The sequence below is a fragment of the Pseudomonas fungipugnans genome (assembly GCF_029955235.1).
GTDB classification, from domain to species: domain Bacteria; phylum Pseudomonadota; class Gammaproteobacteria; order Pseudomonadales; family Pseudomonadaceae; genus Aquipseudomonas; species Aquipseudomonas fungipugnans.
This window is the reverse complement of the sequence record NZ_JARBWL010000001.1, coordinates 2,530,660-2,757,550: the sequence shown is the minus strand read 5'-3', so window position 1 is coordinate 2,757,550 and position 226,891 is coordinate 2,530,660. Positions and strand designations below refer to the sequence as shown.

Annotated in this window: 207 protein-coding genes, 4 tRNA genes, 3 rRNA genes, 1 other RNA gene, 4 pseudogenes and 1 riboswitch (2 of these 220 running past the window's edge); of the genes and pseudogenes, 121 read left to right on the top strand and 98 right to left on the bottom strand. The window is 59.6% G+C overall.

Translation table 11 applies throughout. The features are described from left to right. The 4 genes in view from coaE to pilB are tightly spaced (at most 2 nt apart) and all read right to left on the bottom strand, a layout consistent with a single transcriptional unit that may run on beyond the window. Window positions 1-203, bottom strand: partial view of a dephospho-CoA kinase gene (gene coaE, locus POF45_RS11455; protein WP_259496703.1) — the 5' portion only. Its footprint begins 421 nt before the window's first position; only the first 203 of its 624 coding nucleotides appear in the window; the start codon lies at window positions 201-203; the stop codon falls past the left edge of the window. Beyond that, window positions 200-1,072, bottom strand: a complete 873-nt coding sequence (locus tag POF45_RS11450; protein WP_282315705.1) for a prepilin peptidase — start codon at window positions 1,070-1,072, stop codon at window positions 200-202. Before POF45_RS11450 ends, coaE begins: the two co-directional genes overlap by 4 nt. Before the next feature lies 1 nt (window position 1,073). Then, window positions 1,074-2,291, bottom strand: coding sequence for a type II secretion system F family protein (locus POF45_RS11445; RefSeq protein ID WP_282315704.1), 1,218 nt, complete (start codon window positions 2,289-2,291; stop codon window positions 1,074-1,076). 2 nt (window positions 2,292-2,293) lie between these two features. Beyond that, complete coding sequence (pilB, locus tag POF45_RS11440; protein ID WP_282315703.1) at window positions 2,294-3,994, bottom strand: type IV-A pilus assembly ATPase PilB; 1,701 nt, start codon at window positions 3,992-3,994, stop codon at window positions 2,294-2,296. Between the two features lie 225 nt (window positions 3,995-4,219). On the opposite strand from pilB, the gene POF45_RS11435 reads away from it, so the two are divergent. Together POF45_RS11435 and POF45_RS11430 are read left to right on the top strand one after the other, a co-directional pair. Then, window positions 4,220-4,636: a pilin gene (locus POF45_RS11435; RefSeq protein ID WP_259496697.1), complete on the top strand. Its 417-nt coding sequence runs from the start codon at window positions 4,220-4,222 to the stop codon at window positions 4,634-4,636. A gap of 356 nt (window positions 4,637-4,992) precedes the next feature. After that, window positions 4,993-5,346 carry a BON domain-containing protein gene (locus tag POF45_RS11430; RefSeq protein ID WP_259496696.1) on the top strand — a complete coding sequence of 118 codons (354 nt, stop codon included), beginning with the start codon at window positions 4,993-4,995 and terminating at the stop codon, window positions 5,344-5,346. A 314-nt stretch (window positions 5,347-5,660) separates the two neighbouring features. Here the strand turns inward: POF45_RS11430 and POF45_RS11425 are convergent, their stop codons facing one another. From POF45_RS11425 to dksA, 16 genes are all read right to left on the bottom strand, one after another. After that, window positions 5,661-5,960 (bottom strand): DUF2845 domain-containing protein, encoded by a 300-nt coding sequence (locus tag POF45_RS11425; protein ID WP_282316032.1) that lies wholly within the window; start codon window positions 5,958-5,960, stop codon window positions 5,661-5,663. After that, window positions 5,960-8,911: a DUF748 domain-containing protein gene (locus POF45_RS11420; RefSeq protein WP_259496691.1), complete on the bottom strand. Its 2,952-nt coding sequence runs from the start codon at window positions 8,909-8,911 to the stop codon at window positions 5,960-5,962. The genes POF45_RS11425 and POF45_RS11420 overlap by 1 nt, the downstream gene beginning before the upstream one ends. A gap of 106 nt (window positions 8,912-9,017) precedes the next feature. Next, window positions 9,018-10,034, bottom strand: coding sequence for a class I SAM-dependent rRNA methyltransferase (locus POF45_RS11415; protein WP_259496689.1), 1,017 nt, complete (start codon window positions 10,032-10,034; stop codon window positions 9,018-9,020). 185 nt (window positions 10,035-10,219) lie between these two features. Continuing rightward, window positions 10,220-11,092: an oxygenase MpaB family protein gene (locus POF45_RS11410; protein WP_282315702.1), complete on the bottom strand. Its 873-nt coding sequence runs from the start codon at window positions 11,090-11,092 to the stop codon at window positions 10,220-10,222. Between the two features lie 95 nt (window positions 11,093-11,187). Continuing rightward, the gene (gene acs / locus POF45_RS11405; RefSeq protein ID WP_282315701.1) at window positions 11,188-13,125 is read right to left on the bottom strand and encodes an acetate--CoA ligase; all 1,938 of its coding nucleotides are present in this window, start codon (window positions 13,123-13,125) and stop codon (window positions 11,188-11,190) included. 193 nt (window positions 13,126-13,318) lie between these two features. Then, window positions 13,319-14,983, bottom strand: coding sequence for a glucose-6-phosphate isomerase (gene pgi, locus POF45_RS11400; protein ID WP_259496683.1), 1,665 nt, complete (start codon window positions 14,981-14,983; stop codon window positions 13,319-13,321). Window positions 14,984-15,201: 218 nt separating this feature from the next. Next, window positions 15,202-15,582 carry an aspartate 1-decarboxylase gene (gene panD / locus POF45_RS11395; protein WP_259496682.1) on the bottom strand — a complete coding sequence of 127 codons (381 nt, stop codon included), beginning with the start codon at window positions 15,580-15,582 and terminating at the stop codon, window positions 15,202-15,204. 135 nt (window positions 15,583-15,717) lie between these two features. Further along, entirely contained in the window at window positions 15,718-16,578 is an 861-nt protein-coding gene (gene panC / locus POF45_RS11390; protein ID WP_282315700.1) for a pantoate--beta-alanine ligase, read from the bottom strand. After that, a complete protein-coding gene (gene panB / locus POF45_RS11385; protein WP_259496680.1) occupies window positions 16,575-17,375 on the bottom strand; it encodes a 3-methyl-2-oxobutanoate hydroxymethyltransferase in 801 nt (266 codons plus the stop codon). Before panB ends, panC begins: the two co-directional genes overlap by 4 nt. Before the next feature lie 290 nt (window positions 17,376-17,665). Then, entirely contained in the window at window positions 17,666-18,157 is a 492-nt protein-coding gene (gene folK, locus POF45_RS11380) for a 2-amino-4-hydroxy-6-hydroxymethyldihydropteridine diphosphokinase (protein ID WP_259496679.1), read from the bottom strand. A gap of 3 nt (window positions 18,158-18,160) precedes the next feature. Then, complete coding sequence (locus POF45_RS11375; protein WP_282315699.1) at window positions 18,161-19,564, bottom strand: polynucleotide adenylyltransferase PcnB; 1,404 nt, start codon at window positions 19,562-19,564, stop codon at window positions 18,161-18,163. A gap of 729 nt (window positions 19,565-20,293) precedes the next feature. After that, window positions 20,294-21,730 carry a sigma-54-dependent transcriptional regulator gene (locus POF45_RS11370; protein ID WP_259496676.1) on the bottom strand — a complete coding sequence of 479 codons (1,437 nt, stop codon included), beginning with the start codon at window positions 21,728-21,730 and terminating at the stop codon, window positions 20,294-20,296. 22 nt (window positions 21,731-21,752) lie between these two features. After that, window positions 21,753-24,707, bottom strand: coding sequence for a sensor histidine kinase (locus POF45_RS11365; protein ID WP_259496675.1), 2,955 nt, complete (start codon window positions 24,705-24,707; stop codon window positions 21,753-21,755). Then, the gene (locus POF45_RS11360) at window positions 24,691-24,867 is read right to left on the bottom strand and encodes a hypothetical protein (protein WP_003176118.1); all 177 of its coding nucleotides are present in this window, start codon (window positions 24,865-24,867) and stop codon (window positions 24,691-24,693) included. Before POF45_RS11360 ends, POF45_RS11365 begins: the two co-directional genes overlap by 17 nt. A 77-nt stretch (window positions 24,868-24,944) precedes the next feature. Continuing rightward, window positions 24,945-25,832, bottom strand: a complete 888-nt coding sequence (gluQRS, locus tag POF45_RS11355) for a tRNA glutamyl-Q(34) synthetase GluQRS (protein WP_259496670.1) — start codon at window positions 25,830-25,832, stop codon at window positions 24,945-24,947. Window positions 25,833-26,049: 217 nt separating this feature from the next. Further along, window positions 26,050-26,493: an RNA polymerase-binding protein DksA gene (gene dksA / locus POF45_RS11350; RefSeq protein WP_030130357.1), complete on the bottom strand. Its 444-nt coding sequence runs from the start codon at window positions 26,491-26,493 to the stop codon at window positions 26,050-26,052. Between the two features lie 332 nt (window positions 26,494-26,825). On the opposite strand from dksA, the gene POF45_RS11345 reads away from it, so the two are divergent. Together POF45_RS11345 and sfsA are read left to right on the top strand one after the other, a co-directional pair. Further along, a complete protein-coding gene (locus tag POF45_RS11345) occupies window positions 26,826-27,998 on the top strand; it encodes a pyridoxal phosphate-dependent aminotransferase (protein ID WP_282315698.1) in 1,173 nt (390 codons plus the stop codon). Further along, entirely contained in the window at window positions 27,998-28,711 is a 714-nt protein-coding gene (sfsA, locus tag POF45_RS11340; RefSeq protein WP_259496667.1) for a DNA/RNA nuclease SfsA, read from the top strand. Before POF45_RS11345 ends, sfsA begins: the two co-directional genes overlap by 1 nt. On the opposite strand, the gene POF45_RS11335 is transcribed toward sfsA, so the two are convergent. Next, window positions 28,708-29,025, bottom strand: coding sequence for a Rieske (2Fe-2S) protein (locus tag POF45_RS11335; protein ID WP_282315697.1), 318 nt, complete (start codon window positions 29,023-29,025; stop codon window positions 28,708-28,710). The two genes, sfsA and POF45_RS11335, sit on opposite strands and share 4 nt — an antisense overlap. 159 nt (window positions 29,026-29,184) lie before the next feature. On the opposite strand from POF45_RS11335, the gene POF45_RS11330 reads away from it, so the two are divergent. Genes POF45_RS11330 through POF45_RS11315 form a run of 4 tightly spaced genes read left to right on the top strand, consistent with a single transcriptional unit; the run spans window position 29,185 to window position 32,758 of the window. Then, entirely contained in the window at window positions 29,185-30,057 is an 873-nt protein-coding gene (locus tag POF45_RS11330; RefSeq protein ID WP_282315696.1) for a heme/hemin ABC transporter substrate-binding protein, read from the top strand. 50 nt (window positions 30,058-30,107) lie between these two features. Beyond that, a complete protein-coding gene (locus POF45_RS11325) occupies window positions 30,108-31,091 on the top strand; it encodes a FecCD family ABC transporter permease (RefSeq protein WP_259503267.1) in 984 nt (327 codons plus the stop codon). Further along, on the top strand, window positions 31,091-31,858 hold the full coding sequence (locus tag POF45_RS11320) for a heme ABC transporter ATP-binding protein (RefSeq protein WP_259496664.1): 768 nt from the start codon (window positions 31,091-31,093) through the stop codon (window positions 31,856-31,858). The genes POF45_RS11325 and POF45_RS11320 overlap by 1 nt, the downstream gene beginning before the upstream one ends. Window positions 31,859-31,879: 21 nt before the next feature. Next, window positions 31,880-32,758 carry a ChaN family lipoprotein gene (locus POF45_RS11315; RefSeq protein ID WP_282315695.1) on the top strand — a complete coding sequence of 293 codons (879 nt, stop codon included), beginning with the start codon at window positions 31,880-31,882 and terminating at the stop codon, window positions 32,756-32,758. Window positions 32,759-32,996: 238 nt separating this feature from the next. Here POF45_RS11315 and POF45_RS11310 read toward each other — a convergent pair whose 3' ends face one another. The 4 genes from POF45_RS11310 to POF45_RS11295 form a co-directional block, all read right to left on the bottom strand. Next, window positions 32,997-33,797 carry a Crp/Fnr family transcriptional regulator gene (locus POF45_RS11310; RefSeq protein WP_259496662.1) on the bottom strand — a complete coding sequence of 267 codons (801 nt, stop codon included), beginning with the start codon at window positions 33,795-33,797 and terminating at the stop codon, window positions 32,997-32,999. A 15-nt stretch (window positions 33,798-33,812) separates the two neighbouring features. Further along, complete coding sequence (locus POF45_RS11305) at window positions 33,813-34,085, bottom strand: TfoX/Sxy family protein (RefSeq protein ID WP_008020494.1); 273 nt, start codon at window positions 34,083-34,085, stop codon at window positions 33,813-33,815. Window positions 34,086-34,321: 236 nt separating this feature from the next. Beyond that, window positions 34,322-34,666, bottom strand: coding sequence for a pentapeptide repeat-containing protein (locus POF45_RS11300; RefSeq protein WP_259496660.1), 345 nt, complete (start codon window positions 34,664-34,666; stop codon window positions 34,322-34,324). Between the two features lie 91 nt (window positions 34,667-34,757). After that, window positions 34,758-36,314, bottom strand: coding sequence for a bifunctional aminoglycoside phosphotransferase/ATP-binding protein (locus POF45_RS11295; RefSeq protein ID WP_259496654.1), 1,557 nt, complete (start codon window positions 36,312-36,314; stop codon window positions 34,758-34,760). A 117-nt stretch (window positions 36,315-36,431) separates the two neighbouring features. On the opposite strand from POF45_RS11295, the gene mrcB reads away from it, so the two are divergent. The 3 genes from mrcB to POF45_RS11280 are packed head-to-tail and all read left to right on the top strand — an operon-like array spanning window position 36,432 to window position 39,860. After that, a complete protein-coding gene (mrcB, locus tag POF45_RS11290; protein ID WP_282315694.1) occupies window positions 36,432-38,756 on the top strand; it encodes a penicillin-binding protein 1B in 2,325 nt (774 codons plus the stop codon). Window positions 38,757-38,772: 16 nt separating this feature from the next. Further along, window positions 38,773-39,525, top strand: coding sequence for a tetratricopeptide repeat protein (locus tag POF45_RS11285; RefSeq protein WP_259496651.1), 753 nt, complete (start codon window positions 38,773-38,775; stop codon window positions 39,523-39,525). Beyond that, window positions 39,525-39,860: a YqcC family protein gene (locus POF45_RS11280; RefSeq protein ID WP_282315693.1), complete on the top strand. Its 336-nt coding sequence runs from the start codon at window positions 39,525-39,527 to the stop codon at window positions 39,858-39,860. The genes POF45_RS11285 and POF45_RS11280 overlap by 1 nt, the downstream gene beginning before the upstream one ends. A gap of 18 nt (window positions 39,861-39,878) precedes the next feature. On the opposite strand, the gene POF45_RS11275 is transcribed toward POF45_RS11280, so the two are convergent. Continuing rightward, window positions 39,879-40,301: a DUF4124 domain-containing protein gene (locus POF45_RS11275; protein WP_282315692.1), complete on the bottom strand. Its 423-nt coding sequence runs from the start codon at window positions 40,299-40,301 to the stop codon at window positions 39,879-39,881. A gap of 399 nt (window positions 40,302-40,700) precedes the next feature. On the opposite strand from POF45_RS11275, the gene POF45_RS11270 reads away from it, so the two are divergent. From POF45_RS11270 to POF45_RS11205, 14 genes are all read left to right on the top strand, one after another. Further along, on the top strand, window positions 40,701-42,425 hold the full coding sequence (locus POF45_RS11270; RefSeq protein ID WP_259496648.1) for an acetolactate synthase 3 large subunit: 1,725 nt from the start codon (window positions 40,701-40,703) through the stop codon (window positions 42,423-42,425). Between the two features lie 2 nt (window positions 42,426-42,427). Beyond that, window positions 42,428-42,919, top strand: coding sequence for an acetolactate synthase small subunit (gene ilvN / locus POF45_RS11265; RefSeq protein WP_122719954.1), 492 nt, complete (start codon window positions 42,428-42,430; stop codon window positions 42,917-42,919). 48 nt (window positions 42,920-42,967) lie between these two features. After that, a complete protein-coding gene (ilvC, locus tag POF45_RS11260; protein ID WP_007948647.1) occupies window positions 42,968-43,984 on the top strand; it encodes a ketol-acid reductoisomerase in 1,017 nt (338 codons plus the stop codon). A 144-nt stretch (window positions 43,985-44,128) separates the two neighbouring features. Continuing rightward, window positions 44,129-44,986: a CDP-diacylglycerol--serine O-phosphatidyltransferase gene (pssA, locus tag POF45_RS11255; RefSeq protein ID WP_259496645.1), complete on the top strand. Its 858-nt coding sequence runs from the start codon at window positions 44,129-44,131 to the stop codon at window positions 44,984-44,986. 63 nt (window positions 44,987-45,049) lie between these two features. After that, entirely contained in the window at window positions 45,050-46,063 is a 1,014-nt protein-coding gene (msrP, locus tag POF45_RS11250; RefSeq protein ID WP_282315691.1) for a protein-methionine-sulfoxide reductase catalytic subunit MsrP, read from the top strand. Beyond that, window positions 46,063-46,683: a protein-methionine-sulfoxide reductase heme-binding subunit MsrQ gene (msrQ, locus tag POF45_RS11245; RefSeq protein ID WP_259496640.1), complete on the top strand. Its 621-nt coding sequence runs from the start codon at window positions 46,063-46,065 to the stop codon at window positions 46,681-46,683. Before msrP ends, msrQ begins: the two co-directional genes overlap by 1 nt. Window positions 46,684-47,227: 544 nt before the next feature. After that, window positions 47,228-48,766, top strand: a 16S ribosomal RNA gene (locus POF45_RS11240). 162 nt (window positions 48,767-48,928) lie between these two features. Next, window positions 48,929-49,005: transfer RNA gene (locus POF45_RS11235), tRNA-Ile, on the top strand. 30 nt (window positions 49,006-49,035) lie between these two features. Beyond that, window positions 49,036-49,111 (top strand) — tRNA-Ala (locus POF45_RS11230). A 236-nt stretch (window positions 49,112-49,347) separates the two neighbouring features. Next, window positions 49,348-52,239: ribosomal RNA gene (locus POF45_RS11225) — 23S ribosomal RNA — on the top strand. 155 nt (window positions 52,240-52,394) lie between these two features. After that, a 5S ribosomal RNA gene (gene rrf / locus POF45_RS11220) occupies window positions 52,395-52,510 on the top strand. The 16S, 23S and 5S rRNA genes sit together here with 2 tRNA genes alongside, the layout of an rRNA operon. Before the next feature lie 150 nt (window positions 52,511-52,660). Continuing rightward, window positions 52,661-53,320 (top strand): paraquat-inducible protein A, encoded by a 660-nt coding sequence (locus tag POF45_RS11215; RefSeq protein WP_259496639.1) that lies wholly within the window; start codon window positions 52,661-52,663, stop codon window positions 53,318-53,320. Then, window positions 53,307-53,930 (top strand): paraquat-inducible protein A, encoded by a 624-nt coding sequence (locus POF45_RS11210; protein WP_259496638.1) that lies wholly within the window; start codon window positions 53,307-53,309, stop codon window positions 53,928-53,930. Before POF45_RS11215 ends, POF45_RS11210 begins: the two co-directional genes overlap by 14 nt. Next, the gene (locus POF45_RS11205; protein WP_259496637.1) at window positions 53,923-56,226 is read left to right on the top strand and encodes a PqiB family protein; all 2,304 of its coding nucleotides are present in this window, start codon (window positions 53,923-53,925) and stop codon (window positions 56,224-56,226) included. Before POF45_RS11210 ends, POF45_RS11205 begins: the two co-directional genes overlap by 8 nt. Before the next feature lie 204 nt (window positions 56,227-56,430). Here POF45_RS11205 and mksF read toward each other — a convergent pair whose 3' ends face one another. The 3 genes from mksF to mksB are packed head-to-tail and all read right to left on the bottom strand — an operon-like array spanning window position 56,431 to window position 61,236. Then, window positions 56,431-59,271 (bottom strand): Mks condensin complex protein MksF, encoded by a 2,841-nt coding sequence (gene mksF, locus POF45_RS11200; RefSeq protein ID WP_259496636.1) that lies wholly within the window; start codon window positions 59,269-59,271, stop codon window positions 56,431-56,433. Continuing rightward, on the bottom strand, window positions 59,268-59,969 hold the full coding sequence (gene mksE / locus POF45_RS11195; RefSeq protein ID WP_282315690.1) for an Mks condensin complex protein MksE: 702 nt from the start codon (window positions 59,967-59,969) through the stop codon (window positions 59,268-59,270). Before mksE ends, mksF begins: the two co-directional genes overlap by 4 nt. After that, window positions 59,959-61,236 (bottom strand): Mks condensin complex protein MksB, encoded by a 1,278-nt coding sequence (gene mksB, locus POF45_RS11190; RefSeq protein WP_259496634.1) that lies wholly within the window; start codon window positions 61,234-61,236, stop codon window positions 59,959-59,961. The genes mksE and mksB overlap by 11 nt, the downstream gene beginning before the upstream one ends. Before the next feature lie 238 nt (window positions 61,237-61,474). On the opposite strand from mksB, the gene POF45_RS11185 reads away from it, so the two are divergent. Next, window positions 61,475-62,215, top strand: a complete 741-nt coding sequence (locus POF45_RS11185; protein ID WP_282316031.1) for a P-loop NTPase family protein — start codon at window positions 61,475-61,477, stop codon at window positions 62,213-62,215. Further along, on the top strand, window positions 62,208-62,660 hold the full coding sequence (gene rimI, locus POF45_RS11180; RefSeq protein ID WP_259496633.1) for a ribosomal protein S18-alanine N-acetyltransferase: 453 nt from the start codon (window positions 62,208-62,210) through the stop codon (window positions 62,658-62,660). Before POF45_RS11185 ends, rimI begins: the two co-directional genes overlap by 8 nt. Window positions 62,661-62,774: 114 nt before the next feature. On the opposite strand, the gene POF45_RS11175 is transcribed toward rimI, so the two are convergent. Further along, window positions 62,775-63,179, bottom strand: coding sequence for a serine kinase/phosphatase (locus POF45_RS11175; protein ID WP_282315689.1), 405 nt, complete (start codon window positions 63,177-63,179; stop codon window positions 62,775-62,777). Window positions 63,180-63,326: 147 nt separating this feature from the next. Between POF45_RS11175 and can the strand changes: the two genes are divergently transcribed. Then, window positions 63,327-63,971 carry a carbonate dehydratase gene (gene can, locus POF45_RS11170; protein ID WP_259496631.1) on the top strand — a complete coding sequence of 215 codons (645 nt, stop codon included), beginning with the start codon at window positions 63,327-63,329 and terminating at the stop codon, window positions 63,969-63,971. Window positions 63,972-63,977: 6 nt separating this feature from the next. On the opposite strand, the gene POF45_RS11165 is transcribed toward can, so the two are convergent. The 3 genes from POF45_RS11165 to POF45_RS11155 form a co-directional block, all read right to left on the bottom strand. Then, window positions 63,978-64,502, bottom strand: coding sequence for an SET domain-containing protein-lysine N-methyltransferase (locus POF45_RS11165; protein ID WP_259496630.1), 525 nt, complete (start codon window positions 64,500-64,502; stop codon window positions 63,978-63,980). A gap of 182 nt (window positions 64,503-64,684) precedes the next feature. Beyond that, entirely contained in the window at window positions 64,685-65,857 is a 1,173-nt protein-coding gene (locus tag POF45_RS11160) for a hypothetical protein (RefSeq protein ID WP_282315688.1), read from the bottom strand. A gap of 183 nt (window positions 65,858-66,040) precedes the next feature. Beyond that, entirely contained in the window at window positions 66,041-67,741 is a 1,701-nt protein-coding gene (locus POF45_RS11155; RefSeq protein WP_259496628.1) for an acid phosphatase, read from the bottom strand. Window positions 67,742-67,953: 212 nt separating this feature from the next. Here POF45_RS11155 and POF45_RS11150 point away from each other — a divergent pair. The 3 genes and pseudogenes from POF45_RS11150 to POF45_RS29885 all read left to right on the top strand — a co-directional run. Continuing rightward, window positions 67,954-68,151: pseudogene (locus tag POF45_RS11150) on the top strand (nucleotidyltransferase family protein); the annotation flags it as partial. Then, window positions 68,148-68,300 (top strand): HepT-like ribonuclease domain-containing protein, encoded by a 153-nt coding sequence (locus POF45_RS29890; RefSeq protein ID WP_431978595.1) that lies wholly within the window; start codon window positions 68,148-68,150, stop codon window positions 68,298-68,300. The pseudogene POF45_RS11150 and the gene POF45_RS29890, both read left to right, overlap by 4 nt. A gap of 15 nt (window positions 68,301-68,315) precedes the next feature. Continuing rightward, window positions 68,316-68,543: a HepT-like ribonuclease domain-containing protein gene (locus POF45_RS29885; RefSeq protein ID WP_431978594.1), complete on the top strand. Its 228-nt coding sequence runs from the start codon at window positions 68,316-68,318 to the stop codon at window positions 68,541-68,543. On the opposite strand, the gene POF45_RS11140 is transcribed toward POF45_RS29885, so the two are convergent. Continuing rightward, a complete protein-coding gene (locus POF45_RS11140) occupies window positions 68,519-69,970 on the bottom strand; it encodes a short-chain fatty acid transporter (RefSeq protein ID WP_282315687.1) in 1,452 nt (483 codons plus the stop codon). The genes POF45_RS29885 and POF45_RS11140 overlap by 25 nt on opposite strands. Before the next feature lie 169 nt (window positions 69,971-70,139). Between POF45_RS11140 and POF45_RS11135 the strand changes: the two genes are divergently transcribed. After that, entirely contained in the window at window positions 70,140-71,453 is a 1,314-nt protein-coding gene (locus POF45_RS11135) for an MFS transporter (protein WP_282315686.1), read from the top strand. 120 nt (window positions 71,454-71,573) lie between these two features. Here the strand turns inward: POF45_RS11135 and POF45_RS11130 are convergent, their stop codons facing one another. Continuing rightward, a complete protein-coding gene (locus tag POF45_RS11130; RefSeq protein ID WP_259496624.1) occupies window positions 71,574-72,944 on the bottom strand; it encodes a GntT/GntP/DsdX family permease in 1,371 nt (456 codons plus the stop codon). A 205-nt stretch (window positions 72,945-73,149) separates the two neighbouring features. Between POF45_RS11130 and POF45_RS29880 the strand changes: the two are divergent. From POF45_RS29880 to POF45_RS11105, 6 genes and pseudogenes are all read left to right on the top strand, one after another. Beyond that, a pseudogene (locus POF45_RS29880) lies at window positions 73,150-73,878 on the top strand (PAS domain-containing protein); the annotation flags it as partial. 156 nt (window positions 73,879-74,034) lie between these two features. Continuing rightward, window positions 74,035-74,466, top strand: a complete 432-nt coding sequence (locus POF45_RS29875; protein WP_409077974.1) for a methyl-accepting chemotaxis protein — start codon at window positions 74,035-74,037, stop codon at window positions 74,464-74,466. Between the two features lie 274 nt (window positions 74,467-74,740). After that, complete coding sequence (locus POF45_RS11120) at window positions 74,741-75,340, top strand: flavin reductase family protein (RefSeq protein ID WP_259496623.1); 600 nt, start codon at window positions 74,741-74,743, stop codon at window positions 75,338-75,340. An 88-nt stretch (window positions 75,341-75,428) separates the two neighbouring features. After that, the gene (locus POF45_RS11115; RefSeq protein WP_259496621.1) at window positions 75,429-75,989 is read left to right on the top strand and encodes a DUF2975 domain-containing protein; all 561 of its coding nucleotides are present in this window, start codon (window positions 75,429-75,431) and stop codon (window positions 75,987-75,989) included. A 7-nt stretch (window positions 75,990-75,996) separates the two neighbouring features. Continuing rightward, window positions 75,997-76,209: a helix-turn-helix domain-containing protein gene (locus POF45_RS11110; RefSeq protein WP_259496620.1), complete on the top strand. Its 213-nt coding sequence runs from the start codon at window positions 75,997-75,999 to the stop codon at window positions 76,207-76,209. 65 nt (window positions 76,210-76,274) lie between these two features. Continuing rightward, on the top strand, window positions 76,275-76,916 hold the full coding sequence (locus POF45_RS11105; protein ID WP_259496619.1) for a LysE family translocator: 642 nt from the start codon (window positions 76,275-76,277) through the stop codon (window positions 76,914-76,916). Between the two features lie 78 nt (window positions 76,917-76,994). Here the strand turns inward: POF45_RS11105 and ggt are convergent, their stop codons facing one another. Further along, window positions 76,995-78,839: a gamma-glutamyltransferase gene (gene ggt / locus POF45_RS11100; RefSeq protein WP_282315684.1), complete on the bottom strand. Its 1,845-nt coding sequence runs from the start codon at window positions 78,837-78,839 to the stop codon at window positions 76,995-76,997. Between the two features lie 165 nt (window positions 78,840-79,004). Here ggt and POF45_RS11095 point away from each other — a divergent pair, with 165 nt between their 5' ends. Beyond that, window positions 79,005-80,114 carry a DUF2817 domain-containing protein gene (locus POF45_RS11095; RefSeq protein ID WP_282315683.1) on the top strand — a complete coding sequence of 370 codons (1,110 nt, stop codon included), beginning with the start codon at window positions 79,005-79,007 and terminating at the stop codon, window positions 80,112-80,114. An 80-nt stretch (window positions 80,115-80,194) separates the two neighbouring features. Here POF45_RS11095 and POF45_RS11090 read toward each other — a convergent pair. From POF45_RS11090 to POF45_RS11065, 6 genes are all read right to left on the bottom strand, one after another. Then, window positions 80,195-80,271: transfer RNA gene (locus POF45_RS11090), tRNA-Met, on the bottom strand. A gap of 80 nt (window positions 80,272-80,351) precedes the next feature. Beyond that, a complete protein-coding gene (locus POF45_RS11085; protein ID WP_259496615.1) occupies window positions 80,352-81,815 on the bottom strand; it encodes an amidase in 1,464 nt (487 codons plus the stop codon). Between the two features lie 60 nt (window positions 81,816-81,875). After that, window positions 81,876-82,922: an ABC transporter substrate-binding protein gene (locus POF45_RS11080; RefSeq protein WP_282315682.1), complete on the bottom strand. Its 1,047-nt coding sequence runs from the start codon at window positions 82,920-82,922 to the stop codon at window positions 81,876-81,878. A gap of 27 nt (window positions 82,923-82,949) precedes the next feature. Then, the gene (locus POF45_RS11075) at window positions 82,950-83,759 is read right to left on the bottom strand and encodes an ABC transporter permease (protein WP_259496612.1); all 810 of its coding nucleotides are present in this window, start codon (window positions 83,757-83,759) and stop codon (window positions 82,950-82,952) included. Beyond that, window positions 83,756-84,676, bottom strand: a complete 921-nt coding sequence (locus tag POF45_RS11070; RefSeq protein ID WP_282315681.1) for an ABC transporter permease — start codon at window positions 84,674-84,676, stop codon at window positions 83,756-83,758. Before POF45_RS11070 ends, POF45_RS11075 begins: the two co-directional genes overlap by 4 nt. 15 nt (window positions 84,677-84,691) lie before the next feature. Beyond that, window positions 84,692-85,810 (bottom strand): ABC transporter ATP-binding protein, encoded by a 1,119-nt coding sequence (locus POF45_RS11065; RefSeq protein ID WP_282315680.1) that lies wholly within the window; start codon window positions 85,808-85,810, stop codon window positions 84,692-84,694. A gap of 226 nt (window positions 85,811-86,036) precedes the next feature. Here POF45_RS11065 and POF45_RS11060 point away from each other — a divergent pair, with 226 nt between their 5' ends. Further along, window positions 86,037-86,948: a LysR substrate-binding domain-containing protein gene (locus tag POF45_RS11060; protein WP_282315679.1), complete on the top strand. Its 912-nt coding sequence runs from the start codon at window positions 86,037-86,039 to the stop codon at window positions 86,946-86,948. A 16-nt stretch (window positions 86,949-86,964) separates the two neighbouring features. Here POF45_RS11060 and POF45_RS11055 read toward each other — a convergent pair whose 3' ends face one another. Further along, on the bottom strand, window positions 86,965-89,022 hold the full coding sequence (locus tag POF45_RS11055) for a methyl-accepting chemotaxis protein (protein ID WP_282315678.1): 2,058 nt from the start codon (window positions 89,020-89,022) through the stop codon (window positions 86,965-86,967). Between the two features lie 333 nt (window positions 89,023-89,355). Here POF45_RS11055 and POF45_RS11050 point away from each other — a divergent pair, with 333 nt between their 5' ends. Next, window positions 89,356-90,573, top strand: a complete 1,218-nt coding sequence (locus POF45_RS11050; RefSeq protein WP_259496607.1) for an MFS transporter — start codon at window positions 89,356-89,358, stop codon at window positions 90,571-90,573. A gap of 192 nt (window positions 90,574-90,765) precedes the next feature. Here POF45_RS11050 and ychF read toward each other — a convergent pair whose 3' ends face one another. The 8 genes from ychF to POF45_RS11010 form a co-directional block, all read right to left on the bottom strand. Further along, window positions 90,766-91,866: a redox-regulated ATPase YchF gene (ychF, locus tag POF45_RS11045; RefSeq protein WP_259496605.1), complete on the bottom strand. Its 1,101-nt coding sequence runs from the start codon at window positions 91,864-91,866 to the stop codon at window positions 90,766-90,768. A 23-nt stretch (window positions 91,867-91,889) separates the two neighbouring features. Next, window positions 91,890-92,474, bottom strand: a complete 585-nt coding sequence (gene pth, locus POF45_RS11040; RefSeq protein WP_259496602.1) for an aminoacyl-tRNA hydrolase — start codon at window positions 92,472-92,474, stop codon at window positions 91,890-91,892. A 170-nt stretch (window positions 92,475-92,644) separates the two neighbouring features. Then, a complete protein-coding gene (locus POF45_RS11035) occupies window positions 92,645-93,244 on the bottom strand; it encodes a 50S ribosomal protein L25/general stress protein Ctc (protein WP_259503264.1) in 600 nt (199 codons plus the stop codon). A gap of 141 nt (window positions 93,245-93,385) precedes the next feature. After that, a complete protein-coding gene (locus tag POF45_RS11030) occupies window positions 93,386-94,327 on the bottom strand; it encodes a ribose-phosphate pyrophosphokinase (RefSeq protein ID WP_003208392.1) in 942 nt (313 codons plus the stop codon). Between the two features lie 46 nt (window positions 94,328-94,373). Further along, a tRNA-Gln gene (locus POF45_RS11025) sits at window positions 94,374-94,448 on the bottom strand. 36 nt (window positions 94,449-94,484) lie between these two features. Continuing rightward, window positions 94,485-95,336 carry a 4-(cytidine 5'-diphospho)-2-C-methyl-D-erythritol kinase gene (gene ispE / locus POF45_RS11020; RefSeq protein WP_282315676.1) on the bottom strand — a complete coding sequence of 284 codons (852 nt, stop codon included), beginning with the start codon at window positions 95,334-95,336 and terminating at the stop codon, window positions 94,485-94,487. Between the two features lie 2 nt (window positions 95,337-95,338). Beyond that, on the bottom strand, window positions 95,339-95,956 hold the full coding sequence (gene lolB / locus POF45_RS11015; RefSeq protein WP_259496600.1) for a lipoprotein insertase outer membrane protein LolB: 618 nt from the start codon (window positions 95,954-95,956) through the stop codon (window positions 95,339-95,341). Window positions 95,957-95,960: 4 nt separating this feature from the next. Beyond that, on the bottom strand, window positions 95,961-97,685 hold the full coding sequence (locus POF45_RS11010) for a tetratricopeptide repeat protein (protein ID WP_282315675.1): 1,725 nt from the start codon (window positions 97,683-97,685) through the stop codon (window positions 95,961-95,963). Window positions 97,686-97,868: 183 nt separating this feature from the next. On the opposite strand from POF45_RS11010, the gene hemA reads away from it, so the two are divergent. The 6 genes from hemA (at window position 97,869) to POF45_RS10980 (ending at window position 103,236) form a co-directional block, all read left to right on the top strand. After that, window positions 97,869-99,155: a glutamyl-tRNA reductase gene (gene hemA, locus POF45_RS11005; RefSeq protein ID WP_282315674.1), complete on the top strand. Its 1,287-nt coding sequence runs from the start codon at window positions 97,869-97,871 to the stop codon at window positions 99,153-99,155. Further along, on the top strand, window positions 99,152-100,234 hold the full coding sequence (prfA, locus tag POF45_RS11000) for a peptide chain release factor 1 (protein ID WP_282315673.1): 1,083 nt from the start codon (window positions 99,152-99,154) through the stop codon (window positions 100,232-100,234). Before hemA ends, prfA begins: the two co-directional genes overlap by 4 nt. Further along, a complete protein-coding gene (gene prmC, locus POF45_RS10995; protein ID WP_282315672.1) occupies window positions 100,235-101,065 on the top strand; it encodes a peptide chain release factor N(5)-glutamine methyltransferase in 831 nt (276 codons plus the stop codon). Then, the gene (locus POF45_RS10990; protein ID WP_282315671.1) at window positions 101,059-101,814 is read left to right on the top strand and encodes a molybdopterin-synthase adenylyltransferase MoeB; all 756 of its coding nucleotides are present in this window, start codon (window positions 101,059-101,061) and stop codon (window positions 101,812-101,814) included. The genes prmC and POF45_RS10990 overlap by 7 nt, the downstream gene beginning before the upstream one ends. After that, on the top strand, window positions 101,807-102,598 hold the full coding sequence (gene murI, locus POF45_RS10985; protein ID WP_259496594.1) for a glutamate racemase: 792 nt from the start codon (window positions 101,807-101,809) through the stop codon (window positions 102,596-102,598). The genes POF45_RS10990 and murI overlap by 8 nt, the downstream gene beginning before the upstream one ends. A 119-nt stretch (window positions 102,599-102,717) precedes the next feature. Further along, the gene (locus tag POF45_RS10980; protein ID WP_259496593.1) at window positions 102,718-103,236 is read left to right on the top strand and encodes an acyloxyacyl hydrolase; all 519 of its coding nucleotides are present in this window, start codon (window positions 102,718-102,720) and stop codon (window positions 103,234-103,236) included. Window positions 103,237-103,334: 98 nt separating this feature from the next. On the opposite strand, the gene POF45_RS10975 is transcribed toward POF45_RS10980, so the two are convergent. The 12 genes from POF45_RS10975 to POF45_RS10920 form a co-directional block, all read right to left on the bottom strand. Then, on the bottom strand, window positions 103,335-103,640 hold the full coding sequence (locus tag POF45_RS10975) for a YkgJ family cysteine cluster protein (protein WP_259496591.1): 306 nt from the start codon (window positions 103,638-103,640) through the stop codon (window positions 103,335-103,337). Between the two features lie 52 nt (window positions 103,641-103,692). Next, window positions 103,693-104,199, bottom strand: a complete 507-nt coding sequence (locus POF45_RS10970) for a DUF2878 domain-containing protein (protein WP_282315669.1) — start codon at window positions 104,197-104,199, stop codon at window positions 103,693-103,695. Further along, window positions 104,192-105,463, bottom strand: a complete 1,272-nt coding sequence (locus POF45_RS10965; protein ID WP_259496589.1) for an SAM-dependent methyltransferase — start codon at window positions 105,461-105,463, stop codon at window positions 104,192-104,194. The genes POF45_RS10970 and POF45_RS10965 overlap by 8 nt, the downstream gene beginning before the upstream one ends. After that, complete coding sequence (locus tag POF45_RS10960) at window positions 105,450-106,265, bottom strand: DUF1365 domain-containing protein (RefSeq protein ID WP_259496588.1); 816 nt, start codon at window positions 106,263-106,265, stop codon at window positions 105,450-105,452. Before POF45_RS10960 ends, POF45_RS10965 begins: the two co-directional genes overlap by 14 nt. Beyond that, window positions 106,262-107,509, bottom strand: a complete 1,248-nt coding sequence (locus POF45_RS10955; protein WP_259496587.1) for an NAD(P)/FAD-dependent oxidoreductase — start codon at window positions 107,507-107,509, stop codon at window positions 106,262-106,264. Before POF45_RS10955 ends, POF45_RS10960 begins: the two co-directional genes overlap by 4 nt. Beyond that, window positions 107,506-108,288: an SDR family NAD(P)-dependent oxidoreductase gene (locus POF45_RS10950; RefSeq protein WP_259496586.1), complete on the bottom strand. Its 783-nt coding sequence runs from the start codon at window positions 108,286-108,288 to the stop codon at window positions 107,506-107,508. The genes POF45_RS10955 and POF45_RS10950 overlap by 4 nt, the downstream gene beginning before the upstream one ends. Continuing rightward, on the bottom strand, window positions 108,285-108,707 hold the full coding sequence (locus POF45_RS10945; RefSeq protein ID WP_282315668.1) for a nuclear transport factor 2 family protein: 423 nt from the start codon (window positions 108,705-108,707) through the stop codon (window positions 108,285-108,287). Before POF45_RS10945 ends, POF45_RS10950 begins: the two co-directional genes overlap by 4 nt. Beyond that, complete coding sequence (gene phrB / locus POF45_RS10940) at window positions 108,700-110,145, bottom strand: deoxyribodipyrimidine photo-lyase (protein ID WP_259496584.1); 1,446 nt, start codon at window positions 110,143-110,145, stop codon at window positions 108,700-108,702. The genes POF45_RS10945 and phrB overlap by 8 nt, the downstream gene beginning before the upstream one ends. Before the next feature lie 21 nt (window positions 110,146-110,166). Continuing rightward, window positions 110,167-111,108: a MerR family transcriptional regulator gene (locus POF45_RS10935; protein WP_282315667.1), complete on the bottom strand. Its 942-nt coding sequence runs from the start codon at window positions 111,106-111,108 to the stop codon at window positions 110,167-110,169. Continuing rightward, window positions 111,109-112,068 (bottom strand): YbgA family protein, encoded by a 960-nt coding sequence (locus POF45_RS10930; RefSeq protein ID WP_282315666.1) that lies wholly within the window; start codon window positions 112,066-112,068, stop codon window positions 111,109-111,111. Window positions 112,069-112,202: 134 nt separating this feature from the next. Then, window positions 112,203-112,418: a TIGR02450 family Trp-rich protein gene (locus POF45_RS10925; RefSeq protein WP_259496581.1), complete on the bottom strand. Its 216-nt coding sequence runs from the start codon at window positions 112,416-112,418 to the stop codon at window positions 112,203-112,205. Then, entirely contained in the window at window positions 112,415-113,401 is a 987-nt protein-coding gene (locus tag POF45_RS10920) for an NAD(P)/FAD-dependent oxidoreductase (RefSeq protein ID WP_282315665.1), read from the bottom strand. The genes POF45_RS10925 and POF45_RS10920 overlap by 4 nt, the downstream gene beginning before the upstream one ends. A 196-nt stretch (window positions 113,402-113,597) precedes the next feature. On the opposite strand from POF45_RS10920, the gene POF45_RS10915 reads away from it, so the two are divergent. Continuing rightward, window positions 113,598-114,500: a TIGR01777 family oxidoreductase gene (locus tag POF45_RS10915; RefSeq protein ID WP_259496577.1), complete on the top strand. Its 903-nt coding sequence runs from the start codon at window positions 113,598-113,600 to the stop codon at window positions 114,498-114,500. A 13-nt stretch (window positions 114,501-114,513) separates the two neighbouring features. Next, window positions 114,514-115,539 carry a ferrochelatase gene (hemH, locus tag POF45_RS10910; RefSeq protein ID WP_282315664.1) on the top strand — a complete coding sequence of 342 codons (1,026 nt, stop codon included), beginning with the start codon at window positions 114,514-114,516 and terminating at the stop codon, window positions 115,537-115,539. Window positions 115,540-115,672: 133 nt separating this feature from the next. On the opposite strand, the gene POF45_RS10905 is transcribed toward hemH, so the two are convergent. Together POF45_RS10905 and upp are read right to left on the bottom strand one after the other, a co-directional pair. Next, entirely contained in the window at window positions 115,673-116,947 is a 1,275-nt protein-coding gene (locus POF45_RS10905) for a uracil-xanthine permease family protein (RefSeq protein ID WP_259496574.1), read from the bottom strand. 2 nt (window positions 116,948-116,949) lie between these two features. Further along, window positions 116,950-117,588, bottom strand: a complete 639-nt coding sequence (gene upp / locus POF45_RS10900) for a uracil phosphoribosyltransferase (RefSeq protein WP_259496573.1) — start codon at window positions 117,586-117,588, stop codon at window positions 116,950-116,952. 163 nt (window positions 117,589-117,751) lie between these two features. On the opposite strand from upp, the gene POF45_RS10895 reads away from it, so the two are divergent. From POF45_RS10895 to POF45_RS10885, 3 genes are all read left to right on the top strand, one after another. After that, a complete protein-coding gene (locus POF45_RS10895; RefSeq protein WP_259496572.1) occupies window positions 117,752-118,309 on the top strand; it encodes a hypoxanthine-guanine phosphoribosyltransferase in 558 nt (185 codons plus the stop codon). 2 nt (window positions 118,310-118,311) lie between these two features. Further along, window positions 118,312-118,785 carry a WbuC family cupin fold metalloprotein gene (locus POF45_RS10890; RefSeq protein ID WP_259496571.1) on the top strand — a complete coding sequence of 158 codons (474 nt, stop codon included), beginning with the start codon at window positions 118,312-118,314 and terminating at the stop codon, window positions 118,783-118,785. Between the two features lie 150 nt (window positions 118,786-118,935). Continuing rightward, complete coding sequence (locus POF45_RS10885; protein WP_259496569.1) at window positions 118,936-119,223, top strand: PA4642 family protein; 288 nt, start codon at window positions 118,936-118,938, stop codon at window positions 119,221-119,223. Window positions 119,224-119,442: 219 nt separating this feature from the next. Here POF45_RS10885 and mqo read toward each other — a convergent pair whose 3' ends face one another. Both mqo and POF45_RS10875 read right to left on the bottom strand, forming a co-directional pair. After that, on the bottom strand, window positions 119,443-120,951 hold the full coding sequence (gene mqo / locus POF45_RS10880; protein ID WP_259496568.1) for a malate dehydrogenase (quinone): 1,509 nt from the start codon (window positions 120,949-120,951) through the stop codon (window positions 119,443-119,445). Between the two features lie 741 nt (window positions 120,952-121,692). Beyond that, window positions 121,693-121,926 (bottom strand): hypothetical protein, encoded by a 234-nt coding sequence (locus tag POF45_RS10875; protein ID WP_259496567.1) that lies wholly within the window; start codon window positions 121,924-121,926, stop codon window positions 121,693-121,695. 191 nt (window positions 121,927-122,117) lie between these two features. On the opposite strand from POF45_RS10875, the gene POF45_RS10870 reads away from it, so the two are divergent. Beyond that, window positions 122,118-122,702: a YajG family lipoprotein gene (locus POF45_RS10870; protein WP_259496566.1), complete on the top strand. Its 585-nt coding sequence runs from the start codon at window positions 122,118-122,120 to the stop codon at window positions 122,700-122,702. Window positions 122,703-122,896: 194 nt separating this feature from the next. Here the strand turns inward: POF45_RS10870 and POF45_RS10865 are convergent, their stop codons facing one another. Further along, window positions 122,897-123,103, bottom strand: a complete 207-nt coding sequence (locus POF45_RS10865; protein ID WP_259496565.1) for a hypothetical protein — start codon at window positions 123,101-123,103, stop codon at window positions 122,897-122,899. A 194-nt stretch (window positions 123,104-123,297) separates the two neighbouring features. Here POF45_RS10865 and POF45_RS10860 point away from each other — a divergent pair, with 194 nt between their 5' ends. Further along, entirely contained in the window at window positions 123,298-123,576 is a 279-nt protein-coding gene (locus POF45_RS10860; protein ID WP_259496564.1) for a hypothetical protein, read from the top strand. A gap of 82 nt (window positions 123,577-123,658) precedes the next feature. Here POF45_RS10860 and POF45_RS10855 read toward each other — a convergent pair whose 3' ends face one another. After that, window positions 123,659-124,822 (bottom strand): 1-acyl-sn-glycerol-3-phosphate acyltransferase, encoded by a 1,164-nt coding sequence (locus POF45_RS10855; RefSeq protein ID WP_259496563.1) that lies wholly within the window; start codon window positions 124,820-124,822, stop codon window positions 123,659-123,661. A 141-nt stretch (window positions 124,823-124,963) separates the two neighbouring features. Between POF45_RS10855 and POF45_RS10850 the strand changes: the two genes are divergently transcribed. The 3 genes from POF45_RS10850 to POF45_RS10840 are packed head-to-tail and all read left to right on the top strand — an operon-like array spanning window position 124,964 to window position 126,077. Then, window positions 124,964-125,146 carry a CPXCG motif-containing cysteine-rich protein gene (locus tag POF45_RS10850; RefSeq protein WP_259496562.1) on the top strand — a complete coding sequence of 61 codons (183 nt, stop codon included), beginning with the start codon at window positions 124,964-124,966 and terminating at the stop codon, window positions 125,144-125,146. Between the two features lie 11 nt (window positions 125,147-125,157). Next, window positions 125,158-125,418 (top strand): putative signal transducing protein, encoded by a 261-nt coding sequence (locus tag POF45_RS10845; RefSeq protein WP_259496561.1) that lies wholly within the window; start codon window positions 125,158-125,160, stop codon window positions 125,416-125,418. Between the two features lie 35 nt (window positions 125,419-125,453). Continuing rightward, window positions 125,454-126,077 (top strand): SOS response-associated peptidase, encoded by a 624-nt coding sequence (locus POF45_RS10840; protein WP_259496558.1) that lies wholly within the window; start codon window positions 125,454-125,456, stop codon window positions 126,075-126,077. Between the two features lie 45 nt (window positions 126,078-126,122). Here POF45_RS10840 and POF45_RS10835 read toward each other — a convergent pair whose 3' ends face one another. The 4 genes from POF45_RS10835 to POF45_RS10820 form a co-directional block, all read right to left on the bottom strand. Then, window positions 126,123-128,264 carry a methyl-accepting chemotaxis protein gene (locus tag POF45_RS10835; protein WP_282315662.1) on the bottom strand — a complete coding sequence of 714 codons (2,142 nt, stop codon included), beginning with the start codon at window positions 128,262-128,264 and terminating at the stop codon, window positions 126,123-126,125. Between the two features lie 318 nt (window positions 128,265-128,582). Then, a complete protein-coding gene (locus POF45_RS10830) occupies window positions 128,583-129,167 on the bottom strand; it encodes a TMEM165/GDT1 family protein (protein ID WP_259496555.1) in 585 nt (194 codons plus the stop codon). Window positions 129,168-129,255: 88 nt separating this feature from the next. After that, a riboswitch (yybP-ykoY riboswitch) is annotated at window positions 129,256-129,379 on the bottom strand. Between the two features lie 50 nt (window positions 129,380-129,429). Continuing rightward, the gene (locus POF45_RS10825; protein WP_282315661.1) at window positions 129,430-130,428 is read right to left on the bottom strand and encodes a methyltransferase; all 999 of its coding nucleotides are present in this window, start codon (window positions 130,426-130,428) and stop codon (window positions 129,430-129,432) included. Window positions 130,429-130,461: 33 nt separating this feature from the next. Then, the gene (locus POF45_RS10820) at window positions 130,462-131,427 is read right to left on the bottom strand and encodes a 2-hydroxyacid dehydrogenase (protein WP_259496553.1); all 966 of its coding nucleotides are present in this window, start codon (window positions 131,425-131,427) and stop codon (window positions 130,462-130,464) included. 284 nt (window positions 131,428-131,711) lie between these two features. Here POF45_RS10820 and POF45_RS10815 point away from each other — a divergent pair, with 284 nt between their 5' ends. The 8 genes and pseudogenes from POF45_RS10815 (at window position 131,712) to POF45_RS10780 (ending at window position 142,815) form a co-directional block, all read left to right on the top strand. After that, the gene (locus POF45_RS10815) at window positions 131,712-132,341 is read left to right on the top strand and encodes a LysE family translocator (RefSeq protein WP_259496552.1); all 630 of its coding nucleotides are present in this window, start codon (window positions 131,712-131,714) and stop codon (window positions 132,339-132,341) included. A gap of 169 nt (window positions 132,342-132,510) precedes the next feature. Then, window positions 132,511-132,669: pseudogene (locus tag POF45_RS10810) on the top strand (MFS transporter); the annotation flags it as partial. 147 nt (window positions 132,670-132,816) lie between these two features. After that, window positions 132,817-134,499, top strand: coding sequence for a fatty acid--CoA ligase (locus POF45_RS10805; protein ID WP_282315660.1), 1,683 nt, complete (start codon window positions 132,817-132,819; stop codon window positions 134,497-134,499). A gap of 346 nt (window positions 134,500-134,845) precedes the next feature. Continuing rightward, complete coding sequence (locus POF45_RS10800) at window positions 134,846-136,735, top strand: DUF1302 domain-containing protein (protein ID WP_259496549.1); 1,890 nt, start codon at window positions 134,846-134,848, stop codon at window positions 136,733-136,735. 28 nt (window positions 136,736-136,763) lie between these two features. Then, entirely contained in the window at window positions 136,764-138,128 is a 1,365-nt protein-coding gene (locus POF45_RS10795) for a DUF1329 domain-containing protein (protein ID WP_259496548.1), read from the top strand. A 340-nt stretch (window positions 138,129-138,468) separates the two neighbouring features. Continuing rightward, on the top strand, window positions 138,469-141,207 hold the full coding sequence (locus POF45_RS10790; RefSeq protein ID WP_282315657.1) for a winged helix-turn-helix domain-containing protein: 2,739 nt from the start codon (window positions 138,469-138,471) through the stop codon (window positions 141,205-141,207). Between the two features lie 85 nt (window positions 141,208-141,292). Then, window positions 141,293-141,934 (top strand): MBL fold metallo-hydrolase, encoded by a 642-nt coding sequence (locus POF45_RS10785; RefSeq protein ID WP_282315656.1) that lies wholly within the window; start codon window positions 141,293-141,295, stop codon window positions 141,932-141,934. A 101-nt stretch (window positions 141,935-142,035) separates the two neighbouring features. Beyond that, a complete protein-coding gene (locus tag POF45_RS10780) occupies window positions 142,036-142,815 on the top strand; it encodes a YiaD family glycine zipper/OmpA-like lipoprotein (protein ID WP_259496543.1) in 780 nt (259 codons plus the stop codon). Between the two features lie 182 nt (window positions 142,816-142,997). On the opposite strand, the gene POF45_RS10775 is transcribed toward POF45_RS10780, so the two are convergent. After that, entirely contained in the window at window positions 142,998-143,432 is a 435-nt protein-coding gene (locus tag POF45_RS10775) for a Z-ring associated ZapG family protein (RefSeq protein WP_259496542.1), read from the bottom strand. 144 nt (window positions 143,433-143,576) lie between these two features. Here POF45_RS10775 and POF45_RS10770 point away from each other — a divergent pair, with 144 nt between their 5' ends. From POF45_RS10770 to zapE, 3 genes are all read left to right on the top strand, one after another. Continuing rightward, entirely contained in the window at window positions 143,577-144,206 is a 630-nt protein-coding gene (locus tag POF45_RS10770) for an alpha/beta hydrolase (protein ID WP_282316030.1), read from the top strand. A 24-nt stretch (window positions 144,207-144,230) separates the two neighbouring features. Then, window positions 144,231-145,586 (top strand): tryptophan--tRNA ligase, encoded by a 1,356-nt coding sequence (locus tag POF45_RS10765; protein WP_282315655.1) that lies wholly within the window; start codon window positions 144,231-144,233, stop codon window positions 145,584-145,586. A 90-nt stretch (window positions 145,587-145,676) separates the two neighbouring features. Beyond that, window positions 145,677-146,771, top strand: a complete 1,095-nt coding sequence (gene zapE, locus POF45_RS10760) for a cell division protein ZapE (RefSeq protein WP_259496540.1) — start codon at window positions 145,677-145,679, stop codon at window positions 146,769-146,771. Between the two features lie 116 nt (window positions 146,772-146,887). On the opposite strand, the gene POF45_RS10755 is transcribed toward zapE, so the two are convergent. After that, a complete protein-coding gene (locus tag POF45_RS10755) occupies window positions 146,888-147,784 on the bottom strand; it encodes a GlxA family transcriptional regulator (RefSeq protein ID WP_259503262.1) in 897 nt (298 codons plus the stop codon). A 243-nt stretch (window positions 147,785-148,027) separates the two neighbouring features. On the opposite strand from POF45_RS10755, the gene POF45_RS10750 reads away from it, so the two are divergent. Further along, entirely contained in the window at window positions 148,028-149,164 is a 1,137-nt protein-coding gene (locus tag POF45_RS10750; protein WP_259496535.1) for an acyl-CoA dehydrogenase family protein, read from the top strand. A 103-nt stretch (window positions 149,165-149,267) separates the two neighbouring features. On the opposite strand, the gene POF45_RS10745 is transcribed toward POF45_RS10750, so the two are convergent. Continuing rightward, window positions 149,268-150,308 carry an NADP(H)-dependent aldo-keto reductase gene (locus tag POF45_RS10745; protein WP_259496534.1) on the bottom strand — a complete coding sequence of 347 codons (1,041 nt, stop codon included), beginning with the start codon at window positions 150,306-150,308 and terminating at the stop codon, window positions 149,268-149,270. Between the two features lie 245 nt (window positions 150,309-150,553). Here POF45_RS10745 and rplM point away from each other — a divergent pair, with 245 nt between their 5' ends. The 7 genes from rplM (at window position 150,554) to POF45_RS10710 (ending at window position 155,436) form a co-directional block, all read left to right on the top strand. After that, window positions 150,554-150,982 carry a 50S ribosomal protein L13 gene (gene rplM / locus POF45_RS10740; RefSeq protein ID WP_007905295.1) on the top strand — a complete coding sequence of 143 codons (429 nt, stop codon included), beginning with the start codon at window positions 150,554-150,556 and terminating at the stop codon, window positions 150,980-150,982. A gap of 14 nt (window positions 150,983-150,996) precedes the next feature. After that, complete coding sequence (rpsI, locus tag POF45_RS10735; protein ID WP_003216038.1) at window positions 150,997-151,389, top strand: 30S ribosomal protein S9; 393 nt, start codon at window positions 150,997-150,999, stop codon at window positions 151,387-151,389. A gap of 267 nt (window positions 151,390-151,656) precedes the next feature. Beyond that, on the top strand, window positions 151,657-152,250 hold the full coding sequence (gene petA, locus POF45_RS10730) for a ubiquinol-cytochrome c reductase iron-sulfur subunit (RefSeq protein WP_259496533.1): 594 nt from the start codon (window positions 151,657-151,659) through the stop codon (window positions 152,248-152,250). After that, window positions 152,250-153,461: a cytochrome b gene (locus POF45_RS10725; protein ID WP_259496532.1), complete on the top strand. Its 1,212-nt coding sequence runs from the start codon at window positions 152,250-152,252 to the stop codon at window positions 153,459-153,461. Before petA ends, POF45_RS10725 begins: the two co-directional genes overlap by 1 nt. Then, window positions 153,461-154,240 carry a cytochrome c1 gene (locus POF45_RS10720; protein ID WP_259496531.1) on the top strand — a complete coding sequence of 260 codons (780 nt, stop codon included), beginning with the start codon at window positions 153,461-153,463 and terminating at the stop codon, window positions 154,238-154,240. The genes POF45_RS10725 and POF45_RS10720 overlap by 1 nt, the downstream gene beginning before the upstream one ends. A 148-nt stretch (window positions 154,241-154,388) precedes the next feature. Then, window positions 154,389-155,006: a glutathione S-transferase N-terminal domain-containing protein gene (locus POF45_RS10715; RefSeq protein ID WP_047303097.1), complete on the top strand. Its 618-nt coding sequence runs from the start codon at window positions 154,389-154,391 to the stop codon at window positions 155,004-155,006. A gap of 16 nt (window positions 155,007-155,022) precedes the next feature. Beyond that, window positions 155,023-155,436 carry a ClpXP protease specificity-enhancing factor gene (locus POF45_RS10710; RefSeq protein ID WP_259496530.1) on the top strand — a complete coding sequence of 138 codons (414 nt, stop codon included), beginning with the start codon at window positions 155,023-155,025 and terminating at the stop codon, window positions 155,434-155,436. 75 nt (window positions 155,437-155,511) lie between these two features. Here POF45_RS10710 and POF45_RS10705 read toward each other — a convergent pair whose 3' ends face one another. From POF45_RS10705 to POF45_RS10690, 4 genes are all read right to left on the bottom strand, one after another. Beyond that, window positions 155,512-156,090, bottom strand: coding sequence for a BON domain-containing protein (locus POF45_RS10705; protein WP_259496494.1), 579 nt, complete (start codon window positions 156,088-156,090; stop codon window positions 155,512-155,514). After that, complete coding sequence (locus POF45_RS10700; protein ID WP_008025961.1) at window positions 156,087-156,680, bottom strand: phosphoheptose isomerase; 594 nt, start codon at window positions 156,678-156,680, stop codon at window positions 156,087-156,089. The genes POF45_RS10705 and POF45_RS10700 overlap by 4 nt, the downstream gene beginning before the upstream one ends. 104 nt (window positions 156,681-156,784) lie before the next feature. Then, the gene (locus tag POF45_RS10695; protein ID WP_150746192.1) at window positions 156,785-157,147 is read right to left on the bottom strand and encodes a YraN family protein; all 363 of its coding nucleotides are present in this window, start codon (window positions 157,145-157,147) and stop codon (window positions 156,785-156,787) included. Beyond that, on the bottom strand, window positions 157,147-158,958 hold the full coding sequence (locus POF45_RS10690) for a penicillin-binding protein activator (protein ID WP_259496493.1): 1,812 nt from the start codon (window positions 158,956-158,958) through the stop codon (window positions 157,147-157,149). The genes POF45_RS10695 and POF45_RS10690 overlap by 1 nt, the downstream gene beginning before the upstream one ends. 176 nt (window positions 158,959-159,134) lie before the next feature. Between POF45_RS10690 and rsmI the strand changes: the two genes are divergently transcribed. The 18 genes from rsmI to lpxC all read left to right on the top strand — a co-directional run bounded on the left by rsmI (window position 159,135) and on the right by lpxC (window position 178,716). After that, a complete protein-coding gene (rsmI, locus tag POF45_RS10685) occupies window positions 159,135-160,040 on the top strand; it encodes a 16S rRNA (cytidine(1402)-2'-O)-methyltransferase (protein ID WP_259496492.1) in 906 nt (301 codons plus the stop codon). Between the two features lie 75 nt (window positions 160,041-160,115). Further along, an RNA gene (gene rnpB / locus POF45_RS10680) (RNase P RNA component class A) lies at window positions 160,116-160,469 on the top strand. Between the two features lie 447 nt (window positions 160,470-160,916). Continuing rightward, window positions 160,917-161,372, top strand: coding sequence for a division/cell wall cluster transcriptional repressor MraZ (gene mraZ, locus POF45_RS10675; protein WP_008147486.1), 456 nt, complete (start codon window positions 160,917-160,919; stop codon window positions 161,370-161,372). Then, window positions 161,369-162,316 (top strand): 16S rRNA (cytosine(1402)-N(4))-methyltransferase RsmH, encoded by a 948-nt coding sequence (rsmH, locus tag POF45_RS10670; protein ID WP_409077902.1) that lies wholly within the window; start codon window positions 161,369-161,371, stop codon window positions 162,314-162,316. Before mraZ ends, rsmH begins: the two co-directional genes overlap by 4 nt. Continuing rightward, complete coding sequence (ftsL, locus tag POF45_RS10665; RefSeq protein ID WP_054045567.1) at window positions 162,313-162,606, top strand: cell division protein FtsL; 294 nt, start codon at window positions 162,313-162,315, stop codon at window positions 162,604-162,606. The genes rsmH and ftsL overlap by 4 nt, the downstream gene beginning before the upstream one ends. Then, window positions 162,606-164,345 (top strand): peptidoglycan D,D-transpeptidase FtsI family protein, encoded by a 1,740-nt coding sequence (locus tag POF45_RS10660; RefSeq protein ID WP_259503259.1) that lies wholly within the window; start codon window positions 162,606-162,608, stop codon window positions 164,343-164,345. Before ftsL ends, POF45_RS10660 begins: the two co-directional genes overlap by 1 nt. Beyond that, window positions 164,345-165,808: a UDP-N-acetylmuramoyl-L-alanyl-D-glutamate--2,6-diaminopimelate ligase gene (locus tag POF45_RS10655; RefSeq protein ID WP_282315654.1), complete on the top strand. Its 1,464-nt coding sequence runs from the start codon at window positions 164,345-164,347 to the stop codon at window positions 165,806-165,808. Before POF45_RS10660 ends, POF45_RS10655 begins: the two co-directional genes overlap by 1 nt. Beyond that, the gene (locus POF45_RS10650; protein ID WP_282315653.1) at window positions 165,801-167,168 is read left to right on the top strand and encodes a UDP-N-acetylmuramoyl-tripeptide--D-alanyl-D-alanine ligase; all 1,368 of its coding nucleotides are present in this window, start codon (window positions 165,801-165,803) and stop codon (window positions 167,166-167,168) included. The genes POF45_RS10655 and POF45_RS10650 overlap by 8 nt, the downstream gene beginning before the upstream one ends. Further along, window positions 167,168-168,250, top strand: a complete 1,083-nt coding sequence (gene mraY / locus POF45_RS10645) for a phospho-N-acetylmuramoyl-pentapeptide-transferase (RefSeq protein WP_259496488.1) — start codon at window positions 167,168-167,170, stop codon at window positions 168,248-168,250. Before POF45_RS10650 ends, mraY begins: the two co-directional genes overlap by 1 nt. A gap of 5 nt (window positions 168,251-168,255) precedes the next feature. Next, window positions 168,256-169,602 (top strand): UDP-N-acetylmuramoyl-L-alanine--D-glutamate ligase, encoded by a 1,347-nt coding sequence (murD, locus tag POF45_RS10640; protein ID WP_259496486.1) that lies wholly within the window; start codon window positions 168,256-168,258, stop codon window positions 169,600-169,602. Continuing rightward, window positions 169,599-170,816: a putative lipid II flippase FtsW gene (gene ftsW, locus POF45_RS10635; protein WP_259496485.1), complete on the top strand. Its 1,218-nt coding sequence runs from the start codon at window positions 169,599-169,601 to the stop codon at window positions 170,814-170,816. Before murD ends, ftsW begins: the two co-directional genes overlap by 4 nt. Then, window positions 170,806-171,876: an undecaprenyldiphospho-muramoylpentapeptide beta-N-acetylglucosaminyltransferase gene (gene murG / locus POF45_RS10630; RefSeq protein ID WP_282315652.1), complete on the top strand. Its 1,071-nt coding sequence runs from the start codon at window positions 170,806-170,808 to the stop codon at window positions 171,874-171,876. The genes ftsW and murG overlap by 11 nt, the downstream gene beginning before the upstream one ends. After that, a complete protein-coding gene (gene murC, locus POF45_RS10625; RefSeq protein WP_259496480.1) occupies window positions 171,869-173,329 on the top strand; it encodes a UDP-N-acetylmuramate--L-alanine ligase in 1,461 nt (486 codons plus the stop codon). The genes murG and murC overlap by 8 nt, the downstream gene beginning before the upstream one ends. Continuing rightward, window positions 173,326-174,282 (top strand): D-alanine--D-alanine ligase, encoded by a 957-nt coding sequence (locus POF45_RS10620; RefSeq protein ID WP_259496478.1) that lies wholly within the window; start codon window positions 173,326-173,328, stop codon window positions 174,280-174,282. The genes murC and POF45_RS10620 overlap by 4 nt, the downstream gene beginning before the upstream one ends. Window positions 174,283-174,286: 4 nt before the next feature. Then, window positions 174,287-175,156: a cell division protein FtsQ/DivIB gene (locus POF45_RS10615; protein WP_259496476.1), complete on the top strand. Its 870-nt coding sequence runs from the start codon at window positions 174,287-174,289 to the stop codon at window positions 175,154-175,156. Window positions 175,157-175,171: 15 nt separating this feature from the next. Beyond that, window positions 175,172-176,431: a cell division protein FtsA gene (ftsA, locus tag POF45_RS10610; protein ID WP_259496475.1), complete on the top strand. Its 1,260-nt coding sequence runs from the start codon at window positions 175,172-175,174 to the stop codon at window positions 176,429-176,431. A 67-nt stretch (window positions 176,432-176,498) separates the two neighbouring features. Beyond that, window positions 176,499-177,692: a cell division protein FtsZ gene (gene ftsZ / locus POF45_RS10605; protein ID WP_259496474.1), complete on the top strand. Its 1,194-nt coding sequence runs from the start codon at window positions 176,499-176,501 to the stop codon at window positions 177,690-177,692. 112 nt (window positions 177,693-177,804) lie between these two features. Further along, the gene (lpxC, locus tag POF45_RS10600) at window positions 177,805-178,716 is read left to right on the top strand and encodes a UDP-3-O-acyl-N-acetylglucosamine deacetylase (protein WP_008060300.1); all 912 of its coding nucleotides are present in this window, start codon (window positions 177,805-177,807) and stop codon (window positions 178,714-178,716) included. Between the two features lie 177 nt (window positions 178,717-178,893). Here lpxC and POF45_RS10595 read toward each other — a convergent pair whose 3' ends face one another. The 7 genes from POF45_RS10595 to POF45_RS10565 all read right to left on the bottom strand — a co-directional run bounded on the left by POF45_RS10595 (window position 178,894) and on the right by POF45_RS10565 (window position 188,884). Continuing rightward, window positions 178,894-180,393, bottom strand: coding sequence for a GGDEF domain-containing protein (locus POF45_RS10595; RefSeq protein WP_259496471.1), 1,500 nt, complete (start codon window positions 180,391-180,393; stop codon window positions 178,894-178,896). Between the two features lie 178 nt (window positions 180,394-180,571). Further along, entirely contained in the window at window positions 180,572-181,891 is a 1,320-nt protein-coding gene (locus tag POF45_RS10590; protein ID WP_282315651.1) for an OprD family porin, read from the bottom strand. 194 nt (window positions 181,892-182,085) lie between these two features. Beyond that, complete coding sequence (locus POF45_RS29755; protein ID WP_259496469.1) at window positions 182,086-182,310, bottom strand: hypothetical protein; 225 nt, start codon at window positions 182,308-182,310, stop codon at window positions 182,086-182,088. A 274-nt stretch (window positions 182,311-182,584) separates the two neighbouring features. Further along, on the bottom strand, window positions 182,585-183,949 hold the full coding sequence (locus POF45_RS10580; RefSeq protein WP_259496468.1) for a heavy metal sensor histidine kinase: 1,365 nt from the start codon (window positions 183,947-183,949) through the stop codon (window positions 182,585-182,587). Continuing rightward, window positions 183,939-184,616, bottom strand: a complete 678-nt coding sequence (locus POF45_RS10575) for a heavy metal response regulator transcription factor (protein ID WP_259496467.1) — start codon at window positions 184,614-184,616, stop codon at window positions 183,939-183,941. The genes POF45_RS10580 and POF45_RS10575 overlap by 11 nt, the downstream gene beginning before the upstream one ends. Window positions 184,617-184,625: 9 nt before the next feature. Further along, window positions 184,626-187,727 carry a multidrug efflux RND transporter permease subunit gene (locus POF45_RS10570; RefSeq protein ID WP_259496466.1) on the bottom strand — a complete coding sequence of 1,034 codons (3,102 nt, stop codon included), beginning with the start codon at window positions 187,725-187,727 and terminating at the stop codon, window positions 184,626-184,628. Then, complete coding sequence (locus POF45_RS10565; protein ID WP_282315649.1) at window positions 187,724-188,884, bottom strand: efflux RND transporter periplasmic adaptor subunit; 1,161 nt, start codon at window positions 188,882-188,884, stop codon at window positions 187,724-187,726. The genes POF45_RS10570 and POF45_RS10565 overlap by 4 nt, the downstream gene beginning before the upstream one ends. Window positions 188,885-189,226: 342 nt before the next feature. Between POF45_RS10565 and POF45_RS10560 the strand changes: the two genes are divergently transcribed. From POF45_RS10560 to POF45_RS10555, 3 genes and pseudogenes are all read left to right on the top strand, one after another. Beyond that, on the top strand, window positions 189,227-189,484 hold the full coding sequence (locus tag POF45_RS10560; protein WP_259496464.1) for a hypothetical protein: 258 nt from the start codon (window positions 189,227-189,229) through the stop codon (window positions 189,482-189,484). A gap of 154 nt (window positions 189,485-189,638) precedes the next feature. Next, window positions 189,639-189,920 (top strand): annotated as a pseudogene (locus POF45_RS29870) (PAS domain-containing protein); the annotation flags it as partial. Window positions 189,921-190,142: 222 nt separating this feature from the next. Next, window positions 190,143-191,222, top strand: coding sequence for a methyl-accepting chemotaxis protein (locus POF45_RS10555; protein ID WP_431978606.1), 1,080 nt, complete (start codon window positions 190,143-190,145; stop codon window positions 191,220-191,222). A gap of 134 nt (window positions 191,223-191,356) precedes the next feature. On the opposite strand, the gene POF45_RS10550 is transcribed toward POF45_RS10555, so the two are convergent. The 5 genes from POF45_RS10550 to norR all read right to left on the bottom strand — a co-directional run bounded on the left by POF45_RS10550 (window position 191,357) and on the right by norR (window position 195,867). Further along, complete coding sequence (locus POF45_RS10550; RefSeq protein ID WP_282315647.1) at window positions 191,357-192,106, bottom strand: YkgJ family cysteine cluster protein; 750 nt, start codon at window positions 192,104-192,106, stop codon at window positions 191,357-191,359. An 83-nt stretch (window positions 192,107-192,189) separates the two neighbouring features. Next, window positions 192,190-192,504: a hypothetical protein gene (locus POF45_RS10545; protein WP_259496461.1), complete on the bottom strand. Its 315-nt coding sequence runs from the start codon at window positions 192,502-192,504 to the stop codon at window positions 192,190-192,192. Window positions 192,505-192,662: 158 nt separating this feature from the next. Continuing rightward, window positions 192,663-193,145, bottom strand: a complete 483-nt coding sequence (locus POF45_RS10540; RefSeq protein ID WP_259496460.1) for a GNAT family N-acetyltransferase — start codon at window positions 193,143-193,145, stop codon at window positions 192,663-192,665. Window positions 193,146-193,148: 3 nt separating this feature from the next. Continuing rightward, window positions 193,149-194,051, bottom strand: coding sequence for a chemotaxis protein CheV (locus tag POF45_RS10535; RefSeq protein ID WP_259496459.1), 903 nt, complete (start codon window positions 194,049-194,051; stop codon window positions 193,149-193,151). A 268-nt stretch (window positions 194,052-194,319) separates the two neighbouring features. Further along, window positions 194,320-195,867 (bottom strand): nitric oxide reductase transcriptional regulator NorR, encoded by a 1,548-nt coding sequence (gene norR / locus POF45_RS10530; protein ID WP_282315646.1) that lies wholly within the window; start codon window positions 195,865-195,867, stop codon window positions 194,320-194,322. A 147-nt stretch (window positions 195,868-196,014) separates the two neighbouring features. On the opposite strand from norR, the gene hmpA reads away from it, so the two are divergent. The 7 genes from hmpA (at window position 196,015) to cyoE (ending at window position 203,640) form a co-directional block, all read left to right on the top strand. After that, window positions 196,015-197,196, top strand: a complete 1,182-nt coding sequence (hmpA, locus tag POF45_RS10525) for an NO-inducible flavohemoprotein (RefSeq protein WP_282315645.1) — start codon at window positions 196,015-196,017, stop codon at window positions 197,194-197,196. A gap of 266 nt (window positions 197,197-197,462) precedes the next feature. Further along, window positions 197,463-197,972 carry a disulfide bond formation protein B gene (locus tag POF45_RS10520; RefSeq protein ID WP_259496450.1) on the top strand — a complete coding sequence of 170 codons (510 nt, stop codon included), beginning with the start codon at window positions 197,463-197,465 and terminating at the stop codon, window positions 197,970-197,972. Window positions 197,973-198,785: 813 nt separating this feature from the next. Continuing rightward, complete coding sequence (gene cyoA / locus POF45_RS10515) at window positions 198,786-199,730, top strand: ubiquinol oxidase subunit II (RefSeq protein WP_259496448.1); 945 nt, start codon at window positions 198,786-198,788, stop codon at window positions 199,728-199,730. A gap of 3 nt (window positions 199,731-199,733) precedes the next feature. After that, window positions 199,734-201,764, top strand: a complete 2,031-nt coding sequence (cyoB, locus tag POF45_RS10510) for a cytochrome o ubiquinol oxidase subunit I (RefSeq protein WP_282315643.1) — start codon at window positions 199,734-199,736, stop codon at window positions 201,762-201,764. A gap of 3 nt (window positions 201,765-201,767) precedes the next feature. After that, on the top strand, window positions 201,768-202,394 hold the full coding sequence (locus tag POF45_RS10505; RefSeq protein ID WP_259496441.1) for a cytochrome o ubiquinol oxidase subunit III: 627 nt from the start codon (window positions 201,768-201,770) through the stop codon (window positions 202,392-202,394). Then, window positions 202,394-202,741: a cytochrome o ubiquinol oxidase subunit IV gene (cyoD, locus tag POF45_RS10500; protein WP_259496440.1), complete on the top strand. Its 348-nt coding sequence runs from the start codon at window positions 202,394-202,396 to the stop codon at window positions 202,739-202,741. Before POF45_RS10505 ends, cyoD begins: the two co-directional genes overlap by 1 nt. A gap of 11 nt (window positions 202,742-202,752) precedes the next feature. Further along, window positions 202,753-203,640, top strand: a complete 888-nt coding sequence (gene cyoE / locus POF45_RS10495) for a heme o synthase (protein WP_259496439.1) — start codon at window positions 202,753-202,755, stop codon at window positions 203,638-203,640. A gap of 130 nt (window positions 203,641-203,770) precedes the next feature. Here cyoE and POF45_RS10490 read toward each other — a convergent pair whose 3' ends face one another. Then, a complete protein-coding gene (locus POF45_RS10490) occupies window positions 203,771-205,189 on the bottom strand; it encodes an aminotransferase-like domain-containing protein (RefSeq protein ID WP_259496438.1) in 1,419 nt (472 codons plus the stop codon). A gap of 148 nt (window positions 205,190-205,337) precedes the next feature. Here POF45_RS10490 and POF45_RS10485 point away from each other — a divergent pair, with 148 nt between their 5' ends. From POF45_RS10485 to POF45_RS10440, 10 genes are all read left to right on the top strand, one after another. Next, the gene (locus tag POF45_RS10485; RefSeq protein WP_282315642.1) at window positions 205,338-206,438 is read left to right on the top strand and encodes an MFS transporter; all 1,101 of its coding nucleotides are present in this window, start codon (window positions 205,338-205,340) and stop codon (window positions 206,436-206,438) included. Between the two features lie 54 nt (window positions 206,439-206,492). Beyond that, window positions 206,493-207,773, top strand: a complete 1,281-nt coding sequence (locus POF45_RS10480; RefSeq protein WP_282315641.1) for an ATP-grasp domain-containing protein — start codon at window positions 206,493-206,495, stop codon at window positions 207,771-207,773. Between the two features lie 57 nt (window positions 207,774-207,830). Beyond that, complete coding sequence (locus tag POF45_RS10475; RefSeq protein ID WP_259496434.1) at window positions 207,831-208,325, top strand: RidA family protein; 495 nt, start codon at window positions 207,831-207,833, stop codon at window positions 208,323-208,325. A 78-nt stretch (window positions 208,326-208,403) separates the two neighbouring features. Beyond that, complete coding sequence (locus tag POF45_RS10470; RefSeq protein WP_259496433.1) at window positions 208,404-208,889, top strand: cupin domain-containing protein; 486 nt, start codon at window positions 208,404-208,406, stop codon at window positions 208,887-208,889. 280 nt (window positions 208,890-209,169) lie between these two features. Further along, complete coding sequence (yfcF, locus tag POF45_RS10465; protein WP_282315640.1) at window positions 209,170-209,814, top strand: glutathione transferase; 645 nt, start codon at window positions 209,170-209,172, stop codon at window positions 209,812-209,814. Between the two features lie 31 nt (window positions 209,815-209,845). Beyond that, the gene (locus tag POF45_RS10460) at window positions 209,846-211,186 is read left to right on the top strand and encodes a KamA family radical SAM protein (protein ID WP_259496431.1); all 1,341 of its coding nucleotides are present in this window, start codon (window positions 209,846-209,848) and stop codon (window positions 211,184-211,186) included. A gap of 31 nt (window positions 211,187-211,217) precedes the next feature. Continuing rightward, entirely contained in the window at window positions 211,218-212,090 is an 873-nt protein-coding gene (locus tag POF45_RS10455; protein WP_259496429.1) for a branched-chain amino acid aminotransferase, read from the top strand. A gap of 20 nt (window positions 212,091-212,110) precedes the next feature. Further along, the gene (locus POF45_RS10450) at window positions 212,111-212,869 is read left to right on the top strand and encodes a TauD/TfdA family dioxygenase (RefSeq protein WP_259496428.1); all 759 of its coding nucleotides are present in this window, start codon (window positions 212,111-212,113) and stop codon (window positions 212,867-212,869) included. Window positions 212,870-212,938: 69 nt separating this feature from the next. Next, window positions 212,939-213,901: a diiron oxygenase gene (locus tag POF45_RS10445; RefSeq protein ID WP_259496427.1), complete on the top strand. Its 963-nt coding sequence runs from the start codon at window positions 212,939-212,941 to the stop codon at window positions 213,899-213,901. Window positions 213,902-213,903: 2 nt separating this feature from the next. Next, window positions 213,904-214,704: an N-acyl homoserine lactonase family protein gene (locus tag POF45_RS10440; RefSeq protein WP_282315639.1), complete on the top strand. Its 801-nt coding sequence runs from the start codon at window positions 213,904-213,906 to the stop codon at window positions 214,702-214,704. Between the two features lie 97 nt (window positions 214,705-214,801). Here the strand turns inward: POF45_RS10440 and POF45_RS10435 are convergent, their stop codons facing one another. Next, complete coding sequence (locus POF45_RS10435) at window positions 214,802-216,226, bottom strand: aminotransferase-like domain-containing protein (protein WP_259496423.1); 1,425 nt, start codon at window positions 216,224-216,226, stop codon at window positions 214,802-214,804. A 334-nt stretch (window positions 216,227-216,560) separates the two neighbouring features. On the opposite strand from POF45_RS10435, the gene POF45_RS10430 reads away from it, so the two are divergent. The 7 genes from POF45_RS10430 to POF45_RS10400 all read left to right on the top strand — a co-directional run bounded on the left by POF45_RS10430 (window position 216,561) and on the right by POF45_RS10400 (window position 223,709). Next, window positions 216,561-216,767: a hypothetical protein gene (locus POF45_RS10430; protein WP_282315638.1), complete on the top strand. Its 207-nt coding sequence runs from the start codon at window positions 216,561-216,563 to the stop codon at window positions 216,765-216,767. 11 nt (window positions 216,768-216,778) lie between these two features. Then, complete coding sequence (locus POF45_RS10425; protein ID WP_282315637.1) at window positions 216,779-217,972, top strand: MFS transporter; 1,194 nt, start codon at window positions 216,779-216,781, stop codon at window positions 217,970-217,972. A gap of 34 nt (window positions 217,973-218,006) precedes the next feature. Then, window positions 218,007-218,624, top strand: coding sequence for a CDP-alcohol phosphatidyltransferase family protein (locus tag POF45_RS10420; RefSeq protein WP_259496420.1), 618 nt, complete (start codon window positions 218,007-218,009; stop codon window positions 218,622-218,624). A 16-nt stretch (window positions 218,625-218,640) separates the two neighbouring features. Continuing rightward, window positions 218,641-219,951 carry an ATP-grasp domain-containing protein gene (locus POF45_RS10415; RefSeq protein ID WP_282315636.1) on the top strand — a complete coding sequence of 437 codons (1,311 nt, stop codon included), beginning with the start codon at window positions 218,641-218,643 and terminating at the stop codon, window positions 219,949-219,951. A 76-nt stretch (window positions 219,952-220,027) separates the two neighbouring features. Then, complete coding sequence (locus POF45_RS10410; protein WP_282315635.1) at window positions 220,028-222,388, top strand: PEP/pyruvate-binding domain-containing protein; 2,361 nt, start codon at window positions 220,028-220,030, stop codon at window positions 222,386-222,388. Then, entirely contained in the window at window positions 222,385-222,987 is a 603-nt protein-coding gene (locus POF45_RS10405; protein WP_282315634.1) for a gamma-glutamyl-gamma-aminobutyrate hydrolase family protein, read from the top strand. Before POF45_RS10410 ends, POF45_RS10405 begins: the two co-directional genes overlap by 4 nt. Next, complete coding sequence (locus tag POF45_RS10400) at window positions 222,984-223,709, top strand: phosphocholine cytidylyltransferase family protein (RefSeq protein WP_282315633.1); 726 nt, start codon at window positions 222,984-222,986, stop codon at window positions 223,707-223,709. Before POF45_RS10405 ends, POF45_RS10400 begins: the two co-directional genes overlap by 4 nt. 91 nt (window positions 223,710-223,800) lie before the next feature. Here the strand turns inward: POF45_RS10400 and POF45_RS10395 are convergent, their stop codons facing one another. The 4 genes from POF45_RS10395 to POF45_RS10380 form a co-directional block, all read right to left on the bottom strand. After that, window positions 223,801-224,505 carry a hypothetical protein gene (locus tag POF45_RS10395; RefSeq protein WP_259496413.1) on the bottom strand — a complete coding sequence of 235 codons (705 nt, stop codon included), beginning with the start codon at window positions 224,503-224,505 and terminating at the stop codon, window positions 223,801-223,803. Window positions 224,506-224,642: 137 nt separating this feature from the next. Further along, a complete protein-coding gene (locus POF45_RS10390; RefSeq protein ID WP_282315632.1) occupies window positions 224,643-225,158 on the bottom strand; it encodes a DUF6622 family protein in 516 nt (171 codons plus the stop codon). A gap of 53 nt (window positions 225,159-225,211) precedes the next feature. Further along, window positions 225,212-226,729: a sensor histidine kinase gene (locus tag POF45_RS10385; protein ID WP_282315631.1), complete on the bottom strand. Its 1,518-nt coding sequence runs from the start codon at window positions 226,727-226,729 to the stop codon at window positions 225,212-225,214. Next, window positions 226,726-226,891: the end of a response regulator transcription factor gene (locus tag POF45_RS10380; protein ID WP_259496407.1), read on the bottom strand. Its footprint extends 551 nt past the window's final position; 166 of the gene's 717 nt are visible here — the last part of the coding sequence; the start codon falls outside the window, past its right edge — the gene reads right to left on this strand; the stop codon is at window positions 226,726-226,728. Before POF45_RS10380 ends, POF45_RS10385 begins: the two co-directional genes overlap by 4 nt.

The window sequence follows — 226,891 nt, the reverse complement described above, 5'->3', positions numbered from 1 at the left end:
TCGGCCTGCAATACACCGGGACCGAAGTGTTCGGCAATCTTCGCCAGCGCCGGACGTCCCGGCTCCACCACCCAGCGCGCCGCGTGATCGGCGTCCACCACATGCACGCCGAGGTCGATGAAGTGCTGGGCTGCCGCGCTTTTGCCACTGCCGATGCCGCCGGTGAGGCCGAGAATCCAGGGTTTTTCCACAGGGGTATTCATTTCAAACCGACAAACTGCCAATAGAAGTCGGTTATTTGACCACCCCAGAGCAAGGCAATCCAGCCGGCAATGGCCAGATAGGGACCGAAAGGGATCGGCGTCGAGTTTTTTTCGTCGCGCAGGCGCAGCACAATCACGCCGATAATGGCGCCCACCAGGGATGAAAGCAGGATTGTCAGCGGTAAAATCTGCCAGCCGCCCCAAGCCCCCAGCATCGCCAGCAGCTTGAAGTCGCCGTGACCGATGCCGTCCTTGCCGGTGATCAGCTTGAACACCCAGAACACCGACCACAGCGCCATGTAGCCGGCCACTGCCCCCCACAGCGCCGCGTTCAATGACATGAATAGCCCGAAACTGTTGACGATCAGCCCCAGCCACAACAATGGCAGGACCAGGGCATCGGGCAGCAACTGATGTTCGGCGTCAATCAGGCTCATGGCCAGCAGACCCCAGGTCAGGATCAGCAGCATGCCGGCCGGCCAGCCGAAACCGTACTGCCAGGCAATGAACGCCGATAGCACACCGCAGGCCAGTTCGGTCAGGGGATAACGCTTACTGATAGGCGCCGCGCAGTTCGAGCAACGACCGCGTAAAAACAGATAACTGAACACCGGGATATTTTCCCAGGCGCGGATCGAGTGATCGCAATGCGGACAGCGCGAGTGCGGCAACATCAGGTTGTAGGTCGGACCGGGTGCTTCGGGCGGCAGCCCCAGCACGTCGTGGGCCTGGATTCGCCACTCCCGCTCGAGCATTTTCGGCAGACGCCAGACCACCACGTTGAGAAAACTGCCGATCAACAGGCCGAGTATCAGCGCGATGATGACGAAGGCCAGCGGGTAGAGCGTCAGAAATTCATTGAGGGGCATGTCAGATCGCTGAGCCGAGTTGGAAGATGGGCAGGTACATGGCAACCACCAGGCCGCCGACGATAACACCGAGCACCACCATGATGAACGGTTCCATCAGGCTGGTGAGGTTATCGACCATGTTGTCCACTTCGGACTCGTAGAAACTGGCAACCTTGTCGAGCATGTCATCCAGGGCGCCAGACTCTTCACCGATGGCGGTCATTTGAATCGCCATGTTCGGAAAGATGCCAGAGCTGCGCATGGAGAAATTCAGCTGCATGCCCGTTGAAACATCCTGCCTGATACGTAGCACCGCACGCTTGAACACGATGTTGCCAGTGGCACCGGCCACGGATTCCAGCGCGTCTACCAAAGGCACCCCGGCGGCGAAGGTCGTCGACAGCGTTCGCGCATAGCGGGCCACCGCCGACTTGTACATCAGTGCGCCCACCAGCGGCATCTTCAGCAGCCAGATATCCATCCAGTCGCGAAAGGCCTGGGACTTCCTGGACGCGCGGCGCAAGCCGAATACTCCCGCCACCAGCACGCCGAGGACCAGCCACCACCACTGCTGCATGAACTCCGACAGGGCGATCACCATCAACGTAAACGCCGGCAATTGTGCGCCAAACCCGGCGAACACCGACTGGAATTGCGGGACGACCTTGACCAGCAAAATACCGGTGACAATGGCCGCGACGAACACCACCGCCAGCGGGTAAGTCATCGCCTTCTTGATCTTGGCCTTGAGGCTTTCGCTCTTTTCCTTGTAGGTCGCCACCCGGTCCAGCAGCGTGTCGAGGGCGCCGGCCTGTTCGCCAGCGTCCACCAGGTTGCAATACAACTCGTCAAAATATTGCGGTTTCTTGCGCAGCGAGGCAGCGAAGCTGTTGCCCGCCGCGACTTCCTGTTTGACCTCGTCCACCAGTTTACGCATGGCCGGGTTGTCGAAGCCTTCGCCGATGATGTCGAACGACTGCAACAGCGGCACGCCGGCTTTCATCATGGTCGCCATCTGCCGCGTGAACAGGGCAATGTCCTGGGGCTTGATGCGTTTGCCCAGGTTGAAGATCGAGATGGATTTCCTGCGCACCTTGCCAGGGTTGATGCCTTGCTTGCGTAACTGTGCCTTGATCAGCGCCGGGTTCTGACCACTCAGTTCGCCGGTCAGTTTCGTGCCTTTCCTGTCGGTGCCTTCCCAGGCGTACACACTGATTTTTGCTGCCTTGACCGCCATGTTCAGTCCTTGGTGACCCGGTTGATTTCTTCCAGGCTGGTGATGCCTTGCATGGCCTTGCGCAGGCCGCAGGTGCGCAGGTCGTCAAAGCCGTCCTTGCGCATTTGAAGGTTGATTTCCAGTGAGTTGCCTTCGGCCATGATCAGCCGTTGCAGCTCGGGGGTGTTTTTCACTACTTCATAAATCCCGGTCCGTCCCTTGTAGCCGTTATTGCATTGATCACAACCGACCGGCTCATAGATCGTGAACGAGCCAATGCGTTCCTCGGGAAAGCCTTCCTTGAGCAGCGCCTCTCGCGGTATGTCGATAGGCGTCTTGCAATGGCTGCACAGTTTGCGCGCCAGGCGCTGGGCAATGATCAGGCTGACCGAGGTGGCGATGTTGAAACCCGCGATGCCCATGTTGTGCAGACGGGTCAGGGTTTCCGCGGCGCTGTTGGTGTGCAGGGTCGAGAGCACCATGTGCCCGGTCTGGGCAGCCCTGATGGCGATATCGGCGGTTTCCAGGTCGCGGATTTCACCGACCATGATCACGTCCGGGTCCTGACGCAGAAACGAGCGCAGGGCCTGGGCAAAATCCATTCCCTGCTTGGGATTGACGTTGACCTGATTAATGCCTTCCATGTTGATTTCCACCGGGTCTTCGGCGGTGGAGATATTGATGTCCACGGTATTGAGAATATTCAGCCCGGTGTACAGCGAGACGGTTTTGCCCGAGCCGGTGGGACCGGTGACCAGGATCATCCCTTGCGGCTGCCTGAGTGCTGCCATGAACAGTTCTTTTTGTTCGGGCTCGTAGCCGAGGGCGTCGATGCCCATTTGCGCGCTGGAGGGGTCGAGGATCCGGATCACCACTTTTTCGCCCCATAGGGTTGGCAGCGTGTTGACCCGAAAATCGATGGATTTGTTCTTGGACAGGCGCAGCTTGATCCGCCCGTCCTGAGGCCGCCGGCGTTCGGAAATGTCGAGACTGGCCATGACCTTGAGTCGGGCAGCAATACGCCCCGCCAGTTGGATTGGCGGCTTGGCGACTTCGCGCAGGATGCCGTCGGTGCGCACCCGGACCCGGAAGGTTTTTTCGTAGGGCTCGAAGTGCAGGTCGGAGGACCCGCTTTTGATCGCATCGAGCAACATCTTGTGGACAAAACGCACGACCGGCGCGTCATCGGAGTCCTGGCCCGCGATGGCGTCCTGTTGCCGATCGTCGATCGATTCGACGTCCATGCCATCGAGGTCAACGTCGGCCATATCTTCCAGGCCGGTGGTGTGGGTATCGAAGAACTTCTCGATGGCATCGCTGAGTTTGTCGTCCTCGACCAGGATGGCCTCGGTATTGAGCCCCGTGCTGAACTGGATGTCGTTGATGGCCTGGTGATTGGTCGGGTCGGAAATCCCCACGAACAGCTTGTTGCCGCGCCGCCAGAGGGGCAATGCGTGATGCTGACGCACCAGTTTTTCGCTGACCAGGCCTTTGGGCTGGGTTTCCTTGTCCAGGCAGTTGAGATCCATGAGGGCCATGCCGAAATGCTCTGAGGCAATCTCGGCGACCTGGCGGCTTCTCACCAGCTTGTTCTGCACCAGATAACTGACCAGGGAAATGCGATTGCGTTGGGCTTGCTGATACGCCTGTTGCGCGCTTTTGTCAGTGAGCAGCTCGGCCAGCACCAATTGCTTGGCCAGGCCGCTGAGGGCGATGTCATTCATGGGGATTCCGGACGCAGACAGTTCATGACTTATAGCCTAGTCAATGGACGGCGCGAAACCAGCGGCGATGAGGTGACAAAAAGTGTCAGATAGTGCGGATCAAGGCGGTAGGAAAGGAGACTGTCGCGGTGCCGCGCCCCGTCAGCAGGGTCGGGACGGCTTGGCATGGTCGATGCTATAGCTTGTTCAGATCATGAGATTCCGACTCATGCATGGAGCTTGTCTATGAATAATCAAAAAGGTTTTACCCTGATCGAGCTGTTGATCGTGGTGGCGATCATCGGGATTCTGGCGACGTTTGCGTTGCCGGCCTATACCAAGTACCAGGCGCGGGCCAAGGTGACCGCCGGGATCGCGGAAGTTTCGGCGCTCAAAGTGGCTTATGAGGACGTGATGAATGCAGGTTCTGCGGACCCGACGCTGGCTGTTGTCGGCGGTGGGCTTACGGCTACACAGAACTGTACGCTGGGCGTGACGGGCACTGTAGCCAGCGGGGCTGGCACCATTACCTGCACGCTGCTCAATGCCCCAGCACCGGTATTGGGTAAGGTCATTACCCTGACGCGCAGTGCGACCACCGGCTGGACCTGTGCGACCACGGCGCTGGCGATGTACTCGACCCCGAGCTGCCCTGGCGCTTGATTCTCGCTTCGCAGGACCCGTACCCCGCCAGCAATGGCGGGGTATTTTTTTGTCTGGTGGTGCGATGACATGTTCGGGAAAACGGCGTTTCGTTCAAATTTCTTCGACTCAACCGTATGAACGGGGAAACTCCCGACAATTCATGGCCTTAGGCCTGCGATAAAACCGGCAAGTTGCATGTAGGGAATGTCGGGGTCATGCATTTTGCATGATTTCGAAAATTGGCAAATTTTGTAACTTATTGATTTATAAGGTTTTAGTTTGCGTTTCAAAGTTGGCACAGCGTTCGCAATATACCCAGTAACCCTGCTGACACGACATGCAGCAGACTTTCTAGAAAAACAGGAGTTACTCGTATGAAGAAGTTCGCTATCGCTGCCGCTACTGCTACCGCGCTGACCCTGACCATGGCCAACGCTGCATTTGCACAGACCACTACCACCCAGGCGCCGATGACTCTGGCAGCCGGTGAAATGACCAAGGCTGAAGGGGCTACCTCCGATACCTGGATCACCACTAAAGTCAAAAGTGACCTGGTAACCGAAAAAGGCATTCCAGGCACTGACATCAAAGTTGAAACCAACCAAGGTGTTGTGTCGCTGTCGTCGACTGTCGCTATTACCGAAGCTCAAAAAACCACCGCAGTGGCCATCACCAAGAAAATCAAAGGCGTCAAAGCGGTCTCCGCTGACGGCCTGAAAGCCGAGTAAGGCCAAGGCTTCTCGCCTGAACCGGGAGAAGGTGCGGTAGACGGGCCGAGCCATACGTCTGCCGCCTCTGATGAGTTCATGCGAACGGCCACAAGGATGTGGCCATTACAGGCCCCCGGCATTCGTGCCGGGGGCCTGTTCTATTGTGGGCGCCACAAAACCACTGTGGGAGTGGGCTGGGTCGGAGCCGCGTTGCGACGAAGACGGTCTGTCAGCCAACATCATCATCGACTGGCACACCGTCTTCGCGAGCAAGTCGAATCGTCGCACCGCCGCTCCCACATTGACGGTGTTCACTTTGGATTGTGGTGAAACTAGTTCCCGCGTTTGCTGGTGATCTGTACCAACCGATTCCCCTCGAACCGCAGGTAGTAATACATCCCGCTGTTCGGCCCGTACGTCCATTCCTCGACCTGAAACTCATCCCAGCGATCAGCGCTGCGCCTGTAGCCGAGGGAGTCCCTGGCCAGTGGTTGTCCGCATTTCTGCAGCACCTCGCCGGACCGGTCTCCCACGCTGATCAGATTGCTGGCACAACGCAGGGTATCGCCGCCAGCCCATACAGGACCGGTCGCCAATGTCAGCGCCATGCCGAGCAGCCATTGCCGGCCCATCATTCGGCGTCCAGGTGCAGGGGCGTTATGACCCGACCGTCACTTTCCGCCTGCCCAAGGTTGGCGTCGATGAAGTACACGCGGTCGTCAGCCAGTTGGCCCTTGTCCACCAGATAATCCTTGATGCTGCTGGCGCGCTCCTGCCCAAGTTGACGCAGCAAGACGTCGCTGGAACTCCAGAACTTGATCACCTCAGCGCGCATTTTCGCGGTGCGTTCTTCCTTGCCCAGATCTTTCCATTCAGCCGGTGGCTGGGTCTTCAGGCGTGTGCGGTAGATGCCTTCCAGCAGCGGGCCTTTCTCGTTGTCAGGCACCTGCAACTGCGATGCCTGCGCCGGCACCTTGTCGCCACGACGCTGGAGCATCTTGTAGTAGTTGTACTGGTATTCGCGCTCCAGACGCTGTTCGGCGATCAAGGGGCCATCGCTGCTTTGTGCAGCGGTGCCTTCGATTTCCAGGCGCAGGGCCGGTCGTGTCTTGAGGGCCTGGGCCAGTTTGTCCAGCGCACCTTCGGCGTCTTTACCCAAGTCACTGGAACCCGCGGCAAAGGAGACATTGCCCAGGTCTTGCGAACCACCGCCGCTGATCAGCCCGCCAATCAGTTTGAATGGCGCCGCAGCGGCTTTGACGATCAGGTTGCGCAAGGTCTGCCAGACAATCGGCATGACGCTGAACTGCGGATTGTTCAGGTCGCCAGTGACCGGCAGCTCGATGGAGATCTTGCCATCGACGTCCTTGAGCAAGGCAATGGCCAGTTTCAATGGCAGGCTGGTGGCGTCCGGACTATCGACCTTTTCCCCCAACTCCAGTTGCTCGACCACTACTTTGTTTTCAGCCTTGAGCTGGCCTTTGGTGATCAGGTAATGCAGGTCAAGATTCAGCCGGCCCTTGCGGATACGGTAGCCGGCGAACTTGCCTGAGTAGGGCGTCAAGGTGGTCAGTTCCACCCGCTTGAAGCTGGTGGCGATGTCGAGGCTGGCCATCGGGTCGAACGGGTTGACCGCGCCCTTGATGGTCACCGGCGCGTAGCGGTCAACCTTGCCTTTGACGTCGACGCTGGCCGGTTTGGCCTGGCGGCTGTCGATGGTACCAATCGAACCGTTCAACTGCTGGATGGCGGTGGCGAAGTTTGGCGTCAGGCTGTAGTCGGCGAAGTTGGCCGAGCCGTCATTGATGGCAATGCCGCCAATGTGAATGCCCATCGGTTTGCTGTTGCTGGCCGCCGGTTTGGCCGCGGCGGTTTTGGCGCCTGAGCCGGCCGGTTGCGGGATCAGCAGGTCATCGATGTTGGTGGTGCGGTCATCGTTGATCATGAAGCGCGAATAGGGCTGGAACAGGTTGACCTTGTCGATCGACAGGCTATCGCCGTGCTGATAGTTCAGGCCTTCGAGCACCAGTTGCTGCCACTTGAGGAAGTCGCGGTTCTTCAGGGTGTCGAGGGTATGCAGTTGATCCACCTGGGCGCGACCGGTGACGCTGAAGGCCAGCGGGTCGGTGCTTTTCAGGTTGACCGCCAGATCACTGCCGAGCATGCCGCTGCGCAACTCCAGGCGAATGAACGGGGTGATGTAGGACTGGGCGACGCGCAGGTCAATGTCCTTGGTCTGCACTTTCAGTTTGGCGCTGACGGGAGCCAGGTTGACCTCGCCATCGGCGGTGATCTTGCCTTGCTTGCCCAGGCCGGTATCGAGTTTGAGAGTAAAAGGGGAGCCATTGAGGCTGTCGAAATTCTGCAGGTCGACATTCAACGGGCCGACTTCCAGTGCCACGGCAGGTTGTGCCTTGCGATCGGCCAGATGCACCTGGTAGTCGCGCAGTTGCACGTCTTTGAGCAGCACTTGCCAAGGCTTGCTCGGCGCTACAGGTTCTTTCGGTGAGTCAGCGGCAGCCGGGGTATTGGCCGGTTCGGCATTGGCTTTGGCCGCCGGTCTGGACGGTTGACTGGCGAACAGTTTTTGCCAGTCGAGTTGCCCGTCGGCTTCGAGGGCGGCCCAGGTTTCGAGCTTGTTGCTGCGGATCTTGCCGACCACCACTTGCTGCTTGGCCAGGTCCACGGTGGTATCGCTGACGTCCAGGCGTTCAAGCTTCACCAGTGGCCGACCGTCCGGGGCATTGATGGCGAACGGCGCAACACTGACCGCGACGTTGCTCAGCAGCAGTTCGGTTTCCTTGGACAGATTGAGCTTGTAGTCGGTGCTCAGATTCAGCACGCCATTTTCCAGCGCCAGCGGCAAGGCGTCACGCACATACGGCCACCAGACTTTCATCTGGCCGTCAGTGACTTTCAACTTACCTTCGGAGGCGATAGGGATCAGGCTGAAATTGCCGGTCCAGTCGATTTGCCCGCCTTCCGGGCCGGCGGCGACCAGGGTCATGTCGGCGTTGTCGTCAGGCAGGGTGCTGAGGTTTTTCAGCTCGAATTCGAGTTTGTCGTAGAGAAACTCAATCGGTTCACTGGGACGCGCGTCCTGGAAATGCACATAACCACCGGCCAGTTTGATGCGGTCCACCCGCAGTGGAAACGGCTTGGCGTTCGGATCGGCTGGAGTTGGTTCGCTGGCCGGCAGTTTGAACAGGCCGAGCAGGTTGAGTTTACCGTCCTTGCCGAACAGGATTTCGGTCTTGGGTTTGTCCAGCTGGATATCGGCCAGGTGCAGCGCCTTGGTCCACAGGCTGTCGATTTGCAGGTTGGCGTACAGACGTTCGAAGCCGATCTGTTCCTTGCCCGGCTCACCGATGGTCAGGCCCCAGAGGGTGACTTCAAGGCTGAACGGGTTGAGTTCGATCCGCTGGATATGAGCGGGCGTCGTGGCGTAATTGGCCAGTTGCTGGTTGGCAACGCGTAGTGCGATGCCCGGAAAAATCAGAAACCCCAGCAGGCTGTAGAGAGCCAGTGCAGTCAATAAAGCGCCGAGAGCGCGAATCAATCCTTTGGGCATGTGCGGCTTCATCTGTCTGAATCGGAGTGCCTTGGAGTATGGCACGCCTTTACGGTTCCGAAGTATTCGCCGCTGCCGAGGATTATTCAGATTCTTCTGAAGGCGTTATTACCAGCGATCACAGTTGCAGGATCAGGGTCTTCAACGGTGGTTGCTGATCCATCGACGGGAAGTCGCGGCCCGGTGTCATCACGGTCCATTCACGCACCGGTCGGCCTGCCTTCTCGGCGCAGCGCAGCACTTGCTCGCGCCAATCGTCCATGCTGACTTTCGCCAGGTTATTGCAGCAGATCAACACACCGTTGTCGGCGGTGGTCAGCAGCGCCGGTTTCAACAAGCTCTGATAGTCGCGCAGCAGATCGACGGTGCCGAACGCGCTCTTGGCCCAGGCCGGTGGGTCGAGCAGTACCAGATCGTACTGGCGTTGTTCCAGGCGCTGGTAGCTTGGCAGCTTCTGCCCGCGCCGCTGGCTGATCGGCAAGCCGGCCAGTTGACGGATCGCCGGGAAGTAGTCGCACTGGATGAATTCCATGGTCGGCAGTTGCGGATTGAGTTGGCCGTTCTCGCGACCGACCGCCAGGTTGCCCTCGGCGAAATCCAGGTTGCACACCTCGCTGGCGCCACCGGCCGCCGCGCTCAGACCGACGCCGCAGGTGTAGGCGAACAGGTTCAGCACGCTTTTGTTTTTGCTGTGTGCCTTGACCCAGCCACGGGTGTTGCGCAGGTCGAGGAACAGCAGGGGGTCTTGCCCGGTGTGACGGCCGCGTACCCGGTAGTTCAGGCCCCATTCATGGCCGACCAGATCTTGCAGCGCGGCTTCGTCGGCGCGGTAGACGGTGTCTTCACGGTCGATGCGCGAGTTGCCCCGGGAGCGGTCGTTGTAGACCAGCATCAGGTCGAGGCCCAGGTATTGATTGATGATGTCGTGCAGTTGCAGCAGCGCGTCGCGTTCCAGCGCCTGGTGGAAACTCTGTACCAGCAGTTGTGGGCCATAGCGGTCGATGGTCAGGCCGCCGGCGCCTTCCTGGCTGCCATGGAACAGGCGATAGCAATCGGTGCCTTGCTGATGCAGTTCGCCTAGCAGGTCCTGGCGATGATCGAGGGCGGCGCGCAGCGCCTGATTCAAGGAAGACATGCAGTGCGCCTTGCAAGGTAGGAATTGGGCGCGGGAGTTTAACACTGTGGCGAGGGGGATTGCCTGTGGCGAGGGGCTTGCCCCCGTTCCAGTGCGCAGCACTGGCAAGATTTCAGAAACACCGAGATTTTGGGGGCCGCTTCGCAGCCCAGCGGGGGCAAGCCCCCTCGCCACAAGGTTATCGGTTATGTGAGCAACCCCATCCGCCGTTTGGCCCGTTGCACCGAGCCATTACGCATGGCCCAGCGCAGCATCGGTGCGCTGCGTTTGACGCTGGCGCGGATCAGTTGGCGTTGCAGCGGATTCTGGCTGACCCCGAGCATGTCACTGGCCCAGTCCGGCAACAGGTCGATACCCGCCTGCATCATCAGGCTGCCAAACGGTTTGGCCAATCGGCTGGGCGCCGGCGCGCTCAACAGCAGTCGCAGCACTTCGCGACTGCGCGCATCGCACAACAATTGTGGACGAACGCGTTCAAGGTAATCGGCGATTTCCCGTCGGGTGTGGGGCACATCGCGAGCGCCCAGGCGTTCGGCGATCAGCGCGATTTCGCCGTAGTAACGATCCTGATCCGCCGGGGATAAATTCGGATTGCGATACCGTAAATGTGCCGCGAGGAAATGACTGACTTCGGCCACATGCACCCAGGTCAGCAAGTCCGGATCGCTGGCGGCATAGGGTCGACCATCTGGGGCAGTGCCAGTCACTTGCAAGTGAATGGTGCGCACCTTTTCGATCAGCCAGTCGGCGTCTTTTCTTGAGCCGAAGGTGGTGCCGGCGATGAACTGGCTGGTACGGCGCAAACGACCGAGCATGTCTTCACGGAAACTCGAATGATCCCAGACCCCGGCCAGTGCCAGTGGGTGCAACGCCTGCAACATCAAGGCACTGATGCCGCCAATGAGCATGCTGCTGAAATCACCGTGGACTTGCCAGCTCGCCGAATCGGGGCCGAACAGTCCGGGATCACCCTTGGGGTTTTCCAGGTCGAGCTTGCCCAGGGACAGGCCGGTCAGGCTCATGAGCTGGGTTTCGATGCGGGTGCGGATGAATTCCATGGGGGCTCGGTGGTGAAAGATGGCGGCCAGTATTGGCCAGACACTTAATGTGGGAGCGAGCCCGGACCAGGCTCGCTCCCACATCAGGTTTTGCGTTATTGGTTGAGGCGTTTGTCGATCAATCCCTGAACCACGCTCGGGTCGGCCAGGGTCGAGGTGTCGCCGAGGCTGTCCAGTTCGTTGCAGGCGATCTTGCGCAGAATCCGCCGCATGATCTTGCCTGAGCGAGTTTTCGGCAAGGCCGGTGCCCACTGAATCAGGTCCGGTTTGGCGAAGCTGCCGATTTCCTTGCTGACGCAGGCCAGCAGTTCTTTCTTCAGCTCATCGCTGGGCTCGGTGCCGTTCATGGGCGTGACAAAGGCATAGATGCCCTGGCCCTTGACGTCGTGGGGGTAACCGACCACGGCGGCTTCGGCAATGCTGTCGTGCAGCACCAGTGCGCTTTCGACTTCGGCGGTTCCGATGCGATGCCCGGAAACGTTGATCACGTCGTCGATGCGCCCGGTGATCCAGTAATCGCCGTCCTCGTCGCGCCGGGCGCCGTCGCCGGTGAAGTAGTAGCCGGGGTAGGGTTTGAAGTAGGTGTCGACCATACGTTGCGGGTCGCCATAGACGCTGCGGATCTGCGCCGGCCAGCTGGATTTGATCGCCAGCACGCCACTGCCGGCACCCTGGATTTCCTTGCCCTGTTCATCGAGCAATACCGGTAGCACGCCGAACATCGGTTGCGTGGCGCAACCGGGTTTGATCCGTTGTGCGCTGACCAGCGGGCTGAGCATGATGCCGCCGGTTTCGGTCTGCCACCAGGTGTCGACAATCGGGCAACGCTGTTCGCCGACCACGTTGAAGTACCAGTCCCACGCTTCCGGGTTGATCGGCTCACCGACGCTGCCGAGTAATCGCAGGCTCTCGCGGGACGTTTCCTGCAACGGTCCGGGGCCTTCACGCATCAGCGCGCGCAGGGCGGTGGGGGCGGTGTAGAAGATGTTGACGTGGTGTTTGTCGATGACCTGCCAGAAGCGCGAGCTGCTGGGGTAGCTGGGCACGCCTTCGAAGATCAGCGTGGTCGCGCCATTGGCCAGCGGGCCGTAGACGATGTAGCTATGGCCGGTGACCCAGCCGACGTCGGCGGTGCACCAGAACACTTCGCCGTCGCGGTAGTCGAGGACGTACTTGAAGGTCATTGCCGCTTGCAGCAGGTAGCCGCCGGTGGTGTGCAGCACGCCTTTGGGTTTGCCGGTACTGCCGGAGGTGTAGAGGATAAACAGCGGGTCTTCGGCGTCCATCGGTTCGGGCGGGCAGTCGTCGCCGACATCGCGCAGCGCCTGGTGATACCAGAGGTCGCGGCCTTCGACCCAGTTCACGTCGCCCTGGGTGCGTTCCACAACCACGACTGTGCTGACTGCCGGGCAGCTTTGCAGGGCCAGGTCGACATTCTGCTTGAGCGGTACGAACTTGCCGCCGCGCACGCCTTCATCGGCGGTGATCACGGTGCGGCAGTCGGCGTCGAGAATCCGGTCGCGCAACGAGTCCGGGGAGAAGCCACCGAACACCACCGAATGCACTGCGCCTATCCGCGCGCAGGCGAGCATGGCGTAGGCGGCTTCGGGGATCATGGGCATGTAGATGCACACGCGATCGCCTTTCTTCACGCCACGGCTTTTCAGCACATTGGCCAGGCGGCAGACGTTGTGGTGGAGCTTTTTGTAGGTGATTTGCGCGGATTCGACCGGGTCGTCGCCTTCCCAAATGATCGCGATTTGATCGCCGCGTTTTTCCAGGTGACGGTCGATGCAGTTGTAACTGACGTTCAACTTGCCGCCGCAGAACCACTGGGCTTTGCCGCTGCGGATGTCACAGTGCTGGACGGTTTGCCAGGGCGCGCTCCAATCGAGAAAAAGCTTGGCCTGTCCGGCCCAGAAGGTGTCGGGGTCATCGATGGATTGGCGGTACAGGCGCTGGTAGTCGTCCTGACTCAGGTGTGCAGCCCGGCGGACGGCATCGGCTTTGGGGAACGTGCTGATATCGAACATGACGGTTCCTTATTCTTGTTTTTGCGACAAGTAATAAAGATGCGCCGAGTGATCCATGGGTTCAAGTCATGCACAAACAACTGTGGGAGCGAGCCTGCTCGCGAAGGCGGTAGGTCATCCGACAATGATGTCGACTGACACTACGTTTTCGCGAGCAGGCTCGCTCCCACAGGGTTAGCAGTTTGGCGTTGGATCACCCGCGGTGACGACCACGGAAGTAGTTGATCAGGCCCTGTGTCGAAGCATCGTCAGCCGGGGTTTCTTCGCTGCCGACCAGGCGGTTGTAGACGCCTTTGCCCAGCTCTTTACCCAGCTCAACACCCCACTGGTCGAAGGCGTTGATGCCCCAGACCACGCTTTGCACGAAGACTTTGTGCTCGTACATCGCCACCAGTGCGCCAAGACGACGCGGGCTGATGCGCTCGACCACCAGGGTGTTGCTCGGACGATTGCCCGGGATCACCTTGTGCGGTGCCAGTTTCTGCACCTCGGCTTCGCCCATGCCCCTGTCGCGCAGCTCGGTTTCAGCTTCCGCCAGGGTTTTGCCAAGCATCAGTGCCTGGCTTTGCGACAGGCAGTTCGCATACAGCCACTGGTGGTGATCGGACACTGGGTTGAAGCTGACGATCGGCACGATGAAATCAGCCGGAATCAGTTGGGTGCCCTGGTGCAGCAACTGGTGGTAGGCATGCTGACCGTTGCAGCCGACGCCGCCCCAGATCACCGGACCGGTATCGGTGGACACTGGCGTGCCGTCCTGGCGCACGCTCTTGCCGTTGGATTCCATGTCCAGCTGTTGCAAGTGCTTGGTGATGTTGCGCAGGTAGTGGTCGTACGGCAGGATCGCGTGGCTGCGCGCACCCCAGAAGTTGCCGTACCAGACGCCCAGCAGGCCCAGCAGCACCGGCATGTTCTGCTCGAATGGCGCGGTCTGGAAATGCTGGTCCATGGTGTAGGCACCGGACAGCAGTTCCTTGAAGTTCGACATGCCGATGGCCAGGGCAATCGGCAGACCGATGGCCGACCACAGCGAATAACGACCGCCGACCCAGTCCCACATCGGGAAGATGTTCTCTTCGCGGATACCGAACGCCACGGCAGCGGCGTTGTTGCTCGATACCGCGATGAAGTGACGATACAGCTCGGCTTCCGATCCGCCCTGAGCCAGGTACCAGGCGCGTGCGGCCTGGGCATTTTTCAGAGTTTCGAGGGTGTTGAAGGATTTCGACGAGACGATGAACAGCGTGGTCTCGGCGCGCAGCTTCATGGTCAGTTCGTGGAACTCACTGCCATCGATGTTCGCCAGGTAATGGCAGCGCACGCCTTTCTGGGCGTAGGACAGCAGCGCTTCGGAAACCAGTTCCGGGCCGAGGAACGAACCACCGATACCGATGTTCACCACGTCGGTGATTGGCTTCTCGGTGTAACCGCGCCACAGGCCGTCGTGGATGCGGCCCACGAGGTCGGTGATCTGGTTCAGTACCTTGTGCACGTCTGGCATCACGTTGACGCCATTGACCAGCAACTTGTCGCCTACCGGGCGGCGCAGTGCGGTGTGCAGGGCCGGACGGCCTTCGGAGGAGTTGACGATTTCGCCGTCGAACATCGCCTTGATCGCGCCCTTGAGGTCAACTTCGTTGGCCAGGCCCACCAGCAGGTTGCGGGTCTGTGCGTTGATCAGGTTCTTCGAATAGTCGAGAAACAGACCGCAGCTGCTGAGGGTGAATTGGGTAAAGCGCTGCGGATCGGCATTGAATGCCTCGCGCATGCTGAAATCCTGCATGGCCTGGCGGTGATCTTTCAACGCTTGCCAGGCAGGCAGAGCGGTAACGTCTTGAGGAGTGCGGTAGTACGCCATCGCTGCGATTTTCCTTTTTACTTGAACGGCTTTTGAGCACGAAAAGACCCGGAGCGCTGTGGTTGGGCGTCCGGTCAACTGTGTCGACACGATTTCATGGCACAGGGCGAATACAGTAAACCTCGCGCTGCGATCTGTCTTGACTTTGTCTGACCCGTTCCCGGTACTTTTTTATACATCGGGACGGGAACGGTCCGACAAACGGAAGAGAGAAGGGCTCAGGCGAGCTGAACCGGGATGGCGTTGCTGGTGTGGCTCAGTTCGTTACCCGGCGCCATGTAGAGCATGCGCGGCTTGAAGTCCGGCAGCTCGGCTTCGCTGTAGTGAGCGTAAGCGCAGATGATCACCCGGTCGCCGACCTTGGCTTTGTGCGCGGCGGCACCGTTGACCGAAATCATCCGCGAGCCGTCTTCGCCACGGATGGCGTAGGTGGTGAAGCGTTCGCCGTTGTCGACGTTGTAGATCTGGATTTGCTCGTATTCACGGATGCCGGACAAGTCCAGCCATTCGCCGTCAATGGCGCAAGAGCCTTCGTAATCGAGGACAGCGTGAGTCACTTCGGCGCGATGCAGCTTGGCCTTGAGCATGATGGCGTGCATGAGGAGTTTCCCAGGTCGGAATCGAACGGCGGGCAGTTTGCCCGAAGGGATTGTGGGCGGCAATACACCTTCGAACCTGGTACAAACCAATGTGGGAGCGAGCAGGCTCGCTCCCACAGGGGGGGATTGCGGTGTTTAGGCTGTCGTGTCGAGATTCAGGTGCAGGTTGTCGATCAACCGTGTCGTACCGAGGAACGCCGCCACCAGAATCACCAGGTCCCGATCTTCCGGGGTCGCCGGACGCAAGGTCAGGGCGTGGCGGATTTCCAGGTAATCGGTGCGCAGGTCGGCTGTTTCGAGCTGTTGGACTTGCTCGCCAATCAACGCCGGGTAATCGCGACGTCCCTGTTTAATCGCCTCGGCGATCTGGCTCAGGGTGCGATAAACCACCGGCGCCGTTGCCCGCTGTTCAGCGCTTAGGAAACCATTGCGCGACGACAGCGCCAGGCCATCGGGGGCACGTACGGTCGGCTCGCCGATGATCTGGATCGGCATGTTCAGGTCGTGCACCAGCGCGCGGATAACGGCCAGTTGCTGGAAGTCTTTCTGGCCAAAAATCGCCAGGTCCGGCTGGACCATGTTGAACAGCTTGCTGACCACCGTCGCCACGCCTTCAAAATGCCCCGGACGGCTGGCGCCGCACAGGCCTTCAGATAATTGCGGGACGCTGACGCGGGTCTGGCCGGCCATGCCGTCGGGGTACATTTCTTCAACGGTGGGGGCGAACAGCAGGTGGCAGCCGGCCTGGAGCAGTTTTTCCTGATCTGCCGCCAGGGTGCGCGGGTACTTGTCGAGGTCTTCGCCGGCGCCAAATTGCAGCGGATTGACGAAGATGCTCGCGACCACGAAATCCACCCGCTGGGTAGCTTTGGTAATCAGCGCGACATGTCCGCTGTGCAGGTTGCCCATGGTCGGCACGAAGCCGATGCGCTTGCCTTCACTGCGGGCGCGGGCCACGGCGGCCCGCAGTTCGCGTACGGTTTTTACGGTGTTCATGCAGAGAATCCGTGTTCGATACCAGGGAAAGTGACGGCTTTGACTTCGCTGACATAGGCACTCAGGGCGGCTTGAATGCTGTCCTGGCCGTTCATGAAGTTCTTCACGAATTTTGGCACACGGCCGGTGATCGACAGCCCCAGCATGTCGTGTAACACCAGCACCTGACCGTCGGTGGCGCTGCCGGCACCGATGCCGATCACGGGGATACCGACGGCCTGGGTGATTTCCTGAGCCAGCTCGCTCGGGACGCATTCAAGCAGCAGCATGGACGCACCGGCCTGTTCCAGGGCGATGGCGTCGGCGCGCATCTGGCGTGCTTGGTTCTCGCTCCGGCCCTGGACTTTATAACCCCCGAGGATGTTCACCGCCTGCGGTGTCAGGCCCATGTGGGCGCAAACCGGAACGCCGCGCTCGGCGAGCAGGCGGATCGAGTCAGCCAGCCACAACGCACCTTCGACCTTGATCATGTGCGCACCGGCCTGCATCAGCGTGGCGCTGTTGATCATGGTCTGTTCGAGGGTGGCGTTGGCCATGAACGGCAGGTCGGCGAGGATCAATGCATCGCTGTTACCGCGTTTGACCGAGGCGACGTGGTAGGCCATTTCTGCGGTGGTGACCGGCAGGGTGCTGTCGTGACCTTGCAGAACCATGCCGAGGGAGTCGCCCACCAGCAGCACTTCGACACCGGCCTCGTTGCAGGCGTGGGCGAAAGTCGCGTCATAGCAGGTCAGCATGGTGATTTTTTCACCTTTCTGCTTGAGGCTCTGGAGCGTGGTCAGGGTGATGGCTGGCATGAAAAAATTCCTCATTCAGGCGCTGTGGAAACTACTGCGAGTAACGCGCGTGATTCGTCATTTATACAGGCGCACCCTCTTTTCGTGGTGCTTGTAAGGCCTGGATTGCGCCCTTTAACGCCGTGTCGGCGGCAGCGGGACGCCTATAGTCGTGAGGAGGACGAGGGAAGTCAATTGGATGTGTTACCGCATTGTTACGGGTGGGGTGTTACCGGGGTAACTGATGCGTTTCAGCATCGTCGGGGGGCGACTTTCCCCATTTTGTTCATCAACACAAAACCAATGTGGGATTAGTATTGATTTTTGGGAAGGCGTTCCAGCCCGACAAACGGGCAAGCGGCGAGCAGTTCGGCGAGCGTCCGGCCATCGGCCAAGCGCAAATCCACAGGCGCCAGTTCGGCCAGCGGATACAGCACGAATGCCCGTTCCTGCATCTGGTAATGAGGCACCTTGAGCCGAGGCTCATCGATCAGGCGATCACCGAACAACAGGATATCCAGATCCAGCGTACGGGGGCCCCAACGCTCAAGGCGTTCCCGACCCTGGCCGTTTTCGATGGCCTGAAGCGCATCGAGCAAGGCCAGCGGTGCAAGGGTGCTGTCGAGCGCGGCGACCGCATTGGTGTAGCGCGGTTGGCCCGGCAGCAGGGAATCGCTTTGATAGAAAGCGGAAACCCCGGCCAGTTCGCTCTGCGGCAACTGCGCCAGCGCCTCGACGGCGCTGCGTAGCTGTTCGGCGGGGTCAGCCAGATTGCTGCCCATGCCGATGTAGATGCGTTCCATCAATTACTCGCCCGTAGCGCTCGGTGCGCCAGCGGCGCGTTTGCGCTTGGCACCACCGCTGCGGCGGCGTTTGCGTGGAGCACCAGTGCCGCCTTCGTCCTTGCCGCTCAGGTCGCGGATCATGTCCCGGCGTTCGCTGTCGTTGGCGTCCTGATAGTCCGTCCACCATTCGCCCAGGCCATCGGTCTGCTCGCCAGCGCTTTCGCGCAACAGCAGGAAGTCGTAACCGGCACGGAAGCGCGGGTTATCCAGCAGCAGGTCGGCGCGTTTGCCGCTGCGCCGCGGCAGACGTTCCTGCATGTCCCAGATCTCGCGGATCGGCATGGTGAAACGCTTCGGAATCGCGATGCGCTGGCACTGTTCGGCAATCAGCTCGTGCGCCGCTTCCTGCATCGCCGGAATCGGCGGCATGCCGCGTTCTTGCAGACGCAGTACGCGAGCCGGCAGGGCAGGCCACAGCAGTGCAGCAAACAGGAACGCCGGGGTCACCGGTTTGTTCTGCTTGATCCGCAGGTCCGTATTGACCAGCGCTTCGCTGATCAGCGTGTGGGTATAAGTCGGGTTGTATTCCAGCGCCTCGGCACTGGCCGGGAACAGCGGGTCGAACAATTGCAGGTCGACCAGCATTTCGAAGGTGTCTGCAGCATGCCCGGACAGGAACAACTTGAGCACTTCTTCGAACAGGCGGGCCGATGGAATTTCATGCAGCATCGGCGCCAGCTCGCGGATCGGCAGGGCGCTGTGTTTTTCGATGCCGAAATTCAGCTTGGCGGCAAAACGCACGGCGCGCAGCATCCGTACCGGGTCTTCCTGGTAGCGTTGCTTCGGGTCGCCGATCAGGCGGATCAGATGATTGCGTATATCGTGGACGCCATTGGCGTAATCAAGAATGCGCTCGCTGACCGGATCGTAATACAGGGCGTTGATGGTGAAATCGCGGCGTTGCGCGTCTTCTTCCAGGGTGCCATAGACGTTGTCGCGCAGGATGCGCCCGCTCTCGTTACGGGAAGACTGGTTGCTGTCTTCTTCCTCGTCGTTTTGCGGGTGATTGGCACGGAAAGTCGCGACCTCGATGATTTCGCGGCCAAAGTGGATATGCACCAGTTTGAAGCGCCGGCCGATGATCCGCGCATTGCGAAACTCTGCGCGCACCTGTTCAGGGGTGGCGCTGGTGGCGACGTCGAAATCCTTGGGGGTGATGCCCAGCAACATGTCTCGCACGCAGCCGCCAACCAGGTAAGCCTGGTAACCGGCGTTCTGCAGACGCTCGACAATATTGACCGCGTAACGGCTGAATTGGGCCTTTTGCAGCGAGTGTTGGCCGCTGTTGAGCACTTCAGGCGTACTGCGAATGTGTTGCGTATGACGCTTGGGGGAACGGAATGACTGGAACAGCTTCTTCAGCATGGGATGCACTGTTTGAAGGAATGTTCGGCCATAACGAAGAATGACCGCATGATGGGCCGGGATTCTAGCATTTAGTCGGGGGATGGTGTAGGACGCAGCAGATATGAGCTGCAAGACGCCGCTATATACGTGGGGTGGAGAAGGGAAAATTTCGATTCGCAGAAACTACAAGGGGAGCCGAAGCTCCCCAAGAAGTAGTTGCGTGCTCTATTTTTATTATGGTTTCGGGCTTTTTGTTTTTGTTGAGTGCCCATGCCATGAAGTGTTTCCTTCATGACCCTCCCAATCGGGAGCCAAGAGCAAACGGATTGCTTTGGTCGCTGTGTTGCGGTGATCTTTCGATCCAACCAGTTCAGGCTCTGTCTTAGGACAGTTTTTTGTTGTTCTCGGCCTGGTCGCGGGGCAAGCCCCAATTGCAACGCCTCTCCAAAAGAATCAGTTAGCTGCGCCTCTCGCCGTCTTGTTTTTATTGTGCGTGAGTCGATTCGTCTTATTTTTATTGTCTTGTTCATTGCTTGTTATTGTTCTTGTACTAAACATATAGCAGGGTGCGTGCCAACTTTAGTGAAGCCCAATAAAACAAGGGCTTAGCGGGATGGAGGAGCTTTTTTCGGGCCCAAAAAAACCGGGGCTTCGTTACCGTAAGCCCCGGCTTTTGTTACGTGAAAAGACTGCGGTAACAGTTTTTTCACATTGTCACGTGTTACCCGCACACCTGACAGGTGACGTTCAGCTCTCGCTGGCTACCCCGGTCTTGCGCCGTGGAATGCCCAGGCGCTGGCGGCGTTCCCACAGGCACTTGCGGCTCACCCCGAGCTTGCGTGCCAGTTCGGTCTCGGTCATGTGATCCTGATGCTCGAGAACAAAGTGCTGGAAGTAGTCTTCCAGCGACAGGTCTTCGGTCGGTTCGTGGCTGGTGTTACCGGCGTTGCCGCCCTGTTGCGGCGCCAGACCGATGAAGTCGTCGTCTTCCAGGTCGCTCAGTTCGATGTCGATGCCCAGCAACTCTGCAGAGATTTCCGGGCTCTCGCACAGAATCACCGCACGTTCGACAGCGTTCTCCAGTTCCCGCACGTTGCCCGGCCAGGAGTAATGACGAATGGCCTGTTCGGCATCCGCTGCGAATTTCAGGTCGGTACGGTTGACCCTCGCACTCTGCCGCGCCAGGAAGGCAGTGGCGATTTCGTTGACGTCCGCACCGCGTTCGCGCAGGGCGGGCAGTTTCAGGGCGATCACGTGCAGACGGTAATAAAGGTCTTCACGGAACTGGCCAATCTTGGCCAGGCTCTTGAGGTCGCGGTGGGTCGCGGCAATCAGGCGTACATCGACTTTCTGCGACTGCACCGAGCCGACCCGGCGAATTTCGCCTTCCTGCAATACGCGCAGCAGGCGGGCCTGGGCTTCCAGCGGCAACTCGCCGATTTCATCGAGGAACAGGGTGCCGCCATCCGCTGCTTCCACCAGGCCAGCACGACCGGCGCTGGCGCCAGTGAATGCGCCTTTTTCATGGCCGAACAATTCGGACTCGATCAGGCTTTCCGGAATGGCCGCGCAGTTTACCGAGATCATCGGTGCCTTGGCGCGCTTGGACAGGTTGTGCAGGGCGCGGGCCACCAGTTCTTTACCGGTGCCGGATTCGCCTTGAATCAAGACATTGGAATCGGTTGGCGCGACTTTGCGGATCTTGCTGTACAGATCCTGCATTGGCGGGCATGAGCCGATGATGCCGATTTCGCCATTACTGTTATCGACACCCGCCTTTGCGCTGCCATTGGCCGTTTTGCCGACGACCGGTTCGCTGCCAGCGGGCGCCGATTTCCGGTCACGCAGAATGCGCGCGACGGCCTGGAGCATTTCGTCGTGATCGAAAGGCTTGGCGATGTAGTCCACCGCGCCCATCTTCATCGAGTCGACGGCCGAACGCAGGCTGGCGTAGCTGGTCATGATCAGCACCGGCGTGCCCTGGCCGAGTTTGATCAACTCGGTGCCTGGGGCGCCGGGCAGGCGCAGGTCGCTGACAATCAGGTCAAACGTGGGAATGCTGAAACGCTCTTGTGCTTCCTGCACGGATCCGGCTTCGCTGACCTGATACTGGTTACGTTCCAGCAGGCGGCGCAAGGCGGAGCGGATAATTGTTTCGTCTTCGACGATCAAAATGTGCGGCATTGATTCGATACTCTCGACGGTCTCAGTTCACAGCGGACGTCGCTTCGACATGACGCGGTAAAGTCACCCGGATACGGGTGCCGCGTTGGCTTTGAACATCAGCCGGGCTGTCGATGGTGATTTGTCCATAATGCTCTTCAACGATGGAATAGACCAGTGCAAGGCCCAGACCGGTGCCTTCGCCAGGATCCTTGGTGGTGAAGAAGGGTTCGAACAATCTATCCATGATGTTCTTCGGAATGCCGCTGCCCTCGTCTTCCACGATCAGGTCGACCGTGTGTTCGCCGGCTTCGCTTTTTACCCGTACCGCACTGTGCGGGGGCGAGGCGTCGCGGGCATTGGAGAGCAGGTTGATCAGCACCTGTGCGAGCCGCTGTGGATCGCCCTCGACCCAGTGGTCGGGGTCGCACAGGTTGTAGAACTGAACTTCGAAATTGCGTCGGTTCAGGGCCAGCAAACCGATGGCGTCCTGGGCGACTTCGGCCAGACAGACGGGCTCGTCGCTGTGCTGATGGCTGCCGGCATGGGCGAAGCTCATCAGCGACTGGACGATGCGTGATACGCGCTTGGTCTGTTCGAGAATCTGGCCGCTGATTTCCGTCAGTTCGGCATCTTCTTCGCGCTCTTCGCGCAGGTTCTGCGCCAGACAGGCAATGCCGGTGATCGGGTTGCCGATTTCATGGGCCACGCCCGCCGCGAGTCGGCCAATGCTGGCCAGACGCTCGGAGTGCACCAGTTTGTCTTCAAGCATCTGGGTTTCGGTCAGGTCTTCCACCAGCAATACCAGGCCACTGTTGCCCGGCGCCAGCGGTTCGTCGATGGCCGCTTTGTGCAGGTTAAGCCAGCGGGTCTGGCCGTCGAGGGCCAGATGCTGCTTGTGCAAGTGTTCGTCTGGCAGGTTGATGAAGCCCTGCAGCAACTCTTTCCATGGATCGCCAATCGTGCCCAGACGCGAACCCACCACACGCTGTGCGGCAATGCCGGTTAGCTCCTCCATGGCTTTGTTCCACATCAGGATCTCCTGATCCTTGGCCAGGGAGCAGACGCCCATCGGCAGTTCCTGCAAGGTCTGGCGGTGATAACGGCGCAAGGCATCGAGTTCGGCGGCAAGGCCGGTGAGGCGCGAGTGATAGTCCTCAAGGCGACTTTCGATGAAGTGGATGTCTTCGGTGACGTAGTTCTCGCCACCGGCCTTGTACGGCAGGAACGTCTCGACCATGTCCTGGGCGACACTCGGGCCCATCAGGCCGGAGAGGTTGGCTTCGATCCGGTCACGCAATCGGCGCAGGGCATAAGGCCTGCGCTCGTCGAACGGCAGATAAAGATCGCGCAACGCCTGCTCGACTTCCTTCTGCGCGGCCTTGGCGCCCAACGGCTTGGCCAGTTGCGTGGCGAATTCCTGGGGCGAGGCGGCGTGCAGTTCGCGGCGTTGCGGGCGACGGACGTTGTCCACTGCGCAGGCTTCGGCGGCGCTGGCTTCTTCAGGACTGGCGTTGGTGAACAGCGAAATCAGGGTGAACATCAGTACGTTGGCTGCCAGCGAGGCGATGGCCGCCATGTGCCAACTGGTGTCGTCCAGCACGTAGATCATGTTCAGCAGCGGAATGTAGAAGCCTTGCAGGTTGCCGACCAGCGGCAACAGCATGGTGATGATCCACACCACAATCCCCGCCAGCAAGCCTGCGATGAACCCCCGGCGATTGGCGGTCGGCCAGTACAACACCGACAACACCCCCGGCAGGAACTGCAAGGTGGCGACGAACGCCACGATGCCGAGGTTGGCCAGATCCTGCTCGGCGCCCAGCAGCAGGTAGAAGCCGTAACCGGCCATGATGATCGCGACGATCAGCGCCCGGCGAGTCCACTTCAGCCACCGGTAGATGTTGCCTTCGGCCGGCGGCTGATACAGCGGCAGGACCAAATGGTTGAGCGCCATCCCGGACAGCGCCAGGGTCGTCACAATGATCAGCCCGCTGGACGCCGACAAACCACCGACGTAAGCCAGCAACGCCAGGGCCTTGTTATTGGCGGCGATGCCGACGCCCAGGGTGAAATATTCCGGACTCGTTGTCGCGCCGAGCTTCAGCCCCGCCCAGAGAATCAGCGGCACCGCCAGGCTCATCAGCAGCAGGAACAGCGGCAGGCCCCAGCTCGCGCTGACCAGCGAGCGCGGGTTGAGGTTTTCAGTGAATGTCATGTGATACATGTGCGGCATCACGATGGCCGAGGCGAAGAACACCAGCAGCAGCGTGCGCCAAGGGCCTTCCTGCAATGGCGTGTGCAGGGCGGCGAGGGCGGTCTGGTTTTGCAGCAGCCAGACCTCGAGCTGTTGCGGGCCGTCGAACACGCCATACAACGCATACAGGCCGACGCCACCGATGGCGATCAGCTTGATCACCGATTCGAAGGCAATCGCGAACACCAGCCCTTCGTGCTTCTCACGGGTGGCGATATGGCGCGAGCCGAAGAAAATCGTGAACAGGGTAATCAGCGCGCAGAAACTCAGGGCCACCCGGTGCTGCACCGGCTCGTGGGTGAGGATGCCGATGGAGTCGGCCACTGCCTGAATCTGCAACGCCAGCAAGGGCAGCACGCCGATCAGCATGAAGATCGTCGTCAGCGCCCCGGCCCAGGTGCTGCGGAAGCGAAACGCGAACAGGTCGGCCAGCGAGGACAGTTGATAGGTGCGGGTGATTTTCAGGATCGGATACAGCAACACCGGCGCCAGCAGAAATGCCCCGGAGACGCCCAGATAACTGGACAGAAAGCCGTAGCCATACTGATACGCCAGGCCCACCGTTCCGTAGAACGCCCAGGCGCTGGCATAAACGCCCAGCGACAGCGTGTACGTCAGCGGGTGGCGAATGATCGCCCGGGGGATCATGCCCCGTTCGCTGATCCAGGCGACGCCGAACAGCACCGCCAGGTACGCGGCGCTGATCAGGATCATCTGGGTCAGGCTAAAGCTCATCGGCATCTTTTTGGCTCTGCAGGATAAAGGTCACGACGATCAGAATCAGCCAGAGCAGATAAGGGCGATACCAGGCGCCTGTGGCGTCGATCCACCAATCCATGATGGCCGGGGAGAACAGGTAGATTCCCACTACCAAAAGCAGGACCAAGCGATAGATGTACATCCCGGCCTCTCTTTTTTATACGCGTGCCCGAAAACGTGCGGCGATGGTAACGGATGGCGTCGCTACTGCAAGTGCCATCATTGCAGTTGCGCTTCAGGCAGCGTCAGTGTGCGCGGAATCCGGGTGGCATCCCAGTGAGCGATGCCCCATTTCAGCACTTCCCGTGGCGTGGCGTCAGCCAGTTCTGTTGCCGGACTTTGCCCCAGCGCCCGCAACGCACGCAGTAGCAGCGGTGTGGCCTGATCTGCTGTCAACGGTGGCGAACGGTAGGACTTGCCGAGCTTGTTGCCATCCGGCTGGGTAATCAGCGGCAGGTGCAGGTAACGCGGTTGTGGTATTCCCAGAAGCTCCTGGAGATACAGCTGGCGCGGCGTGGAGTCGAGCAGGTCGGCGCCGCGCACGATGTCGGTGATGCCTTGCCAGGCATCATCCAGGACCACTGCCAGTTGATAGGCATAGAGCCCGTCGCGGCGGCGGATCACGAAATCGCCGACCTCGCGGCCCAGGTGCTGGCGGTACTCGCCTTGCACCCGGTCGATGAAATGGTATTCCAGCTCCGGGACTCGCAAGCGAATCGCTGCGTCGTCTGTGCCATGCCCTGCATTGCGGCACAGGCCCGGATAAATGCCGTGATACGGCTCCAGTTGCTTGCGCGAACAGGTGCAGGCATAAGCCAGGCCGTGACTGAACAGCCGGTTGAGGACTTCGGCGTAGGCGTCGTGCCGGTCACTCTGGCGCACCATCTCGCCATCCCACTCGAAACCATAGCTTTCCAGCGCCTTGAGAATCGCGGTCTGGGCGCCGGGCTCCTCCCTTGGCGGGTCGAGGTCTTCCATGCGCACCAGCCAGCGACCGCCCTGCGAGCGGGCATCGAGGTAGGAGGCCAGGGCGGCAACCAATGAACCGAAGTGCAGGTGGCCGCTCGGCGTGGGTGCGAAGCGACCGATGTAGGAAGAAACATTCATGAGGGCGATGGTACGTCTTCTGATCGTGCGCGATCCAACTGTGGGAGCGAGGCCTGCTCGCGAAAGCGGTGTGTCAGCCAACATCAATGTTGAATGTCCGGACGCATTCGTCGGAACGCCGCCCGGAGCAGGCTCGCTCCCACAGGTTTTATGTCGTGGTGAATATCAGAAACAAAAACGGAGCGTTCGCACGCTCCGTTTTTCGTTCAGGTCGCAATTACTTGCCGACTTGCTTTTCCTTGATTTCCGCCAGGGTCTTGCAGTCAACGCACATGTCGGCGGTAGGGCGGGCTTCCAGTCGCTTGACGCCGATTTCGACGCCGCAGGACTCGCACCAGCCATATTCTTCGTCTTCGATCAATTGCAGCGTCTTGTCGATTTTCTTGATCAACTTGCGCTCGCGGTCGCGGGCGCGCAATTCGAGGCTGAATTCTTCTTCCTGGCTGGCACGATCTGCCGGATCAGGGAAGTTGGCCGCTTCGTCTTTCATGTGATCAACAGTACGGTCGACTTCCTGCATCAAGTCCTGTTTCCACTTGTTCAGGATCTTGGTGAAGTGCGCGCGCATGGGCTTGCCCATGTACTCTTCGCCCTTCACTTCTTTGTAGGGTTCGAAGCCGCTGATCGACTGGTTTTGCTGTTGCTTTGCTTGGGTGGGCATGAAATGGACCGCCTCTACTCTTGTAATCCATTGCGCAGGATTGCTCCATCACCGACACCTGCCGGCCCTGCGGCTGCAAGCGGGCGAACTTACCAGATCAAATCGGGCCGCGCCACTCCCGGATGTCGAGGCTGCGGTCCGTGGTGCTTGCAAATGATTGCAAAGCCTTGTCTGGTGGTGTTGGAGACCTGATCAATTATTGATTTTAGTCAAACCTGGAGCACTCGCTTGGTGCGTTTTAGCCAGGGTTCTGTGGGCTGTGACCGCTTTAGGTTCTCGCTCGTTCCAGTGCGTGGGTAGAATCGGTTCTTTTTCCCGTTGAAGGAAGGCTAATGGCTCAGTCTTACAGTGCGCGCAGTCGTGCGATCGAACCGTTCCACGTGATGGCATTGCTGGCGCGGGCCAATGAACTGCAAGCCGCGGGCCACGACGTGATCCACCTGGAAATCGGCGAGCCGGACTTCACCACCGCCGAGCCGATCATCCAGGCCGGCCAGGCGGCGCTGACGGCGGGGAAAACCCGTTACACTGCGGCTCGCGGCATTCCAGAGCTGCGCGAGGCCATTTCCGGGTTCTATCAACAGCGTTACGGGCTCAACATCGATCCACAGCGGATTCTCATCACTCCCGGCGGTTCCGGCGCACTGCTGCTGGCCACCGCGTTGCTGGTAGATCCGGGCAAGCACTGGCTGCTGGCCGACCCCGGCTACCCGTGTAACCGGCATTTTTTGCGACTGGTGGAAGGCGCGGCGCAGCTTGTCCCTGTAGGTCCGGATGTGCGTTATCAGCTGACCCCGGACCTGGTGGCCCGTCATTGGGATCACGACAGTGTCGGCGCCCTGGTAGCTTCGCCGGCCAATCCGACTGGCACCATCCTGACCCGCGACGAGCTGGCCGGACTGTCAGCAGCAATCAAGCAACGTCACGGCCATCTGGTGGTGGACGAGATCTACCATGGCCTGACTTACGGCACGGATGCCGCCAGCGTGCTGGAAGTCGATGACAGTGCGTTCGTGCTCAATAGTTTTTCCAAGTATTTCGGGATGACCGGCTGGCGTCTCGGCTGGCTGGTGGCGCCGCAAGCGGCGGTTGGAGAGCTGGAAAAACTCGCCCAGAACCTCTACATCAGCGCGCCGAGCATGGCCCAGTACGCCGCGCTGGCCTGCTTCGAACCGGCAACCATCAGCATTCTGGAAGAGCGCCGCGCCGAGTTCGGACGTCGTCGTGACTTCCTGCTGCCGGCCTTGCGCAATCTGGGCTTCGGCATTGCTGTCGAGCCTGAAGGCGCCTTCTATTTGTACGCTGATATCAGCCAGTTCGGCGGAGATGCCTTCGCGTTCTGCCGACATTTCCTCGAAACCGAACATTTGGCGTTCACCCCCGGTCTGGATTTCGGCCGCTATCAAGCCGGTCATCACGTGCGGTTTGCCTATACCCAGAGCCTGCCGCGCTTGCAGGAAGCGGTGGAACGGATCGCGCGTGGCCTGAAGAGCTGGCAAGGCTGATGCGCTTTCATCCTCCCCTTGAAGAAGGTCGCCTGATTCGCCGTTACAAGCGTTTTCTCACCGATATCGAAACCGTTGGCGGCGAGTTGCTGACTATTCACTGTCCCAATACCGGTTCGATGCTCAATTGCCAGGTCGAAGGCGGCCAGGTTTGGTTCAGTCGCTCCGACGACCCCAAACGCAAGTTGCCCGGCACCTGGGAAATTGGCGAAACCCCGCAGGGCCGGTTGTTTTGTGTGAACACCGGGCGGGCCAACGGTTTGATTGAAGAGGCATTACGCGCCGGGGTCATCAGCGAGCTGAACGGCTTCACCGAATTGAAACGCGAGGTGGCTTACGGTCAGGAAAGCAGCCGCATCGATTTTCGCCTCGATTACCCGACCGGACCGGCGTATGTGGAAGTCAAAAGTGTCACGCTGGGCTTCGATGGTTCACGGGTGGCGGCGTTTCCCGACGCGGTGACCCAGCGAGGCGCCAAGCACTTGCGTGAACTCGCTCACCTGGCACGGGACGGGATTCGGGCGGTGCAGTTGTATTGCGTGAATCTCACCGACATTGATGCCGTGCGTCCGGCCGAGGAAATCGATGCGGCCTACGCGGCTGCGTTACGTGAGGCCGTGGCGTGTGGGGTTGAGGTGCTGGCTTACGGCGTGAGTATCAATCACGAAGAAATGCGGGTGGATCGTCGACTTGATGTGTTGCTGGGCAGTTAAAGGCTGATCCAGATCCCTTGGGTATCTTCGCGGCAGGGGATGGCGCGAAGGGATTGCCCGGCGCAAGGTCCGGCGACGCATTCGCCGTCTTCAATCAGAAACAATGCGCCGTGGGTCGCGCACTGGATCAGGCTGTTGCTGGGATCAAGGAACTGGTCGGGTTTCCATTCCAGCCCGACGCCACGGTGCGGGCAGCGGTTGAGGTAGACATAAACCTGAGCGCCCCGGCGCACGGCGAAGAGCTTCTGCCCGTCGATCTCGAAACCGCGACTGCTTGCATCGGCCAGTTCGGGGCTTGGGCAAAGAAACTTCATGACTATCCTCTAGGGCGGCTCGTGACGGGATGTGTCCGAGCTTGACGTTCAAATGCAAACAATTATCAAATGGCGGCCACTCACCGGGCGCTCGCCGGCTGCCGAGGATACTCGGCCTGCCTCACGGATGCCCGGTAAACCCCTTCAAGGAAGCTGTTTATGCGCCTGAGCCCCCGGATTGTAGCGCTGTGTGTCGCACTTCTGGTCAGTCACCCAGCCACATCGGCCGATTTGCCGCAACGCTGGGTGAGTGCCGGTGGCGCTTTGTCCGAGTGGGTGAGCACCTTGGGGGGCGAATCGAAACTGGTGGGTGTCGATACGACCACCCAGCACCCTGATTCGTTGAAAGCACTGCCGAGTATCGGCTATCAGCGGCAATTGTCGGCGGAAGGCATCCTGAGCCTGCGCCCGCAGATTCTGATCGGTACTGAAGAAATGGGGCCACCTGCGGTCATTGCGCAAATTCGCAACGCAGGCGTTCAGGTCGAACTGTTCTCGGCGCAGCCGGATCTGCCGACCTTGCAGGGTAACTTGCAGCATCTGGGCAAGTTGCTCGGCGCTGAAGATCGGGCGACGCAGGTGTTCCTGAGTTATCAACAGCAAATTGATCAGCAAAAGGCCAGGGTGACTCGTTCGCAGTTCAAGCAGAAAGCGCCGGGTGTGTTGTTGCTGTTGGGACATGCCGGGGGCAAACCATTGATCGCCGGCAAGGGCACCGCCGCTGAGTGGCTGCTGCAACAGGCCGGTGGCCACAATCTGGCGACTCACACCGGGTACAAGCCGTTTTCCGTAGAATCCCTGGCGAGTCTGAATCCCGACGTGCTGGTGTTTTCCGACCGCGCGCTGAGCGGCGACGCGGCCAAAGCTGCATTGTTCAAGGAGAACCCGATTCTGTCTTCGACCCGGGCGGCGAAGGAAGGGCGGGTCGTTGAACTCGATCCAACGCTGCTGGTGGGTGGGCTCGGGCCTCGTCTGCCGGATGAGTTGAAGAGGTTGTCTGACGCCTTTTATCCCGATGCGGCGGACCAATGAGCACTCTGGTTAAACCCCGCACCCTATTTATCGGCCTGAGCCTCCTGTGTTTGCTGGCGATCTGGTTGTCGTTGGCCCTTGGTCCGGTGAGCCTGCCGTTGCTTGATACCTTGCGCGCCGCGTTACGGTTGCTCGGTTTGCCGGTGGCGCCCGAAGGTCTGGAGCAGGCCGAGTTGATCCTCGGGCAGATTCGCCTGCCGCGAACGCTGTTGGGTTTGGCCGTGGGCGGTGTTCTGGCGCTGTCCGGGGTGGCGATGCAGGGGCTGTTTCGCAATCCGCTGGCGGACCCGGGGCTGGTCGGCGTCTCCAGCGGTGCGGCGCTCGGTGCGGCCATCGCCATTGTCGGCGGCTCAGCTTTCGGCGGTTTGCCTGAGTCGTTCGGGCCTTACCTGTTGTCACTGTGCGCATTTCTCGGCGGGCTGGGGGTCACCGCGCTGGTCTATCGACTAGGCCGGTATAACGGTCGAACCAACGTCGCCACCATGTTGCTGGCGGGGATCGCGTTGACGGCGCTGGCCGGGTCGGCGGTGGGGTTGTTCACCTATCTGGCCGATGACGCGACCCTGCGCACCCTGACGTTCTGGAACCTGGGCAGCCTCAACGGCGCCAGCTATTCGCGTCTGTGGCCGTTGTTGCTGATCAGTGTCGGCGTGGCGTTGTGGCTGCCCCGACGAGCTAAAGCGTTGAATGCATTGTTACTGGGTGAGTCGGAGGCCGGGCACCTGGGCATCAATGTCGAACGGCTCAAGCGTGAACTGGTGTTCTGCACCGCGCTGGGCGTCGGTGCTGCCGTCGCGGCGGCGGGGATGATCGGCTTTGTCGGGTTGGTGGTGCCGCATCTGGTGCGATTGCTGGCCGGTCCCGATCATCGGGTGCTGTTGCCGGCCTCGGTGCTGGCGGGCGCGAGTCTGCTGCTGTTTGCCGATCTGGTGGCACGGCTGGCGCTGGCGCCGGCCGAATTGCCGATTGGCATCGTCACGGCGTTCATCGGTGCACCGTTCTTTCTATATCTGCTGCTCCGGGGGCGTGCCTGATGTTGCGAACCCGGAATCTGCATGTCCTGCGTGGGCGAAAGAGTGTGTTGACGGACATCACCCTTGAACTCAAACCGGGGGAAGTCCTTGGCGTGCTGGGCCCCAACGGTGCCGGTAAAAGCACCTTGCTCGCCGCCTTGTGTGGCGAGTTGCAGGCTGATACCGGCAGTGTCTGGCTGGATGAGCATGAGTTGCACCACTGGACCGGCGTCCAGCGCGCCCAGCGGCTGGCCGTACTGCCGCAGGTCTCGACCCTGGACTTTGCGTTCCGTGTTGAAGAAGTGGTCGGCATGGGCCGTTTGCCCTGGCAAAGCGGCCGGGTGCGCGATGACGAAATCGTTGCCGCCGCGTTGCAGGCTGCCGATGCCGGGCATTTGAGCGGACGCAGTTATCTGGCGCTGTCTGGTGGCGAGCGTCAGCGGGTGCACCTGGCGCGAGTGCTGGCGCAACTTTGGCCTGGAGAAGCCGGGCAGACACTGTTGCTGGATGAGCCCACATCGATGCTCGATCCGTTGCATCAGCACACTACGTTGCAAGCCGTGCGCGCGTTTGCTGATCGCGGTGCGGCGGTGCTGGTGATCCTGCATGATTTGAATCTGGCGGCGCGTTATTGTGACCGTCTGTTGCTGCTTGAGGGCGGACATCCGGTCGCATTGGACACACCGCAGCAGGTGCTGCGTCCTGATGCGCTCAAAGCGGTGTTCGGACTTGAAGTGCTGGTGCAGTCGCACCCGGAGCGTGGGCATCCGCTGATCATCGCCCGCTGAGTTTTTCATCGAGGTGAGAACATGCGATGGATGATGTTGCTGGCAGCGCTGGTGCTCAGTGCCTGCCAGCATGTTGCGACACCGACACCGACACCGACACCGACACCGCCACCGATCAAGGGCGAGATTGTCGATCTGCGCAGTGGTCAGTTACTGACGGCGCAGCAACTGGTCGCACGGCTGGCCGCGTCATCGCGCATCATCGTTGGCGAGCAGCATGACAATCGCGATCATCATGAGCTGCAACTGTGGCTGTTGCAGGCACTTGGGGCACGGCGAGCGCAAGGTAGCCTGTTGCTGGAAATGCTCACGCCGGACCAGCAACTGCGGGTCGATGACGTTCACCAGGCCTCGACACCACCCAATGACGTGCCGAGTGCGTTGGCCTGGCAATCAGGTTGGGACTGGAATCTGTACGGGCCGATTGTGCGCTTTGCCCTGGAGCAGCCTTACCCGTTATTGGCGGCTAATCTGACCAATGCCCAAGTGCGCAGCTTTTACGCTCAGCCGCCGACCTTGAGCGGTGCGCGGGTCAACGCCCAGTCGGTCAAGGATGAGTTGCTGGCGCAAATCAGTGAATCCCATTGCGGGCTGCTACCCACTTCGCAAATGCCGGCCATGCTCGCGGTGCAGCAGCAACGGGACCGACGAATGGCCGAGCGACTGTTGGCGGCGCCGACACCTTCGATGCTGTTCGCAGGTGCCTTCCATGCCCGCAAGGATATTGGCGTACCGATTCACGTACTGGATCTGGGTGAGCCACAAGCCCCAACCGTGCTGATGCTGGCCCAGCAGGGCAGCGATATCACGTCAGCCATGGCTGATTACGTTTGGTACACCCCGGCAACGCCGGCCCCGGATTACTGCGAGCAAATGCGTAAACAGTTCGGCAAACCATAGCCCCGAAGTGCTTTTTGACAGGCAAAAAAAGACCCGGCCAAGAGCCGGGTCAAATAACCGTGATTAGCCTGATGAGGAGATAATCTGAGAGTCCGAACCAAGGGCTTTTCAGAATATCGACCAGTCTCTCGACCAGTTGTGATAATCATAGCGATTCTCATTACCAAGTCAACAGCTGTTTTTGAGATTCCTTGGGATTTCCTGTCGATTAGCTGAAAGGCCGCGTAATCATTGGGTTTCAAGGCGTGTTTTTGAGTGAGTTCAGCTGCGTGATCTGCTTGTTCAGCAGGTCGATGCGACGTGCCATGCTCGCAATCAGGCTGTGAGCGATCTTCGGATTGCTCTGAGTCAGGCTCAGAAACTGATCCTTGGGAATCAGCATTACCGTACTGGCTTCACTGGCAATCACACTGGCGTTACGCTTTTCGCCGGTAAACACCGCCATGGCGCCGAAAATCTCATCCTTGGGTACATCGCCGACCTTGTGCCCGTCGACAAACGCCTCGGCGTGGCCTGCGATGATGACAAATACGTGGTCCGCTTCATCACCTTGCTGGATCAGCACCTCGCCGCTGGCCACACGTTGAAAACCGTTGGTGCTGCGAAATTCCGGTTGTTTCAGGCGCGCGACCGCATCGGACAGCAGGGCGCTCTGGCCCACCAGGTATTGCAGAAACAACTCCGAGCGCTCCGGGTCGGCGTAGATATGTGCAAACACGGCGGACCGCAAGTAGGGAGTCAAGGACAGAGGGCCGTCGCTGCGCAACCGGCAAAGCGGCAACTCAATGCCTTGGCGCAGACCGACCAGATCGCCCTCATGCAAATAGAACAGGGCGCGCTCATCGATACAGCCATGTAACAGGCCGTTCTCCAGTAAATACAGCTGATTACCGGGTAATACCGACGCCAGGTCGTCGACTGCCGGATATTCCAGGTTCGGGCCGCTGGGCGCCAACCCCTGCAACAGGCGGGCGGGAAGATTCTGCAAGCGGTTGATCAGTGTGTCGGCGTAAGCCGGCTGTTCCCCGAGTAGGTACATGGCTGCGGCGCCTGTTCAATTCTTGTGGCGTGACGAGATGGCTTCAAGTTGTCGGTTCAGTGCTTCCTTGCGTTCGGCGGGGATGTCATTCCAGTGCACATCCATCAGCGCGCCTTCGATCGCGTACAGCAACACCTTCGATGCTCGGAACCCGCGGGTACGCACGGCACGATAAGCATCGACCGCCCCCAGGCGACGCAAGTCCGAGGCGCTATGGATGCCCACGGCATGCAGCCATTGCGCCGACGTCTTGCCAAGATTCTTCAGGTGTTGCAGTTCATCATTCATCAAGCCTCCTTGCGACAGCCGAACGGTGCGTGGGCAAGCCTCACAGCCAGTGTAGCCATCAGTAGGAAAAGCGTGATTGTTTGGTCGGTTTCGACGCAAAAGCTTCTAAGAGATTGGTCGTGGCGTTGTACGAAAGGCCTGCGAGTGCAGTAAAGAATGGACGACGCAGTCCCCCCTGTGGGAGCGAGCTTGGTCCGGGGGGGCGGCTGCGTTGTGTCAGGGATATTGCGCGGGTGTTAGCGGGTGCGATAACGCAGGCGTGTGCCGAAATTCATCGACATCAGAATTTCGTCAGCACTCAGTTCTGGCGGGAAGTAGGCACCGGAGATCTGCGCATGGGCCAGGCTGGCGCCTTCCAGCGAAGCGTTGCGAAAGTCGATGCCGCGCAAGTCGGCTGAACGGAAGTAGGCGTTGGTGAAGTCAACGCCGTCGGCGTTCAGCTCACGCAGGTCAAGACCGCGGAAATCACCATCGACCATGTCGACAGGGCCGTCGGCCGGGCGTTCCTTGTTGAAACCTGTGATGTCGTCTTTATGAAGCAAGGCATAAAGAGGTGTGTCGAGGAGTTTCGGCTGGCTCATGTCAGATCACCTGTTGGTTTTATGACGCCAGTATAGTGCCACTATTTGACAGTCGTGAAGCCGGCGAGGGCTTCACGACTGAAATAGTTTCTTACAGGCCCGGCAGGCGTTGGCGAATCTGCGCCACCACGGTGTCGAGGGTCCCGCTTTCGTTGGTCTGGACGCGTTTGCTGCAGAGAATCTCGGCTGGCGTCAGTGCTTCACGGCTGGCTTGCTGGGCGGCAATAACGGCCAGGTTGGCGTCGGACGGATCTTTTTTATCGGCCTGGCGCAGCGCCAGCCAGCTTTCGATCACGGCCTGAGGCGCATTGCAGTCGAGGATCAGGAACGGTGCGCCGGTGGCCTCGGCAATTTTTGCCGCGCCATCGCGCTGTTCGCGCTTGAGGTAGGTGGCATCAACGACGACCGGGAAACCGGCGCGCAAAATCGTGCTGGCGATTTCATGCAGGCGGACGTAGGTCGCGGCACTGGCGTCGGCACTGTAGATGCCGGCCTGCGGGTCGTTCGGTACGGTTTGCTCGCCGAACAGGCGCTTGCGCTCGACATCGGAACGCAGGCGAATGGCGCCCAGTGCTTCCACCAGACGCATGGCCACGCGGCTCTTGCCGACAGCGGAGACGCCGTGGGCAATCGCCATGAAGCGCGAAGGAATGGTGCTGTAGCTTTCTGCCAGGTTGGCGTAATTACGGTACTGGCGCAGGGTCGTGGCGCGCTGCACCGGGTCGGCGTCGGCAGACATGCTGAACAGGCTGACCTTGGCACGTACCAGGGCGCGGTAGGCTTTATAGAAGTTCAGCAGTTCCAGGCCCTGATAGTCGCCGGTCAGTTCCAGGTACTGGCTGACGAAGCGGCGAGCCAGGCTCTTCAGGCCACGGTCTTCAAGGTCCATCGCCAGGAAGCCGGTGTCGGCCCAGACGTCGGTGAAGCGGAACGGTTCGTTGAATTCGATGCAGTCGAAAATCACCACCTTGCCATCGATCACGGTGGCGTTACCCAGGTGAATGTCACCGTGGCATTCGCGGATGAAGCCGTTGGTCTTGCGTTCGGCGAACAGCGGTTTCAGGCGTTCGAAGCTGCTTTCGGCCCAGGCTTGCAGTGCGTCGAGTTGCAGCAGGTCAGCCTTGTCGCTGAGGAATGGACGAATCTGTTCGAAATTCTGCAGCACGGGCGCCATCACGCTGTCCGGGGTGCCGGCTGCGTGTTCGGCCGGCACTTTTGGCGCGCTGAGGTGGAAGTGCGCGATTTGCTCGGCCAACTCGTCAATGTGCGTGGTGGTCAGTTCGCCGTTGGCTTGCAGGGTGCTGAGCAACTGGCTTTGCGGGAACTGACGCATTTTCAGCACGTAATCGACCACCGGGCCCTCGCCGCCCAGTTGCGGGGCTTCGGCGCTGCCAGTGATCGGCAACACTTCCAGGTACAAATCACTGGTCAGGCGCTGGTTCAGGCGCAGTTCTTCACCGCAGAAATGCTCGCGGGCATCGAGGCTGGTGAAGTCGAGGAAACCGAAGTTCACCGGTTTCTTCACTTTATAAGCAAACGGACCGGTGAGCAGGACCCAGGAAATATGGGTCTCGATGACCTGGAACCCGTCTACAGGATGCGGGTAGAGGGCAGGGTTTTGCAGGGCAGCGATCAGTGACTGGCTCACAGGCGATCCTTCATAGTCTGGGAAAATTCAAGGACGTCATTATGGCTGTAAGTCCGCTCGACGCAAACCTCGGCGGCCTCCTGTTGAGTATGAATAAAGTGCGTATAATCCGCCGCCATGACTCGTACCCGATCCTCCCGTTCCCCCAAAAAACCACCTTCCAGGGGCCTGCGCCCGTGGCTGGGCTGGGCCCTTAAACTCAGCCTGGTCGGCCTTGTGGTGCTCGCCGGTTTTGCGGTTTACCTCGACGCCGTGGTGCAGGAGAAGTTCTCCGGCAAGCGCTGGACCATCCCGGCCAAGGTTTACGCGCGTCCACTCGAACTGTTTACCGGCCAGAAGCTGAGCAAGGACGACTTCCTCACCGAACTCGATGCCTTGGGCTATCGTCGCGAAAGCGTGAGCAATGGTCCCGGTGCTGCGGCAGTCAGCGGCAACACCGTCGACTTGAACACTCGGGGCTTCCAGTTCTATGAAGGCCTGGAAAAACCGCAGCCTGTGCGCGTGCGGTTCTCCGGTGACTACGTGGCTGAGCTTTCGTCGACCAACGGTTCGAAGCTTTCCGTCGTGCGACTGGAGCCTTTGCTGATCGGCGGGATTTACCCGAAAAATCTCGAAGACCGCATCCTCATCAAGCTCGATCAGGTGCCGCCGTACCTGCTGGAAACCCTGGTCGCCGTGGAAGATCGGGATTTCTACAGTCACTGGGGCGTGTCGCCGAAGTCGATTGTCCGAGCCCTCTGGGTCAACACCTCTGGCGGCAAGATGACCCAGGGCGGCAGTACGCTGACACAACAGTTGGTCAAGAACTTCTACCTGACCAACGAACGCAGCCTGACCCGCAAGCTCACCGAAGCCATGATGGCGATGTTGCTTGAGTTGCATTACAACAAACGAGACATTCTTGAGGCGTACCTCAATGAAGTGTTTGTCGGTCAGGATGGCCAGCGTGCGGTGCACGGTTTCGGCCTGGCCAGCCAGTTCTTCTTCGGCCAGCCATTGTCCGAATTGAAACTGCACCAGGTCGCCTTGCTGGTGGGCATGGTCAAGGGGCCGTCCTATTACAACCCGCGCCGCAACCCGGAGCGGGCGCTTGAGCGACGTAATCTGGTGCTCGACGTCCTTGAGCAACAAGGCGTTGCCACGGCTGAACAGGTAGAAGCCGCGAAGAAAATGCCACTGGGTGTAACCACTCGCGGCAAGCTGGCCGACAGCTCGTTCCCGGGCTTTATCGATCTGGTCAAACGTCAGTTGCGTGAAGACTATCGCGACGAAGACTTGACCGAGGAAGGCCTGCGGATCTTCACCAGTTTCGACCCGATTCTGCAGATGAAGGCGGAGGCGTCGGTCAACGACACCTTTAAACGCTTGGCTGGGCGCAAAGGCTCGGATGACGTCGAAGCGGCCATGGTCGTGACCAATCCGGAGACCGGTGAAGTGCAGGCCATGATCGGCAGTCGTCAGGCCAGTTTCGCCGGGTTCAACCGGGCGCTGGATGCGGTGCGGCCGGTCGGTTCGTTGATCAAGCCGGCGGTGTACCTGACGGCGCTTGAGAAGCCCAGCAAGTACACCCTGACCAGTTGGCTGTCGGACGACCCCGTCACGGTGAAAGGTGCGGATGGTCAGATCTGGAAGCCGCAGAACTTCGACCGCCGCTCCCACGGCACGGTATTCCTGTATCAGGGGCTGGCGCACTCGTACAACTTGTCCACCTCGCGCCTGGGTCTGGAACTGGGCGTGCCCAATGTCCTCAAGACCCTGGGACGTCTGGGTGTGACTCGCGAGTTCCCGGCCTTCCCGTCGATGCTTCTGGGGGCGGGTGGTATGACGCCGATGGAAGTGGCGACCATGTACCAGACCCTGGCCAACGGTGGTTTCAACACGCCGATGCGCGGGATCCGCAGCGTGCTGACCGCCGAGGGCGAGCCGCTCAAGCGTTATCCGTTCCAGATTCAGCAGCGTTTCGATCCGGCGTCCATTTACCTGATCCAGAGCGCGATGCAGCGAGTCATGCGCGAAGGTACGGGCAGTTCGGTTTACAACGTGTTGCCGAAAACCCTGACGCTGGCCGGCAAGACCGGCACCAGTAACGATTCCCGTGACAGCTGGTTCGCCGGCTTCAGTCAGGACTTGCTGGCGGTGGTCTGGCTGGGGCGCGATGACAATGGCAAGACCCCGTTCACCGGTGCCACCGGTGCGTTGCAGGTCTGGACCAGTTTCATGCGCAAGGCCGATCCGCTGCCGCTGGATATGCCGCAGCCGGACAACATCGTTCAGGCGTGGGTCGATTCGCGTACCGGGCAAGGCTCTGATGCCAACTGCCCAGGCGCGGTGCAGATGCCGTATATTCGCGGCAGCGAACCGCCTCCCGGCGCTGCTTGCGGTGGCCAAGGCCCCGCTTCCGGCGAATCGGTGATGGATTGGGTCAAGGGCTGGATGAATTAAGCGAAGAGGGTTTCAAGTGAACAAGTGGTTGATTCCAGCGGTGACTGCCGTGGCTTTGCTCAGCGGCTGCTCTACCGTACAGCGCGGTTCGATTCCGGTTGTGGATTCCGGTACGGCCGTGTCCAACAGCGAACGTATTTCGGCCACCGGCGGTTTCCGCAAGACGACGGTGAAACGTCCGGTGCAAGGCCAGGCTCAAGCGATACCGCAGGGTGACAGCGGCGTCGTGGTGATGGTGCCGGGTGGTGGCGCGGTCGCGTCGGCGCCGATCAGCACTTCACCGATCACTCCAGGTCCGATTACTTCGGGGCCGATCACGCCGGGCCCGGTTGATAGTGGACCGCTGCAGTCGGCGCCGATCAATCAGAACAGCTACAGCATGCCGTCGACGCCAAGCGGTATTCCGTCGGCCAGCTCCGGTGGCGGCCTGTCCGCCGACGAGCAGCTGGACGGTCCGGTACTGGCGTTGCTGACTACCGCTCAGCAACAGCAGGCAGGCGGCGATCTCAATGGTGCGTCTTCGAGCCTGGAGCGTGCCCAGCGCGTGGCGCCGCGTGAGCCGCAAGTGCTTTATCGTCTGGCGCAGGTGCGCATGGCCCAGGGTGATGCACCGCAAGCCGAGCAGTTTGCTCGTCGTGGCCTGACTTTCGCCAATGGTCGTCCGGATCTTCAGGCAAGCCTGTGGGAATTGATCGCTCAGGCGCGTGAGAAACAGGGTGATGCTTCTGGCGCAGCACAGGCTCGTCAGAAGGCCAAGGTTTCGCTGTGATGGATGTACGTTTTTCAAAGATAGCCGAGCAGTTGCTGCTGATCGAACGTGAATTGCGTGTTCAGGGCTGGTGGGACGATGTCTCGCCTTCGCCCGAGGCGCTGTCCAGTGTCGAGCCATTCTCGGTCGACACCCTGGACTTCGAGCAATGGTTGCAGTGGATTTTCCTGCCGCGGATGAAAGTGATCCTCGAGCAGGATTTGCCATTGCCCAATGCGTCGGGGATCCAGGAGATGGCCGAGATGGTCTTCGCCGCCCGCAATGTCCAGGGCAAGGACCGGTATCTGCAAGTCTTGCTCAAAGAGTTCGATCTGCTGATCGCTGCTTCCCGCTGAATCGGTAACGGCCAGTGTTTACTGGCAGTTATCGGCAATCTGTTTCTGTGCCTCGGTGGTGCGCTCCTGACGTTGTTCGTCGGTCAGGCGGCGCATTTCACCGTCGACATCCTCCCGCAATCGCGGATTGTTCTGTAGCTTAGCCAGGTTGGTTCGTGCCTGTTCGCAGAATGTCTTGAGCTGGGCTTGTTGCTCGGCAACCTGACTTTTCACCTTGTCATCGATGGCCTGTTGATCGCCAATGGCGTTGCTGCGCGCGGGCACTGGCGGTTTGCCGGCAGGCGGGGAGGGCATTACCACGGTGGTGGTTTGCTGGCCCTGAGGCGGCTGGGCGTCAAAATGGGTGATTCCCTGGGCATCGACCCACTTGTAGATCTGGGCGCCCAGGCATAACGGGCTCAGGGCAATCAGCAGGCTGGCGGTGAAGATGGGCAGGCGCATGGCGATTCCTTGTCATGGGTTGCGCAATTGAAGCTAACACACTTGCGGTTTACAGGTTTTTTCTTGCGTTCTCATGCGCTTACTTCAATAAAGCACATTGACGGCTTGACTTGCAGGGGACGAAACAGAAGAATCCAAAGTCCGCTGTACAGGGACTGCCAGAAGCAGACCCTCTCAGCAGATCATGAGGCGCACATCCGCGCCGACCTGTTACACCCGCAACGCGTTACCTCGCGCTGGGTGGGAAAGGCCCGCAACACTGGGACGATCCCAATACTTGCTCAGTCAGTGCTGACGTAGTCGGCGACCACCGTCGCTCATGCTCTGCCGAGAAGTAAACCTATTAAGACCCGTCCCCGTTTATGTGGGCGGTATTCTGGCGTTTTAGAGGTGAACAACGTGGAGCTTTTATCTGGCGGTGAGATGCTCGTCCGCTTTTTGCGTGACGAAGGCGTCAAATATATCTACGGGTACCCCGGTGGTGCTCTTCTTCATGTCTACGATGCCCTGTTCAAAGAACCGGAAGTGACCCACATCCTGGTTCGCCACGAGCAGGCTGCAACCCATATGGCTGACGGCTACGCCCGTGCCACCGGTAAAGCGGGTGTGGTACTGGTGACCTCGGGCCCGGGCGCAACCAACGCCATTACCGGTATTGCCACGGCCTACATGGACTCCATTCCGATGGTGATCATTTCCGGCCAGGTGCCTAGCACCATGGTGGGCACCGATGCGTTCCAGGAAACCGACATGATCGGTATCTCCCGGCCGATCGTGAAACACAGTTTCATGATCAAGCACGCTTCGGAAATCCCGGAAGTCATGAAGAAAGCCTTCTACCTGGCGCAATCCGGTCGTCCGGGTCCGGTCGTTGTCGACATTCCGAAAGACATGACCAACCCGGCCGAGAAGTTTGAATACATCTTCCCGAAAAAAGCCAAGCTGCGTTCCTACAGCCCGGCCGTTCGCGGTCACTCCGGGCAAATCCGCAAGGCGGCAGAAATGCTTCTGGCGGCCAAGCGTCCAGTGATGTACGCAGGCGGCGGCGTGATTCTCGGTGGTGGCTCTGCGCCTCTGACCGAACTGGCCAAGATGCTCAACCTGCCAGTCACCAATACCCTGATGGGATTGGGCGCCTACCCTGGCACCGACCGTCAGTTCATCGGCATGCTCGGCATGCATGGCAGCTACACCGCCAACCTGGCGATGCACCATGCCGATGTGATCCTGGCCGTCGGTGCGCGTTTCGATGACCGTGTGATCAATGGCCCGGCGAAGTTCTGCCCGAATGCCAAGATCATTCACATCGACATCGACCCGGCTTCGATCTCCAAGACCATCAAGGCCGACGTACCCATCGTTGGTCCGGTGGAAAGTGTCCTGACCGAGATGGTCGCGATCCTCAAGGAAATCGGCGAGACCCCGAACAAGGAGTCCGTGGCCAGCTGGTGGAAGCAAGTCGACGAATGGCGCGGTGATCGTGGCCTGTTCCCTTATGACAAGGGCGACGGCAGTGTCATCAAGCCGCAGACCGTGATCGAAACCCTGTGCGAAGTGACCAAGGGCGACGCCTTTGTGACCTCCGACGTGGGTCAGCACCAGATGTTCGCGGCGCAGTACTACAAGTTCAACAAGCCGAACCGCTGGATCAACTCCGGTGGTCTGGGCACCATGGGCTTCGGTTTCCCGGCGGCCATGGGCATCAAGTTGAGCTTCCCGGATGCCGACGTCGCCTGCGTGACCGGCGAAGGCAGCATCCAGATGAACATCCAGGAACTGTCGACCTGCCTGCAATATGGCTTGCCGGTGAAAATCGTCATCCTGAACAACGGTGTTCTGGGTATGGTTCGCCAGTGGCAGGACATGAGCTACGGCAGCCGTCACTCGCATTCCTACATGGAGTCGTTGCCTGACTTCGTCAAGCTGGCAGAAGCCTATGGTCATGTCGGCGTGCGCATCACTGACTCGAAGGACTTGAAGTCGAAGATGGAGGAAGCGTTCGCCATGAAGGATCGCCTGGTGGTGCTCGACATTTCCGTCGACACCAGCGAGCACGTCTACCCGATGCAGATCAAAGACGGCTCCATGCGCGATATGTGGCTGAGCAAGACGGAGCGTACTTAATCATGCGACACATTATTTCCTTGCTTCTGGAAAACGAACCGGGCGCTCTGTCTCGTGTAGTCGGCCTGTTCTCTCAGCGTAACTACAACATCGAAAGCCTGACGGTGGCGCCAACCGAAGACCCGACTTTGTCGCGTCTGACGCTGACCACTGTTGGTCACGATGAAGTCATCGAGCAGATCACCAAAAACCTGAACAAGCTGATTGAAGTGGTGAAACTGGTCGACCTGTCGGAAAGTGCTCACATCGAGCGCGAACTGATGCTGGTCAAGGTCAAGGCCACCGGCGCCCAGCGCGCCGAAATCAAGCGCACTACCGATATTTACCGTGGGCAGATCGTCGATGTCAGCGCTAGCGTCTATACCATTCAATTGACCGGTACCAGCGACAAGCTCGACAGCTTCATTCAGTCCATCGGCACCGCCTCGATTCTGGAAACCGTCCGCAGTGGCGTAACCGGCATCGCCCGCGGCGACAAAGTACTCAGCATCTAAACCAAATTAGTGAATGGCCTGAACGGCCTGGATATATAGGGGAATTTCATGAAAGTTTATTACGAAAAAGACTGCGACCTGTCGATCATCCAGGGCAAGAAAGTTGCCATCATCGGTTACGGTTCCCAGGGCCACGCTCAAGCGTGCAACCTGAAAGACTCCGGCGTTGACGTTACCGTTGGTCTGCGTAAAGGCTCGGCCACTGTTGCCAAAGCCGAAGCCCACGGCCTGAAAGTGACGGACGTGGCTTCCGCCGTTGCGGCCGCCGATCTGGTCATGATCCTGACCCCGGACGAGTTCCAGTCCGCCCTGTACAAGAACGAGATCGAGCCGAACATCAAGAAAGGCGCCACCCTGGCCTTCTCCCACGGTTTCGCGATTCACTACAACCAGGTTGTGCCGCGCGCTGACCTCGACGTGATCATGATCGCGCCGAAAGCACCGGGCCACACCGTGCGTTCCGAATTCGTCAAAGGCGGCGGTATCCCTGACCTGATCGCGATCTACCAGGACGCTTCGGGCAACGCCAAAAACGTTGCACTGTCCTATGCCGCAGGTGTTGGTGGCGGTCGTACCGGCATCATCGAAACCACCTTCAAGGACGAGACTGAAACCGACCTGTTCGGCGAACAGGCTGTTCTGTGCGGCGGTACTGTTGAATTGGTCAAGGCCGGTTTCGAAACTCTGGTTGAAGCTGGCTACGCGCCGGAAATGGCCTACTTTGAATGCCTGCACGAGCTGAAACTGATCGTTGACCTCATGTACGAAGGCGGTATCGCCAACATGAACTACTCGATCTCCAACAACGCTGAATACGGCGAGTACGTGACCGGTCCGGAAGTGATCAACGCCGAATCCCGTCAGGCCATGCGCAACGCCCTGAAACGTATTCAGGACGGCGAATACGCCAAGATGTTCATCAGCGAAGGTGCAACCGGCTATCCTTCGATGACCGCCAAGCGTCGTAACAACGCCGCTCACGGCATCGAGATCATCGGCGAGCAACTGCGCTCCATGATGCCGTGGATCGGTGCCAACAAGATCGTCGACAAAGCCAAAAACTAAGTCGCACACTTGTACGAAAAACGCGGCCTAGGCCGCGTTTTTTCGTTTGGATCGCTGGTTCTGGTATAAAGCTGCATCGTTTGTGGCCGAACCGTCGTCCCAGACACTAGTCGAAACTTTCCACCCAGTTGCAAGGTAATGTCCATGAGCGAACGTCCCGAAGAGCCAAACCAGGCTCCTGACGCCGAAAGTCTGCTGCCCATCGATGAACATATCGAGGAAGGGCATGACGCTGAAGGTCGTAAAGTCCGGCATCGTGGTATCTATCTTCTGCCGAATCTGTTCACCACTGCGAACCTGTTCGCAGGGTTTTACTCCATCATCAATTCGATGAGCGCCCAGGCCGCGTTGAGCGCTGGCGACTCGGTCAATGCGAGCAAGTATTTCGCATTTGCCGCGATTGCGATTTTCGTCGCCATGGTACTCGACGGTCTGGATGGCCGTGTTGCGCGCATGACCAATACCCAAAGCGCTTTCGGTGCCGAGTACGACTCGCTGTCGGACATGGTCGCCTTTGGTGTGGCGCCGGCGTTGCTGGCATTCGGCTGGGCCTTGGGCGACATGGGCAAAGTCGGCTGGATGGTCGCCTTCATCTATGTGGCCGGTGCTGCGTTGCGCCTGGCACGTTTCAATACCCAGGTCGGCACGGCGGACAAGCGCTACTTCATCGGTCTGGCCAGCCCGGCTGCGGCGGGTGTAGTCGCCGGTATTGTCTGGGCGTTCAGCGATTACGGTATCCAGGGCTCGAAGATGTCGTTCCTAGTGGCGTTGATGGTGGCGGCTGCCGGTATGCTGATGGTCAGTAACATCAAGTACAACAGCTTCAAGGAGCTGGACTTGAAGGGGCGCGTTCCTTTTGTTGCGATCCTTGCGGTCGTTTTGGTGTTTGCTGTTGTATTCAGCGATCCACCACGCATTCTGCTGCTGGTTTTCCTTGCTTACGCGGCATCCGGTCCTGTGCAGTACCTGCTGCACCTTCGTCGCCACAAAAGCGTCGAATGACGTAAGTTCCCGCATACTCCGCAGTCTATTGGTGCATCTGTCCTCCAATGCTGCGGAGTTGTCATGCTGATCAAAGTCTCCAAAGCGTCTGATTGCCATGAGTCAGACGTCACGCCTGAATCTCTCTATCTCTCTCGTCGCAACGTGCTAGGCGCGGCCATGGCCGGTTTGGCTGTGAGCGGTCTTCCCCGTTGGGCCTGCGCCGACGAAGCTGCTCGTTATGCCGACGTTGAGCCGGATAATGCGCCGTCCTGGTTTACCGGCAAACTGCCCTCTACCCAATGGGGAGCGGTGAACGTCAAGGATGAAGCGATCACGCCGTTCAAGGATGCGACCCACTACAACAACTTCTATGAGTTCGGCACCGATAAGGGCGATCCGGCAGCGAATGCCGGCGCGCTGAAAACCGAGCCATGGAGCGTGGTGGTTGACGGGGAGGTTGGCAGGCCGGGGCGGTATGCGCTGGAAGACTTCATGAAGCCTTATCAGCTGGAGGAGCGGATCTACCGTCTGCGCTGTGTTGAGGCCTGGTCCATGGTGATTCTCTGGATCGGGTTTCCCCTTTCGGCTTTGCTCAAGGAAGTCGAGCCAACGTCCAATGCCAAATACATTCGCTTCGAAACCTTGCAGGACCCCAAGACCATGCCAGGGCAGCGATCAGGTTTTGCCTTGATCGACTGGCCTTATATAGAAGGGCTGCGTCTGGACGAGGCGATGAATCCATTGGCCATTCTGGCGGTGGGCATGTACGGGCGTGAGCTGGCGAATCAGAACGGTGCGCCGTTGCGGCTGGTGGTGCCTTGGAAGTACGGCTTCAAGAGTATCAAATCCATCGTGCGAATCAGTCTGGTCAGCGAGCAGCCAAAGACGACCTGGCAGAGTATCGCGGCGGACGAGTATGGTTTTTATGCAAACGTGAACCCGACGGTTGATCACCCGCGCTGGACCCAGGCGCGGGAGCGGCGTTTGCCAAGTGGCCTGTTCAAGCCCAATGTGCGTGACACGCAGATGTTCAATGGTTACTCCGATGAGGTGGCCTCTATATATGCAGGGCTCGATTTGCGGAAGAACTATTGATGCGATATCCGTTCTGGCGTGTGGGTGTCTTCATTGCGGCGGCAGTGTGGCCATTGTTTTGGTTGTTTCAGGCCTGGACTGAACAGTTGGGGCCTGATCCAGGCAAGGTGCTGGTTGACAGGCTTGGGCTGGGGACGCTGGTACTGTTGCTGATCACGTTGAGCATGACGCCTTTGCAGAAATTGACCGGTTGGGCGGGGTGGGTCTCGGTCCGTCGCCAGTTGGGGTTATGGTGCTTTGCGTATGTGGTCCTGCATCTGAGTGGCTACACGGCGTTTATTCTTGGTTTCGACTGGTCGCAGCTGGGGGTCGAGTTGCGCAAGAGGCCTTACATTATTGTCGGTATGCTGGGGTTTCTTTGTTTATTGATGTTGGCGTTGACCTCCAATCGCTATAGTCAACGGCGGTTGGGCGTTCTCTGGAGGAAGCTGCATCGGCTGGTCTATTTGGTTCTTGGGCTGGGTTTGTTGCATATGTTGTGGATTGTTCGTGCCGATCTGAAGGAGTGGGTGGTTTACGCTTCTATAGGGGGGCTGCTGTCAGTGCTGCGTTTGCCGCCTGTAACCCGTCGAATCCCTCGCTTAACAGTTAAAAAGTCATCTTCTGCAACAAAAGCGTAATCAGTGCTTGACGGCAGATTCTGGAAGTCTATAATTCGCCCCACTTCCGGCGCAGTCGAAACGGAAAACTCCTTGGTAAACAAAGAGTTACGCAGTTTTCGACAGCGAGTTGCTTCAGGTCATCGAAGCCCAGAAGGAGTTGAAAGAGTGGTGTTGTTTTGCTCTTTTAACGGTTCGATCTTCTCGGTCGAAAGCGGAGAAAAAGAGGTGTTGACAGCAGCGTGTAACGCTGTAGAATTCGCCTCCCGCTAACGAGAGATCGGAAGCGCAAGTGGTTGAAGTTGCAAAGGAAACTTTGAAAACTTCTGAAAATAACCGCTTGACAGCAACAGAGGCTGCTGTAGAATGCGCGCCTCGGTTGAGACGAAAGATCTTAACCAACCGCTCTTTAACAACTGAATCAAGCAATTCGTGTGGGTGCTTGTGGAGTCAGACTGATAGTCAACAAGATTATCAGCATCACAAGTTACTCCGCGAGAAATCAAAGATGTAACCAACGATTGCTGAGCCAAGTTTAGGGTTTCTTAAAAACCCAAAGATGTTTGAACTGAAGAGTTTGATCATGGCTCAGATTGAACGCTGGCGGCAGGCCTAACACATGCAAGTCGAGCGGCAGCACGGGTACTTGTACCTGGTGGCGAGCGGCGGACGGGTGAGTAATGCCTAGGAATCTGCCTGGTAGTGGGGGATAACGCTCGGAAACGGACGCTAATACCGCATACGTCCTACGGGAGAAAGCAGGGGACCTTCGGGCCTTGCGCTATCAGATGAGCCTAGGTCGGATTAGCTAGTTGGTGAGGTAATGGCTCACCAAGGCGACGATCCGTAACTGGTCTGAGAGGATGATCAGTCACACTGGAACTGAGACACGGTCCAGACTCCTACGGGAGGCAGCAGTGGGGAATATTGGACAATGGGCGAAAGCCTGATCCAGCCATGCCGCGTGTGTGAAGAAGGTCTTCGGATTGTAAAGCACTTTAAGTTGGGAGGAAGGGCATTTACCTAATACGTAAGTGTTTTGACGTTACCGACAGAATAAGCACCGGCTAACTCTGTGCCAGCAGCCGCGGTAATACAGAGGGTGCAAGCGTTAATCGGAATTACTGGGCGTAAAGCGCGCGTAGGTGGTTCGTTAAGTTGGATGTGAAATCCCCGGGCTCAACCTGGGAACTGCATTCAAAACTGACGAGCTAGAGTATGGTAGAGGGTGGTGGAATTTCCTGTGTAGCGGTGAAATGCGTAGATATAGGAAGGAACACCAGTGGCGAAGGCGACCACCTGGACTGATACTGACACTGAGGTGCGAAAGCGTGGGGAGCAAACAGGATTAGATACCCTGGTAGTCCACGCCGTAAACGATGTCAACTAGCCGTTGGGAGCCTTGAGCTCTTAGTGGCGCAGCTAACGCATTAAGTTGACCGCCTGGGGAGTACGGCCGCAAGGTTAAAACTCAAATGAATTGACGGGGGCCCGCACAAGCGGTGGAGCATGTGGTTTAATTCGAAGCAACGCGAAGAACCTTACCAGGCCTTGACATCCAATGAACTTTCCAGAGATGGATTGGTGCCTTCGGGAACATTGAGACAGGTGCTGCATGGCTGTCGTCAGCTCGTGTCGTGAGATGTTGGGTTAAGTCCCGTAACGAGCGCAACCCTTGTCCTTAGTTACCAGCACGTTATGGTGGGCACTCTAAGGAGACTGCCGGTGACAAACCGGAGGAAGGTGGGGATGACGTCAAGTCATCATGGCCCTTACGGCCTGGGCTACACACGTGCTACAATGGTCGGTACAGAGGGTTGCCAAGCCGCGAGGTGGAGCTAATCCCAGAAAACCGATCGTAGTCCGGATCGCAGTCTGCAACTCGACTGCGTGAAGTCGGAATCGCTAGTAATCGCGAATCAGAATGTCGCGGTGAATACGTTCCCGGGCCTTGTACACACCGCCCGTCACACCATGGGAGTGGGTTGCACCAGAAGTAGCTAGTCTAACCTTCGGGAGGACGGTTACCACGGTGTGATTCATGACTGGGGTGAAGTCGTAACAAGGTAGCCGTAGGGGAACCTGCGGCTGGATCACCTCCTTAATCGACGACATCAGCTGCTCCATAAGTTCCCACACGAATTGCTTGATTCATTGAAGAAGACGATAAAGAAGCAGCCTTAACAGGTTGTAGCTTGGTTGGTTAGAGCGCACCCCATGCTTGGCGGTAAAGAGCAGGGTGAGGTCGGCCTTATAGCTCGAAATTGGGTCTGTAGCTCAGTTGGTTAGAGCGCACCCCTGATAAGGGTGAGGTCGGCAGTTCGAATCTGCCCAGACCCACCAATTTTGTGTGGGAAACGCCTGTAGAAATACGGGGCCATAGCTCAGCTGGGAGAGCGCCTGCCTTGCACGCAGGAGGTCAACGGTTCGATCCCGTTTGGCTCCACCACTAACTGCTTCTAGCGTTTAAAGCTTAGAAATGAGCATTCCATCATTGTGATGGTGAATGTTGATTTCTAGTCTTTGATTAGATCGTTCTTTAAAAATTTGGGTATGTGATAGAAAGATAGACTGAACGTTACTTTCACTGGTAACGGATCAGGCTAAGGTAAAATTTGTGAGTTTAATCGCGAATTTTCGGCGAATGTCGTCTTCACAGTATAACCAGATTGCTTGGGGTTATATGGTCAAGTGAAGAAGCGCATACGGTGGATGCCTTGGCAGTCAGAGGCGATGAAAGACGTGGTAGCCTGCGAAAAGCTTCGGGGAGTCGGCAAACAGACTTTGATCCGGAGATGTCTGAATGGGGGAACCCAGCCATCATAAGATGGTTATCTTAAGCTGAATACATAGGCTTAAGAGGCGAACCAGGGGAACTGAAACATCTAAGTACCCTGAGGAAAAGAAATCAACCGAGATTCCCTTAGTAGTGGCGAGCGAACGGGGACTAGCCCTTAAGTGGCTTTGAGATTAGCGGAACGCTCTGGAAAGTGCGGCCATAGTGGGTGATAGCCCTGTACGCGAAAATCTCTTAGTCATGAAATCGAGTAGGACGGAGCACGAGAAACTTTGTCTGAATATGGGGGGACCATCCTCCAAGGCTAAATACTACTGACTGACCGATAGTGAACTAGTACCGTGAGGGAAAGGCGAAAAGAACCCCGGAGAGGGGAGTGAAATAGATCCTGAAACCGTATGCGTACAAGCAGTGGGAGCCCACTTTGTTGGGTGACTGCGTACCTTTTGTATAATGGGTCAGCGACTTATTTTCAGTGGCGAGCTTAACCGAATAGGGGAGGCGTAGCGAAAGCGAGTCTTAATAGGGCGTCTAGTCGCTGGGAATAGACCCGAAACCGGGCGATCTATCCATGGGCAGGTTGAAGGTTGGGTAACACTAACTGGAGGACCGAACCGACTACCGTTGAAAAGTTAGCGGATGACCTGTGGATCGGAGTGAAAGGCTAATCAAGCTCGGAGATAGCTGGTTCTCCTCGAAAGCTATTTAGGTAGCGCCTCATGTATCACTGTAGGGGGTAGAGCACTGTTTCGGCTAGGGGGTCATCCCGACTTACCAAACCGATGCAAACTCCGAATACCTACAAGTGCCGAGCATGGGAGACACACGGCGGGTGCTAACGTCCGTCGTGAAAAGGGAAACAACCCAGACCGTCAGCTAAGGTCCCAAAGTTATGGTTAAGTGGGAAACGATGTGGGAAGGCTTAGACAGCTAGGAGGTTGGCTTAGAAGCAGCCACCCTTTAAAGAAAGCGTAATAGCTCACTAGTCGAGTCGGCCTGCGCGGAAGATGTAACGGGGCTCAAACCATACACCGAAGCTACGGGTATCACTTAGGTGATGCGGTAGAGGAGCGTTCTGTAAGCCTGTGAAGGTGAGTTGAGAAGCTTGCTGGAGGTATCAGAAGTGCGAATGCTGACATGAGTAACGACAATGGGTGTGAAAAACACCCACGCCGAAAGACCAAGGTTTCCTGCGCAACGTTAATCGACGCAGGGTTAGTCGGTCCCTAAGGCGAGGCTGAAAAGCGTAGTCGATGGAAAACAGGTTAATATTCCTGTACTTCTGGTTATTGCGATGGAGGGACGGAGAAGGCTAGGCCAGCTTGGCGTTGGTTGTCCAAGTTTAAGGTGGTAGGCTGGAATCTTAGGTAAATCCGGGATTCTAAGGCCGAGAGCTGATGACGAGTGTTCTTTTAGAACACGAAGTGGTTGATGCCATGCTTCCAAGAAAAGCTTCTAAGCTTCAGGTAACCAGGAACCGTACCCCAAACCGACACAGGTGGTTGGGTAGAGAATACCAAGGCGCTTGAGAGAACTCGGGTGAAGGAACTAGGCAAAATGGCACCGTAACTTCGGGAGAAGGTGCGCCGGTGAGGGTGAAGGACTTGCTCCGTAAGCTCATGCCGGTCGAAGATACCAGGCCGCTGCGACTGTTTATTAAAAACACAGCACTCTGCAAACACGAAAGTGGACGTATAGGGTGTGACGCCTGCCCGGTGCCGGAAGGTTAATTGATGGGGTTAGCTAACGCGAAGCTCTTGATCGAAGCCCCGGTAAACGGCGGCCGTAACTATAACGGTCCTAAGGTAGCGAAATTCCTTGTCGGGTAAGTTCCGACCTGCACGAATGGCGTAACGATGGCGGCGCTGTCTCCACCCGAGACTCAGTGAAATTGAAATCGCTGTGAAGATGCAGTGTATCCGCGGCTAGACGGAAAGACCCCGTGAACCTTTACTATAGCTTTGCACTGGACTTTGAATTTGCTTGTGTAGGATAGGTGGGAGGCTTTGAAGCGTGGACGCCAGTTCGCGTGGAGCCAACCTTGAAATACCACCCTGGCAACTTTGAGGTTCTAACTCAGGTCCGTTATCCGGATCGAGGACAGTGTATGGTGGGTAGTTTGACTGGGGCGGTCTCCTCCTAAAGAGTAACGGAGGAGTACGAAGGTGCGCTCAGACCGGTCGGAAATCGGTCGTAGAGTATAAAGGCAAAAGCGCGCTTGACTGCGAGACAGACACGTCGAGCAGGTACGAAAGTAGGTCTTAGTGATCCGGTGGTTCTGTATGGAAGGGCCATCGCTCAACGGATAAAAGGTACTCCGGGGATAACAGGCTGATACCGCCCAAGAGTTCATATCGACGGCGGTGTTTGGCACCTCGATGTCGGCTCATCACATCCTGGGGCTGAAGCCGGTCCCAAGGGTATGGCTGTTCGCCATTTAAAGTGGTACGCGAGCTGGGTTTAGAACGTCGTGAGACAGTTCGGTCCCTATCTGCCGTGGACGTTTGAGATTTGAGAGGGGCTGCTCCTAGTACGAGAGGACCGGAGTGGACGAACCTCTGGTGTTCCGGTTGTCACGCCAGTGGCATTGCCGGGTAGCTATGTTCGGAATAGATAACCGCTGAAAGCATCTAAGCGGGAAACTAGCCTCAAGATGAGATCTCACTGGGACCTTGAGTCCCCTGAAGGGCCGTCGAAGACTACGACGTTGATAGGTTGGGTGTGTAAGCGCTGTGAGGCGTTGAGCTAACCAATACTAATTGCCCGTGAGGCTTGACCATATAACACCCAAGCAATTTGCTGACTCGAAAGAGCACCAGATTGCGGTGTGTGAAGACGAAACGAACCGAAAGTTCGAGAAACAAACACACAAATCTATCGCATACCCATTCGCTGGAGCGTGATCCGTAAGGAACACGAGCTGGCTACCGAATTTCTTGACGACCATAGAGCATTGGAACCACCTGATCCCATCCCGAACTCAGCAGTGAAACGATGCATCGCCGATGGTAGTGTGGGGTTTCCCCATGTGAGAGTAGGTCATCGTCAAGATTAAATTCCGAAACCCCTATCTGCGTATGCAGGTAGGGGTTTTGTTTTTGTCCGAAGAAAAATTCTTGTACCGATTACGGCACAAATTTGCACAGTTATTTTCGACTCGGAACACTAGAATAGGCCCCTCTTTTCGGAAACAGAGCCTTTATGCCTGAGCCGCTCGACGCCCCAGGGCTGTCAGAAATACCGCTGGAAAACCTGGTGGCGTGTCATGAGTGTGACTTGCTGATGCGCAAGCCGGAACTCGCCCATGGCGAGAAAGCTCTTTGTCCACGTTGCGGTTACGAGCTTTATGCCCATCGGCACAATGTCGTCCAGCGCAGCCTTGCTCTGGTCATCGCGGCATTGCTGTTGTACATCCCTGCGAACTTTTTACCCATCATGCAGCTCAATCTACTCGGGCAATCGTCGCAAGACACTGTCTGGAGCGGCGTTGTCGGCCTGTTCGATACCGGCATGCAAGGCGTCGCAGTGATTGTGTTCCTGTGCAGCATGGGGATCCCGCTACTCAAATTGCTCTGTCAGCTCGCCGTGTTGTTGAGCATTCGCTTCGATGTCGGGCGTGGCTACGGTTTATTGCTCTACCGCATTTACCACCATCTCAAAGATTGGGGGATGCTCGAGGTTTACCTCATGGGCGTGCTGGTAGCGATCGTAAAACTGGCCGATATGGCAGCCATCACCGTGGGCCTTGGCCTGGGATGTTTCGTCAGTCTGTTATTGGTTCAGGTCTGGTTGGAGGTTGTGATGTCACCTCATCAGATCTGGCAGGCTTTATCAGGAGAAGATGCCCATGCGGGCGATTGATGCGGGCATTTTGATCTGTACCGAATGCCATGAGTTGAACAAGCAGGACGCCGATACCGAGGAGCAGCTCTGCACCCGTTGCGGTGCGTTGGTTCATGCACGGCGCCCAAACAGTCTGGCGCGTACCTGGGCCCTGCTGATTACCGCTGCCATTCTCTATATCCCGGCCAATGTGCTGCCGATCATGACAGTCAGCTCCCTGGGGCAAGGCGATCCCAGCACCATCATGTCGGGTGTGATCCAACTGGTTCAGCACGGCATGATCCCGATCGCCGCCGTGGTGTTTATCGCCAGCATTCTGGTGCCGACCTTCAAACTGGTGGGCATCGCACTGCTGTTGTTTTCAGTGCAACGTCGCCAGCCGCTCTCGGCACGCCAACGCATCTGGATGTACCGCTTTATCGAGTTCATCGGTCGCTGGTCGATGCTCGACATCTTTGTGATCGCCATCCTCGTAGCGGTCGTGAATTTCGGACGGCTTGCCAGTGTCGAAGCCAATCTTGGCGCTATCGCTTTCGCCAGTGTGGTGATTCTGACCATGCTGGCCGCAGTAACTTTCGATCCCCGACTGATTTGGGATAACACGGAGTCGGACGACGACCATGACTGATTTGCCTAACGCTAAAACCCGACCGGCTTCGAACTGGTCCGCCATCTGGGTATTGCCCCTGATTGCCCTGATCATTGGTGGCTGGCTCGGCTGGCGTGCCTACAACGAGACCGGGATCGAGATTCAGGTTCGTTTCGAAAGCGGTGAAGGCATCCAGGCCAACAAGACCGAAGTGGTCTACAAAGGCATGTCGGTCGGTAAGGTAAAAAACCTCAAGCTTGATGACGAAGGCAACTCCAAAGGGGTGATCGCCACCGTCGAGATGAACAAGGATGTGGAGCGCTACCTCAAGACCAACACACGCTTCTGGCTGGTTAAACCAAGTGTGACCCTGGCCGGTATCACCGGGCTGGAAACCCTGGTGTCGGGCAACTATGTGGCCGTCAGCCCTGGCGAAGGCGAGCCGACCCGCAAGTTCAAGGCCCTGGCGGAAGAGCCACCGTTATCGGACTCCAAGCCAGGCCTGCACCTGACCATCAAAGCTGATCGCCTTGGCTCCCTGAACCGTGGCAGCCCGGTCTTCTACAAGCAGATCAAGGTCGGCCAGATCAAAAGTTACGTCTTGTCCGAGGACCAGAGCACCGTTGAACTCAAAGTGTTCATTGAGCCCACCTACGCCAATCTGGTGCGCAAACACACGCGCTTCTGGAACGCCAGTGGCATCAGCATCGACGCCAACCTGTCCGGTGTGAAAGTGCGTAGCGAGTCGCTGGCCAGCATCGTTGCTGGCGGTATTGCCTTCGCTACGCCGGAAAACCGCAAGGACAGCCCGCCGACTGATCCGAGCCTGCCTTTCCGTCTCTATGAAGACTTTGATGCCGCCGCGGCCGGTATCCGGGTCAAGGTCAAGCTCAGTGACTTCGAAGGCCTGCAAGCTGGTCGCACCCCGGTGATGTACAAAGGCATCCAGGTTGGCAATCTGAAAGCACTGAAGATCGATCCAGACCTGTCCGGTGCCACCGCCGAACTGACCCTTGATCCATTGGCCGAGGACTATCTGGTGACCGGCACTCAGTTCTGGGTGGTCAAACCGTCGATTTCCCTTGCCGGCATCACCGGCCTGGAAGCGTTGGTCAAAGGTAACTACATTGCCGTTCGCCCCGGCGACAAGGGTGCCACGCCACAACGGGAATTCGTGGCTCGGCCCAAGGCACCGCCGCTTGATCTGCGTTCGCCGGGTCTGCATCTGGTGTTGTTCACCGAGAACCTGGGGTCGCTGGAAGTCGGCAGCCCGATTCTCTACAAGCAGGTCAAGGTTGGTTCGGTCCAGAGCTATCAGTTCTCCAAGACCAAGAAACAACTGATTATCGGCGTGCATATCGAGAAGGAATACGAAGGCCTGGTCAACGCCTCGACGCGGTTCTGGAATGCCAGTGGCATCACCTTGAGCGGCGGATTGACCGGCGGTATTCAGGTCAAAAGCGAGTCGTTACAGAGTTTGATGGCTGGCGGTATCGCCTTCGAGACCCCGGAAGCCAAGGCGCCGCTGCAAAAGAAAATTCCGCGTTTCCGTCTGTTCGCCAGCCATGACGATGCCAGTCAGAAGGGCGCCGTAGTGACCATCAAGGTTGATCGCGCCGATGGCCTGCGCACTGGCACGCCGATTCGCTTCAAGGGCCTGGACGTCGGCAAGATCGAAGATGTCGACCTCAGCGATGATCTGCAATCGGTAATGCTGACTGCACGCATCACCGAAGTGCCAGAACGCATCGCGCGGGCGGGCAGTCAGTTCTGGGTGGTCAAACCTGAACTGGGCTTGATCAAGACATCGAATCTGGAAACACTGGTGACCGGGCAATACATCGAAGTACAGCCGGCTGCGAAGAATCTCGGCCCGCAGAAAAACTTCGTGGCCCTGGCCAACCCACCGGAAGCTACCAAACAGGAAGCCGGTTTGAGTCTGGTACTGAGCGCAGCTCGCCGTGGTTCACTGAAAACCGGCGTGCCGGTGACGTACCGCGAAATCACCGTGGGCAAGGTGACCGGGTATGAATTGGGCCAGACGGCGGATCGTGTACTGGTGCACATCCTGATCGAGCCGAAATACGCACCACTGGTTCGCAGCGGTACACGTTTCTGGAACACCAGTGGCTTTGGTTTTGACTTCGGCCTGTTCAAGGGCGCGACCGTGCGCACTGAATCGTTGGAGACGATGATTCAGGGCGGAATCGCTTTCGCTACGCCGGACGGTGAGCGCATGGGCAGCCCGGCACGACCTGAGCAGACGTTCCCGTTGTTCGACAAGTTTGAAGATGAGTGGCTGACCTGGGCGCCGAAGATTTCGCTAGGCAAGTGATCTATCGGTGTTTGTGCTGCCGCCATCGCGAGCAAGCTCGCTCCCACATTTGATCTGCTGTGTGCACAAAATCTGTGAACGATGCTAACCAATGTGGGAGCGAGCCCGCTCGCGAAGAGGCCCTAAAGAACACCGAAAATCACAGCCCACAAAAAAGGCCGCAATCCATTGGATCGCGGCCTTTTTTGCATCTGACGGTTCACATCAGACCGCATCCAGCTCCGGCTCGTCAGCTTCAACGTTGACCGTCGGCTTCACCTCGTCATGCCGGCGAATGTACTTCCAGTCTGCCTCATCGATGTAGATCCCGTTCGGCCCGCTGCCGCCTTCCAGGTCAATCGCCACACTGGCGCAGACCTGCGGCTTCACGCTCGCCAGAATCGGCACGAAGCCCAGCTGCAAACTGGTTTCCAGCAACGCGGCCTGGTTCTTCTCATCGATGTCCGCCGCCTCGTCGAGGTAGTACGGAAGGCGCACGCGACCGGCCTGGTCGCGGTCCATCAAGTGCAGCAACAGGTACATGTTGGTCAGCGCCTTGATGGTCATGGTGGTGCCGTTGGAGGCGGCGCCATCGATGTCGGTGTGAATCACCGGCTGGCCATTGACCTTGGTGATCTCGAACGCCAGCTCGAACAAGTCCTTGAGGCCGAGCTGGTTGTGGTTCGCGGCCACCAGCCGTGCCAGGTACTCCTTGGCTTCTTCGTTTTTGTTGTCCTGATCGGCGCTTTGGCTCAGGTCGAAGACGGAAAGTGTTTCACCTTCTTCGTACTGACCGGCGCTGTGGATGATCTGGTCGATGTGTTTCAGCGCTTCCTTGTTCGGCGCGAGCACGATGCGGAAACTCTGCAGGTTGGAGACCTGACGCTTGTTGATCTCGCGGTTGAACAGCGCCAGTTGATGCTCAAGGCTGTCGTAGTCACTGCGGATGTTTCGCAGGGTGCGGGCGATGTCAGTCACGGCGGCACGACGCGCCTTGCCCAGGGTCAGTGCTTCGTCGGTACGGTGCGCATAGGCGTTGATCAGCAGTTGCAGGCGACGCTCCATATCGTCTTCGCTGTCGAACTTGGCCACGCCCTTGAGGCGGACCTGCGCATACAGCGCGTCGATCTGGCCGTCGCTGCGCAGCAAACCCTGCCAGCTGTCCTGATAGTCGTTGAGCAGCGGCAGCAAGTTGTCCATGGAATCGTCGACCGGGTCCATGAACGGCGTGCCGAACGGCATGTCTGCCGGCAGCAACTGACGGCGGCGCAGGGCGTCGTCGAGGGTGCGTTGCTTGGCTTCCATGTCACCGATCTGGCGGCCGACCAGTTGCAGCTTGGCCGACAGCTGCTGGACGCGTTCGGTGAAGGCGTCGCTGGAACGCTTCAACTCGTCCTGCGCCGCTTCCATCTGCGCCAACTGTTCCAGCTTGTCGCCTTCCTCGGCGCTCAGTGTTTGCGCGCGGCGGAAGTCTTCCAGGGCTTTCTGCGCGTCCAGCACTTGCTGGTACAACGCTTCGGTCTGGGTCTTGCTCGCGGCGCGGTCGGCGGCCACGGCCTGCTGGGTTTTGAGTTGCTTGAGTTCTTTTTCCAGACGCTCTTTCTGATCGCGCAACGCCGCGCGGTCTGCCAGCGCTTGCAGGGCCGGTGGCTCGATGTGCGAAATGTCGATGGACAGCCCCGGCACTTCGAAGCGCTCGCCTTTGAAACCGTCGAGGATCAGTTCCATGGATTTGACCCACTGACCGTCTTCATCCAGCGTAATGCCATGCTCACCCAGTGGCAGGCTGAACAACGCACTGTTGAACAAGCGCATCAGGCGCTCGACATCCTGTTGCGAGAACTCTTCGCGCAGACGGGCGTAGCTGTTGTTGTCGGCATGATCGAGTTGCTGTTTCACCGACTTCAGGCGTTTTTCCAGATCGCGCAGACGCTCTTCCAGGTCTTCAGCAGTGAACTGCCGCGACTGTGCCAGCGCACCGGCCAGTTCATCGTGCGCATCCTTGGCCGCGAGCAATTGTTGCTCCAGGACCTTGACGTCATCGACCAGCGCGAAGCGATGCTTGAGTACCGACAGCTCACCAAGCCAGCGCTGAATGCCGGTGATTTCCCGTTCCAGACGCATCAATTCCTGAGTGCCGCCACGCTGATCGTTTTGCAGGGCGTCCTGCTCGTTGCGGTAGTGCTCGGCCTGGATGGTCAGCTCTTCCTTGCGCGCACTGGCGTAGTCCGACCAGGTGCCGAGCAGCGAATCGAGCAGCGGCGAGATGCGATGCAGCTTGCCGCGCAGGATATTGCGCTGGGCAACGCCTGAGGCCAGTGCCTCGACCAGCGGGCCTGCGGTGACCAGCGAGTTGTAGTCCTGCTCCATGCGTCTTACATCGCGGAACGCTTCTTCACACGCGGCAATGTAATCGACGCTGCCGGAGCGCAGGCTGTGTTCGAAGGCATCGAGGAACAGCTGCTTGAGCTTGGCTGCCGTGATTTCGCGCATGTGCAGCAAGTTGATGAACAGTGCGCGGAAAGTCTTGAGGCTTTGTTCGCTGGTAGAGCGCAGCGGGATCAGCGTCAGGTCCAGCGGGATCGAGGTGTGGCCACCGACCAGCAAGCGACGCAGTTCATCCGGCTTGAGTTCATAGGCTTTCAGGCCTTCGCGCTCAAGGTTGTTGAACAGCTCTTTCTGACGCAGACAGGTGTCGTTCTTCTGGTAGTGAGCCAGGTCGAGCTTGCCGGCATAAGCAAAGAACTGGTGACCGAAGCCGCCGCCCGGGCCGCGACCGACCACGCCGATCACGTGCGGGCCATGAGGCAGCGACACTTCGACGAGGATGTAACTGGTGTCCGAGGCAAAGTAGAAACGCCGGGATTGCTCCAGGCTGTACTTGCCGAAACTCATGTCCGACATGCGCGCCAGGATCGGGAACTGCAAGGCGTTGATCGATGCGGATTTACCGAGGTTGTTCGCGCCATAGACCGACAGTGGCTCTTCCAGCGGGAACAGCCCGAGGCTGTAACCGGCGGTGTTCAAAAGGGCGAAGCGGCGAATGCCGTAGCGTTCCTTGCTCATGCGTCGGTCTCCTGTTCTTCGGCGATGGCGCGGGCCATGGCGTCTTCTTCGCTTTCTTCTTCGAAGTCACTGAGGTCCAGCGGGTCGTCGGTTTGCAGCAATTTTTCATCGCTGTCTTCATCGATCAGCACCGGCACTGGTAACGGCAGCACGCTGTGCAGGCTGGCGGCGAGGTCGCGGTCTTGCTGGACCGACAGGCAGACGTCGAGGAAACGGTGCATCGGCGGCAGGAAACGGTAGATGCCGTTTTCTTCGCCGGCGAATCCGAGTTGGGTCATGCGACGCATGATTTTTTCTTCGAGTTCTTCGACGGTCTGCACTTCGGCCTGGATGAACAGGTCGCGGTACTTTTCCAGCAACGAGGGCAATTCATCGCGACCGAGGCTGCCACCGTCGAGTACGGCGACCGGGTCGCGGCCCTGGTCGGCCAGATGCTCGACGAGAATGAAGGTAAACAGTGCCAGACGTTGCGCAGTCTTGTTCACCGCCGCGGCGGCCAGATCCGGCACAAAGTAGTAGAAACCTCGGGTGTCGCAGACCAGTTCAAACCCCAGCGCCTTGAACAGCGTGCGGTACTGGTCCTGAAAGTTCGACAGTTGTGCGTACAGCTCCGGGTCGCGGCGGCTGACGTGGTAGCCCTTGAACAGCTCGCGAAAGATCGGCGCCAGCTGGGACAGTTCGGATAGATCAAGATGCATGGGGGATGCTCGCAGAATTCTCGGCGGCGCTGTCACTGGCCGAGAGCAGGGCGAAGGAGCGCAGGCTGACCTGATGCTCGTGAGTGTGGTAATCGCGGCGTTCCAGACGCTCGCGTTTGAAGCGTTTCTCCCGGGAAAGACGGGAGAACCAGTACAGCAATTCGTCGGTGGCGCCGTCCGGCTCCTGCTCCAGCAGCCAGGTCATCAGGTCCGGCATCGGCAGGGCGTTTTCGCAACGATCGAGCATTTCCCGAACCGTGCGTGGCGCGCGCGGCGCTTCGCCTTTCTGGGTCTTGTGGGCCTTGGGGAAGCGGGCCGGTTTCGGCTCGAAACGGGCCAGGGCGTAAACGTAGGCTTCGACCTGACTGGCGCTGCCCAGGAAAGTGCTTTGCGGTCGGGTGAACAACGGCATCGCAGCTTGCGGCACCGCATCGATGCCTTTACGACGAATCGCCGCCAGCGCCAGTGCGGCGCCGCGAGTCACGGCGTTGTGCCGGCGGGCTTCTTCACGCAGTGGCAGCAGCAGTTCCCGGGCATGACGCAGGGTCAGTTGGGCGCTGGTCTGCATTTCAAGGATGCGCGCGTGGGTGCGCAGCAGCATGTCGTCATCCACCAGATGGCCGAGGCGCTGCTGCTCGGTGAGCATCTTCAGCAGGACATTTTCGACCTTGCGCACGCCTTGTTCGAAGGCGCCGTCGGCGTTCACCAGCTGGATCATCGGTTCGACATATTCGTCCCAGGTCGCCAGCACTTCGGCATAACGCTGACGCAACGGGATCTGCCGGTCGCTGGTCTTGGCCCGCTCGGCGACGGCCACCAGGGCCTGTTCGTCGTTGGCAAGTTTTTTCAGGACGTCGCGTACGCGCATATCGAGCAAGCGCAACTGCCGCGCCAGGTCGTCGCCGTCGCGGATGTCGAAGGCGTCCTGAATGTAACCGGCCAGCCGTTCGAGGTGGCGCAGATAGGCTTCTATTTCCAGGCACAGGCCCAGACGGTGCTCACGGCGCAGGTAAGCAAGAAAGTCGTGGATCTGCGCATTGAGCTCGAAGCGGTTCGGGCTTTTCGCCACCGGCACCAGAATGTCGAGGCGGATCCACACGTCCAGCAGGCTGGTGATGTCCTGCGGTGTACTGTCCAGTTGCTGGGCCGCCAGTTGCGCGCGCAGTTCGTTGAGGCTCAGTGTGCCCTGGTCGAAGTGCTCGCACAGTGGTTCCAGAAGTGACCAGTGTTCAGCGAGGGCGCGCAAGACGCGCTTGGGTTCGATCATCGGAATGGCCGGCTGGTTGACGATTAAAAGCCGCGATTGTACTGCATCGGGGACGATGCGATTCACTCACGGGACGGGCTGTCGCCATTTTTCATCGGTGGAAAGACTATTGGTGAAGTCTATCGATCAACAGCGCGGGCGATCTTGAGCGAAGGGCGGTAGAATCAGTGCACTTTAGTTATCCACAAGTGGCCGACCTTTGCTTATCGAGTCCCGTCGCCGCGCTTATTTGACTGCCATGCAGGTGGTCAACTGGCTGCCGCGCACCGAATTGCCCTTTGCTGCGCCTTCGCGCCCCGAACTGCTGGAGGTGCTTGAGCCGTTGGTCATCGCCCCGGTAACGCCGGCTCCAGTGGCTGAAACGCCCGTGGAGCCGGTGGTCAAGCCGGCGGAGCGGGTGAAGATCGAGGTGCCACGGCCATCGCTCGCCAGCACGCGCACCAACGCCAAGGCCGAGGAAGAGGCTGCGCCGGTCGCGGTCAAGGCGCCGGTTGTGCCACCTCCGCGTTTCGCCCTGCAATTGCTGCGGGCCGGGCGCTGCCTGCTGCTGGTCGAGTTACCCACAGGCGAAGCGTTCCAGACCCGCGATCCGGCCTATCTGTTGCTCAAGGACATGCTTCGCGCCGCCGGCCTGCCGGACAGCCCGCAGATTGTCGGTGAACCCGTGCGCTGGCCGTTGCTGGTCCGGGGCACCATGGATCAGGGCCCGGAAGCGGCTCGTGACTTCGTACAAGGTTTTCTCTCGGCCCGGCTGGAAGATGCCCCGTGCGTCTGCCTGTGGCTGATCGGCCTGCCGGCGGTGCGCTTTGCCGGTGAGGCCAATGCTGAATCCTTCAACCGTGAACTCCAGGTCGAAGGCCTGGGCTCGGTCTGGGCCCTGCCGGGCCTGGAATTATTAATGGAAGAGCCACAGCGTAAGGCTGATGTCTGGCAAGCCATGCGTCGGCTGATGGCGCGCTGGAAAGAATCAAATGAGTGACGCTGTATCGTTCCGCCCGATGACCGAGGCGGACATGGACGCTGTACTGAAAATCGAATTCGCCGCCTACAGCCACCCATGGACGCGCGGGATTTTTCTCGACGGCCTGGGCAAGTACCAGATATGGCTGATGTTCGAAGGCTCGCAGCAGGTCGGCCACGGCGTGGTGCAGATCATCCTGGATGAGGCGCACCTGCTGAACATCACCGTCAAGCCGGAGAATCAGGGCCGTGGCCTGGGTTTGACGTTGCTGGAACATTTGATGTCCCGCGCTTATGCGGCTCAAGCTCGGGAGTGTTTTCTGGAAGTGCGCGACAGTAATCGTGGCGCGTTTCGGTTGTATGAGCGCTATGGATTCAACGAAATCGGCCGGCGTCGCGATTACTACCCGGCGGTGGGTGGGCGCGAAGACGCAGTGGTCATGGCCTGTACCCTCGTCGACTGACCACCTTTAAAAGCTTCGCGAGCAGGCTCGCTCCCACAGTTGATTGATGCCCATCGCAAATATTGTGACCGGCATAAAATCCAGCGCGGGAGCGAGCCTGTCAGGCACTGAAGATCAACGATTACCATCCATCGGAGCCCGCTTGGCCAGCTCCGCCTCATCCAGCCCGTTACCCCCGCCAATGTCATCTTCATCGACAATGCTCAAGTCCCAATCGGCCTGATCACCCTCGCCAGCTTCCCGGGCATCCCGTGCGCCATCTTCATGGATCAGGGTTTCCGGGCTCATATCATCGTCGGTAGGCTCGTGATCATCGGTCGATGCACCGGTCATGCCCGCTTCACGCACGCGTTCGGGGGGCATGAGTTGCTCGCGTTCGACTTCCGGCAGTTCGTCGCCGATTTTCGCAGTGGGTTCGTCCTCGTCGAAATCCAGCTCGTGCATCGAGCCCATGCGGTCTTCGTTGTCGTCGATGGGCTCGGGTTGCGTCGCATCGAACGGACGTCGTGAATCAGTCATGGCAATTCCTCATACTGTGGGCCTTACTAAGGTGGACCCGCCGGGCTCATGAGAATTCCGCCGGCCTGCCAGGCATCTTTATCAAGCGCGTGACCCCGACCGGTGGTCGACTGTCAAAGTTGCGCATCATTCTTGAGGCTTCATTGCATGAACGAATTACAAGATCTGATTGATAACAACGAGCGTTGGGCTGACGCGATCACCAAGGAAGATCCTGACTTCTTCGCCAAACTGGCCCGCCAGCAAACGCCGGAGTACCTGTGGATCGGCTGTTCCGATGCCCGTGTGCCGGCGAACGAGATTGTCGGGATGCTGCCCGGCGACCTGTTTGTACACCGTAACGTGGCCAACGTGGTGCTGCACACTGACCTCAATTGCCTGTCGGTGATTCAGTACGCGGTCGACGTGCTCAAGGTCAAACACATTCTGGTGACCGGTCACTACGGCTGCGGCGGCGTGCGCGCTTCCATGCAGGACCGGCAACTGGGCCTGATCGATGGCTGGCTGCGCTCGATCCGCGATCTTTATTACGAAAACCGCGAAGTGCTGGCCACGTTGCCGACCGAAGAAGAGCGGGTCGACCGCCTCTGCGAACTCAACGTGATTCAGCAAGTGGCCAACGTCGGCCACACCAGTATCGTGCAGAACGCCTGGCATCGCGGGCAGAGCCTGTCGATCCACGGTTGCATCTACGGCATCAAGGACGGTCGCTGGAAAAGCCTGAACGCGACGATCAGCGGTTTCGAGCAGTTGCCGCCGCAATACCGTCTGCGTCCAGTGGGTGCGCTGTAACTGGCATCAACCTGGAGTTCGCCGATGCCGACGCTGCAGAAACAGCATGCCCTCGGCATTCGGTGGCTCGTCATACCCGGTGATCCAGCCGCGACAGTTCGGTGTGCCGCACTGGCAGGCGAACTGTTGCAGCAGTTTGTCCTCGGTGGTGACGTAGTCCATGGTCAGCGAGTCGCCTTTGTGAATGTCCTTGAGTGACCACAGCCACAACTCGCTCATGTCGAGGAAGACATTGGGGTCGCAGGAGTGGCGCAGCAACCCGCAAAAGTCCGGGTCGTAGACATGAATGCCAGGGGCCAGTTGCCGGCTGTGCCGTGACCGATAAGGCAGTAAATGGCCCGAGGCACGGCAAATTCGGCAGATACGCATAAACTCGCGCAGGGCCGTAACGGCGACGGCTGCTCCGCTGGCGTCGTAGATGATTTCGAAGTCCGCCCGCGAGGGGAAGCCGAGACGCGTGGGAAGGCCGGCGGATGGATAGATGCCATCCGTTGATTGCGCCAGCGTCCCTGGCAGCACATGGGGATTCATAACGATCCTTGTAGTTGGGTGTTGCGAACTCCTTAAGCTGACGCTCCTGCCAGCCCTGCAACACGTGGGTACGCCTACAAGCCTCTCGCAAATGCAGTCATGGGTCTACTGTCAGAACTGACAGGCGCTAATGGCGCTTTGCCGCGTCAGCCAAAGCTCACACGGCAAAGCTTTTCATCGTGTTACAAACCAGGTGCCGGAACGGCGGCCTCGGGTGCGGGTGCCTGCAATTGCTTGAGCTGGGTCTTGATCGGCGTAGTTGCGCATTTCGCGGCGGCATCGGCCGGGCTCAGGTTGCGGATCGAGGTGTAGAACAACTCGCAGGTTTTTTCCTTCTGGGTGACTTGCCAGGTCTGGGTGCAGCTTTTCAACTGAGCGGACGGGTCGCTGCCCGGTTTGCTGCCCATGCCGGCCTGCCAGCAGGCGGCGCTCAAGTCCTGGCCCATGACTTTCAGGCCCGCTGCATCGGCCTTGGCCTGCGCATCGTCGCCGGTGTAGCTGGCCGGGTCGGCGGCGTACCAGATATAGCTCGGGTGGTTGGAGCCCAGCACCGGCACGTTGACCCCGGCGGTCGGAGTGATAGTCGCCAGGCCCAGCACGTTCACGGTCTGGCCGTATTGCTGCTTGATCCAGTTACGCACCGGCGCGCCGAAGGCAACCATCGGCAATGCGGCGCCGCTGGTGTTCTGGCTGACTTCCTTGACCATGGTGGTCTGGTAGTCCTTGAAGTAGTCGTAGACGCCTTCCAGGTCTTTGCCGGCTGTCGACGGCGCGGCAATTGGCGCAATGTCGATGATGGTCTGGTAACCCGGCGTTTGTGCGGTGGGAATGCCGTTATCGGTAAGCAGTGTGGCCCAGCGGTCGGTAGTGGCCGATTCCAGATAATCCTGCGCCTGCGTCAGCGAGTAGTCGGGTGGGAAGTGCAGCAGTTCGACGCTTTTGCGGTTTTCCAGGGCCATGCCCAGCGGCAGGAACAGATACCAGTTGAAAGCCCACTTGCCGTCGGCATTGAGCTTGCTGGCACCGGTGTACGCCAGGTCACCGGCATCGAGCAGCGCGGTCAGCGGTTTGTCATAACCGTCAGGAACGCCGCTGATGGCGGCGTACAGCTGACCGTTATCGGTTTTGACGCTGACTTTTGCGGCGTCGTAGCCATCGCGCTGCACGCTCTGGGTCAGGTAATGCTCGACAGTTTGCTCCAGCGTCCAGTTGCGGAAGCAGATCACGTTGCAATTGTTGGGGTAGGCAAACAACCGTGTGACGCGTTCGGTACTGCCCAGCTTCAGGTCAACGTCGGCGTGGGCAGCGGCGCTCAGGGTGAGCGCGGCGAGGGTCAATCCTGCGAGTTTGAACATGCTCAAATCCTTTTCAGTGTGGGCCCCTCCTGGTGGGGGCCGCGTCATACTGAATCAGCGTGAGCCGACAAAGAAGCAGTTGGTAACAGTTTTTTTGCGCGGGGTCGAAGCTGGCGGGTAATGAGCTATTTTTTGCTCGGAGCAAGTCGCCCGCTCCTGTGTAAGAGCGGGCTGATTTTTCTGTCAGACGGAGAAATGCAGGGCGTTGGTCAGGTCGCCCATGGGTTTCTGACCACGGGCGGTCATGGTGTCATCACGCAGTTTGAGGCCATCAAGCTTCTCTAGCTGGAACACCCGGGTGATCAACCGCAGGATCGACGCGGTGTCATACACCGTGTGATCCACCGTGCCCTTGCGTGAGAACGGCGAAATCACCAGCGCCGGGATGCGTGTCCCCGGGCCCCAGCGATCACCTTTTGGCGGAGCCACATGGTCCCACCAACCGCCGTTTTCATCGACGGTGATTACCACCACCATGTTTTTCCATTGCGGGCTCTGTTGCAGCACTTTAAGGGCGCGGACGATATGCCGGTCGCCCGAGGCCACGTCGGCGTAGCCGGCGTGCATGTTCAGGTTGCCCTGGGGTTTGTAGAAGGTCACCGCCGGCAGTTTGCCGGCCTCGGCGTCGGCGAGGAATTTGTTGGTACTCGACTCATCACCCAGGCCGCCGTCGCGCAGGCGTTTGCTGCGTTCTGCCGGGTTTTCCGGGCCTTGGCGCTGGAAGTAGTTGAACGGCTGGTGGTGGTACTGGAAATTCGGGATCTTCGGAATGCCGTCCGAATCCTTGTACTCGTCGATCGTGGCTTGCCAGGCACCGCCGTACCAGGCCCAGTCGACGTTTTTCTTCGAGAGCTTGTCGCCGATATGTTCGTGGGTCTGTGGTACCAGTACGCTTGGCATCGGTTTGGCGTAGTCCGGACGTTCCGTGTCACGGATCCAGGTCGGCCAATAGGGCGGCGCCATGGTGTTCACCGCGTAGCCATCGGGAGTCAGCGCACTCGGACCGAACTGCGGCGGGCCGGTCATGGCGCTGGCGGGGGAGGCGTCCAGTGGCTTGAGGCGGGTGTCGGTCGGGTCATCACTTTGCAGCGTGGCGATCTGCGGCTTGGCGATCGAGTTGGCGGCATCCGGGTAGAACGGCACCTGAGCGCTGATCAGGTATTGATGGTTCAGGTATGAACCGCCGAAAGCGCCCTGGAAAAAGTTGTCACACAGCACGAATTCACGGGCGACATCCCACAAACGCAACGAGTAGCGGGTCTGGGAGTAATGGCCCATGGTCAGGCCCCCGGAGTCGGCCCAGGCGACAAAACGGTCGTTCTTGCCACCGTTGATCTGCATCTGGTTCTGGTAGAACACATGCCACAGGTCGCGAGTGACCACGCTCAGCGGCAGGTCCTCGCCGTGCGGCCCCTTGAGGGCGTAAGGGGCGTTGGGCAGGTGTTCCTGATATTGCACGCCGCTGGGGTAGGTCACGCCATCCACGGTTTGCGGGCCGACCTGAGTGATGCCGCCCCAAACCGGTGGCATGCCCGGCAGCACACTGCCGTCGCGATCCTGTTGCACATAGTCGGCGGCCTTGAGGGCCGATAGCGGATTTTCCACGCCGGGGAAATCGGCAAACAGGTTATTGAAGCTGCGGTTTTCGCCGTAGATCACCACGACGTTCTTTACGTTTTCGTGCAGCGCTTTATCGAGTTCGGCGGGCGTCAGCGGGCGGTCGACAGGCTTGCCCGGCTCATCGCCCTGATTGCCACAAGCACTCAGGGTCGCCGCGCCGACACCCAATACCGCCACACCGCCGAGGAAACGGCGGCGGCTGGTATCGGTGGGTTGATCGGCTTCGGGGGAGGGAAGGTCGGTTCCGTCTTTGTTGTCGGTCATTCCAATTCCTTTTTCGAAATTGTTGCAATGTGTTTCGGCGGGACGCTAGCAGCGCAATGTGACGGAGAGGTTACACCAGAGTTTCGATGATTTGCCGCAAATGAAGAATTGCCATGGCCTGCAACTTATCCTGTAACGGTGCCCGGTATTTACCGCGGCCAAGCACTGTCGTTGACTGATTTCGCACGCCCAATCCTCGCGTATTTGGCTCGGCACTGCTTGGCACGGATACAGAAGGCAGCGATCTCGATCTTCTGGTAGATGCGCTACCCGGGGCGACACTGTTTGATCTCGGTGGCCTTCAGGCGGAACTTGAAGATCTTCTGGGCGTGAGCGTTGATCTGCTGACGCCTGGTGATCTTCCAGTGAAATTCCGTCAGCAGGTGCTTGAGCAGGCTCGGCCCGTATGACCGAAAGTCGTCTGGGCGACTACCTCGATCACATGCGTCAGGCAGCTGGCGATGCGCTGGTTTGTGTCGAGGGGCTGGGTAAGGACGATTTCTTCGACGACAAGCGCACTCAGCAGGCCGTCATCATGAGCCTCATTATCATTGGGTAGGCCGCGATCAGGATCATGGACCGCTATCCGGAATTCGCCACGCTGCACGCTCAAGTGCCATGGCGCGCCATGCGCAATCGCATCGCTCATGGCTATTTCGACATCAATCTTGAAGTTGTATGGGATACGGTTCAGGCAGCATTGCCAGAATTATTGAAAGTACTACCTGCTGATCAAGCCGGATTGCACCTGCCAGACAGCAGGTGCAATCCGCTCGTTCAAGGCATCACCGGCGCCGTATAAGCCAGCGTCGTCCCCAACGCCCACAACAGGAACAGCACCAGCGGCGTGTGCACCAGCAACTGCACGAATGAAAAGCCGATCAGATCCCGCGCCTTCAATCCAAGCACCCCCAACAGCGGCAGCATGTAGAACGGGTTGATCAGGTTCGGCAGTGCTTCGGCGGCGTTGTAGATCTGCACTGCCCAGCCCAGGTGGTATTTCAGGTCGGTGGCCACTTGCATCACGTACGGCGCTTCGATGATCCATTTACCGCCGCCCGACGGGATGAAGAACCCCAGAATCGCCGAGTACACGCCCATCAGCAGCGCATACGTGTCGTGGGAGGCGATCTGCACGAAAAAGGTCGAGATGTGATGGGCCAGTGTCTGCGCGTCCGAGCCTTTGACAGTGGTCATCAGCGCGGCAATCGAGCCGTACAGTGGGAACTGGATCAGCACCCCGGTGGTGGTCGGCACTGCACGGGCCACGGCATCGAGAAAACTGCGCGGGCGCCAGTGCAACAGCGCGCCGAGCATCAGGAACAGGAAGTTGTAGGTGTTGAGCCCGGAAATCGCGCTGATCGCCGGCTTGGTCGAGAACTCGTGGAACAGCCAGCCGCCCGCCAGCAGCACCAGCAAAATGGTCAGCAACGGGCTGTGTTCCAGCCATTCACCCGGGCGGGTGCGCGGTTGCAGCGGTGGCAGGTTGAAACTCGGGTCGATGCCGCAGGCCTTGGCATCGCGGGCGCTGTTCGGGCCGGGGGCGGTGGCGTAGGCAATGATCAGCGAGACCACGATCAGCGCCAGCAACAGCACGCCGGATTGCCAGAGGAAGATCGTCTGGGTGAATGGAATGACCCCGGTGATCGACAGAATCGACGGCGGCAGGCTCGCCGGGTTTGCCTGCAACTGCGCCGCGGACGACGACAGGCCCAAGGCCCAAACGGCGCCAAGACCCAGATAGGCGGCAGCACCGGCGGCGCGATAGTCCATTTTCAGGTCAGTACGGCGGGCGAGGGCGCGCACCAGCAAACCACCGAACACCAGGGACAGCCCCCAGTTGAGCAACGATGCGACCATCGAGATCAGCGCCACCCAGGCCACGGCGGAACGGCCGTTTTTCGGGATACGGGCCAGGCGATCGATCAGTTTGACGGCGGGTGGCGAACTGGCCACCACGTAGCCGCCAATCACCACGAAGGCCATCTGCATGGTGAACGGGATCAGGCTCCAGAAGCCGTCGCCGAAGGCCATGGCGGCGTCTGTGGGTTTGGCGCCCATGGCCATTGTCCCAAGGGCCACGATGATCACCGCCAGGGCGGCGAACACCCAGGAATCAGGGAACCAGCGTTCGGCAAAATTGGAACAGCGCAGGGCAAAGCGGGCATAGCGGCTATCGTCGATATCAGCGGCCACGGGAGTACTCCGGATTTTTATGATTATTGTCATGTTCAGGGCGGCAGAGGCCCGTCTTGTCAGGTGCCAACAGTAAATCAATCAGGACGTTTTGGTGATCATGATTTGCAACTTTGGGACTATGGTCTAACGGGTTGTCCACACGCGCGTTTGCGTAGACCATGGGCGCCTTGGTTTTTTGCCTGCGACAGAGTTCTTTTTCATGACTGCCACTACCGATTCGCGCCCGGCGCCGTTCACCCGTTCCGACTACAAGACCCTGGGCCTTGCGGCCCTCGGCGGCGCGCTGGAAATCTACGATTTCATCATCTTCGTATTTTTCGCCCTGACCCTCAGTCAGCTGTTCTTCCCACCAGAAATGCCTGAGTGGCTGCGCTTGCTGCAAAGCTTCGGAATTTTCGTCACCGGCTATCTGGCGCGTCCGCTGGGCGGGATTCTGATGGCACACTTCGCCGACCGACTGGGGCGCAAGAAGGTCTTCAGCCTGAGCATCCTGATGATGGCGCTGCCGTGCCTGCTGATCGGCATCATGCCGACCTATGCCCAGATCGGCTACTTCGCACCCCTGCTGCTGTTGGCGCTGCGGATTCTGCAAGGCGCGGCGGTGGGCGGGGAAGTGCCGAGTGCCTGGGTGTTTGTGGCCGAACACGCGCCGATTGGCCATCGTGGTTATGCCCTGGGCTTTTTGCAGGCCGGGCTGACCTTCGGCTATCTGATTGGCGCGTTGACCGCGACCTTCCTGGCGCAGGCTTTCACGCCGGCGGAAATTCTCGATTACGCCTGGCGTTACCCGTTCCTGCTGGGCGGTGTGTTTGGCGTGATCGGCGTCTGGTTGCGCCGCTGGCTCAGCGAAACCCCGGTGTTCATGGCCATGCAGGCCCGGCGTGATGCAGCCGTCGAACTGCCACTGCGCACCGTGCTGCGCGAACACCGTCTGGCCATGCTGCCGGCGATGATCCTCACCTGTGTGCTGACCTCGGCCGTGGTGGTGTTCGTGGTCATCACCCCGACCATGATGCAGAAAACCTTCGGCATGAGCGCCAGCCACACTTTCGCCCTGAGCGCATTGGGTATTGTATTTTTGAATGTCGGCTGCGTGCTTGCTGGCTTGCTGGTGGACCGTATCGGCGCCTGGCGCACGGTGATGCTCTATAGCTTGCTGCTGCCGTTGGGCATTGGCGTTCTTTATACCTGCCTGATCCACGGCGGCAGCTGGACAGGCCTGGCGTACGCGATTGCCGGCCTGAGCTGTGGCGTGGTCGGCGCGGTGCCGTCGGTGATGGTCAGTCTGTTCCCGGCGCGGATTCGCGTTTCCGGAATCTCCTTCACCTACAACATTGCCTACGCGGCATGGGCGAGTATCACACCGCTGTTGTTGATCGGTCTGATGCCGTGGAGCCCGTGGATCTGCGTGATTTTTTGTGCGGTGGTGGGGGCGGTGGGGGTCAGCAGTGCGGCATATTTCGGGGCGCGGATGCCGAAGGTGGAATGCCGGGCTGTGGTCAACGCGACTTGAGGCGGTGGGGCTCAGGCCGCCTTCGCGAGCAGGCTCGCTCCCACATTTGATCTGTGGCTATCACACAACCAATGTGGGAGTGAGCCTGCTCGCGAAGAGGCCAGTTGCCTCAGCGCACTATCAAGTCAACCAATGCCACCACAACAACGTCCCCGCCAACCCCACCAACGAGACGATGCTCTGCAGAATCGACCAGACCCAGATCGTCTGCTTGAGCTGCAAGCCAAAGTATTCACGCACCATCCAGAACCCGGCATCGTTCACGTGGCAGAAAAATACTGACCCCGCGCCAATCGCCAGCGCCACCAGCGAACTCTGCGTCGCCGCCAGTCCTGCCATCATCGGCGCCAGGATCCCCGCCGTGGTGGTGGTCGCGACCGTGGCCGAACCGGTGGCCTGACGCAAGGCCACGGCAATCAACCAGGCCAGCAGCAGGTAAGGCATGTGCGCGCCCTCGGCGACTTTACTGATGGTCTGGCTGATGCCGGCATCGAGCAAGGTCTGCTTCAAGCCGCCGCCAGCCCCGATGGTCAGCAGCAACACGGCAATCGGCGCCAGGCTTTTGCGCAGGGTGCCGCCGACTTCTTCACGCGGCATGCCGTTGCTCCAGCCCAGGAAAATCACCGCCGCCATCACGGCGATGCCCAGCGCCACCAACGGCTCGCCGAGAAACTTCAGGGTCAGGGCGACACTACTTTCCGGGCTCATGGCGACTTTCGCCAGCGTACTGCCGAGCATCAACAACACCGGCAGCAGAATGATCAGCAGCGATACGCCAAAGCTTGGCTGGCGCGGGGCCTTGGGCGGCGCACTGAACAGAGCGCCCAGTTCCGCTGGCTCCTCGACGTGCATGCGTCTGGACAGCCAGTTGCCATACAGCGGACCTGCCAGAATCACTGCCGGCACCGCAATACTGAAACCCAGCAACATGGTCAGGCCCAGGTCAGCGTGCAATGCACTGACTGCAATCAGCGGCCCCGGATGCGGCGGCATCAGGGCATGCAAGGTGGTCATCCCGGCCAATGCCGGAATGGCGATCTTCAACAATGGCTGCCCGGAGCGGCGAGCCATGACGAAGATGATCGGCACCATCATCACCAGCCCGACTTCGAAAAACAGCGGCAAGCCGATCACCATCGCCACCAGCGCCATGACCCACGGCAGTGACTTGCCTTTACCGAGCCCGAGCAAGGTCGAGGCGATGCGGTCGGCGGCGCCGGACTCAGCCATCAACGCACCGAGCATCGAGCCCAGCGCAATGATGATCCCGGCTTCACCAAGAATCGCCCCGGCGCCTTTGCTGAACGCCTTGGCCACGTCTTCCGGCGGCAGGCCGGCGCCGACACCGGCGATGAAAGTGCCGATCAGGATCGAGAGAAACGGAGGGAGTTTGGTGGCGCTGATCAGCACGATGATCGTGGCGATGGCCAGCAGGCAGCAGAGAATCAGGCGGGTGTCGTGAAACATCCAGGCAGCAGTCGATAAATCCAAAACGGCACTCCTTATCGGGCAGGCACCACCGCAACATGTTGTTGCAATTTTCCCGAAGAATACCTGATCAACTCCTGTCCGCGTGGCGCTGTAGTCACCCCGTGACTATTTTTTTGGAACAACCCCGAAACACTCTTCAGAAAACACCCACAAGGCCGATGTTTAGGCTGCATACCGCCTCCTACCCAGCCCATCGGTGCTTCCCATGTTCAACAAACGCTTGAAGCAGGAGCTGTCCGCTCTTCGCGAAGAACTCTCCAGCCTCCAACAAGTGAAGGAAAGCCTGGAAAGCGAGATGCTGGTGCTAACCCTCGACCCGACCGGTCGGGTTCAATCGGTTAACCCAAACTTCCTCGGTGAGATGCTCTACAAGAGCAACGACCTGATCGGGCGACAGATCGAAGACCTCGTGCCGGCGCATGTGAAGGCGGATGAATTCCACCGTCGATTCAAAAATGCGCTGTCCCGTGGCGAGCATTTTGCCGGTACGGTGCGCCTGCTACGCGGTAATGGCGCCGAAGCGTGGCTGCGCTCGATCGTTCAGCCGGTGCGTTCCTCGGACGGGCGGATCAAGCATTTCTCGATTTATTCCAGCGACCTGACCCGCACCATCGAAGCCTCTCGCGAGCACGAGAACCTGATCGGTGCGTTGGTACGCTCCACCGCCGTGATCGAATTCGACCTTAACGGCAACGTGCTGACGGCCAACGAGCGCTTCCTCGGCGGCATGGGTTACAGCCTGGCGCAAATCCAGGGCAAACATCACCGCACGTTCTGCGAGCCCGAGGAATACAACAGCGCCGAATACCAGAACTTCTGGCGCCGCCTCAATGCGGGTGAATTTGTGGCTGACCGCTTCAAGCGTGTCGACAGTCATGGTCGTACAGTCTGGCTGGAGGCGTCCTACAACCCCGTGGTCGATGCCAACAACAAGCTCTACAAAGTGGTGAAGTTCGCCACGGTGATTACTGATCAGGTGAACCAGGAACAAGCCGTGGCCGAGGCCGCGAACATTGCCTACAGCACTTCGCTGCAAACCGACAACAGTGCCCAGCGCGGCACGGCGGTGGTGACTCAGGCGGTGGATGTGATGCGTCACTTGGCCAAGCACATGCAAACCGCCGGTGAAGGCATTGAAGCCCTGAACGAGCAATCGCAGGTGATCGGCACCATCGTCAAAACCATCAGCGGCATTGCCGAGCAGACCAACCTGCTGGCGCTCAACGCCGCCATCGAAGCGGCTCGCGCCGGTGAGCAGGGCCGTGGTTTTGCCGTGGTGGCGGACGAGGTTCGACAGCTGGCGTCGCGCACCAGTCAGGCCACCGAGGAAATCGTCGGCGTGGTGCGGCAGAACCAGGACATGGCGCGTAACGCCGTAGCCCTGATGACTGATGGCAAACTCCAGGCCGAACAAGGCCTGGCGTTGGCGGCAGAGGCGGGGACGGTGATCGTCGAGATTCAAGACGGCGCGCAGAAGGTGGTGAATGCGGTGGGGCAGTTTGCCAATCAATTGTCGAATTGATGCGTGCCCTTATTGAGATCAGCACTGAAAAAAATGCAGGTTTCGCACAGGTGTTGGTCAGGGTGCGGAACCTGTGGGAGCGAGCTTGTTCGCGATGGGGCCGTCACTGCCGGCATTGATGTTGCCTGAACCACCGCCATCGCGAGCAATCTCGCTCCCACAGGAACTGCGCTCGACTCACTGATATTGCTGCAGGCGTCGATCTTTTCCTCCGGGCAGAATTCAAGCTGTTCGCACCGCGCTACAATCGCTCCTTTACCCAGGAGCTGCCCCCATGAGCGTTTCCCGCCGCCGTCCGGTGCCCTTGTCCAAAGCCTACCGGCTACTCAACCACGGTCCGACCGTGCTGGTCAGCGCCGCCCATGACGGTCAGCGCAATATCATGGCCGCCGCCTGGGCCATGCCGCTGGACTTTGAACCGCCGAAAATCGCCGTGGTACTCGACAAATCCACCTGGACCCGCCAACTGCTGGAAGCCTCGGGCACCTTCGTGGTCAACGTCCCCTGTGTTGCCCAGGCCGATATCGTCCAGACCGTCGGTTCTACCTCCGGCCTTGAGCTGAACCGTGATCAAGGCCAGGACAAATTCCAGACCTATGGCCTGCCAACCTTCAGCGGTGAATTGATCGATGCGCCCCTGCTCGACGGCTGCGTCGCGTGGCTGGAATGCCGGGTGCTGCCCGAACCGCACAATCACCAGCAATACGATCTGTTCCTGGCTGAAGTGATCGCCGCACAAGCCGATGAGCGTGTATTCAGCGATGGCCGCTGGCATTTCGAAGGGCATGATGCACTGCGCACCTTGCACCACGTGGCTGGCGGGCACTTCCTGAGCATCGGCGACCCGGTGGATGGCAAGACGCTGGCAACGTAGTAATGATTGTTTTGTGATAAATAATTATTGATTGGCGATAATTTTAATCGTAAGGTTTGCCCACATTCACTTTTGTAGGGCTTCCCTCATGCCGTCCAGTCGTCTTGCTCAACTCAGTCAGCGCATGGCCGCTGTCACTCTTTTGCTGATCGTTGTCATGCTCGCGCTCAATGCAGCGCTGTGGTTCTTTCCGGTCATTGCCGGGAAAGATGGATGGGGGCTGGGCTTTGCCCTGACGGATCGCCAACTCACGGACATTGTCGACAAAGCGGCGCTGTTCCCTTGGTGGCAAACCACAGGCGCTGTTGTGCTCTCGAGCATACCGCTGCTGGCGCTGGCATTCGGGCTGGGCAATCTGCGTCAACTGTTCCGCAGTTATGCTCGCGGCGAGTATTTTTCCAGCGAGTCGGCCAAGCGCCTGGGCAAAGTCGGTCGAGCCGTTGCGATCTGGGTATTGCTCGATTTCCTGTGCGAGCCGTTGCTCAGCGTCTGGGTCACGATGAACGAGCCGGTCGGTCAGCGCCTGCTGACGTTGAGTGTCACGGCACCAAGCTTCGTCGCGCTGTTCCTGGCCGCCTGCATTTCAATCATCGCGCGTATCCTGTGGCAAGCCAGTGAAGTGGACTCTGAAAACCGTACCTTTGTTTGAGATTTTTATGTCAATTGTCATTCAGCTGGACGTCATGCTCGCGTTGCGCAAGGTCAAATCCAAAGACCTTGCGGCAGCCATAGGTATCACCGAAGCCAATCTTTCACTGTTGAAACAAGGCAAGGTCAAGGGCTTGAGGCTGGCGACGCTGGACGCGATTTGCGAGTATCTGAATTGCCAGCCGGCTGATCTGTTGATCCATGTGCCGGCGAGCGAGTAAAAACAAGCGCTCTGTTGCGGCCCCGGTGGCGGGCCGCTTCCTTTAACGCCAAGGCGGTTTTCAGGATGGAACAATCACAGTTGGCGTATGCCGCCCCTCTACTGTCGCTGGCGTTGTTGTGGACAGTGGCGGTGATAACGCCGGGTCCGAACTTCTTCAACATCGCCCAGCTGTCGGCCAGCCATTCGCGCCGACACGGCGTGGTGGCAGCTTTGGGCGTGGCCAGTGGCACGGTGTTGTGGGGATTGGCCGGTGGCCTGGGTATCAAGTCGCTGTTCAGCGCGGCGCCGACGCTGTACCTGGCGTTCAAGATTGCCGGTGGCTGCTACCTGATCTATCTCGGGTTGAAACAGTTCAAGCGCAAGCCGGTGGCAATGTCGGGCGACAGTCGTTCGCCAGACGAGGTGGGGCGAACGCTGTTTTCCGCTTATGGGCAGGGTTTTCTCGGCAACATGACCAACCCCAAGTCGGCGCTGTTTGTCGCGACGATTTTCGCCACCGCCATGCCCGCATCGGTGCCGCCGCTGTTGCTGGCGCTGGCTGTGCTGACCATGGCAACCCTGTCGTTCAGTTGGTATTGCAGCGTCGCGCTGCTGTTCGCCAGCCAGCGAGTGGCGGGCGTCTATGAGCGCTCGCGCAAATGGCTGGACCGGTTCGCCGGCAGTTGCTACCTGCTGTTTGGTGCTCACCTGGTGGCCAGTCGCTGATTTAGCGATATGTTGAAGGCGCCCCCACAACAAAAAAGGCCTACCTTGCGGTAAGCTTTTTTGATTTCTGCCCTAGCCTCAATCCCCCAACGCTTGCCCCTCACGTCGCGGATCAGCCCCGCCTGCCAACGACGCTTTCCCCTGTGCGTCCTTGACCCGGACAATCGCCTGAGTCCCGCTGGTCATGTCTATCTCGTTTACCGTGTGTCCCTTGTCCTTCAGCGCCTGAATCAGCGCCGGGCTGAACTGGCCTTGTTCCAGCTCGGTCGGGCCGTTGCGGCTGCCAAAGTTGGGCAGGCTGATGGCGGCTTGCGGGTCGAGGTTCCAGTCCAGCAGGCCGATGGTGGATTTGGCGACATACTCGATGATCTGCGAACCGCCGGGCGAGCCGACGGTGGCGAGGAATTTGCCGCTCTGGCGATCGAAGATCAGGGTCGGCGCCATGGACGAGCGTGGACGTTTGCCGGGTTCGACGCGGTTGGCAACTTTCTGCCCGTTCTCTTCGGCGATGAACGAGAAGTCGGTCATCTGGTTGTTGAGCAGGAACCCCTGAACCATCAGGTGCGAACCGAATGCCGCTTCCACGGTGGTGGTCATCGACACGGCGCCGCCTTCGTCATCCACCGCCACCACTTGTGAAGTGGAGATGCGCAGCGGCGAGCGGTCTGGCGCGTAGGCCACCTGAATCCCGGGCGGTGTGCCGGGCTTGGCCGTGCCCATGCTGCGTTCGCCGATCAGTGCCGCGCGGCTGGCGAGGTACGTCGGGTCTGTCAGGCCTTTGACCGGCACCGGCACGAAGTCGGTATCGGCCACGTATTGCGCGCGGTCGGCGTAGGCCAGCCGTTCGGCTTCGGAGATCAGGTGCACGGCTTCAGGTGCCGGTTCGATGCCAGCCGGTTTGGTGGTCTTGACCGGTTTGAGCGGCGCCAGGGCCAGGCCTGGGTCGCGGGTTTCCAGGGCCTGCAAGGTGCCGAGAATCTGCGCCACGGCGATCCCGCCCGAGGACGGTGGCGGCATGCCGCAGACCTGCCAGCGTTTGTAATCGGTGCACAGCGGCGCCCGTTCCTTCGCTTGATAGCCTTGCAGGTCGTTCAGCGACAGGCTGCCGGGGTTCTTGTTGCCATTGACCTTGGCGACGATTTCGTCGGCGATGGCGCCTTTGTACAGCGCATCCGGGCCTTCTTTGGCGATGCGTTTGAGTACGGCGGCCAGTGCCGGATTTTTCAGCGGTGTGCCGACGGCTTTCGGGCTGCCATCGGCATTCAGGAAATAGGCGGCCATGTCCGGTGAGCGCGGGATGAACGCATCGGCCGCGATCAACTGATGCAGGCGCGGCGAAATGGCGAAACCTTGTTCCGCCAGCTTGATCGCGGGTTCAAACAGTTTGGCCCAAGGCAGACGGCCGTGTTTCTCATGGGCCAGCTCCAGCGCTCGTAACACACCCGGCGTGCCTACGGAGCGGCCACCAATCTGCGCGTCGGTGAACGGCATCGGTTGGCCGTCAGCTTGCAGGAACAGCTTCTCGGTGGCGCCAGCTGGCGCGGTTTCCCGTCCGTCATACGTGCGCACCGCCTTGCCATCCCACAACACGATCAACGCACCGCCGCCGATGCCTGAAGATTGCGGCTCTACCAGGGTCAACACGGCTTGCATGGCGATGGCGGCATCAATGGCCGAACCGCCCTGGCGCAGCATCTCCCGTCCGGCCTCGGCTGCCAGCGGATTGGCGGCTGCCGCCATGTGTTTCGAGGCGTATTGGGTATGCAGGTCGGTGCGGTAACCGGAGGCCAGTTCCGGGGCCATTGGCAGGCTCGACACTGAAGGCGCGGAGGGCGGGGTGTTGCAGGCGGCGAGGGTCAATGCACTGGCGATCAGCGACAGGGCTGACAGGCGATAGCGGCTCAAGTGGAAGGCTGAGAACACGTTGGGCACTCCGTCCGTGGGAAAAAGGTCAGGGGACTTTATCGGCCGACAGAGCAGGACGCAAACCGCGTGCTGCCACCAAGGTGTTTTTGTCCTTCATGAGTTGGCGAATTTTCTGTAGGGTCGAAGGCATCAGAGCGGCCAGAAAACCAACAAGAGGCAGACATGCAAACCGAGTTTCCTACCCAGCCGAGTTACCGTACGCAACGTGAACAATTCCTCGCCGCAGCCACTGCCGCCGGCGCGACACTGACCGAGTACGCGCACCCACTCAAGGGGCCGTTCGGCGAGTCCTTGAGTACCGATGTGGCGGTGCTTGGTGATCCGGGCGCCAAGCGGTTGTTGATTGCGCTGAGCGGCACCCATGGCGTCGAAGGCTTCTACGGTTCGGGTTGCCAGATCAAGTGGCTGCAGGAGCTGGGCAAGCGCTCACTGCCAGCGGATGTCGCGGTGGTGATGATTCATCTGATCAATCCCTGGGGCACCGCGTGGCTGCGTCGGGTCAACGAAGACAACATCGATCTGAACCGCAATCACCTGAACTTCGAACGTCCGCTGCCGGACAATCAGGCTTACTCGACGCTGCATGAGATTTATGCCTGCTCTCAATTGCACGGCCCCGAGCGTGAGCGCGCCGATGCATTGCTTGATGCGCAGATTCGCGAACATGGCTGGCCGGCGGTGATGTCGATTGTCGAGGGTGGCCAGCACCGTCATCCCGATGGTCTGTTTTACGGAGGGCTGGCGCCGAGCTGGTCGAACCGCACCCTGCACCAGATCGTTCAGAAGCACGTCGCCCATGCCGAGGTCGCGATGTGTTTCGACCTGCACACCGGGGCAGGGGAGTACGGGCATCCGATGCTGCTGACCATCACCGAGCACGCTTATCCGGCGTTGGAAGAGGCGCAGGCGATTTACGGTCCATGGCTCTACACCCTGCACACCGGCGCCAACACCACGAGTGAAACCGGCGTGGCGGCAACGGCCACCGGCTACACCTCGCAGGCGCTGATCAATGCTTTGCCGCAGGTGCGGCTGATGCCGTTCGTGATCGAGTGCGGGACTTATCCGGGGCCGGATGTTCATCGCCACTTGCGCGATGATCAGTGGCTGCATCTGCATGGCGATCCAGGCGATGCGGTGGGGCGCGAGATCAAACTCAATTTGCTGGAGCAGTTCTTTCCCGCTGACAGTGACTGGCAGGCAATGGTCTGGCTGCGCACCTGGCAGATCTGGGAGCGGGCGCTGTCGGAGTTGCCGACGCTGCGCGCTTGAGATAATTCGCTTCGACCCCGGGGCACTTTTCTCGGGGCATAAAAAAACGGCCTACCTTTCGGTAAGCCGTTTTTAGTACTTGGTGGCTACACAGGGACTTGAACCCCGGACCCCAGCATTATGAATGCTATGCTCTAACCAACTGAGCTATGTAGCCAAGTGGCGCGCATTATTCACCTGGAATGAATAAGCGTCAAGCATAAATTTAAAATATTTCTCTACGCTTTCAACCATTTATCAAAATCCCTCGCTTAACAGGGGCGAAGGGCAGCGCTGGAACCAGCGGCTGGCCTGTTCGTAGGCGTGGGCCAATTGCAGGACGGCGAAGTCGGCCTGGTGCTTGCCGATGATTTGCAGGCCCATGGGCAGGCCGTTCGCGTTGAAGCCCACTTGCACGTTGGCCACCGGGCAACCGGACAGCGTGCCGGGGATCACCACTTCCATCCAGCGATGATAGGTGTCCATGGTCACGCCTTCGATGGAGGTCGGCCACGGTTGGGTTTTATCGAACGGGAATACCTGGGCACTGGGCAGAAGCAAGTAGTCGAAGTCTTCAAAAAGCCTGGAGATCGCGCGGTACCAGTTACTGCGCACTACCGAGGCTTTGAATACCTCACTGGCCGAGAGTTTCAGGCCGTTTTCCACTTCCCAGCAGGCCTCCGGTTTCAACTGCGCGCGTTTTTGCGGGTCGGCATAGGCCGGGCCCAGAGAGCCGGCGACCATCCAGTGACGCAAGGTCAGCCAACTGCTCCACAAGTGTTGTGGGGCGAACTGCGGCTGTACGGCTTCGATCTGGCAGCCCAGGCTCTCGAAATCGGCGAAGGCCTTTTCGCAGAGAGCCGTGATGCCTTGCTCCATCGGCAGATAGCCGTTGAAATCCCCCAGCCAACCTAGTCGAGTGCCTTTGAAATCGCGTTCCAGTGGCGCTGCGAAAACGCTGCCGGGCTCGGCGATGGACAACGGCGCTCGGGCATCCCCACCCGCTTGCACCGACAGCAGCAGTGCAGCGTCGCGCACGCTGCGGCCCATCGGGCCCTCGTAACCCAGCTGATCGATGAACAAATCGGCGCTGTCGTCGAACGGCACGCGGCCTTGGGAAGGGCGGAAACCGAAGACGTTGTTGAAGGCCGCCGGGTTGCGCAGTGAACCCATCATGTCGCTGCCATCAGCCACCGGCACCAGGTGCATGGCCAGCGCTGCCGCCGCGCCACCGCTGCTGCCACCCGCTGTCTTGCTCGGGTCAAAGGCGCAGCCGGTCGCGCCGAACAACGGGTTGTAGCTTTGCGAACCGAGGCCGAATTCCGGGGTGTTGCTCTTGCCGATGATGATCGCGCCTGCGGCTTTGATCCGCGCCACCATGATCCCGTCATGCTCGGGAACAAAATCCTTGAACAGCGGCGACCCCAGCGTGGTGCGAATGCCCTTGGTCAGCGACAAATCCTTCACCGCGTGTGGCAGGCCATGCATCCAGCCGCGGTATTGGCCGCGCGCCAGTTCAGCATCGCGGACATCAGCCTGGGCCAGCAAGTCCTCAGGGGGTTGCAGGCTGATCAACGCGTTCACCCGAGGGTTGAAGCGCTCGATATGGGCGAGATACGCCTGCATCACTTCCCGGCAGGAAACCTGACGCAGACCGATACGTTCGGCGAGTTCGTGGGCCTGCAGCAGGACCAGTTCGCTGATGTTGTTGTTTGAAGTCATTCAACGCTGCCTTTCAGACGGCTGGAAAAACGCCCCCTCATCGCGACGGGGCGATAGAGATCAACGCATCAGGTTGGTCCACAGACGGTCGGCCAGGCGGATTGCGCCTTCGCCACAGGTCTTGCTGAACACCACCTTCGTGCCTTCGGGGATGTGCAGTTCCGGAGCGTCCTTGAGGCCCGCATCGAGGAACGGCTCGACGCCTTTGATCGGACTCTGATGCTTGAGGAAATTCTGGGTCATCGCGGAATTTTCAGGCTGGCTGAGGAATGCGATGAACGCCTTGGCGTTTGCCGGGTTTTTGCTGCCCGCCGGAATCACCATATTGTCGACCCAGGCCAGCACGCCTTCTTTCGGGTAGAGGTATTTCAGGCTGGGCTTCATTTCCCGGGCACGCATCGACGAACCGCCCCAGAACATCGACATGTCGATTTCGCCGGCGGCGAGGTTCTCGCGAATCGAGCCGGCCTTGGAACTGTAGGTTTTGACGAACGGTTTCTGCGCCTTGAGCAAGGTCAGCACTTGTTGCATTTGCTTGGGGTCTTCGGTGCACAGCGGGATGTTCAGGTACAGGCTGGCCATGTCGATCACGTCGCTGACCGAGTCGAACATGTTGATCCGCCCTTGCAGTTCGGTCGGCGGTTCGTAGAGCACTTTGTAGCTGTCGGCCGGGCCTTTGTAGCGTTCGCCGTTGAGCACCACGCTGGTGGTGCCCCAGATGAACGGCACGGAGTAGGCGCCTTCCGGATCCCAGGTGGGTTTTTTCAGGTTGTCGACAACGCCGGCATAGTAGGGCTCGTTGACCGGGTCGAAGCGTTCCAGCAGTTTCTCCTTGATCAGGATCGGCACGAACTGATGCGACGGAATGGCCACGTCATAACCGGTGCCGCCCTGCTTGAGTTTGGCCAGCAGCGTTTCGTTGGAATCGTAGGAGTCGACGGTGACTTCGATGCCGGTCTGCTTCTGGAATTTGGCGAGAATCTGCGGTGAGAAATAACCACTCCAGCTCACCACATTGAGTTTTTCCGCCGCCTGAACGCTGCTCGCCATGGTCAGCGGCACAGTCAGTAACAACGAGGTTGCGACGCTTGCAATCAACTTGCTCATGCTATTTCCCCACAGTACGTAGAAGGTTCAGGTGTGTTTTTTGCCCAGCAGGTAAGAGAGGCTGACGAACAACACCGAGACGCCCAGGATCAGGGTCGAGACGGCGTTGACGTCCGGCGTCACACCCATGCGCAGCAGGCCGAAGATGAAGATCGGCAAGGTGGTGGTGCCCGCCTGCGAGACCATCATCGAGATGACGAAGTTATCCAGCGAAACGATGAAGGCCAGCATCAGCCCGGAGAAAATCCCCGGCATCAGCAAGGGCAGGGTGACTTTGCGAAAAGTCCGCCACGGGCCGGCATACAGGTCGGCCGAGGCCTGTTCCAGTGACAGGTCCATGTCGTTCAACCGCGCACGAATCGGCAGGTAGGCGAACGGGATGCAGAATACGGTGTGGGCGATGATCAGGTTGCCGTAGCCCAGCGACAGGCCGATGGTCGAGAACAGTGCGAGAGTGGCAACGCCGACCACGATTTCCGGCAGCACCAAGGGCAGCATGATTGCGCCCATCGACAGCTGCATGCCTTTGAATCTGGCGCCGCGAGAGGTGCCCAGTGCGGCGAGGGTGGCAATGACCGTGGCGATCATGCTGGCGCAAACGGCAATCAACAGGCTGTTGCCAGCGGCCTGACGCAACGCCTGATTGGCGAACGCCACCCGATACCAGTCGAGGCTGAAGCCGGTCCACACCGTCGCCGACTGGTTGGCGTTGAAGGAGAACACCACCAGCACCACGATCGGCGCATACAGGTACAGATAGAACAGCAAACTGAAGCCACCGAAGCCCGGAAAATCCTGCACGCCGAGGCCCTTACGTTTGAATAAACGCAGCATCACGCACCTCCCTTGGCAATGCGCTGACGTTCGGCACGCAAGGCGTAGACCGTCAGTACCAGCATCACCGCGGCCATCAGCACCAGCGACAACGCCGCGCCAAACGGCCAGTTACGTGCATCGCTGAACTGCCGGAAGATCAGGTTGCCGAGCATCATCCGCGTCCCGCCGCCCAGCAGTTCCGGGGCGATCATCGCGCCCAGGCAAGGCACGAATGTGAGGATGGCACCCGCGAGAATGCCCGGCCTGGCGATGGGCAATACCACTTTGCGCAAAGTGCGCAGGCGTCCGGCATAAAGGTCCTGGGCCGCTTCAAGCAGGCGTACATCCATCTTTTCCAGGGTGGCGTAGATCGGCAGCACCACGAACGGTGCGTAGGTGTAAACCAGCCCCACCAGCACCGCGCCATCGGTGTAGAGCAGTTGCAGTGGCTGGTCGATGATGCCGAGGCCGATCAGGCTGTTGTTGATGACCCCGGTGTTGCGCAGCAGCAAAATCCAGGCGTACGTGCGGATCAGCAGGTTGGCCCAGAACGGCACCGTGATCAGGAAGATCAGCAAGCCGCGTCGGTGCGGCGGTTGCATCGCCAACCACACGGCCACCGGAAAGCCGATCAGCAAGGTGATGAGCGTGGTCAGCCCGGCGATGCCGACAGAGCGTAACGCGATGATCAGGTAGGAGTCGGCGAACGTCAGGCTGTCGTCCATCTGCCGTTCGAATAGCAGCGAGGTGTAGGCGTCACTGCTGAAGACTTTATTCACGCCGCCATAGGGATTGGCTTCCATCAGTGAATAGCCGACGACGATCAGGATCGGCACGATCAGAAACAGACCGATGGCGATCAGCGCCGGGCTGACACCGAGAAAGCTCTGGAAGGCGCGACGCCGCTCCAGGGTATTGGTGATCGGTAAAACGTGCATGGCAAACCCTCGTGCTCAATCGCGCAGAACGCTGGCGCTACCGCTGTCGAACAACAGGCCGGCCTGACTGCCCACGGCAAACCGCTGGCTGTGGTCGACGCTGTTGGGCGTGCGCACGGTCAGGCGTGAACCGTCGTCCAGGCTGACGTGGTATTGCAGGTCGGTGCCCAGATAGATCTGCGTGTCGATGCGGCACGGCAGCGCGCCTGCGGTGCCATCCGGTACCAGGTGCAAGCGTTCGGGGCGCACCGACAGCGCGACGTTGGCGCCAACCTGAATGCCGCTGCAGGGCTGTGACGGCAACGGGTGGCCGGCGGGTCCGGCAAACCAGGCCAGGCCCTTTTCGACTCGGGTGACCGTGCCTTCGATGAAATTGGTTTCGCCGATGAAGTCCGCCACAAAGCGGTTATTGGGGCGTTCGTAGATGTCTTCCGGACGCCCCACCTGCTGCACTTCACCTTCCGACAGCACGGCAATACGGTCGGACATGGTCAGGGCTTCTTCCTGATCATGGGTGACAAAAATGAAGGTGATGCCGGTCTTGGCCTGAATCGCTTTCAACTCTTCGCGCATGGCTTGGCGCAGCTTGAGGTCCAGCGCCGAGAGCGGCTCATCGAGCAGCAGCACTTTAGGGTGTGGCGCCAGTGCCCGGGCCAGTGCAACGCGCTGTTGCTGACCGCCGGAAAGCTGGGCCGGCTTGCGGGTGGCAAGGCGTTCCATCTGCACCAGGGCGAGCATTTCTCGCACCCGTTCGGCGATGCTGGATTTGCCGAGGACTTTGCCCATTGGGTGCGATTCGAGGCCGAAGGCCAGGTTTTCGGCGATGGTCATGTGCGGGAACAGCGCGTAGTGCTGGAACACCGTATTGACCGGGCGCTCGAAGGGCGGGCGCTCGGCGATGTTTTCGCCGTAGAGCAGAATCTCCCCCTGGGTTGGAAATTCGAACCCGGCGATCATCCTCAGGAGGGTAGTTTTACCGCAGCCGGAAGGACCGAGGAGGGTGAAGAATTCGTTGTCGCGAATGTCCAGGTCGATGTTTTTCAGCGCCACCGGGCCGGTGTGCGGATCACCGTAGACTTTGCGCACTGAGCGGATCGACACCGCCAGCGTTTGCAGCGAATGCACAGCATTCATGCGTTACCTCCGATTCCCCCATTGCCTGCGATACTGCTGTCAGCAGCTGAAATCGTCGGGCGATGGATATTATTTTTTTGGGCAGGATCGAGATGCGTTTGCGTGTGTAACCAGCTGTTTTTTTGTTTGGCTGTGGCTCGATTATCAGTGAGTGGTTGCGGCAGCGAAACTTCAGTTTTAACATAGCTGCTGTTAAATAAATTAATAGCTGAAGGCGTCTGTCAACATGCCTGACCACCGTTTACCGCCCCTGAATGCGGTGCGTGCCTTCGATGCGGCGGCTCGGTTGGGCAGCTATGTCGAAGCCTCGAAAGCCTTGCACGTCACCCAGCCTGCGATTGGTCGGCATGTGAAGTTGCTGGAGGAGTGGCTGGGTGTTCAATTGTTTGAGCGCACCTCACGGGGTGTCACCCTGACGGTGGCGGGGGAGAAGTATCACCGCAAGATTTACGCCGCCTTGCAGTTGATCATCGAAGCCGGCAAAGAGGCGCAGCCCAAGGACGCAGAGCGTTGGTTGCGAATCATGGTGGTGCCGGGATTTGCCAAGCGCTGGTTGATGCCACGCATCGAGGCCGTACGGCATTTGCGGCCAGGTTTGAAATTTGCCATCGAACCCAACTCGACGTTCACTGAAGTGGATGGCAAGACTGCCGATCTGGGGATTGTCTACGGCCTGGACGGACAATACGCGCAATCTCGCGAGAGCCTGATCTGTCCACGGGTGTTTCCTATCTGTACCCCGCAGTACCTGGCGGGCATCGACCCGCTCCAGACCCCCGCTGACCTGGTGAAACACAACCTGATCCACGTCGATGACGGCGAATGGTGGAACCTGTGGTTCGCCGCCCACGGCCTGGATGTTCACCTCAACTCGGACATGCTCTACGTCAACAATGACCACGCGCTGTCGGTCGCAGAGAGTGGGCAGGGCATTGCGCTGGCCAACGAAGTGTTGGTACGGGAAGAACTGCGCAGCGGCGTGCTGGTTCGGGTAGTGGATGTTGAAGTGAAACTGGAAAGCTATCGCGTACTGACCCCGTCCGCCGAGCGGTCGGCGGATGTGGCGTGGTTTATCCAATGGCTCAAGGCCGAACTGGAGCAGGACTTTCCGCTGGCGCTGATCCGCCCCCGAGGGTGATGCTGGCGCGGTGGTTTCAGCTCAAACGAAAGCGCCCGGTATTTTCGCTCAGTGCCTTGCTGCCCTGGCTCAAGGTGTCTGCCGCAAGATTCACCGCCCGTGCGCCTTCCAGCAACCTGACCGCTGCCTGATCCACTTGCTGGATGTTGCCGCTGACCTCATCGGCGGTACAGGCCTGTTCTTCGACGGCGGTGGCAATCTGCGCCAGGGTGTCGGTGACGCTTTGCACCGCGCTGGCGATTTCGCCGAGTCGTTCGCCAAGACCGGTGACTGCCTCGGCATCGGATTGCGCCTGGCCGCAGGCGGCTTCCATCAGACTCACCGCTTCGTTCACCGTGTTGCGCAAGCTGTCGACCGTCCCGGCAATCTGCGCGGTGGAGGACTGGGTGCGTTGCGACAGGCTGCGCACTTCGTCGGCCACCACGGCAAAGCCACGACCCTGTTCACCGGCACGGGCGGCTTCGATGGCGGCGTTGAGCGCCAACAGGTTGGTCTGCTCGGCGACGCCACGGATGGTGTCGACCACCAGTTGAATCTGCTGCCCTTGCTCGCTGACGCGACCCAGCGCTGCTGCCGTTTCGTTCAGGCGCTGATTGAGCTGCTGAATACTCGCGGTGGTGCGCTGGCTGTCGCGACTGCTGTCGGCGGCAATGCGCTGGGTGTGCTGAGCGCTGCCGGAGGCCTGTTCACAACTCTGCGCGACGCCCTGGGAAGTGGCAGCGAGTTGTGTGGCGGCTGCGGCGATCTGGCTGATCTGAATCTGCTGGGCCTCGACTTCGCCCAGGGCGCCGCTGGAGTGATCGTTGAGGTCGCGGACCGCGTTGCTCAACTGCAAGGTCTCATGATCGACCCCCAGCAGACTGTTGCGCAGTTGCACCACGGCGACGTTGAGGGCGGTGCTGATGGCCGCCAGTTCATCCCGGCCTTCGACCGGCACTTGCAGGCTCAGGTTGCCGTCGCGCAGCGCTTCGGCCAATACCGTGATGCCGCTGGCGCTACGGCGGATCGAGGCCTGCAAGCAGACGAACAGATACAGCGCGGCCAGCAGCAGGCAACCGAAGATCGCAGCGACCACGATGAATTGGCGGATCGCCGAGCTGTGGTAGTAATCGAGGCGCTGATCCAGCGATACCAGTGATTGCTGACGCAAGGACGCGAGGTCCGTGAGCAACGCGTCGAGGCTGTGTTCGAAGTCTTCCGGCTTGAGGTTGATACTGCCGCCGAACACGCCGTCGTCCAGTACCTTCAGGCTGGTATCAAGGTGCTTGAGGCTGTCGTGGTATTGCCCGGCCCAGGTTTGCAGAGCGCTGGGCAGACGGCCTTCGAGCAGACCGGCGGTTTTCACCAGTTGCTCGCGGGCGTCGCCAATGCGGCTGCGCAGGTCACGCAATTGCAGGCGGCTTTGCAGGGTGAATTGCCCGGACACCACCGAGGCCTGGCCGACGGCGGCGAGGCGGCCAACCCGTTCGATCAGGTCCGGTGCGTGCTGGGTCGAGATCTGCGTCAGCAAATACGTTTCCAGCCATGGCGCGAGGGTCAGGCGGTTGTCCATCACGATCTGTTCACGCAACGCTTGCAGGGCGCTCAAGGCATTGGTGAAGCGGTCATAACCGTCCGGCCACCAACCGACACCGCTCAGGCTTTTCGAATCCAGGCCGGCGAGGGCGGTTTGCAGGGCTTGATAGCGCGCCAGTGTTTCGCCCTCGGCGCCTTCGGTTTTCAGGGCATTACCCAGGTCTGTGGTGGCTTGGGCGACGGCGGGCTGCACCGCATCGAAGGCGGCCATGGCGGCGAGGGTGGCCGGGGTCGGCTGACGATTGGTTTCGGTCGCGCGCCAGCGGGCGGCGCGGTCACGTTGGGCGGCGAGCAGGTTATCGAGTGCATCGAGGGCCAGCAGTTGGCGCACGCCGGCTCGTTCGCCGGCGATCAGGTTGAGTTTTTCCCGGTAGTCCTGACCAATCATTAGCAGACTGCCCGCCAGCGGCAGAATGAACAGCAGAAACAGCAGCTGAAATTTGCGGGCGAAACCGAAACGCCCCAGCAATCCGATCCCCGGTGATAAAAAAGCCTGCATGCCCCATGACTCCTCTGGACACCACGCACCATTGGCGTGCGTCGAGGTCGTTGCGACCGCGACTTGTGCCCTCTAAAAAGGCCTCGAAAGTTCACCCTTGCCCGCTCTGTAGGCCGGCTCTGTAGCGAAACTTCCCATTCTCGATCCCCTTTGTAAGGGGGCCGCATTGAAGTGGAGAAGCAAGGCAAGATTCAGACCATGGCGTTGCGCTATCACCTGTCAGGCGATGAAAATCGAGGTCGTTAGCAGGCTAAGGGGATAGCGCAGCCGCACTGAAAAATGGCACATTGACGCACCTGCACCTGTGCACCCATCCGCTGTACGGAAATTCTCATGGCTATCAGCAATGCCCAGACCGGCCCCGTGCCGGCGTCCGCGCCTCCGCAAAGCAGCCCATTGGTCATGCGCATCATCGGCGCCGTGGCGCTGGCGCATTTGATCAACGACCTGATTCAGTCGGTACTGCCGTCGATTTATCCGATGCTCAAGGCCAATTATGGCCTGACGTTCACCCAGGTCGGCCTGATCACCCTGACCTTTCAACTGACCGCTTCGCTGCTGCAACCGTGGGTGGGTTATTACACTGACCGCCACCCAAAACCGTGGCTGTTGCCAGCCGGTACCGTCTGTACCCTGATCGGCATTCTGATGATGTCCCAGGTCGGCAGTTTTCCGCTGATCCTGCTGGCAGCCGGGTTGATCGGTATCGGTTCGTCGACCTTCCACCCCGAAGCGTCTCGGGTGGCGCGCCTGGCTTCAGGCGGACGTTATGGTCTGGCGCAGTCGACCTTCCAGGTGGGCGGTAACGCGGGTTCGGCGTTTGGCCCGTTGCTGGCAGCAGCGATCATCATTCCTTACGGGCAGGGCCACGTAGCGTGGTTCGGGCTGTTCGCGGTGTTTGCGCTGTTCGTGCTGTATCGCATCAGTCGCTGGTACGCCAATCACTTGAACCTGTTCAAGCTCAAGCAAGGCCAGGCCGCCACTCATGGCTTGTCCAAGCGCCGGGTGATCAGTGCGTTGGTGGTGCTCGGTTTGCTGGTGTTCTCCAAGTATTTCTATATGGCGAGCTTCACCAGTTACTTCACCTTTTACCTGATCGAGAAGTTCGACCTGTCGGTAGCCAGTTCGCAGCTGCATCTGTTCCTGTTTCTGGGGGCGGTGGCGGCGGGGACGTTCTTCGGCGGGCCGATTGGCGACAAGATCGGGCGCAAGGCGGTGATCTGGTTCTCGATCCTTGGCGTGGCGCCATTCACCTTGATCCTGCCGCATGTTGACCTGTTCTGGACCAGCATTCTCAGCGTGGTGATCGGCTTCATTCTGGCCTCGGCGTTCTCGGCGATCGTGGTGTATGCGCAGGAGTTGGTGCCGGGCAACGTCGGGATGATTGCCGGGGTGTTCTTCGGCTTGATGTTCGGTTTCGGCGGGATTGGTGCGGCGTTGCTGGGGCATCTGGCGGATGTTCATGGCATCGAATACGTGTATTTCCTGTGCTCGTTCCTGCCGTTGTTCGGGGTGCTGGCGGTGTTCTTGCCGCGTACCAGAAAGGCCTGATTCAACACCAATCAACTGTGGGAGCGAGCTTGCTCGCGAAGGCGGTCTGACATTCAAAGAGATGTTGGCTGACACGCCGCTTTCGCGAGCAAGCTCGCTCCCACAGTGGTGTTGCGAGTGATTATTTCAGGCACAAAAAAGCCGCGTATCAAACGCGGCTTTTTCTTGGGCGGGTGCTTCGTTCCGAATAACTTAGACGTTGAAACGGAAGTGCATCACGTCGCCGTCTTTGACGATGTAGTCCTTGCCTTCCAGACGCCATTTACCGGCTTCCTTGGTGCCGGCTTCGCCCTTGTACTGGATGAAGTCGTCATAGGCGATGACTTCGGCGCGGATGAAGCCTTTCTCGAAGTCGGTGTGGATCACGCCAGCGGCTTGTGGTGCGGTAGCACCGACGCGCACGGTCCAGGCGCGGACTTCTTCGACGCCGGCGGTGAAGTAGGTCTGCAGGTGCAGCATCTCGTAGCCGGCGCGGATCACGCGGTTCAGGCCTGGCTCTTCGAGGCCCAGGGCTTCGAGGAACATGTCCTTCTCTTCACCGTCGTCGAGCTCGGCGATTTCAGCTTCGATCTTGTTGCAGACCGGAACCACAATGGCGCCTTCTTCTTCGGCGATGGCCTTGACCACGTCCAGCAACGGGTTGTTCTCGAAACCGTCTTCAGCGACGTTGGCGATGTACATGACCGGCTTGGTGGTCAGCAGGTGGAAACCACGAATCACCGCTTTCTCGTCGGTGCTCATGTTCTTCATCAGGCTGCGAGCAGGCTTGCCGAGGGTGAAGTGTTCGATCAGTTGCTCAAGCAGGCCTTTCTGGACGACCGCGTCCTTGTCCCCGCCCTTGGCGTTGCGCGCGACTTTCTGCAGTTGCTTCTCGCAGCTGTCGAGGTCGGCGAAGATCAGTTCCAGGTCGATGATTTCGATGTCGCGTTTCGGGTCGACGCTGTTGGCGACGTGAATCACGTTCTCGTCTTCGAAGCAGCGGACCACGTGGGCGATGGCATCGGTCTCGCGGATGTTGGCGAGGAACTTGTTGCCCAGGCCTTCACCTTTCGAGGCACCGGCAACCAGGCCTGCGATGTCGACGAATTCCATGGTGGTCGGCAGGATGCGCTTTGGATTGACGATGGCCGCCAGAGCGTCCAGGCGCTTGTCCGGCATCGGCACGATACCGGTGTTCGGCTCGATGGTGCAGAACGGGAAGTTCTCGGCCGCGATCCCGGATTTGGTCAGGGCGTTGAACAGGGTGGATTTGCCGACGTTAGGCAGGCCGACGATGCCGCAATTGAAGCCCATGGTGGTTCCCCAAGGAGTTAGAGTCAGGCCTTCTGGCTGTGCAGGTTTTTCATCGCGCGGTTCCATTCCCCGGCGAGGATATCCGGCAGCACGCCGAGGGCAAAGTCGATGCTGGCATCGAGTTTTTCCTGTTCGGCGCGTGGCGCACGACCCAGGACGAAATTTGAAACCATACTGGCAACGCCCGGGTGGCCAATGCCAAGCCGCAAGCGGTGAAAGGTATTCTGATTGCCCAGTTGCGCGATGATGTCGCGCAACCCGTTGTGACCGCCATGGCCGCCGCCCTGTTTGAGCTTGGCAACGCCCGGAGGCAAGTCGAGTTCGTCATGCGCCACCAGGATTTCTTCAGGCGTGATGCGGAAGAAACCGGCAAGTGCCGCCACGGCCTGGCCGCTGCGGTTCATGTAGGTGGTGGGAATCAGCAGACGAACATCCTGACCCTGATGCGAATAGCGCCCGGTCAGGCCGAAATATTTGCGATCGGCCACAAGGTTGACACCCTGTGCGTGCGCGATGCGCTCAACAAAAAGGGCCCCTGCGTTATGCCGGGTCTGTTCGTATTCAGCGCCTGGATTTCCCAGGCCAACGATCAGTTTTATGGCAGTCACGATAGGGGCCCTTCCTTTGGAGTGTGGATAACATCGCTGCAATCGGGGTGTGCGGCGAAAGTGGACGACAAGTGCTCATTTACCATTATGTAAACTCCGCGTTCTCGCCCGCTTTCTCGCTACGTACCAGTTCGCGATGTTACCGGTTCACTCCGGCATTACAGAGTGAATTACTCTGCAGCGCCTTCTTCAGCTTCTGGAGCAACACGTGGAGCGTGAACGTTGGCAACAGCCAGGTCGTTACCGTGAGCCAGAGCAACAAACTCAACGCCTTTAGGGGCTTTGAGGTCAGACAGGTGAATGATCGCGCCGACTTCGGCGTTAGCCAGGTCAACTTCGATGAATTCAGGCAGGTCTTTCGGCAGGCAGGAAACTTCGATTTCCGAAACAACGTGCGAAATTTCGCCGCCTTTCTTGATCGGAGCAGCTTCGCCAACGAAGTGTACAGGCACGATAGCGGTCAGTTTCTGACCAGCTACAACGCGTACGAAGTCAGCGTGCAGCACGTGGCCTTTGGCCGGGTGGCGCTGCAGAGCCTTGATGATTACGTTTTGCTTGGTGCCGCCAACGTTCAGCTCGATGATGTGGCTGTAAGCCGCTTCGTTTTCGAGCAGTTTGGCAACTTCTTTAGCCAGCATGCTGATGGATTCAGGGGCTTTTTCGCCACCGTAAACTACAGCTGGAACCAGGCTTGCGAGACGACGCAGGCGGCGGCTCGCACCTTTCCCCAGGTCGGAACGCACTTCAGCATTCAGAGTAAAATCGTTCATGTTGTATCTCCAAAATAACCACATTCGCCCCAGCGTTTGCGACCAGCGCTAAAGGCGATATGGGCAAAAAAGCCCCGCCCCGACAGGAATGCCGGGGCGGGGCGCTTTTCGACAACGGGATGTTCGAGAAGGGCAGGGCCCTTAACGGAACATCGCGCTGATCGATTCTTCATTGCTGATGCGGCGGACCGCCTCGGCAACTACCGGCGCGATATCCAGTTGACGGATACGCGAGCAGGCTTGAGCAGCTGCGGACAACGGGATGGTGTTAGTCACCACCAGTTCGTCCAGCATGGAATTTTCGATGTTTTCGATCGCCCGACCGGACAGCACAGGGTGTGTGCAGTAGGCGAAAACCTTGGCAGCGCCATGCTCTTTCAAGGCCTTGGCCGCGTGGCACAGAGTGCCGGCGGTATCGACCATGTCATCGACCAGAATACAGGTACGCCCTTCGACATCACCGATGATATGCATCACTTCAGAGTGATTGGCTTTCTCACGGCGTTTGTCGATGATCCCGAGATCCACGCCCAGAGACTTGGCGACAGCACGTGCACGCACGACGCCACCAATGTCCGGGGACACGATCATCAGGTTTTCGAAGCGCTGATCTTCAATGTCATCCACCAATACCGGGGAGCCGTAGATGTTATCTACCGGAATATCGAAGAAACCCTGAATCTGGTCAGCATGCAGATCAACCGTGAGAACACGATCGATGCCGACTACGGTAAGCATGTCAGCAACGACTTTCGCGCTGATAGCCACACGTGCGGAACGCGGACGGCGATCCTGACGGGCATAACCAAAGTAAGGAATAACAGCAGTGATACGAGTAGCCGAGGAGCGGCGGAAGGCATCAGCCATCACTACCAGTTCCATCAGGTTATCGTTGGTCGGAGCGCAAGTCGGCTGAATAATGAAGACATCTTTACCGCGGACGTTTTCATTGATCTCGGCTGTAATTTCGCCGTCGGAAAACTTACCGACAGAGATGTCACCGAGAGGGATATGCAGCTGACGTACAACACGCCGAGCCAGATCGGGGTTAGCGTTCCCCGTAAAGACCATCATCTTGGACACGCGCAGTACCTGAAGGCTGAGGGTAACCTGGATGAGTATAGGAAAATGGCAGGGGCGGCTGGATTCGAACCAACGCATGGCAGGATCAAAACCTGCTGCCTTACCGCTTGGCGACGCCCCTGTATCTGTTGCAACGATTACCCAGTAATCGGTTCCTTTAGAGCAGACTTTGCAGCTTGCGATGCAACATCGAAACGTTGCTTCCTTTTGCTACAAACCCTGTAAGGGTCTCTGTAAGAAGGGCCGAGACTTTATCAGCTTCAGCTTTGCTTGGGAAGCCCCCAAACACACAACTTCCAGTTCCGGTGAGTTTTGCTTCGGTAAATTTACCTAACAAATCCAATGCGTTACGTACCTCTGGATAACGCCTTGATACCACCGGCAAGCAGTCATTTCGACTGTTTCCCTTGGGAACGGGGCGCACTTTAATGGGAGAAGAGTTACGTGTCAACAACGGATCGGAAAAAATTTCTGCTGTACTTACAGATACTTGCGGAACAAGCACGACATACCAAGGTTCTTCGGGGTCTACAGGGGTGAGTTTTTCCCCGACGCCCTCGGCGAAAGCCGCGTGCCCGCGCACGAAAACCGGCACGTCCGCGCCAAGCGACAGGCCCAGGGCGGCCAGCCGATCTTCATCCCAATCCAGCGTCCACAGATGATTGAGACCCAGCAGTGTCGTCGCGGCATTGGAACTGCCGCCACCGATTCCGCCACCCATGGGCAGGACTTTCTCGATCCAGATATCGATACCCAGCGCACACCCGGATTGCTCTTGCAGCTTTTTCGCCGCGCGCACAATCAGGTTGCTGTCGTGAGGCACGCCATCGAACTCGGTGTGCAGTCGGATCACGCCGTCATCGCGCACGGCAAAGGTGATTTCATCGCCGTAATCGAGAAACTGAAAAATGGTTTGCAGTTCGTGGTAACCGTCTTCACGGCGACCCAGAATGTGCAGCATCAGGTTGAGCTTGGCAGGCGAGGGCAGCGTCAGGCGTGAGGCAGTCATGTTCACTGCCCCAGTTTGCGTGGTTGCCATTCCTTGATCACCAGTGTGATATCAAGGTCGGTGCCGTGCAGTTTGATCCGCTCGGGCAGCCAATAGCCGTTTTGCTCGGCATAACTCAGATATTCAACCTGCCAGCCATCCTGTTCCAGATTAGCCAGACGGCTGTCGGCGTCCAGGGTCAGACGGCTTTTGCTGTCCGGGGCCGGCAGTCCGCGAACCCACCAGGCCAAATTGGACACCGGCAGTTTCCAGCCCAGTTGCTCTTCGAGCAGCTGTTCCGGGCTCGTTGCGTCATAGCGGCCCTGATTGGCGACTTCAAGCGACACCTTGCCCGGGCGACCGGTCAAGCGTGCGGCACCGCGACCCAGCGGGCCGGAGAGGCGGATGTCGTAGTAGTCCTGGCGCTGCAACCAGAACAGCGTCCCGCTGCCCGAGTCTTTCGGGGCGCGAATGCCGATCTTGCCGTTGATTTGCCAGCCATCGAGGCTGGTCAGTTGCTGTTTGTGTTCGCGCCATTGGGCCGGGTCGCCATGACCCTGGACCGATTCACGAGCGCCGAAGCCTGCGCAACCGGCGAGCAAGGCAATAAAGCTGAAAACGATGAAGTGGCGCAAAAACATAATCTTAAAGGGTCTCTGATCCGGTCAGGCGCTTGACGGTATCGCGCAGGGTAGGGCTATCGGGTTGGTCCTTGAGGAATTTCCCCCAGACTTGCTTGGCTTCCCGCTGTTTGCCATTGGTCCACAGCACTTCGCCCAGGTGAGCGGCGACTTCCTGATCGGGGAAGCGCTCAAGGGCCTGGCGCAGATAGCGTTCGGCTTCATCGAGGTTGCCCAGGCGGAAGTTCACCCAGCCGAGACTGTCGAGCACGGCCGGATCTTCCGGGTTTATCTGGTGAGCATGTTCGATCAGCGCCTTGGCTTCGGCGTAGCGCGTCGTACGGTCGGACAAGGTGTAGCCCAGTGCGTTCAACGCCATGGCATTGTCCGGATCGCGCTTGATGATCAGGCGCAGGTCTTTTTCCATCTGCGCCAGGTCATTGCGTTTTTCCGCCTGCATCGCCCGGGTGTAGAGCAGATTCAGATCGTCCGGGTATTGCAGCAGCGCTTTTTGCAGGACTTTCCAGGCCTTGTCGTCCTGTTTATTGGCAGACAAGGTTTCGGCTTCGATCAGGTACAGCTGAATCGCGTAGTCCGGTTGCGCATCACGTTCGGCCGCCAGTTTGCTCTGAGCTTCGGCAGTCTTGCCGTTGTTCATCAGGATGTCGGCCTGACGCAATTGCGCCGGCAGATAGTCGTTGCCGGGGCCGACCTGGGCGTACTCGATCAGCGCGCCTTGCGGGTCGTTGCGTTCTTCGGCGATCCGGCCGAGGTTCAGGTGCGCCGAGTCGACGTGGCTTTCCCGGGCAATCAGGTCTTCGAGATAGCCCTTGGCCTCGTCCCAGGCCTTGGCTTCCAGGCAGACCAGTGCCAGGGAGTAACGCAGTTCGTCGTCGTCCGGGTACTGCTGAACCAGGCTGGAAAACTCGACCTTGGCCTCGTCCATGCGGTCCTGTTCGACCAGCAGGCGGGCGTAGCTCAGGCGCAGGCGTTTGTCGTCCGGGTATTTCTTGATGCTTTTCTGCAGCAGCGGAACGGCTTCGCCGCCACGGTTGAGCGCTTGCAGAATACGTGCACGCAGCAGGATCGGCGCCACTTCGCCGTCATCCGGTGGATTGTTTTCGAGCAAGGTCAGCGCGCCTTTGAGGTCGCCGTCCTGTTGCATCAGCAGGGCCTTGCCGAAAATCAGCTGGCTGTTTTTCGGATGACGCTGCAACAAGCGGTCAAAACTTTTCATCAGGCCGTTGCGGGTGTCCTGATCAGTGTCAGCCGCCGACAGGGCCAGAAAGTCGAAATGCGTGTCGCCCTTGCCTTGCAGGACTTTCTCCATATAGACCATGGAGTCGTCGTAACGCCCGGCACGGGCCAGTTGCACGGCCGCCGCGCGTTGCGCTTCGAGGTCATCCGGAGCGTTTCGCGCCCAGATCAGCGCGGTATCCAGGGCGGCCTGATCGGCACCCAGGTACTCGGCGATGCGGAAGGCCCGCTCGGAAATGCCCGGATCCTGAGTGTTGATGGCCTGGGTCACGTAGTTGTCCAGCGCAATGTCGAAACGATTGCGCTGGCCAGCCAGTTCCGCGCTCAACAGACTGAAGATGGTTTCTTCACTGAATGAGCTGTAGACCTTGGGCTTTTCAGGGGCCGGAGTGCTGTCTTCGACCGGCGGCGTACCGTCCGGCGACACGGGTGCCAAGGCATGGCAGCCGCTGAGGAAGACAAAGGCGAGGAGCAACGCGGAAGATCTATTCATATAGGAGAAGGACGACTAACCTGCGGTCGGATCATCATGACACAAGCCTTCGGCCAAACATAACCGAGTCTCAATGGATGCCTTTTATAGAGGCAGGTAATTGGGACAATAGTCGGCAGTAGTTGTTCTGTCTCTGACGAAGTAGGACAATTGCCGGCTTCACGTCACTATCAGCGACCTTGAATGGCCTTCCTTGCACTCGGTATCAACCACAAGACTGCTTCTGTAGACGTCCGCGAGCGCGTGGCCTTTACCCCTGAGCAGCTGGTGGAGGCCTTGCAGCAGCTCTGCCGACTTACCGACAGCCGCGAAGCTGCGATCCTTTCCACCTGCAATCGCAGTGAGCTTTATATAGAGCAGGATCACCTGTCGTCGGACGTCGTGCTGCGCTGGCTGGCCGATTATCATCATTTGAGCCTCGAAGAGCTGCGTGCCAGCGCTTATGTGCACGAAGATGATGCGGCAGTTCGTCACATGATGCGGGTCGCCTCCGGGCTCGATTCTCTGGTGCTGGGCGAGCCGCAAATTCTCGGCCAGATGAAATCGGCCTATGCCGTGGCGCGTGAGGCCGGCACCATCGGTCCGCTGCTCGGGCGGTTGTTCCAGGCCACGTTCAATACCGCCAAGCAGGTGCGCACCGACACGGCCATCGGCGAGAACCCGGTGTCGGTGGCGTTTGCCGCGGTCAGCCTGGCGAAACAGATTTTCAGCGATTTGCAACGCAGCCAGGCCTTGTTGATCGGCGCGGGCGAGACCATCACCCTGGTCGCCCGCCATCTGCACGAACTGGGAGTCAAGCGCATCGTGGTCGCCAACCGTACCCTGGAGCGCGCGAGTATCCTGGCCGAACAGTTTGGCGCGCACGCCGTGCTGCTCTCGGACATTCCGGCCGAGCTTGTGCGCAGTGACATCGTTATCAGTTCCACTGCCAGCCAGTTGCCGATCCTGGGCAAGGGCGCGGTGGAGAGCGCCTTGAAACTGCGCAAGCACAAACCTATTTTCATGGTCGATATTGCCGTTCCAAGGGATATCGAGCCTGAAGTCGGCGAGCTCGACGACGTTTACCTTTATAGCGTCGATGACTTGCACGAAGTGGTCGCCGAAAACCTCAAGAGCCGCCAGGGCGCAGCCCAGGCAGCAGAAGAGATGGTCGCGATCGGCGCCGACGACTTCATGGTGCGCCTGCGCGAACTGGCGGCAGTGGATGTACTCAAGGCCTATCGTCAGCAAAGCGAACGCACCCGCGATGAAGAATTGCAAAAGGCCCAGCGGATGCTGGCCAACGGCACCAGCGCCGAAGACGTGCTGGTGCAACTGGCTCGCGGGCTGACCAACAAACTGTTGCATGCGCCCAGCGTCCAGTTGAAAAAATTGACTGCCGAAGGTCGCCTCGATGCGCTGGCCATGGCCCAGGAACTCTTTGCCCTCGGTGAGGGCTCGTCGGATAGCTCGGATAAAAAACCGCAATGAAAGCGTCACTGCTCAATAAGCTGGACATCCTCCAGGACCGTTTCGAGGAATTGACCGCTCTGCTTGGCGATGGCGAAGTCATTTCCGATCAGAACAAATTCCGCACCTACTCCAAGGAATACGCGGAAGTCGAACCGATCGTCGACGCCTATAAACAGCTGCTCAAAGTGCAAAGCGACCTTGAAGGCGCCCAGGCTCTGCTCAAGGACAGCGACCCGGACATGCGAGAAATGGCCGTGGAAGAAGTCCGCGAAGCCAAGGAACAGCTGATCGAGATCGAAGGCAGCCTGCAACGCATGCTGCTGCCCAGGGACCCGAACGACGGGCGCAACGTGTTCCTCGAAATCCGTGCCGGCACCGGCGGCGACGAGGCGGCGATCTTCTCCGGCGACCTGTTCCGCATGTACTCGCGCTATGCCGAGCGTCGTGGCTGGAAGGTGGAAATCCTCTCCGAGAACATCGGCGAGCATGGGGGCTATAAAGAAGTCATTGCCCGGGTCGAGGGCGACAACGTCTACGGCAAGCTGAAATTCGAGTCCGGTGCCCACCGCGTGCAGCGGGTGCCGGCCACTGAATCCCAGGGCCGTATCCACACCTCGGCCTGCACCGTCGCCGTGCTGCCCGAGCCGGACGAGCAGGAAACCATCGAGATCAACCCGGCGGATCTGCGGGTCGATACGTATCGTTCCTCGGGCGCCGGTGGTCAGCACGTCAACAAGACTGACTCGGCGATCCGCATTACGCACTTGCCGTCCGGTATCGTTGTCGAATGTCAGGAAGAGCGTTCCCAGCACAAGAACCGTGCACGGGCGATGTCCTGGTTGTCGGCCAAGCTCAATGACCAGCAGACCAGCGCCGCCGCCAATGCCATCGCCAGCGAGCGTAAATTGCTGGTCGGTTCCGGGGATCGCTCCGAACGTATTCGCACGTACAATTTTGCCCAGGGTCGGGTCACCGACCACCGGGTCAACCTGACCTTGTATTCCCTCGACGAAATCCTCGCCGGTGGCGTCGAAGCGGTCATTGAACCTTTGTTGGCCGAATACCAGGCTGACCAACTGGCAGCGATAGGTGAGTAAATGACGATCATTGCCAGTTTGTTAAGGGCCGCCGAATTGCCCGACTCGCCCACCGCGCGCCTGGATGCCGAATTGCTGCTGGCTGCTGCCCTGGGCAAGTCGCGCAGTTTCCTGCACACCTGGCCGGAGCGCATCGTGCCGAGCGAAGCGGCGCTGACCTTTGCCGAGTACCTGCAACGCCGCCGTGGCGGTGAGCCGGTGGCTTACATCCTTGGCCAGCAGGGTTTCTGGAAACTCGACCTGGAAGTCGCCCCACATACGCTGATCCCGCGCCCGGACACCGAACTGCTGGTGGAAGCCGCGCTGGAATTATTGCCGGCGACACCGGCCAAGGTGCTCGACCTCGGCACCGGCAGTGGCGCGATTGCCCTGGCGCTGGCCAGCGAGCGTCCAGCCTGGAGCGTCACCGCCGTGGATCGCGTGCTCGAAGCCGTGGCCCTGGCCGAGCGCAATCGCCAGCGTCTGCACCTGAACAATGCCACGGTGCTGAGCAGCCACTGGTTCAGCGCGCTGCAAGGGCAACGCTTTCAACTGATCATCAGCAACCCGCCGTACATTGCCAGCGCCGACCCGCATCTGGTGGAAGGCGACGTGCGTTTCGAACCGGCCAGTGCCTTGGTGGCCGGCGTTGACGGCCTCGACGATCTGCGTCTGATCGTCGCCCAGGCGCCGGATTATCTTGAAGCCGGCGGCTGGCTGATGCTGGAACACGGTTACGATCAGGCCGACGCAGTGCGTGATCTGTTGCTCACTCGCGGCTTTGAAGACGTCCACAGCCGCACCGATCTGGGCGGCCACGAACGCATCAGCCTGGGGCGCCTGCCGTGCTGAATGATCAGGAATTGTTGCGCTATAGCCGACAGATTCTGTTGCAGCATGTCGACATTGACGGCCAGCTCCGGCTCAAAGACAGCCGCGTACTGATCGTCGGCCTCGGCGGTCTGGGCGCGCCGGTGGCGCTGTACCTCGCGGCTGCCGGCGTCGGTGAATTGCATCTGGCGGACTTCGATACCGTCGACCTGACCAACCTGCAACGCCAGATCATTCACGACACCGACAGCGTCGGCCAGACCAAGGTCGATTCGGCGATCCGCCGCTTGAGCGCGATCAACCCCGAGATTCAATTGATCGCACATCGCGCGGCGCTGGACGCAGACTCCCTGGCCGCTGCCATAGCGGCGGTGGACCTGGTACTGGACTGCTCCGACAATTTCTCCACCCGCGAAGCGGTCAACGCCGCGTGCGTAGCTGCACGTAAGCCCTTGGTCAGTGGCGCGGCGATTCGTCTGGAAGGGCAGTTGTCAGTGTTTGACCCGCGTCGCCCGGAAAGCCCGTGCTACCACTGTTTATACGGACACGGCAGCGAAGCCGAACTGACCTGCAGCGAGGCGGGTGTGGTCGGTCCGCTGGTGGGGTTGGTCGGCAGCCTGCAAGCGCTGGAAGCACTGAAATTGCTGGTCGGATTCGGCGAGCCGTTGGTTGGGCGCCTGTTGTTGATCGATGCGTTGAGCACGCGTTTTCGCGAGTTGCGGGTCAAGCGTGATCCGGGTTGCAGCGTCTGTGGACCGGCCCATGCGTGAAGCGCCGATTGGCGTGTTCGACTCCGGCGTCGGCGGTCTGTCGGTGCTGGCCGAGATTCAGCGTCTGCTGCCCAACGAGTCTTTGTTGTATGTCTCGGACGGCGGCCACATTCCCTACGGCGAGAAAACCCCGGCATTCATTCGCCAGCGTTGCAGTGTGATGGCCGAGTTTTTTCAGCAGCAAGGGGCCAAGGCCCTGGTGCTGGCGTGCAACACCGCTACCGTGGCTGGCGTGGCAGACCTGCGCCGCGACTACCCTGACTGGCCCATCGTCGGCATGGAGCCGGCAGTCAAGCCGGCCGCTGCCGCCACCCGCAGTGGCGTGGTCGGTGTGCTGGCGACCACCGGCACCTTGCAGAGCGCCAAGTTCGCCGCCTTGCTCGATCGTTTTGCCACCGACGTGCGGGTCATCACCCAGCCGTGTCCTGGTCTTGTGGAGTTGATTGAAAGTGGCGACCTGCACAGTGCTGCGTTGTCCACACTGCTTCAGGGCTATGTCGAGCCGCTGCTGGCAGCCGGTGCAGACACTATTATTCTTGGCTGCACGCATTACCCCTTCCTCAAGCCGCTACTCAAGCGGATGCTCCCTGAGCACATCAGCCTGATCGACACCGGCGCCGCCGTGGCGCGGCAGTTGCAGCGTCTGCTGGCCGAGCGTGAACTGCTCGCCGAGGGCGTCGCCCGTGACACGCAGTTCTGGACCAGCGCCCAACCTGAACAGTTTAGAAATATCTTGCCGATACTGTGGAATACGTCTGGCGTTGTGCGAAGCTTCGACTTGTAAAAAAAGTGTGAAATAAGCGCTTACACAGCTGAACTTATGTTTAAGCGCCGAATTCTATAGCTGAGTCTGTTGGGCAACAAAAAAACCATACGAAAATCGTTCGGAAAAGGATGTTTCTAGTGAAGCGACTATTCTGTTTGGCCGCGATTGGGGCCGCGTTGTTGGGGCACAGTTTTACCGCACAGGCGGCAGGCTTGGAGTTCGGGGTCGGACAGACCAGCGATTCGACCATGACCTACCGGCTTGGTCTGCAACTCCCCTGGGACCAGAGCTGGCTGCAAAGTGACGTCGGTCGGGTGACCGGTTACTGGAGCGGCGCCTACACTTACTGGGATGGCGACAAGACCGCCAGCGCCAGCAGCCTGTCGTTCTCGCCGGTGTTCGTTTACGAGTTTTCCGGGGCGACCGTCAAGCCGTATGTCGAGGCGGGGATCGGCGTGGCGTTGTTCTCCCGGACTCAGCTCGAGGACAACAACATTGGCGAGTCATTTCAGTTCGAAGACCGAATCGGCTTTGGGCTGCGCTTTGCCGGTGGGCATGAAGTCGGTATTCGTGCGACGCACTATTCCAATGCCGGGATCAACAGCAACAACGACGGTGTAGAAAGTTACTCACTGCATTACACGTTGCCGTTGTAAGCCCTTGGGATAAAAGTGCTGATCACTGTCTTGGTGATTAGCACTGAACCCTGTGAGAGCAAGCTCGCTCCCACAGGGGGACTCCGGTGCACTTGAAATCAGCGATACACCGACACAATCCCCTCTCGCTCGGTCATGCATTCCGGCGAGCCGGTCTCGAATTCGCGGCAGATCAGCGGGCGCTTCTCGTAGATGGTGCACATCATCGTGTTGCGATCCAGCGCCGCGCACCAGCCGTCATCCAGTCGTAACATCACTTCCCCGCCCCAATCATCGGTATCGATAAAACGTTCGGGCACGCCGGTTTCCGTAATCAGCATGACTTCGAGCTGGCAGCAGCAGGCCGAGCAGGTCGAGCAACTGACCGCAGGCTCGGTGATTTGCGTATGGGGGATGGTTTTCATGGGCGCAGTGTAAGGCAGTGGGCGGGTGGTGTGTGAAAGGCCTGACGGACGCTTACTTTAGGTTATCCACAGCAGCCAGCCGATGCGCCATCATCTGCAGCAACGGAAACAGCAGCGTCCAGAGCAGTCCGATGCCGATCAGCGTGGGTAACTGCCCGAAAGGAAAAGACACCCCGGCCAATCGTCCGCCTGCGTAATAGGACAACGGTCCGCCGACCGCGCCCAACAGACTCGCACGCCACCAGGGGCTGGCGCTCCATTGCAGGCAATGACGCAAGGTCGTCGCCAGCAGCGCCCAAAGCAACATCAACCACAGCGGAATCAGCGGCGACTGATCCCTGAACTCAAATACCCCCGACCAGCGCAGCACGCTATCCACCACCGTGCCGAGCACCACGACACTGAGGATCAACCGGCCTTCCTGAGCCCAACTACTTATCCACAGCAGATGCAGGACCAACGCGGCCAACGCCACCAGCAGCCACAGACTGTCACCGCCCATGACGCAGGCAAACCAGCCGAGCTGAAACAGCGCGGCGTTTGCCAGGCGTTCAAGCATCGAAACGGCCCAGCAGCGGCGCCGGCATCGCCGACGGTTTGGCCAGCAGCAATTGCGCGGTGCCAATGGTGCGCTCCAGAAAGCCGCCTTCGCAGTAGCACAGGTAAAACTCCCACAGCCGCAGGAAATAATCGTCGTAGCCCAATTCGGTGAGACGCCCGTGGGCGCGGCGAAAATTCTCGTGCCACAACCGCAATGTCCTGGCGTAGTGCAGGCCGAAGTCTTCCATGTGCAGCAGGTTCATGTCGGTGTCGCGGCTGACGATGTCCAGCATCTTCTGCACACTGGGCAGGGCGCCGCCGGGGAAGATGTAACGCTGGATGAAATCGACGTTGTTTTTCGCTTGTTCGTAACGCTGCTCGCGGATGGTAATCGCCTGCAACAGCATCAGGCCGTTGCTTTTGAGCAGGTGCGCACACTGCTTGAAATAGGTCGGCAGGAAGTGATGGCCGACTGCTTCGATCATCTCGATAGACACCAGTTTGTCGTACTGCCCGGTGAGGTCGCGATAATCTTCCAGCAACAGCGTCACCTGATCGTGCAGGCCGAGCGCTTCGATACGTTTGGCGGTAAAGGCGAACTGCTCTTTGGACAGCGTGGTGGTGGTGACTTTGCAGCCGTAATGCTGCGCCGCGTACAGCGCCATGCTGCCCCAGCCCGTGCCGATTTCCAGCAGGTGATCGTCCGGTTTCAGCGCAAGTTTCTGACAGATCCGCTCCAGTTTGTTCAGTTGCGCCTGTTCCAGGCTGTCCTCGGGGCTGAGGAACTGCGCGGCCGAGTACATCATCGTTGGGTCGAGAAACTGCTCGAACAGGTCATTGCCCAGGTCGTAATGAGCCGCGATGTTTTTCTGCGAGCCTTTGCGCGTATTGCGATTGAGCCAGTGCAGGCCCTGCACCAACGGCCGGCTCAGTTTGGCCAGGCCACCTTCCAGCGCATCCAGCACCTCCAGATTGCTGACGAACACCCGGACCACCGCCGTCAGGTCCGGCGAACTCCAGTAGCCGTGGATGAACGCCTCGCCGGCACCGATCGAACCGCCGCTGGCCACCAGCCCCCAGGCCGCAGCGTCGAGGATATGAATCTCGCCCAGCAGATGACTGCCGGTGGTGCCGAACACATGCCGTTCACCGTCCTCGACCAGCACCAGTTGCCCATGTTTGAGGTGCGCCAGTTGCCGCAACACGCCACGACGCAGCAGTGATCCCGTCAGGCCGTTGGTGCTTGTCAGGTTGGCCTTGGCCGTAACACTAGAGGATTTCATGGCGGCGATCCTTTGGAGGGACGATGGCGGTTTGAAAGCTGCCGTCGGCAGCCTGATGAGCAAAAATAGGAGCGCGCTTGAGTAACAGACGGATGGCCTGCCAGTAGATCGCCAGGCAGGTTTTCGCAGTCATCCACGGAAAGCGCCGCAGATAACGGTGCAGGCTTTTGCGATTCAGCGGTTCGCGTTGCAGGCTCAGCGTGGCGTCGAACAGCTTCTGTTCGCCCTGCCAGTCCGCCATGTGCACCCCGAGTTTTTGCGCGGCGGGGCTGAAGCTCATGCGGTACTCAAGGTCTCGCGGCAGAAACGGCGAGACATGAAACGCCTTGGCCACGGCGAAATGCTGGTGCAAGTCGTGCAGGTCTGCCGGGGCTTTGGCGGGCAGTACATAGTGATAACGCTCGCGCCACGGAGTGTTGGTCACTTCGCAGAGAATCGCTGCCAACTGGCCGTCCGCCTCGTGGCAGTAGAAAAAACTCACCGGGTTGAACGACAGGCCCCAGCTGCGGGCCTGGGTCAGCAGACAGATCGAACCTTGAGGCGCGTGGCCGATGGCTTGCGCCACTTGCTGGCGCACTGCGTCGATCAGGCGCATGCCGGTGCCGGTCAGCGCTTTCAGGTAGTCCGTTTCACGAAATGAAAATGGCGCAAAACGGCTGTTGCCCGACAGCGGCGATAAACCCAGTACCGCTTCCTGCTCGTCGAGATCCAGATACAGCAACCCGATCCGGTAGCGGAATTCATGGCGGCGCGGGGCGAACCGCCGATGGGCGATCCAGCCGCCATAGAGGGCGCTGTTCACAGCGTTTCACCGAACGAGCGGGCCACGCGCAAGGCACTGACCACGCCGTCTTCATGAAAGCCGTTGGCCCAGTAGGCGCCGCAATAATACGTGTGATGCGCGCCGTCCAGCTCTTCCCAGCGTGCTTGCGCTGCCACCGCTGCGAGGCTGTATTGCGGATGGGCATAGGTGTATTTGGCGAGCACTTTGAACGGGCTGATGCCGGCGCTCTGGTTGAGGCTGACGCAGAAAGTGGCGTCGCTCTGGATGCCTTGCAGGATGTTCATGTCATAGGTGACGGCGGCCAGCGTGTGTCCGGCGCCACCGAGGCGGTAATTCCAGCTGGCCCAGGCCAACTTGCGTTCCGGCAACAGGCGAGTGTCGGTGTGCAACACCACTTCGTTGTCGGCGTAGGGCAGGGCGCCGAGGATCGATTGTTCGGCGCTGCTCGGTCTGGCCAGCAGTTTCAGGGCCTGATCGCTGTGGCAGGCGAACACTACTTTGTCGAAACGCTCGCTGCCGGCGGTGCTGTGGATAACCACGCCCTCGGCATCGCGCTCGACCCGTGTCACCGGGCAGTTGAGGCGGATCTTGTCCTTGAAGGAGGCGATCAGCGGCGCCACGTAGGCACTCGATCCGCCTTCGATCACGCACCACTGCGGGCGATTACTGACGGACAGCAAGCCGTGATTCTTGAAAAACCGCACGAAAAATTGCAGCGGGAAACCGAGCATGTCAGCCATCGACATCGACCAGATCGCCGCGCCCATGGGCACGATGTAATGCAGGATGAAGCGTTCGCCGTAGCGGTTGGCCGTCAGGTATTCATCGAGGGTCGTGTCGGCGGCGATCCGTTGTTCTTCAAGATCACGCAGCGCCTCTTTATTGAAGCGCAGGATGTCGCGCAGCATGCCCCAGAACCCCGGCGACAGCAGGTTACGGCGCTGGGCAAACAGGCTGTTGAGGTTGTTGCCGTTGTATTCCAGGCCCGAGTCCGGATCGGTCACCGAGAAACTCATTTCGGTGGGTTTGAATCCCACGCCGAGCTGGCCCAGCAGGCGGATGAAATTCGGGTAGGTCCAGTCGTTGAACACAATGAAGCCAGTGTCCACCGCGTAGCTCTGGCCATCGACCGTCACCTCGACGGTATGGGTGTGGCCGCCGACCCAGTCGCTGGCCTCGAACAGGGTGATCTGGTGCTGACGATTGAGCAGCCAGGCGCTGGTCAGCCCGGAGATCCCGCTGCCGATAATGGCGATGTTCACGGGGTGTCCTTGATCGGAGGACTGCGGCGCACCATGCGCTTGCCGATCGCCAGTTTCACCCGGTTGGGCATTTTCGATAGCGGCCAGAGGGCGGCCATGAACAGCCCCGGGAAGGCGATTTCCAGAGGACGGTCTTGCAGTTTGGCGAAAATGTGCCGAGCGGCTTTGTCTGCTGGCCAGCTCAGGGGCATGGGGAAATCGTTTTTGGCGGTCAGCGGGGTGTCAACGAAACCGGGGCTGACCACGGTCACTTCAATGCCTTCGGGCGCCAGATCAATGCGCAGCGATTCGAACAGGTAACGCATGCCGGCCTTCGAGGCGCCATAGGCTTCGGCCCGTGGCAGCGGCAGGTAGGTCACCGAGCTGGCGACGCCGATCAGGTGCGGCGCAGTGCCGGCGCGCAGCAAGGGCAGGGCGGCTTCGATGCAATAACTGCTGGCGAGCAGGTTGGTGCGCACCACGTGCTCGATAATCGAGGCGTCGAACTGCTTGGCATCGACGTATTCGCAGGTGCCGGCGTTGAGGATGACGGTGTCCAGTGAGCCCCAGTCTTCGGCGATCTGTTCGCCGATTTCCCGCACGCGCTGGCTGTTGGTCAAGTCGCCGGCCACGACCAGCACTTGCCCCGGATAGCGTTGCGCCAGGACTTTGAGCGGCGCCACCGAGCGTGAACTGACCGCCAGATGCGCCCCGGTTTTAAGGATTTCTTCGGCAAGCGCGGCGCCAATGCCGCTGCTGGCGCCCGTCAGCCAATACCGACGTGCAGGTGTCAAACTCATCCCATTCTCCTTTTCAGCCAGGCAATCGCCCTGCCCAATACGGGTAGATGTTCATACAGCAGCGCCCCGGCGTCGAAGTAGTCCCGGTGGCGATATACCTTGTCGTGCCAGAGCAGGTGCGAACAGCCGTCCACCCGGATCAGCTTGCCGCCCGCCAGGCGCGGATGGCGGTAACTCATGACCCAGCGCAGATAACCTTCGCCTTCGCCGATTTGGTCGAAGCCGTGAAAGTCGAAGCGCAGCTCGCTGACATTTGCGTAGAGCCCGGCAAAGTAACTGCGCAAATTCGCCAGCCCGTGCACTTCGTGCAGCGGATCGGTGAACGCCACATCAACGCTGTACAACGCGTCGAGACGTTGCAGGTTGTCCTTGTCCAGCTCGGCGAACCGTCGGGCAAAGCCGCGCAGGAAATCACTCATGATCGCCTCCGGCTGCCTGACGCGAAGGCAGGTCCTTGAACGCAGCCAGGGCCCGTGTACGTGACGTACTGAGATTGACGATCGGCGAGGGGTAGTCCGCAACGCCAAACAGGCCGCCGAGGTTGGCCGGGTTGTGCACATCCTTCTTGTTCAGCCCCGCCAGTTCCGGCAGCCAGTGCTTGATGAACAGCCCCTCGGCATCGAATTTTTCCGATTGACTGAGCGGGTTGAAAATACGGAAGTACGGTGCCGAGTCGGTGCCGGTGGACGAACTCCATTGCCAGCCACCGTTGTTCGCCGCCAGATCGCCGTCGATCAGATGGCGCATGAAAAAGCGTTCGCCTTCGCGCCAATCGATCAGCAGGTTCTTGGTCAGGAACATCGCCACCACCATGCGCAGGCGATTGTGCATCCAGCCGGTTTCAAGTAGCTGGCGCATGGCCGCGTCGATAATCGGCAGCCCGGTGCGCGCTTGCTGCCATGCGGCGAGTTCATCCGGCGCATCACGCCAGGCCAGGGCTTCGGTTTCCGGGCGGAACGCGCGGTGGCGGGAGACACGCGGGTAGCCGACCAGGATGTGTTTGTAGAACTCGCGCCACAGCAGCTCGTTGATCCAGGTAACGGCGCCCACCTTGCCGCTTTCGAACTCGCCCTGATTGGATTGCAGCGCGGCGTGCAGGCACTGGCGCGGGGAAATCACGCCCGCTGCCAGATAGGCCGAGAGCTGGCTGGTGCCGGGTTTGGCCGGGAAATCGCGCTCGCTTTTGTAGTAGTCGATCTGTGCATCGGCAAAGCTGTCGAGGCGGCGCCGGGCTTCGGCTTCACCCGCCGGCCAGAGGGCGCGCAGACGTTCGGTCGGCGTTTCGAAGCCGTCGACGCTTGACGGGATTTTGTCGCTGTCGATGTTCAACGACGCCTGCACGCCGGGTGCGTTCACCAGGCTTGGCAGCGAACGATGCAGGCGCTCGTAGCATACCTTGCGGAACTGGCTGAAGACCTGAAAGTAAGTGCCGGTCCGCGTCAGTACGGTGCCTGGCTTGAACAGCAGTTGATCGAGGTAACGGTGGAAATCGATGCCCTGAGTGTGTAATGCCTGAGCCACCGCCGCGTCGCGACGGGTTTCGTGAATGCCGTATTCCTCGTTGACGTGCACAGTGTCGACGTTCAATTGCTGGCACAGCTCCAGCAGCACTGCCGGCGCTTCGTCCCAGCGTGGCGCATGGCGGATGAGCAAGGGAATGTTCAATTCGCCCAGGGCGTGGCGCAGTTCGTTGAGGTTGCGCAGCCAGAAATCCACTTTGCAGGGAGCATCATCGTGTTCCAGCCACTGCGCCGGGCTCAGTAGATACACTGCTACCGTCGGGCCGCACGCGGCGGCGGCCGAGAGGGCGGTGTTGTCATGTAGGCGCAAATCGCTGCGCAGCCAGATCAGTTGCATGGTGGTTTCCGCGAAAGACATTTAAATGAGCCCGCGCCGGACCAGTTCCTGATGCGCCGACAAAGGATCTTCGGCCAGGGACAAATCAGCGATCTCGGTAGTTCTTACGGACAACTCGGCGTGGTGGATGCATACCGTTGGTCCGACAATCATTTTTGCGCAACGAATACCGCTCAACAGTTTCGGCAACTGGGTCAGGTTCATGGCTTTGCTGGAATACAGCACGATGCCCCGGGCTTGCAGGTGATCGACCGCCAACGCCAGTTCCCCGGCTGGCAGTGGCCAATCGAAAACTTCGACCGGGCAATCGGCGCTGCTGATCAGCCAGGCGGTGAGCCACAGGTGAGGTTCCAGGGGCAGATCCGAATGATTGATCAACAGCAGCGGCGCACCGCGCAATTGGCGATTGTTATGGTAGATGCGCGCGCCGAATTTGCTGCGCAACCAGGAATAAAAGAACACTCGCTCCATCTGCGCGCCGAACTGGCCTTGCCAGCGCTGCTCAAGTTCGGCGAGCAATGGCATTAGCAGTTGTTCGCATAACGTGCGCGGCGGGTACAGCGACATGGCCTGGTTGACGGTGTCGTCGAGGGTGCGCTCAGTCAGCAGGGTGACGGCTTGCAGCAATGTCTGGCGCAGCACGTGCCAGTCGTTTTGCGCAGGCTCCGTCAGGGTCTGTGGAGTCTCGAGCAACTGCTTGACCTGGCTGACGGCCACGCCGCGATTGAGCCAGGTCAGAATGGTAAGAATGCGTTGCACGTGCTCGGCCGAGAACAGCCGATGGCCCTTGGGTGTGCGCTGGGGCACGATCAGACCATAACGCCGTTCCCAGGCACGCAGCGTGATGGCGTTGACGCCGGTCTGGCGCGCCACTTCACGTATCGGCAGCCAGCCTTCGTCCATCGCTTTTTTGAAGTCGTCGCCGAGGTCTTCACCGGCGCTGCTGTCGGGGGAGTTTTTCATTTAAATCGCGTTTCGCAGGCTGAGGTTTTCCGGGTGGGGCTGCAGGTAAACCTGCTGCGCAATGTACGGATCCGGGTGTTGGCGAAAGTGGTGCTTGAGCAGCGTCAACGGCACCACCAGCGGCACGATACCGTGGCGATACTGGCCGATGACGTGCTGCACTTCCTGTTTGTCTTCAGGGCTGAGCGCCTGTTTGAGGTAGCCGCTGATGTGTTGCAGGACGTTGCTGTGGGTGCGGCGGGTGGCGCATTTTTTCAGCGCCACCATCAGCTCGCTGAAATAGCGCGGGCCAATGACTTCGGGATCGGTCTTGCCCATGTTGCCCAACAGATTGCCCAGGGTTTTGTACTGCACCGGGTTGTGGGCCATCAGCAGGTATTTGTAGCGCGAGTGAAAGTCGAAAAGGCCGCGACGACTGAGGCCTTCCTGGCGCAATTGCTGCCAGGCGCTGTAGGCGAAAACGCGCGTGAGGAAGTTCTCGCGCAGCACCGGATCATTGAGGCGACCGTCTTCTTCCACCGGCAGGTCGGGGTGCCGCTCGCAGAATGCCTGGGCGTAGATGCCACGCCCGCCGCCATTCACTGGCGCACCGTTGACGTGATAGACCTTGACCCGATGCAGGCCGCAGGAGGGCGATTGCTGCATGAAGATGTAGCCGCAGATATCACCCAGTTCACCGGCCATCTTCTCGCCGTATTCGGCCAGGGGCAGGGTGACGTTGGCGTCGGGATGGACCGTGCCAACGGCTTGCGGGTGATCAGGGTCGCCCACCAGCCGGATCGGCTCACGGGGAATGCCCAGGCCGATGGCGACTTCCGGGCACACGGGAACGAATTCGAAGTAATCAGTGAGGGTGCGGCTGCACAGTCGGGATTCCTTGTGCCCACCGTTGTAGCGCACCTCGGCACCCATCAGGCAGGCGCTGATGGCGATTTTCGGTTTCGCGTGGGAATCGGCCATCGGAACCACCTCGAATCTAAACCTGTACAGAATATTGATTCTGTACAACATGGGTTCATCATAGATTCAAAGGTGTACAAGTCAAATTATTTGTATAGGTTTTTGAATGCGCCACACGCTCCCACAGGGTGGGGCTATTTCCAGCCCGGTAGCCAGGTGTCGCTACTTTTCAGGACCTGCCATTCAACTCGCTCACTGCGGTTGGTCAATACCGCCTGCAACTCGATCTCCAGCACCGTCCCTTCCTCATCACGGAACAGCTCGGTCACCAGAAAATGTTTTTCGCGGTTTTGCGGCTGGGCTGCCGTCCATTTCGACAGCAGCAATTTGCTCGGGTTGATGCGGTTCACTGCAGGTGCTCGTGCAAGCGGCGGGCGGCTTCCTGGCCGCTGAGCCAGGCACCTTCTACCCGACCGGACAAGCACCAGTCGCCACACACGTAGAGGCCCAGGTCGGCGTCCGCCAGCACGCCCCACTCGTGGCTGCTGGCCGGTCTGGCGTACAGCCAGCGGTGGGCGAGGCTGAAGGTCGGCGCGGGCATGGCGCTGTGCAACAGTTCGGCGAAGGCGCCATGCAGTTGTTCGATCACCGCTTCCTTGGACAGGTCGATATGTTGCCGGCTCCAGGCGCTGGTGGCGTGCAATACCCAGGTGTCGAGGGTGTTGTCGCGCCCCGGTTTGCTGCGGTTGCGGGCCAGCCAGTCGAGCGGGCTGTCCTGCACGAAGCAGCCTTCCATGGGCGTGTCCAGCGGCTTGTCGAACGCCAGGGCGACGGCCCAGGTCGGGTCCATTTTTACCCCGGCGGCAGCGCCGGCAAGTTTCGGTGCCGCCGCGAGCAATGCGGTCGCCTGAGGTGCGGGCGTGGCAATCACGACGTGGCTGAACGGGCCATGGGTGAAGCCTTCGGCATCCTGCAGATGCCAATGCTCTTCACCGCGATAGACCTCGGTAATCCGGCAAGCGAAGTGCGCTTCGAGATGGCCGAGCAAGCCCCGGGTAATGGCGCTCATGCGCGGCGTGCCGACCCAGCGGGTCTGCTCGTCCGGCGACAGGTTCAGTTGACCGCCCTGATAGGTGTAGAGCAGGGGCGCCCACTCGGCGACCCAGCCGTTGGCTTGCCAACGCTGGACCTCGGTGACGAAGCGGCGGTCGCGGGCAGTGAAATACTGCGCGCCCATATCGAGCGCCCCCGCATCGCTGCGTTTGCTCGACATGCGCCCGCCGCTGCCGCGACCCTTGTCAAAAAGTTGCACGACATGCCCGGCCTCCGTCAGCGCCTGAGCGGCTGAGAGTCCGGCGATGCCGGTGCCGATGATTGCGATAGGTACAGTCATAGGGGCCTCGGTTACCTTTATGTACAGACTACGCCGTGCTTTAAACCTGTACAATATTGTTTTTTGGTATAACTTTTAGCGTTATCGTTCTGACAGCTTGGCCTATTGTTAAACATAGAACCTGCTCGATACGAAAGATCCCTGCTTATAAAAATAGACTAGTGATCCGGGTAAAACGCCACGCGAGGAAGATGTCATGCACATATTGCTGACCGGCGGTACTGGTTTGATAGGACGTCAGCTCTGCCGGCACTGGTCAAGCCAGGGTCATCGGCTCACGGTCTGGAGCCGACAGCCTGCAAAAGTCGCGAAGATTTGTGGCGCTCAAGTGCGCGGTATCGGCCGACTTGAGGACATTGGTCAAGAGCCGGTAGATGCCGTGATCAACCTCGCAGGCGCGCCGATTGCCGATCGGCTCTGGACCCACAAGCGCAAGGGGTTGCTGTGGAGCAGCCGGATCACGTTGACTGAAACCTTGCTGACCTGGCTGGAAAGTCGCGATCACAAACCGCAGGTGCTGATCTCCGGCTCCGCTGTCGGCTGGTATGGCGATGGCGGTGAGCGCGAGTTGACCGAGGATTCGCCGCCGGTTGTCGATGATTTCGCCAGTCAGTTGAGCATCGCCTGGGAGGAGACCGCCCAGCGTGCCGAAGCCTTGGGCGTGCGGGTGATCCTGCTGCGTACCGGGTTGGTGCTGTCGGCTGAAGGCGGCTTTTTGTCGCGGCTGTTGCTGGCGTTCAAACTGGGGCTGGGTGGCCCGATGGGCAACGGTCGGCAGTGGATGCCGTGGATTCATATCAAGGATCAAATCGCCCTGATTGATTTTCTTCTGCATCGCAATGAAGCCGCCGGTCCATATAATGCCTGCGCGCCGACCCCGGTGCGCAATCGCGAATTTGCCAAAACGCTGGGCAGCGTGCTGCACCGCCCGGCATTCATGCCGATGCCGGCCTTCGCACTCAAGGTCGGTCTGGGCGAGTTGTCGTTGTTATTGCTGGGCGGCCAGCGGGCCATACCGGCGCGCTTGCTGGCGGCGGGTTTCACTTTCCAGTTCACTGATTTGCGTGCGGCTTTGGACGATCTGTCCAGCCGCCTTTGAAATAGGACGTTGCATGACCGATCACGCGTTGCTTCTGGTCAACCTGGGCTCACCTGCTTCCACTTCGGTGGCGGATGTGCGCAGCTACCTCAATCAATTTCTGATGGACCCGTACGTGATTGACCTGCCGTGGCCGGTGCGGCGCTTGCTGGTGTCGCTGATCCTGATCAAGCGCCCGGAGCAGTCAGCTCACGCCTACGCTTCGATCTGGTGGGAAGAAGGCTCGCCGCTGGTGGTGCTGAGCAAACGTCTGCAGCAGGCCATGACCGCCCAGTGGACCCATGGTCCGGTGGAACTGGCGATGCGTTATGGCGAACCCTCCATTGAGTCGAAGTTGTTGCAACTGGCTGCCCAGGGTCACAAGAGAATCACCCTTGCGCCGCTGTATCCACAGTTTGCCGACAGCACCGTGACCACGGTGATCGAAGAGGCCAAGCGTGTGGTGCGGGAGAAAAAACTGGATGTGCAGTTCTCGATTCTTCAGCCGTTCTACGATCAACCGGAATACCTCGATGCGCTGGTGGCCAGTGCCAGGCCGTATCTGGAGCAGCCACACGATCATCTGCTGCTGAGCTTCCACGGTCTGCCGGAACGGCACCTGACCAAGCTCGATCCGACGGGCCAGCATTGTTTCAAGAACGAGGATTGCTGCAAGAATGCCTGCGCGGCGGTGTTGGCCACTTGTTATCGCGCACAATGCCTGCGCACTGCGTCCGAGTTTGCCAGGCGCATGGGCCTGGCGGATGGCAAATGGTCCGTGTCGTTCCAGTCGCGACTGGGTCGTGCCAAGTGGATCGAACCCTATACCGAGGCACGCCTCGATGAGTTGGCCAAAAGCGGAGTGAAGAAGATTCTGGTGATGTGCCCGGCGTTCGTCGCTGATTGTATCGAGACGCTGGAAGAGATCGGCGATCGCGGGCTGGAGCAGTTCCGCGAGGCGGGGGGCGAGGAGTTGGTGCTGGTGCCGTGCCTCAACGATGATCCGCAGTGGGCGAGGGCGTTGAACACGCTGTGTGAAAGGGCGCCGTTGGCGCTGTAGAAATGTGGCGAGGGAGCTTGCTCCCGCTGGGTCGCGAAGCGGCCCCAAAATTCTTGCAATCAATGAAGATTTTGTGAGTGCTGCGCACTCAAGCGGGAGCAAGCTCCCTCGCCACAATGTGTCGTGTACCAACTTAAAGCAGCGGATCATCCGCCTTCTTGTGCTTCCAGCCATCATTGCCCGGCAGCAACAGGTTCAGCACAATCGCCACCACCGCACACAGCGCGATGCCTTTGAGGCCGAAGTCGTCAGGTCCGGTACCGGTGCCGATCAGCACACCGCCGATCCCGAACACCAGGGTCACCGACACAATCACCAGATTGCGCGCCTCGCCCAGATCGATCTTGTGGCGGATCAGCGTGTTCATCCCCACGGCCGCAATCGAACCGAACAACAGGCACAGAATCCCGCCCATTACCGGCACCGGAATGCTTTGCAGCAGCGCGCCGAACTTGCCGACAAACGCCAGGCTGATGGCAAAGATCGCCGCCCAGGTCATGATTTTCGGGTTGTAGTTCTTGGTCAGCATCACCGCGCCAGTGACTTCGGCGTACGTGGTGTTGGGCGGGCCGCCGAACAGGCCGGCAGCGGTGGTGGCAATGCCATCGCCGAGCAGGGTGCGGTGCAGGCCGGGCTTTTTCAGGTAATCGCGACCGGTCACGCTGCCCACGGCAATCACCCCGCCGATATGCTCGATGGCCGGGGCCAGTGCGACCGGAACGATGAACAGAATTGCCTGCCAGTTGAATTCCGGCGCGGTGAAGTGCGGTATCGCAAACCATGGGGCGGCGGCAATCTTCGCGGTATCGACGACACCGAAATAGAACGCCATGCCAAACCCTACCAGCACGCCGGAGATGATCGGCACCAGGCGGAAAATGCCTTTGCCGAACACGGCCACGATCAGGGTGGTCAGCAGCGCCGGCATCGAGATCAGCATCGCGGTCTGGTAATGAATCAGCTCGGAGCCGTCGCCGGCCTTGCCCATCGCCATGTTGGCGGCAATCGGCGCCATGGCCAGGCCGATGGAGATGATCACAGGCCCGATCACCACGGGTGGCAGCATCCGGTCGATAAAACCGGTGCCCTTGATCTTCACCGCAAGCCCCATGAAGGTGTAGACGAAACCCGCCGCCATCACGCCGCCCATGGTCGCCGCGAGGCCGAACTGGCCCTTGGCGAGGATGATCGGAGTGATAAAGGCAAAGCTCGACGCCAGGAACACCGGCACCTGACGCCCGGTAACGATCTGGAACAAAATCGTCCCAAGACCTGCGGTGAACAGCGCCACGTTCGGGTCGAGGCCGGTAATCAGTGGCATCAACACCAGGGCGCCAAACGCCACGAACAGCATCTGGGCGCCGGACAGCACCGTGCGCCAGAGCGGATCGTTGAACTCATCCTGCATGGTCACGCGTCCTTCTGCTTGGTGCCGAAGATCTTGTCTCCGGCGTCGCCCAGGCCTGGGATGATGTAACCGTGTTCGTTGAGTCGTTCATCGATGGACGCGGTGTAGATTTTCACGTCCGGGTGAGCTTTCTCTACAGCGGCGATGCCTTCCGGGGCTGCGACCAGCACCATGGCGCGGATGTCGCGGCAACCGGCTTTTTTCAGCAGGTCGATGGTGGCAACCATGGAACTGCCGGTGGCGAGCATCGGGTCGATGATCATGGCCAGGCGTTCATTGATTTCCGGAACCAGTTTTTCCAGGTAGGTGTGGGCTTGCAACGTTTCTTCGTTACGAGCCACGCCCACGGCGCTGACTTTGGCGCCCGGGATCAGGCTCAGTACGCCTTCGAGCATGCCGATACCGGCACGCAGGATCGGCACCACGGTAATTTTCTTGCCAGCGATTTTCTCCACCGACACGGTGCCGCACCAACCTTCGATATCGTAGGTCTCAAGCGGCAGGTCTTTGGTGGCTTCGTAGGTCAGCAGGGCACCGACTTCCTGAGCGAGCTCACGGAAATTCTTGGTGCTGATGTCTGCGCGGCGCATAAGGCCAAGTTTATGACGGATCAGCGGGTGGCGGATCTCTTGGATGGGCATGGGGAAAGGCTCCGGCGGCGGGCAAAAAAAGCGGCCTAGATTAATCTATCCGAGGGTGTTGTCCTATAGACATGCTGCACGTTAGTCCACAAAGGCTTGATCTGACCGAGCGGGATGCGTACCTTTGCCCGCTTTTCCCGAATCCGTCCCCCTGGAGAGCGCCATGTCCGCTGATCTCGAGCATATCCGTCAAATCATGCGAGAGGCTGACTGCCTGTACACCGAAGCTGAAGTCGAAGCGGCCATCGCCCGCGTCGGTGCACAAATCAACGAACAACTGGCGGACACCAACCCGGTGGTCTTCTGCGTGATGAACGGCGGCCTGATTTTCTCCGGCAAGCTGCTCACCCATTTGCACTTCCCGCTGGAAGCGTCCTACCTGCACGCCACCCGTTATCGCAACGAAACCAGCGGTGGCGACCTGTTCTGGAAAGCCAAGCCGGAAGTGTCGTTCCTCGACCGTGACGTGCTGATCATCGACGACATCCTCGACGAAGGCCACACCCTGGGCGCGATCATTGACTACTGCAAACATGCCGGCGCACGTAAAGTGCACACCGCCGTGCTGATCGACAAGGACCACGACCGCAAGGCGCGTCCGGACCTCAAAGCCGATTTCGTCGGTCTGCCGTGCATCGACCGCTACATCTTCGGCTACGGTATGGACTACAAAGGATACTGGCGTAACGCCAACGGGATTTTTGCTGTCAAAGGAATGTAATCATGGCCACGCCGAGCTTTCTGGATCAAACCCTGTTCACCGAATTGGCCGAGAAAGCTGCAGGCAGCCCTCGTGGCCGGCAGCATCACAACTTCCACCAGATGGAAGAACCCTGCCACCGAATGGCGGTGGGGTTGCAGCCGAACACCTACATCCCGCCTCATCGGCACTTGAGCGACGACAAGGCCGAAACCCTGCTGGTGCTGCGGGGCCGTCTCGGTGTGTTGATTTTTGACGAGTCAGGTCAGGTCACCGATAAGCGCGTGCTGCAGGCCGGGGGCGATTGCCTGGGCGTGGACCTTCCTGCGGGTGTCTATCACGGCTTGGTGGTGCTGGAGGCGGACAGCTTGATGTTCGAGTGCAAGTCTGGCCCTTATCGCCCGGTCGGTGAAGGTGAGCTGGCTCACTGGGCGCCACGCGAAGGCGAGGCCGGTGTGGCCGAGTATCAGGCGTGGATGCTCGCGCAGTTCGATTGATGTTTGCCCTGTGGGAGATTCTATGTTGTAGGGCAACCCTGCAACCTCAGCCTGCCTGTGGCCGCAGCGCACCGTGCGTGCGCGTTGAGCCTGACGCTCGCGCAGGGGTAAACTGCCCGCCCGTGAAATGTCTGCGAGCTGGAGTCGGCAATGCGTAAAGATAAGAAGCAACTGATTGGTGACGAGATCGGCGATGTGCAGATCAAATTGTTCCTCGACTTCGAGCCGGTCGACGCCACTTCGCCGTCGCTGCACAAACTGATCAAGGCTTATCGTGGCCTGCGTATCGATGACTTCGAGCGGTTTCTGACGTTCTTCGTCGAGGCCGGGTATGACGTTGATGGCCAGGATGAGCACGGCAATGACTTTGTCGCCCTGATCAAGGATCAGCGTAATGCGGCTGAGTACATCGAGTTGATCGACAAGGCTCGCGGTTAACCCCGGGACTCGAGATTTGAGAGGCCCCCGCAGTTGTGGCGAGCTTGCTCCCGCGGGGCTGCGTAGCGGCCCCGGAATTGTGCGAGCAGCGGAGGTTTTGTGAGCGCTGCGCACTCAAGCGGGCGCAAGCTCCCTTGCCACAATGGCAAGAATTGTTTCATCGCCCATAAAAAAACGCCCCGTTCTCAATGAGAGCGGGGCGTTTTTTGTGGGGCCGAATCAGGCGTAGCTTTCGGTCTCGTTACTGGCTTCAACCAGTTCCAGCGCGACGTTGTTGTGCGCGTTGATCTTGCGATACAGCGCTGCGTCGGTTTCCAGGACTTTCTCGCGAGCCGGGAAAATCTCCGCCAGTTTGGCAGCCCATTCACCGGACGCTTTGTTCGGGAAGCATTTTTCGATCAGTTCCAGCATGATCGAAACGGTCACCGAAGCGCCTGGCGAGGCGCCGAGCAGTGCAGCAAGAGATCCGTCCTTGGCCGAGACCAGTTCGGTGCCAAATTGCAGCACACCGCCCTTTTTCGGGTCTTTCTTGATGATCTGCACCCGTTGGCCGGCCACTTCCAGGCGCCAGTCCTCGGCTTTCGCTTGCGGGTAGAAGCGACGCAGGGATTCCAGACGCTGTTCCATCGACTGCATCACTTCGCTGACCAGGTACTTGGTCAGGTCCATGTTGTTTTTTGCCACGGCCAGCATCGGGCCGATGTTGCCGGCGCGAACCGACATTGGCAGGTCCATGAACGAACCGTGCTTGAGGAATTTGGTGGTGAAACCGGCGTATGGCCCGAACAGCAGGGATTTCTTGCCATCGACCACGCGGGTGTCCAGGTGCGGCACGGACATCGGTGGCGAGCCCACGGCAGCCTGGCTGTAGACCTTGGCCTGGTGGTGCTTGACCACTTCCGGGTTGTCGCAACGCAGCCACTGGCCGCTGATCGGGAAGCCGCCGAAACCTTTGCTCTCTTCGATGCCCGATGCTTGCAGCAACGGCAACGCCGCACCGCCGGCGCCGAGGAAGACGAATTTGGCATCGACTTCACGGCTGTTGCCGCTGTTGACGTCCTTGATGCTGACGGTCCAGCCGCTGCCATTACGCTTGAGGCCGGTCACGCGCTTGCAGTACTTGACCTGGGTGTCGGGTGCGCTGGTCAGGTGCTTGAGCAACTGATTGGTCAGAGCGCCGAAGTTGACGTCGGTGCCGTTCATCACCCGGGTGGCGGCAATGACTTCGTCGGCAGGACGGCCCGGCATCATCAGCGGCATCCACTCGGCCATGGTGGCCTTGTCTTCGGTGTATTCCATGTCCGAGAAGGCGTGGTGCTTGCTCAGCACGTTGAAGCGATCCTTGAGGAAGGACACGCCTTTGTCGCCTTGCACGAAGCTCAGGTGCGGCACTGGGCTGATGAAGGATTTGCACGAACCGAAGGTGCCCTTCTGGGTCAGGTACGACCAGAACTGCTTCGACACCTCGAACTGGGTGTTGATGTGCACGGCTTTCTTGATATCGACGGTGCCGTCGGCGGCCTGCGGCGTGTAGTTGAGCTCACACAGCCCGGCGTGACCGGTGCCGGCGTTGTTCCACGGGTTGGAACTCTCCGCGGCACCGGAATCCATCAGCTCGACGACTTCCAGCTTGATCGCGGGGTCGAGCTCTTTGAGCAGTACGGCAAGGGTGGCACTCATGATGCCGGCCCCAACCAGAACTACGTCGACTGCTTCGTTATGCGCCATTTAACGCGTCTCCAAAATCTGCAGCACCAAATTGTCGGCATGGCTGCCAGGAGTGACGGGGCGTGTCAGTGATGCCCCAGGTACCCATGGCCAGGAACGCCATGTCCGAATCTTCGCAATTTATCGCAACTTCGACGGACGCTACCTGCCGGGCCTATGAGCCATATGAACTCACTTCAGCGCGCGGGAGGCAATTCGACTTATGGCCGAGACATCCGTTTGTGCAACCAAATCCGTAGCGGACAGGCTTCAGGCTCCGGTATTCGAGGCGTATCCGGTCCTGTGTCGTTGGGCTGTTCCAGACGCTAATGGTGCATGTTCAGACGCAAAACTATTCATTTGCTCGCCACACTCTTGTGAAGTTGTGAAAACCCGTTTTTTTCACGCTCTTTTGAAGACGTGAACCTCAAAAAAGGGCTGTCCCAGCCTGGCACCGTGCCCGGTTGGATTGCCGACATGGGTGACATGGCAGGCAAAAACGGGCAAACAGCTCAGTGACCGAGCGTAATGACAGCTCTGCAGATTCGCGAAAAGGTGGTGGTTTGCAAAGGAAAAACCGCAAGCGCGCCAGCTTCACTCGATCTGTGTGGGCGGCTCTCTGTGGGCGGTATGGGTGTCAAAGGCTAGTGCTTTGACGATGCTGCGAGGCCCGATCAGGAGACGTCCTTATAATCGGGGGGAGATTGTATCTAAGAAACGCAGGGAAATGGTCGTGTTTAATGACTTTTATTAGGCGTGCGGTCAGGAGGCCAACAGTTGTTGTGCGCGTGGGCGTGCTTGACGCTGCACGACAAGGGCGCTGGCGGGCAAGGGTTGGTGCAGCCAGTTAAGGCGAATTTCCTCGATTTCGACCCAGCCATCGCCCATGGGTTGCAGGCTGCACTGCTTGAAAGCCTGGCAGTGGCCGTTGCGGTCGAGCAGGGCAAAGCTGCGATGCAGCGGGCGTGGCGCGAACAGCGAGATCAGATAACGCATGGCAAAGTACCTGTAGGGGACTGAGGTGAAGGTTGCCAGTTGGCCGTGACGTGAATGTGTATGGCGCGTGACGGAAATGTGACGGCGCCGGTTTTTCGGAGATTTTGCTAATCATTGCTGGGCGCTAGTTAGCCACAGTGGCGCACAGCTATACTGCGGGCCTGTTTGTGCCTGATTCTGGAGAGAAGCGCATGTTGCAACGCCTGTTGTTCGGTTTGATCACTGTGACCAGTTTGACCCTCGTCGGCTGTGCCAACAGCCCGCAACAACTGAGCCCGGAACCGAAGCTGACCACTCAGCTCGCCGCAGTTGGCCATGGCCAGCAAGTGGTGGTTCGTGTGGTGGACGGTCGCCCGTCGCCAACGCTGGGCACCCGTGGCGGTCTGTACCCGGAGACCAGCGCCATCACCGTGCAGGGCGCACAGATCCTGCCGAAGTTGCAGGCTCAGGCCGAAGCCGCCGTGCGCTTGTTGGGCTTCACCCCGGTGTCCAATGGCATGAATGCGCCGCAACTGACGGTGACCCTGTCGGAGCTGCAATACCAGTCGCCTAAAGACAGCGTCTACGTGACCGAAGCGACCATTGGTGCCACATTCCGCTCTGATGTGCAGAACGGCAATCGTCGTTACAGCGGGCGTTACGGCGCGTCCCAGAACCAGCGTTTCGGCATGGCGCCGAACCAGGAAACCAACACCAAGCTGGTCAGCGATGTGTTGAGCGACGCGTTGACTCGCGTGTTCAAGGACCCGACCGTGGGTCAGATGCTCGGCGAATAAGCGTTCCCTTGATTCAAAAAAGCCCGGCGCCAGAAATGGCCCCGGGCTTTTTCATGCTCGCCGATGGCAGAGATACACCGATCAACTGTGGGGGCGAGCCTGCTCGCGAAGGCGGAGTGTCAGGCGACATAACCTTTGAATGCTGCATCCCCATCGCGAGCAAGCTCGCTCCCACAGGGGGGATGCGCGGCGTGTCAGGCAGCTTGCGAATAAAAATCCAGCACACTCACGCCTGTCAGCCAGTCCGTCTCCGGCAAGTCGGCATGCTGATGCCCGCCCAATGCGCAATACACCAGCCAGTGGCGGTCCTGAACGTTGAAGGCAAGGCTGCCAACAAGGTTCTGTTGTTCCTCGCTTGGGGCAATGAGGTAAAGGCGGTCCTGGTTTTCGGCGTGCAGCATGGGTGGCTCTGTCTGGGTTTGGAGGGGCGACAGGCTGGCGTATTCAGATGACGATGCCGTGACACTGGGCCGTCATTCGTCGAGTGGTTGGTTATTTGTCGCAAAGGGGAGGGCAGGGGGGCAGGCTTTCGGTAGAATCCGCGCCGCGGTCGTTGGTTCGGCGTCCGCCACACCTGATTTCCCCGAGGTCCGTGATGTCGTTGCATTTGATTTCGCTGTTTACCAACCATCCTGCCAAGTTGATCAACCTGCTGGCCTTGCTGCTGGCCTTCCCGGGCAGTTGGTTGCTGCACGCCACCCGCCGTCGCGAACAACGCGCGCAGGCCAGTCTGGCCGCGCAACGCCAGAGCAGCCCCAATCAGGAGCCGATCCTGGATTGGGCGACGCTGCGCATGAACCGCTTTTTCTACCGCTTCGGTTTCGCCTGCCTGGGTGTGGCGCTGATCGTATCGTGGGCCAGCACCCGGTTTTGAGTTTGACGCAGGCGTTGTGATCAGCGCGAGCCTGTGGCGATCCGACGAGCCCCCTCGCCACAGGGGCGCCGTTTGAAACCGCTTACAATGCCAACCCCGCCTTCACCCGGTATTGATTACGCACCGGCGTCGCATATTGCAGCACCAGGAACGGGCGGTGCTCCGCGGGGCACGCATCCAGTCGGCGTTGCCATTCTTCCTGGGCTTTCGCCAACTCATCCGCCGGGAACACCTCGGCAGCTTTCGGCACCTGCAATTGCGGATCAGCGCCAGCCCACTGCGCGTACGCCAGGTAATGCACCGGGAACAGGCGATAACCACCGAGGATCTGCCGGTCCATCTCGATCGCCAACAGCTTGGTATCCTCGAACAGCTCGGTGATGGGCGTGGCAAAGTTCACATGCACCCGGCCCTTGTAGCCAGTGATGCCCTTGGCGATGCTCACGTCATCTTCGCCCGGCGCCTTGGTGTAGGTGCCCGTCGTGTCGCGGATGAACAGCTCGCGGGCCTTGGCCTGATCGCAGGGGTCGTATTCGTAGCTGATCGACACCGGGGTGACGTTCAGCGACTGAATGACTTCGCCGAACGGCTCGTCCTTGCGGCTCATATGGAACATCTTGAGGATCGCCGACTCGGTGCGGTCGTCGCCGTCCTTGGCCCGGCCTTCGGCCTGGGCGATCCAGATCGAGGCGCAATCGTTGCGAATCGAGTGGTTGATGTACGCGGACAGCAACTGATATGCGGCCATTTTCTCCCGACGACCGGTGATCGAACGGTGCACGATGAAGCTCTTGTTCAGGCGCATCAAATCGCTGACGAAAGGCTTTTGCAGCAGGTTGTCACCGATGGCGATGCGCGGGGTCGGCAGGCCGGCGTGGTACACAGCGTAGTTGACGAAGGCCGGGTCCATCACGATGTCGCGGTGGTTGGCGATGAACAGGTAGGCGCTGCCGGATTTGAACTGCTCGACGCCGGTGTAGGTGACGCCGTCGGTGGCGCGCTCGATGGTGTGGTCGACGTAAACCTCGACCTTGTCCTGCAATGTGGCCACCGAGTTGACGCCGGCGAACTCACGGCGCAGCCGATGAGCTATAAGAGGTTTGAGCATCCAGCCGAATGCACCGGCAAAACGCGGGAAGCGGAAGTGGGTGAGGATATCTAGAAACGCCTTGTCGCCGAGCAGCCGTGCCAGCACCGCTGGGACTTCGCTGTCGTCGTAAGGTCGGATGGCATCGAATTCGCCCATCATGCTCTCTTGTTAGAAACGGCTAGGGTAAGTAAAGGTTTTGATCGAAAACCAACGGGGCACGGTCTGAAAAGTAGACAGACAAAAATAGCCCTGCAAATAGACCGGCGATTATACGCACAAGTCACCTGGGAGACCGCGATGCTGGAAACCGAGCGCTACGAATGTCCGTATTGTGGTGAAGAGGCCGAAGCCGTACTGGACTTGTCCGGCGGTGATCAGCAATACATCGAGGACTGCCCGGTGTGTTGCCGGCCGATCCGTTTCACGCTGCAAACCGACGGTCACGAATGGATGCTCGAAGTTCACAGCGAAAACGAATGAAGGGGCGCGCCATGCAGCGAATCTACGAGCCGGAAAACCTGATGGAAGGTGAATTGCTGCAAAGCATGCTCGCCAGCGAAGGCATCAAGGCGCATCTGGTGGGGCGTGATTTGCTCGGTGGCACTGGCGAATTACCGATCTTCGGCCTGCTGGGCCTGGCGGTGGACAACGATCAGGCCGAATACGCCCGGGAGCTGATCACCGCGTACAATGCCGCGCTGCCGCTGTCCGATGACACACCCGAGAGCTTCCCCGGCACGCTGGTCTGTTAGGCTGACGTTCGTTTGATCAAGAGTCGTGTTGCCCCATGTGTGGACGTTATGCCCTGTTTCGCTGGAACCCCGCCTTCGCGGCCCTGCCTGGCTTCCCCGCCGACCAGCAGGCCCAGTGGAATATTTCCCCCAACGATTCGGTGTTGATGCTGCGTGCAGGTGCAGAGGGCCAGCGCGAACTGGCCCGCGCCCGCTGGGGGCTGACGCCGCCGTGGCTCACTGACCTGTCCCGTACTCCTGCTCATGCCAGGGCCGAAACCGTTGCCGAGCAGCCGATGTTTCGCCAGGCCCTGCGCGAGCGGCGTTGCCTGCTGCCGGCCAATGGCTTTTATGAATGGCGCGGTACCACACGCAAACGTCCGTACTGGCTGACGCCGGGGGAGGGCTCGTCGCTGTTCTTTGCGGCCATCTGGGAAGCGTATCCGGTGCAGGAGCAGGTGTGGCTGAGCACGGCGGTGATCACGCAGCCGGCGGCGAGTCAGCGTCGACCGTTGATTCTGGATGAAGCGGGGCAGGCGGCCTGGCTTGATCCCGAGACGCCGTTGCATGTGTTGCAGGGATTGCTGGCCAGTGAACCCGCCGCGTTGCGCGAGCGAGTGCTGGCCAATCTGGTGAATGACCCCAAGCTCAATGGGCCGGAGTGTCTTACTCCCGGTTGAGTGTTCCGGCCCCTTCGCGAGCCTGCTCGCGAAGGGGCCTTCGAATCAAACCTTGAACTGATTGATCAACCGCCGCTGCTGTTCCGCCAATTTGGTCAGGTCCGCACTGGCCGCACTCGATTCATCCGCCCCGCCGGCCACTTCATTGGCCACTTGCCCGATGTTGATCACGTTACGGTTGATGTCGTCGGCCACCGCGCTCTGTTCCTCGGCGGCGCTGGCGATCTGGGTGTTCATGTCGTTGATCACCGACACTGCCTTGGTGATGGTCTCCAGTGCCTCGGCCGCCTTGGCTGCATGTTGCACGCTTTCGTCGGTACGGTTCTGGCTGTCTTCCATCACCCGCACCACGTCGCGGGTGCCTTGTTGCAGTTGCTGGATCATGGCCTGGATTTCTTCAGTCGCCTTCTGGGTTTTCTGCGCCAGATTGCGAACTTCATCGGCCACTACCGCAAACCCGCGACCCTGCTCACCGGCCCGTGCCGCTTCGATGGCCGCGTTCAGGGCCAACAGATTGGTCTGCTCGGCAATGCCGCGAATAGCGGTCAGGATGGCGTTGATGTTCTCGCTGTCTTTCGCCAGGGCCTGCACCACGCTTACCGCCTTGCCGATTTCCAGCGCCAGCACGCCAATCGAGTTCGAGGTGTCGCGCACAATCTGCATGCCTTGCGCCGCTGCCTGATCGGCATGGCTGGCCGCCTGCGCCGCCGACGTTGCGTTGCGCGCCACGTCCTGGGCGGTGGCGGTCATTTCATGCACCGCCGTGGCCACCTGATCGATCTCGGCCATTTGTTTGTGAACGCCGATGTTGGTGCGAATGGCGATGTCGGCGGTGTGTTCCGAAGAATCGCTGACGCTCTGCACCGACGTCACCACCTGGGTAATCATCGCCTGCAACTTGGCCAGGAACGTGTTGAAGCCTTTGGCAATCGAGCCCAGTTCGTCGGCGCGGTCGCTGGTCAGTCGGCGGGTCAGATCGCCTTCGCCCTGGGCGATGTCGTCGAGCATCGCCACCATTTGCTTGAGCGGACGGGCAATGCCGTGACCGACCAGCCAGATCACCAGCAAGCCGATACCGGCGATCAACAAGCCGACCATGGCCATGCCGAAGGTGTCGGATTTGCGCTGCTTGTCGAGGTCGCCCTGGAGTTTTTGCAGGTCGGCCATCACCGCGTTAAGCGGCAGTTGCAGCATCAGTGTCCAGCGCGCATCGGTCTGACCGATGCCGAACGGCAGGTACAACTCGATACGGTCGTTGGCCTTGTCGACGGTATAAGTGACTTCGCCGCGCTTGATGTTGGCCATGTTGGCGATTTGCTGGCTGTCGAGAATGTCGCTGACCTTCTCGCCGAATTTGCTCGGGTCTTTGGTGTAGGCGACGATCCGGCCGTTACTGCCGACCAGCGCCATGACGCCAGCGCCGCCGTACAGTTTCTGGTTGGCGCCCAGCAGCATGTCCTGGATGAAGTTCACCGACAGGTCGGCGCCGACGATGCCCTGAAAGGCGCCGTTGAGCATGATCGGTTCAATAAAGGAGGCGAGCATGACGATCTTGTCGCCGACCTTGTAGGGTGCGGGATCGATCACGCAGGATTTTTTGTTTTCCTTGGAGCACAGGTAGTACTCGCTGGCGCGCACGCCGGTGGACAGGACTTTCTGGTCATCGACGTCTGCGAGCTTGTCCAGGCCCAGGCTGCCGTCTTCGTTACGGAACCACCATGGCAGGAAGCGCCCGTTGCTGGCGTCGATGCCGACGACTTTGCTGTCCACGTAGGTCGCATCGTTGTGGTCCAGTGCGTTTTTTTCCCAGCCGATGTAGGTGCCGAGAATTTTCGGGTTGCGGGCGACGTTTTCCTTGATCAGGTTGATCAATTGCTCACGGCTGAGGCTCAACTGCGGTTGGCCGTCGGCCCCCGGCGTGCCGATCAGTTCGTTGACCCGCACCAGACCGCCAGCGATCAACAACGGCGCTTCGAGCTCGCGCTGGATCTGGCTGACCTGGGTTTGTGCCAGGGATGTCAGGCGTTGTTCGATGACTTGCTCGAATTGCGCCTGGGTGCGTTCCTGGACCATCTCTTGCGTCCGCGCCCCGGAGAACAACGCGTACAGCACCAGCGCCGCGACGACGCTAAGAACGATGGCACCGGCAAGGGCTGCCACGGAAAACTGGATCGACTTGAATTTCATGGATGCTCCGCACGCAAGAGGACGTCTGCAGTGCTGTATCGGCCGGTGGCTGGGTCGCCATGAGCGCAGTGGAGCGAATTGACTGTTTTTGACTGGCCTGTGTCGCAAATGGATCAGGGGGGGAGCCTGCCCATGCCTTGACTGAGCATTGAAGGCAGCGAATTTCTGAGGGTTATGCGCCGAGGCTGAGGGGCCCTTCGCGAGCAGGCTCGCTCCCACACGGGATCTCCATTGCTCACAGATTGTGTGCACCAAAGATCTGATGTGGGAGCGAGCCTGCGCGCGAAGAACGATAACGCGGTCTATCGACCTACCGCGTCAAACCCACCCGCTGGTCTGCATCGCCTTGTACACCGCAACAATCGCCAGCACAAAGAACGCCGCAGCCGCCAGACGACGGATCAACGTCAGTGGCAGTTTGTCGGCGGCAAAGTTGCCGGCCAGCACCACCGGTACGTTGGCAATCAGCATGCCGGCAGTCGTGCCGATAATCACCAGCCACAGTTCCGGGTATTGCGCCGCGAGCATCACCGTGGCGACCTGGGTCTTGTCACCCATCTCGGCCAGGAAAAAGGCGATCAGCGTGGTCAGGAACGGCCCGAATTTGCGCGCGGTGCTGGCTTCGTCGTCGTCCATCTTGTCCGGCACCAGCGTCCACAAGGCGGTGGCAGTGAAGCTGGCGGCGAGGATCCAGTGCAGTGCCGCATCCGACACCAGGCTGCCGAACCAGGCGCCTACCGCGCCGGCTGCCGCATGGTTGGCCAGGGTCGCGACGACGATACCGGCGATAATTGGCCAGGGTTTGCGAAAGCGCGCGGCGAGAATGAGGGCGAGCAGTTGCGTCTTGTCGCCGATTTCGGCCAAGGCAACGATAGCGGTGGGAACGAGTAGAGAATCCAGCATCAGGGTTTTCCTAAGGGGCGGGTCGACACGGCTATGACACGTACAGCCTCCCCGCCCCGGGTAAGGTGTTCGTGTCATAGGTCTTGTCAAACCCAGCGATCCATCTGTGTGGACGCTTGGGCCGCATACGCCATGGTCTGAGGACCAAGTATGTTGACGTATGCCGGACGAGCATGGCGCTCGTGGGAGACTACTCCCCTAGGACGGAGCGGATTCTGCCTAGGCAAATCGGATAGAGCAAGCCTCTTTTTTAAAAGAGGTTTCAGCCGCGTTTGGCCCGGTAAATCCTGAAACCCTGTCCTTCGGCCTTGATCGCACAGACTCCCAGATGCTCCTCGATCAACGGTTGATATTTCAGGAAGCTGTTCGCCACCAGGCGCAGTTCGCCGCCGTTTTTCAGATGTTTCGCCGCTTTTCGCAGCAAATTCTCGGTGGCAAAATAATCGGTGTGAACCCCGACATGGAACGGTGGATTGCTCAGAATCGCGCTCAGACCCATAGGCGCCGCATCGATCCCGTCACCGGTGATCACATCCGCTTCCAGACCGTTGGCCGCCAATGTCAGGCGGCTGCTGGCGGCGGCAAACGCGTCGACGTCGAGCAAGGTCACCTGATTGTGCGGGTAACGACGTTTGACCGCCGCGCCCAGCACACCGGCACCACACCCGAAGTCCAGCAAGTGGCCGCTTGGCAATTTGTCCAGGTGCTCCAGCAGCAAGGCGCTGCCGCGATCCAGGCGTCCGTGGCTGAAGACGCCCGGCAGGCTGATGACTTTCAACGGTCCTTCGGCCAATGGCAATTCATAAGTCTGCGCCAGGCTTTCCAGGGATTTGGCTTGTGGCGCTTCAGCCACAGTGACCTGCCACAACTGGCAATGCCGGGCGCTGTCGAGCTTGCGCGGTTTGCCGAACGGGGTCAGTTGCTTGGCGGCGCCTTCGATGCCGCTGCGTTTTTCCCCGACCAGATACACTTCGCGGCCCGCCAGGCGCGAGGCAACGGCGTTGAGGATGTAGTCGGTGAGGTCCTTGGATTTGGGCAGGAACACCACGGCGGTATCGAATTCACGCTCGGGCACGTTGACGCCAAAGTGGCTGCGCTCGGCGAAACGCGCATCCAGCGCCGCTTGATCGCCGGCATGCCAGCACCAGCCATGGGCATCGGGCAGACGACCGAGCAGATCATCGGCGGGCAACCCGGCCAGCAATACCGAACCCTGAAACAACTCGGGCTGACGAAGCAGTACTTCACTGCGCGGATCCATACTCTGCTCCTTGAAAAAAAGTGCCGCAGTTTATCAACTGACGACCCGCAGCGCTGTACCGCTGAAGAACGCCTGGGCGTTTTCGCTCAATTGACCCACGATCCGCTGCCGTGCTTCGCGACTGCCCCAGGCGTTGTGCGGTGTGACGATCAACCGTGGAATATCATCGGCCAGCAAGGGATTGCCGGCGGTCGGCGGCTCGACGCTCAGCACGTCAGTGGCAGCGCCGCCCAGATGGCCGTTGCGCAAGGCGTCGGCCAAAGCCTGTTCATCAATCAAACCGCCACGAGCGGTGTTGACCACGAAGGCGCCGGGTTTCATCGAGGCCAGTTGCTGTGCACCAATGAAATGACGGGTGTGTTCATTGAGCGGGCAGTGCAGGGTCAGGGCGTCGATTTGTGGCAGCAGCTCATCGAGTGGCAAGCGATCCGGCCGGGCAGGGCGGCCCGGAATCTGCCCCAGCAGCACGCGCATGCCGAATGCCTCGGCCAGCCGCGCCACCGCACCGCCCAGTTCGCCGTGACCCAGCAGGCCGAGGGTTTTGCCTTCCAGCTCAACAATCGGGTAGTCCAGCAGACAGAATTGTCTGGCCTGCTGCCAGCGACCTTCGCCGACGGCTTTCTGATAATCGGCCAGGCGCGTGGCCAGATTCAGCAGCAGCATGATCGTGTGCTGGGCCACCGACGGCGTGCCATAACCCTGGCAGTTGCAGACCGTGATCCCGTGGGCGCGGGCGGCGGCCAGGTCGACGTTGTTGGTGCCGGTGGCGGTGATCAGGATCAGTTTCAATTCAGGGCTGGCGGCCATGGCGGCGGCATCGATCAGAATCTTGTTGCTGATGGCGACGGTGGCGCCCTTGAGGTGGTCGATCACTTGGTCCGGCGTGGTCTGGGCAAACAGTTGCAGGTCGCTGAAGCATTCGCGCAACGGCGTGAGGTCGAGGTCGCCCAGGTCCAGGGACGGATGGTCGAGGAAAACGGCGCGGCGAGTGTTCGTCATCAACTGTACCTTTTGTGCAATGAACTGAAGGCGTAATCTGCCGAGCCTACCAGATGAAACAAATGGTTACGCATCAAGCAAGGCTGACGCATAAACCAGTGGCGAGGGAGCTTGCTCCCGCTCGGCTGCGAAGCGGTCGTAAACCGGATGAATCGGTCTGACCGACAAGATGCGGTTGCCTGAATTGGGGCCGCTTCGCGGCCAGCGGGAGCAAGCTCCCTCGCCACAGAGACTGAGTTCGCTTCAGAATTATTTATTCACCAAGCCACCCCAGAGGAGCCTCCATGTACTGGACAGAATTTTTGACCGTTGCGCTGATTCACCTGCTCGCCGTGGCCAGCCCCGGCCCGGACTTTGCGGTCGTGGTGCGTGAGAGCGTGACCCACGGTCGTCGCGCCGGGACGTGGACGGCGCTGGGTGTCGGCACGGCGATTTTCCTGCACGTCGGTTATTCGCTGCTGGGCATCGGTCTAATCGTGTCGCAGTCGATCGTGCTGTTCAATGCCTTGAAATGGGCCGCCGCTGCTTACCTGCTGTACATCGGCTTCAAGGCCTTGCGCGCGCAGCCGGCGAAACCGGTCGCCGACGATTTGCACAAGGAAGTGGGCGAGCGCACTGCTCGCGGCGCGTTCACCTCGGGCTTCGTCACCAACGGCCTGAACCCGAAAGCCACGCTGTTTTTCCTGTCGCTGTTCACCGTGGTGATCAATCCGCACACGCCGCTGGCAGTGCAGGCCGGTTACGGGATTTACCTGGCGGTTGCCACCGCTGGCTGGTTCTGCCTGGTGGCGATGCTGTTCAGCCAGCAGCGCGTTCGGTCCGGTTTTGCTCGCATGGGCCACTGGTTCGACCGCACCATGGGGGCTGTGCTGATCGCCATCGGCGTGAAACTCGCGTTCACCGAGATGCATTGATAAAACACCGCCCTGCCGGACGGCGCAAACCCGCAGGGGCTGCCGCAGGCTGCGATCTTTTGAGGGATTGCCATTGCGGCGCGACGAAATTGGCAACCCTCGCACCACGAACATGCAGGCCGCCCCCAGCGCAATCACCGCCCAGCCGTCCACATACGCCAGGCCGAATGCCAGCGCGACAACGATTCCGCTGATTTCATTCGTCGAACCGCGCCAAGGTTTTGTAGGGCTTTACCTGATATTGGCGGGGTTTGCGGCGTTGACCTTCGTGGCAGCACTGGTTTTCCCACGGACACCGTCCGAGACTGCTGTAGGACAGATCGCCTGATCATGGAGGAAAACAGGAAAATGCTGGCGCAAAGCTAGCATTTGTACGGCTCTGCAAATCATTCCTTTGACTGATTTGGCTAGGGTATAAGGGCTCTAGAGTGCTTACCTCTACAGCCAACACCGTGCAGTCAGAAAAGGGATTCTTATGTTGCAGACTCGCGTTATTCCGCCCGCCGAAGGCGCCTACCAGTATCCGCTGCTGATTAAACGACTGCTGATGTCCGGCGCTCGTTACGAAAAAACCCGCGAGATCATCTACCGCGACCAGTTGCGCTACAGCTATCCGACCTTGATCGAGCGTGTCGCGCGGCTGGCCAACGTACTGACGGCGGCCGGGGTCAAGGCGGGCGATACCGTGGCGGTGATGGACTGGGACAGCCATCGCTACCTGGAATGCATGTTTGCCATCCCGATGATCGGCGCGGTGATTCACACCATTAACGTGCGCCTGTCGCCGGAACAGATTCTCTACACCATGAACCACGCCGAGGACCGCTTCGTGCTGGTCAACAGCGAGTTCGTGGGCCTTTATCAAGCGATTGCCGGGCACCTGACCACCGTCGAGAAAACCCTGCTGCTGACCGATCTGCCGGACAAGACCGCTGATCTGCCGAATCTGGTCGGCGAGTATGAGCAACTGCTGGCCGCCGCGAGCCCGCAGTACGACTTCCAGGACTTCGACGAAAACTCCGTCGCCACCACGTTCTACACCACCGGCACCACCGGCAACCCCAAAGGCGTGTACTTCACCCACCGCCAACTGGTGCTGCACACCATGGGCGTGGCGACGATCATGGGCTCCATCGATAGCGTGCGGCTGCTGGGCACCAACGATGTCTATATGCCGATCACGCCGATGTTCCATGTGCACGCGTGGGGCCTGCCGTATGTGGCGACGATGCTCGGGCTCAAACAGGTTTACCCCGGTCGCTACGACCCGGAATTCCTGGTGGAGTTGTGGCGCAAGGAGAAGGTCACCTTTTCTCACTGTGTACCGACCATCCTGCAAATGCTGCTCAACGCCAAGGCGGCTCAGGGCACCGACTTTGGCGGCTGGAAAATCGTCATTGGCGGCAGTGCGCTGAACCGCACGCTCTACGAAACGGCCAAGGCCAGGGGCATCCAGCTGACCGCCGCCTACGGCATGTCGGAAACCGGGCCGCTGGTGTCTTGCGCGCACCTCAATGACGAGTTGATGGCCGGCACCGAAGACGAACGCACCACTTACAGGATCAAGGCCGGTGTGCCGGGACCTTTGGTAGAGGCGGCGATTGTCGATGGCGAGGGCAACTTCCTGCCCGCCGATGGCGAGACCCAGGGCGAGCTGGTACTGCGTGCACCGTGGCTCACCGAAGGCTATTTCAACGAACCACTCAAAGGCGCCGAGCTCTGGGCTGGCGGCTGGTTGCACACCGGCGACGTGGCGACGCTCGACAGCATGGGCGTGATCGACATCCGTGACCGGATCAAGGACGTGATCAAGACCGGCGGCGAGTGGATCTCGTCCCTGGACCTGGAAGACCTGATCAGCAGGCACGTCGCGGTACGCGAAGTAGCAGTGGTAGGCATCGCCGATCCGCAGTGGGGCGAGCGCCCGTTTGCCTTGCTGGTGATCCGCGAGGGCTATGAGATCGGGGCCAGGGAGCTGAAGGAACACCTCAAGCCGTTCGTCGAATTGGGGCACCTGAGCAAGTGGGCGATCCCGAGCCAGATCGCCCTTGTTACGGAAATTCCCAAGACCAGCGTCGGCAAACTCGACAAGAAGCGTATCCGCCTCGACATCACCGAATGGCAGGCCAACAACAGCACCTTCCTCTCGACGCTTTAAGCGCTCCCCGATGTTCACTGGCGTGCCCGGCAGGACACGCCAGCCCCACCAAGCAAGCGCTTGGCTTGTGAAATTCGAATTTTCAGCCATCCTTGCCGTGCCGACATGTGTCGGACTGGCGAAAGGACTGTTCCAGAGTGGCCGGCAGCTGCAAATCACACTTTAGAGGGATCAAGTCGTACTACCTGCTGGCTATAGTCCGTCAAGGATTTTTAAGAACGGGGCAAACGCACAAAACGGGGCGATGCAACTTTGGAGTGAATTCGGGACGCCTTGGCTTCCGGTCACCCTCAGCGTTTTTAAAAGTGCTCAATGCCATAACAATAATGCACATGGAGTAGCGTCGATGACATCAGTAAACAAGTTCTGGCGCCGGGCAAAACTGCCTCTGGCAGTCAGTCTCGCCTCTACGCTCGCCGGGCCTGCATTCGGCGTCAGTTTCAACATCGGTGAAATAGAAGGTCAGTTCGATTCTTCGCTCTCCCTGGGCATGAGTATTTCGACCCAGCAGCCGAACAAGGACCTCATTGGCGTCAACAACGGTGGCAAGGGCCTGTCCCAGACCTCCGATGACGGTCACTTGAACTTCAAGAGCGGGGAAGCCTTCTCGAAGATCTTCAAGGGTATCCATGACCTTGAGTTGAAATACGGCGACACCGGTGTCTTCGTACGGGGCAAATACTGGTACGACTTCGCGCTGCAGAACCAGGACCTGGACTTCAAGAACGTCAGCAACGATCACCGCGATGAAGCCGCCAAGTCTTCGGGTGGCCAGATCCTCGACGCCTTCGTTTACCACAACTACTCCATTGCCGATGAGCCGGGTTCGGTGCGTCTGGGCAAGCAGGTGGTGAACTGGGGCGAGAGTACTTTCATCGGCGGCGGCATCAACTCGATCAACCCCATCGACGTATCTGCATTCCGCCGTCCGGGTGCCGAGATCAAGGAAGGCCTGATCCCGGTCAACATGTTCTACGTGTCCCAAAGCCTGACCGAAAACCTGTCCGCCGAGGGCTTCTATCAGCTTGACTGGCAAAAGACCGTGACCGACAACTGCGGCACGTTCTTCTCGCAGCCGGACATTGTGACCACCGGTTGCGACGATAACCTGCGGGTACTGAACAAGCAGTCGACGATTCCAGCCGTGGCGCTCGGCCCATTGGCCGCTGCCAATGTCGACGTCAACGACGAAGGCGTCCTGGTACGCCGGGCCCCTAACCGCAACGCACGAGACAGCGGGCAGTGGGGTGTTTCCGCCAAGTACATGTTCGATCCGCTGGCCACCGAATTCGGTGCCTACTTCATGAACTACCACAGCCGTGCGCCGATCTTCAGTGCCACGGGCGCGCCACAGTCGGTCTATAACGGCGTCAAGGCGCTCCCAGGCCCGTTCCAGGCGCTGGGGCCTTTGGTGGTGGCGGGTAACTCCGAGTATTTCATCGAATATCCTGAAGACATTCGCCTGTACGGCCTGAGCTTCTCCACCACCCTGCCTACCGGTACGGCGTGGAGCGGTGAGGTCAGCTACCGGCCGAACGCGCCGGTGCAGTTGAACTCCACCGATATCCTGTTCGCCGGTGTGCGCCCGTTGGGCGGTGCGCTGACCAACGCCTCGATCCTCAGCGGCGTTCCGGGTCAGGACCTGCACGGCTATAACCGCAAGGAAATCACCCAGCTCCAGACCACCCTAACGCACTTCTTCGATCAGGTCATGGGCGCCAACCGTCTGACCCTGGTCGGTGAGGTCGGTGTGACCCACGTCGGCGGCCTGGAAAGCAAGTCCGACGCTCGTTACGGTCGCGACCCGGTCTTCGGCCCGGGCGAGCTGCCTTCCACCGGCGGCCTTAACACCTGCTCGCAAATCCTCAACGCGTCCACCATCGCAGGTGCCGGGGCGGGTGCATCAACCAGTAACCAAAGCAGCAACTGCAACAACGACGGTTTCACCACAGCCACTTCCTGGGGTTATCGCGGTCGTGCCATCTGGGATTACAGCGACGTCTTTGCCGGCGTGAACCTGAAGCCGAACGTGGCCTGGTCCCATGACGTCAAGGGTTACTCCCCAGGTCCTGGCGGTAACTTCGAAGAAGGTCGCAAGGCAATCAGCCTTGGGCTTGATGCCGAGTATCAGAACACCTACACAGCGAGCCTGAACTACACCAACTTCTTTGGTGGTAGCTACAGCACGGTGGATGATCGCGATTTCGTTGCCCTCAGCGTTGGCGTGAACTTCTAAGCACAGTTTTTTCAGGACGAACACACATATGAAAATAACAAAGAGTCTGTTCCACGCCGGTGTTCTGGGGCTTTCGCTGCTGGCCAGTGGTGTCATGGCGGCGGTCCCTGCTGCCGAAGCCGACAAGCTGGGCAAAAGCCTGACGCCGATGGGGGCCGAAATGGCGGGTAACGCCGACGGCTCGATCCCGGCCTGGAAACCGCTGGCAAAAAATGCCGGCACAGTCGACAGTCGAGGCTTCCTGTCCGATCCGTACGGCAGCGAAAAGCCGCTGTTCACCATCACGGCACAAAACGTCGAGCAATATAAGGACAAGCTTGCTCCGGGCCAGTACGCAATGTTCAAGCGCTACCCGGACACCTTCAAGATGCCGGTCTACCCGTCCCATCGCGGTTCCACCGTGCCGGATGACGTGTTCGCCGCCATCAGGAGAAATGCCACGACGACCAATCTGGTCGCCGGTGGCAACGGTCTGGAAAACTTCGAAACCGCTGTACCGTTCCCGATTCCGAAAAGCGGTCTGGAAGTCATCTGGAACCACATCACCCGCTATCGCGGTGGCAGCGTGACCCGTCTTGTGACTCAGGCGACACCACAGACGAACGGCTCGTTCAGCCTGGTGTATTTCCAGGACCAGTTCGTGTTCCGCGACAAGATGAAGGACTACGACCCGAAAAATCCGGGCAATATCCTGTTTTACTTCAAACAGAAAGTGACCGCGCCGGCCCGTCTGGCAGGTACTGTGTTGCTGGTGCACGAAACGCTCGACCAGGTGAAGGAGCCACGCAAGGCCTGGGTTTACGCCACTGGCCAGCGCCGTGTGCGTCAGGCACCGCAAGTGTCCTATGATGGTCCGGGAACCGCAGCGGATGGCCTGCGTACATCCGACAACCTGGACATGTACAACGGTGCGCCGGATCGCTATGACTGGAAACTCGAAGGCAAGAAAGAGATGTACATTGCCTCCGACAGCTACAAGATCGACTCGCCGAACCTCAAGTACACCGACATCATCAAGGCCGGCCATATCAACCAGGACCTGACTCGTTACGAGTTGCGTCGCGTCTGGCATGTGGTGGCGACTTTGAAGGAAGGCCAGCGTCACATCTACGCCAAGCGTGACTTCTTCATCGACGAAGATACCTGGCAAGCAGCGGTCATCGACCACTACGACGGTCGCGGTCAGTTGTGGCGTGTGGCAGAGGCGCATGCCGAGGACTACTACGACAAGCAAGTGCCGTGGTACGCGCTGGAAGTGCTGTACGACCTGCAATCGGGCCGCTACCTGGCACTGGGCATGAAGAACGAAGAGAAACAGGCCTATGACTTCGGCTTTTCTGCCACCAAAAGCGAATTCCAGCCGGGCAACCTGGGTCAGGATGGCATTCGCTAAGCTGTAACCAGAGGCCGCATCCTCAAAAAACGCCCCGACTGGTTCGGGGCGTTTTTTTTGTGCGGCTTGAGATATTCGGTGGTTCTGATGGCCTCTTCGCGAGCAGGCTCGCTCGCACATTTGACCGTATTCGTATGGAGGAACGCTTTCTCCTGTGGGAGCGGGCTTGCTCGCGAAGAGGACAACACGGTCCACCGGTTGAAACCCAACATTGAGTTGATACATCTGCTGGTAGTCTTTTTGTAGCCATTTGTAGCAATAACCTTCAAACCCTCTTCGTTTACCGCTAGTCTGCGGACATCTGCAACGCCGCCAACAGCCATTCAAACAAGAGCCGGCCATGACTGATCTGTCCCCGATTGCGGGTCCTGCACGTGTTAGCGTCGCAACAGTGGACGGGCGTTTTTTTCGCCCGCCGTTGCCTGACGGCCACGTACTGCGGCCTCGTTTGTGCGAGCGCCTGAGTGCCGGGCTCAGTGGCCGGCTATTGCTGGTGAGTGCTCCGGCAGGGTTCGGCAAGAGTTCGCTGGCAGTGGAGTTCTGTCAGGGCCTGCCGGATCACTGGCAAAGCCTGTGGCTGGGATTGAGCCCACGGGACAATGATCCGGGGCGATTCCTTGAACGGCTGCTCGAAGGCTTGCAGGACTATTTCCCGCAATTGGGCAGCCAGGCCCTCGGCCTGTTGAAAATGCGGCAGCGTCATCAACCGTTTGCCTTCGAAGAGTGGCTGGACGGGCTGCTCGATGAACTGGCCGTGCATCTTTCTGTAAGCACTCCGTTGCTGCTGGTACTCGACGATTACCATTTGGCCCAAGGTCCGGTGCTGGATCGTTGCCTGCAATTCTTCCTCAATCACCTGCCCGACGGCCTGCTGGTCATGGTCACCAGCCGGCAGCGTCCCGACTGGCACCTGGCCCGCCTTCGGTTGTCGCGGCAACTGCTCGAACTGCATGAACAAGATCTTCGCCTGACCCACGACGAAGCCCTGAGCCTGCTTGACCGGCACAGCAGCTCGTTGCGTGGCGAGGCGCTGGAAAACCTGATCCAGCGTAGCGAAGGCTGGGTCGCCGGTTTGCGCTTCTGGCTGCTGGCAGCGTCGGAGGCGGGCACTGATGGTGTGCTGGCGCAATCGCTGAACGGCGGGGAAGGGTTGATTCGCGACTATCTGCTGGAAGAAGTCATCGACTGCCTGCCCGCCGAGGTGCAGGCCTTCCTCTACGATACAGCGTCTCAGGAACGTTTTTGCAGCGAGTTGTGCGACGCCGTGCGCGAGGCTCATGACAGTGCGGAGATCCTGCGCTTCCTGCTGGCGCACCAGGTATTTCTGGTGCCGCTGGATGAGCAGGGTCACTGGTATCGCTATCACCATCTCTTTTCCGATTTGCTGCGCACCCGGCCGACCACAAAGGCGATCGTGCCGGCGGCCAGTCTGCACCTGCGCGCCTGTCGCTGGTTCAACGGCCAGGGCTTGCTCGACGAGGCGGTAGAACAAGCATTGCGTGCCGGGCATCTGGACGTTGCCGCCAACCTGGTACAGAACCTCTCTGAAGAACAACTGCTGGCTGAGCAGAACATCGGGATGTTGCTGCGCTGGAAAATGGACCTGCCCGACAGCCTGCTGATCAGCACACCTCGACTGATTGTGTTGTACAGCTGGGCGCTGGGGCTGGCCTGTCAGCTGGACGCCGCCGAAGAGCTGGCCAATCACTTGAGTCGCTTCCTGCCGGCGCCATCGGCCACCGCGCAAAAATCCATGCTCGCCCAATGGCTGGCCCTGAGCGGCATCATCGCTCGCGGGCGCGGCCATCGGGAACTGACGCTGCGGTACTGCACCGAGGCGCTGGAAAGCCTGCCGGCCAAGCGTTACGGCCAGCGTCTGATGTGCCTGTCGACCTTGTCCAACCTGGCGATTGCCGATGGCGACTTGTGGCGTGCGCGGGGCTTGAACAGAGACTCCCTGGAACTGGCCCAGCGCGTCGGTAATCCTTTGTTCGAGGCGCTGGCTCACTACGACCGCGCTCGGGTGTTGCAAGCCCGAGGGGAAATTCTACGTTCATTGGATGAGGTCCGTCAGGGGCTGCAACGTTTGCAGGGTTTGTCGCCGCAACGTCTCTATGCGGTACGGGCGCGGCTGATCCTGTACGAAGGATTCTTGCTGTCGATGCGCTTGCAGCCTCAGGCGGCAAGATTGCGGTTGCAAGCCGGATTGTCCGAAGCACGGGCCTGTCGCGATATCAGCGTGCTGATCGGCCACTGTGTGATTGCGAGGATTGAGGGCAGCACTGGCGAGTTTGCCAGAGCCTTCGCCGAACTGGCCGAAGCCGAGCGGCTGATGCACATCTGGGATGTTCCGCCGATCTACTACCTGGCGATGATTACCCTGGTCAAATGCGAACTCTGGCTGGCCCAGGGGCGCATCGATCTGGCCGAAGCCTGGCTGGCGCGGCTGGGCCAGACCTACAACGGCGAACGTCCGGCCGCGCCACCGGAATTTCATCCGCAACTGCCGCTGCACATCGAGCTACAGCAGGCGTTGTTGGAGGTGATTCAAGGGCAACCGATGCGGGCGGAGGGGCGTTTGAATACGTTGCTGGAGCATGGCCAGCAAACGGGCCGGCAGATGTTGAGCGTGATGGCGCTGGCGCAGAAAGTGACGTTGTTGCTGGCCGGTGGCCGTGAGCCCGAAGCGCGTAAAGCATTGGCACAGGCGCTGGAGGTTGCGGCCGGTGGTGTGCTGCAACCCTTCGATACACTGCTGGCGGCACACCCGGACTGGTTGCGGGCGCAACTCCAGCAGGGCGTATCGACGCCCGTAGCGCAAAGTCTTTTAGAGCAACTTCCAGCCATTACCCCGCGCCCGATACTGGAGTCGCCTGTCGGAGCTGAACACCTCAGTACGCGAGAACTGGCAGTGCTGCGCTTGATCGCCCAAGGCTGTTCGAATCAGGAAATCAGCGATCAGCTGTTCATTTCGTTGCACACGGTCAAGACCCATGCCAGCCATATCAACAGCAAGCTTGGCGTTGAACGACGGACACAGGCAGTGGCGCGAGCGAAAGAGTTGGGGGTATTGGGCTGACGTCTTTTCATTGTGCACATGAGCGTAAATGGCAAGGGATGGATTTGTGCCAGAATTGTCCATCCCTGTTTTTCGAGCACGCCCAATGTCCCCGCAATCCGCTCTCATCCGCGAAACTTTTCCCGTCGGCCCGCTCCAGTGCAACTGCACCATCATCGGCGATCCCATCACCAAAAAAGCGATCGTCGTCGATCCGGGCGGTAATCACGAGCTGATCCTCGCGCGCCTCGACGCCTTGGGGCTGAAGGTGGTCAGCATTATCCACACCCACGCGCATCTGGATCACTTCCTGGCTTCCGGTCAATTGAAGGAGAAAACCGGCGCGACCTTGCACCTGCACAAAGAAGATCAGTTCCTCTGGGACAACCTGGAGATGCAATGCCAGATGTTCGGTGTGCCGTACACACCTGTTCCGGCCCCGGATCGCTGGCTGGCGGACGATGAGGAACTGGCCTGCGGCTGTGGCGTGGCCATTCACACGCCGGGTCATACGCCAGGTTCCATGAGCTTTTGGTTTGCAGAGGCTAAGCTGCTGATTGCCGGTGATACGTTGTTTCGTCGCGGTGTAGGGCGCACGGATCTGTGGGGTGGCGATCAGGCCACGATTGTGCGGTCGATCAAGCAGCGCTTGTATACCCTCGACGAGGACGCAACCGTGGTCACCGGGCATGGCCCGGATACTTGTCTGGGCGATGAAATGCGCGATAACCCTTTTGTCAGAGCATGATGGTCAGCGATTGAATTATTGTTGTTTTTGATGATCCAACGCCCGCAAAGGTCCATTGCCAACGTCCGTTGCACCACAGAATGCGAAAGTAGGAGCTCTTCATGTTCACCACGCCTCGTTTGATTATTGTTGCTACCGCTGTGGCCATGCTGGCCGGGTGCGCTTCACCCAATCCTTATGACAATCAGGGTCAGGCTGATTCCGGCGTGAGCAAGACCGCCAAGTACGGCGGCCTTGGCGCATTGGCTGGTGCACTGGCCGGTGCGGCCATCGACCACAACAACCGTGGCAAGGGCGCGTTGATTGGCGCTGCGGTAGTGGGCGCCTCCGCTGCCGGTTACGGTTATTACGCCGATCAGCAAGAGAAAAAACTGCGCGCCAGCATGGCCAATACGGGCGTCGAGGTGCAGCGTCAGGGCGATCAGATCAAGTTGATCATGCCGGGCAACATCACCTTCGCCACCGATTCGGCGAACATCGCTCCAAGTTTCTATCAGCCACTGAACAACCTGGCAGGCTCGCTTCGTGAGTTCAGCCAAAACCAGATCGAGATCGTCGGCTACACCGACAGCACCGGCAGCCGCGCGCATAACATGGACCTGTCCCAACGTCGCGCCCAGAGCGTTGCGACCTATCTGACGTCGCAGGGTGTCAGCGGTGCGAATCTTTCCGCGGTCGGTGCCGGGCCGGATAACCCGATTGCCAGCAACGGCGACGTCAATGGCCGGGCGCAGAACCGCCGGGTTGAGGTCAATCTGAAGGCGATTCCGGGTCAGCAATATCAACAACCGGGTCAGCCGGTTCAACAGCAGTACCAGCAGCAAGGCCAGCCGGTGCAGCAGTATCAGCAACAAGGTCAGCAATACCAGCAGTACCCGTAACAGCCTGACTGAACCCCAGGTATAGGAAAACCGCACGATTCTCAGCAGATCGGGCGGTTTTTTTTGTGTTGTCTGTGCGGGCCCCTTCGCGAGCAGGCCTAATAGGCGAAGAAAATCCCGGACATGAAAAAGCCCCCGGACGATCACTCATCCGAGGGCTTTTGGTATCGCGCGAAACCTGATTACTTCTTCAAACCATACTGCTCATCAAGCATGCCCGGGGCGTTTGGGGCTTTTGGCGCGTAATCGCGTGGTGGCTCCTGATTGCGTGGTGGTGTCAGGCGTTCGCGTGGGGCAACGGCTGCGTCGGCATGCAGGGCGGCCAGCAGGCGTTGGCGAGTCTGCTCATCCAGGGCCAGGCGATTGGCACCCTCGGCGAGATGATCCTGCACTTCCTGATAGCTGGCAGTCAGTTTCTTGACCAGCGTTGCAGTGCTGTTGAAGTGGGTCACCACTTCATTCTGATAACTGTCGAAACGTTCCTGAATGTCGTCCAGCTGACGTTGCGTGCGGTTAGGCGCGGCATTCGGCACCAGGCGAGCGATCAGGAAACCAACGGCGACACCCACAACCAGGGCAAGAGTCGGCAACAACCAAACTAAGAGCGAGTGTTCCACGAGTCCTTCCTCTATAAACGGCTTTGCTTTACGTTAACGGCTCGAACCTGCGCTGTATACCGCGATTCACTCGCAATAGATTGGCACAGACAATTTGCTAGACGAGTCGACCCGATTTGAGGTCACGGAGTTCCTTCCTTGCTTATGCGCGAAACCCCTGTAGTGATTGATGGCCCGGTCGGCCAACTGGAAGCTTTGTACCTGGACAACGAGCAGCCCCGCGGTCTGGCGCTGATTTGCCACCCCAACCCGGTGCAGGGCGGGACCATGCTCAACAAAGTCGTATCGACCTTGCAGCGTACTGCTCGCGACGCCGGGTTGATTACCTTGCGTTTCAACTACCGCGGTGTCGGCGCCAGCGAAGGCACCCACGACATGGGCACTGGCGAAGTCGATGATGCTCAGGCAGCCGCCCAATGGTTGCGGGCAAGGCACCCCGAATTGCCGCTGACGCTGTTTGGTTTCTCCTTCGGCGGTTTTGTTGCAGCAAGTCTCGGCGGCCGCCTGGAAGCCAAGGGCGAACAGCTCAAGCACTTGTTCATGGTCGCGCCTGCAGTCATGCGCCTGGGTGATCATGATCAACTGCCGCAACACGGTCAGCTGACCCTGATCCAGCCGGAAACCGACGAAGTCATCGATCCGCAGCTGGTCTACCAATGGTCCGACAAGCTCGAACGTCCCCATGAGCTGCTGAAAGTGGCAGAATGCGGACACTTTTTTCATGGCAAGCTGACCGATCTCAAGGATCTGATCCTGCCGCGTCTTTCGAATTGATTGCAGTCTGACAAGCGATTACCCATGACGACTCGTACCCGTATTCTCACCGGCATCACCACCACCGGCACGCCGCACCTGGGCAACTACGCTGGCGCCATCCGGCCGGCGATCATTGCCAGCCGTGACAGCAATGCCGATTCGTTCTACTTCCTGGCCGACTACCACGCCCTGATCAAATGCGATGACCCGCTGCGCATCCAGCGCTCGCGTCTGGAAATTGCCGCGACCTGGCTGGCCGGTGGCCTGGATGTGGACCGTGTGACCTTCTATCGCCAGTCCGACATCCCGGAAATCCCCGAGCTGACCTGGCTGCTGACCTGCGTCGCCGCCAAGGGCCTGCTCAACCGCGCCCACGCCTACAAGGCTTCGGTGGACAAGAACGTCGAGACCGGCGAAGACCCGGATGCCGGCATCACCATGGGCTTGTACAGCTACCCGGTGCTGATGGCGGCGGACATCCTGATGTTCAACGCGCACAAGGTGCCGGTCGGTCGTGACCAGATCCAGCATGTGGAAATGGCTCGTGACATCGGTCAGCGTTTCAACCATCTGTTTGGCCAGGGCAAAGAGTTCTTCACCATGCCCGAGGCATTGATCGAAGAAAGCGTTGCGACGCTGCCGGGTCTCGACGGTCGCAAGATGTCGAAAAGCTACGACAACACCATCCCGTTGTTCAGCAGCGCCAAAGAAATGAAGGACGCGATTTCGCGGATCGTCACCGACTCTCGTGCACCGGGCGAAGCCAAGGATCCGGACAATTCGCACCTGTTCACCCTGTTCCAGGCCTTCGCCACCCCGGCGCAGTCCGACGAGTTCCGCAGCGAACTGTTGCAGGGCCTGGGCTGGGGTGAAGCGAAAAACCGCCTGTTCCAGTTGCTCGACAGCGAGTTGGGCGAGTCCCGTGATCGCTATCACCAGTTGATCGAACGCCCGGCAGACCTCGAAGACATCTTGCAGACCGGTGCGAAAAAGGCCCGTTCCGTGGCAACACCGTTCCTTAACGAGCTGCGTGAAGCGGTCGGCCTGCGCTCTTTCGTCAATCAGGTACAAGTCGCCGCGACCACCAAGAAAAAAGCCGCCAAAGCCGCGCGCTTTGTCAGCTTCCGTGAAGACGACGGCAGTTTCCGTTTCCGCCTGCTGTCGGCCGACGGTGAACAACTGCTGCTCTCGCGCCACTTCGTCGACGGTAAAGCGGCAGGCCAGGTGACCAAGCAATTGCAAGCCGGCCAGCCGCTGGACGTGCGCAGCGAAGACCTGAGCTTCAGCGTGTGGCTGCAAGGCGAGTGCGTCGCCGATAGCCCTGCTTTCGCTGACAGCGCTGCTCGTGACGTCGCCATCGACGCGCTGCGTGTAGCCCTGACACCGGTTCAGGAATAAATAACGGCTCGGCCCGACCAAGGGCTGATTGCCATTCTCACGGGCCGTCGCTACAGTGGCCGCCCGTTTTTGTTGCCTTGCTAACGAATTATGACGCCCCTAGAACGATATCAAGCTGATCTGAAACGCCCGGAGTTCTTCCATGACGCCGCCCAGGAAACTGCGGTGCGTCATTTGCAGCGCCTGTACGACGATCTGGTCGCGGCTTCGCAGAACAAGCCGGGCCTGCTCGGCAAACTGTTTGGCAAGAAAGCGCAGGCGCCGGTCAAGGGCCTGTACTTCTGGGGCGGCGTGGGTCGCGGCAAGACTTATCTGGTCGATACCTTCTTCGAAGCGCTGCCGTTCAAGGAAAAGACCCGGACGCACTTCCACCGCTTCATGAAGCGCGTGCACGAAGAAATGAAGACCCTCAACGGCGAGAAAAACCCGTTGACCGTCATCGCCAAGCGTTTTTCCGATGAGTCACGGGTGATCTGCTTCGATGAGTTCTTCGTCTCCGACATCACCGACGCGATGATCCTCGGCACACTGATGGAAGAGCTGTTCAAGAACGGCGTGACCCTGGTGGCAACCTCCAACATCGTGCCGGACGGCCTGTACAAGGACGGTCTGCAACGTGCGCGCTTCCTGCCGGCGATTGCGCTGATCAAGCAGAACACTGACATCGTCAACGTCGACAGCGGCGTCGATTACCGCCTGCGTCACCTCGAACAAGCGGAACTGTTCCACTTTCCGCTCGACGAAGCGTCCCAGGAAAGCCTGCGCAAAAGCTTCCGCGCCCTGACGCCTGAGTGCACGCAAGCGGTCGAAAACGACGTGCTGATGATCGAGAACCGCGAAATCCGTGCCGTACGCACCTGCGATGACGTGGCCTGGTTCGACTTCCGCGAATTGTGCGACGGCCCGCGCAGCCAGAACGACTACATCGAACTGGGCAAGATCTTCCACGCCGTGTTGCTCAGCGGTGTCGAGCAGATGAGCGTCACCACCGACGACATCGCCCGACGCTTTATCAACATGGTCGACGAGTTCTACGACCGCAACGTGAAGCTGATCATCTCTGCTGAAGTCGAACTCAAAGACTTGTATACCGGTGGCCGCCTGAATTTCGAGTTCCAGCGCACGCTCAGCCGTCTGCTGGAGATGCAATCGCACGAATTCCTGTCCCGGGCGCACAAGCCTTAGGGCGATTCGGAGGATAAAAAAGGGCCTGCAGATGCAGGCCTTTTTTGTGCACTGAAAATCTTACTGAATCACCACAAGCCCGCTCCCACATTTTGATGTGTGTTGGGCTTTAAAGCCTATGCAGCCTGCTGAAACTGCTGCCGATACTGATTGGGTGACAGTTCAGTGTGCTGGCGGAACAGCCGTGCGAAGAAGCTCGCATCGTCATACCCCACTTCATAGCTGATGGTCTTGATGCTCTTGCGGCTGCCGGACAGCAGGCCCTTGGCGGTTTCGATGCGCAGGCGTTGCAGGTAATGCAGCGGCTTGTCGCCGGTTGCCGTCTGGAAGCGACGCATGAAGTTGCGGATGCTCATGCCGTGTTCGCGAGCGACGTCTTCGAAACGGAATTTGTCGGCGAAGTGTTCTTCGAGCCAGTGCTGGATTTGCAGGATGATCACGTCCTGATGCAGCTTCTGCCCGCCAAAACCGATCCGCCCCGGCGCATAGCTGCGCTGCACTTCATAGAGAATGTCGCGGGCCACGGCCTGGGCCACGTTGGCGCCGCAGAAACGCTCGATCAGGTAGATATAAAGGTCGCACGCCGACGTGGTGCCGCCGGCGCAATACAGGTTGTCGGCGTCGGTCAGGTGCTTGTCCTGATTGAGCTGCACCTGTGGGAAGCGTTCGGCAAAGGCGTTGAAGAAGCGCCAGTAGGTGGTCGCTTCCTTGCCGTTGAGCAGCCCGGCCTCGGCCAGCCAGAACACCCCGGTGGCTTCGCCGCACAGTACCGCGCCGCGAGCGTGTTGCTCGCGCAGCCACGGCAGCACCTGTGGATAACGTTTGCATAGTGTGTCGAAATCGTCCCAGAAGGCCGGGAGGATAATGATATCGGCATTTTCCAGCCCGCCGTCCACCGGCATGATCACATCGCTGAAGCTGTTCACCGATTTGCCATCGGGACTGACCAGGCGTGTTTCGAACGCGGGTGTCAGGCCGTGGCCCAGCTGTTTGCCGTAACGCAGGCTGGCCAGATGGAAGAAATCCTTGGCTTGCATGAGGGTGGAAGCGAAAACCCGGTCAATGGCCAGGATGCTGACGCGCCGTAAGGGCGTGGAGACTTGGTTAGACATAATTCAACTTTATTCTTATAGGGGAAAGTGGTCACCAGACGGCTGGATCGTCTTATTTTTTGTCGCATGTGTCCAGTGTCCTGTACCGGACGTGAGGCTTAGTCTCTAAGGTTCGATCCGGCTAACAATAATGACAGGTGCCGCATGATTCCCAGAACCTTGTTCAGTTCCGACCACGAATTGTTTCGCGACAGCGTGCGAACGTTCCTCGAAAAAGAGGCCGTGCCGTTCCATGGGCAATGGGAGAAACAAGGCTACATCGACCGCAAACTCTGGAACAAGGCAGGGGAGGCGGGGATGCTCTGCTCGCACTTGCCGGAAGAATATGGCGGGCTGGGAGCGGACTTTCTCTACAGCGCGGTGGTGATCGAAGAGGTGGGTCGGCTCGGCCTGACGGGCATCGGCTTTTCGCTGCATTCGGATATTGTCGCGCCATACATCCTGCATTACGGCAGTGAAGCGTTGAAACACAAATACCTGCCGAAATTGGTATCCGGGGAGATGGTCACGGCGATTGCCATGACCGAGCCGGGTGCCGGTTCTGATCTGCAAGGGGTGAAAACCACCGCCGTGCTGGATGGCGACGAGTACGTGATCAATGGCTCGAAAACGTTCATCACCAACGGCTTTCTGGCTGATCTGGTGATTGTGGTGGCCAAGACTGATCCGAAGGCCGGCGCCAAGGGCACCAGCCTGTTTCTGGTGGAGGCCAATACGCCGGGGTTCGCCAAGGGCAAGCGCCTGGAGAAGGTCGGGATGAAAGCTCAGGACACGTCCGAGTTGTTCTTTCAGGATGTGCGGGTGCCGAAAGAAAACCTGTTGGGGCAGGCCGGAGCGGGCTTCGCTTATCTGATGCAGGAACTGCCGCAGGAGCGACTGACGGTTGCTATCGGTGGTCTCGCGTCAGCCGAGGCGGCGTTGCAGTGGACGCTCGATTACACCCGCGAGCGCAAGGCGTTCGGCAAGGCGATTGCCGACTTCCAGAATACCCGTTTCAAGCTGGCGGAAATGGCCACTGAAATTCAGATCGGCCGGGTTTTCGTTGATCGCTGCCTGGAGTTGCATCTGCAAGGCAAGCTGGATGTGCCGACGGCGGCGATGGCCAAGTATTGGGGGACGGACCTGCAATGCAAGGTGCTCGACGAGTGCGTGCAGTTGCATGGCGGTTACGGCTTCATGTGGGAATATCCGGTCGCGCGGGCGTGGGCGGATGCGCGGGTGCAGCGGATCTATGCGGGGACCAATGAAATCATGAAGGAGATTATTGCGCGCTCGCTGTAAATGGCGGTGACCGGGCGGGCGCCTTCGCGAGCAAGCCCGCTCCCACAGGCCAAGTGAGTCCTCTGTGGGAGCGAGCCTGCTCGCGAATGGATCTAAAGGTCGATCAAGGCGCAGGGTTCGGATGATCCTTGTGAATCGCCTCAATTCCTTCCAGCACTTCGTCGGAAAGTTTCAGGTCGAAACTGGCGATATTGCTGTCCAGTTGCTCAAGAGTCGTCGCGCCGATGATGTTGCTGGTCACGAACGGTTGCTGCGTTACAAACGCCAACGCCATCTGCGCTGGGTCCAGACCGTGTTCACGAGCCAGCGCCACGTAGCGGCTGCAGGCGGCTTCCGACTGTGCATTGAAATAGCGGCTGAAGCGGCTGTAGAGGCTCAGGCGACCCTTCGGCGGGCGCGCGCCACCTTCGTACTTGCCGGAAAGAAAACCGAACGCCAGTGGCGAATAGGCCAGCAAACCGCACTGTTCGCGAATGGCAATTTCCGCCAGGCCGACTTCGAAGCTGCGGTTGAGCAGGTTGTACGGGTTCTGGATCGACACCGCGCGCGGCCAGCCACGGGCTTCGGCGATGGCCAGGAAACGCATGGTGCCCCATGGCGTTTCGTTGGACAGGCCGATGTGTCGGATCTTCCCGGCCTTGACCTGTTCGTCCAGTGCTTCGAGGGTATCTTCCAGTGGCGTCAGGTTGACTTCGCTCTTGTGCTTGTAGCCCAGTTGGCCGAAGAAATTGGTGCTGCGTTCCGGCCAGTGCAGCTGGTAAAGATCGATGTAGTCGGTCTGCAAGCGCTTGAGGCTGGCGTCCACGGCCTGCACGATGTGCTCACGGTTATGCTTCAGATTCTTGTCGCGGATGTAGTCGATGGTGTTGCCGGGGCCGGCGATCTTGCTCGCCAGGATCCAGTCGGCGCGGTCGCCGCGACTTTTGAAATAATTGCCGATGTAGCGCTCGGTGGTGGCATAGGTTTCGGCTTTTGGCGGCACCGGATACATCTCGGCGGTGTCGATGAAATTGATCCCGGCACTCTTGGCCCGTTCAATCTGGGCGAAGGCTTCAGCTTCGCTGTTTTGCTCACCCCAGGTCATGGTTCCGAGGCAGATTGCGCTCACGTTCAGATCGGTACGGCCTAGCTGGCGATAGTCCATCGGGTGCTCCTTGGGCAAAACAATCATAAAAGCAGGTTGAAATATTTTTCGCAATCTGCATAATTGCGCACCTCTTTCTGCAGTGGAAGTGATGCGCCGCCGCCGAAGAATCTTGCCGTTGAACGGACGCGCCGACCCGAGCCCCCGAAAGCGTCTGTATCCGGCTGCCTTTGACTTGTCAAAGTACGCACTATTCAGTAAGATCCGCCGTCTAATTTACAGGGCGGCCCCTGAGGCTATAAAGAATGAAAACTTTTACTGCTAAACCGGAAACAGTACAGCGCGACTGGTTTGTCGTCGACGCTGCAGGTCAGACCCTGGGTCGTCTGGCCACCGAAATCGCGAGCCGTCTGCGTGGCAAGCATAAAGCTGAGTACACTCCTCACGTTGACACCGGCGACTACATCGTCGTTATCAATGCCGAGCAGATTCGTGTAACTGGTGCTAAAACCACCGACAAGATCTACTACTCCCACTCCGGTTTCCCGGGCGGCATCAAGTCGATCAACTTCGAAAAGCTGATCGCTAAAGCCCCTGAGCGCGTGATCGAGACTGCGGTCAAAGGCATGCTGCCTAAGAACCCGCTGGGTCGCGACATGTATCGTAAGCTGAAAGTCTATGCGGGCGCTGTACACCCTCATACTGCTCAGCAGCCCCAAGAACTGAAGTTTTAACGGAATAGTTCATTATGTCGGCGACTCAAAATTACGGCACTGGCCGTCGCAAGACCGCAACCGCACGCGTTTTCCTGCGTCCGGGCACTGGTAACATCTCGATCAACAACCGCACTCTGGAAAACTTCTTCGGCCGCGAAACTGCCCGCATGGTAGTTCGTCAGCCGCTGGAACTGACCGAGACAGTTGAAAAGTTCGACATCTACGTCACCGTTATCGGTGGCGGTGTAAGTGGTCAAGCTGGCGCAATCCGCCACGGTATCACTCGCGCTCTGATGCAGTACGACGAAACCCTGCGTGGCGCTCTGCGCAAAGCTGGCTTCGTGACTCGCGATGCTCGTGAAGTTGAACGTAAGAAAGTCGGTCTGCGTAAAGCGCGTAAGCGTCCGCAGTACTCGAAGCGTTAATTCGCTTTCGCGTTCAAAAAGAACGCCCAGCCTCCTCGCGGAGCTGGGCGTTTTTTTATGGGCGCGATTTGCTGAAGAATTGCTCTGTGACAACTTGCCACATCCGTAGAGCCCCTATACTGCAAGGCTTGGCAGTGGAGCCCTTGGGTAATTACCTTGTCAGGATTGGGGCTTTTCATTACCATTCGGCAAAATTTTTATAAGTACAAAGTTTTATTTAGTAGATGCCTGATTTAACAGGCCACAAAGCTGATGGGAGAGGACTGAATGAGCAATGACGGCGTGAATGCAGGCCGGCGTCGCTTCTTGGTAGCAGCCACATCCGTGGTGGGTGCTGCAGGAGCGGTGGGGGCTGCGGTCCCGTTCGTGGGGTCATGGTTTCCCAGTGCCAAGGCGAAAGCCGCAGGTGCACCGGTGAAAGTGAATGTCAGCAAGATTGAGCCAGGACAGCAGATGATTGCTGAGTGGCGCGGTCAGCCGGTATTCATTGTCCGCCGTACCGAGGAAATCCTGGGAAATCTGAAAAAGATCGAAGACCAGCTCTCCGATCCGGACTCCAAGAACTCCACGCAACCAACGTATGTCGACCCGGAAACGCGTTCGATCAAGCCAGAAATTCTGCTGCTGATCGGTATCTGTACGCACCTGGGCTGCTCGCCGACTTTTCGGCCGGAAGTGGCGCCTGCGGACCTTGGTCCGAAGTGGGTAGGCGGCTATTTCTGTCCTTGCCACGGCTCCCATTACGACCTGGCTGGCCGCGTCTACAAGTCGCAACCTGCGCCTTTGAATCTGCCGGTTCCCCCGCATTCCTATGAGACCGATGCGATTATTGTCATCGGCGTCGATACGGAGAAAGCGTGATGAGCAAGTTCATGGATTGGGTTGATGCGCGCTTTCCCGCCACCAAAATGTGGGAAGACCATCTCAGCAAGTATTACGCTCCGAAGAACTTCAACTTCTTCTATTTCTTTGGCTCCCTGGCGCTGCTCGTTCTGGTCAACCAGATCGTCACCGGTGTCTGGCTGACCATGAGCTACACCCCGTCGGCGGAAGAAGCCTTTGCTTCCGTCGAATACATCATGCGCGACGTCGAGTACGGCTCGATCCTGCGCCTGCTGCACTCCACCGGCGCCTCGGCGTTCTTCATCGTGGTCTATCTGCACATGTTCCGTGGCTTGCTCTACGGTTCGTACCAGAAGCCGCGTGAGCTGGTGTGGGTGTTCGGCATGCTGATCTACCTGGCGCTGATGGCAGAGGCCTTCATGGGTTACCTGCTGCCGTGGGGCCAGATGTCCTACTGGGGTGCCCAGGTGATCATCTCGCTGTTCGGTGCGATCCCGGTCATCGGTAACGACCTGACCCAGTGGATCCGTGGTGACTACCTGATTTCCGGTATTACCCTGAACCGCTTCTTCGCCTTGCATGTGGTTGCCTTGCCGATCGTGATTCTCGGCCTGGTGGTGCTGCACGTTCTGGCGCTGCATGAAGTCGGTTCGAACAACCCGGACGGCGTCGACATCAAGAAACACAAAGACGAAAACGGCGTACCGCTGGACGGCATTGCCTTCCACCCGTACTACACCGTGAAAGATATCGTCGGTGTGGTGGTGTTCCTGTTCATCTTCTGTTCGATCGTGTTCTTCTTCCCGGAAATGGGTGGTTACTTCCTCGAGAAGCCTAACTTCGAAGTAGCGAACGCCTTCAAGACCCCGGAACACATCGCGCCGGTCTGGTACTTCACGCCGTTCTACGCCATTTTGCGGGCGATTCCGGACAAACTCATGGGCGTTATTGCCATGGGCGCTGCCATCGCGGTGCTGTTCGTCCTGCCGTGGCTTGACCGCAGTCCGGTCAAATCCATGCGCTACAAGGGTTGGATGAGCAAAATCTGGCTCTGGGTGTTCTGCATTTCGTTCGTGATTCTGGGCGTGCTGGGCGTATTGGCGCCAACCCCTGAGCGGACGCTGGTGTCGCAGGTCTGCACCTTCCTGTACTTCGCCTACTTCATTCTGATGCCGTTCTACACCAGGCTCGAGAAGACCAAACCGGTTCCGGAAAGGGTGACTGGCTGATGAAAAAGCTATTTGCTGTATTGATTCTTGCTGCTCTGCCTGTGTTCTCCTTTGCGGCCGAACACGGTCCCGAGCTGGAAAAGGTCGACATCGACGTTTCCGATAAAGCGGCTATGCAGGACGGTGCGCGGACATTCGCCAACTACTGCATGGGCTGCCACAGCGCCAAGTTCCAGCGCTATGAACGCGTGGCCGACGATCTGGGTATTCCCCACGATCTGATGCTGAGCAACCTGGTGTTCACCGGCGCCAAGATCGGCGATCACATGAGCATCGGCATGCAGCCGGCAGACGCCAAGAACTGGTTTGGTGCGGCACCGCCGGACTTGACCCTGGTGGCTCGCGTTCGTGGCACCGACTGGCTCTACGGTTATCTGCGTTCGTTCTACGAAGATCCTGCACGCCCTTGGGGTGTGAACAACAAGGTCTTCCCGAACGTTGGTATGCCAAACGTGCTGGTTGGCCTGCAAGGTCGTCAGGTGGTGGGTTGCAAGCAAGTGCAGATTGTCGAAGACGGCAAGAAGCAATATGACCCGCTGACGGGTACGCCGCTGACACATGAAGCGTGCGATCAACTGACCATCGTGCCGAAATCCGGCAGCCTGACCGAAGAGCAATTCGATGAGAAGGTGAAGAATCTGGTAACCTTCCTCGCTTACTCGGCTAACCCGGTTAAGCTGCAGCATCAACGCATTGGTACGTATGTATTGCTGTACCTGGCGTTCTTCTTCGTATTCGCCTACCTGCTCAAGCGCGAATACTGGAAAGATGTGCATTGATAAAGCTTTAAGCAACTGCTGTTAATCGCGCGCGCCCAAGGGTGCCTCCGAGAGTAACGGGTCTGGTCATCCAGGCGTTACAGGAGGCGCTCTCTGGGCGCGCTCGTTTTTCCGCTCCCGATAATTTCTACAAGCGAGGAGGATCGCCATGGGCGTGACCAATCGGTTGGCCTGTTACTCCGACCCCGCCGACCACTATTCCCACCGGGTACGTATCGTACTTGCAGAGAAGGGTGTCAGCGCCGAGATCATTTATGTGGAAGCTGGTCGCCAGCCGCCTAAACTGATCGAAGTGAACCCTTACGGCAGCCTGCCCACCCTAGTCGATCGTGACCTGGCGTTGTGGGAGTCGACCGTGGTGATGGAATATCTGGATGAGCGTTACCCGCACCCGCCGTTACTGCCGGTTTATCCTGTGGCGCGTGCCAACAGCCGTCTGCTGATTCATCGTATTCAGCGCGACTGGTGTGGCCTTGTTGATCTGATCCTGGATCCCAAGTCCAAGGAAGCTGCCCGTGTCGTAGCCCGTAAAGAGCTGCGCGAAAGCCTGACTGGCGTGTCGCCGTTGTTTGCCGACAAGCCGTTTTTCCTCAGTGAGGAACAAAGTCTGGTGGATTGCTGCCTATTGCCAATACTCTGGCGTTTGCCGATTCTGGGTATAGAACTGCCGCGGCCTGCCAAGCCGCTGCTTGATTACATGGAGCGCTCGTTTGCGCGTGAGGCATTCCAGGCGAGCCTGTCTGGTGTCGAACGCGATATGCGCTAAGGCTTAAGGAGCCGCTATGAACTCCAGTCGACCTTATCTGGTCCGCGCGCTCTACGAGTGGATTGTTGATAACGATTGCACCCCGCACATGCTGGTCAATTCCGAGTATCCGTCGGTGCAGGTGCCGCAAGGTTTTGCCAGTGACGGACAGATTGTGCTGAACGTTTCGCCGCAAGCCGTGCGTCATTTGCACATGGACAACGAAGCCGTCAGCTTCGAAGGGCGTTTCGGTGGCGTACCGCACACCCTGTACGTGCCTATCGCCTCGATCCTGGGCATTTACGCCCGGGAGAACGGTCAGGGCATGGTGTTCGATCTGGAGTCGCCCCTTGAGGACGAGGAAGAGATTGAGCCGGATGATGATCTTCCGCCACCCGATAGCGAGCCGCCGCGTCCCAGCGGTCGACCGAGTTTGAAAGTGGTGAAGTAATAAAAAAGGCGATCCGAAAGGATCGCCTTTTTTATTTCACTGCTTTGAAGCGTGTAGGCGCTGCCGAAGGGTGTATCAGTCGATGTACTCGAACAGCTTCACAATCTTCTGTACCCCGGCAACGCCTTGTACCAGATTGGTCGCCTGTGCGGCTTCCTGCTTGGTCAGCAGGCCCAGCAGATAGACGATGCCGTTCTCGGTCACCACCTTGATGCGCGAGCCGGGGATGCTGGCGTCGGCGAGCATCTGGGTTTTGATCTTGGTCGTCAGCCACGCATCGTTCTGGCGAGCGAGGAAGCTGGACGGTGGCAGGATCTGCAATTCGTTGTGCACTTTCTTCACGCGCTGGACGTCAGCGGCAGCCTGTTCGGCCTTGGCCTTGAGGTCTTCGCGGGGCGTTTGCCCGGCCAGCAGCACCACGCCGTTGAAGCTGGTGACGACGATGTGTGAATCGTTGTCCAGCGCCGGGTCGGCCTTGGCGACGTTCACGCCGACTTTGGTATCGATCAGGGAATCGTCGATCTTGCTGCCGAAGGTACGGGTGCCGCGGTCATCCTCAATCGGCTTTTCGCGGCTGGCATTAACCACCGAGGTACAGCCGCTGATGCCGAGGCACAGGGTCAAGGCCAGAAGGCCTAGGCGATTAGGGGTCATTCTTCACTCCCGAACAGTTGGCTGTCGATCAAGTCGCAAAGGCAGTGGATCGCCAGCAGGTGAACTTCCTGAATACGTGCGGTGACGTTGGCCGGTACGCGAATTTCCACGTCCTCGGGCAACAGCAGTGACGCCATGCCGCCGCCATCGCGGCCGGTCAAGGCTACGACAATCATTTCGCGATCATGTGCGGCCTGGATCGCCTGAATAATGTTCGCCGAGTTGCCGCTGGTGGAAATCGCCAGCAACACGTCACCGGGCTGGCCGAGGGCGCGAATCTGTTTGGAAAAGATTTCGTTGTAGCTGTAGTCGTTGGCGATCGAGGTGATCGTCGAGCTGTCGGTGGTCAGTGCGATGGCTGGCAGGCTCGGGCGCTCGCGTTCGAAGCGGTTGAGCAGTTCCGAAGAGAAATGCTGGGCATCGCCAGCAGAGCCGCCGTTGCCACAGGACAACATTTTACCCTCGTTGAGCAGGGCGTTGACCATCACCTGGCTGGCTTGCTCGATGTGCGGTGCAAGTACGTCCATCGCCATTTGCTTGGTGTCGATACTGGCCTGGAAAAGCTGGCGAATTCGGGATTGCATGTCCATCTGTGTGACCTTAATTAGCGCGGCTACCTGGCACATGACTGTGCAGCCCGCAAAGCAAAGAGCAAAAGTGTTGGGTGAAAGTGTCCGGTTCGGGGTGCAAGCGATCAGCTGTCAAAGGCATTCTGCAGCCAGTTCAACTGATCAAGGTTGCTGTCGATGGCAACCACGTCGAAACGACAGGGGGAATTGGCCCAACGCGACTCGCGCTGAAGAAAATACTGCGCGGCAAAAATCAGTTTCTGCCGTTTGCGCCCGTCGATGCTATCGAGTGCGCCACCCCATTGAGTGTTTTTTCTGTAGCGGACTTCAACGAATACTACTGTATCGCCGTCAAGCATGACCAGATCAAGCTCGCCGCGTTTGCACAACCAGTTCTGCGCCAGCAGGCGCAGACCCTGTTGTTCAAGATGCTCGAGCGCATGGCGCTCGGCATCCTTGCCGCTTTGCTGGCGTGACCTGTCAGGCATCAGCGCGGGGTGTCCGGCAGGCGTTGAATCTGGCCGTTGACGAACTGCGCCCATGGCAACTGGCGCTCGACCCGCTGGTTGGCGGTCATGCCCAGGCTGCCTGATTGACCTTCGATGCGACTGTCCGGCAGCGCCTTGAGTTGCCCCAGGCGCGGCGCCAGGCGGTAGGCGTCAACACCCATCGCGTACAGGCGCCCGAGGCTGCCAGCCGCTTGTGGCCACTGTGTGGTGACTTGCTTGCGCAGGGGGTCGTTGGCATCGAGCAACCATGGGGTTTCACAGAAGCGAACGCCGTTCATGTCGTTGTACTGATTCACGTCGCCGCTGGCACTGAACACGTGGGAAGTGGCGTAGACCGGAACGTCACCGGCGTACTGGAAGTTCAGGGTCGGCTTGATCTGCTGGGCCTGTTGCGGGGTGGCGGCCAGGAAGATGAACTCGATGTCCTGGCGGCGCGAAGGCTGGGCCGCGACCTGTGAACCTACGGTGCTTTGCAGGCTCTTGGCGCGACCTTCGCTCTGACGCAACTGGAACATGTCAGCGATCTGCTGGGCCAGTTGCACGGGCTGATCAACACGCTCGACGGCGACGATAGTGCCGCCATTGGCTTGCCAGTCCTGGCTGAACGCCTTCAGTACGCGGTCGCCCCATTCGCCCCTCGGCACCATTGCGGCTGCGCGGTGCAGGCCGTCGGCGCGGGCGCGGCGGGACACTTCGCGAGCTTCGTCTTCAGCCGCCAGGCCGAACTGGAACAGCTGCGCCGGACCCTGTTCGCCTTCGCTGTAGTTCAGTGCCAGCGTGGTGATCGGCAATTGCGGGCGGCTGCTGAGTTGTTTGACCAGCGGCTTTTCCAATGGACCCACCACCAGTTGCACACCATCGGCCTGGGCCTTGCGGTAGAACTCGTCCATCGAGGTCAGTTTCGAGCTGTCGTAGAAGACGATGGCGGGTGGCTTCTGACCGGCTTGCTGGGCCTGGTAGTGAGCGGCCATGAAGCCGTCACGCAGGGCCTTGCCGACCGCGGCCAGTTGACCGTCCTGTGGCAGCAGCAGGGCGATCTTGCTCAGGGGCTGGCTGGCCAGTTCCTTGAGTTTGGTCAGCGGCAGCGGCAACTGGATAGCGGCGGGGTGCTTGGGGTTCTGCGCGCGCCAGTTATCGATTGCAGCCTGTTGCTGCTCCAGGGTGCCGGCAGTTTTCACTGCCAGGGCCAGGCTCAGCCAACCGCCGAGATCGTCGTTGGTGGTCGGTTGCAGTTGATCGGTTGGCAGCGAGGCAATCAGGGTCCAGATCGCTTCGTGGTTTTTGCTCGCCGCTTCGTCCTTGAGCATCGGCGCGATGAAGATCCGTTCCCGTGCGGCGGCCAGCGTCTGGCCATCGGCTTCAAAGGCGCGGGCATGAACAAGGCCAGTGCGCACTTGTTGCTCAACTGGCAGTTCGCCCAGGCGTTGCAGGCTCGGATGGCTCAAGGCAGTCAGCGCCGCCTTGGGCTGATTGCGCGTCATGGCCAGTTCCGCTGCCAGGGTGCTGGCGAAGACCTGTTGGCCAGGCTTGAGTTGATCCAGCGGCACCTGCTGCAGGATTTGCGCGGACTGGCCGGCATTCCCCTGGCGATAAGCCTGGTCGGCCGCGCTCAAGCGAAACAGCGCAGCTTCTTCCGGTGTTTTGCTTTGCGCAGCCTTTTCGAGCAATTGCTCGATGCTGGCATCCGGGGTGCGTGGAAGTTCGCCAAGGCTGGAGGAGGGCGAGCTGGCGCAAGCCGCCAGCAAGGCAGCGAGGCAGAGGGCAGAGAACAGCCGCAGGCAAGCGATCATGTAAGTGTTCCTGATACTCGATCAAATTAGCGTGGAATTGTACCCAAGCACTGGCCGGGGCGCGATGTTACTGGCATGAAACCGTCAATTTAGATCGTGTAAATGTTGCTGCGGACCACAAAGGCTCGCAAAAGCCACTGTGGCAGAGGCATATCGCAACAGCGTGACGCGCTACAATGGCAACTTTTACCGATCATGAGGTGTGCGCTTTGACTGCTCCAGGTGCTTTGAATTCCGCTGCTGGCTCGCTTTATGTGGTGGCGACGCCCATCGGCAACCTGGACGACATCAGTGCGCGTGCGCTGAAGATCCTGCGTGAGGTGGCATTGATCGCCGCCGAAGACACTCGCCACTCCCAGCGACTGATGCAGCACTTCGGCATTCCCACGCCGCTGGCGGCTTGCCACGAACACAATGAACGAGATGAAGGTAGCCGCTTTATCACCCGTTTGCTGGCGGGCGACGATGTGGCACTGATCTCCGATGCCGGGACGCCGTTGATTTCCGATCCGGGCTATCACCTGGTGCGCCAGGCGCGTGCGGCCGGCATCAATGTCGTACCCGTGCCGGGTGCCTGCGCGCTGATTGCAGCGTTGTCGGCAGCGGGCCTGCCTTCGGACCGGTTCATCTTCGAAGGCTTTCTGCCGGCCAAGGCGGTCGGTCGCCGCGCTCGTCTTGAGTTGGTAAAGGAAGAGCCGCGCACGCTGATCTTCTATGAGGCGCCGCACCGTATCCTCGAATGCCTGCAAGACATGGAACTGGTGTTCGGCCCCGAGCGCCCGGCGCTGCTGGCGCGAGAGCTGACCAAAACCTTCGAAACCCTCAAAGGCTTGCCGCTGGCTCAATTGCGCGAGTTCGTCGAATCGGACAGCAATCAGCAGCGTGGTGAGTGCGTGGTGCTGGTGGCGGGCTGGTCGGCCCCTGAAACCGAGGACGCCGTCAGCAGTGAGGCGATGCGCATCCTTAACCTGTTGCTCGAAGAGATGCCGCTCAAGCGTGCCGCCGCCTTGGCGGCGCAGATTACCGGCGAGCGCAAGAATGTGCTGTATCAGGTGGCACTGGAACAGCAAAAGAGCGAGTAAAACCCGACGCAAAGGTGCGGCCAAAGGCGTTTAGCGCTTGTTCTTCGGCCGCTCTGCCGTTAACCTTCGCGCCGGAGAGTCGATTGGACAGTCGCTGCCCTCTATGAAAATTAGGGGGGGGAGGAAAGTCCGGGCTCCATAGGGCGAAGTGCCAGGTAATGCCTGGGAGGCGTGAGCCTACGGAAAGTGCCACAGAAAATAACCGCCTAAGTGCTTCGGCACCGGTAAGGGTGAAAAGGTGCGGTAAGAGCGCACCGCACGTCTGGCAACAGTTCGTGGCTAGGTAAACCCCACTTGGAGCAAGACCAAATAGGGTCCCAAGGCGTGGCCCGCGCTGGGACCGGGTAGGTTGCTAAAGATGTCCAGTGATGGCCATCGTAGACGAATGACTGTTCAAGACAGAACCCGGCTTACAGATCGACTCTCCACCTTTTTTCTAATCCCTGCTTTAATCGTTGAGCGGGGCGCGGTAGCAGGCAATGGCGCTCATTGTCTGCTGACGGATGACCGCTTTGTGTGATATCAATTGGCCTGCGCTGGTCGCCAAAGATCAATCACCCCGCAGTATGGAATTCCCTCGTTACATAAACACCAGCAGACCCCCTCTTGTAATACCGAAAAAATCTTACTCTTAACAAATTACTTTAACTTTCGAACGCAGCCTTCCGTGCTGATTCAAGTTATTGAGCCAAAACATACGCCAGATTCTCGTTACCCCTCGTTTTACGCTCCTAAATCTCCGTTCTGTAAGGGTTTTCCTTTAATCCGCGCCTTGACGGTGTGGTGGGCGCATTCCTATAGTGTGCGCAAGTGGCGGAAAGTGGCATGAAGTGGGTTTTTTGAGCTCAAAACGCTAAAAATGGGAGAAACGCTGACGTGTTTCGCGGAGCTAACGCTATCAGTCTCGATGCAAAGGGCCGTCTCGCCATGCCGAGCCGGTACCGTGACGAGCTCGTTTCGCGAAGTTCCGGTCAGTTAATCGTCACAATCGACGCCGTTGATCCTTGTTTATGTGTTTATCCCCTCGACGAGTGGGAAATTATCGAAACCAAACTGCGCGCACTGCCTTCGCTTCGCGAAGAGAACCGCCGCCTGCAACGTTTACTGATTGGTAATGCCGTCGACCTCGAACTCGATGGCAGTGGTCGTTTTCTGGTTCCACCGCGTCTGCGCGAATACGCCAAATTGGATAAGCGCGCGATGCTGGTAGGCCAACTGAACAAGTTCCAATTGTGGGACGAGGATGCCTGGGATGCAGTTTCTGCTGCTGACCTGGCTGCTATTCAACAACCGGGCGCCATGCCTGATGAACTGCGTGATTTGATCCTGTGACTATTGATAGCGGCTTTAACCACATCACCGTACTGCTTGACGAAGCCGTCGAGGCTCTCGCTGTACGCCCTGATGGCTGCTATCTGGACGGTACGTTCGGACGCGGCGGACATAGCCGGTTGATCCTCAGCCAGCTCGGGCCCGATGGCCGCTTGCTCGGATTTGATAAAGATCCTCAAGCGATTGCCACCGGGCAAACGCTAGCGGCCGAAGACGGCCGCTTTGTCGTTGTGCAGCGCAGCTTTGCCGAGTTGGGTTCGGAAGTTGCCGAGCGTGGCCTGGCGGGCAAGGTCAGCGGTGTTCTGCTTGACCTGGGCGTCTCCTCGCCACAGCTCGACGACCCGGAGCGCGGCTTCAGTTTCCTCAATGACGGTCCGTTGGACATGCGCATGGACCCGTCCCGCGGGATCAGCGCTGCCGAGTTCGTCAACAGTGCGCCGGTGGAAGAAATTGCCCGCGTGTTCAAGGAATACGGCGAAGAACGTTTTTCCGGCCGCATGGCCCGTGCCGTGGCCGAGCGCCGCGACATCAAGCCGTTCGAGCGTACCGCCGACCTGGCTGAAGTGCTCAAGGTCGCCAACCCTGCATGGGAAAAGGGCAAGAACCCGGCTACCCGTGCGTTCCAGGGCCTGCGTATTCACGTCAACAACGAACTGGGCGATCTGGAAGCCGGCCTCGAAGCCGCGCTGGAAAGCCTGGAAATCGGCGGTCGTCTGGTGGTGATCAGCTTCCACTCGCTGGAAGACCGCATCGTCAAGCTGTTCATGCGCAAACTGGTGAAGGGCGAGTCCGACAACCTGCCACGCAATCTGCCGGTGCGGCACGTCGCCTTCGAACCGAAAATCAAAGTCCATGGCAAAGCGCAGTCCGCCTCCGAGGCCGAACTCAAAGCCAACCCACGCTCCCGTAGCGCCATCATGCGTGTCGCGGAGAAGCTGCGGTGAGCAAGCTTTTCGCCAAGCCACTTCCCGGCGGAAGCTTTTTCATGCTGCTGTTGTTTATCGGCGTATTGGTCTCGGCCATCGGCGTGTCGTACAGCGCCCACTGGAACCGTCAGCTGTTGAACTCGCTGTACAACGAGTTGAGCGTGCGCGACAAGGCGCAGGCCGAATGGGGTCGCCTGATTCTCGAACAGAGCACCTGGACCGCCCACAGCCGTATCGAAGTGCTGGCCACCGAACAACTGAAGATGCGCATTCCCGGTGCCGCTGAAGTACGGATGGTGGCGCCATGATGAAACTCGAAGGCGCACTCTTCCCCTGGCGGTTCCGCGTGGTGCTGGGTTTGCTCGGCATCATGGTGGCGGCGATTGCCTGGCGCATCATCGACCTGCAAGTGATCGACCGTGACTTCCTGATCGGGCAGGGCGACGCGCGCAGCGTTCGTCACATTCCTATTCCGGCTCACCGTGGTCTGATCACCGACCGTAACGGCGAGCCTCTGGCCGTGAGTACCCCGGTCACCACGCTGTGGGCCAACGCCAAGGAAATGCAGCTGGCCAAGGAAAAATGGCCAGCACTGGCGGCTGCGCTGGGCCAGGATCCGAAAGCCCTGACCGAACGCCTCGAAGCCCAGGCCAACAAAGAATTCATCTATCTGGTGCGCGGCTTGACCCCCGAACAGGGCCAGGCGGTGCTCGACCTGAAAGTGCCTGGCGTCTACGGCATCGAAGAGTTCCGGCGCTTCTATCCTGCCGGTGAAGTCACCGCGCACATGGTCGGCTTTACCGACATCGACGATCACGGTCGTGAAGGGGTCGAACTGGCCTACGACGAATGGCTCGCCGGGGTCCCCGGCAAACGTCAGGTCATCAAGGATCGGCGTGGCAGACTGATCAAGGATGTGCAAGTCACCAAAAACGCCAAGGCCGGCAAGCCCTTGGCGTTGTCCATTGACCTGCGCCTGCAATATCTGGCCAACCGCGAGTTGCGCAACGCGATCATCGAGAACGGTGCCAAGGCCGGCAGCCTGGTGATCATGGACGTGAAGACTGGCGAGATCCTCGCCATGGTCAACCAGCCGACCTACAACCCGAACAACCGCCGCAACCTGCAACCGGCGATGATGCGCAACCGCGCCATGATCGACGTGTTCGAGCCGGGTTCGACCATGAAGGCGATCTCCATGAGCGCCGCCCTGGAAACCGGGCGCTGGAAACCGAGCGACACCGTCGAGGTGTACCCGGGCAGCTTGCAGATTGGTAAATACACCATCAAGGACGTGTCGAAGTCCGAAGGCCCGGTGCTCGACCTGACCGGCATCCTGATCAACTCCAGTAACGTCGGCATGAGTAAGGTCGCGTTCGACATTGGCGGCGAGACCATCTTCCGCCTGGCGCAGAAAGTCGGCCTCGGCCAGGACACCGGCCTGGGTTTCCCGGGCGAGCGCGTCGGCAACCTGCCGAACTACCGCGAATGGCGCAAGGCTGAAACCGCCACGCTGTCCTACGGCTACGGTGTTTCGGTGACGGCGATCCAGCTGGTTCATGCGTTCTCGGCGCTGGCCAACAACGGGCGTATCGCACCGCTGACCCTGATCAAGACCGACAAGGCGCCGCAGACCACCCAGGTGATCCCGGAAAACGTCGCCAAGACCATGCAGGGCATGCTCACCCAGGTGATCGAGGCCCCACGCGGTGTGTTCCGTGCGCAGGTGCCGGCTTATCACGTGGCCGGCAAGTCGGGTACAGCGCGTAAGACGTCGGTCGGCACCAAAGGCTATGCCGAGAATTCCTACCGTTCACTGTTCGCCGGTTTCGGCCCGATGAGCGATCCGCGTTACGCCATCGTGGTGGTCATCGACGAACCGACCAAGGCCGGTTACTTCGGTGGCCTGGTATCGGCGCCAGTGTTCAGCAAAGTGATGTCCGGCACCCTGCGTCTGATGAACATCACCCCTGACAATTTGCCGGCCACGCAACAAGCCAACACGGCACCGGTCGTTCCGCTGAAAGCCAATGGAGGGCGCGGCTGATGTCTCTGAGTCTGAACAAGATTTTCGCCCACGCCGGTCGCGATCTGCTGATCCGCGAACTGAGCCTTGATAGCCGCAATGTGCGGGCGGGGGACTTGTTCCTGGCTGTCCCTGGCGGCAAGTTCGATGGCCGTGCGCATATCGCCGACGCCTTGCAGCGCGGTGCCGCCGCCGTGGCCTATGAAGTCGAAGGCGCAACAGTCCTGCCCATTACCGATGTGCCGCTGATTCCGGTCAAAGGCCTGGCGGCGCAGCTGTCGGACATCGCCGGGCGTTTTTATGGTGATCCGAGCCGCCACCTGAATCTGGTCGGCGTGACCGGCACCAACGGCAAAACCAGCGTGACGCAACTGGTCGCGCAGGCTCTGGATTTGCTCGGCCAGCACTGCGGCATCGTCGGCACCCTGGGTTCCGGTTTCTACGGCGCGCTGGAAAGTGGCCTGCACACCACGCCGAACCCGATCGCCATGCAGGCAACCCTCGCCGACCTGAAAAAGGCCGGTGCCAAAGCCGTGGCCATGGAAGTTTCTTCCCATGGACTGGATCAGGGGCGCGTTACTGCGCTGGCGTTCGACGTGGCGGTGATGACCAACCTGTCGCGTGATCATCTGGATTATCACGGCACCATGCAGGCCTACGGTGAAGCCAAGGCCACGCTGTTTGCCTGGAATGACTTGAAGTGCCGGGTGGTCAATCTCGACGACGAATTTGGTCGGCAACTGGCCGCTGACAAGCGCGAGTCGCGCCTGATCAGCTATAGCCTGGAAGACAGCAGCGCCTACCTTTATTGCCGTGAAGCGCAGTTCGACGACGATGGCGTGCGCGCCACGCTGGTTACGCCCCAGGGCGAACATCATTTGCGCAGCACCTTGCTGGGTCGTTTCAACCTGAGCAACGTACTGGCGGCTGTCGGTGCCTTGCTCGGACTGGACTACGCGCTGGACGAGATTCTTAAAGTCCTGCCGAAACTCGAAGGCCCCGCCGGTCGCATGCAGCGCCTGGGCGGCGGCACTCAACCGCTGGTGGTGGTCGATTACGCGCACACCCCGGATGCGCTGGAAAAAGTGCTCACGGCCCTGCGTCCACACGCCAAGGGTCGCCTGCTGTGCCTGTTCGGCTGCGGCGGTGATCGCGATCGCGGCAAGCGCCCGTTGATGGCGGAAGTGGTTGAGCGCCTGGCCGATGGCGTAGTCGTCACCGACGACAACCCGCGCACTGAAGATCCGGCGGTCATTTTCGACGACATCCGTGCCGGTTTCAGTGCTGTGGATAACGTTACCTTCGTTGCTGGCCGTGGTCAGGCGATTGCGCAGTTGATTGCCAGCGCCTCGGCAGATGACGTGGTTGTCCTGGCCGGCAAAGGTCACGAGGACTATCAGGAAATCAACGGCGAGCGTCATGCCTTTTCTGATCTGGTCGAGGCCGATCATGCCCTCACGGCCTGGGAGGTGGCTCATGCTTAAGGCCCTGAAACTGAGCGAGCTGACCGCTGCGCTGAATGCCCGCCTGGTGTCTGCCGACGCCTGTTTCGACGGTGTCAGCATCGACAGCCGCGCCATCAAGCCGGGCCAGTTGTTCATTGCCCTGACCGGACCGCGTTTCGATGGTCATGACTATCTGAATGATGTGGCGGCCAACGGCGCCGTGGCGGCACTGGTCGAGCGCGAAGTTGCCGACAGCGTGCTGCCGCAACTGCTGGTGAAAGACACCCGTCAGGCCCTCGGCCAGCTGGGTGCGCTGAACCGTGCTGCCTACAGCAACCCGGTCGCGGCGGTCACCGGTTCCAGCGGCAAGACCACGGTCAAGGAAATGCTGGCGAGCATCCTGCGCACACGCGGTCCGGTGCATGCAACCCGTGGCAACCTGAACAATGACCTCGGCGTTCCGCTGACCCTGCTCGAACTGGCGCCGGAACACACCGCCGCCGTGATTGAACTCGGGGCTTCGCGCATCGGCGAGATCGCCTACACCGTGAGCATGACCAAGCCACGCGTGGCCATCATCAACAACGCCGGGACCGCCCACGTCGGCGAGTTCGGCGGGCCGGAAAAAATCGTTGAAGCCAAGGGCGAGATTCTTGAAGGGCTCGATGCCGATGGCGTCGCCGTTCTCAATCTCGACGACAAGGCCTTCGGTATCTGGCAGACCCGCGCTGCCGGCCGCAAGGTGCTGACCTTTGCCCTGAACAATCCTGCCGCTGATTTTTATGCCAGCGATCTGGACCGCGATGCACGCGGCTGCCCGGCGTTCAAACTGCACAGTCCTGACGGTGTGGAGCGGGTGCAACTGAACCTGCTCGGCACCCATAACGTGACCAATGCCATGGCCGCTGCGGCGGCTGCCTACGCGCTGGGCGTGTCGCTGTTCGGCATTGCCACCGGCCTTGGTGCGGTGCAACCGGTCAAGGGCCGTACCGTTGCGCAACTGGCGACCAATGGCATGCGCGTAATTGATGACACTTATAACGCGAACCCCACCTCAATGTGCGCTGCCGTTGATATACTCGCCGGCTTTTCCGGCCGCACCGTTCTGGTGCTCGGAGACATCGGCGAGTTGGGCGATTGGGCGGAGCAGGGGCACCGCGACGTGGGCGAGTACGCCCGTGGCAAGGTTTCCGCGCTGTATGCCGTTGGGCCGATGATGGTCCACGCCGTAAAAGCTTTCGGTCCACAGGCTTTTCACTTCGGCACTCAAGCTGAACTGATCCAGGCCCTGGGCGCCGAGCAAGATACAAACACCACTATTTTGATCAAGGGTTCGCGCAGTGCTGCGATGGAAAACATCGTGGCCGCTTTGTGCGGGTCCAGTCTGGAGAAGCATTAATGCTGCTGCTGCTAGCGGAGTATCTGCAACAGTTCTACAAAGGCTTCGCGGTCTTTCAGTACCTGACCCTGCGCGGGATCCTCGGTGTGCTGACCGCGCTGGTCTTGTCGCTGTGCTATGGCCCGTGGATGATCCGCACGTTGCAGAACCGTCAGATCGGTCAGTCCGTTCGCAACGATGGTCCGCAATCGCACCTGTCAAAATCCGGCACCCCGACCATGGGCGGCGCGCTGATCCTGTCGTCCATCGGCGTCAGCACCTTGCTGTGGGCTGACCTGAGCAACCGTTATGTATGGACCGTGCTGCTGGTGACCCTGCTGTTCGGCGCTATCGGCTGGGTTGACGACTACCGCAAAGTCATCGAGAAGAACTCCCGTGGCTTGCCGAGCCGCTGGAAGTATTTCTGGCAGTCGGTGTTCGGCCTGGGCGCGGCGATCTTCCTGTACGTGACGGCACCGACTGCGGTGGAAACCACGCTGATCCTGCCGATGCTCAAGGACTACAGCATTCCGCTGGGCGCGGGCTTCATCGTCCTGACCTACTTCGTGATTGTCGGTTCGAGCAACGCGGTCAACCTTACTGACGGCCTCGACGGCCTGGCGATCATGCCGACCGTGATGGTCGGGGGTGGCCTGGGCATCTTCTGCTACCTGTCGGGTAACGTGAAATTCGCTGAATACCTGCTGATCCCTTATGTGCCGGGCGCAGGTGAACTGATCGTGTTCTGCGGCGCCTTGATCGGTGCCGGTCTGGGCTTTCTCTGGTTCAACACCTATCCGGCCCAGGTCTTCATGGGCGACGTCGGCGCGCTGGCGCTGGGCGCAGCCCTGGGCACCATCGCGGTGATCGTCCGTCAGGAAATCGTCCTGTTCATCATGGGCGGCGTGTTCGTGATGGAAACCCTGTCGGTGGTCATCCAGGTGGCCTCCTTCAAGCTGACCGGTCGCCGTGTGTTTCGCATGGCACCCATACACCACCACTTTGAACTCAAGGGCTGGCCCGAGCCACGCGTGATCGTCCGTTTCTGGATCATCACCGTGATTCTCGTGTTGATCGGCCTTGCCACCCTGAAGCTGAGGTAGAACGAGTGTCTCTGATCGCTTCTGACCACTTCCGCATCGTTGTCGGCCTCGGCAAGAGCGGCATGTCCCTGGTTCGCTTCCTGGCGAACCGGGGCGTGTCGTTTGCCGTTGCCGATACGCGGGAAAATCCACCGGAGCTGGCCACGCTGCGCCGTGACTACCCGCAGGTGGAAGTGCGTTGTGGCGAACTCGACGTCGAGTTCCTGTGCCGCGCCGACGAGCTCTACGTGAGCCCCGGCCTGGCGCTGGCGACCCCGGCCCTGCAGGCGGCGGCTGCCCGTGGCGTGAAATTGTCCGGCGACATCGAGCTGTTCGCGCGTAACGCGAAGGCGCCGATTGTCGCCATCAGCGGTTCCAACGCGAAAAGCACCGTCACCACGCTGGTTGGCGAAATGGCCGCTGCGGCGGGCAAGCGTGTTGCAGTCGGCGGCAACCTCGGTACGCCGGCGCTGGATCTGCTCAGCGATGACGTCGAGTTGTACGTGATGGAGCTGTCGAGTTTCCAGCTGGAAACCACCGATCATCTGGGCGCCGAAGTGGCCACCGTACTCAACGTCAGCGAAGACCACATGGACCGCTACAGCGGCCTGCCGGCGTATCACCTGGCCAAGCACCGGATTTTCCGTGGTGCGAAACAGTTCGTGGTCAACCGTCAGGACGCCCTGAGCCGTCCGCTGATGGGCGAAGGCCAGCCTTGCTGGACCTTCGGCCTGAGCAAACCCGATTTCAAGGCATTCGGAATTCGTGACGAAGATGGCGAGAAATACCTTGCCTTCGAATTCCAGAACCTGATGCCGGTACGGGAACTGAAAATCCGTGGTGGCCACAACCAGTCCAACGCCCTGGCGGCGCTGGCCCTGGGGCACGCCGTTGGTCTGCCGTTCGATGCCATGCTCTCAAGCCTGCGCACGTTCGCCGGGCTCGAACATCGCTGCCAATGGGTTCGCGACCTCAACGGCGTGAGCTACTACAACGATTCCAAAGCCACCAACGTCGGCGCCGCACTGGCCGCCATCGAAGGCCTGGGCGCGGACATCGACGGCAAGCTCGTGTTGATCGCCGGTGGCGACGGCAAGGGGGCCGACTTCAAGGACCTGCGTGATCCCGTGGCGGCCAACTGCCGCGCCGTGGTGTTGATGGGCCGCGACTCGGACTTGATTGCTCAGGCCGTCGGAGACAGTGTGCCGTTGATTCGCGTCAGCTCGCTGAACGAAGCGGTGGAGCAATGCCACGCCCTCGCCGAACCAGGTGATGCGGTGCTGTTGTCGCCGGCCTGCGCCAGTTTCGACATGTTCAAGAATTACGAAGACCGTGGTCACCAGTTCGTCCGCGCCGTGGAGGATCTGGCATGAGCTGGAAAAACATCATCAAGCCGTACCCGTCGCCGATCATCACCGGGCGCGGTATCGACCTCGACTTTCCAATGCTCGCCGGTTGCCTGGCGCTGTTGGGTCTGGGCCTGATCATGATTGCCTCGGCATCGACCGAAGTGGCGGCCGTGCAGTCGGGCAGCGCCCTGTATTACATGATTCGTCACCTTATCTACATCGTGCTTGGCCTTGCTGCCTGCATCGTCACCATGATGATCCCGATTGCGACCTGGCAACGCCTGGGCTGGTTGATGCTGGTGGGGGCGTTCGGTTTGCTGGTGATGGTGATCGTGCCGGGGATCGGCCGTGAAGTGAACGGTTCGATGCGCTGGATCGGTTTCAGCTTCTTCAACGTTCAGCCTTCCGAGATCGCCAAGGTATTCGTGGTGATCTACCTCGCCGGTTATCTGGTACGTCGCCAGAAAGAAGTGCGTGAAAGCTGGATGGGCTTCTTCAAGCCGTTCATCGTACTGCTGCCGATGGCGGGCCTGTTGCTGATGGAGCCGGATTTCGGTGCCACCGTCGTGATGATGGGCGCGGCGGCGGCAATGCTGTTCCTCGGTGGCGTCGGGCTGTTCCGCTTTTCCCTGATGGTGGTGCTGGCGGTCGCGGCGGTGGTGCTGTTGATTCAAGTGCAACCGTACCGGATGGCGCGTCTGACCAACTTTGCCGACCCGTGGGCTGACCAGTTTGGTGCCGGTTATCAGCTGTCTCAGGCATTGATCGCTTTCGGTCGCGGCGAATGGCTGGGCGTTGGCCTGGGCAACAGCGTGCAGAAGCAGTTCTACCTGCCGGAAGCCCACACTGACTTCGTGTTCTCGGTCCTGGCCGAAGAACTGGGCGCCGTGGGTTCGTTGTGCACTGTCGCGCTGTTCGTCTTCGTCTGTATTCGTGGCATGTACATCGGATTGTGGGCAGAAAAGGCCAAGCAATATTTCGCGGCCTATGTGGCTTACGGGCTGTCGTTCCTGTGGATCGGTCAGTTCCTGATCAACATCGGCGTGAACGTCGGCCTGCTGCCGACCAAAGGTCTGACGTTGCCGTTCCTCAGTTATGGCGGCAGTTCGTTGGTGATCTGCTGCGCCTGTCTGGGTCTGTTGCTGCGTATCGAGTGGGAGAGTCGAACCCACCTGGGCAGCGAAGAGATGGAGTTCCAGGAGAGTGACTTCGCCGAGGAGCCACCCCATGGGCGCTAACGTATTGATCATGGCCGGCGGCACCGGCGGCCACGTGTTCCCGGCGCTGGCCTGTGCCCGCGAGTTTCAGTCCCGTGGCTATACGGTGCACTGGCTCGGCACGCCGCGCGGGATCGAGAACGATCTGGTGCCGGCAGCCGGTCTGGAGCTGCACCGGATCAACGCCAGCGGTCTGCGTGGCAAGGGCAAGCTGTCGCTGCTCAAGGCACCGTTCATGTTGCTGAAATCGGTCTGGCAGGCGCGGGCGATCATTCGTCAGCTGCGGCCGGTCTGCGTGGTCGGTTTTGGTGGTTATGTGACCGGTCCCGGTGGTGTTGCCGCCAAGCTGGCCGGTGTGCCGGTCATCGTTCACGAGCAGAACGCAGTGGCCGGTACCGCCAATCGGTTACTCATGCCGTTGGCCGCCCGAGTCTGTGAAGCGTTCCCCGACACCTTTACCCTGTCGGACAGCCGTCGGACCACCGGCAATCCGGTGCGCACGGAGCTGTTCCTCGAAACATCGCGACCAGCCCTGGCCGGTCGCAAGGCGCGTTTGCTGATCCTGGGCGGAAGCCTGGGCGCAGAACCGTTGAACAAGTTGCTGCCTGAAGCCCTGTCGCAAGTCGCCCCCGACCTGCGTCCGGAAGTGTTTCATCAGGCCGGCAAAAACCACGATGAAGTGACTGCGCAGCGCTATCGCGACGCTGGCGTCGAGGCGCAAGTGCAGCCCTTCATCAAAGACATGGCCCAGGCCTATGGCTGGGCCGACCTGGTGGTGTGCCGCGCAGGCGCGTTGACCATCAGTGAACTGGCTGCCGCCGGTCTGCCCTCGATGCTGGTGCCTTTGCCCCACGCGATCGACGATCACCAGACCCGCAATGCCGAATATTTGGCCCGTGAAGGTGCTGCCTTCCTGATGCCGCAAAGAACGACCGGCGCAGCGGATCTTGCCGCACGCCTGACAGAGGTCCTGATGCAACCGCAACGACTCGAAGACATGGCCACTGCGGCCCGCCGACTGGCTAAACCCGATGCCACCCGTAACGTAGTCGACACCTGCCTGGAGGTGGCCCATGGTTGAGAATCAGAAAGCCATGCCACAGCCGGAAATGCGCCGCATCCGTCGCATCCACTTCGTCGGTATCGGCGGTGTAGGCATGTGCGGTATTGCCGAAGTGTTGTTGAACCTGGGCTACGAAGTGTCCGGTTCCGACCTGAAGGCATCGCCGGTGACCGAGCGTCTTGAATCGTTCGGCGCACACATATTCATCGGCCACCGTGCCGAAAATGCTGCCGCAGCCGATGTGCTGGTAGTGTCGAGTGCCGTCAATACGTCGAACCCGGAAGTGGCGACTGCTCTGGAACGTCGTATTCCAGTGGTGCCGCGTGCCGAGATGCTGGCCGAGCTGATGCGCTATCGCCATGGCATCGCCGTCGCCGGTACGCACGGCAAAACCACCACCACCAGCCTGATCGCTTCGGTGTTCGCGGCCGGTGGCCTGGACCCGACGTTCGTCATCGGTGGCCGTCTGAATGCCGCGGGCACCAATGCCCAGCTCGGCACCAGCCGCTACCTGATCGCCGAGGCCGATGAAAGCGACGCCAGCTTCCTGCACCTGCAGCCGCTGGTGGCCGTGGTCACCAACATCGATGCCGACCACATGGCGACCTACGACGGTGACTTCAACAAGTTGAAGAAAACCTTCGTCGAGTTCCTGCACAACCTGCCGTTCTACGGTCTGGCGGTAGTGTGCCTGGACGACCCTGTGGTGCGCGAAATCCTGCCGCTGGTCAAACGTCCGACGGTCACCTACGGCTTTGGCGATGACTGCGACGTACGCGCCATCAATGTACGCCAGCAGGGCATGCAGACGTTCTTCACTGTGCTGCGCCCTGATCGTGAGCCGCTGGATGTTTCGGTCAACATGCCGGGCAACCACAACGTGTTGAACGCACTGGCGACCATCTGCATTGCCTCCGACGAGGGCGTCAGCGATGAAGCCATTGTCCAGGGCCTGTCCGGGTTCCAGGGCGTCGGTCGGCGCTTCCAGGTCTATGGCGAGCTGCCGGTCGATGACGGCCACGTGATGCTGGTGGACGACTACGGCCACCACCCGACCGAAGTTGCCGCCGTGATCAAGGCCGTGCGTGGTGGCTGGCCGGAGCGCCGTCTGGTGATGGTTTACCAGCCGCACCGTTATAGCCGCACCCGCGACCTGTATGACGATTTCGTCAATGTTCTGGCTGACGCCAACGTGCTGCTGCTGATGGAAGTCTATCCGGCTGGCGAAGAGCCGATTCCGGGTGCCGACAGCCGCAAGCTGTGCAACAGCATCCGGCAGCGCGGCCAGCTCGACCCGATCTACATCGAGCGCGGCGTGGACCTGGCGCCAATCGTCAAGCCGCTGCTGCGTGCCGGCGACATTCTGCTGTGCCAGGGCGCCGGTGATATCGGCGGCCTCGCGCCAAAACTGTTGAAAAGTCCGTTGTTCGCCGGTGCCATTGCCGCATCGGTTGAGGGGAAGTTGAAATGACTGCTGCCTACGCCAACCTCGTCTCCACCCTCGACCCGAAAACCTTCGGTCGCGTCGCCGTGCTGTTCGGTGGCAAAAGCGCCGAGCGCGAAGTGTCGCTCAAATCCGGCAACGCCGTGCTTGAAGCGCTGCAAGGTGCAGGTGTGAACGCGTTCGGCATCGACGTCGGTGATGACTTCCTGCAGCGTTTGCTCAACGAAAAAATCGACCGTGCCTTCATCATTCTCCACGGTCGTGGCGGTGAAGACGGCAGCATGCAGGGCCTGCTCGAATGCCTGGGCATTCCATACACCGGCAGCGGCATCCTGGCCTCGGCGTTGGCGATGGACAAACTGCGCACCAAGCAGGTCTGGCACAGCCTCGGGATTCCGACGCCACGCCACGCCGTACTGAGTTCGGAGGCCGATTGTATTTCGGCGGCCACGGAACTGGGCTTCCCTTTGATCGTCAAACCGGCCCATGAAGGTTCAAGTATCGGTATGGCCAAAGTGACTTCTGCGTTCGAGTTGATCGACGCATGGAAAGCGGCCAGTACCTACGATTCGCAAGTGTTGGTCGAGCAATGGATTCAAGGTCCGGAGTTCACCATCGCCACCCTGCGTGACCAGGTGTTGCCTCCGATTGCCCTGGGTACGCCCCATACGTTTTACGACTACGACGCCAAGTACGTGGCCAACGATACCCAGTATCGGGTGCCGTGCGGCCTGGACAGTGCCAAGGAAAAGGAACTCATGGACCTCACGGCTAAAGCCTGTGAGGCGCTGGGTATCGCCGGTTGGGGCAGGGCTGACGTGATGCAGGACGCCGACGGGCAGTTCTGGTTCCTGGAAGTCAATACCGCACCGGGCATGACCGATCACAGCCTGGTTCCGATGGCGGCCCGTGCCGCCGGTCTGGATTTCCAGCAACTGGTGGTGGCGATTCTGGCCGCCAGCATTGAGCCGCGAGGGTAAAACCATGCAAGGCGCATCGTTGCGACATCAGCCACCCGCACCACCCGGCCGCAAGCCGGTGCCGCGGGGTGCCAGCCGAATGGTGGCCAAAGAGCCGATGTCCGTGCGCCTGCCCAAAGCCAATTTCGGCTTTCTCAAAGCCTTGTTCTGGCCAGTGCTGTTGGTGGTACTGGGGTTCGGTACTTACGAAGGCGCGCAGCGTTTGCTGCCTTACGCTGACCGGCCGATCACCAAGATCAATGTGCAGGGCGACCTGAGTTACATCAGTCAGCAAGCGGTGCAGCAGCGGATCGCCCCGTACGTGGCGTCGAGCTTCTTCACCATCGACCTGGCGAGCATGCGCACGGAGCTGGAACAGATGCCATGGATTGCCCACGCCGAAGTGCGTCGGGTGTGGCCGGACCAGGTGGTGATTCGCCTGGAAGAGCAGCTGCCTGTAGCCCGTTGGGGCGATGAGTCGCTGCTCAACAACCAGGGCCAGGCGTTTACGCCCAAGGAACTGGCGAACTACGAACACCTGCCTCAGCTGTTCGGTCCACAACGGGCCCAGCAGCAAGTGATGCAGCAATACCAGGTGCTGAGCCAGATGCTCAGGCCATTGGGCTTCTCGATTGCGCGCCTGGAATTGCGTGAACGAGGCAGCTGGTTCCTGACCACCGGTGCCGGCAGCGCGGGCCCCGGGATTGAACTGCTGCTTGGACGCGGCGCCCTGGTAGAAAAGATGCGCCGCTTCATTGCCATCTACGACAAAACGCTTAAAGACCAGATTACGAACATTGCGCGCATCGATCTGCGCTACGCCAACGGCCTCGCCGTTGGCTGGCGGGAACCTGTAGCGCCGACGACAGCCAAACCCGCTGTCGCGAAGAATTAAGAAGAGGCAGGACCCATGGCAAACGTGCAAAGCGGCAAAATGATCGTCGGTCTGGATATCGGCACCTCCAAGGTGGTGGCGCTGGTAGGCGAGGTCGCGGACGATGGCACGCTGGAAATCGTCGGGATCGGTACACACCCCTCCCGCGGCCTGAAGAAAGGCGTGGTGGTGAACATCGAGTCCACCGTGCAATCGATTCAGCGCGCTATCGAAGAAGCACAGCTGATGGCCGGCTGCCGGATCCACTCGGCGTTCGTCGGCGTGGCCGGCAATCACATCCGCAGCCTGAATTCCCACGGCATCGTGGCGATTCGTGATCGCGAAGTCAGCGCCGCTGACCTTGAACGTGTGCTCGACGCCGCTCAGGCCGTAGCGATTCCGGCTGACCAGCGCGTGCTTCACACCCTGCCGCAGGATTACGTGATCGATAACCAGGAAGGCGTTCGTGAGCCACTGGGCATGTCCGGCGTGCGCCTGGAAGCCAAGGTTCACGTGGTCACCTGCGCCGTCAACGCCGCACAGAACATTGAAAAATGCGTGCGTCGCTGCGGTCTGGAAATCGACGACATCATTCTCGAGCAGTTGGCCTCGGCCTACTCGGTATTGACCGACGACGAGAAAGAGCTGGGCGTGTGCCTGGTGGACATCGGTGGCGGCACCACCGACATCGCGATCTTCACCGAAGGCGCGATTCGCCACACCGCCGTGATCCCGATTGCGGGCGATCAGGTGACCAACGACATCGCCATGGCGCTGCGTACACCGACCCAGTACGCCGAAGAAATCAAGATTCGCTACGCCTGCGCCCTGGCCAAACTGGCCGGTGCCGGTGAAACCATCAAGGTGCCGAGCGTCGGCGACCGTCCACCGCGCGAGCTGTCCCGTCAGGCCCTGGCCGAAGTGGTCGAGCCGCGTTACGACGAACTGTTCACCCTGATCCAGGCCGAGCTGCGTCGCAGTGGCTACGAAGACCTGATCCCGGCCGGCATCGTGCTGACCGGCGGCACCTCGAAAATGGAAGGCGCCACTGAACTGGCCGAAGAAATCTTCCACATGCCGGTTCGTCTGGGCGTGCCTCACGGCGTTAAAGGCCTGGATGACGTGGTACGCAACCCGATTTATTCCACTGGCGTTGGCTTGTTGATGTACGGCCTGCAAAAGCAGTCCGACGGGATTTCGTTCTCGGGCATCAGCAGCCGCGACAGCTACAGCAACGACGAGCCTCAGGCGCCGTTGCTGGACCGACTGAAGAAGTGGGTCCAGGGCAATTTCTAAAGATTTACCGCAACACCGCTACAAAACGCAGTAGGCGAAAAAACTAGAGAATGTAAGGAGAGGGAAAATGTTCGAACTCGTAGACAACATCCCGCAAAGCCCGGTTATTAAAGTTATCGGTGTTGGCGGTGGCGGCGGCAACGCAGTCAATCACATGGTCAAGAGCAACATTGAAGGCGTGGAATTCATCTGCGCCAACACTGATGCCCAGGCGCTGAAAAGCATCGGCGCGCGGACCATCCTGCAACTGGGCACTGGCGTGACCAAAGGTCTTGGCGCTGGCGCCAACCCTGAAGTGGGTCGTCAGGCCGCACTGGAAGACCGTGAGCGCATTGCCGAAGTACTGGCCGGCACCAACATGGTGTTCATCACCACTGGCATGGGCGGCGGTACCGGTACCGGTGCTGCGCCGATCATCGCCGAAGTGGCCAAGGAAATGGGCATCCTTACCGTAGCGGTAGTGACCCGTCCGTTCCCGTTCGAAGGCCGCAAGCGCATGCAGATCGCCGACGAAGGCATCCGTCTGCTGTCTGAAAGCGTTGATTCGTTGATCACCATTCCCAACGAAAAACTGCTGACCATCCTGGGCAAGGACGCAAGCCTGCTGTCCGCGTTCGCCAAGGCTGACGATGTACTGGCCGGTGCCGTTCGTGGTATCTCCGACATCATCAAGCGTCCGGGCATGATCAACGTCGACTTCGCCGACGTACGTACCGTGATGAGCGAAATGGGCATGGCGATGATGGGCACTGGCTGCGCCAGCGGTCCGAACCGTGCACGCGAGGCCACCGAAGCGGCCATTCGCAACCCGCTGCTCGAAGACGTGAACCTGCAAGGTGCACGCGGCATCCTGGTGAACATCACCGCCGGTCCTGACCTGTCCCTGGGTGAGTACTCCGACGTGGGTAGCATCATCGAAGCCTTCGCTTCCGAGCACGCCATGGTCAAGGTCGGTACCGTTATCGATCCGGACATGCGCGACGAGCTGCACGTGACTGTAGTCGCTACCGGTCTGGGCGCGAAAATCGAGAAGCCTGTGAAGGTCATCGACAACACCGTTCACACCTCCATGGCTTCCCAGCCGCAACAGCAAGCCCCTGCTCGTCACGAACAGGCAGCGGTGAACTACCGTGACCTGGACCGTCCGACCGTCATGCGCAACCAGGCTCAGGCCGGTGCTGCGACTGCCGCGAAGATGAATCCGCAAGACGATCTGGACTACCTGGACATCCCGGCTTTCCTGCGTCGTCAGGCTGATTGATGGAATGTATCAGGGCTATGAAGTTGATTGGTGTTCAGCAAAGGTCTGGTCTGCTATCATCGCCAGCCTTTGTTGATACCAGTTCGCAATTTGCGCTGAAGCGGCCCAAGCCATGATTAAACAACGCACACTGAAAAATATTATCCGTGCCACAGGTGTAGGCCTGCACTCCGGGGAGAAGGTATACCTGACCCTCAAGCCCGCGCCTATCGACACCGGCATTGTGTTTTGTCGTGCTGACCTCGATCCTGTGGTGCAGATTCCTGCTCGCGCAGAAAACGTTGGCGAAACCACTATGTCGACCACACTGGTTAACGGTGACGTCAAAGTGGACACGGTGGAGCACTTGCTCTCGGCCATGGCTGGCCTGGGCATCGATAACGCCTACGTCGAGCTCTCCGCGTCTGAAGTCCCGATCATGGATGGTAGCGCCGGACCTTTCGTATTCCTGATTCAATCGGCCGGCCTGGAAGAACAGGACGCCGCCAAGAAGTTCATCCGCATCCTGCGTGAAGTGACAGTGGAAGATGGCGACAAGCGCGCCACTTTCGTCCCTTTCGAAGGTTTCAAGGTGAGCTTCGAGATCGATTTCGATCACCCGGTTTTCCGTGACCGCACACAAAGTGCAAGCGTGGATTTTTCCAGCACTTCGTTCGTAAAAGAAGTCAGCCGCGCCCGTACCTTTGGTTTCATGAGTGACATCGAGTACCTGCGCAAGCACAACCTCGCACTCGGCGGCAGCGTTGAAAACGCTATTGTGGTCGACGCGGATGGTGTACTGAACGAAGACGGCCTTCGCTATGAAGACGAATTCGTGAAGCACAAGATCCTCGATGCAATTGGTGACCTCTACCTGCTGGGCAATAGCCTGATTGGTGAGTTCAAGGGCTTCAAGTCCGGACATGCATTGAACAACCAGCTGCTGCGCAAGTTGATTGAGCAGACAGATGCTTGGGAAGTCGTGACTTTCGAAGACGCCAGCACTGCACCGATCTCTTACATGCGTCCTGTCGCGGCCGTGTAAGCAAAAAACCTCTCTAGTTTTTTAAAGGCCACCTTCGGGTGGCCTTTTTTTATGGCTGGATTTTGTAGTGTTCCGGCCGGCCTCCTCGCGAGCAGGTGACCGCGTTCCTACATACAACGGTGATCCAATGTGGGAGCGGGCTTGCCCGCGAAGAGGCCAGTAGCCCCAGCGAAAATCTCAGCCAGCCACCACCCGATTCCGCCCGCCATCCTTGGCCTGATACAACGCCTTGTCCGCCGCAAACAGCAGCTGCTCAAGCGAAATCTCGGACGCCGTGGTCCAGGTGCTGATGCCGATACTGACAGTAACCGGCAGCTGCGCCCCCGCCACCAATGGCAATTGCTCTACCGCCTGACGAATCTGTTCCGCGATCTGTCTTGCACCCGCGCTGTCGGTTTCGGCGAGGATCACCGAAAATTCTTCACCGCCATAACGGGCCACCAGATCAGCCGGGCGCCGGATGCTGGCGGCGATCACCTTGGCCAGTGCCCGCAAGGCATCGTCACCGGCCTGATGGCCGTGACGATCATTGAACGCCTTGAAATGATCGGCATCGATCATCAACACCGAAAGTGGTTTGCCGGAGCGTTGGGCGCGGAACCATTCATGGCGCAGGGCCTGGTCCAGGGTCCGACGGTTTGCAACGCCGGTCAGCGGATCGGTGGCGGCCAACAGCGCGAGTTCGCGCTCTGCCCTGTGACGCAGGCGCAATTCGCGGCTGAGCAGCCAGCTTAGCCACAGCAAGCCCAGGCACAGCACGCCGGTCGCGCCGCTGACGACAACAGCCGTGCGCTGCCAGACGCCAAACACCTCGTCGCGTGACAGCGCGACAATCACCGTCAATGGCAGGTTGCCGACCCGGGAAAAGGTGTACAGGCGTTGTTGGTGATCGATGCTCGACACACTGCTGAAGCTGCCATTGCCCTCACGCAGGAGGCGCACGACGTTAGGCCGGTTGGCGAAACTTTTGCCAATCATGTCGTTTTCGAGGTAAGGCTTTTGCGCCAACAACAGGCCGTCGCTATTGATGATGTTCAGGGTGCTGTTGCGACCGATGTCCAGGCTGTTGAACAACTCCTCGAAGTACGCCAGACGCATCGAGGCCACCGCGACTCCGAGAAATTCTCCCGTAGGCGACGAGATGCGCCGGCTGAAACTGATCTGCCATTGGTCGTTGTCGGCGCAGTCGCAACGTGGTTTGAAGGGGCGACTGATGAACATGCCCCTGTCGTGATTGCCCACGTGCGCCTGGAAGTAGTCGCGGTCGGCGAAGTTGGCCGCTTTAGGCTCCAGCAGCGATGAATCAGCCACCATGTCGCCGTGTGCGTCCAACAGCAGAATGTCGCCCTTGAAACGGGCCGTGTTGGAGCGGTCGAACAACACCAGATGGCGGACTTGCGCCGACATCTGTTTGAGGTCGTTGCGTTGCGACGCAGCGATCAACCCCTGCAACGTCATGTCGTAAAGCTCGACCGTGCGCAGCACATCGGCATCGATCAACTGGGCGATGGTGGTCGCACTGCGGGTCGCGTCCAGCTGGGCGTTGGCGTGTTCGCGTATCAGCAGGAACGTGACAATGCTGAGGATGGCAATGACGGTCAGGCAACTGCCCAGAACCAGCAGCAGCTCGGGGCGTCCGGTGGTGCCCGAAACGGTTGGAATGCGGCTTGCGATCATGGAGGGGGTCTGCTTGAGGGACTTTATAAGCGTAGTTCCTTTAATGCTGTTCCCGATGGGTCACGGCTATTTCACGGCGTTCAATCAATGGACGTGCAGGGTTGACTGGCCGATGTATAGATCCCAGGCACAAAAAAGGCCAGCGAAACATGCTGGCCTTTTGCTTTTGTCGCCGATATTAGAACACGTTGATCGGGTAATCGATGATTACACGGTATTCATCGGTGTCCTGATCCAGCGCACCGTAGCCGTTTGCGCCACGGTTGGTTGCCCATTGCAGGCGCACCGCGAGGTCTTTGGCCTGGCCGCTTTGAACCACGTATTTGAGGTCGATGTCGCGTTCCCAGTGCTTGGCATTCTTGCCCTCAGCGCTGTACCACGAGGCATAACCACGGCTGTCGGGATCGACCTTGGTCAGGTCCAGTTCACCCCGTGAATACGACAGCGCCGAGGTCAGGCCCGGCAGGCCGAGGACGGCGAAATCATAGGCGTATTTGAGTTTCCAGGAGCGCTCGTTCGGGCCGTTGAAGTCCGAGTACTGCTGGGAGTTGTCCAGGTAAATGCTGTCCCCCTGGCTGATGTAATCGAAGGGAGTGTTGCCGTTGACCCGCTGATACGCCGCGGTGACGCTGTGATGACCGACGCCGACGGTGAAATGCAGGCTGTAGGTGTTGTTGTCGATGTTGCCCAGCAGCGCATCGCCAGTGTCCTGGGTGTGATAGAAGTGCAGGCCGGGGTTGAGGCTGACCAGATCGTTGACCGCGTAGGTGTAATCCAGATCGTAGTAGTACTGGTTCCAGATGTCCTTGAGTTCGGCGGCGTACAGGCTGCTGGTCAGTCCCGGCAGACCGCTCCAGGCCACGCCGGCCCAGTTCAGGTGCTGGCTTTCATCGCCCTCAGGCAAGGTGCCGTAAGAGGTGCCGATGCGTTTATGGCCGCTCTGGTTATACGGCTTGGTGAAACTGACCTGGCCGCCTTCGATCAGAAAACCGTCGAAGCTGTGGTTGGTCAGGCTGACGCCGCGAAAGGTCTGCGGCAGCATGCGGCTTTCGCCACCGGCGATCACCGGGTTGGTGAGAAACAGGTCGCCGGCCTTCAATTCAGTGTCAAAGCCTCGCAGTTTCAGCGCGCCACCGGCCGTGGAGAACGAGCCCGGCGCCTTGCCGTTGCCATCGCTGACCGGCAGGATGCTCGACCCGTCGGTGCCGCCACCGCCATCAAGCTTGAGTCCGAGCATCCCGTGAACATCAACGCCGACCCCGACGCTGCCTGCAGTGAAACCGGATTCGAATTTGCCGAGAAAACCCTGGCCCCATTCGATGTTGTCATCGGTGTGCTGGTGACGGTTGCGGTTCATGTAGTAGTTGCGGGCATTGAGGTTGAGGCTTGAGCCTTCAACAAAACCTTGCTGGGTGGAATCGTCGGCGGCCTGGGCGCCAGGCGCCATCGTTGCGGCAACTGCAATGAACAGCGGGCTGAATCTGATAGGGAAACGCACTTGCGGTAAAGCTCCTTGGGTCAACTAAACACTTCAATGTTTTGAGGTGCGCGATGTTTCTTGTTAAGGAAGACGATTGCAAACGAATTAAAATCAAAACGAAAAAAAGCCGCTGAGAGCAGCGGCTTGAAGACAACTTTTCAAGGGGAAGAGCCGATGAAAAGTGTCGAGGGAAACAGAGTGAAGCGGGGCAGTCAGCTGTCTTTCTGGACCTGTTGGTGGGTCGCAGAAGTCGAAGCTTGAGGGGTTTGTGCAGCCTCCTGGGTTTTGGCCGTCATCTCCTCTTGTGCCTGTTCGTATGCCGCGGCACGCGCCGAGTGTTGCGCGACGAAAGACTGCGACTCTTCAGCCATGGCGAACGGGGACAGGAACAATGACGACAAAACGAAAGCGCTGGCAATACCCATACTGTTGGACATTCTGGAAACCTTCTTGCTTGGCAAGTGCTGTTTGGTGAGGCCAAGATAAGGTTCAAACGGCGGGAGAAACAGCGCGGATACAAGAAAGGACTGTTGCGCGGCGAGCAACAGTAAATGAGCTGGGGGCTTTTGTGGCGAGGGAACTTGCTCCCGCTCGGCTGCGAAGCAGTCGTGAAACCATTGCACATGGTTTGTCTGATACGCCGCGTCACGGGGTTTTGGGGCCGCTACGCAGCCCAGCGCGAGCAAGCTCGCCACGGGGATTGGTGTGGATTCAGACTGGCAGATAAATCCCGAACGTATTCATGCCATCATCACTGCGCACAAACACATCGCCGCCATGCATCAGCGCAATCGCCTTGACGATTGCCAACCCCAGCCCATGGTTGTTGCCGCTGTTGCTGCGTGACGCATCGACCCGATAGAAACGCTCGAACAGGCGCGGCAGGTGTTCACTGGCAATCGGCGAGCCCGGGTTGGCCACGCCGATGCTCACCTGATGCTCTTCGACCTCGATCCGCACCTCGATCACCTGCCCGGCTTCGGTGTGTTGCACCGCGTTGCTCAGCAGGTTGATCAAGGCCCGGCGCAGGTGCGCGATCTCGATTCGCACCTGCGCATCGCCGCTGACTCGGACCTGAACCTGAGCATCTTCGAGAATGAAGTCCAGATATTCCAGAGTCGTCGCCACTTCATCGGCAAGCGAAGTGGAAGTCAGCTTGGTGGCCTTGCTGCCCTGATCAGCGCTGGCCAGGAACAGCATGTCATTGATGATCGAACGCAGGCGCTCCAGCTCTTCGAGGTTCGATTGCAGCACCTCGAAATAGTGTTCCGCCGAGCGCCCGCGAGTCAGCGCCACTTGGGTCTGGCCAATCAGGTTGGTCAGCGGCGAGCGCAGTTCGTGGGCGACATCGGCGTTGAACGACTCCAGGCGTGAGTACGCCTGCTCGACCCGTTCCAGCGTGGAGTTGAACGAGCTGACAAACTGATTCAGCTCCGGCGGCAATGGCGACAGGCGCAGACGCCCGGCGCGCAATGGCGGTGCGAGCCGCTGGGCTTCATGGGACAGCTTGATCAACGGCTGCAAGCCAATGCGCGCTACCCAATAACCCAGTGCCGAAGCCAGCAGCACGCCGACAATCGCCAGGCTGATGAGGGCGATCAGCAGGTGATGCTGAGTCTGCAAAAAGGTCTCGGTGTCGATGGCGATCAGGAAGCGCAGCGGCGGGCGCTGGTCCTTGGCCGGGAACTGACTGACCAGCACTTTCAACGGATAGGGCTGATCCGGCAGTTGCAGATCACGCCGGCCTAGCGGGCCGGCAGAAAAGTCGCGGACCTGCGGCGTCGGGTTGCCGTATTCATAGGCCGGATCGCCACTGACGATCCAGAACCGGATGCGTTTGTCTTCCTCGCCCAGCAGGTTGAGCTTGGCGTTGATCTTCGCCCAGTGCTCGGGCGTGCCGAAACGCCCGACGGTGGATTCCAGCACACTGTAACGGGCATCCAGTTCCGCTTCCGGCAACAGGCCCAAGCCTTTTTCCACCTGTTGATACAAGGCGCCGCCGATCAACAGAAACACCAGCGCGGCCACCAGGGTGAACATGCCACTCAGGCGCAGCGCAATGGAATTACTGGGCACCGCGACTCTCCAGCACATACCCCATGCCACGAATGGTGTGCAGCAACTTTTCGTCGAACGGCCCGTCGAGCTTGGCCCGCAGGCGTTTGATCGCGACTTCGACCACGTTGGCGTCGCTGTCGAAATTGATATCCCAGACCATCTCGGCGATGGCGGTTTTCGACAGGATTTCTCCCTGCCGACGGGCCAGCACGCTGAGCAGCGAAAACTCCTTGGCGGTCAGATCCAGGCGCGCGCCGGCACGGGTGGCCTTGCGGCTGATCAGGTCGATCCACAGGTCGGCGATGCTCACTTGCACCGGTTCATGGCCGCCACTGCGCCGGGTCAGCGCTTGCAGGCGCGCCACCAGTTCCAGGAACGAAAACGGTTTGCCCAGGTAATCGTCGGCGCCCTCGCGCAGGCCGCGAATGCGGTCCTCAACACGCTCGCGGGCGGTGAGCATGATCACCGGGGTCTGCTTGCGCGCCCGCAGTGCACGCAACACGCCGAAGCCATCGAGACCCGGCAGCATGACGTCGAGGATGATCACCGCGTAGTCGCTTTCCAGCGCCAGGTGCAGGCCTTCGACGCCATCCCGCGCCAGGTCCACGGTGTAGCCCTGTTCCGTCAGGCCGCGATGCAAATAGTCCGCGGTTTTTTCTTCGTCTTCGATAATCAGAACGCGCATGACCCCGCCTCAGTCTGTGGTCGCCAGTGCCGGCAATGGCGCTGGTTTGGGCCGATGGAAAAATCGTTCCAGCCACAAGTATATGACCGGTGTGGTAAATAGCGTCAGCGCCTGGCTTACCAACAGGCCGCCGACCACCGCAATACCCAGTGGCTGGCGCAGTTCGGCGCCGGTGCCGTAACCCAGCATCAGCGGCAAGGCACCGAGCAGGGCGGCGAGGGTGGTCATGATGATCGGCCGGAACCGCGTGATACAGGCCTGGTAGATCGCCTCTTCCGGCGGCAGTCCGCCGTTGCGCTGAGCTTCCAGCGCGAAGTCGATCATCAGGATGCCGTTTTTCTTGACGATGCCGATCAACAGTACCAGCCCGATCAACGCCATGATCGAAAAGTCCTGGCCGCAAATCCACAGCATGATCACCGCGCCAAGTCCCGCCGACGGCAGGGTCGAGATGATCGTCAGCGGGTGCACGAAGCTCTCGTAGAGCACGCCAAGAATGATGTACACCGCCACCAGCGCCGCCAGGATCAGCCATGGCTGACTGGCCAGCGAGCTCTGGAACGCCTGGGCCGCACCCTGGAAGTTGCCGCTGATGGCCGCCGGCATGCCAATCTCGGCCTTGGCCTGGTTGAGCATGATCACCGCATCCCCCAACGCCACGCCGGGCGCCAGGTTGAACGAGAGGTTGGCGGCCGGGAACATGCCGTCATGGGCAATGGACAGCGGGCCGATGGTCGGCGCATCGAACCTGGCCAGCGCCGACAGTGGCACCATTTCCCCGCTAAGTGGTGAGCGCAGGTAGAAATAGTTGAGACTCTCGGCCTTGCCGCGCTGTTTGGTGTCCAGTTCCAGAATCACGTTGTACTGGTTGATCTGGGTCTGGAACTCGTTGATCTGCCGCTGACCGAAGGCGTCGTACAGCGCTTCGTCGACATCGCTGGCGGTCAGGCCGAAGCGCGAGGCGGCGATGCGGTCGATGCTGATGTGGGTGATGCTGCCGCCCAGTTGCAGGTCGTTGGAAAGATCGCGGAACGCCGGGTTGGTGCGCAGTTTTTCCGTCAGGCGTTGGGTCCAGGTGCTCAGCGTCGGGCCATCGTTGCTCTTGAGCACGTATTGATACTGGGCGCGGCTCGGGCCGGAGCTGAGGTTGATGTCCTGGCCTGCACGCAGGTACAGAACAATGCCCGGCACTTTCATCAACTGTGGACGAATCCGGTCGATGAACTGGCTGGCGCTGACGTCACGCTCGCCCCGTGGTTTGAGGGCGATCCAGAAGCGTCCGTTGGCGATGGTCTGGTTACTGCCCGAGACGCCGACCGAGTGGGAAAACGCCTGCACGGCCGGGTCGGCGGCGACGATTTCGGCCATCGCCAGGTGTTTTTTCACCATGTCGCTGTAGGAAATGTCGGCAGCCGCTTCCGTGGTGCCGAGGACAAAACCGGTGTCCTGAATCGGGAAGAAGCCTTTGGGGATGAAGATGTAACCGGCGATGGCCAGGCCCAGCGACAGGCAAAACACCCCGATCATCAAGCGCTGGTGAGCGAGGGCGCGACGCAGGAGTTTCTCGTAACCGGCCAGCAAGCGCTCGCCAAACCCCGGTTTGCTGTGGGCATGATGCACCGGTGCGCGCATGAACAAGGCCGCCAGCGTCGGCGCCAGGGTCAGCGATACCACCACCGAAATCAGAATGGTCGAGGTCGCCGTCAGGGCGAATTCCTTGAACAGTCGCCCGACCACGCCGCCCATGAACAGCAGCGGGATGAATGCCGCCACCAGCGAGAAGCTGATCGAGACCACGGTAAAGCCAATCTCGCCAGCGCCCTTGATCGCCGCTTCGCGCATGCCGTCGCCCGCCTCGAGGTGTCGGTGGATGTTCTCCACCACCACGATCGCGTCGTCGACCACAAACCCCACGGCCACCACGATCGCCACCAGCGTCAAGTTGTTCAGGCTGAAACCCATGATGTACATCAGGGCGAAACTGGCCGTCAGCGACACGCCGAGCACGGCTGACACAATCAGCGTCGCCGACAACTGGCGCAGGAACAGCGCCATCACCGCCACCACCAGCATGATCGCGATGAACAGGGTGATTTCCACTTCATGCAACGACGCGCGGATAGTCTGCGTACGGTCGATCAACACCTTGACCTGCACCGAGGCCGGCAACATGGCTTCAAGGCCCGGCAGCGCGGCCTGGATACGGTCCACGGTTTCAACGATGTTGGCGCCTGGCTGGCGGGAGATCACCAGGTTCACCCCCGGTTGATCGCCAGCCCAGGCTTGCACGTAGGCATCTTCCGAACCGTTGACGACTTTGGCGACATCCTTGAGGTGAACCGGTGCGCCATCCTTGTAGGAAACGATGAGCTGGCTGTATTCGTCAGGGTGGAACAGCTGGTCGTTGGTGGACAGGGTCGAGATGCTCGACTCACCGTACAACGCGCCCTTGGCCAGATTGAGGCTGGTCTGCTGGATCGCCAGGCGAATATCCGCCAGGGTCAGGCCGATGGCCGCGAGTTTGTCCGCCGAGGCCTGGACCCGAATCGCCGGACGTTGCTGACCGGTGATGTTGATTTGGCCTACGCCGTCGATCTGACTGATCTGACGCGACAGCAGGGTTTCCACCAGGTCACTGAGTTCGGTGCCGGGCATTTGGCTGGAGCTGACGCTGAGGATCAGCACCGGGCTGTCTGCCGGGTTGACCTTCTTCCAGGTCGGCAGTGTCGGCATGTCCTTGGGCAGCTTGCCGGCGGCGGTGTTGATCGCCGCCTGTACTTCCTGGGCAGCGGTGTCGATGCTCTTGTCGAGGGTGAATTGCAGGGTCAGCAGACTGGAGCCCAGCGCACTGCTGGACGTCATCTGGGTCATGCCGGGGATGGCGCTGAATTGCACCTCAAGCGGCGTGGCCACCGACGACGCCATGGTGTCGGGGCTGGCGCCGGGCAGTTGCGCGGACACCTGAATGGTCGGGAACTCCGCTTCCGGCAAAGGCGCGATGGGCAAACGCGGGAACGCAATGACGCCCAGCAGCACCATCGCAAAGGTCAGCAGAATCGTTGCCACCGGGTGATCGATGCACCAGCCGGAAACCCCTCCGCGGCCCGTCATTGTGCTGCCCCTGATTGCACCACTTGTGGTGGATCAGTCAGCACCTGCACGGTGGAGCCCGGTTTAAGGCGCGACTGGCCATCGCTGACCAGCACATCACCTGCGTTTACGCCGGTGATGGTGTCCTGACCGCTGCCTTGATAGACCATCTGCACCGGTACGGTTTCGACCTTGTCGCCTTTGATCCGGTACACGAAATGTTGATCGAGGCCACGTTGTACGACTGTGGGCGGTACGACCAGCGCATCTTTATCCAGCGCTGTCTGAATCTGTACCGTCACCAGCAGGCCGGGCCACAGCTTCTGGCCGGCGTTGTTGAATTCAGCCTTGGCGCGGATGGTCCCGGTGTTGGCATTGATCTGGTTATCGATCAGCGTCAGGTGACCTTCGCCCAGCAGATTGCCGGTTTCGCCGTCGGTGTCAGCGCCGATGTAGGCTTTGACCTGCGCATTTTTCGGGTCAGCGATCAGCCCTTGCAGGGTTGGCAGCATTTGCTGCGGCAAGGAAAACTCGACGGCGATGGGGTCGATCTGGGTCACGGTGAACAGGCCCTGAGCGTCAGCCATGCGCAGGAAGTTGCCTTCGTCCACGGTACGAATACCAACGCGGCCAGTAACCGGGGAGCGAATCTGCGTGTAGGAAAGCTGAACCTGAGCGGCATCGATGGACGCCTGATTGCCTTGGGCGGTGGCCTTGAGCTGATTGACCAGTGCTTGCTGCTGGTCGTAAGTCTGCTTGGAAACCCCGTCGTCGACACTCAACAGTTTGTAGCGCTGCAGGTTGACCAGCGCCACTTGCAACTGTGCTTGGCTTTCACCCAACTGCGCACGGGCCTGATCGAGGCTGGCGCGGATCGAACGGTCATCGATGGTCGCCAGCAAATCCCCGGTCTTGACCAGTTGCCCTTCCTTGACCAGTAATTTGGTCAGCACGCCGTCGATCTGCGAACGAACCACCACACTGTGCAGCGACAGCACCGAACCGATGCCGGTGACATAGCGCGGCACATCTTTTTCGGTCACGGCAACGACCCGCACCGGGATCGCCGTAGGGGCGGCAAGTTTGGCGGTGGCGGGGCGAGTGGCATACCACAGGCCCAGTCCTGCAATGACAATCAAAGGGGCTGCGATCAAGGCGGATTTTTTCTGAATTCGCATGCGAGTGGGGCGCCGGGCTAGAGGGTCGGAAGGGTGTCAGGTTTATACCTTCCTTATAGCCCTGTCAGGGGGTCAGGAAAGTGACTGCTAACTGACGGGGCTGTCAGTTTGGGCGTGTGAGTCTGTACCGCGCTCCCACAGTGTTTGGTGTACAACACAGATCAACTGTGGGAGCCGGGCTTGCCCGCGATGGCTTCTGTTCAGTCAGCACAAAAACCAAATGACCTTCTTCCTGTCGCCTGAAACCGACCACTTGCAGCTTGCAACTCCCGACACAGGTATACTCGCGCCTTTCACGGCTCGCTTATCGGGCCGGACTTTTGTGCACCACCCGGAGCTTTCATGACTTCCCCGACACAACCGCCGGTTGCCGACGCCTTGAGCGACGACCAGGCTGACCTGCCAGACAGCGTCGACTCCAGCGCAGACAGCGAATCCAAAGCCGCGATCCCGGCCTTCAAGTTCCCGTTCAAGCCGGGCGAACTGGCCGCTGCAAAAGCCGCCAGCCAGCCGTGGTACAAGAACGGCGCCAAGAACGGCCACACCAAGACCCCAGGCGCAGCGCCGCCGGGTACACGTCGTTCGATGGGCAAGCGCTGAAGTTTATCCCCCGCGTACCAGCCATCGTTGGCGATTTACGGCACCAATGATGGCTAAGTGCTCAGTTCCTGAGCCAGATCAACGTTTGTGGAATTCGTGCGCTTAGAGTCAGCAGCCCTGCCGACTCTATTCCCATAAAACGAGCGCGCTTTCCATGAAGATCAACCTCCCGGTGACCGGTCGCAACGTCGACTTTACAGCTGATGCGAACATTCTTTCGACCACCGATCTGACCAGCGCGATCACCTACGCCAACGACGACTTCATCAATATCAGCGGCTACAGCCGTGAAGAGTTGCTGGGTGCCCCACATAACCTGTTGCGCCACCCGGACATGCCGGCGCCGGCGTTCGCGCATATGTGGCAGACCCTCAAGAACGGCCGCTCATGGATGGGACTGGTGAAAAATCGCTGCAAGAATGGCGATCACTATTGGGTCAGTGCATTCGCCACGCCAATGACACAAAACGGCCAGGCCGTGGAATACCAGTCGGTACGCACAAAACCCGGTGCCCGGCAGATCGAAGCCGCGGAAAAAGCCTATGCCGCGATTCGAGAGGGGCGGACATCGTTGCGCCAACGCCTTCCGCAAATCAGCCTCGGGCTCAAGTTGTCCGTGTTGTTCGGCGTTGTGCTGGCCGCTGTGGTCGGTGCCGAGATGTGGTTGCATGCCTCGTTTTCGATCAGCGACTTGTCGGCGCTGGCGGTGGGTTGTGGCCTGGTGGCGTTTGGTGTCGGTGCGCTGCTGCGGCCACTGAACACCTTGACCGAGCGCGCCCGGCAGATTGCCGATAACCCGTTGAGCCAGGGGATTTATACCGGTCGCCGGGATCAGTTCGGCCAGATCGAATTTGCCCTGCAGATGCTCGAAGCGCAGGTCGGTGCGGTGGTGGGGCGCATTGGCGATGCGTCGCAACGGCTGGCCGGGCACGCGGCGCAACTGGTCGAGCATCTGCACAGCAGCCACACCAGCTCCCTGGCCCAGCAGGCGGAAACCGATCAGGTGGCGGCGGCAATTCACCAGATGGCGGCCAGCGTGGCGCAGGTCGCCAGCCATGCGCAGCAGGCCTCGGTGGCGGCGGATCTGGCGGGTAGCGAAACCCGCGAAGGCTATCAACTGGTCGGCGCCAGCCGCAGTGCGGTGCTGCGCCTGGCCGAAGAGCTGGTGCGGGCGACGGAGGTGATTCATCAGCTGGAAGGCCATAGCACTGATATCTCCGGGGTGCTGGAAGTGATTCGCAGCATCGCCGAGCAAACCAACCTGTTGGCGCTGAACGCGGCCATTGAAGCGGCGCGGGCCGGGGATGCCGGACGCGGATTTGCAGTGGTGGCCGATGAAGTGCGCGGGCTGGCCCAACGCACTCAACAATCGACCAACGAGATTCAACGGATGATCAGCACCCTGCAAAACGGTGCGCGGGATGCGGTGCTGGTGATGCAGCAAAGCAGCGAGCATGTGGAGAACAGCGTTGATCAGGCCAGCCGCGCCACGCAGGCGCTGGACGGGATCAGCCAGCGGGTGAACCGGATTTCCGAAATGAGCCTGCAAATTGCCGCGGCGGTGGAAGAGCAGAGTGCGGTGAGTGAAGACATCAACCGCAACATCATCGGCATTCGCACGGCGTGTGAGGTGACGGTGAATGAGGGGCGCCAGAGCCAGGTCAATTCAGAGGATGTGGCGGGACTGGCGGGGGATTTGCGGTTGCTGGCGCGGGAGTTTTGGGGGCGGCGGGGTTAGATTCGGGTTTTGTGTCGGCAGGGCCGGCCCCTTCGCGAGCAGGCTCGCTCCCACATTGGATCTTCAGTGTTCACCACACCTGTGGTAGCGAGCCTGCTCGCGAAGAGGCCATGACATGCAACTGATCCCAGGGATCAAGCCGTCCGCAACGAGATAAACGCATAATTCACCGGCACCTCAACCGCCACCTGTGCCCCAGCCGCCACAACCTGCCCGGCAATGTCCTCGCCCGACACATGAAACAGCCACTCACTGGCGGCCGCCGAGGGCGGTTGCTCAGCCACCTGATCGATCACCGCTGCAAACGCGGCCATATCCGGCAGATAAGCAGTAAACCCGTCGCCCTTGAGCGCTGTCGTGCGAATCCCCAGCCGCGCGCAAATCGCATCCTTGGTCTGTACATCATCACGATCCGCCTGCCGCGAGCGCAGGATCAGGTCCGACAGTTCCCGATCCACCCACTCACTCCCGACAATCAGATCCGGCCCCTGGGCCCAGGACTCAGGCGGGCATTCCTTCGCTGCCGGGTTCAACGGAATGTGTGGATTGATTTCCATCGGATAAATGCGACACACCAGTGGCCGGCGTTCGTAGATGCGGCACAGGTTGTCTTCGTCAAGATTCCGGCAGGCGCCGACGTTGTAAGCGGCGAAGGTGATGGCCACGTAGGCCTGGGCGGCACCGCTACGGATCGCCACCGAGCGGCGTTCGGCATGTTCGCGCTGCTGCGCTGGCACGCCCAGGCCACTGCTCAGAAATCCTTCCACCAGGACAATCACCTGCCCGCCGTCAACCGCCCACATGCGGGCTTCCGCCAGGGTCAGGGGCACATGGTGATCGTTGCAGCATTTGCCGCAACCTACGCAGGAAAACGTCGTATTCATGGGTCAGCTGGTCGCATCTGAAGGCAGGAGACGGCGCCAGAAAGTCAGCGCAATGGCCTGTATCGAAGCAAGTTATGCGCCAGTCATTGTGGGCGGATGCTGTCCCATTCGGTCACGTAGGCGGTTTTGCTTTTCTTGTGGTAAAGGCACAGCTCAGTGCCTTGCTGGCCTTTCATGTGTTTTTGCGGGTACTGGCCTTGCAACAGGAGGGCGGTGTAGCCAACCCGATCATCGAATTGTGCGGGGTTGCCCACGGGCTTGGCGGCTTTCAGGCCGCTGGCCTTGGTGCAGCTGGCGAGGACGGTTTTGTCGAAGGCGGCCCAGGCGTCGGGGGTGGAGGCTTGGGCCTGGGCGGTGAGGGCGGTGAGGCAGAGCAGGATCAGGGTTGGGGCTTTCATGGTTTGGGCGTCCTTGGGCTTGAGTTGGCCAAGGCTGGAGTATGCCTGATGGTGTTATGTCGGTAGTGCAGGCCCCATCGCGAGCAAGCTCGCTCCCACAGGTTTTGTGAACACTGAAGATCCAATGTGGGAGCGAGCCTGCTCGCGATGGTGGTAGCTCAGGCTGGCACCGGCTCGCGCCGAACCACATACATCCCGGCACTTTCATACAATCGCAGCGCCCGCAGGTTGTCTTCCAGCACCTTCAAATCCACAAATCCCTCGTGCCGTTCCTGAAACACCTTGAAAGCATGTAGCAGCAATGCGCGGCCAAGTCCCAGGCCCTGGGCCCGGGGATGCACCACCAGATTCTTGATGTAGGCGCTGGTCCAGCACTGGCAAACCCCGACGATGCCCTCGGCATCCAGTGCGATGAAGCACAATTGCGGGTCATATTCGGCGTCGGTTTCAAAACGCTGTTGCCACACCTCAAGCGCCGGCACACGACCGCCGCCCTCGCGATAGCCCAGCTCCATCAACTCATGGACCGCTTGAGCCCGCTGAGGGTGGTAAACCGTCAGATCAACACCCTTTGGCCAGACAATCGCCGGCGCCGCCTCGGCGAGGCAACGCCGCATCAGAAAGCAGAAATCTTCAGCCATGACTCAGTGACCCTGCTCGGCGACCGCCCTGGCCGCTTCGATCAGGCACTTGGTCAGTTCCGGCGAGGAGAACTTGGTCAGCACTCCGTTGGCCCCGGCCAGGCGCGCTTTTTCGCTGTTCATCGCGCTGTCCAGCGAAGTGTGCAGCAGCACATACAGGTGCGAGAAGTCCGGGGTTTCGCGCAGTGTGCGGGTGAAGGCGTAGCCGTCCATCTCCGACATTTCGATGTCCGAGACGATCAGGTTGATCTGCTGCGCGGTGCCTTGCAGGTCCAGCAGGCAGTCGATGGCCTCCTTGGCGCTGCGGGCGGTGTGGCATTGCAGGCCGAGGTTGCGCAGGGTGTGCACCGATTGCTGCAACGCGGTCTGGCTGTCGTCGACCACCAGGATCCGGGCGTTGCCCAGCACTTCGGCGTCTTCCATGCTCAGTTCGGTCGGCGCCATTTCGATCTGCGCCGGGGCGATGCCGTGGATGACTTTTTCGATGTCCAGCACTTGCACCAGTACACCGTCGACCGAGGTCACGCCGGTGATGTAGGAGCGCACGCCGCCGGAGCCAAAGGGCGGCGGACGGATGTCGGTGGTCAGGCAGTGGACGATCTTGCTCACGGCCTGCACGTGCAGGCCCTGTTTGGAGCGGCTGACGTCGGTGACAATCAGGCAGCCGCCGTTGGGATCTTCCAGCGGTCGTTCGCCAATGGCGCGACTGAGGTCGATCACCGACAGTGAGGCGCCGCGCAGGGTGGCAATGCCTTTGACGTGGGGGTGCGACTCCGGCAGCTTGGTCAGCGGCGGGCAGGGGATGATTTCACTGACTTTCAGCAGGTTGATCGCCATCAGCTTGCCGCTGCGCAAGGTAAACAGCAGAAGCGAAAGTGAATCTGCGCGGGCTTTGTTGGAGGACATAAAAACCTTCTGTGGAAAAAGGTGATGGGCGAGTTGGAAGTCGCCTGAAAGCTATTGATGCCGGGTTATCGACTTCTTGGGGGCAGGCTTTAGGTAAATACCCATCACCAGCCAAATGGTGAGCCCCTGTGGCGAGGGCGCTCGCTCCCGCTCGGCTGCGCAGCAGTCGCAAAACTGCACATCAGGATTACCTGATGCGACGCGTTGCCTGATTCGGGAGCGCTGCGCATTCCAGCGCGAGCAAGCTCCCTCGCCACAGTGGATTGCACTATTTCATCCCCAATCTCTTGGCCATGCGCCCCAGATTCGCTCGATCCAAGCCTAGCTCACGGGCGGCGCTCGCCCAATTGTTGTGATGCCGTTCCAGGCAGGCGCTGATCAGTTGGCGCTGATAATGCTCGGTCGCCGCCCGCAAGTCGCCCGAAACCAAAGGCGCAGGGCTGGCGGCGGTTGGCGCCGCCTCGGGTTCGACACGGTCATGCGGCAAGTCCAGATCCGCCGCGCTCAAGCTCAATATCTTCGGCCGTTCCTTGCAGTGACCCAGCGCCTTCAACGCACTGCGCCCGATCAAATGCTCCAGCTCCCGTACATTTCCCGGCCAGCCATACGCGAGCAGCGCTGCCTGGGCGTCGCTGCTCAGGCGCAGGCTGTTGAGGCCCAGGCGCGAGCGGTTCTGTTCCAGGAAATAGCCGCTGAGCAGCAACACGTCCCGGCCGCGATCACGCAAGGCGGGCACCAGCAAGGGGTAGACGCTCAGTCGATGGTAAAAATCGGCGCGGTAACGACCGCTGCGCACTTCTTCGGCCAGGTCACGGTTGGTCGCGGCGATCAAACGCACGTCCACCTGGTGCTCCTTGTCCGAGCCCAGCCGCTGCAACTGGCCGCTTTGCAGCACCCGCAGCAGCTTGGCCTGCACGGTCAGCGACAGTTCGCCGACTTCATCGAGAAACAGTGTGCCGCCGTTGGCCAGTTCGAATTTGCCGCGACGGTCATTCATGGCGCCGGTAAACGCGCCGCGCACATGGCCGAACAGTTCACTTTCCACCAGCGTATCCGGCAGCGCGGCGCAGTTGAGGCTGATGATCGGTTTGTCGGCGCGAGGGGAAGCGGCGTGAATCGCCTGCGCTACCAGCTCCTTGCCGACCCCGGTCTCGCCGGTGATCAGCACGGTCAGGTCGCTGCCGCCGACCAGATTGATTTCGTCCACCAGCCGTTTATGGGCCTTGCTCTGGCCGATCATCTCCCGGCTCTGGCCGCTGGCCTGGCGATAGACCTCGGCGCGCTGGTGTTCGTCTTCAGCGCGACTGGCCAACCGTTCGATCCGCTCGGCGGCGTTGACGGTGGCGGCGGCCAGGCTGGCGAAGGCGTGCAGGGCGTCCAGTTCTATCGGCTCGAAGCGCTCCGGGTCGAGGGCGTCGAGGGTCAGCAGGCCCCATGGGCGCTCGTCGATAAACAGCGGACAGCCCATGCAGTCGTGGACTTGCAGATGTTCGTGGAGGCCTTCCACCAGCCCGTCATAGGGATCGGGCAATTGGCTGTCGGCGGCAAACCGGGTCGGGCCGGGGCTGCCGAGCAAGGCTTCGAAGCGCGGGTGTTCACTGACTTTGAAGCGTCGGCCCAGGGTGTCGGTGCTCAAGCCGTCCACGGCCAGCGGCACCAGCCACTCGCCATCGAGGCGCAACAACGCGGCGGCATCGCAGGGCAACAGGGCGCGCATGGCTTCGAGCAGGCGCCGATAGCGCTCGCCTTCGGGCAGCTCACGCGACAGATCGGACACCAGCGGCAGCAGGGCGGTGAGAAGGGGTTTTGCAGTCATAGTGACTCCATGTGGTCGAAGTGACTATAAATCCATCTGTGTCTATATGACTACTATGTTTTCAACTTATTGATTTATAAGAATTTAATTGTTGGCATGGAAACTGATGAGCCTAGGGTAATCAAGTAAAGCTCAGGAGTGTCCCTAATGCTTAGCCTTCAAGACCGTGCCATCGTCAAATCCACTGTGCCGTTGCTGGAAAGCGGCGGCGAAGCATTGATCACCCACTTCTACCGGATGATGCTCTCTGAGTATCCGCAAGTTCGCCCGCTGTTCAACCAGGCGCATCAGGCCAGTGGCGATCAGCCGCGGGCCTTGGCCAATGGCGTATTGATGTACGCCCGCCACATTGACCAGCTCGACCAGTTGGGCGACCTGGTGGCCAAGATCATCAACAAACACGTGGCGCTGCAAATCCTGCCGGAGCATTACCCGATTGTCGGAAGTTGCCTGCTGCGCGCGATTGCCGAGGTGCTGGGTGAGGAGATCGCCACCCCGCAAGTGATCGCGGCGTGGGGAGCGGCCTACGGTCAATTGGCCGATATCCTGATCGGCGCCGAGTCAGCGATCTACGACCAGAAAGCCCAGGCACCCGGCGGCTGGCGTGGGGCGCGGGAGTTCATCGTGACGGCCAAGGTCGAAGAGAGCGCGGAAATCATCTCGTTCTACTTCGAGCCAGCGGACAAAGGTCCGATCCTCGCCGCCGAGCCGGGTCAGTACATCGGCATGAAGCTGGTCCTCGACGGTGAAGAGATTCGCCGTAACTACTCGCTGTCGTCCCTGTCAGACAACGGCCAGTACCGCATCAGCGTCAAGCGGGAAACCGGCGGCCGCGCTTCCAACTACCTGCACGACCAGTTGCATGTAGGCGCGAGCATCCACCTGTTCCCGCCATCGGGCGAGTTCACCCTGACTGCCAGCGACAAGCCGCTGGTGCTGATCAGCGGTGGCGTGGGCATTACCCCAACGCTGGCGATGCTGGAAGCGGCGCTGGCCACCGAACGGCCGGTGCATTTCATCCACTGTGCGCGTAATGGCAGCGTGCATGCCTTCCGCGGCTGGGTCGATGGATTGGCGGCACGTCATCCGCAGCTCAAGCGCTTTTATTGCTATGCCGAGGACGACGGCGTGAGCCCGGCGGCGGACAAGGTCGGGCTGTTGAGCCAGGAACAGTTGGGCGAGTGGCTGCCGCAGCAGCGGGATCTGGACGCTTACTTCCTTGGGCCGAAAGGGTTCATGGGGGCGATCAAGCGTCATCTCAACGCTCTGGGTGTGCCAGAGCAGCAGAGCCGGTATGAGTTCTTCGGGCCGGCTTCGGCGCTGGAATAAGCGGTCGCGCTGATTCAGCAGGCCCGAGGTGCGGCATTCGCGAGCAGGCTCGCTCCCACATGGGAATTTGTGAACGACACAGATCCAGTGTGGGAGCGAGCCTGCTCGCGAAGGCGGCAACCCGGTCTCAAGCCTTGGAAAAAACACCCAAAACTTAATCCCTTCTTAACCGGTTTATCGTTTATTCCCCCCAATCCCACCAGCCCACACCGGCTCAGCGCCTGCGTGTAGACTGGCGGGCAGTCGATATCTTGAAGGGAAATGCGATGAGTGACGAAACAATGCGGTTGGGACGTGAGCGACGCTACCTGGTGTTGCTGGGCATCATCTGCCTGGCGCTGATCGGTGGCGCGCTGTACATGCAAGTGGTGCTGGGTGAAGCGCCATGCCCGCTGTGCATCCTGCAACGTTATGCACTGCTGCTGATCGCGCTGTTCGCGTTTATCGGCGCGGCGATGCGCACCCGTCGCAGCATCACGGTGTTTGAAACCCTGGTAGTGATCTGCGCGCTGGCCGGCGTGGCGGCGGCCGGGCATCACGTCTATACGCAGTTTTACCCGGCGGTCAGCTGTGGCATCGATGTGCTGCAACCGATTGTCGACGGCCTGCCGCTGGCGAAGATCTTCCCGCTGGGTTTCCAGGTCGACGGCTTCTGCTCCACGCCGTATCCGCCGATCCTTGGCCTGTCCCTGGCGCAATGGGCGCTGGTGGCCTTTGTGCTGGTGGTGGTACTGGTGCCGTTGCTGACGTCGCGTAACCGCAAAGCCCCGCGCTGAGTCATACGCTGCCTGCAAAAAAGCCCTGGCCCTCGTTGAGAGGGCCGGGGCGTTTTGCATTTCAGACCTCAGGTAAACAGATCGTGATGAACGGCAACCAAGGGGGCTGCGCATGTGCGACATGTTGTCACAGCTTGAGTGTCGCAGGGCATTTCAAGACGACTATTCAGTGCGTAGCTAAGCAACGAAATCCCGCCTTTTTTGCGAAGCGGGTTTTCAACCTCAATGCAGGTAAACAGGCAGTTTTAACAGGCCCCGGTGAATCGATAAAACCCCTATGAAATGGGGGCTTTAGCGGGGTCTAAGCAGGGCGCTTGGCCATCAAGGCTGTCTGAACTGCGGGTGGTAGACCTACAAATTTTGGTGTTTTTGTTGAGAATTAATTTCGATAAGATGCGGAACTTTTGCGAAATCGGTTAATGATTGTTGCTGGAATGGATAAAAATTATTTCGGGATGAGACATGGTTTATAAAACGCTACATATCTACAATCGCCCGCACTGAATTCCCGACGCTGCTCACCCCGATTAGGGAGCTTGAGCAGAATGAGGGTGTCGAGAGGCTTAGCGGCTTCATGCGACTCCCAGGTGTCGGTGCCTTTCCGACTATCCGCACCAAATGGAATTGGTCTGTAACAAGGCCTTTGACCACGAATTCGAATAAGAACTCACCGCCAGCCCAGGATTTGTCGTACAGCGTCTGACGCGCGACGGGCGGCCTTATTCAATCCAAGAAAATGCCAACCCTTGGCAGGGTGAAGTGTTGGCGATCAAAACCCAACTGCATTGCGCAAGCTGCTTTAGAGGTCGTGAGATGAGTAAAAACAGGTACCCCAGACTACTAGGCTTATTGCCGCTGATCGGCACGTTGTTGCTGTCAGGCTGCAACATGACCTTGCTCGATCCCAAGGGCCAGGTCGGCCTGGACGAGCGAAACCTGATCATCACCGCAACGCTGCTGATGCTGTTGGTTGTCGTGCCGGTCATCGTCATGACGTTCCTGTTCGCCTGGAAATATCGCGCTTCCAACACAGACGCGGTCTACGCGCCTAAATGGTCGCACTCCACCAAGATCGAAATCGCGGTGTGGGCTGTTCCGGTCCTGATCATCATTGCCCTGGGTTATGTGACCTACAAGTCCACCCACGCACTGGATCCGTACCGTCCGCTGGATTCCGACGTCAAGCCGATCACCATTGAAGTGGTCGCCATGGACTGGAAGTGGCTGTTCATCTACCCGGAACAGGGTATCGCCACCGTCAACAAGATCGTGTTCCCGGCACACACGCCGATCAACTTCAAGGTCACCTCCGACACCGTGATGAACTCGTTCTTCATCCCGGGCCTGGGCGGCCAGATCTATGCGATGGCGGGCATGCAGACCAAGCTGCACCTGATTGCCAACCAGAACGCTGAACTCGACGGTATCTCCGCCAACTACAGCGGCGCGGGTTTCACCGGCATGAAGTTCAAAGCAATCGCCACGACTCAGGAAGATTTCGACGCCTGGGTCAGTGATGTCAAGAAGGCACCTAAACAGCTGGAAAAAGCTGAATACGAAGCCCTTTCCAAGCCAAGCCAGAACAACCCAGTCGAGCTCTACTCCTCGGTTACGCCAAACCTGTTCCAGATCATCGTCGACAAGTACGAAGGCATGAAACCGGGCAAGCCATTGGAACACGAGAAGAAAGAGAAAGAAGTGGCCGCGATGGAAGGGATGGACATGAGTTCGCATTCAGCTGCCGGGGCAGAGGAGTAAACGATGTTTGGTAAATTAAGTTGGGAAGCGATCCCGTTCCACGAGCCGATTGTGATGATTACCATCGCCATGATCGCGCTCGGTGGTCTGGCGGTGTTCGGGTTGATCACCTACTTCAAGAAGTGGACCTACCTGTGGACCGAGTGGCTGACGTCGGTCGACCACAAGAAAATCGGCGTGATGTACATCATCGTTGCCATGGTCATGCTGCTGCGCGGCTTTGCCGACGCCATCATGATGCGTTCCCAGCTGGCCCTGGCCACCGAGGGTTCGCCTGGCTACCTGCCGCCTGAACACTATGACCAGATCTTCACCGCTCACGGTGTGATCATGATCATCTTCATGGCGATGCCATTCTTCACCGGCCTGATGAACCTTGCAGTGCCTCTGCAGATCGGCGCCCGTGACGTTGCCTACCCATTCCTGAACTCCCTGAGCTTCTGGCTGCTGGTTTCCGGCGTGGTGCTGGTCAACGTGTCCCTGGGTGTCGGCGAATTCGCCCGTACCGGTTGGGTTGCGTATCCACCGCTGTCTGAACTGGGCTACAGCCCGGGCGTGGGTGTGGACTACTACATCTGGGCACTACAGCTATCGGGGCTAGGTACGACGCTAACCGGGGTGAACTTCCTGGCGACCGTGCTGAAGATGCGTACTCCAGGCATGAAAATGATGGACATGCCGATCTTCACCTGGACCTGCACCTGGGCCAACGTCCTGATCGTGGCTTCGTTCCCGATCCTGACCGCTACCCTGGCACTGCTGACGCTTGACCGTTACATGGATTTCCACATTTTCACCAATGAACTTGGTGGCAATCCAATGATGTACGTCAACCTGTTCTGGGCCTGGGGTCACCCCGAGGTTTACATTCTGATTCTGCCGGCGTTCGGGGTCTTCTCCGAAGTCATCTCGACCTTCTCCGGCAAGCGTCTGTTCGGCCACCACTCGATGATCTACGCCAGTGGCGCGATCTCGATCCTGGGCTTCATGGTCTGGCTGCACCACTTCTTCACCATGGGTTCGGGTGCCAACGTCAACGCCTTCTTCGGCCTGGCGACGATGCTGATCTCGATCCCGACGGGGGTGAAGCTATTCAACTGGCTGTTCACCATCTACCGTGGCCGTCTGCGTATCACCAGCCAGGTCCTGTGGACCCTGGGCTTCATGGTGACCTTCGCCATCGGCGGCATGACCGGCGTACTGCTGGCCATCCCGGGTGCGGACTTCGTCCTGCACAACAGCCTGTTCGTGATCGCTCACTTCCACAACGTGATCATCGGCGGCGCCGTGTTCGGCTACATCGCTGGTTTCGCCTTCTTCTTCCCTAAAGCGTTCGGCTTCAAGCTGCACGAAGGTTGGGGCAAGGCAGCGTTCTGGTTCTGGATTTCGGGCTTCTTCGTCGCGTTCATGCCGCTCTATGCACTGGGCTTCATGGGCATGACCCGTCGTCTGAACGCCACCACCAACCCTGAGTGGGTGCCTTACCTGCACGTTGCAATGATCGGCGCGATCATGATCGCTGTCGGTATTGCCTGCCAGTTGATCCAGCTGTACGTCAGTATCCGTGACCGCAAGAAGCCGGAAAACATGTGCGAACATGGCGACCCGTGGAATGCCCACACCCTGGAATGGTCGACCTCGTCGCCACCACCGTTCTACAACTTCGCCGTACTGCCGAAGGCTCCAGGTATCGACCCGTTCACCGAAGCCAAGGAAAACGGCACTGCGTACCAGACTCCGGTCAAGTACGAGCCGATCCACATGCCAAACAACACCGCGACCGGTCTGGTCATGGGTGCCCTGTTGACCGTGTTCGGTTTCGCGATGATCTGGCACATCTGGTGGATGGCCATCTTCGGCCTCGCTGGCACCGTGATCTACTTCGTGATCCATGCTGCCCGTGATGACCAGGGCTATATGGTGCCGGTCGACGTGATCGAGCGCATCGAAGCCGAGCAGCACAAGCGTCTGGTAGCGGCCGGGAAAGTCCCAGCTGGCGCCACCCGTGTTGAAACCTCGTTGGAACAGGCTTAAACCATGTCGAACTTAGTGACCACTGCTGGACACGCCCATGGCACGGACCATGGGCACGACGACCATCACCACGACTCGGGCGAGATGACCGTATTCGGTTTCTGGCTCTACCTGATGACCGACTGCATTCTGTTTGCGTCGATCTTCGCGGTGTACGCGGTACTGGTTAACAACGTAGCGGGTGGCCCGTCGGGCCACGACATCTTCGAACTGCCATACGTGCTGGGCGAAACCGCCTGCCTGTTGCTCAGCTCGATCACCTACGGCTTCGCCATGCTGGCGCTGTTCAAGGGCAACAAGAAGGCGGTATTGGGCTGGTTGGCCATCACCTTCCTGTTCGGCCTGGGCTTCATCGGCATGGAGATCAACGAGTTCCACAAACTGATCTCCGAAGGCTTCGGCCCTAGCCGCTCAGGCTTCCTGTCCGGGTTCTTCACCCTGGTCGGTACCCACGGTCTGCACGTGACCAGCGGTCTGATCTGGATGGCGATCATGATGTATCAGGTCAACAAGCACGGCCTGACGTCGACCAACAAGACCCGCCTGAGCTGCCTGAGCCTGTTCTGGCACTTCCTGGACGTGGTGTGGATCTGTGTATTCACCGTTGTTTACCTGATGGGGACCCTGTAATGGCTAACGCAGCTCACTCACACAGTGGCCATGATAGCCACGACGCCGGTCACGGCAGCGTAAAGTCCTACGCCATCGGCTTCATCCTGTCGGTGATCCTGACGATCATTCCTTTCGGCCTGGTGATGTACCCATCGCTGCCGAAGGTGTGGACCCTGTGGATCGTATTGGCCTTCGCAGTGATCCAGGTGCTGGTGCACCTGGTGTACTTCCTCCACCTGGACCGCTCCGCCGCCCAGCGTAACAACGTGATTGCGTTTGTCTTCGCTGCGATGGTGATCGTCCTGCTGGTTGGCTTGTCGCTGTGGATCATGTTCAGCATCCACACCGTCATGATGGCGCACTGAGGAAAGTCCGGATGTCCTTTAAGCACTTTATCCAAATCACCAAACCGGGGATCATTTTCGGTAACGTGCTTTCTGTGGCAGGCGGATTTTTCCTGGCCTCCAAAGGGCATGTCGATCTGGCCATCTTCCTGGCTGCGATGATCGGCACGTCCCTGGTGGTGGCTTCCGGTTGCGTGTTCAACAACTGCATCGACCGCGACATCGACCTGAAGATGGAACGCACCAAGAACCGGGTGCTGGTCCAGGGCTTGATCTCCCTGAAACTGGCCCTGGTCTATGCGACCCTCCTGGGCGTTGCCGGCGTTGCCTTGTTGTACAAGGTGGCCAACCCGCTGGCCGCGCTGTTCGCGGTCATCGGTTTTGTCATCTACGTCGGCTTCTACAGCCTGTACCTCAAGCGCAAGTCGGTTCACGGCACGCTGGTGGGCAGTCTGTCGGGCGCCATGCCGCCGGTGATTGGTTACGTTGCCGTGACCAACAGCTTCGACATGGCCGCACTGACGCTGCTGGTGATGTTCAGTCTGTGGCAGATGCCGCATTCCTACGCCATCGCGATCTTCCGCTTCAACGATTACCTGGCCGCATCGATTCCAGTGCTGCCAGTGAAGCGCGGGATTCAAGTGGCCAAGAAGCACATCCTGCTCTACATCCTGGCGTTCCTCGTGGCGACCTTGATGCTGACCTTCAGCGGCTACGCCGGCATGAGCTATCTTGCCGTCGCCGCGGCTATGGGCATGTACTGGTTGTACATGGCCTGGACCGGCTACAAGGCAGTGGATGACACGGTCTGGGCACGCAAGCTGTTCGTGTTCTCGATCTTCACCATTACCGCATTGAGCGTGATGATGTCCCTGGACTTCAAAGTGCCGAGCGAGCTGCTGCTGACGTACGCGCCTTAAGCTTCAGACGCCACACGAAAAACCCCGCCCTTTGAAAGGAGAGCGGGGTTTTTTATTGGGGATTTTTCAGCGGGATTTGCGTGACCGCCTTCGCGAGCAGGCTCGCTCCCACAGGGACAATGTTTGTCAGTTACTTGTTGGGTGTATCCAGCAACCGGAAAAACCGCTCCCGCACTTGGGTGTGATCGCTGTGCGCCACATTGAATCTCAGAAAATGACTGGCATTGTCAGCCTTGCTCAGCAAGGTGCCCGGCGCCAACACGAGGTCTTTTTCCAGACCTTTGCGCGCCAGGGTTTCGGCATGTAGCCCTTCGGGCAATCGCGTCCAGATAAACAACCCCTCACCGGGCAACGAAGACGCCGAACACCCAGCCTCTTCCAGCCAGGCCGCCACCCGGCTGCTCGACTCATACAGCCGATCCACCGTTCGCCGCGCGTGCTTGGCGTAGCTGCCGTCACTCAACATCGTGCAGGTAATCTGCTCCGCCAGTTCCGATGTCACGCCGCCACAGGCCATTTTCAGTGCTACCAGACGCGCCGCCAGTTGCGGTGACAGCACCGCATAACTCACGCGGCTGTTGGCGGTCAGGGTCTTGGAGAACCCGGACACGTAAGTGACGTTATCCAGCCCGCTGGCCGCCAGCCTCGGCGTGCGGCGCTGCTGGATGTCGCAGTACAGATCGTCTTCGAGAATGTGGAAACCATAACGGTGACTCAGCTCCAGCAACCGATACACCTGCGCCGGCGAAAACGAGTGCCCGGTGGGGTTATGCAGCGTGCTGTTGGTCATGTACAGCACCGGTTTGTGCGCGATCACCAGTTGCTCGAAAGCATCGAGGTCCATGCCGTCGCAATCCCGGGCGATGGTGATGACCCTGGCCCCGTGCAGCGCCAGATTGGCGTGCAGATTGAAGTAGCACGGATCGTCCAGTACCACGGTGTCGCCGGGTTTGATCAGCAGGCGCATCAGCAGGTCGATGGCCTGCATGGTGTTGGCGGTGGTGATGATCTGGTCCACCGGCACTTCGATGCCGAAGGTCGCCAGTTTCACCCGCAGCGCCTGACGCAATGGCAAGTAACCACCGGCCACACCGTACTCGCCCATGCGCAGGGTGGTGGCGCGCAGTGTGCCGCGCACAGCCTTGAGCAGTTCTTCGGCGGGCAGCCAGGAGGAGGGCAGAAAGCCGCAGCCGGGACGCAGGGCGCCATTCTCCAGCAACAGGGCGCGGCGCACCACGCTGAGGGTGTCTTGCGGTTGCAGGTCTGGCCCGGCACCGCTGGGGAACGAGGTCATGGCGCGATGCACGTAATGCCCCGAGCCCTGGCGTGACACCACCAGGCCCTTGGCCCGCAAGCGATCGAGGGCGTCAACCACCGTGGATTTGCCCACGTTCATCAGGTCGGACAGTTCGCGAATCGGCGGCAGCTTGGCGCCGTGGGGCAGGCCACCCTGGCTGATTGCCAGCGACAACTGGTCGACGATCTGCTGCACCAGCGGCACGCCCGGCTGGAACTCGATGGCGGCGATGACGGCGCGTTGAACCTGCATTTTACTGGTCCCTGTGGCAGTAAAGTTCGTTTGATTCTATACGAACTTCCTCTGATCAGCGCGGGTGCGGCTCTCTACCATCGACTTACAGACTTTTCTGCTTGTCAGCCTTGGCCATAGGGCCAATCGCTTGGTTTAGAGGTGTTGCATGAGTGTTGATACAACGGTCGCCGTGGCCAAACCGGTGATTAATGTTCGCCTGTTCACGATTCGAATCATTACCGCCGTCTCGCTGTTTGCGGTGTTGGGCAAGGCCAACGTCTGGCTCGACACCGCCACCAACAGCATCCTGGCCCTGGGCTATCGGGCCCTCCTGCTGTTATTGCCGCTGACGTTGCTGGTGCTGGGCCGTCGCTCCCTGAGTGTCACGCTGCTGTGCGCCGCCCTGGGCCTGGTGCTGCTGGCGTTGACCAGCAACCAGGGCATGGTGATGTTTGCCGCCGCTTTGTTTGCCTACGGCATTGCGATTGCCGGTTACCTGATCAAGAGCGAAGCGGCGCAAACCAAGGAAGGCGCGGCCTACAACCGGGTGGCGATGAACATGGGCAGCCTGGTGGCCGGTTTGATCCTGTTGTCGCCCCTGCTGACCCCGACGATGTTTTTCCTCGGCGCCGCAGCCTTTGTGCTGCTGTGCCTGCCGATTGCCTTGGGTGCGACCTTCAGCACTGAAGCCATCGTTGCCCGCCCGGCCACGAAAGACGGCAGCGGCTGGCGCAACAAGCTGCCCTGGGTGATCGCCGGCATCATCATGGGTATCAAGCTGTTCGGGGTGTTCTCGATTCTGCCGCAGGCGATCCTGCTCAAGACCGGCGAGCTGCCGGCCTGGTACGGCCTGATGCTGATCCTCAACAGTGCCGTGGTGGTGTTCGCCCAGGTGCCGGTGATGAATCTGATCGAACGCACCGGGCGCTTCAAGGTGCTGGCGGTGATCGGGATCATCGTCGGTGGCTTCGCGGTGCTCTCGTCACCGTCCGCTTTCCATGTCGAAACCCTGGCCGGTGCGCTGGTCTGGGTCGCGCTGCTGTCCATCGCCGAATGCGCGTTCAGCTACCTCGACTACTTCTCCGTGAAACAAAACAACATGTTCGTCAAAGAGGTTTCCCTGGGCGTCGGCGCCGGGCTGACGGTGCTGGTCATGCGAGTGGTGCCGGCGCCGTACAACGCGCTGCTGCTGGCGGCGATCGGCGCGATCGGAATCCTGGCCTGGTACTGGTTCAACCGAAAGTCCGGCGCGGCACTGCACGACTGATCCGTCACGGTTGCAGGTTCCGAAAGAAATGCTTACTTCATGGTCGAGGATCTTATGAGTACGACTTCATGTGTAGTGGTGGTGGGCTACAACGGCAATCGGGTTCACGACATCCAGAAGCTGCGCGAACTGTGCAACAGGCTGTACAACGCGCGGCTGATCCTGCTGGTGGAGCAAATCCAGCCGGAAGATCACCTGGTAGCGGATCACGTCTGCACCACCTCGCTGGCACTGGCCGACCTGGCCGATTCTGTCGATCTGGTGGCCGGTTGCCTGGATGCCGATGACTGGAAACTGATCGGCGTACTGCCGTTTTCGGACCGGGGTGTGTTGCTTGGCGCAGCGCTGGCGACCCATTACGGCTTGCCCGGCATCACGCGCTCGCAAGCGCGAGCCGGGCTGGATAAGCAGGTGTTCCGCAAGCTTGAAGCGCTGGCAGACAGCTCACCCGAGCACTACCATCCGGTATTTTCCACACGTATCGAGAGCTTGGCCGAACTGCGTGAGCGGGTCGTCGAACTGGGTGGCAAAGCCTTCATCAAGCCGGCGTGCGAAGGCGCGAGTCGCGGTTGCCGGGTGATTCATCATCCCTCTGAATGCGAAGAAGCCTGGCAGGCGCTCAAGCCTTATCGCGAGGACGGCATCGTCCTGGAAGAACTGATCCAGAACGCCCATGAATACAGCTGGGAATACGTCGCCGGCAGCACCTGGGTGACCGAAAAAACCACCACCGAAGGCGCCTATCGCGCCGAGATCCAGCAAGTGGTCCCGGCACCCTTGTCGGCCGACGTGCAGGCACGGCTGGTGGCGGCCGGTCGGCACATGTCCGGGCTGGTATCGCTGGATAACGGCGCCTATCACAACGAGATTTTCCTGCGCAGCGACGGCCTGACCTCGGCGGTGGAAACCAACATGCGCCCCGGCGGCATGCACATCTGGGACCTGGCGCGACGGGCATTTGTCGATTTCGACCCATGGGAACGCTGGGTCCGCTGGGCGGTGGAAGGCACCGTTGAACACTTCGATCCGGTGCCTCGTGGCTATTGCGGCATTCGACTGCTCACGGCACCGGCCGGTGGCATCTTGCGCGCGGCCCCCCGCATCGAGGCGCTGGCGCTTGAACTGAACATCGACCTGGTGGAGGGCCTGTATGCCAAGCAAATAGGCGACTCGGTTAGCGCATTGGTGCAGGACAACACCTCGTTCATCGGCCACATCGTCCTGTTCAACACCGACTACGCCCAGCTCAGCGATGACTTGTTGCGCTTGGCAGAGGCGGTCGAATCGCGCATCGCGGTCATCAGCCTGGCCCCGGCATCGATTGCCGTGAGCTGAGTCGTTGCATGACCGATTTGTATTTTTTTGATTGAAAGAAGTGAGAGGGTTACCTGAATGATTCCGCACATGACTTGCGATGAACGCTTCATCGCCCTGGCCAAGGAGCTGGACTACGACATCTATGGAGAGAGTTCTGTAGGCGGGCACTACGCACCGCTGGTTCGCCATCATGATGAGCTCTATGTCAGCGGTCTGGTGCCGCGGGTCAACGGCAAGATTCAATACCCCGGCCGCGTGGGCCTGGAGCTGACCATGGGCGATGCCCAGGCCGCCGCCAGCCTCAGTGCCATGCGCGGGCTGGCCTTGATCGTCGATGCGATTGGCTCGCTGGATAAAATCAAGTCACTGTTGCGGGTTACCGTGTATGTGAAGTCCACGGCGGACTTTGTGGACCTCAGTGAAGTGGCTAACGGCGCATCGGACGTGTTCAGCCATGTGTTGGGCGATGCGGGGAAACATACGCGTACGACAATCGGTGTTTACCAGTTGCCAAAAAATGCGGCCATTGAAGTAGATATGATCGTGGCCTTGCGTCCGTCGCTGTTATAACGACAGGGCGATTGATAGCGTTGAACCGTTAACTTGAGGTTCAGTCGCTCATGCCGTTTGAATAAGTAGAGAGGAAGGATGGATAACGTCAAGGGTGCATTTTTTTCATATAAGGACTTTCGTCAAAGTTTGCATCATCGTCCACTCAGTCCACGGGTCTGGACCGGCACAGCGCTGACGCAATTGCGCCAGTCGCTGGCCAGCAGCGAGCTGGATATTGTTGCCCTGGCCCACGACGACAGCCTGCAAGGGTGTGAGGTGACCCCCGGCATGGGCATGGCCATGCAATGGCTGAAACCGGGGACGACACTGAATGGGCACAGCCACGCCTGGTGGCATTTGTTTGTGATCCAGGCGGGCGCAGGTACCCTGGTGCTGGGCGATGCCGAGCCCGTCAGCGTTAGCCCCGGTGATGTGCTGCTGGTGCCGGCCTGGACCACCCACGGTTTCGTCAACACCAGCAGTACCGAGCCGCTGGCCATGCTGGCCATGAGCAACATGCCACAGATGTCACAGCTCTCAAGCTTTGCCGACAGCCAGGGGCTGATTACCGGACAGCGTTGACACCTCCTCATTTATCCTCAATCCCTGTGGGAGCGGGTTTGCTCGCGAAAGCGGTATGTCAGACAACATTCATGTCGACTGACACACCCTCTTCGCGAGCAGGCCCGCTCCCACAGTTGTTTTGCGTTATCCGGTTTTCTGTATCCGTATAAACAACTAATTTCTGTATCTGTTCAGCCCAATAGCAACTAACTACGATCACTCCCAACGCATATTAATGTTTAAAACATCGCCACGTTTAGTGGTGTGGATTAATGCGTTTAATGAAAGGGAGTGTTCTATGCAAGTCTCAGGTCTGCAACTGTATGTCGGGGCTGATCACGTCAGCGCTTTCGCCATGTCGGTATTTGTCGCGCTCAAGGAAAAGCAACTTTCATTTGAACAGGTTGCGGTGGATTTAAAGGTTCGCGAGAACTATCTGGCGCCTTATCGCAACCTGTCGCTGACCTGCAAGGTCCCGACCCTGGTACACGACGGCTTTGCCTTGTCGGAGTCATCGGCGATTGCCGAGTACCTGGATGAAATTGCACCGGGCCCTAAACGCCTGCTGCCGCTCGACATCAAACAACGCGCTCGCGCCCGCCAACTTCAGGCCTGGCTGCGCAGTGACTTGCTGGTGATTCGCAAGGAGCGCCCGGCCGACCTCATCTACTTCGGCAAGAAAGACAGCCCGCTCTCTGATGAAGCCCGGGCAGCGGTGGCCCGATTGTTTTTTGTCGCCGAACAGCTGTTGCCCGAAGGCGCGAACCACCTGTTTGGCGAGTGGAGCATCGCCGACACCGACCTGGCGATCATGCTCAACCGCCTGCTGGCCAACGGTGACCCGGTCCCCGCACGACTCGCCGCCTATGTGCGCCGCCAGTGGGACCGCGACAGCGTCCGGGCCTGGATGGACATCGAGCGCACCGTGCCTGCCATTCAGTAAGCACTGTCAGCCAATCTCCAGGAGCGTTGTCATGCACGGACTGTCGGAGCCACAAAGATACAAACCCTATAACTCGCGCAGTATTCGCGAGACGCCGTACTGGCAAAAACTGACGCCAGCGTTGCAGGAAGCCATGACCGTGGTTGCCAGGGTCATGCCATTTCGCACCAACGACTACGTACTGAGCACATTGATCGACTGGGACAACATCCCGGACGATCCGATTTTTCGTATGACCTTCCCCCACAAGGACATGTTGCTGGCGGACGAGTATCAGTCCCTCAAGCAACTGATCGAGGAGGGTGATGCCGCCGCCATCAAGCGGCGGATCGAAGCGATATGGCTGCGGATGAACCCGCACCCGGCCGGACAACTCACCCATAACGGCGTCAGCCTCGACGGAAAAGTCCTGCCCGGTATTCAGCACAAGTACCGCGAGACCGTGTTGTTTTTCCCCGGTGCCGGTCAGACGTGTCACGCCTATTGCACCTTCTGTTTTCGCTGGGCGCAGTTCATCGGCGAGGAAGAACTGAAATTCAACGCCCGCGAATCCCAGGAGTTGCTCAGCTACCTGCGGGTACACACCGAGGTCACCGATGTGCTGATTACCGGCGGCGATCCGATGATCATGAACACTCGATCCCTGGCCAGTTACATCGAGCCGCTGCTGCAATTGCCGCACCTGAAGAGCATCCGCATCGGCACCAAATCCGTGGCGTACTGGCCGCAGCGCTTTGTCAGTGACAAGGATGCGCCCGAGCTGCTGGATCTGTTCAAACGGATCATCGCGGCGGGGAAAAACCTGTCGATCATGGGCCACTACAACCACCCGGTGGAGCTGCGCCAGGACATGGCGCGCCAGGCCGTCGAGCGTATTCGTTCCACGGGGGCGACCTTGCGCATGCAGGCACCGGTGATCCGCCACATCAACGAAAACCCCGCTGACTGGGCCGCACTGTGGACCGAAGGCGTACGCCTGGGCGCGATCCCTTATTACATGTTCGTCGAGCGCGACACCGGCCCCAGCCACTACTTCGCGATGCCGCTGGCCCGGGCGTTCGAGATTTTCCAGGCGGCCTACCGAACGGTGTCCGGCCTGGCGCGCACGGTGCGTGGACCGTCCATGAGTACCTTCTACGGCAAGGTGTTGATCAACGGCATCGAGACCGTGGCCGGGGAAAAAGTCTTCGTGTTGCAGTTTCTTCAGGCACGCAATCCGCAGTGGGTGTTGCGCACGTTCTATGCGCGTTTCGACCCGCAAGTGACCTGGTTCGATGACCTGCGCCCGGCGTTTGGCGAGCGCTCGTTCTTCTTTCAGACCGAGGTTGCGGCGCCCCCCGAATTGATACCGGTGCTGCTCCAAACGGCGTAGGAAGATTCACCAACAGAGTGGAGAAAAGGAAATGAGCGGTATCCCGTTTGATCAGCGAGAAGGTGTTATCTGGCTCGACGGCGAGTTCGTCGAGTGGTCCGAGGCCAAGCTGCATGTGCTCAGTCATGGTCTGCATTACGCCAGCACCGTGTACGAAGGCGAGCGCGTCTACGGCGCAAAGATCTTCAAGCTGCGTGAGCACAGCGAGCGGCTGTATCGGTCGGCGCAATTGATGGACTTTGTCATTCCCTATGAGCTGGCCGAACTGGAAGCGGCCAGCCAGCAACTGCTGCACCATAACAAGGTGATTGACGGCTACTTGCGCCCGGTGGCCTGGCGCGGCAGTGAAATGATTTCGACCTCGGCGCGCTTCAATCGCGTGCACGTGGCCATCGCATGCTGGCAGTGGCCGAGTTACTTCGACCCGGCGGCGCGCATGGCCGGCATTCGTCTGAAAACGGCCGGATGGCGCCGTCCGCCGCCGAGCAGCAGCCCCTTCGAAGCCAAGGCGTCCGGGCATTACCAGATCGCCACATTGAGCAAACACGACGCAGAAAAAAACGGCTTCCACGATGCCTTGATGCTCGACTGGCGCGGCCACGTGGCCGAAGCCACCAGCGCCAATGTGTTCTTCGTCAAAGGCCGGACGCTGCACACGCCGCTGCCTGACTGCTTCCTCAACGGCATCACCCGCCAGACAGTCATCGAGCTGGCCAGGGCGCTGGATTATCCCGTCGTCGAAAGAACGATTCTGCCGACAGAGCTGGGCGACTTCGATGAGTGTTTCCTGACAGGCACCGCTGCTGAAATTACCCCGGTACAGAGCATCGACGAACACGCCTATCGACCGGGCAACGCCTGCCGCGACCTCATCGCCGCCTACACCTCAACCGTCAACGCCTGATAACAAGCGGGAGATACACCATGTCAGACCAAGGGATTGTTGTGTCCAGACCTTATGTAGCCCTGGACCATCGCCATGAAGAATTGTCGGCCCGTGGCTGGACCGTACTGTCCGCCGATGAATTGTCCGATGATGTTGTCGGAGCACTCGAGGAGTTCGGTCAGATTATTCCGCAATTCAACGGACAAACAGCCTTCGCCATCACCCGCAAGCCGGGGTACGAAGACTTGCCGTACTCCCAGAGCATGAATGGCATCGGCCCACATACCGAAGCGCCGGTCTACGGGCCGCCGCCGCGCTATCTGGCACTGCATTGCCATCGTCAGGCACGCTGCGGCGGCGGGCATACCGGGCTGGTAGACGGCTATGAATTTCTGTCGTTCCTGGAAACGGCCGACCCCGAACTGCGCGAGTGGATCAACGACACGCCGGTGGAATTTGTCGCCACGGCCAAACCCGGTGAGCCCGCCCAGACCCGGGTCAAGGAATTCATCCTGACGCCGACCGAGGACGCAGATGTTTTCCGCTTCAGCTACAACCAGTTTCACTATGGCGATGTGAATCCATCGAAAGAGGATTTGCGGCAATCGCAGGTCGCCAGCAGCTCATCGCCACTGGCCCGGTTTGCCCGGTTGGGCGAGGCGTATTTCGTGCAGCGCAACACCCCGGTGCTGATCCCCGACGGCTGTATGTTGATCTGGGATAATTGGCGAATGATCCACGCCCGCAGCCAGTACACCGACCCGGCGCGCCACCTGACCCGCTATTGGCTGGCCTGATTTTCTTCCGTCGCCGTTCATTCTTTTGGCGTACCCCGATGCGGGTACGCGTCCTACAGGTATCGCGTCATGCAAACAGCAATCGAGATCGCCAAGGTCGATCATCAACTGGTGGTCCGCCTGAATCAGGCGTGGACCAAACGAGCCACGGTGTGTTCGCCGCAGAAGACGGGCGTTGATGAAACGTTCGATCCGACACGGCCGGATTACCCGGAGTGCATGGTGCCATTTTTTCATCACGCCAAATTCCAGGCCCTGAGCGATGCGCTTAAAAGCGCCGTACTGACCTGGGGCTGGATCGGCTACAACCTGCGCACTGTGACTGCCGAGGAGCATGTGGTGAACCCGGCACTGAGCGTCATCGCCAATCAGTATCTGGGCAAGGACGACTGGCACTTTCGCGAAGCCATGCAGCAAACCCTGATCGACGAGCACTACCACACGCTTATGCACCTGCGGGCTATCGAACGGACCAAGGCCGAGCGCGGGCTGTCGCGCGAGCTGGACTTGCCGCCGTCCGTCACCTACCTGCGCCTGGCAGCACTGCGCGAAGAACTGGCCGAGCCGTGGCAACGGGATCTGGCGGCAATCACCTTTGCGGTGGTGGCCGAAATCAGCGTCAACGCCTACCTGGATCTGCTGGCGGACGATCAGGATATTCAGCCGCAAAACCGTAAGGTGGCTGAACTGCATAACCGTGACGAATATGCACACAGCAAGATTCTGGCGGAGGTGGCGAAGGTCATGTACGCCAACATGCAGCCGCCTCAACGCGAATTTTTCACCCGCATGTTGTCGGTGGCACTGAGTGCGTTCGTGGCTCAGGACTACTCGATGTGGGAGGCGATTCTGACGCAGCTCGGTGTCGAGGACGCCGCGCAGATCATCGCCGACACCCGTGAAGGCAGTAAAAACGCCACGATCATGCGCGACTACAGCGGCCTGCATCGCCTGGCGCAGGACCTGGGGATTATCGATGCCATCGACTTCGATTTCAGCCCGACCCTTAAATCCACCGAGGCCGGGAGCTGAACATGTCCGTTCCTGTGTACGAAGTGTTTGCCATCCGTGTCGGTGCCAATGCCCAGCGCACCGCCAGGGAGAATTTTATGTACGACGCCTGCTGCGGTGATCCCGACGCATCGATGCCGCTGGACTACTACTTCTGGGTCATCCGTAACGGGCAACAGGTGATTGTCGTCGATACCTGCTTCCAGCCGGCCACCGCAGATCGGCGCAACCGTCAGATGTATCGCTTGCCCGAGGAGTCCCTACGCCAACTGGGCATTGATCCGACAGCCGTCGATAACCTGATCCTCACCCATTTGCATTGGGATCATGCCGGCAACCTGGCGCTATTCCCGAATGCGACGGTGCACCTGCAGGAAGCGGAGCTGCGCTTCTGCACCGGGCCGAAAATGGCCCATCGCACGGTGAACAAGACCTACGAGGTCGAGGACGTGATGTCGGCGCTACCGCCGCTGTTCGAGGGGCGATTGCGCCTGCACAACGGCAGCGTCGAAGTGCTTCCCGGCGTAACCCTGCACCCGGTGGGCGGGCACACACCGGGCAGTCAGGTGGTGCGGGTAGCGACTGCCCGAGGCTGGATTGTGCTGGCCTCGGACGCGGCGCACTTGTGGGCCAACATCCGCGAACGCAGCCCGTTTCCGATCCTCGATGACCTGGCGCAGACGCTGGAAGCATTCAGCCTGATCGACAGCCTGGCGGACGGTGAAGACCATGTCATTCCAGGTCACGACCCATTGATTGCCGAGCGCTTTCCTCACTGGAATGATGATCCGCATATCATTTGTCTGCACCGGACCCCGAGCTGACGCCTTGCCCCTGTGGGAGCGAGCAAGCTCGCTGCCACATTGAATCTGTGCCGAGCGCCGATGTTGTGTTCACCAACGCTCCCACAGGGGAGTGTGTTTAGCTTTGGTTCTTGAGCAAGCGCCCCAACGTCGCCAGCGCCTCATCAATCTTCGCCGAATACGGCGCCCCGCAGCCAATCCGCACAAAATGATTGAAGCGCTTGTCATTGGAAAAGATATCCCCAGGCGAAATCTGTATCCCGGCCTTCAACGCCTCATGAAAAAACACCATCGATGAATGTTGCCCAGGCAATTCTATCCACAGCAACGTGCCGCCCTGAGGGCTGGTTACCCGGGTGCCCTGAGGGAAGTACCGGATGATCGCCGCGCTCATTTGCTGGCGTTGTTGTGTCAGGGTTTTTCTCAGGCGTCGCAGGTAGCGCTCGTAGGAAGGCGTCTTCATGAGCGCACTGACCGCCAGTTGCGATAACGCCTCGCAGCCTCTGGACTGAGTGTGTTTAAGCATCTCCACCCGCTCATGCCATTTACCCGCACTGATCCAGCCCAGGCGAATGCCGGGGGCCAGGGTCTTGTTCAGCGAGGCGCAATAAATCACGTTGTCACGCACGTCCCAGTGCTTGAGGGTGGACAGCGGCTGGTCGCTGTCCACCAGGTCGCCATAAGTATCGTCCTCGATCAGCACGGTTTCGTGGTCGGCACACAGCTGCACCAGTCGCGCCTTGTTGGCGTCGGGCATGATGCTGCCCAGCGGGTTTTGCAGGTTGGGAATGACGATCAACGCCTGGATGCGTACGGAGCCTCGCAGCAATTGTTCGAGGGCGAACAAGTTGATGCCGGCGTGGGCAGTGGTCGGAACCTCCAGCACCCGCAGGCCCAGGCTTTCAAGAATTTGCAGCAGGCCGTAGAAGGTCGGCGACTCCACGGCCACGGTGTCGCCGGGCTGGGTGACAGCCCGAAGCGCAAGGTTGATGGCTTCTGTCGCACCATTGGTGATGACAATGCGTTCTGCGGTCAGGTTGGTTTTGGCTGTCAGGGCACGGCGAGCGAGTATGTTGCGCAAGGCAGAGTTGCCGCAGGCGGAGCCGGGCGCGCCGAGCAGATGCGGGTCGTGACGCAATGCCTTGAGCATGTGGTCTTGCAGGATTTTCAAGGGATACAGCTCTGGCGCGCAGTAGGCGCTGGCGAAGTTCACCTTGATGTTGGCGCGCTGGCTGGCCTTGATGACGGACGAAACCAGTTCATGAATGCCGACATAGACGCCGCTGTCCAGTGGCGGCGCAATCGGTGTCGCGGCGGGCGCAGTGTCGGGGCGGCGAATGAAGTTGCCGGAACGCGGACGGGCTTCCAGCACACCATAGTTTTCAAGTTGCCGGCACACCTGCACCGCCGTGGACAGGCTCACGGCGTGTTTTTCCATCATCAGCCGAATGGACGGAAAGCGTTCGCCGGCTTTCAGCGTGCCGCTACGGATGGCGTCGAGGTAATGATTGGCTAACTGCCGGTAAAGGGGCGGGGTGTTCATGACGACCTCAGCAATCGCACCACTGAAGTCTTGGGCTGGAAAGTGAGTTGACGCTCCCTGCAGGCGGACCCGTGGTGCTCAAGGGTTAGGGGAAGTGTTTTTCTGGTACAGGCTACGGCTTGCGCTATCGCAAGCGCGTGGGCTGCGTAGGCTCGCGGTTACTTGAGAGGGGCATTGATTGCTGAAGGTGGTGGCACTTTGCAACTTTCTGTCCGGGCACGGCTTTGGGCAAGGTGCAGGGGTGCAACCGGGCTTGCAGGAAAAGGTTGTACTTTTTTGTAACTCGACTTTGCGTTAGTGCAACCGTGCGGGTGATTAAAGACGCTAACTTATAATGATCATCCGTACCGACGGTTGGTTATATGGCAAGGTGGTTTTTGCACTGATTTGTAACACTGGCATGGCAAGTTTTATTAATCTTGCACTAAAACAGTGCGGAAATAGCGCCACCCAAAACTTCATGACATTTTTATTAAAACAGAGATTGCCGGCGAATTTTTTTTGCGATAGCGTGACGGTCGCTGGCAGGAAGTTTTTATAGTGAAGGATCACATGCGTATTTCGTACTCGTTAAAAAATCTTACGGTTCTTATATGGATCGTCAATCTCTGCGCCATCTGTGCGTCTACGCTTAGTTATATCTACCTTTCTTATTACACTTACAAGGAAACCGGCAATCTGCTTTATTCGCAGATCGTGCTGTTTTCGCCCATGGTATTACCCGTCTTGTTTGTCGGGCAGATTTACCGGCTGGCCGACCGGATTTCTCCGCGCACGTTATTGCTGTTATCCAATGCCTTGGCATTGCTGGCGGCGGTGCTGGTTTATTCGTTACTGCCGAGCGTGGCATTGATTGCGATCGTGGGCGGTATCGCCATTGGCACCCTGGACGCATTGCAGCGGGTGGGTCGAATCGTTGCCATCAAATGTTATTTCAATTCAGCCAATGTCGAATCCACCGTTCCACTGACCCTGACGGCGCAGTTCATTGCCGGTGGCATTGCTGGCGCTACCATGGCATTGGTCAAGGGCGAGATGATGCCTTGGCACGCGTTGGCAATCACTGCCGTGTTGTTCGCCATTGCCGCCTTCGCCGCCTTTCTGTTGCCCCGAGCGGAACGCCCGGCTACCGCCACCATCCCTCAGTCTGCGGCTTTGATCGCGACATTCATGACGCTGATGAGAACCAGCCCGCAACTGCGCCGCAGTTTCTGGAGCTTCATTATTTTCGTCAGTGTTTATCAGGGCTTCTTCAATGTATCGCGGATTATCCTGCCGGCCCATGTCCTGGGTTTGTCGGAGGGCTACGTGGGCCTGCTGCAAGCGGTCAACAGCGTGGCCGCCCTGGTCGGCGCGATCCTTTACTATAAATTGAACAAGCGTGGTCACAAACTGGCGCCGCTTTCCATGGCCGCCGCCAGCGCACTGTTCATGATGGCGGCCGCCTATGGTGGAGGCCTGGCCTCCAGTTATGGCGCTTACTTCTTCTATATCTTTTTCTTTGAACTGGCATTTTTCAAGTTGCAATCCGATGTCGTGCTGGCGACACCGGCCAATGCCATGCCGCTGGTTGCGTCCGTGCAATATGCAGGTGTTTATGCCGGAATGATTGTAACGATATTCTTCGGTTCGTTATTGGTCGAGCACATCGGGTTGCTCTGGACCAGCGTTATTTTTGCCGTGTGTTATTGGGCGGCTACTCTGTTGTTCTCGTTCAGCTTTAAACCTGCTGAACAAGTTATTTAATACAGTTTTCAATTCAACAAGGAAGTCATGAGTTATGCGCCAGTTAGCGCCGATGTTTCCGTTCGTTCGTTTTTTTGATCTGGCTAATGGGGTAACAGCATTAAATATACTGTTGTCCTTTGCGGCGGTGGTCGCGGCCCAACAGGGACGCTTGTCCTGGGCAGCCAGCATTATTTGTCTGGCGGCGATTCTTGATTTCGTCGATGGGCACATTGCACGAACCTGGTTGGCCGGCGACGCGCCGCGGCGTGCGTTTGGCAAACACCTGGACAGTTTTGCCGACCTGCTGAATTTCAGTGTCGCGCCAGCACTTGTCCTGATCCTGCTGCTTCCTTCGTCTCTGGCTGTCCTGGCGGGTTCTGCGCTGGTGCTGTCCGGTGTATTGCGCCTGGCTGTTTTCGCCATCAATGACCCTGACGCGCCGGTGGGTTATCGCGGTTTGCCGACGACCTATTCCGGCTTGCTGTTCGCCCTCGCTTTCCAGGCCGTGGCGGCGGGCAGGGTCGAGGCTCATGACGTGCTGTTGCTGATGTTCCTCATCGCCGTGCTTCAGGTCACGAACCTGAAATTGCCGAAGTTCAAGGCCGTTCCCACAGTGGCCTTCATCGCGATTGTCTTCTCCCTCAGCAGTTTTCTCCTCTATCACACATAACTATATGGAGCGCTTTATGAAACACGTCGTTTTGGTCGACAGCACGGTCAGTGGCCTGCTCGCCTTTGAAGCTGCCAAGCGCCTGGGTTGTCATGTGACATTCATTCACCAGCGTGATACGTCGTTTCTGACAATATCGGTCAAGGGTGATCACTCGAAAATCGAGCCGTACCTTAAACACGTTGACGAATATATTCGCGTCGATTCGCTTGAGGGGGACGAGTTTCACAATCTGCTGGCAAAGCTCAATGACACTCGAAAAATCGATGCGCTGATCTCCACGTCCGAGGCGGCGATTGTTGCCGTGGCCCGGGAAGCCGAGTTACTCGGTACGCGTTACCCAAGCCATGAGAACCTTTGCGGCGCCGTTTACAAGAGTCGTCTGCGTGAAACCTTGCGCGCCAACAACGTACGTTCTCCCGACTTCCAGGTCTTGACCGAAAGCCAGTTGGCCGAAGGCATCGCGCCTCGGTTGGCGTTACCGTTCGTGGTCAAACCCACCCGTGGTTTTTCCAAACAGTTTTCGGCGATCTGTTTTACCCAGCAGGACTTCGATGCATTCGTCGAAAATATCCGTCAGGCCCGTACCGACTCCGATCCGATGATCGATGCCCTTGTCAGCCGCGAATACCTGGTCGAGCAATATGTGGACGGTACGCTGCACTCTGCCGAAGTCATTGTTCAGGACGGGGTCGTTTCGTGCTACGCCACGACCATTCGTTTCCGCGCCGACTACAACGAAATTCTGGAAATGACGGCAACCATGCCATCGGGTCTGGACACGGCGGCGCGCGATGAAATCAAGGCCTACGTCCAGCAAGTGTTCACTGCCTTGAAACTGGACATCGGCCTGTATCACGTCGAGTTGCTGCGTGACGAAAACGGCCCGTGCCTGGTGGAGATCAATGCCCGCATGATGGGCAGTGTCGCGCCGCAGATGTATCGGATGCTGACCGGTATTGATCCATTCGAAATGCTGATCCGCCTGCACTTGGGCGAGACGATCAAGATTGACGATTCGCTGATTGAAACCGCGGGCACCGTGGTCACGATCGCCTCGCGCCATGGCGGACGGATTGCCGATAGCTACGACCCTCGTACGCTGCAACCGCTGCTGGACAAGTATGAGATCGAATTCTGTACCGCCCATGTCGTCCCCGGTCAGCAGGTGAGCGTCTACACCGGCAATATCGGGACCATCGGCCATGTCATCGTGCTGGACAGCTGTCCTTACGCTGCCGCGAAAAAGGGCAACAGTTTCCTGGCTGAACTGTCCTTGCTGTATGGCAACGAACTGGCGAAATACACCGGTCCTGAACTGGCGTAAGTCCTCCTCGTACCGGTTCCTGGTGGTCATCGCTGCCCACAATGGAATGTAATTACCTCTATCAATGGAAGACGACATGCAGTCGATGACTTTAGCCAGTCCTTTCGAGTTTTCCGGTAAAGCCGGGACCCTGGAAAGCCTTGCCCCGTTTCTGAAAACCGGCCGCGTGCTGCCATTACACCGGTTCACGGTCAGGAACTGGCGCAGTAAGCCACAGGCCATTCTGGATTATTGTGTAAAGCGTTTCGGCGATCATTCGTTGATCGTGCGCTCCAGCAGTCTGTCCGAGGATCAGGATGGCACCTCGGGAGCCGGCATGTACGATTCGGTCGGTAATGTGCGCGGGGCAGTGGCATTGAAACAGGCCATTGAACAGGTGATCGGCTCCTACGGGCAGGCCAGCGATTTTGATGAAGTGCTGATCCAGAGCATGGCAACCGGGGTGCTGGCGTCGGGTGTAGCGATGACCCGTGATCCGGAAACCGGCCTGCCTTACTACGTGGTCGATTATGTGCCAGGGCACGGAACGGATGGTGTCACCGCCGGCACCGGTACTGTTCATTCCTTCGTGGCGCTCAAATCCCAGTGCAGTTCAGAACCGCTGGCGCTCAAGGGGTTGTTTGCCCTGCTGGCCGAAGTCGAGCAACTGACAGAGCGCGACGCGCTGGATATCGAGTTCGCCATCACCGCAGACGGGCCGCTGCTGTTTCAGGTTCGCCCCATGACGGGACAGGGCGTGGAGAACATCGACCCGCATTCGGACCTGGCCTTGCGTTCGGTCCTGGATTGCGAGGTGGTGCTGCTTGAAGGATTGGCCAGAAAGACGCGACAGCCCGAGCACAGCTTCAATGCCTTTTTGGGACTGATGCCGGACTGGAATCCTGCCGAGATGATTGGCGTCAAGCCGCGACCGCTGGCGTACTCGCTCTACAAAGAGCTGATTACCGATGTGAATTGGGCGTCGGCGCGGTTCCGCTACGGCTACCGCGATATGCGCAACAAACCATTGATGTATCAGTTCAGTGGTTCACCGTACATTTGCATTCCCTACAGCGTGGAGTCGTTCATCCCGGCGGCGCTACCGCTGTCGATCGTCAACTCGGTGGTCACCGAGTGTTGTGAACACCTGGCGGCGCATCAGTCGCTGCACGACAAGATTGAGTTTTCGATTATTCCCACCTGCTTTACGCCACAGCTGGCGGCCATGCCCGCGACATCAATCCCGGCGTTCAACGGATTGAATGCAGCTCAGCATGCGCTTTATCTGGCAGAACTGAAGAGCGTTACCGAACACATCATCAGCGCCGATGGGCCGTTTTTCTCGGACCTGACGCGACTCCCCCGAATTGAACAAAAAGTCGAGCGACTGGGTAGCCATCAGCAGAGCGAGGATCCGCTTCAGCGATTGCGTCACGCCCTGGCCGACGCAAAGGTCGTAGGGGAGGTTTTTTCCGGCGTAGCGCGGGCGGCATTTGTTGCTACTGCAGTCATCAAGTCCCTGGAAACCATGCAGCGAATTCCGGCCGGTTTCACGGACTCGCTGATCGGCGGCGTGTGCACTGTCGGCCGCAAGATGGCCGACGATTTCCGGATACTGCACAAAGAAGCGTTCTTGCGTCTGCATGGCCATGTGCGTCCCGGCACCTACGATTTGCGCGTGGCCCGATACGATGAAACCCCCGATGCCTATTTCGACTGGAATACGCCACTGCAACGGGCCCATCGCGATGAGGGGCCGAGGGTCATCAGTCGTGAAATCCGCAATGCCGTGCAACAAGCCTTCGACGAATGCAGGCTGCGTGTATCGGCCGACCACTTTTTCAAGTTTCTCGATGCAGCAGTGTCCGCCCGGGAGAAGGTCAAATACCTGTACGGTGCTTTTGTCTCGCAGGCCCTCATGGCGCTCGCCAGTTGGGGGGAGAACCATCACCTGAGTCGCGAAGCGTTGAGTTTCGCAAAGCTTGGCGATTTTGTCGGCAACCTTGAAGAGGTTCGACTGGAGACGATTCGCGACAAGATCGCCAGCAACCGCACGCGGTGGCAGTCGACGCAGGGTATCCGTACCCCGGTCATTGTCTGCAAGCCTCAGGATTTGCTGTCCCACGCCATCGAGACGTGCAATCCGAACTTCATCACCCGCAGTGCGACTGAAGCGCCAGTGGCGGTACTGCGGGCAGAGGAAACCAGCAAGCGCGACATCGAAGGCTGCATTGTGCTGATCGAGAATGCCGACCCTGGTTTCGACTGGATTTTCACCCACCGTATTGCCGGGTTCATCACCGCTTACGGCGGCGAAAACTCTCACATGTCGATCCGTGCCCGGGAATTTGCCATCCCTGCCGCAATCGGTGTCGGGGAAGCGAAGTTTCGTAGTTTGCTGTCGAGCACACGGCTAATCCTCGATTGTGCCGAACGGCGCATCCAGGTGCTGTCGTGACCTTGATAGCGGTCACCATGCTTCGACTGTTCGATGCAACGCGAGAGGAGTGGCGGGATGCGATTGATGAGCGCTGGACATCCTTTCTGTCTCATTGCGGCGTGCTACCGCTTTACATCCCCAATGATGCCCGCGTCAGTCGCGACCTGCTGACGCGGCTCCAGCCGCAGGGTGTGTTATTGACCGGGGGCGGCAGCTGTCAGGCGTTGTCGGGGATCGCCGACCCGCGAGATGAAACCGAAACCGTGTTGTTGGCGTGGGCTGCACAGCATCGCCTTCCTGTCCTGGGCGTCTGTCGTGGAATGCAGGTGATGCTCAGCCGTGCCGGGGCCACGCTGGAGCCTGTTGCGTCCCATGTAGGCACTCACGACATTCACTGCCGCGGCGCGGTTCGTCGTGTCAACTCGTTTCACGATTACGGTTTTTATGCCGCGCCACCTGGCTATGAAATCGAGGCCGTCAGTGAGGACGGTGTGATCGAAGCCGTCAGTAACCCGGGCGCCGGTCATAGCGCCGTGATGTGGCACCCCGAACGTAATCAACATTGGGACAGTGCTGACCTTTCCTTGGTCCGCCAGGTTTATGGAGTTTCACCATGAAGGCAATCATTCTTGCGGCTGGACGTGGCAGCCGATTGGGCGCGCTCACTGATCAGCGGCCCAAGGCACTGGTGACGTTTAACGGCGTACCGTTGATCGAGCGAACGGTCCGTACCTTGCGTGCCGCGGGTATTACCGAGATTGGCATTGTTGCGGGTTATCGCAGCGACATGCTCGCGCCCTATGCCGATCGGCTGTTTATCAACCCGCTGTGGAGCACTACGGGAATTCGCCAGTCGCTGAGTGCCGCGCATGAATGGCTGGACTCGCAGGCGTGCGTGGTGAGTTATGGCGATATTTTCTATTCGTCTGAACTGGTCAGTGCCCTGATGCAAAAAAACGAGGACATCGATCTGGCATTTGACCCCCAGGCGGTGAAGCTCTGGCAGCAGCGCTTCGATCAGCCTCTGGAGGACATGGAGCGTTTTGTTATCGATAACGGCAGGATCTGCGAAATCGGCCACCGTGCCGAGACGCTGGAACAGATCCAGGGACAATACATGGGGCTGTTCAAGCTGACGCCAGCGGGTTGGCATGCACTTAATGGTCAATTGGAACGGCTGAGCAGCGAGCAGCGTGAACAAGTTGACATGACCTCGCTGTTTTCCTTGCTGATCGAAGCGGGCGTACGGGTTGGCGGAACACCGACAAATGCACCATGGGGCGAAATAGATTGCCCTTCCGATGTGCAATTGTATGAGCGGATTTATCCACAGCTGTGAGTTTGCGGCTTTCGCAGAAAGCAAAAAGCCCCACGTTGCATGGCAGCGTGGGGCTTTTTATGGTCGGCAATTACGCAGCCAGCAGATCGTTTTACTGCGCGGCGATGCTGTAACCGTCGAAGGCGGTTTGCTGCTGCAGCGCGGTGATGATGTTTTTGCGGTTGATCGCTTGTTCGGCGCCGGTGTTGTCCACGAAGGATTCAGCTTCCAGCTCTGCCTCTTCACCTTCACCGACGAAAGTGAAGCCGAGGAACTCCAGCGCTTCACGGTCAACGTTCAGTCGCGAACGCGGTGTGCGCAGCGGCAGGGTGACGCTCACGCCATCCTTGCTGATGGTGAACACTTCGACTTCCTTCTTGACGCGAGCCGTTTTGCTTTTGCCACTGCCTGGGTTGCTGATGGCCTGGTGCGTCTGGTTCAGCACCTTCAATGCCAGGCCGTAGACGATTTCCTGGAACGCCGGGTCGTCCTTGAAGCTGGACAGAATGCGGCTGATCGGGAACTTGCTGCTCAGGTCTTCCAGGGCGGCAATGTCGGACGCCTCGGCATCCTTGAGCTGCTTGAGTTCGCCCATCAATTCGTAGGCTTTATCATCGTCGAAGCCATCGTGCGCCTGGCGAATCGCGGCGCGCAGCTCGCGAATCTGATCGCTTTCGCGGGTCGATTGAAAAGCATCCAGGACCATCTCGCTGATGGTCTTGGCCTGGGGCACATGCTGTGAAAGATTGATGGAGTTTTCGTATTCCGCTTTGGACGACAAGGTGACTACGGATTCAGCGGTGTTGGAATCGGACATTGAAATTTCACTACTTCTTTTAACTTGAGATGAGGCGAGAAAGCACGGGGCCTTTTCAGGGCGACTAATCTATTGGACCGGGGCGGTGTTGTCACGGGTGAACCGGCGGTTGGTCATCATTTTTGCCCGAGCCATGTTCAACCGGTGGTCATCTGCGGGTGCCGAGTCCGAAGCGCCGACAGCACGCGGTAGTACTTCACCGAGCGCCCGCAGAACAGTCCACAGACAAACCCGGACGCCGAGGCCTTGAGCAGTACGATCTGCAATGTACCGTTCAGTTGCGGGTGAACCGAGCCCTGATAACCGAAGTAATAGTTCACGGCAAAAAACAGCAGGTAGAGCACCAGGGTCTTGGCGGTGCCGGGCACGATCAATCCGCTTTGCTGTGCATCCAGTGCCATGCCCTTGCGCGGATAAATCACCAGCGCGGTGAGGCAACCGAGCAGCAGGGCGACCGCCCAGCAGCCTGCCGAAAGCTGTGGATTGACGGTCAGGTTCAGCGAATACAGCGACCAGCCCAGCAGGATCGGCGGCATGATCAGCATCGAGGTCTTGCCGACATGGCTTGGGGACAGCGCTTTGATGCCGTAATAACACAGCAGCACGAATATCCCGTAAACCCACAGCGGGGTGTGTTGCAGGCTGTTCAACATTCCACAGCGTCCTTGCCGAAAGCGGGAACTGGAATCATAGCGCCAGGGCTTGATTATTGCCCCGGTGAATTCAGGTTCATCGAGCGAACCACGCCTTGCTCGGCGGTGTGTTCGTCCACGGGCAACGAGAAGCGAAAGCTGGCGCCGCGTCCAGGAATGTCGATCAGCTGGATCTCGCGTCCGTGCAGTTGCAGGATCCGGTGCACGATGCGCAATCCCAGCCCGCCATCGCGCCGTGCGCCGCCAATATTGAACGGACGCAGGAACAGGCCTTCGCGCAATTGCGCGGCGATGCCGGGACCGGTGTCGCTGACGGTCACTTCGACGAACGAGCCGTTGGGCCGCAGGCTCAGTTCGATCTCGCCGCCCTGTGGGGTATGGCGCAGGGCGTTGTCGAAGAGGTTGGTCAGCACTCGCTCGATCAGCCCGAGGTCGGCGCAGGCGGCGGCCACGTTCGGTGCGAAAGTGGCCTTGAGCTCCACCTGACGGGCCTCGGCGGTGAGTTCGAATTTCTGAAAGATGTCCTGCACCAGATCCGTCAGGGAAAAGCGCTCCAGCACCGGTTGCACAAAACCGTGTTCCAGTCGCACCAGTTCCAGCAGCGACTGCGCCAGGCCGCCGACCTTGCGGCTTTGATCCAGCGCGATGCCCAGATAACGCCGACGGTCGGCGGGGGACAGCGTGGCGTCCTTGAGCGACAGGGTTTCCAGATAACCGTGCAGCGAGGCCAGCGGCGTGCGCAAATCGTGGGAAATGTTGGCCACCAGTTCACGGCGCTCCTGATCCTGGCGGGTCAACGAACGCCATTGTTCGCTGAGGCGGGTCTGCATCTGCCGGAACGTGGCGTCGAGTATCGCGATCTCGTCATGGCTGGCGGTTTTTTCAACCCCAGTCGAGGCGGGCGGCTCCACCGGGACGCCGTCGATGTCGAAGCGGCTGACGGTGTCGGTCAGGCGGCGCAAAGGCCGGGTAATCAAGGCGAAAGCGGTGAGGCCGGCAATCAGGCACAGCAGCGCCACCAGGCCAATGGACAGCAGCGCCGTATTGAGCGCGGCGCTGGTGGCGCCGCGTTCGGCGAAACGGTCGCGCTCTTCACTGAACAACACCACGTACAGATAGCCCGCCGGCTTGCCGTTGACCTGCAACGGCGCGGCGCTGAAGACTTTGCGGCCATCCAGGCTGCGCGGGTCATCGCCGAGGATCGGCAGCGCATCGCCGCGCAGCAAGCGCTGGATCGGCGCCAGGTCCACTTGTTCACGACGCATCTTGCCTTCAGGCGCCGCGTTGCCAACCACCTTGCCCGTGGTGTCCAGCAGGTACACCTCGACACTGGGGTTGACCAGCATCAGTTGGCTGAAGAGCTCGCGCACGGCATTGGGCATCAGGCCGTGGGTGTCCATCAGCACCGTTTCCTTGGCGATGTGACTGGCCAGGTCCCGCGACAACCCTTGCACCACTTCCAGTTCATGCATCTGGTTGGAGCGCACCTGCATCCACGCCGAGGTGCCGCAGCACACCAGCAGCAGAATGGCGAACACCAGCGACAGGCGCTGCGTCAGGGTCAATCTCATGATTGTTCCTCTTTGGCCGCGAATTTGTAGCCGCGGCCCCACACCGTAAGGATGCGCACTGGTTGTGTCGGCTCGGCTTCGATCTTGGCCCGCAGGCGGTTGATGTGGGTGTTGACCGTGTGTTCATAGCCTTCGTGGCTGTAGCCCCACACGGCGTTGAGC

Bases quoted from the DNA above. Each gene is read 5' to 3' on its own strand.
- murC (WP_259496480.1), top strand. From the start codon at position 171,869: ATGGTTGAGAATCAGAAAGCCATGCCACAGCCGGAAATGCGCCGCATC.
- POF45_RS10410 (WP_282315635.1), top strand. From the start codon at position 220,028: ATGCAGTCGATGACTTTAGCCAGTCCTTTCGAGTTTTCCGGTAAAGCC.
- POF45_RS11305 (WP_008020494.1), bottom strand. From the start codon at position 34,085: ATGAATGATGAACTGCAACACCTGAAGAATCTTGGCAAGACGTCGGCG.
- POF45_RS11420 (WP_259496691.1), bottom strand. From the start codon at position 8,911: ATGAAGCCGCACATGCCCAAAGGATTGATTCGCGCTCTCGGCGCTTTA.
- POF45_RS10745 (WP_259496534.1), bottom strand. From the start codon at position 150,308: ATGGACTATCGCCAGCTAGGCCGTACCGATCTGAACGTGAGCGCAATC.
- POF45_RS11115 (WP_259496621.1), top strand. From the start codon at position 75,429: ATGCCGTCCAGTCGTCTTGCTCAACTCAGTCAGCGCATGGCCGCTGTC.
- POF45_RS11080 (WP_282315682.1), bottom strand. From the start codon at position 82,922: ATGAGCAAGTTGATTGCAAGCGTCGCAACCTCGTTGTTACTGACTGTG.
- POF45_RS10840 (WP_259496558.1), top strand. From the start codon at position 125,454: ATGTGTGGACGTTATGCCCTGTTTCGCTGGAACCCCGCCTTCGCGGCC.
- POF45_RS10595 (WP_259496471.1), bottom strand. From the start codon at position 180,393: ATGATCGCAAGCCGCATTCCAACCGTTTCGGGCACCACCGGACGCCCC.
- POF45_RS10505 (WP_259496441.1), top strand. From the start codon at position 201,768: ATGTCGAACTTAGTGACCACTGCTGGACACGCCCATGGCACGGACCAT.
- POF45_RS10715 (WP_047303097.1), top strand. From the start codon at position 154,389: ATGGGCGTGACCAATCGGTTGGCCTGTTACTCCGACCCCGCCGACCAC.
- mksF (WP_259496636.1), bottom strand. From the start codon at position 59,271: ATGAGCAAGGAACGCTACGGCATTCGCCGCTTCGCCCTTTTGAACACC.
- POF45_RS10965 (WP_259496589.1), bottom strand. From the start codon at position 105,463: ATGAAATCCTCTAGTGTTACGGCCAAGGCCAACCTGACAAGCACCAAC.
- panC (WP_282315700.1), bottom strand. From the start codon at position 16,578: ATGAACACCGTAAAAACCGTACGCGAACTGCGGGCCGCCGTGGCCCGC.
- POF45_RS10450 (WP_259496428.1), top strand. From the start codon at position 212,111: ATGTCAGACCAAGGGATTGTTGTGTCCAGACCTTATGTAGCCCTGGAC.
- prfA (WP_282315673.1), top strand. From the start codon at position 99,152: ATGAAAGCGTCACTGCTCAATAAGCTGGACATCCTCCAGGACCGTTTC.
- POF45_RS10770 (WP_282316030.1), top strand. From the start codon at position 143,577: ATGCGCGAAACCCCTGTAGTGATTGATGGCCCGGTCGGCCAACTGGAA.
- POF45_RS11430 (WP_259496696.1), top strand. From the start codon at position 4,993: ATGAAGAAGTTCGCTATCGCTGCCGCTACTGCTACCGCGCTGACCCTG.
- ilvC (WP_007948647.1), top strand. From the start codon at position 42,968: ATGAAAGTTTATTACGAAAAAGACTGCGACCTGTCGATCATCCAGGGC.
- POF45_RS11060 (WP_282315679.1), top strand. From the start codon at position 86,037: ATGCCTGACCACCGTTTACCGCCCCTGAATGCGGTGCGTGCCTTCGAT.
- POF45_RS11370 (WP_259496676.1), bottom strand. From the start codon at position 21,730: ATGCCGCACATTTTGATCGTCGAAGACGAAACAATTATCCGCTCCGCC.
- POF45_RS10615 (WP_259496476.1), top strand. From the start codon at position 174,287: ATGCAAGGCGCATCGTTGCGACATCAGCCACCCGCACCACCCGGCCGC.
- POF45_RS10560 (WP_259496464.1), top strand. From the start codon at position 189,227: ATGACTTCCCCGACACAACCGCCGGTTGCCGACGCCTTGAGCGACGAC.
- POF45_RS10650 (WP_282315653.1), top strand. From the start codon at position 165,801: ATGCTTAAGGCCCTGAAACTGAGCGAGCTGACCGCTGCGCTGAATGCC.
- POF45_RS10415 (WP_282315636.1), top strand. From the start codon at position 218,641: ATGAAACACGTCGTTTTGGTCGACAGCACGGTCAGTGGCCTGCTCGCC.
- POF45_RS10805 (WP_282315660.1), top strand. From the start codon at position 132,817: ATGTTGCAGACTCGCGTTATTCCGCCCGCCGAAGGCGCCTACCAGTAT.
- POF45_RS10535 (WP_259496459.1), bottom strand. From the start codon at position 194,051: ATGTCCTCCAACAAAGCCCGCGCAGATTCACTTTCGCTTCTGCTGTTT.
- POF45_RS10520 (WP_259496450.1), top strand. From the start codon at position 197,463: ATGAGTGACGAAACAATGCGGTTGGGACGTGAGCGACGCTACCTGGTG.
- POF45_RS10460 (WP_259496431.1), top strand. From the start codon at position 209,846: ATGCACGGACTGTCGGAGCCACAAAGATACAAACCCTATAACTCGCGC.
- POF45_RS11280 (WP_282315693.1), top strand. From the start codon at position 39,525: ATGGATGTACGTTTTTCAAAGATAGCCGAGCAGTTGCTGCTGATCGAA.
- norR (WP_282315646.1), bottom strand. From the start codon at position 195,867: ATGACTGCAAAACCCCTTCTCACCGCCCTGCTGCCGCTGGTGTCCGAT.
- lolB (WP_259496600.1), bottom strand. From the start codon at position 95,956: ATGTTTTTGCGCCACTTCATCGTTTTCAGCTTTATTGCCTTGCTCGCC.
- POF45_RS10865 (WP_259496565.1), bottom strand. From the start codon at position 123,103: ATGCTGCACGCCGAAAACCAGGACCGCCTTTACCTCATTGCCCCAAGC.
- POF45_RS10845 (WP_259496561.1), top strand. From the start codon at position 125,158: ATGCAGCGAATCTACGAGCCGGAAAACCTGATGGAAGGTGAATTGCTG.
- upp (WP_259496573.1), bottom strand. From the start codon at position 117,588: ATGCCCATCCAAGAGATCCGCCACCCGCTGATCCGTCATAAACTTGGC.
- POF45_RS10700 (WP_008025961.1), bottom strand. From the start codon at position 156,680: ATGGACATGCAATCCCGAATTCGCCAGCTTTTCCAGGCCAGTATCGAC.
- POF45_RS11120 (WP_259496623.1), top strand. From the start codon at position 74,741: ATGAGCGTTTCCCGCCGCCGTCCGGTGCCCTTGTCCAAAGCCTACCGG.
- POF45_RS10395 (WP_259496413.1), bottom strand. From the start codon at position 224,505: ATGTCCGATTCCAACACCGCTGAATCCGTAGTCACCTTGTCGTCCAAA.
- POF45_RS11035 (WP_259503264.1), bottom strand. From the start codon at position 93,244: ATGAACGATTTTACTCTGAATGCTGAAGTGCGTTCCGACCTGGGGAAA.
- mraY (WP_259496488.1), top strand. From the start codon at position 167,168: ATGCTGCTGCTGCTAGCGGAGTATCTGCAACAGTTCTACAAAGGCTTC.
- POF45_RS10850 (WP_259496562.1), top strand. From the start codon at position 124,964: ATGCTGGAAACCGAGCGCTACGAATGTCCGTATTGTGGTGAAGAGGCC.
- POF45_RS11300 (WP_259496660.1), bottom strand. From the start codon at position 34,666: ATGAGCCAGCCGAAACTCCTCGACACACCTCTTTATGCCTTGCTTCAT.
- POF45_RS11210 (WP_259496638.1), top strand. From the start codon at position 53,307: ATGCGGGCGATTGATGCGGGCATTTTGATCTGTACCGAATGCCATGAG.
- POF45_RS10875 (WP_259496567.1), bottom strand. From the start codon at position 121,926: ATGCGTTATCTGATCTCGCTGTTCGCGCCACGCCCGCTGCATCGCAGC.
- POF45_RS11175 (WP_282315689.1), bottom strand. From the start codon at position 63,179: ATGACTGATTCACGACGTCCGTTCGATGCGACGCAACCCGAGCCCATC.
- POF45_RS10555 (WP_431978606.1), top strand. From the start codon at position 190,143: ATGTGGTTGCATGCCTCGTTTTCGATCAGCGACTTGTCGGCGCTGGCG.
- POF45_RS10445 (WP_259496427.1), top strand. From the start codon at position 212,939: ATGCAAACAGCAATCGAGATCGCCAAGGTCGATCATCAACTGGTGGTC.
- POF45_RS11445 (WP_282315704.1), bottom strand. From the start codon at position 2,291: ATGGCGGTCAAGGCAGCAAAAATCAGTGTGTACGCCTGGGAAGGCACC.
- POF45_RS10455 (WP_259496429.1), top strand. From the start codon at position 211,218: ATGAGCGGTATCCCGTTTGATCAGCGAGAAGGTGTTATCTGGCTCGAC.
- POF45_RS10860 (WP_259496564.1), top strand. From the start codon at position 123,298: ATGTCGTTGCATTTGATTTCGCTGTTTACCAACCATCCTGCCAAGTTG.
- can (WP_259496631.1), top strand. From the start codon at position 63,327: ATGAACGAATTACAAGATCTGATTGATAACAACGAGCGTTGGGCTGAC.
- acs (WP_282315701.1), bottom strand. From the start codon at position 13,125: ATGTTCGATATCAGCACGTTCCCCAAAGCCGATGCCGTCCGCCGGGCT.
- POF45_RS10420 (WP_259496420.1), top strand. From the start codon at position 218,007: ATGCGCCAGTTAGCGCCGATGTTTCCGTTCGTTCGTTTTTTTGATCTG.
- POF45_RS11330 (WP_282315696.1), top strand. From the start codon at position 29,185: ATGCGCCTGAGCCCCCGGATTGTAGCGCTGTGTGTCGCACTTCTGGTC.
- gluQRS (WP_259496670.1), bottom strand. From the start codon at position 25,832: ATGAATGTTTCTTCCTACATCGGTCGCTTCGCACCCACGCCGAGCGGC.
- POF45_RS10660 (WP_259503259.1), top strand. From the start codon at position 162,606: ATGAAACTCGAAGGCGCACTCTTCCCCTGGCGGTTCCGCGTGGTGCTG.
- cyoB (WP_282315643.1), top strand. From the start codon at position 199,734: ATGTTTGGTAAATTAAGTTGGGAAGCGATCCCGTTCCACGAGCCGATT.
- POF45_RS10885 (WP_259496569.1), top strand. From the start codon at position 118,936: ATGCGTAAAGATAAGAAGCAACTGATTGGTGACGAGATCGGCGATGTG.
- hemH (WP_282315664.1), top strand. From the start codon at position 114,514: ATGACCGATCACGCGTTGCTTCTGGTCAACCTGGGCTCACCTGCTTCC.
- rpsI (WP_003216038.1), top strand. From the start codon at position 150,997: ATGTCGGCGACTCAAAATTACGGCACTGGCCGTCGCAAGACCGCAACC.
- POF45_RS11410 (WP_282315702.1), bottom strand. From the start codon at position 11,092: ATGGAATTCATCCGCACCCGCATCGAAACCCAGCTCATGAGCCTGACC.
- POF45_RS29885 (WP_431978594.1), top strand. From the start codon at position 68,316: ATGGACCGCTATCCGGAATTCGCCACGCTGCACGCTCAAGTGCCATGG.
- POF45_RS10705 (WP_259496494.1), bottom strand. From the start codon at position 156,090: ATGACCCCTAATCGCCTAGGCCTTCTGGCCTTGACCCTGTGCCTCGGC.
- ftsW (WP_259496485.1), top strand. From the start codon at position 169,599: ATGAGCTGGAAAAACATCATCAAGCCGTACCCGTCGCCGATCATCACC.
- POF45_RS10485 (WP_282315642.1), top strand. From the start codon at position 205,338: ATGAGTGTTGATACAACGGTCGCCGTGGCCAAACCGGTGATTAATGTT.
- rimI (WP_259496633.1), top strand. From the start codon at position 62,208: ATGAGTGACGCTGTATCGTTCCGCCCGATGACCGAGGCGGACATGGAC.
- msrP (WP_282315691.1), top strand. From the start codon at position 45,050: ATGCTGATCAAAGTCTCCAAAGCGTCTGATTGCCATGAGTCAGACGTC.
- POF45_RS10430 (WP_282315638.1), top strand. From the start codon at position 216,561: ATGATCATCCGTACCGACGGTTGGTTATATGGCAAGGTGGTTTTTGCA.
- ftsZ (WP_259496474.1), top strand. From the start codon at position 176,499: ATGTTCGAACTCGTAGACAACATCCCGCAAAGCCCGGTTATTAAAGTT.
- POF45_RS10835 (WP_282315662.1), bottom strand. From the start codon at position 128,264: ATGAAATTCAAGTCGATCCAGTTTTCCGTGGCAGCCCTTGCCGGTGCC.
- POF45_RS11360 (WP_003176118.1), bottom strand. From the start codon at position 24,867: ATGTACATCTATCGCTTGGTCCTGCTTTTGGTAGTGGGAATCTACCTG.
- POF45_RS10750 (WP_259496535.1), top strand. From the start codon at position 148,028: ATGATTCCCAGAACCTTGTTCAGTTCCGACCACGAATTGTTTCGCGAC.
- POF45_RS10440 (WP_282315639.1), top strand. From the start codon at position 213,904: ATGTCCGTTCCTGTGTACGAAGTGTTTGCCATCCGTGTCGGTGCCAAT.
- POF45_RS11160 (WP_282315688.1), bottom strand. From the start codon at position 65,857: ATGTTCAAACTCGCAGGATTGACCCTCGCCGCGCTCACCCTGAGCGCC.
- POF45_RS10720 (WP_259496531.1), top strand. From the start codon at position 153,461: ATGAAAAAGCTATTTGCTGTATTGATTCTTGCTGCTCTGCCTGTGTTC.
- ispE (WP_282315676.1), bottom strand. From the start codon at position 95,336: ATGACTGCCTCACGCCTGACGCTGCCCTCGCCTGCCAAGCTCAACCTG.
- rsmI (WP_259496492.1), top strand. From the start codon at position 159,135: ATGGCAACTTTTACCGATCATGAGGTGTGCGCTTTGACTGCTCCAGGT.
- panD (WP_259496682.1), bottom strand. From the start codon at position 15,582: ATGCACGCCATCATGCTCAAGGCCAAGCTGCATCGCGCCGAAGTGACT.
- POF45_RS11435 (WP_259496697.1), top strand. From the start codon at position 4,220: ATGAATAATCAAAAAGGTTTTACCCTGATCGAGCTGTTGATCGTGGTG.
- POF45_RS11140 (WP_282315687.1), bottom strand. From the start codon at position 69,970: ATGACAATAATCATAAAAATCCGGAGTACTCCCGTGGCCGCTGATATC.
- ychF (WP_259496605.1), bottom strand. From the start codon at position 91,866: ATGGGCTTCAATTGCGGCATCGTCGGCCTGCCTAACGTCGGCAAATCC.
- cyoA (WP_259496448.1), top strand. From the start codon at position 198,786: ATGAGTAAAAACAGGTACCCCAGACTACTAGGCTTATTGCCGCTGATC.
- POF45_RS11205 (WP_259496637.1), top strand. From the start codon at position 53,923: ATGACTGATTTGCCTAACGCTAAAACCCGACCGGCTTCGAACTGGTCC.
- POF45_RS10785 (WP_282315656.1), top strand. From the start codon at position 141,293: ATGTCCCCGCAATCCGCTCTCATCCGCGAAACTTTTCCCGTCGGCCCG.
- folK (WP_259496679.1), bottom strand. From the start codon at position 18,157: ATGGAACGCATCTACATCGGCATGGGCAGCAATCTGGCTGACCCCGCC.
- prmC (WP_282315672.1), top strand. From the start codon at position 100,235: ATGACGATCATTGCCAGTTTGTTAAGGGCCGCCGAATTGCCCGACTCG.
- POF45_RS11275 (WP_282315692.1), bottom strand. From the start codon at position 40,301: ATGCGCCTGCCCATCTTCACCGCCAGCCTGCTGATTGCCCTGAGCCCG.
- POF45_RS11165 (WP_259496630.1), bottom strand. From the start codon at position 64,502: ATGAATCCCCATGTGCTGCCAGGGACGCTGGCGCAATCAACGGATGGC.
- lpxC (WP_008060300.1), top strand. From the start codon at position 177,805: ATGATTAAACAACGCACACTGAAAAATATTATCCGTGCCACAGGTGTA.
- POF45_RS10870 (WP_259496566.1), top strand. From the start codon at position 122,118: ATGTTGCAACGCCTGTTGTTCGGTTTGATCACTGTGACCAGTTTGACC.
- POF45_RS10975 (WP_259496591.1), bottom strand. From the start codon at position 103,640: ATGAAAACCATCCCCCATACGCAAATCACCGAGCCTGCGGTCAGTTGC.
- mqo (WP_259496568.1), bottom strand. From the start codon at position 120,951: ATGGCGCATAACGAAGCAGTCGACGTAGTTCTGGTTGGGGCCGGCATC.
- POF45_RS11185 (WP_282316031.1), top strand. From the start codon at position 61,475: ATGCAGGTGGTCAACTGGCTGCCGCGCACCGAATTGCCCTTTGCTGCG.
- POF45_RS10400 (WP_282315633.1), top strand. From the start codon at position 222,984: ATGAAGGCAATCATTCTTGCGGCTGGACGTGGCAGCCGATTGGGCGCG.
- POF45_RS10905 (WP_259496574.1), bottom strand. From the start codon at position 116,947: ATGCAGGATGAGTTCAACGATCCGCTCTGGCGCACGGTGCTGTCCGGC.
- pgi (WP_259496683.1), bottom strand. From the start codon at position 14,983: ATGGCGTACTACCGCACTCCTCAAGACGTTACCGCTCTGCCTGCCTGG.
- POF45_RS10950 (WP_259496586.1), bottom strand. From the start codon at position 108,288: ATGAGTTTGACACCTGCACGTCGGTATTGGCTGACGGGCGCCAGCAGC.
- POF45_RS11105 (WP_259496619.1), top strand. From the start codon at position 76,275: ATGGAACAATCACAGTTGGCGTATGCCGCCCCTCTACTGTCGCTGGCG.
- yfcF (WP_282315640.1), top strand. From the start codon at position 209,170: ATGCAAGTCTCAGGTCTGCAACTGTATGTCGGGGCTGATCACGTCAGC.
- POF45_RS11050 (WP_259496607.1), top strand. From the start codon at position 89,356: ATGGCTATCAGCAATGCCCAGACCGGCCCCGTGCCGGCGTCCGCGCCT.
- POF45_RS11335 (WP_282315697.1), bottom strand. From the start codon at position 29,025: ATGAAGTTTCTTTGCCCAAGCCCCGAACTGGCCGATGCAAGCAGTCGC.
- sfsA (WP_259496667.1), top strand. From the start codon at position 27,998: ATGCGCTTTCATCCTCCCCTTGAAGAAGGTCGCCTGATTCGCCGTTAC.
- POF45_RS10655 (WP_282315654.1), top strand. From the start codon at position 164,345: ATGTCTCTGAGTCTGAACAAGATTTTCGCCCACGCCGGTCGCGATCTG.
- POF45_RS10620 (WP_259496478.1), top strand. From the start codon at position 173,326: ATGACTGCTGCCTACGCCAACCTCGTCTCCACCCTCGACCCGAAAACC.
- POF45_RS10695 (WP_150746192.1), bottom strand. From the start codon at position 157,147: ATGCCTGACAGGTCACGCCAGCAAAGCGGCAAGGATGCCGAGCGCCAT.
- POF45_RS11110 (WP_259496620.1), top strand. From the start codon at position 75,997: ATGTCAATTGTCATTCAGCTGGACGTCATGCTCGCGTTGCGCAAGGTC.
- POF45_RS11215 (WP_259496639.1), top strand. From the start codon at position 52,661: ATGCCTGAGCCGCTCGACGCCCCAGGGCTGTCAGAAATACCGCTGGAA.
- POF45_RS10945 (WP_282315668.1), bottom strand. From the start codon at position 108,707: ATGAGTGATTTCCTGCGCGGCTTTGCCCGACGGTTCGCCGAGCTGGAC.
- POF45_RS11375 (WP_282315699.1), bottom strand. From the start codon at position 19,564: ATGCTGAAGAAGCTGTTCCAGTCATTCCGTTCCCCCAAGCGTCATACG.
- ftsA (WP_259496475.1), top strand. From the start codon at position 175,172: ATGGCAAACGTGCAAAGCGGCAAAATGATCGTCGGTCTGGATATCGGC.
- POF45_RS10815 (WP_259496552.1), top strand. From the start codon at position 131,712: ATGTACTGGACAGAATTTTTGACCGTTGCGCTGATTCACCTGCTCGCC.
- POF45_RS10800 (WP_259496549.1), top strand. From the start codon at position 134,846: ATGACATCAGTAAACAAGTTCTGGCGCCGGGCAAAACTGCCTCTGGCA.
- POF45_RS10795 (WP_259496548.1), top strand. From the start codon at position 136,764: ATGAAAATAACAAAGAGTCTGTTCCACGCCGGTGTTCTGGGGCTTTCG.
- POF45_RS10470 (WP_259496433.1), top strand. From the start codon at position 208,404: ATGGATAACGTCAAGGGTGCATTTTTTTCATATAAGGACTTTCGTCAA.
- POF45_RS10490 (WP_259496438.1), bottom strand. From the start codon at position 205,189: ATGCAGGTTCAACGCGCCGTCATCGCCGCCATCGAGTTCCAGCCGGGC.
- POF45_RS10545 (WP_259496461.1), bottom strand. From the start codon at position 192,504: ATGAAAGCCCCAACCCTGATCCTGCTCTGCCTCACCGCCCTCACCGCC.
- POF45_RS11415 (WP_259496689.1), bottom strand. From the start codon at position 10,034: ATGTCTTCCTTGAATCAGGCGCTGCGCGCCGCCCTCGATCATCGCCAG.
- POF45_RS10425 (WP_282315637.1), top strand. From the start codon at position 216,779: ATGCGTATTTCGTACTCGTTAAAAAATCTTACGGTTCTTATATGGATC.
- POF45_RS10435 (WP_259496423.1), bottom strand. From the start codon at position 216,226: ATGAACACCCCGCCCCTTTACCGGCAGTTAGCCAATCATTACCTCGAC.
- POF45_RS11450 (WP_282315705.1), bottom strand. From the start codon at position 1,072: ATGCCCCTCAATGAATTTCTGACGCTCTACCCGCTGGCCTTCGTCATC.
- msrQ (WP_259496640.1), top strand. From the start codon at position 46,063: ATGCGATATCCGTTCTGGCGTGTGGGTGTCTTCATTGCGGCGGCAGTG.
- POF45_RS10385 (WP_282315631.1), bottom strand. From the start codon at position 226,729: ATGAGATTGACCCTGACGCAGCGCCTGTCGCTGGTGTTCGCCATTCTG.
- POF45_RS29755 (WP_259496469.1), bottom strand. From the start codon at position 182,310: ATGTCCAACAGTATGGGTATTGCCAGCGCTTTCGTTTTGTCGTCATTG.
- POF45_RS10710 (WP_259496530.1), top strand. From the start codon at position 155,023: ATGAACTCCAGTCGACCTTATCTGGTCCGCGCGCTCTACGAGTGGATT.
- petA (WP_259496533.1), top strand. From the start codon at position 151,657: ATGAGCAATGACGGCGTGAATGCAGGCCGGCGTCGCTTCTTGGTAGCA.
- POF45_RS10920 (WP_282315665.1), bottom strand. From the start codon at position 113,401: ATGACTGTACCTATCGCAATCATCGGCACCGGCATCGCCGGACTCTCA.
- POF45_RS10570 (WP_259496466.1), bottom strand. From the start codon at position 187,727: ATGACGGGCCGCGGAGGGGTTTCCGGCTGGTGCATCGATCACCCGGTG.
- POF45_RS10915 (WP_259496577.1), top strand. From the start codon at position 113,598: ATGCACATATTGCTGACCGGCGGTACTGGTTTGATAGGACGTCAGCTC.
- POF45_RS10480 (WP_282315641.1), top strand. From the start codon at position 206,493: ATGAGTACGACTTCATGTGTAGTGGTGGTGGGCTACAACGGCAATCGG.
- POF45_RS11310 (WP_259496662.1), bottom strand. From the start codon at position 33,797: ATGTACCTACTCGGGGAACAGCCGGCTTACGCCGACACACTGATCAAC.
- POF45_RS10475 (WP_259496434.1), top strand. From the start codon at position 207,831: ATGATTCCGCACATGACTTGCGATGAACGCTTCATCGCCCTGGCCAAG.
- POF45_RS11365 (WP_259496675.1), bottom strand. From the start codon at position 24,707: ATGCCGATGAGCTTTAGCCTGACCCAGATGATCCTGATCAGCGCCGCG.
- POF45_RS10830 (WP_259496555.1), bottom strand. From the start codon at position 129,167: ATGCTGGATTCTCTACTCGTTCCCACCGCTATCGTTGCCTTGGCCGAA.
- mksB (WP_259496634.1), bottom strand. From the start codon at position 61,236: ATGATCGAACCCAAGCGCGTCTTGCGCGCCCTCGCTGAACACTGGTCA.
- POF45_RS10780 (WP_259496543.1), top strand. From the start codon at position 142,036: ATGTTCACCACGCCTCGTTTGATTATTGTTGCTACCGCTGTGGCCATG.
- panB (WP_259496680.1), bottom strand. From the start codon at position 17,375: ATGCCAGCCATCACCCTGACCACGCTCCAGAGCCTCAAGCAGAAAGGT.
- POF45_RS11345 (WP_282315698.1), top strand. From the start codon at position 26,826: ATGGCTCAGTCTTACAGTGCGCGCAGTCGTGCGATCGAACCGTTCCAC.
- POF45_RS10895 (WP_259496572.1), top strand. From the start codon at position 117,752: ATGTCCGCTGATCTCGAGCATATCCGTCAAATCATGCGAGAGGCTGAC.
- POF45_RS10690 (WP_259496493.1), bottom strand. From the start codon at position 158,958: ATGATCGCTTGCCTGCGGCTGTTCTCTGCCCTCTGCCTCGCTGCCTTG.
- POF45_RS29890 (WP_431978595.1), top strand. From the start codon at position 68,148: ATGACCGAAAGTCGTCTGGGCGACTACCTCGATCACATGCGTCAGGCA.
- phrB (WP_259496584.1), bottom strand. From the start codon at position 110,145: ATGCAACTGATCTGGCTGCGCAGCGATTTGCGCCTACATGACAACACC.
- POF45_RS10825 (WP_282315661.1), bottom strand. From the start codon at position 130,428: ATGGATCCGCGCAGTGAAGTACTGCTTCGTCAGCCCGAGTTGTTTCAG.
- cyoE (WP_259496439.1), top strand. From the start codon at position 202,753: ATGTCCTTTAAGCACTTTATCCAAATCACCAAACCGGGGATCATTTTC.
- dksA (WP_030130357.1), bottom strand. From the start codon at position 26,493: ATGCCCACCCAAGCAAAGCAACAGCAAAACCAGTCGATCAGCGGCTTC.
- cyoD (WP_259496440.1), top strand. From the start codon at position 202,394: ATGGCTAACGCAGCTCACTCACACAGTGGCCATGATAGCCACGACGCC.
- POF45_RS11085 (WP_259496615.1), bottom strand. From the start codon at position 81,815: ATGACTTCAAACAACAACATCAGCGAACTGGTCCTGCTGCAGGCCCAC.
- mrcB (WP_282315694.1), top strand. From the start codon at position 36,432: ATGACTCGTACCCGATCCTCCCGTTCCCCCAAAAAACCACCTTCCAGG.
- POF45_RS10935 (WP_282315667.1), bottom strand. From the start codon at position 111,108: ATGAAAAACTCCCCCGACAGCAGCGCCGGTGAAGACCTCGGCGACGAC.
- hemA (WP_282315674.1), top strand. From the start codon at position 97,869: ATGGCCTTCCTTGCACTCGGTATCAACCACAAGACTGCTTCTGTAGAC.
- rplM (WP_007905295.1), top strand. From the start codon at position 150,554: ATGAAAACTTTTACTGCTAAACCGGAAACAGTACAGCGCGACTGGTTT.
- POF45_RS11095 (WP_282315683.1), top strand. From the start codon at position 79,005: ATGCAAACCGAGTTTCCTACCCAGCCGAGTTACCGTACGCAACGTGAA.
- POF45_RS10550 (WP_282315647.1), bottom strand. From the start codon at position 192,106: ATGAATACGACGTTTTCCTGCGTAGGTTGCGGCAAATGCTGCAACGAT.
- POF45_RS11425 (WP_282316032.1), bottom strand. From the start codon at position 5,960: ATGGGCCGGCAATGGCTGCTCGGCATGGCGCTGACATTGGCGACCGGT.
- POF45_RS10540 (WP_259496460.1), bottom strand. From the start codon at position 193,145: ATGGCTGAAGATTTCTGCTTTCTGATGCGGCGTTGCCTCGCCGAGGCG.
- POF45_RS10890 (WP_259496571.1), top strand. From the start codon at position 118,312: ATGGCCACGCCGAGCTTTCTGGATCAAACCCTGTTCACCGAATTGGCC.
- POF45_RS10855 (WP_259496563.1), bottom strand. From the start codon at position 124,822: ATGGGCGAATTCGATGCCATCCGACCTTACGACGACAGCGAAGTCCCA.
- POF45_RS10930 (WP_282315666.1), bottom strand. From the start codon at position 112,068: ATGGCCGATTCCCACGCGAAACCGAAAATCGCCATCAGCGCCTGCCTG.
- POF45_RS10970 (WP_282315669.1), bottom strand. From the start codon at position 104,199: ATGCTTGAACGCCTGGCAAACGCCGCGCTGTTTCAGCTCGGCTGGTTT.
- murI (WP_259496594.1), top strand. From the start codon at position 101,807: ATGCGTGAAGCGCCGATTGGCGTGTTCGACTCCGGCGTCGGCGGTCTG.
- POF45_RS10575 (WP_259496467.1), bottom strand. From the start codon at position 184,616: ATGCGCGTTCTGATTATCGAAGACGAAGAAAAAACCGCGGACTATTTG.
- murG (WP_282315652.1), top strand. From the start codon at position 170,806: ATGGGCGCTAACGTATTGATCATGGCCGGCGGCACCGGCGGCCACGTG.
- POF45_RS11135 (WP_282315686.1), top strand. From the start codon at position 70,140: ATGACTGCCACTACCGATTCGCGCCCGGCGCCGTTCACCCGTTCCGAC.
- POF45_RS10565 (WP_282315649.1), bottom strand. From the start codon at position 188,884: ATGCGAATTCAGAAAAAATCCGCCTTGATCGCAGCCCCTTTGATTGTC.
- POF45_RS11065 (WP_282315680.1), bottom strand. From the start codon at position 85,810: ATGAATGCTGTGCATTCGCTGCAAACGCTGGCGGTGTCGATCCGCTCA.
- POF45_RS11320 (WP_259496664.1), top strand. From the start codon at position 31,091: ATGTTGCGAACCCGGAATCTGCATGTCCTGCGTGGGCGAAAGAGTGTG.
- POF45_RS29875 (WP_409077974.1), top strand. From the start codon at position 74,035: ATGCGTCACTTGGCCAAGCACATGCAAACCGCCGGTGAAGGCATTGAA.
- POF45_RS11155 (WP_259496628.1), bottom strand. From the start codon at position 67,741: ATGACCGACAACAAAGACGGAACCGACCTTCCCTCCCCCGAAGCCGAT.
- POF45_RS10725 (WP_259496532.1), top strand. From the start codon at position 152,250: ATGAGCAAGTTCATGGATTGGGTTGATGCGCGCTTTCCCGCCACCAAA.
- POF45_RS10765 (WP_282315655.1), top strand. From the start codon at position 144,231: ATGACGACTCGTACCCGTATTCTCACCGGCATCACCACCACCGGCACG.
- POF45_RS10820 (WP_259496553.1), bottom strand. From the start codon at position 131,427: ATGACGAACACTCGCCGCGCCGTTTTCCTCGACCATCCGTCCCTGGAC.
- ilvN (WP_122719954.1), top strand. From the start codon at position 42,428: ATGCGACACATTATTTCCTTGCTTCTGGAAAACGAACCGGGCGCTCTG.
- POF45_RS11010 (WP_282315675.1), bottom strand. From the start codon at position 97,685: ATGAATAGATCTTCCGCGTTGCTCCTCGCCTTTGTCTTCCTCAGCGGC.
- POF45_RS11055 (WP_282315678.1), bottom strand. From the start codon at position 89,022: ATGCAGGCTTTTTTATCACCGGGGATCGGATTGCTGGGGCGTTTCGGT.
- POF45_RS10390 (WP_282315632.1), bottom strand. From the start codon at position 225,158: ATGTTGAACAGCCTGCAACACACCCCGCTGTGGGTTTACGGGATATTC.
- POF45_RS10790 (WP_282315657.1), top strand. From the start codon at position 138,469: ATGACTGATCTGTCCCCGATTGCGGGTCCTGCACGTGTTAGCGTCGCA.
- pssA (WP_259496645.1), top strand. From the start codon at position 44,129: ATGAGCGAACGTCCCGAAGAGCCAAACCAGGCTCCTGACGCCGAAAGT.
- zapE (WP_259496540.1), top strand. From the start codon at position 145,677: ATGACGCCCCTAGAACGATATCAAGCTGATCTGAAACGCCCGGAGTTC.
- POF45_RS11315 (WP_282315695.1), top strand. From the start codon at position 31,880: ATGCGATGGATGATGTTGCTGGCAGCGCTGGTGCTCAGTGCCTGCCAG.
- pilB (WP_282315703.1), bottom strand. From the start codon at position 3,994: ATGAATGACATCGCCCTCAGCGGCCTGGCCAAGCAATTGGTGCTGGCC.
- POF45_RS11070 (WP_282315681.1), bottom strand. From the start codon at position 84,676: ATGCACGTTTTACCGATCACCAATACCCTGGAGCGGCGTCGCGCCTTC.
- mksE (WP_282315690.1), bottom strand. From the start codon at position 59,969: ATGCATCTTGATCTATCCGAACTGTCCCAGCTGGCGCCGATCTTTCGC.
- hmpA (WP_282315645.1), top strand. From the start codon at position 196,015: ATGCTTAGCCTTCAAGACCGTGCCATCGTCAAATCCACTGTGCCGTTG.